The sequence below is a fragment of the Flavobacterium sp. WC2421 genome, assembly GCF_040822115.1.
Taxonomy (GTDB): Bacteria; Bacteroidota; Bacteroidia; order Flavobacteriales; family Flavobacteriaceae; genus Flavobacterium.
Genome location: NZ_CP162004.1, coordinates 980,413 through 1,211,098 on the forward strand (window position 1 = coordinate 980,413; position 230,686 = coordinate 1,211,098).

Here is a 230,686-nt window from a genome sequence, read left to right on the forward strand (position 1 = left end):
ATTGGACTTGCTCGCCTAGAAATGCGAGATACCTTTCTGGTGGAAACATCACCTTACAAGGTAATTTTGATCCATCAAGATTGTTATCGCCAATTCCGGTGATCAAGAAAATGGTACACGAAATGATTGACGAATTTGGAAAAGATAAATACATCGTGAATTTAGGTCACGGGATTTTACCAAATATTCCTGTTGATCACGCTAAGGCATTTATTGATGCGGTGAAAGAATACAATCAATAATATATTATTCCTGCAAGGTCTTTTTTGACCTTGTAGGTATGTTTTGAAAAATTATTTTTAGTCGTAATAATCAAAATGTTTGAGAGAAACTTGGAACATTGTTTATGAAATGATTTCCAAAAAACTGCTACACTTACAAGGTTAAAAAAACCTTGCAGGAGTCCCAAAAACCTTCATAATATGAAATTAGAAGTTTTACAAAAAGACGGTTTTTATCATATTTATAATAGAGGAATAAATGGTTGTTTGATTTTTGAAAACGATGAAAATAAAAGGTTTTTTTTAAATCAGTTTTCAAAGTATTTGGGAGGAAAGGTAAAGTTGTTGGCGTATTGTTTAATGGATAACCATTTTCATTTTGTTATTCAGATAAGTGATGTGGAAAAAGAAGTGACACAAGGTTTTTCTAATTTTTTTAATTCTTACGCTAAGTCGTTTAATAAAGAGCAAGATCGAACTGGGAGTTTATTTGAGAAACATTTCAAAAGGATAAGGTTAAATGATGAGAGTTATCTCAAACATTTAATTCTGTACGTTCATTTGAATCCGAAGCATCATTTGGATTTAGACTTTCAACAGTATAAATTTTCTTCTTATGAAGCATTTGTTTCCAATAAAGAAACGAAGGTAGAGAAAGAGGAGATTACAAAAATGTTTGGTGGTTTAGAAAATTTTATATTCAGCCACTATCAAAAAAACGATTTTTTGACTGAAAAACATACATTTGAGTAATATTGTGGCAATCCTTTAGGGTCTTTTTGATTAAGATTGTCAATACTAGTTGTACCTACAAGGTTCGAAAAAAACCTTGCAGGAAAGCAAAAACAAAAAATAAAGGTTAAAATGCTAAATAAAGGAGTAAGAGACGAAAAGAAAGTAAAGATTGACAATATGTTAAGCACTTTGCTTTCTTTGGTTTTTGTACCCAAATTTTGGAATATTGAAGACACGAGTTTAATTGATAATCAATTGACGGATTTCGATTTAACAACTGTTATTTTGGATCAAATTGAAGAGAAAGACTTGATTTTATTGTTGGATAAGTACGAAATGGATTGGACTCAAAAAGAACAATTTGCCGATTTTTTAATCGCCTATTCTATCAATAATCTATTTGATTTTTCTGCAAAAGCCATTGCTGTTTATAATCACATTCAAATGGATAGCAAGACTTTTTCATTTGAGATATTTAATAAAATAGCTACTGCAAAAGCAAATTTATAATGAAAAATAAATTCTTCACATACATACAAAACTTACAAGACATCATCGTCGCAGAATTAGAAGCAGTTGATGGTCAAGCCAAATTCAAAGAAGACTTATGGGAACGCCCAGAAGGCGGAGGAGGAAGAACTCGAGTAATTGAAAACGGTAAAGTTTTTGAAAAAGGAGGTGTCAATATCTCAGCTGTTCACGGGAAATTGCCTGAAGCCATGCAAAAAATGTTCAACGTTGGTGAAGCTGATTTTTTTGCCTGTGGATTGAGTTTGGTTCTACATCCCAAAAGTCCAATGGTGCCAACGGTTCATGCCAATTGGCGTTATTTTGAAATGTATGATGAGAACGGAAACGTGATTCAGCAATGGTTTGGTGGCGGACAAGATTTGACACCTTATTATTTGTTTGAAGAAGATGCAATTCATTTTCACCAAACCTGTAAAACCGCTTGTGACAAACACAATCCGGAGTTCTACCCAAAATATAAAAAACAATGCGACACGTATTTCTGGAATGCACATCGCAATGAAGCGAGAGGAATAGGCGGATTATTTTTCGATTATTGCAAAGCTACAGACGAAATGTCAATGGAAAACTGGTTCGATTTTGTTAGTGAAGTAGGGAATAGTTTCTTGCAAGCGTATGTTCCAATTGTAGAAAAAAGAAAAGAATTACCCTATACTCCAGCACAAAAAACGTGGCAAGAAATTCGTCGTGGTCGTTATGTCGAGTTCAATTTAGTGCACGACAAAGGCACTTTATTTGGCTTAAAAACCAACGGTAGAATAGAAAGTATCTTGATGAGTTTACCACCGCATGTGCAATGGGTGTATGATCATCATGCGGAAGCGGGAAGTGAAGAAGAGAAATTAGTAAACGTATTAGAAAATCCAGTAGATTGGCTTTAATTTATTTTAAATTCTGAATTTTAAATTTTAAATGGGTTTAACTTTAAACTTTTAAACCTGAAACTTTAAACTAAAAATATATGTTCCCATTACAAAGAGGCCGAAGATTAAGAACCAATGAATCTATTAGAAGTTTGGTTCGCGAGACAACATTAAGTCCGTCCGATTTTATGTTTCCCATGTTTATAGCTGAGGGAGATAACTATGAAGTTGAAATATCTTCCATGCCAGGAATCTTTCGTCGTTCGATCGATTTAACGGTAAAAGAAGTGCAAGAAATATATGCTTTAGGAATTCGCGCGGTTAACATTTATGTTAAGGTAAGCGAGAACTTAAAAGACAATACAGGAAAAGAAGCTTGGAACCCGAACGGATTGATGCAAGAAGCCATTCGTGCTATCAAAATGGCTTGTCCAGAGATGATTGTAATGCCTGATGTAGCCTTAGATCCTTATTCTATTTATGGACACGACGGAATTATTACAAACGGCGATGTAGAAAACGACTCAACCAATGAAGCCTTGGTAAAAATGGCCGTTTCTCATGCTGAGGCTGGAGCCGATTTTGTGGCGCCATCAGACATGATGGATGGACGCGTTTTGCGTTTACGTCAAGGTCTAGATGCAGCTGGTTTTCATAATGTGGGAATCATGAGCTATTCGGCTAAGTATGCTTCGGCGTTTTACGGACCGTTTCGTGATGCTTTAGACAGCGCACCACGCGAGTCTGATGTGGTAGTTCCAAAAGATAAGAAAACGTACCAAATGGATTATGCTAATCGCATCGAAGCAATCAAAGAAGCGCTTTGGGATGTCGAAGAAGGGGCTGATATGGTTATGGTAAAGCCAGGAATTGCTTATTTAGATATTGTTCGTGAAGTAAAAAATGCAGTAAATGTTCCCGTAACAGTGTACCATGTTTCTGGTGAATATGCCATGATTAAAGCCGCTTCCGAAAGAGGTTGGTTGGATCATGACCAAATCATGATGGAGCAATTAATGTGCATCAAAAGAGCAGGAGCAAGCTTAATATCAACCTATTTTGCCAAAGAAGCTGCGATACTTTTAAACAAGTAAAATAACACTTTTATTGATTTCACTTATTTTTTAATCCTGATTTTTTGTTTCTATTTTAAAAAAATAAATTATTTTTGAGAAAACTAAAAAAACTGAAATGAAAAAAGTAGCAATAATTGCAATCGCATTTTTAGCATTTGCTTGTAAAAAGCAAGAAGCAGAACCAACTGAGAAAAAGGTTGAATCAAAAGAAGCTGTATCTGAAGGAATGCCAGCTCAAGATCAAACACCAGAAGAATTAGGTGAAGTATTATTTAAAGGCAGAGGAACTTGTGCCTCATGTCATAAACTGGATACGAAATTAATTGGACCAAGTTTTCAAGAAATTGCCAAAATGTACAAAGAGAAAAATGGTAATATCGTTGATTTTCTTAAAGGAAAAAGTGAAGCAATCGTGGATCCTGCTCAATTTGCAGTAATGCAACCTAATCTTGTTCTAACCAAAACAATGACAGATGATGAATTAAAAGGACTAGAAGCATATATCTATTCTACTTTAAAATAAGAAGCTAATCCCGCTATACGCTATATCTCAAGTGGCGAACACCGCCACATGAGGATGCCGCTACTATCGGGGCTAAAAAGAAAACCATCTCAAAGACCGAGATGGTTTTCTTTTTTTTTAGAGCCATTATTTTATGCCTCCAAATGTGCCAAAACAGGCATTTTTATGTAAAATTTCGGTGCTTGAAAAACCTACTTTTTTCATTAAATCCAACTGGTATGTCATAGATCTAGGCGTATCTTCTTTTTCAATATAATCAAAAACTTTTTGTTGGTATTCTTCGCCGCCATTTTGGGTTAAATATTTGGCATACATTTTCCAGGTTAAATTATTTACAGCTTCGTTATCTTGAATCAACAAATCAGAAATTAAAAAACAACCACCAGTCGTTAAACTATCGTATAGTTTTTGGAACAGCATTTCCCAATCGGAATCCTCACGTAAATGATGTAAAACTGCTCCAGCCAATATGATGTCAAAATGATTTTTAGGTAAATCAATATCACGAATATCACCTTGAATAGTTTCAACTTTATTAGTGGTTAATCCTGAAACACGCTCGAATGCTTTGTCTAACATATTCCGACTCAAATCAACCAAAGTACAATGCAAGTTAGGTGTTTTAGATAGCATTTTCAACGTATAATTTCCTGCTCCACAACCTAAATCCAAGATAGTTTTGGCTTCTGGTTTTACTGCCCTTGCTGTACAAGTAATTAATTCCAATGTAATTTTGGCATCCATGGTTGCCACTTGACCTGTTTCTAAATTTGAGAAGCGTTCGACTTCATTATCAAAGCGTTCTCTGATTTCTATTACTGTTGATTTTTTCATAGCGTTTTTTTTACAAAACTATAATTTTCATATATGACTCAAAAATGCTTATTTTGTCATTTAATAATACTTAAAAAGTATTCATGGAATTACGTCACTTAAAATATTTCTTAAAACTAGCCGAAGAATTGAGCTTTGTTCGTGCTGCGGATAAACTTTTTATTTCTCAGCCTCCATTGAGTCGCCAGATTAAAGAATTAGAAACCGAAGTAGGAGCAACTCTTTTTGAACGCAACAATAAACGCGTTGTTCTTACTGATGCTGGAAAGTATTACCAAAAAGAAATACAGGAATTGGTCCAAAACTTAGATCGAATCAATGCAAATACCAAAAAAATCAGTGAGAATCAAAGTGGTGAATTCCGAATTGCGTATGTCAGTTCTACTTTTTCTGGTGACATATCTGCGTTAATTCAGTATTTGTCTAAGCAATATCCATATGTCAATTTCCGATTGTACGAAGTGCCTACAGTCAAACAGATTGCTGCTCTAGAGGAAGGGAAAATCGACTTTGGGATTATTCGTGCACCCTTGCATTCGTACAAAATAGAATCGCAGTTGTGGTTCAAGGACAGTTTCTCCTTAGTTTTTAACCGAAATAAATACAATATTACTCTTGAGGAAGAATTAGAGTATTTGAAGGATGAAACCTTCGTGTTTTTTAACAGAGAATATGCGCCTAACTTTCACGGCATTTTATTAGAAATATGTGCAAAGTATGGTTTTGAACCCAAGGTAGTTCACGAGTCTAATAATATCTCCTCTATAATCCAGTTAGTTAAAAATGGTTTGGGTATATCAATTGTGCCAACTTCTATTTTAAAAAGCTATGATTATCCAGAGCTAAGGTATGTTGAACTCAATAAAGTTAAACTGTATACTGATATTTTATTAGCAACTGCTAAGGGAAATCAATCTGAAATTGTACAATCAGCTAAGGGTTTTTTAATGCAAAAATGCATGAAGAATCAGGATAATGTTTGATTAATACTTAAAAAAAAAATGGAAACAGCTTACATTAAAACACCACTGGGTATCGCAACAATTATTGGAGATGAAAACGGAGTTTCAGTAATTTCAGTTGCTGACGAAGGTGCTGTTTCTACTGTAATTCCTGTAGTTTTACAAGAAGTTGTCTCGCAACTCAATGCCTATTTTGACGGAGAAAGAACCAGTTTTGATTTTAAACTCAACCCAAAAGGAACTGATTTCCAAAAGAAAGTATGGAACGCATTATTAGAAATCCCTTATGGGAAAACCAGAACCTATCTGGAACAGTCCAAGCTTTTGGGTGATGTCAAAGCCATTCGCGCAGTAGCCTCCGCCAATGGAAAAAATCCGCTTTGGGTTGTTGTTCCCTGTCATAGAGTCATCGGTTCTGATGGTTCTCTTACTGGTTATGCTGGTGGTTTGTGGCGTAAAAAATGGTTATTGGAACACGAAAACCCTTCTGCTCAGCAAAGTTTGTTTTGATAATTTGAGTCAATAAACACAAGTTGTATTTTATTTAATTAAATTCGTGAATTCGCGGCTAAACTTAAGATAAATGATAGAAAAAATCAACCTCAATAACATTTTGTTTCTGGATATTGAAACAGTCCCAGAAGCCGAAGATTATAACGCCTTAGATACCGAGTTGAAAGACCTTTGGGAGCATAAAACCCAATACCAACGCAAAGAGGAATATACTCCTGAGGAATTTTACGATCGAGCAGGTATTTGGGCCGAGTTTGGTAAAATTGTTTGTATTTCAGTTGGGTTTTTTGCGAATAAAGGAGATATTCGAAACTTTAGAGTGACTTCTTTTTTTGGAGAAGAAAAGAAAATTCTAAACGATTTCAATAATTTATTAAACAATCATTTCAATCAAGCACAGCATGTTTTATGTGGTCATAATGCCAAGGAGTTTGACATTCCGTTTCTAGCCCGTCGCATGATTATTAATCAAATTGCCATTCCTAATAAGCTAAATCTTTTTGGAAAAAAGCCATGGGAAATCCCGCATTTAGATACCTTAGAATTATGGAAATTTGGCGATTATAAGCATTTCACTTCTTTAAAATTATTGTGTAAAGTGCTGGGGATTCCTTCGCCCAAAGGCGATATTGACGGTAGTCAAGTGGGACATGTTTTTTATGTTGATAAAGATATTGATCGCATTGTGACCTATTGTGAAAAAGACACCATTGCCGTTGCTCAAATTTTCTTGCGCTTACGCCGAGAAGATTTATTGATTGAAGAGGAAATTATACATGTTTAAAATAGCACAACAATCCAGAGTCATTTAAACCATTTAGAATTTAAGAATCATTTAGTTTTTAAGCTTAATTTTCTAAATATCTTAATGTTTAAATTATTTATTAGAATTTTAGTTCTTAGTGCTCTTCGCGAAAACCCTTTGTGTACTTTGCGGTTAAATATTTACATTTACAAAAATTATAGATTATGGTATTGAGTAGATTTTGGTTGGTGATCTTTATTTCATCGATTGTTTTTATTGTGGTGAGTTTATTTTCTGGGAACAGTTACACTATTGATTTTGTGCTAAACGGTAAGAAAGACGATCCTATTTTAATATCTGAAAAATACATTGATCAATTGCCGGCTTTTATAAAAGACAGTATCGCCAGCGCTCCTAATAAAACGATGGTGATTAACAATATTGCTTCTAACCCTGATACTACATACGTTTATTCGGCTAAAACCGTAAAAATTTATAGTGGCGTTCAAAAATCAGATGGTTTATTACCCACTTGTAAAAGCACATTAATCGATTTGGTTCTTCCATTGATGGCTTATTTGGCTTTTTTCTGTGGCTTGATGGAGCTTCTAATTATTTCTGGAGCTTCGGGAAAACTAGCCATTGTTTTGAGTCCTGTTTTTGTAAAAGTGTTTCCAAGTATCCCAAAGAATCACCCTTCGATTTCCTATATGACTTTAAATTTTGCCGCAAATTTCTTAGGATTGGATTCGGCGGCTACTCCATTTGGTTTGAAGGCGATGGAAAGTTTACAGGAACTCAACCCTGAAAAAGACAATGCCAGTGATGCCCAAATTATGTTTATGTGTTTACACGCTTCGGGATTAACCTTAATTGCGACTTCAATTATAGGGTATAGAGCAGCTGCTAATGCAAGCAATCCTGCCGATGTGATGTTGCCTTGTATTATCACTTCTTTTATTGGTACAATTGCCGCTTTTTTAATTGTGGGAATCAAACAAAAAATCAATTTCAAAAGCGCTTCTTTAGTTGTGGCTTTGATTACCTTGATTGCTGCTATTATTGGTTTATTGATGTACATCAACCACTTAGATTTAATAGGTAAAAATTATTTTACGGCTAATCTTTCAAGTATGATTTTGATTGCTATTATTGCGTTTACTCTGATTTTTTCGTTTATCAAGGAGAAGAAATTTTCTGATGCCAATACTACTGTTTTTGATGCATTTGTAGTAGGAGCCAATAATGGAGTCAAAACAGGAGTAATTATTTTTCCTTATGTTTTAGGAATGTTAGTTGCTATTTCACTATTTAGAAACAGTGGTTTATTTGAAATAATAAGTAATTGGATTGCTTTTATTTTCTCTAATATGGGTGTTAATAAGCAAATTACGGATGCGTTGCCAGTGGCGATGTTAAGACCCTTTAGTTCTGCAGGGTCAAGAGGGTTTTTAATTGATTCTATGAATACTTTTGGTGCCGATTCTTTGACTGGAAGATTGAGTAGTATTTTTCAGTGTAGTGCCGAGAGTACTTTCTACGTGATTGCTGTTTACTTTGGATCTGTAAATATAAAGAACACCCGTTATGCCTTGCAAACCATGTTGCTAGTTGATTTTATATGTGTAATTACAGCTATTTTTGTGGCAACTTGGTTTTTTTAGAACTAAATAAAAATGAATCGGTTAGTAAGGAAACTACTTTTTTTGTGGGTTGGGAACCTGTGTATGTGGTTTTACTATAGTGGAAAAAAATCAATGGAAAACGTCGCTAAGGAGGATAATGAAACTTTAGGACTAATTGTAACAATGACTATAGGATTGTTAATTTATTTTTCTTTCTTTTGAAATATACAATTGAGACTGTTTTATAAACTATTAAAAACTTAAAAAATGTCAAAATACACTAAATACATAGCAATAGCTTTGGTAATTCTTTTTTTACTTACCAGTTTGATAAGTTAAAAAAATTATCTGTTTTAAATAAAAAAAGTCCCGATACTATCGGGACTTTTTTTATTTTTTTTCGTTTTCAGTATCTTCTTTTTTATCAGATGGCTGATCTTCTTTTGCGGCATTTTTAAATTCTTTAATTCCGCTTCCTAAACCTTTCATTAGTTCAGGAATTTTTTTACCTCCAAAAAGTAATAAAACCACTGCTAATATAACTAGGATTTCTGTAACACCAAATCTTCCCATGATTGAATAATTTATGCCGAAGCAATTTGTAATAAATCTAAGAGCAAAGGTAATTAGAATAAGTTAATATGAATTGATTTTATTTCAATTATTTAATTATGATAAAGTTAAAAATTTATTAAAATAAATCAGAATAAGGATTTAGGCGTTAGTAACCGGCCAAAGTGCTTTCAATGACTTTAATTATTATATTTGTATGATAAAGCATAAATATGTCAAGAAAAAGATTAAAAAGAAAAAAACTCCATAATAAATTATTCATAAAAAACCGATTGGTTATTTTGAATGAAGATACTTTTGAAGAGATTTTTTCAATGAAACTAAATCTGATGAATGTCTTCGTTGTTGCTTCGGTTGGCGCTATTTTATTGATAGGAATTACTACGTTTATTATTGCTTTTACTCCGCTAAGAGAATTTATCCCTGGCTATTCTTCCTCAAAACTAAAAAAAGACGCGACTGAATTATCTTTAAAATCAGATTCATTAACTTTAGCCTTAAAGAAAAATGAGGCCTATATTCTCTCCATTCAAAAAGTGCTTAATGGTCAATTAGAATATGCGAAATTCAACAAAGATTCCATTCTTGTATATAGTGAAGATACAATCCCGAAAGGGAAGTTATCTGCTTCAAAAGAAGAATTAGAACTGAGAGAACAAGTGGCAAAAGAGGAAAAAAAACAGACTTCAAAAAAATCGAAATAAAATAGACAATACGTTTATATTATAAAGAACCCAAATTAAAAATGTCGATAAAATCAGCTGCTGCAAAGTTATTTGCTAAAAAAATATATAAAGAAACACAAACCTGGGTTTCAAATCCTGTTGCGAGTCAAAAGACTGTATTTATGGATTTAATAAAAGAAGCCAAGCAAACAGCGTTTGGAATTGACCATCATTTTGATACAATAAAAACGGTTGAAGATTTTGCAAACCAAGTTCCCATTAGGGATTATGAGGACTTAAAACCCTACATTGAAAAAGTAGTAAAAGGAGAAGAAAACATTCTCTGGAAAGGGAAACCGCTTTATTTCGCTAAAACTTCAGGAACGACTTCAGGAGCTAAATATATTCCATTGACTAAGGAATCGATGCCTTTTCATATTCAAGCGGCTCGAAATGCTATTTTGCATTACATTCACGAAACAGGTAAAGCTGACTTTGTTGATGGAAAGATGATTTTCCTACAGGGAAGCCCAATTTTGGAAGAAAAAAACGGAATACAATTTGGAAGGTTATCAGGGATTGTAGCGCATTTTGTCCCGAAATATTTGCAAAAAAACCGCATGCCTTCATTAGAAACCAATTGTATTGAAGATTGGGAAACCAAAATTGATGCCATTGTTGGGGAAACGTTTAATGAAAATATGACCGTAATTTCAGGAATTCCTTCTTGGGTTCAAATGTATTTTGAGCGATTAGAACAAAAAGGAGGAAAGAAAGTAGGAGATATTTTTAAGAATTTTAATTTGTTTATTTACGGTGGGGTGAATTATGAACCCTATAGAGCAAAGTTTGAAAACTTAATAGGTAGAAAAGTAGACAGTATTGAATTATTCCCTGCATCGGAAGGGTTTTTTGCCTACCAAGATTCCCAAAAAGAAAAAGGAATGCTACTGCTTTTAAAAGCGGGTATTTTTTACGAATTTGTAAAAAGCGATGAATTTTATACGGAGAAACCTAGACGATATACGATTGGTGAAGTCGAGCTTGGGGTGAATTATGTTCTAATTATTTCTACTAATGCGGGTCTTTGGGGATATAATATAGGAGACACGGTTCAATTTACTTCATTAAAACCGTTTAGAATTATTGTTTCTGGGAGAATCAAGCATTACATTTCGGCTTTTGGAGAACATGTCATTGGTAAAGAAGTCGAAAATGCCTTACAAGAAGCGATGGAAGGAACAAATGTTCGTGTCAATGAGTTTACTGTAGCGCCACAAATCAATCCTGCTAGCGGATTACCCTATCATGAATGGTTCATTGAATTTGAAAATGAACCAGTAAACTTGATCACTTTTGCGGAAGCGATTGATGACGCTATGCGAAAACAAAACATTTACTACGACGATTTAATAAGAGGAAACATTTTACAAAAAGTGGTAATAACAAGAGTTGCTAAAAACGGTTTTCAAGAATATATGAAATCGATTGGGAAACTAGGAGGTCAAAATAAAATACCAAGACTTTCTGATAATCGAGATATCGTAGCGCTTTTGGATAAAAAATAAAAATTACATTTGTTGGTTAGAAATTATAGAAGAAATGAAAGACAGTAAAAATATATCACGCTCTAGAGCACAAGAATCATCGGCAGCTATTGAAAAAATGTACATCACGATGCGCCATTTATTCAATAGAGGTTTTTATAAACCGATGGGTATTTCAGGAGATACTTTAAGGGAAGCTTTAATGACATTACGTCCAGAAATATATGGAAATATCGCCGAAGAAAAAGTAGAATTAAACGGACTGTTATATGTTATTGAGCGACTTCCTATAGGAATTGAAGAATGCAGATTCATCAATTTAACTTCAGATGAAGGCTATTCTAAATCCCATTTTCAAGCAATTATTCCTCCAAAAAGGCGTCGTAATTGTTACCGAATTGATGAGGAGCAAATGAATGTTGAAATTACACGTGGGCGATCAGATATTTACGATATTTTGACGCATTTAACGTTTATTTTCATCGAGTCTCATAAAATAAGAAATAGAGTGCTACTTGATGATGCAGGAGAAGTTTCTCGCGATTGGGTAAAATTACAACATGCAGTTTCACAGACAAAAAAATTATCTCTTGTTGAAAAAGAGAAAGCCATTTCGCATGCTGCAAATATCCTTGGAAGAACTTTTGAAGAAGTACTAGATATCTATGATGCTTTTGGTTCAGATGCCGCTCCAGATCGTTTTTTGCAAATTATTTTTTGGTTAGGTAAATTAGCGATTGAAGAAATCATTGACAATAATAAAAGAACAATCACTTTTAGTCCTATTTTGAGAGAGCGTTTAGGGCATCACATTCATGGTGAAAGATGGGCAACCAACATCAAGGAAGTATTGAAAGAAAACGGACTTATAAACCGTCCAATTCATGTGATTAGTGCCAATATGCATAGTGTAATGAATTCTATTTTTGCAACAACAGTTTTAAAAACAAAGTTTAAAGACAAGTCGGATTTCTTTATTTATGAGGAATTAAGTAAATCTGGCGCGGATGAAGTTCGTAACAAAGTAGAAGAAGTAGCATTGAAGCATGGAATGATCTCTGTTTTAGATGATTCAGGAACAAATATTGATGTACAAATTTTTGATACTGAAAAAATCAATTGGGCTAATTCGTCCTTCCCTACAGCTAAACTTGGAGACAAAAAACCAGTGTTAATTGTAATGGATTATGCGTTTGGGGAACAAGCCTATGAAACAATTGACGAACTATTGAAACCCTTCAAAAAAGATACTTTACTCAATGTAGAATCAGTTTCTATCATGGGAAAAGCAGGAATTCTAGAAGGAGGAAAAGGAGATATCATGATTCCGAATGCACATATAAACGAAGGAACGGCTGATAATTACTTTTTTGAAAATGAATTAACGGCCGATATGTTTGAAGGAAATGATATTGCAGTTTTTGCCGGGCCAATGGTTACTGTTCTTGGTACATCATTACAAAATAGGGATTTATTGAAGTTTTTCCATGAATCGACTTGGGGTGTAATTGGTCTAGAAATGGAAGGTTCTTATTATCAAAAAGCGATTCAATCAGCATCTAAAATTAGAAAAAGCGTACCCAAGGATATAAAAGTAAGATATGCCTATTATGCATCGGATAATCCGCTTGAAACTGGAAGTACTCTAGCTTCTGGAGGTCTTGGAACTACTGGTGTAAAGCCCACTTATTTGATTACAATTAAAATATTGGAACAAATTTTTAATACTAAACAAAAGTAAATAATGAGTGTAAACCTACCCCAAAATACTGAAAATCAAGAAATAGATTTATCACAGATTTCTAATAAAATAGGGAGTCTATTTCAAAATTTTAGTGCTTTAATATTTAGATGTATTCAGTTCTTTATTAGAAATGTGATTGTAATAATTGCTTTACTAATAGTGGGGATTGGGCTTGGTTTTTTCTTAGATACCACTCAAAAAACATATGATCAGCAAATAATTGTTGCCCCAAATTTTAAATCTGCGGATTATTTATATGCTAAAATTGATTTAATAAATGCTAAAATTATCGAAGGCGACACCTTATTTTTAAAAAATAGTGTAGGGTTAAAAAAACCAAAAACGATAAAAGGAATTAAGATAGAACCCATCACAGATGTATATAAATTCATTGAAAATAAATCAGAAAATTTTGAGCTAATCAAGTTAATGGCCGAAGATGGGGATATTAAAAAAATATTGGAAGATAATTTGACTAGTAAAAATTATACGAATCATGAAATAGTCATTACCACGAATGATTTAATAACCGAGAAATCAACTATTGAGCCAATTCTAAATTTCTTGAATGAATCAGATTATTTTAAGAAAGTTCAAATTGAGGAGTTGAAAAACGCTCAAATAAAACTGAGTAAAAATGATACGATTATTGCCCAAATTGATGCTGTTTTAAAGGGGTTTTCTAGTGATGTAAACAGTAGAAAACAAAGTGATAAGCTGGTTTATTACAACGAGAACACACAGTTAAATGACATAATAAAAACAAAAGGAGACTTGATTTATCAACAAGGAGTTTTAAGGGTTGATTTGATAGGAATGGATAAAGTTATAAAAGAAAATAGCGCTACTTTGAATAAACAACACCAAAGTTTTATTGGTGGAAAGTTAAAATTAATTCTTCCTTTTTTACTTATTTTGTTTTTCATTATTTGGAGTTTATTTATCAATTTTTATAAAAAACAAGCAGCAAAACAAAAGCTTGATAATTAATTTACACTCTAATTATAGTTTTCAATTCACTCAAAAAAACATACTGAATTCATGAAAATAAAATTGTTTATCCCCCTTTTTTTAGCACTTCTTTCTTTAGTTTCATGTAAAAAAGAAGTAGATAAAACGGAGAAAATTGACCAGACAAAGGAATTATTTAAGGTTTCACTAGATTTATTAATTAAGAAAAGGGACACGCTTCATTTGTACTACGGGCAAGATATGGCCGAAGACTATAGCGAAGAACATTCTATCTGGCTTCCAGTTGAAGGGAAAGAAATAGGACAAAAAGTCACCTTTATGCTACCAGAAGCTGTATTGCCTGTAAAACTTAGAATTGATTTTGGAGTAAATAGAAAGAACGAAGAGATTGTTTTAAACACGGTTGCGTTTGACTATTTTGACAAAAATTTTGTGGCCAATGACAGCACCATTTTCAATTATTTCAGACCTGATGAAAGCACAACTATTATAGATTATAAAACAAGATCGTTAAAAAGAAAAGATCCCAATTCAGTCAAAGGCGCATCCTTATATCCTCATGACGAAGCGGTAAAAGCGGTGCTCGAGCAACTTATTAAGTAAGTTTTTAAAACCTACAAAACCAATTAATAATCTAATGAATTCAGCTTCGGAAAATATTAAAATTAATGTGATTTTTAGATCTTGCGATGCTGTAAACGCCGTGAATAACTCAGCACGACCTTTTAATTTAGATAAAGGAACACTAATTAAAATTTGTTTCAAAAGTCTGTTGAATGCGTTAGAGGGAATCGATTATAAAATGATTGTAATAGGGGATGCTCTTTCTAAAGAAACGCGAGATTTTTTTTTGAAATATGATATTGAGTTAATAGAAGGTGTATTTGGTAACGATAAGTCAATACTGGAATCCATAAAAATAGCTGAGAAAATCAATAGTGAAGAGTGGATTTATTTTTGTGAAGATGATTATTTACACACTAAGGACAGTTTTAAAAAGATACTTAATTTAATAAAAGTAAAAGACCTAATTGTTCCGGGTAGAATTAAACTAAACCAACTTTTAAGAAAAAGAACCATTTCTCTTTTTTCATTTAAAAGATATTTAAGCAAACCCAATCTAGTTATTCATCCTTGTGATTACCCTGATCGATACACTATTAAATATGCTACAAAGAATTTTATATTTCATACCAAAGATTCCCATTGGAGGCAAATTTCGAATACTACTTTTACTTTTTTAATTGAAGCAAAAGAGTTGATCAAACATAGAAAAACATTCATTAAATCATCAAAAAGGGCAAACGATGGTTACTTAAGCGCAACCCTTTTTGGCCGTTCATTTTTTTTCAATAAACTCCTTTGTGTATCGCCAATTCCCAGTTTAAGCACTCATATGCATCAAGAAACGATGTCTCCAATCATAGATTGGGAAAAACTTGCTACTGAATTACTTTGCGAAATAAAAACAGAAGAATAAGGATGTTTAAAACGGGGATAAAAGATAGAGAAACGATACAATACCTGCTTTCTCAAGGTGGTTTTTCCTTTTTATTTAGGATGTTCGCCATGGTATTTAGTTTCATTTCCATGTGGTTTATCACTAATTTTTATGGGGAAGCGGATTATGGAACTTACGCATTGGCATTAACGGTTTTACAAATTTTAGCAATGGTATTCGCATTGGGGGTTCCAAATGCATTTGTAAGTTTTGCTGGTAGAATAGACAATGTTGAAAAACTAAAGGGATTATTACTAAAATCGGGTGCAATTGTTTTGATCTCCTCTCTTTTTCCTATTCTATGTTTTTCTTTTGGTGCTCAATTTTTTTCGGAAACTGTTTTTCAAAAACCCTCGCTTTTAAATTATTTTCTGGTGGTATCCTTCAGTATTCCTTTTATGATTTTTCATGAAATAATTTGTTATTACTTTATTTCAGTAAAAAAAATCATTGCTTATGGTTTGTTTTTCTATATTTTTCCAAGCGTGTCGTTTGCCTTGTTTTTAGTAGCATTTTATTATTATAATCTAACTGGATTTTTTACTTTTCTAGCTTATGTAAGCTCAATTATATTAACAGTTTTAATAGCGTTAGTAGTATTATTTTATAAAAAAACTAAAATTACTTTCCCCGAAATAAGGAGTAAAGAAATATTGAAAAAATCATTTCCAATGATGGTTAGCGGTATATTTCTCATTTTATTAAATTGGACGGATATCCTCATGCTGGGTCGTATAGAAAGTGAAAGCCAGATAGGAATTTATAACACTGCGTTTAAATTGGGTTATCTTACTCTTTTTTTCGTTCTGTCGATGAATGTGATTATTATGCCTAAAGTAGCAGCGTTATTTCATCAAAACAATTTCAGCGAAATGAAAAAAGTGATTAACCGCTCGACTCAATTGGTCATTGTTTTCACAATTCCATTAGCCATAGGAATCATTTTTTTTAGTGAAAACCTCCTTCGATTATTCGGTGAGGGATTCATAGCGGGCAAGACGACTTTAATACTGATTACGCTTGGCGCCCTTTTTAATGCAATGACGGGTAATGTGGATCAGATTTTGAATATGACGAACCATCAAAAGGGAGTAAGAAACATATTTTTATTCGGTTTTCTAATGAATGTTGCCTTAAATTTAGGGTTAATACCTAGTTATGGAATTGAAGGAGCCGCATTGGCAAGTTTAATTACTAATGTTGTGGTAAACATTGTTTTTGTTATTGTCATTAAAAAGAAATTGGGTTTCTTTACTTTTATGTAGATTTACCTTTTATAACAGTTAAAAAATGCCTCCAGAACTATCAGTTGTAATTGTCAACTATAACGGATTAATTTATTTAAAGGAATGTTTTGATGCTTTATTTCAGAATCTAAAAAACATAGAGTTCGAAATAATAGTGATTGACAATAATTCCCAAGACGGCAGTTGCGCTTATTTGAAAGCTAATTATCCTGAAATTATTTTAATTGAATCAAATGTTAATCTTGGTTTTGGAAAAGGAAACAATGAAGCAGTTAGAAAGGCAAAAGGGAATTATTTGCTGCTATTAAACAATGATACAATAGTTCTAGATCCACTTTTACCCGTTTTAAATTTTTTGAAATCCGATGCGAAAATAGGAGTTGTGGGAATAAAAATGCTGGATGGGAATAAAAAATATTTAGCCTCGGCGGGAAATTTTCCGAATTACAAAAATCTGTTTCAAATGAAAAAATTAATGAAAATAGGGTCCGAATTTAGGACTGGTATTTTCACTAAAAAGGTTTATGAAGTAGACTGGTTGAGCGGCTCTTTTTTGATGCTACCCACTGAAGTGTTTAAAGAAATAGACGGTTTTGACGAAGATTATTTTTTATATGTAGAAGATGTAGATTTTTCTAAAAAAATCGCCGACAAGGGTTATAAAAGAGTTTTCTTGTCCAATTATAGTTATATTCACTTTGTAGGGTTTAATAGTTCCAAAAATCATTTGTTGGTCAAGGGATATGAAATTTATATTGCTAAACATTTCAAGGGATTTAATAAAAAAACATTGGAATTTATTTTATCTGTAAACAAACTAGTAAAGCGTATAAAGCAGTTTTTAAAAAGAAACTAGAAACTATATTTTATAAAAACAATAGACTTTAATTGATGATTGTAAGCAAATCGAAATTTTATACTTCACTCTTTATACTTGTACTTTTGTTGCAATTGTATCTGCCTTCATTCAAGTTAAATTTGTTCATTCAAATAGGGGTTTTGATGCTTTATTTCTTTTATGAAAAACTAGCAATAGAAGCCCGTTTCTTAAAGATTATTGCGCCAGTTTTATTACTTTTTTTATTGGGTTTTATAGGAACAATATTCAATAGTTATCCCATTTATGGTTTTATAAAAGACATTTTTCATTTTTCTAAACCTATTGTAGGACTCTTAATTGGTTTTTTGTTCTATAAGAAAATCAATAATTTCAATTTGTTTATAAAGACTATTGTTTACTGCGGATTGGCATCGGCTATTATACATTTTCTAGTTTTGATATTTATGGGGAACATTTTTTCCGTTTCTGTGGATGCGATTAGAGAATTTGGAAAGGATAATTTCTTGGAACTTTTTGCACTTTTTTTCCTTTTATCGTATAGCTATTTTCAAAAGGAATACTTGTTAAAAAGTCGTTTATTGACTAGAGTAATTGTATTTATATTGTTAGTGTCAAATGTTTTGTATTTCTCAAGAACAATGATTGTGGTGGCTCTAGTGTTATTGTTGTCTATTTATGGATATACGGTCTTAAACAAAAAAACAATCCGTTTTCTGGGGCTTTTTATTACTGCCATTGCCCTTTTTTACGGCTATTTGTATACGGTTAAAATAGAAAGAAATAAACCAGGGATGGAAGGGTTTCTCTTTAAGGTGAAAATTGCTCCTGCTGAATTATTCAAAACCAAAATTGACCGGGAAAATCATAAGGATTTGTGGGATCATTGGCGTGGCTATGAGGCCAAAAGAGCCTATGCTTTAATGCAAGAAAACCCAAGTAGTTTTGTGTTTGGAACAGGTTTTGGTTCATTGGTAAACTTGAAATTTAAAGCGCCACTTACAGGAGAGAAAGAAGGGATTAGGTACATTTCAGAATTGCATAATGGCTATATGTATGTGTTTTATAAAACGGGAAGTATTGGGATAATCATACTATTTTTGTTTTTTGGAACACTCTATTTAGCATTGTATCGCAAGCACAATAACAAGAGAATGATTTTGGTTTTTATTTCGGGAATAGGTTTAGTATATGTATTTACCTCTTTGACCATCACAGGAATTTATAATGGACGCGATGTGATTATTTTTATATTAGGAGGCTTGCTTTATTTTGAAAGAAGTTCGGTTTTTGTAAAAGAAATAGAAGGATGAAAGAGCTGAAATTTTTTATAGATTGTAGTGTATTTGATAGAAGTCCTCAAGGGACTACTACCTACATAGCGGGTTTATATACAGAATTAATAAAGAATAAAGAACACCACTTTTATTTTGCATCGCACACCAATAATTTTAAAGACACTTTTGGAGTACACGATAATGTGACCTATTTAAAATATACTTCAAATAATAAATATGTAAGATTGTTGATTGATATTCCTCGGTTTATAAAAAAACTGAATATTGATTATGCTCATTTTCAATACATCATACCGCCCATTACGTACTGTAAATACATTGTCACAATTCATGATGTGTTGTTTTTAGATTTTCCAAAATATTTCCCCTTGGGTTATAAACTCTCAAAAAAATATCTTTTCCAATGGAGTATTAAACGAGCTGCTATTGTTTTGACGGTTTCTGAATATTCCAAAAACAGCATAGTTAATCATTTTAATCGTGCCGATGTAACTATAACTCCCAATGCGGTTGATCCTGTTTTTTTTGAGGATTATGATAAAAAAACAGTGGCTGAAAAGGTAAAAAAGAACTACGGAATTGAAGATTATTTTTTATTCATAAGCCGTTGGGAACCTAGAAAAAACCATGATTTCTTATTGAAGGTTTTTGTTGAAAAGGAATACTACAAAAACCATCATCTCGTTTTTATAGGAGAAAAAGCCATACCTAATAGGGCATATTTAGATTATTTTGAAACGTTAAGCAGTGAAATTAAAGAAAAAATAATTGATTTAAATAAATTGGACTTCAATGAATTAGTTGCTGTTGTTCGTGGTGCTAGACTTTCGATTTACCCATCAATTGCTGAAGGTTTTGGAATTCCTCCTCTAGAAGCGTCGGCAGTAGGAATTCCGTCGCTTTGTTCGAATGCAACTGCCATGTCTGATTTTTATTTTTTAAAGGAGGGATTATTTAATTCGAATGATGAAAACGATTTGAACCGTGCTATTGTTTGGGGATTGAAGCAAGAAGGGCAAAACAGTGTTATTTCATCAATAATAAAAGAGAAATACAATTGGGAAATTGCGGCTGAGGTTTTTCTAAAAGCAATAAATGAGAATCAACAACTTAAATAAATAGTAAAAGACCTATTTTTGGTTCATTAAATTGGAATAAACAGTATGAGAATAGCTATTTTAGGAACGCGAGGAATACCCAATAACTATTCTGGTTTTGAGCAATTTGCTGAGTTCTTTTCTGTTTTTCTAGTTGAAAAAGGACATGAAGTATATGTTTATAATTCTCACAATCATGTATTTCAGGAAAAAACATTCAAAGGGGTAAATATCATCCATAAAAATGATCCTGAGCATAAAATGGGAACTTTTGGACAATTTGTATATGATTTCAACTGCATTATGGATTCTAGAAAAAGGGATTTTGACATCATACTTCAACTGGGATATACAAGCAATTCGATCTGGTTTTTCCTATTGCCTAAGAAACCCATTATTATAACAAATATGGACGGGCTAGAGTGGAAGCGAACGAAATATTCCAAGCCAGTGCAACAATTTCTTAAATTTGCTGAGCGATTGGCTGCCGTTAGTAGTGATTTTTTGGTTGCTGATTCATTGGGAATTCAAACCTATTTAAAAGATAAATATAAAAAAGAATCTGCTTATATTGCTTATGGTGCACATCCATTTATGAATCCTGATGAATCCATTGTAACGGATTATGAGCTCTCGAAATACAATTACAACATGATTATGGCTCGGTTTGAACCCGAAAATAATCTGGAAATGGTATTAGATGGTGTGGTGTTGAGCAATTCTATGATGAAAATTATTGTAGTTGGCAATCATAAAACCAAATATGGAGACTATTTAAAAAAGAAGTTCAAAGCGCATACAAACATTGCATTTTTGGGTGGGATTTTTAATTTGGAGCACCTCAATAATTTAAGGTATTTCAGTAATCTGTATTTTCACGGGCATTCAGTTGGAGGTACCAACCCATCTTTATTAGAGGCCATGGCGTCAAAGGCGTTAATTATGGCTCACGACAACAATTTTAATAAGGCTGTTTTAAAAGAAAACGCATTTTATTTTTCGAATGCTATAGAAGTGAAAGAACTACTTTTAACAGTAAAAAGAGAAGACTGTTTAAACAAGATTCAAAAGAATTTTGAGACGATTATAAATGAATTTAATTGGGATAAAATAAATGGAGACTATTTACGCTTATTTGAAAAAAGCATTTCAGGAACTGATGCTTCTTCATAAGCAAAGTCCGCCTTTACTGCTGCTATTAGTTGTTTTACTCACCATTCCGTTAAGTTATGCTATCAATAGTATAGCAATGGGAATCTTTGGTTTATCGACTTTGTTTTATGCTAAAAAATTAAATTTCAAGATAGATAAAAATCTATTTTTACTAGTTTTCCTGTATGTATTAATGGCACTTTCACTATTGTGGAGTCACGATTTAAACGCTTCTATTAAAGCAATTTCAAAGGAACTTCCATTATTGGTCTTTGCAGTTTGTTTCATGAGTTTTCCTGCTTTTGACGAAAGTAAAAAACAACTGTTGCTTAAATATTATAGTTTCGGAATGTTCTTTTATGTTGTTTATTTTTTGATCAAAGCAGTTGTTCGTTATAGTATTACAAGAGACAATTCTGTTTTCTTTTACCATGAGTTGGTAACCGGTGATCTAAATGCCATTCATGTTTCGGTTTATATGTCGGTTGCTTTTTTTTATTTTTATTCGAAAGAGAAAAGATCTAAATTAAATTCAATTATTGCATTTTTATTGGCCATTTTTATCTTTTTACTGTCTTCAAAAAATATCATTGTAGTTTTTGTTTTACTGCTAATTGTTTTTCAATTGTTTTATTCGAAAGGACAACTGAAACAAAAAAAAGCAGTCGTGAGTCTGTTTCTATTAGCAATAATTATGTTGCTGTTTTCGACTAAAATTAAAGAGCGTTTTTTGATAGAATGGAATTCAAATAAAATTGAAAACACAATAAGCTCAACAACGGAGACCGTCAATACTGTAAGTGTCAATCAAGCTTGGACACAAGAAAAATTTAATCAGAATGATTATTTTTCCGGAACTGCTTTTAGAGTGTATCAAATACGGATTTTTAAAGAAATGCTAGAAGAAGATAATGTGTTTTTTAAAGGATATGGGTTGAATGCATCCGATTTTAGAATAAAAGAAAAAGGCAAAGAGCATACTATTTTTTCTGGTGATGCTACTCACGATGGCTATCAAAACAAGAATTTTCATAATCAATATGTCCAAATTTTCGCCGAAACAGGAATAGTAGGATTACTATTGTTACTCTTGATTGTATCTTTGAGCTTGAGAAACGCAATAAAATCAAAAGATTTTGTTGCTATTTCTTTTGCAGTATTAATGATAAGTTTATTTTTGACAGAATCATTTTTATCAAGACAACGGGGAGTTGTCTTTTTTACCATATTTTTTTGCGTTTTTAATGCAAAAAATAGTCCCAAACCCATTACAAAACTATAAAAACCCATATGAAAAGAATACTGATTACTGGAGCTGCTGGATTTTTAGGATCACATTTGTGTGACCGTTTTATCAAAGAAGGATATTTTGTTATTGGAATGGATAACCTCATAACTGGCGATTTAAAAAACATAGAACATTTGTTCAAATTAGAACATTTTGAATTTTATCACCATGATATTACTAAGTTTGTTCACGTTCCAGGACAATTGGATTATATCTTACATTTTGCTTCACCAGCAAGTCCGATTGATTATTTAAAAATACCAATACAAACGCTTAAAGTTGGTTCTCTTGGTACGCATAATCTTTTGGGTTTGGCTCGCGTAAAAAATGCCAGAATCTTGATTGCTTCCACTTCTGAAGTGTATGGTGATCCACTAGTACACCCTCAAACCGAAGAGTATTATGGAAATGTAAATACCATCGGGCCTAGAGGTGTGTATGATGAAGCCAAACGTTTTCAGGAATCAATAACCATGGCATATCATACTTTTCATGGTGTGGAAACTAGAATTGTTCGAATTTTTAATACCTACGGACCTAGGATGCGACTCAATGACGGTCGCGTAATTCCTGCATTTATTGGGCAAGCACTTCGTGGGGAAGACTTAACCATTTTTGGAAACGGTCTGCAAACGCGTTCTTTCTGTTATGTAGACGATCAAGTCGAAGGAATTTTTAGATTATTGCATTCGGATTATGTATATCCAGTAAACATTGGGAATCCAGACGAAATTACTATTAAAGATTTTGCCGAAGAAATCATAAAATTGACGGGAACGAATCAAAAAATTGTCTATCACGCGTTACCGGAAAATGACCCTTTACAGAGACAACCAGACATTACTAAAGCCAAAGAAATATTGGGTTGGGATGTAACTGTAAATCGTGCTGATGGAATGAAAATAACGTATGATTATTTCAAATCTTTATCCAAAGAAGAACTTTCCAAAGAAGAGCACAAAGATTTTACGGCTTATATAAAATAGTAGGTTTATAAAGCAAGCATTAATAATATGCAAAGCATCAAGAACAGGTTAGCCAATCATGACAACATCCAAAATAGGAAGATATTCTAAATATATTAGGCCCATTAGTATTCTAATGGACTTGATGGTGATCTCTTTTTTGGCTTATTTTTTATTTAGTGACCTTAATTTAAACATTCCTTATTACATTATTTACCTCAATATTGGTTGGGTTTTAACTGCAGTTTTTTTGAAATTTTATGCGATTTTTCGTTTTACAAAAACGATAGAAATAATCTCAAAAATAATTAAGCAAGGAATTATTTTTCTTCTAATTGTCATTGCCTTTTTTCCATTTTATGATCAAGCTGTTTTTAATTCAGAGTGCATCGTTTTATTTATTGTAGGTAGCTTGGTTTTGATTACAATTTCAAAATTCTTTTTATTTTATTGTTTAAAAAAATACCGATTAATAGTAGGAAGTAATTTTAGATATGCTGTAATTGTAGGGTATACACCTGAATCGATTCAATTAAAGGAGCTTTTTGAAACTAGGAAAGAGTATGGATATCAGTTTTTAGGCTATTTTTCAGATAAAAAAATAAATAAAGAGATTAAAGGTAATTTGCTGGATTTGAAAACCTTTGCTCTAACTAATCAAGTGGACGAAATATACTGTTCACTAAACGAAGTTTCTAATGTACAGCTAAAAGACTTGCTTGAATTTGCCGATGAAAACAATAAAACAATAAAATTTATACCAGATACAAAAGATATTTTTTCAAAGAATTTAAAAATAGACTATTACGATTTTTTCCCAGTATTGTCGTTAAAAGAAACTCTTTTAAATGAGCCCGTAATAAAAATTTTTAAACGATTTTTTGACATTGTTTTTTCGTTAACAGTAATTATTGGTATTCTATCATGGTTAGCTCCCTTATTAGCTATTTTAATTAAATTAGAGTCCAAAGGGCCTGTTTTATTCAAACAAGGCCGACCAGGAATTGGTGAAAAACAGTTTTACTGTTATAAATTTCGTTCTATGAGAATGAACGGTTCAACGGAAACAGAAGCTTTAAAAAACGACCCTAGAGTAACTAATATAGGCAAATTGATGCGAAAATCGAGCATGGATGAAATGCCTCAATTTGTAAATGTTTTATTTGGAGAAATGTCTGTAGTAGGACCACGCCCGCATTTATGGTCGCAAAATAAAATATATGGTAGTAAAATTAAAAAATACATGGTGCGCCATTATGTAAAACCAGGGATTACAGGTCTAGCTCAAGTAAGCGGTTTTAGGGGAGAAATTGAGACCGAAAAAGACATGATAAACCGAATAAAAATGGATGTTTTCTACATTGAAAACTGGTCATTAATTTTAGATCTAAAGATAATTTACATGACCGTTATCAATATCTTAAAAGGAGATAAAAAAGCATATTAATATGGGACAACCTTTGGTTTCGATACTAATTCCAACATTCAATTCTGAAAAATTTATTTCAGAGTCGATTCGTTCCGTGCAAAACCAAACATATACAAACTGGGAAATTATCCTTGTTGATGATTGTTCTACAGATTCAACTCTTTGCCTTGTTGAGGAACTAGCTATAAAAGACAACCGAATTCAATATTCTAGATTAGAAAAAAATTCTGGAACTGGTGTGGCTAGAAATTCGGCATTGGCGTTAGCCAAAGGACAGTATATTGCTTTCCTTGATGCCGATGATCTGTGGAAACCTGAAAAATTAAAAAAGCAAATGGATTTTCTTATAAACAAGAATTTGCCATTTACTTTTTCCTTTTATGATTGCATTGATGAAGCAGGAAATCCTTTAAATAAGAGAGTAGAAGCACCAGTACATTTGAGTTATCGCGAATTGTTTTTTTGTAATTATGTGGGGAATCTTACCGCTATTTATGATGTCAATTTCTTTGGAAAAATTCCCATTTCTTCCATTCGAAAACGCCAAGATTGGATGCTTTGGTTAACGGTACTAAAAAAGATAAAAATAGCACATGTTGTACCTGAAAGTTTGGCTTATTATAGAGTACGAAACGACTCTATTTCGACTTCTAAGTTGGATTTGATAAAATATAATTTTGCCGTTTATAGAAGGTTTCACGGTTTTAGTTTTCTAATTGCGGTGGCTTGTATGAAGCTTTTTTTATTCACTCAATTATTTATAAAACCAAGGTATATTAAGAATATTAAACCATCGATTTAAACTGTTTCAATTTTCCTCTTTTGTTTCTTTTTAAACTATTTTTTCTAATGAAACTAAACTTGAGGTTGGGTTCTAGATAGAGAATAATGGCTTTTTCAATTTTTTCAATTTGTACCAAATTTAATTCCGTTTCACTAACATATTTGATTTCAAAAGTGTTGGTTTGAGTTTGTTTAATGACAAATTCTTTTACATTTCCATCGTCTTCAATGATGCTTTTTGTAATATAATAAAAGGTTAAACCTGGTGCTTTTTTTCCACTTGGTAACACAGCAACATCATTTGTTCTTCCAATTAATTTTTTCAGAATGGGTTTTTGCAAGGTGCTTTTTTCATCCAAAATTCCAATATCTCCTATTTCATATCGAATAAAAGGATGTGCTTTGTTAAAAAGAGAAGTAATTACAATGCGCCCTTCTTGACCATAAGGAAGTACTTTATTATTTTCGTCCAGTATCTCCACAAATAAAGTTTCTGAATTTACTTGCCATTCTCCTTCTGGATTTTGAAAAGCAATTAAATCAAGCTCAGATGCTCCGTATTCATTAATGATAGGTATTCCCAATTGTTTTTCTAACAGTATTTTATCATCTTCAAAAAGCATTTCTGAGGTAACCATACAAGCCTTTAGGGTTGGGCAAATAGTTGTTAATACGATATTCTTTTTTTGTAAAAATTTGGCAAATAACACAATCGAACTAGTATAGCCATTGATGTAATCAAATTTTTTGGTTCTAAAATGAATTATAAAACCCTCCAAAACAGCATCTGATAAGTCAAAAATGGTAAAGCGGAAGCGGTGGCTTAAAAAGTCTTTTAAACGTTCTTTTTTATTGCCAATGAAATCCATAGGAATTCCATAAAAACGCGCTTGATAGGAATGATTGAAATCAATTTCATACCATCCAAAACGATAGATATTGGAAGCCCAGGTTAGGGCATGGCTGTATTTGTCTTTGGCAAAAATAAAAGGATCACCACTAGAGCCTGAAGTTTTATTGAGATAGCTATTTTTAGTATTGTATCCGCTAGAAAGTCTCTCTAATAAAGGTTTTTGGAGATTTTTTTTATTCAAAATTGGTAAATTGGACCAATTCTCATAATCTGAAGTACCAACAAGTTCTTTATAAAAGGAATTATTTTCTAAATGAAAGGATACAATTTCCTTTTTTTTATGTGTTAAAAATGCTTCATATTCTTTTTGAGATAAAGCTGCAATTTGCCGCAATTCAGCAGTGGACTGCTTTATGGGATAACCGTTTAACTGGAGCGATAAGTCAAAAAGTGGTAGCATTTTAGGTGTTTATTTCTTCAAAAATAATATTTAACAACAACTAATTAGGAAGAACCAGCAAGTTTTTAAAAATTAATTATTTTTTACGTCCAAAAGCAATTATTTTTGCACCACAACTAAAAAACACACACATGAATATTTTACTATTGGGTTCAGGAGGAAGAGAGCATGCTTTTGCATGGAAAATGATTCAAAGCCCACTTTGCGATACTCTTTTTGTTGCACCAGGAAATGCAGGAACCGCATCGATTGCGACGAATGTGAACATGAGTCCTACTGATTTTGATGCGATGAAAGCATTTGTATTAAGTAATAATGTAAGCTTGGTAGTTGTAGGACCAGAAGATCCTTTGGTAAAAGGAATCTTTGATTTTTTTAAAAACGATGATCAAATAAACCATATTCCAGTTATTGGGCCATCAAAAATTGGTGCTCAATTAGAAGGAAGTAAAGAGTTTGCCAAAGAATTTTTGGTAAAACACAATATCCCAACCGCTGCTTATGATAGTTTTACAGCTGAGACTGTAGAAAAAGGATGTGACTTTCTTGAAACCTTACAACCGCCTTTCGTTTTAAAAGCGGATGGTCTAGCAGCAGGAAAAGGCGTTTTGATTATTCATGATTTGGCAGAAGCCAAAGAAGAATTACGCAATATGCTTGTGGGTCAAAAATTTGGTGACGCAAGTTCAAAAGTAGTTATCGAAGAATTTCTTGACGGTATCGAACTAAGCTGTTTTGTACTTACAGATGGTAAAAGTTATAAAATTCTACCTACAGCCAAGGATTACAAACGCATTGGCGAAGGCGACACAGGATTAAATACAGGCGGAATGGGAGCAGTTTCTCCAGTTCCTTATGTTGATGCTGTTTTGATGGAAAAAATCGAAACGCGCATCGTTAAACCAACAATTGAAGGTTTCCAAAAAGATGGTATTGAATACAAAGGATTTGTTTTTATTGGGTTAATCAATGTGAAAAATGAACCTATTGTTATTGAATACAATGTGAGAATGGGTGATCCAGAAACTGAGGTTGTTGTTCCAAGATTAAAAACGGATTTAGTAGAATTGTTTTTGGCTGTAGCCAATGAAAAACTAGACGAAATCACTTTGGATATTGATGAAAGAAGCGCCACTACTGTGATGCTGGTATCGGGTGGTTATCCTGAAGAATTTGAAAAAGGAAAAGTAATTTCGGGACTAGAGAACATCACTGATTCTATTGTTTTTCATGCAGGAACAAAATTAGTGAACAATGAAGTAGTTACTAATGGCGGTAGAGTGTTGACAGTTACCTCATATGGAGATGATTTTCAAGAGGCTATAAAAAAATCTTATCAAAACATAGGTAAACTAAGCTTTGATAAGATGAATTTTAGAAAAGATATTGGTAACGATCTTTTATAAATAAAGAAATCTTCCTTAATCCTAAGTAAATAGGATTAGGGAGGTTTTATTTTAAGAAAGAATGTGCCGTAGTATCTTGATTTTCTTCTCCGTTTGCATCAAAAATGCTCAATTGTTTGATCCAGTATACCATTGCTGCTGCGCAGATAGCCATGAAAATCCAGTTGATAGTATTTGCACCAAACCAAGTTCTAAGTTCTAATGAACGTAAGAAATCATGAGGAGCAAATAAAATATTTACAAATAAGTATTGAATTCCTTCAAAAAATGCTTTCATATCGAATAAAGTTATGTTGTTGTTTTTAATTTCTCAAGATTAAAGAACTCTTTTTAAAGAATCTTTTTCAACTTGAGGGTTTCCTTTTTAAACAAGTATTATATTTACAGTCACAAAAGTATAAAATATCCTTATGATAACAAGTGTTTTTAAAAAATCTACACCATTAAATTTCACCTTAGTAGTATTTTTAATACTCGTTTTCTTTTCAATCTATCAATTTCAAGATTTTAGTTGGACGAATTCGACTATTTTAATTTTTGAAAAAATAGGAATAATTACCGTTTTATTGGCGTCTATTTTTATGACCAACTTTATTTCAAAGCGCAACGGACTGAGTAAAGACAGCAGCTACACGATTTTATTCTACTTTCTATTCTTGCTTTTTTTTCCTTCTGTTTTGGACAATATCAATTTGGTTTTTTCTAATTTCTTTATCCTTTTAGCACTGCGTAGATTAATTTCGCTTCAGTCCTTAAAATCATCAAAAGAAAAAATATTTGATGCCTCCTTATGGATTTTTTTAGCGTCTTTGTTTCATTTTTGGAGTATTCTTTATATTGCACTAGTATTTATTTCTATAATTTTTCACGTAGCAAGAGATTACAGAAATTGGATTTTACCATTTATCGCTTTTTTTACTGCGGGAATTATTTTTGTTCTTTTTTCAATTGTATTTAATATTGATGCTCAAGGATACATTAATAGCAGTGTAATGACCAATTTTGAAATTAACTATTTTACTAATAATTATCAAAATGCCGCCTTGTCAATCTATGCAACAGTAGTTTTATTCTTTGTTATATCCATGTTTGCAACATTGTCGAATAGGCCTTTAGTACTGCATGCATCTTTTAAAAAAATAATAGCTTCCTTTTTTATTGGGGTATTAATTTATTTGGTTTCTTCGAATAAAAGCAATGATATACTAATTTTTACGATTGCGCCTTTGGCTATAATGGCGACAAGTCATATCGAGATTCCTCAAGTAAAATTAAAAAAAGAAATGGTGTTATTTGTACTGATCGCTTGTAGCTTTTTTGCTTTTTTCTCCCAGTTATAATTTGGTTCCATACGCTAAGTCACCAGCATCACCAAGTCCCGGAACAATATAATCGTGTTCATTTAGTTTTTCATCTATCGAAGCAACCCACAAATGGCAATTATCTGATAAATGTTTTTCTAGATAAGCAATTCCTTCAGGTGCGGCAATTACAACGGCGATATGAATAGCTGCAGCCGTTCCTTTTTCTATTAACTTATTATAAACAGCAACGATGGATTGCCCTGTAGCAAGCATAGGATCAATAAGGAGTAAGTATTTGTCATTAAAGTCAGCGATGGCTTGGTATTCCACTACAATATCAAAATAGTCATCATTATTAGGATGATGCCTGTAGGCCGAAATAAAACCATTTTCGGCTTCATCAAAATAATTCAAAAAACCAATATGTAACGGCAAACCGGCGCGTAAAATGGAACACAAAACCAATTGATCTTTTATGGCTGTTGTTTTTTTAACCCCAAGAGGTGTTTTTATTTCAACTGTTTTATAATGGAATTCTTTACTCATTTCATAAGCCATGATTTCACCGATGCGCTCAATGTTTCTTCTAAAACGCATACTGTCTTTATGGATAGTTACATCTCTAATTTGACCTAAAAAATGATTGAGGACACTATTTTTTTCTGATAAATGGTGAATTTGCATGGTATAATTTTATTATTTATTTGGGTGATAAAAGACAGTTTTTACTGCAAATAGTTATCCTAAAACAGATTTATGAATTGTAATTTTTTTATAAAAGTATAAAAAGTATCTTTGTCTCATTAAAATATATAAATATGTTTTCAAAATTAGCTTATTCCGTATTCGAACAAAGTATTAACGATTATCATCAATTTGATAACGTAGATCAACCAATAAATAATCCTTTTCCAAAAGATAAATTTGAACATTTATTGTACGTGAAAAATTGGATTGATACCGTGCAATGGCATTTTGAAGATATCATTCGTGATCCAAATATTGACCCAATCGCCGCTTTAACTTTGAAAAGAAGAATTGATGCTTCAAACCAAGAACGTACCGACATGGTGGAATATATTGATGGTTATTTTTTACAAAAATACAGCGATGTTAAAGTAAAAGAAGACGCGAAAATCAACTCAGAAAGTCCAGCTTGGGCATTTGACCGATTATCAATTTTAGCATTAAAGATTTATCACATGAATGAGGAAGCTACTCGTGAAGAAGCATCTCAAGAGCATAGAGATAAGTGCCAAGCGAAACTAAATATCTTACTAGAACAAAGAACCGATCTATCAACAGCAATTGATGATTTATTGACTGATATTGAAAACGGTGATAAATTCATGAAAGTGTACAAACAAATGAAAATGTACAATGACGATGAATTGAATCCTGTTTTGTACCAAGGAAAAAAATAAATTGCCAACTAATATCAAGCATATCGCCGTCATGAGACTTTCCGCAATGGGAGATGTCGCCATGACGGTTCCTGTTTTACGCGCTTTTGTAAATCAGTATCCAGATATAAAAATCACGGTGGTTTCCAGACCCTTTTTCAAACCTTTTTTTGATACGATTCCCACTGTTTCCTTTTTTGCTTTCGATGAAAAAGAAAAACACAAAGGGTTTATTGGATTGTTGCGTTTGTTCCAAGATTTAAAACGGTTGGAAATCGATGCTTTTGCTGATTTACATAATGTTTTACGAGCTCAAGTAGTCCGTACGCTTTTTGCTTTAAGCGGAAAAAAAGTGGCGGCGGTAGATAAAGGAAGAGCAGAAAAGAAAGGATTGACCAGTCTTGAAAATAAGGTTTTTAAACCACTTGCTTCAATGTTTGAAAGGCATGTTGCCGTATTTGCTAAACTGGGTTTTTCAATTGATTTGTCTCATCCCATGTTTCCTGCAAAAGCAGTTTTAAACGAGGAACTAACCAACATAATTGGAACTGAAAACCAAAAGTTAATTGGAATTGCTCCTTTTGCGCAATATGATTCTAAAGTGTATCCTTTGGATTTAATGCAAGAAGTAATTGCTCAATTGGCTAAAAATCCGCGACACAAAATCTTGCTTTTTGGTGGAGGAAAAAAAGAAATGGAGATTTTAGATGCTATTGCGGCACCGTACAGAAATGTGATTAATATGGCTGGTAAAATTAAATTTCAACAGGAATTACAATTGATCAGTAATCTTCATGTGATGCTTTCTATGGATTCGGGTAATGCACATATTGCAGCTATGTTGGGGGTGAAAGTCATTACACTTTGGGGTGCCACACATCCGTATGCTGGATTTATGCCTTTTAATCAGCCAATAGAAAACAGTTTGATTTCGGATAGAGAAAAATATCCTTTGTTGCCTACTTCCGTTTATGGAAATAAAAAAGTAGAAGGCTATGAAGAAGCCATGCGAACGATTCCTGTAGACAAAATAGTACTTAGTGTTCAGTAAATAGACTTTGTATATTCTGTTGGTTTGAAAGACAACTGTTAGTTGAAAATCTAAGTGATGAATAACAAATACTCAACAAGAAAATTGCAAGTGAAAATAACTGAAAGAGTAAAAACATATAGTCAACAGGGTTTTCGAGATAGGTTTCTTGAGAATGATATTGCCAAAGACTTTCTTTTTAAGTCAAAATCAGAACAATTCTTTTGCTTAAAATTAGAAGAAATTAATCAACTCAAATTTCCTGTACCACCATCCAAACACATTTCTCACACTTTACTATTTATTATTTCGGGAACCCACAAAATAAAGATTGGGTTCGAGGAATATACTACCCAATCTAATGAGATTATAGTAGTTCCAGCAGGTCAAATTTTTTCAATAGAATCGATACCCATTGACTTAAAGGGGTTTATTTGTCAGTTTCACCCTGATATTCTAATTGGAAAATATGGGAATTTAGAAATGATAAATGATTTTAATTTTTTAAAAATAGGGGGAAATCCAAAACCTTGTTTTCCAGATAAGGAATCTCAGTTTATCCTACAGTTATTACATCGGTTACAGATTGAATATACAGAATCAGGTATCACAAATTTGGATATTTTACAGCCATATTTGATTGCTTTACTTTGTGAGATTAATAAAAATGCTTTAAAAGCAGCTAAAAAAGGGACAGCTGCTACCGTGCTAACATCTAAATTTAAAGAACTCATTTATGCTAATATTAATCAACAGCATCAGGTTGATTATTATGCTTCAATACTTAATGTGTCTCCAAATCATCTAAACAAATCAATAAAATCGGTAACAGATAAGTCGCCTACAAAATGGATTGAAGAGACCATTTTATTAGAAGCCAAATATTTGTTATACCAAACTAATCTGAGTATCAGTGAAATTGCCATGCGGGTTGGTCATTATGATCAGTCTTATTTTAGTAGAATTTTCAAAAAAAACGAAGGTATATCTCCAATTCAGTTTCGTAAAAGGATTGATAAGTCCTAATTATTGATTATGGAATCCTACTATCCTATCGGGTAATTATTGAAATTTGCAGGCCTAAAATAAGCCAAATAATGATTTATATTTTTAAAACATCAGTAGACACAAAATTAAAATTTGAAGAGGCAACGGTTATGCTTAATAGGCTTTTACCAAATACTATCTGGAATTTTGACCTTGAAGATTGCGATAATATTTTAAGAATTGATTGCAAAACCGAATTTTTGGAATCGATATTAAATAATGGCATTTTTGACTGTATAGAATTAGAAGGTTAATCACATTTGAACAAAAATCTGCAACAACGTACTATTATGGATCTCTTACTTCACCAAAACAAAACATTTGAAAATATTGATTATTCAGAACAAAAAATAACGAATAGTGAATATTTTAAGTGTGAATTTATAAACTGTAACTTTTCAAAAAGTGATTTAAGTCATAATGATTTTATGGAGTGTAGTTTTCAAAACTGTAATTTCTCCTTAGCAATACTTAATAACACTGGGTTAAAAAGCATTAAATTTATTGGATGTAAATTAATGGGTTTGGATTTTACAATTTGTAATAACTTCTTGTTTTCAATGAGCTTTGAAGGTTGTATTCTGGACTATTCTACTTTTTTTCAAAAGAAAATGAAAAAGACAAATTTTATGGATTGTTCCTTACAAAATGTAGATTTTTCAAATGCCGATTTAACGATGGCTTTGTTTAAAAACGGTGACCTCTCGGGCGCTATTTTTGCAGGGACAAATCTTGAAAAAGCAGATTTTCGTACTGCTAAAAATTATTCTTTTGACCCAGGAGAAAATAAAATGAAGAGAGCAAAATTTTCAAAATCTCAGCTTGCGGGTTTATTAGATAAATTCGATCTTGATCTTGAATAATTAGTTCTACTATTAATAAAAAAAGTTTGCTTTACGCAAACTTTTTTTATTAAATGGAGATAAAAACGAGTTTCTAAACATCATCAAAATCGATATAAATATTTTCTGAAGTAGGATGAGCTTGACATGTCAATATCAATCCACTTGCAATTTCTTTATCTGTTAAAATGGAGTTTTTTGTCATTTCAGCAGTTCCTACAGTAACTCGTGCCAAACAGCTGCTACAAATACCGCCTTGGCAAGAATAAGGAGCATCAATCCCTTGTTTTAAGGAAGCCTCAAGTATGGTTTGTTTTTGCGACATTTCAAAAGTAGTTTCTTCATCATCTACCATTACAGTAATTTTTGAATGTCCTTCTAATGATTCTGTAATTACATTTTCATGGGTAGAAGTAGTGAAAAGCTCATATTTTATGGCTGATTCTTTTACATTTTTCTCTTTTAAGACATTTGAAACGGTTTCAATCATTGCTTCTGGCCCACACAAATAAAACTTGTCAAATTCCAGTTCCTTGTGTTTATTGTTTAAAACAAAATTGACTACTGATTTGTCTATACGACCAAACAAGGCATGATCAGCTTTGGCTTGACTGTATACATAATGTACAAATAAGCGACTCACATATTGTAAATGGAGGTCATGCAATTCCTGATGAAAGATCGTTTCTTCAGGTGATTTATTCCCATAAACCAAAACAAATGAACTTTTAGGTTCGCTCTTTAATACCGACTTTAAAATTGATAGTGCAGGTGTAATTCCACTTCCCGACACGAAAGCCACATAGTTTTTTTGACGATCTGCTTGGGGTTCAAATGTGAATTTTCCTTCTGGTTTTCCTACTTCAAGTACATCTCCCGCTTTTAGTTTTGTGTTGGCAAATTGAGAAAAAGCACCGTTTTTAACTGCTTTCACTGCAATTCGTAAATCACCACTTTCAGGGGATGAACATATAGAATAGGCACGACGAATTTCTTGGCCGTCTAATGTTAGTTTCAAGTTAACATATTGTCCAGCAACAAATTTATAGTTTGGTTTTAATTCTTCGGGAACATTAAAAAGTATCGAAACGGCAGCAGCGGTTTCGCGTTTTACTTCTTTTATAATTAATTTTAAAAAGGATGGCATAGGATAATTTTTTTACAAAAATAGGAAACGGTAAATAAATGGAAGATATTAATTGAGGATTATTTTAGTAAGACGGTAACTTTTCATTATTTTTATCTACTTACTATTAAACGAAATATAAAAACGACATGTTCAAGCATTTTATAAATTTAGAATTGAAAGCCTTTTTTCGATCGGCAAGTGTTGGAAAAAGTATTGGATTGAAAATTTTAATGGGGTTTTTGGTTGTCTATTTTCTACTTGTTTTTCTTGTTTTGGGAATTGCATTGTATCCTATTCTAGAGAAAAGTTTCCCTGACCAAAAACCATTAGTCATAGTTAATAGTTTTGTTGTTTTTTGGTTGTTTTTTGAATTGGTACTTCGCTTTTTTATGCAAAGTTTACCTGTAATGAACATCAAGCCGTTACTTGTTTTGCCAATTAAAAAACAATCGGTGATTCATTTCGTATTACTTAAAAGTTTGACTTCAATTTATAACATTTTTCCATTGTTAGTCATTATCCCTTTTGGAGTGTACAATATTACCAAGGGGAATTACAATGCACTAAATATGATTGTATGGATGGTTTCAATGTATGTTTTGGCTTTAGTGGTTAATTATTCTAATTTTTTAATCAAAAAGAAATTCGCTGAAAACATCATCGCCTTTCTTCCATTTGTGGCAATAGGGCTTGTGTTCTTTGGTCTAGATTATTATGGTGCTTTTAAAATCAGTACTGTATCGGGGATTCTTTTAAATGGATTAGTAGTGCAGCCACTATTCGTGCTTGTTCCAATACTGATTTTAGTAGGATTGTATTTTCTAAATTTCAACTACTTAAAAACTAATTTTTATCTGGACAGCTCTTTACAGTCCAAAGTAGAAGAAGCAAAAACGTCTGATTTAACTTGGACGAAACGTTTTGGTGATATAGCGCCATTCTTAGCATTGGATCTAAAAATGATTTGGAGAAATAAAAGGCCTAAAACGGTGATTTGGATCTCGTTAATCTTTCTGGCTTATGGCATGTTGATTTATACCAATCCACATTACAAAGATACACCAGCGTTTTTTGTTGTGGTAGGAGTTTTAATGACAGGTGTTTTTATGCTTAATTTTGGGCAATTTGTGCCGTCATGGGATAGTAATTATTACGGAATGATGATGTCACAAAACATTCCTATGAAACAATACTTAGCATCAAAAGCGGGATTAATGTCGGTTTCAGTAATTGTATTAGCAGTTTTAAGTACGCCCTATCTTTATTTTGGTTGGAATGTATTAGCAATAAATCTGTCTTGTGCTGTTTATAATTTAGGGGTAAACATCCCCATTTTATTATTTGCAGGATCCTATAATAAAAAAAGAATTGATCTCGAGAAAAGTCCTTTCATGAATTACCAGGGAACTGGAGCAACGCAATGGATTGTTGGCCTGCCATTAATGTTGTTTCCTGCATTGATTTTCTTTGCTTTTTATAAATTAGTCAATGTAGAAAGTGCAACAGTTGCTATTGCGACATTAGGTATTATTGGTTTGGTTTTTAGAAGTTTTATTTTAAGTAAAATCGCCGATGGGTACACCAAGAGAAAATACGAAACCATTAGCGGATTCAAACAACAAGAAAATTAGTATTGCTAACTTTGGACTGGAATAACAAATAAGAAAAAGATGATACAAGTAAATAATATTTCAAAAAAATATAACGGAACTACAGTTTTAAAAATTGACATTCTTGAAATTCCCAAAGGACAAAGTTTAGGTTTAGTAGGGAATAATGGAGCTGGTAAAACGACTTTTTTTAGTTTACTACTCGATTTAATTAGACCTACAACGGGTACAATTGTTAACAATGAAATTCAGGTTAATACTAGCGAATCTTGGAAGCCTTTTACGGCTGCATTTATTGACGAAAGTTTCTTGATTGGGTATCTAACTCCCGAAGAATATTTTTACTTTATAGGCGATTTGCGCGGACAAAATAAAGCCGACATTGATGCGTTGTTAACCAAATATGAGGAGTTTTTTAATGGAGAAATTCTAAATAATAAAAAGTATTTACGCGATTTGTCCAAAGGGAATCAGAAAAAAGTAGGGATTATAGCCACTCTTATTGGAAATCCCAAAGTAGTAATTCTAGACGAGCCTTTCGCAAATTTAGATCCGACAACGGTAAACAGATTAAAAAAAGTGATAAAAGAACTGGCTCAAGATCCAGAGACAACCATTTTAGTTTCTAGTCACGATTTGCAACATACCGTTGAGGTTTGTGATAGAATTGTTGCTTTAAATAAAGGAGAAATTGTTAAAGATATTCAAACATCTGGAGAGACACTTCAAGAGTTAGAAGCGTTTTTTGCCGTTTAAAATATATTTTTCAGGGCATGACCACGCCAAAAAAAGCGTGGTCGGGCTTTCATTCTCAATCTTTTTTATTTTAAAAAAATAAAATAAAAAAGGATTTCCACTACATCCCTCATGCAGCATCGCTCAAATAACTACATATAATTTTCACTTTCTCAAAAAGAAACGTATTTTTACCAGTCACTATACTAAAAAGCTTTTTTAAAAGTTTAATGATAAAAACGTTTGCCATTGAAAACTAATATATTTAAATATTCAATTCCTGTAGGATTTTTGGTTTTTTTGGTAGCTTGTTCTACCAAAAAGGATAGTTTTTTGTCTAGAAATTCCCACGCTTTGAGCACGAAATACAATATTTTATACAATGGGCAAATTGGTTTAGATAAAGGAGTTGAAGGGATTAAATCTAAAAGTACAGATGATTTTTGGAAGCGTTTGCCAATCGAAAGAATGCAAATAGGCGATGATCCTACAAGCACTGAAAAAACTAAAAATGCAGATTTTGAATTGGCGGAAACCAAAGCTACCAAAGCAATTCAAAAACATTCCATGAATATTGATGGAAGAGAAAGAAATTACCAAGTGGACGAAGCCTATTTATTACTTGGAAAATCAAGGTATTACGATCAAAGGTTTATCCCAGCCTTAGACGCTTTCAATTATATTTTATACAAATACCCAACAAGTAGTAGAATTTACGAAGCTAAAATATGGCGTGAAAAAACCAACATGCGTTTAGGTAATGACGCCGTTGTTGTAAAAAACATGACCAAACTGCTGAAAGAACAAAAACTTAAAAAGCAAGTTCTGGCCGATGCAAATGCATTGCTATCCGAAGCATTTCTAAATCTTGAAGAAAGAGACAGTGCTGTTGCTAAACTAAAATTGGCTGTAGATTATACCAAAAACAATAATGAAAGAGCGAGATATCGTTTTATTCTAGGTCAGTTATACGAAGAATTGGGGAAAAAAGACAGTGCTATTTACAGTTATGAGTCAGTTATAAAAATGAATAGAAAATCCGAAAGGAAATATGTCATTCAAGCACATGCTAGAAAAGCGCAGTTATTCGATTATGAAAAGGGAGACTCTACTGCTTTTTTAAAAACCTATAATAAATTAATTGCTGATCGAGAAAACCGACCTTTTCTGGATGTCTTATACTATCAAAAAGGGGTTTTTTATGATAAAAACAACAATAAAAAACAAGCCTTGCAATTTTATAACCGTTCTCTAAAAAATGCTAAAACAGATCAATATTTAATTGCTTCAAATTATAGAAATATTGGAAATGTGCATTTTAAAAGTGCGGAATATGCTACTGCAGCAAAATATTATGATAGTACTTTAGTAAAAATGCAACCTAAAACTAGAGAGTTTATCCATATAAGTAAAATTAGAAAAGATTTAGATGATGTCATTTTATATGAAGCCATTGCCATGCAAAACGATAGTATCCTTCATGTTGTTTCTTTGTCTGGACCAGATAGAATAACCTACTTCGAGAATTATATTGTTAAGTTAAAAGCAGCTGATGATGTCAAAAGACTTTTAGAAGAAAAAGAAAAAGAAAAACAAGAAAATATTGCAAGAAACAGTTCAGCGGGACCAGTTAACAATGCAATTTCTACTCAAAACCCAGGAGCGCCAACACGAAAATCTTCTCTTGCACCACCTACTATGGCCTCTAGTACTGCAGCTACAAGTGTATTTTACTTTTATAATCCTTCAACTGTTTCATTTGGAAAAGTAGAGTTTAAAAAACTATGGGGAGAAAGAAGTTCAAAAGGAAATTGGAGGTTGTCAGAAGCTGTAGCAAATACAATTTCTAATGACACTTTGAACTCTGGTGTTTCAGTAGCTGATAAAAAAGAAACAGAAGCTGATAAAATAATTCCACAATACACAACCGATTTTTATTTAAAACAATTGCCTACTGCACAAATAGCAATTGATAGCATTGCTAAAGAACGCAATACGGCTTATTATCAGTTGGGAGTAATTTATAAAGAAAAATTTAAAGAGTACGAACTAGCCACCAACAGGCTAGAGCAATTATTGCAAAATAATCCTGAGGAGAAACTCATTCTCCCAACGATGTATAATTTATATAAAATTTACCAAATCACGAATAGCGGCAAGGCGGAATCGATGAAAAGCAAGATAAATGGGCAGTTTCCTAATTCTCGTTATGCACAAATAATTAATAATACAAATCAGGAGGAGACTTCACAAGAAGGAAGTCCTGATGCTGTGTATGAAAAATTATATTCCTTATATGGACAGGAACAATTTACAACTGTTTTAGAACAGGTAAACATCGCTATTACTCAATTTCCAGGTGATGAAATTCTTCCTAAATTAGAATTATTAAGAGCCAATACAATAGGGAAACTAAGAGGCTTACTTGCCTATAAAAATGCATTACAATATGTAGCAGATACCTATTCGAATACTGAAGAAGGAAAAAAAGCGCAGGATGTTTTAACGAATCAAATTCCGCTTTTAGAAAAAATTGATTTTGGAACAGTAGAAACTAAGAACTGGAAAATAGTGTATAAAGTTGCTTCTAGGGAAGCCGAAAATACAAAAAGCATAGAAGAAAAAATAAAAAAATTCATTGCCAATTTAAATCCAAGACTTACCTATTCGTATGATGTCTATACGGAAAATGAAAGTTTTATAGTGATTCATGGTATGTATAGTCAAACCGAAGGGCAAAACGTGATTGATCAATTAAAAGAAAACAAAGAATATAAAATAGTAGATCCGGCAATACTAATTTCTAATGAAAATTATAAAGTGATTCAAATTAAGAAAAATCTTAATGACTATTTAGTTGCAAAAAAATAAAGAATATGTTTAATAAGAAACCAAAGCCTTATACTGAACTTTTAGGAAAAACGAATAGAATTGTTGAAGGAACAATTATTAAAGGCGATATTATTTCACAGGCCGATTTTCGTTTAGATGGTGAGTTGACCGGGAATTTTCATTCTACTGGAAAATTAGTTATTGGGCCAACAGGCAGTGTTGTGGGTGATATCAGTTGTAACAATGCCGATATAGAAGGAAAAGTTAATGGAAACATTCAAGTTACTGAGGTGCTCAATGTTAAGTTAAAAGCAAGTATTCATGGCGAAGTTACTGTAGGTAAGTTATCTGTGGAACCTGGAGCTGATTTCAGTGCTTCTTGTATAATGAAATCTGATGTAGAAAAATTGATGATTACTGATGGACAAGAAACCCAACAAAAAACAAGCTAGTAAGTGGTTAGCACTTATTAATATTCCCATTCAAATGGGAGTTATTATTTTCCTTTTTGCTTATTCGGGAAATTGGCTTGACGAAAACTACCCCAGCCCAAAAGTGTATTACAATAAAATCTTAGTGATGGTAGGAGTTGTTTTGGCATTATACAATGTAATCAGGCAAGTGAATGAGATTAATAAGTCGCAATAATTGATTTCAAAGAATAGATAATAGTAATTAATATTTAACATAGGTTATTTGTGATAAATTTAATTTAAAATAACTTTGCTACTTACTGTCTTCGGGGCACAAATGAAATCCAATGAATTTTAAAAGTTACAAGCCTTTATTGTTTTTAACAATCTTGGCGGGAATAGGTTATTTGCTTCATAAGCTTATTTTTAGTTATCTAAATATTAATGATAATGCCTTTCTATATTCAATAGAGTTTCTGTATTTATTTTATTACAGCTTATCGTTTATTGTTTTTATTATTTTAATAAAAGTAAAAGAACGAAGTTTTGATAATGTAGGAATGTCATTTCTTTTGAGTACAAGTGTAAAAATGATTTTTTGTTATCTAATTTTAAAACCTATCTTGCAGATAAAAATTTACGACAACACAATAGAGAAAATTAATTTTTTTATGACATTTGTTCTCTTTTTAGCAATAGAGACCCTTTTAACGATACGAATATTAAACGAAAAACAGTAATTGGATATAAAGAGGACATAATTAGAAAAAATAAATTTTTATATTCTTTTGAATATTAATAAAAAATGTACCTTTGCACCAAATTTTAGAAACGTAAAAAATTAAGATATTTAACAGTTATGGTGATTTCAAACAAACCACTTAGATTTATAATAGCAACTTTAGTAGCGTGTCTTCCTTTAATGAGTTTTGCAAATCCAGAAGTGGATTCAGTAAAAGTTAAGACCGAAATGACTCACGAAGTAACGGAACAAACACATGAAGGAGCTCATGCTGAACCAACAGATGTAAAATCTAAGATTAAAGCATTTATAGGTCATCACGTGTTAGATTCTCACGACTTCACTTTCTTTTCTGACGAAGTAGAAGGGAAGCATTACGGATTTTCTTTGCCAGTTATTCTTTGGGATAATGGATTACACGTTTTTTCTTCTTCTGAATTCGAACATGGAGAAGCAGTAGCGGAGTCAAACGGAAACTTTTATAAAATCAACCACCACGATGGTAAGATTTACAAAGTAGATTCGGCTGATGGTAAAATAACTGAAAACGAAGAAACAGGTTTCCCTGCTAATGTTCGTCCAATTGACTTTTCAATTACAAAAACAGTTTTGTCTATAATGATTGCTTCATTAATCATGTTTTTGATTTTTGCTGGTTTGGCAAAATCATATGCTAAAAATAAAGGAATTGCTTCTGGAGTTGGAAGAATATTTGAACCAGTCGTATTGTATATTCGTGATGAAATTGCAATCCCTAATATTGGAGAAAAGCACTATAAGAAATACATGAGTTATTTATTGACTATCTTTTTCTTTGTATTGTTCTTAAACATATTTGGTTTGATGCCATTTGGAATTAATGTAACAGGTAATTTAACTATTACTTTTGCATTAGCGATAATGACATTCTTAATCACAAACCTTACTGCTAATAAAAATTACTGGGGACACATTTTCTGGATGCCAGGAGTGCCTAAAGTAATGCGTATCGTATTAGCTCCAATTGAGTTGTTAGGAGTATTTATTAAGCCATTTTCATTAATGATACGTTTGTATGCAAATATCTTTGCAGGACACATTGTATTGATGAGTATTATTGGTTTAATGTTTATTTTTAAAAGCTGGTTAGGAAGTAGTTTGTCTTTTGGATTGTCATTTGTACTTTCTATTCTTGAGATATTAGTAGCTTTTTTACAAGCCTATATTTTCACCATGTTATCTGCATTGTACTTTGGTTCAGCTGTAGAAGAGCATCATCATGAGGAAGCTCATCATTAATGGGTTAACCGTTTAGCTGTTTATTTGTTTAAATCGATTAACCGATTAAACAAATAACCGATTAAACAAAAAAATTGAATGTTTAATTTTTAATATATATATTATGCAAATTCCAACTATTGTAGGAGCAGGATTAATTGTAATCGGAGCAGGTTTAGGTATTGGTAGAATTGGTGGTTCAGCAATGGACGCTATTGCTCGTCAACCAGAAGCTTCTGGAAAAATCCAAACAGCTATGCTTATTGCAGCTGCACTTATTGAAGGTATTGGTTTCGCTGCGTTATTCGCTGCTTAATTAAAATCAAAAAAACAATAGTTACAACGGTTGGTTGTAACTATTGTTTTAAATTAAAACATTACAAATTGCCTTTGAGCAATAAAAAAGATAATTTAAAATTTATAATTATATATAATGGATAAGTTAATAAATCAGTTTGAGTTAGGTTTGTTCGTTTGGCAAGTATTAATATTTGTTGGATTAATATTCTTATTGAAAAAATTCGCTTGGAAACCAATTCTTGATGCAGTAAATGATAGAGAAGAAGGAATCAAAAATGCTTTACTTTCTGCTGAAAATGCTAGAAAAGAAATGCAAAACCTTCAAGCTGACAACCAACGTATTTTACAAGAAGCAAGATTAGAGCGTGACAACATGCTTAAAGATGCGCGTGAAATGAAAGAGAAAATGGTTGCTGATGCAAAAAATGAAGCGCAAGTTCAAGGATTGAAAATGATCGAACAAGCTAAAGCAGCAATTGAAAGTGAAAAAAATGCAGCGATGGCTGAGTTGAAACTTCAAGTTTCTACTTTATCATTGAATATTGCAGAAAAATTATTGAAAGACGAATTATCTAACAAAGAAGCTCAAACTAAATTAGTAGAGAAAATGTTAGGTGACGTAAAGCTAAACTAATATTATGGCAAGTACAAGAGCAGCAATTCGTTATGCAAAAGCAATTCTAGAGATCGCAGAATCTAAAGGAGTAGCAAAAGCAGTTAGTGATGATATGAATTCTATAGCTTCAACTATAAATGGAAATGTAGAATTGAGCACTTTTATTCAAAACCCAACTTTAAGAGTAGAGGTTAAAGAAAATGCCTTATTGGAAGTTTTTGCAAATACTAATGGTGTGACTAAGAGTTTATTTCATTTGTTGTTTGAAAACAAAAGATTTGAAATTCTAGAAGCAGTAGCAGTAGAATACAATGTTTTGTTTGATATTATGAATGGTGTTGAAGTAGCTAAGGTTACCACAGCTATTCCTATGGATGCAGCATTAGAAGCTAAAGTTTTAGCTAAAATAGCTTCTTTATCTGATAAGAAAATTACAATTGAAAATACAGTAGATGCTTCAATCATTGGAGGGTTTATTTTAAGAATAGGTGACAAGCAGTACAATGCTTCTGTTGCTAACAGATTACAAGTATTAAAAAGAGAATTAAGTAACTAGTTTTATTGCACATTTAAGTGTCTAAATTATAAATTAAGATGGCGGAAATCAAACCTGCTGAAATTTCAGCAATATTAAGAAAGCAAGTAGAAGGTTTTGAATCTGGCGCAACGCTAGAGGAAGTAGGAACCGTACTTCAAGTTGGAGATGGTATTGCTCGTGTTTACGGGCTTTCTAATGTTCAATACGGTGAGTTAGTAGAATTCGACAATGGCTTAGAAGCGATTGTATTGAATCTTGAAGAAGACAATGTTGGGGTGGTACTTTTAGGACCATCAACAGGAATCAAAGAAGGTTCTACAGCTAAAAGAACACAACGTATCGCTTCTCTTAAAGTAGGTGAGCAAATGGTAGGACGTGTAGTAAACACTCTTGGTTTTCCAATTGATGGAAAAGGACCAATTGGTGGAGACTTATACGAAATGCCTTTGGAAAGAAAAGCTCCAGGAGTTATCTTCCGTCAACCAGTTACTGAGCCATTACAAACAGGAGTAAAAGCAGTAGATGCTATGATCCCAGTTGGTCGTGGGCAACGTGAGCTAGTTATTGGTGACCGTCAAACAGGTAAATCGACTGTTTGTATCGATACTATCTTAAATCAAAAAGAATTTTACGATGCAGGAAAACCTGTATTTTGTATATATGTTGCAATTGGACAAAAAGCGTCAACTGTAGCAGGAATTGCAAAAATGTTAGAAGAAAAAGGAGCAATGGCATATACCATTATTGTTGCTGCTAATGCTTCTGATCCAGCTCCAATGCAAGTGTACGCTCCTTTCGCAGGTGCTGCAATTGGAGAATACTTTAGAGATTCAGGTCGTCCAGCTTTAATTGTTTATGATGATTTATCTAAACAAGCTGTTGCTTACCGTGAGGTTTCTCTTTTATTAAGAAGACCACCGGGACGTGAGGCATATCCTGGAGACGTTTTTTACTTACACAGTCGTTTATTAGAGCGTGCTTGTAAAGTAATTGCTGATGATGGAATTGCTAAAAACATGAACGATTTACCAGATTCATTGAAATCTATCGTTAAAGGTGGTGGTTCATTGACTGCTTTACCTATTATCGAAACTCAAGCTGGTGACGTTTCTGCATATATCCCAACAAACGTAATTTCGATTACTGATGGTCAAATTTTCTTAGATGGAGATTTGTTTAACTCTGGAGTTCGTCCGGCAATTAACGTAGGTATTTCTGTATCTCGTGTTGGAGGTAATGCTCAAATTAAATCAATGAAAAAAGTAGCAGGTACTTTGAAACTAGATCAAGCACAATTCCGTGAATTGGAAGCGTTTGCTAAATTTGGTTCAGACTTAGATGCAGTTACTTTAAACGTAATTGAAAAAGGTAGAAGAAACGTTGAAATCTTGAAACAAGGTTTGAATGATCCTTATACTGTTGAAGACCAAGTGGCAATTATCTATGCTGGTTCTAAAAACTTATTGAGAAATGTTCCTGTAAATAAAGTAAAAGAATTTGAGAAAGATTTCTTAGAATTCTTGAACACTAAACACAGAGCAACTCTTGATGCTTTAAAAGCAGGGAAGTTAACAGACGAAATTACTGATGTAATTCAATCTGTAGCTAAAGAAGTTTCAGCAAAATATAACTAGAAGTTATTTTAAGTTTTGAATTTTAAATTATGAAAAGTCAGTCTTTTTGTAATTTAAAATTTAAAATTTATAATTCAAAATAGAAAAAAATAAATGGCAAATTTAAAGGAAATCCGTAATAGAATTACTTCCGTTTCATCTACGATGCAAATTACATCAGCGATGAAAATGGTTTCTGCAGCAAAGCTAAAGAAAGCACAAGATGCAATTACAGCAATGCGCCCTTATGCCGAAAAATTAACGGAATTATTACAAAACCTTTCTGCTACACTTGAAGGTGATGCAGGAGGAGAGTTTACTACACAACGTGAAGTAAAAAAAGTATTACTAGTTGCTATTACTTCTAATAGAGGTTTATGTGGTGCATTTAATACAAACGTAATTAAAGGTGCTAAAAGTCGTGCTGCTTTTTATGAAGGTAAACAAGTAGATGTTTTTGCAATTGGTAAAAAAGGAAACGATGTATTAACTAAAACAAATTCAGTTGTTGCTAACGAAAGTGCAGTATATGACAACTTAACATTTGATAATGTAGCTGCAATTGCAGATACATTAACCCAAAAATTTGTTTCAGGTGAATATGATAAAATCGAATTGATTTACAATCAGTTTAAAAATGCTGCAACTCAAATCGTTCAAACAGAACAATTTTTACCGTTAGCACCAATTAAATCTGATTTAACAGTTTCAACAGGAGATTATATCTTTGAACCTTCAAAAGAAGAAATTGTATTGACTTTGATTCCTAAATCATTGAAAACGCAATTGTATAAAGGAATTCGTGATTCATTTGCTTCTGAGCATGGAGCGCGTATGACTGCGATGCACAAAGCAACTGATAATGCAACTGAATTGAGAAATCAATTGAAATTAACATACAATAAAGCGCGTCAAGCTGCTATTACTAATGAGATCCTTGAGATTGTTGGTGGGGCAGAAGCTTTAAAAGGGTAAGAATAATTTTATCTTATTTTATAAAAAAAACCAACGTAAGTTGGTTTTTTTTATGCCTAAAAATCACGTATAAATACCTAGTCTTTTTTGTAAATAAATATTTACATTTGGTGAATTAAATGATTTATTTATAATAGTACTAGCTATGGATAATTTTCCAATTCAGTTGTCTGAGAATATTTTGTTAGAGGCACAGCTTAGCCGTGACACATCATCTTTAAGAAGAGAACTTTATTATATTAAAGATAAAAAATTAGAGTCTTATTTAGATAGTGATGAATTGAAAAATATCTTTTGGTCTAATATTTACAATGCGTATGTTCTAATTATAGCAAAAGAAGCCAAAGAAGAAACCGCTGTTTTTAAATATAAAAGAATAAAAATTGCCCGTCATCTTTTATCCTTAGATGATATTGAATTTAAAATTTTGGGAAAGAACAATCACAATCCATTACATAAATTTATAAATAATTTATTCAGTCCAAGATTTATTAAAAGTGCGGCAGTAAAGAATGTTGATTCTAGTTATCTAATTCGTTTAGATCGAACAGCTTTGAATACTTCTTTAGTTGTGAATTGATTTTAAACAGTTTTACTTCTATCTTAGCAAGTTCTCTCTACATATTTTGCTGTTTATCTAATATTGCTAATTTTTTTGATACTGTTTTCATTACTATTTAACCCGTTATTTTAATGGTATCGGCACTTGCCAATTATTAGTTTTTGATTAATTTTAACCCAAAATTAATTAAAAAAGTAATCCCTTGAATATTAAAGAATTTACCACTATTGCCGAAATGCTAGCTCAAATTGAAGTGATGCAACAGTTATATCCAAAACTTAGTGTAGAGAAGTATGAAACCTATCTTCAAGAGATGGTTCCTCATAATTATACGCAAATTGCTGTATTTGAAGATGAGATCTGTTTAGGGATAACAGGTTGTTGGTTTTCAACAAAATTATGGAGTGGTAAATATTTAGAAATAGACAATTTTATAGTTCATACAGACCATCGTTCAAAAGGAATAGGTAAATTGTTGACTGATTATGTGGAGCAAAAAGCGATTGATTTAGAATGCACTAATATCGTTCTCGATGCTTTTACTTCCAATTTTTCAGCCCACCGATTTTATTACAATCAGGGATATGGTCCTAAAGGTTTTCATTTTGTGAAAATCTTGAATGAAGAAGGGTTGACTTAAATTTATGTTAGATGCGTTTTATAAACAGAGGTATTGTCGTTGTTATAATCTTGTTTTGCTTTTCATTTTGTGTTTCACAAAATGAGTTTCAAACTCGCTTTCCAGTGCCAATGGATTCAGTTTATTACAGTACGAAGATAGGGAGTCAAGAAAAGGATACTATTAAAAGTGATATTCATATCGTTTTTATCGAAGCGTTACCTAATACAATTCAGTTGATAAAAGTGTATTTCAATAACCAGGTGTCTAACATTGATAAAGTAGATGAAAATAATTTTATGGCTTCTTTTTTTAAATTTGTTCCTAAGCCGGATTTAATTTTAAATAGCGATAGTAAATTAGAATATGGAAATGAAGCGCCCGTAATTACTAAACCAAAATTCATATTAAGTCCCAATGATGCCGTTTTGGAATATAAAATGAAAAACAAAACTTATTTTTTTAAAATCATTAATCTAAAAGAAAGACAATGATTAACAAAGCTTCGGTGATTAAACCAAAGAATTAGTTATTTTTGTTTTTTAAAATTAATAGACACACCACATTTTGGGATTATATAAAAATCTTTTTAAACAAACAGCTATTTACGGACTCGCGACAGTTTTACCGCGAATGTTTAGCTTTTTGCTAGTGCCACTTTATACCGATTTGCTGCCTAAAGCAGAATATGGAAAAGTCTCCATCATTTTTGCTTGGATGATTTTCTTTAATGTTATTCTAGCTTACGGGATGGAAACTGCTTTTTTTAGGTTTTATAACAATGAAAGCAATAAAAAATCAGTGCTAGAAACATCAATGGTTTCTATCTTTTGGACTACTATTTCTTTCTTGTTTATTGCGTTATTATCTAGGAATACATTGGCAGCTTGGTCAGGTATTGATTCACAGTATATTGGATATACCATTTGGATTTTAGCTTTAGATGCTTTGGTAATTATTCCTTTTTCTAAATTAAGGGCTTTTCAAAAACCAATGGTTTATGCGGTTATAAAAATTGGTAATGTATTGGTAAACCTTATTTTGAGTGTCTTTTTTCTACTTTATATGCCTAAGGTAGTCGCTTCAAATCCTCATGGATTTTTAAGCTCTTTGTATGTAGAAAATTTCCAAATAGGCTATATTTTCTTGGCAAACATTATTGCTAGTTTATTAACTTTTGTAGCATTATCTCCAGATTATGTTTTTCTAAAATGGAAATTCGATTTGGATTTATGGAAACGCATGATGCGCTATGCATTGCCAATAATGGTAGCCGGAATTGCATTTGCAATCAATGAACAGTTTGATAAAATTCTTTTAGGACGATTGTTACCAGACAATATTGCTGAAGCCGAAGTGGGTGTTTACTCTGCCTGCTACAAATTAGGCTTGTTTATGGTTTTATATAGAACAGCCTATACATTAGGAATTGAACCGTTCTTTTTTAGTCATGCTTCTGATAAAAATGCGCCACAAACGTATGCTATGGTGACAAAATATTTTGTCATTTTTGGATCGTTCATCTTGCTATCGGTAATCGTTTTTGCTGATTTATTCAAAATGCTTATGATTCGTGATGAATCGTATTGGGTAGCCATGAAAGTTGTGCCCTTAATCATATTGGCCAATTTCTTTTTGGGGATTTACACTAATCTTTCTGTTTGGTATAAATTGATTGACAAAACGTATATTGGTGCTTACATTTCCATTGTAGGAGCTGTGATAACATTAGGACTTAACTTTTTATTGATTCCTACAATGAGTTATTACGGATCAGCAATTGCAACAATAGCCGCCTATGGAAGCATGATGTTTATTTCCTATTACTTGGGGAATAAATATTATCCAATTCCGTATGATTTAAAGAAAATAGGAGGCTATCTGTCATTATCGATATTCTTTTCGGCAATATCGTTTTATGGATTCAGGGAGAATTACTTTGTAGGGATCTTATTATTGATTGTATTCCTCTATTTTATATATCACAACGAAAAAGAAACCCTTTTAAAAATTGTAAAACGTAAAAATAACTAGTATTTCCTTACTGGTTTTTTGGAGCTATTTCCTGCTGTCCGCTATATCTTTTCTTTCCTGAAAAGTCAAGAAAAGGATGTCACTTCCATCAGGGCTAGAAATCCTGCTAACAATTCAAACAAATTAAAATGAAAATAAACATCATCAATAAATCACAACATGCCCTGCCTAACTATGAAACCATAGCTTCAGCAGGAATGGATTTAAGAGCTAATTTAATAGAATCAATAACATTACAGCCCTTAGAAAGAACTATTGTTAAAACAGGGCTTTTTATGGAGTTACCCATAGGGTATGAGGCTCAAGTAAGACCAAGAAGTGGTTTGGCTTTCAAGAACGGTATTACAGTATTGAATTCGCCTGGAACAGTTGATGCCGATTATCGTGGTGAAATTGGTGTGATTTTAGTAAATTTATCCAATCAGGCATTTGTTATCCAAAATGGGGAACGCATTGCGCAATTAATCATTGCAAAACACGAACGGGCTGACTGGATTGAAGTAGAAGAGTTGTCAGAGACTTCAAGAGGAGCTGGTGGTTTTGGTAGTACAGGTGTAAAATAAAATTTATTAATTCAAAGATTGTAATATTTAAAAATTCGAATAGAATTCTTTAATCGTTCAATCATTTAATCTTTCAATATCATTAAAATGAAAATAATAGTGCCAATGGCAGGACGTGGTTCACGTCTTCGTCCACATACAGTTACCGTTCCTAAGCCATTAATCCCTGTTGCTGGAAAACCTATTGTCCATCGATTGGTAGAAGATATTGCTAAAATATTAAAAGAACCAATTGAAGAGATTGCTTTTATTCTAGGCGACGAAGCTTTTTTTGGGGATGATGTAGTAAAAAGTTTAGAAGAATTGGCTCAAAGTTTAGGTGCCAAAGCTTCTATTTATCGTCAGGACTTACCTCTAGGAACTGGACATGCTATTATGTGTGCCAAAGAATCCTTGTCAGGACCAGCAGTAATTGCTTATGCAGATACATTAATCAGAGCTGATTTTGATTTAGACCCTACTGCTGATGCTGTTATTTGGGTAAAACAAGTAGACCAGCCTGAAGCTTTTGGAGTGGTGAAGATGAATGCCAATAGTGAAATTACAGAATTGGTTGAAAAACCTGCTGAATTTGTAAGTGATTTAGCGGTGATCGGAATATACTATTTCAAAGAAGTTGGTGATTTAAAAAAAGAACTTCAAAACGTATTAGACAACAATATTCAAAACGGTGGAGAATACCAGATTAATGACGGAATCAAAGCGATGATGGCTAAGGGTAAAGTTTTTAAAACGGGTAGTGTAGATGAATGGATGGATTGCGGGAATAAAAACGTAACCGTTGAAACCAATTCCAGAATGCTTGGCTTCTTGCATAATGACGGAATGCATTTAGTTGATTATGATGTTAAGTTAGAAAATTCGACTATTATCCCGCCCTGTTTCATTGGTGAAGATGTTGTTTTAGTAAATGCAACTGTTGGGCCTAACGTGTCTCTTGGCAAAGGAAGTCATGTAGTCGATAGTGCTATAAAAAACAGTTTGATTCAAACTCATGTACACATCAAAAATGCTAATTTAGATAATGCCATGATTGGAAATCATGTTGTTTTTGATGGTAATTTTACCAGTATCAGCATTGGTGATTATTCTGTTTTGGAATAATTTTTTCTAGTTTTAGAAATTACTTTTTATTATGAAAGGATCAGCTTTAGTACTATTGTTTTTTGTTTTGCTTGGCAATCCTGCTTTGGTATTGGCACAAACAGAACCGGACCAAATAAAGCTAGATAATAATAAATTTCAAGATTTGTTTTACGAGTCGTTAAAACAAAAAGCAATAGAAAATTATGATAAAGCAATAGTAGCTTTAGAACAATGTTTAAAGATAGACCCTCAAAACGCGACCGTTCATTTTGAGTTAGGAAAAAATTATTTGGCTTTAAAAGACTATAAAAATGCTTACACTTGTTTCGAACAAGCCAGTAAAATTGATCCTACGAACAAATGGTTTTGGGTAGGAATGTATGATGTGAATTATGCAACTAAAGATTATGAGGGAGCAATATATACCATTAATAAGCTAATTCCATTTGATCCAAAATTCAAAGAAGACTTAACTTCGCTTTACATGAACACAGGTCAGTTTGATAAAGCATTAGTACTTATCAATGAATTAAATGAAACCACAGGAAAAACAGACAGACGAGAATCCTATAAAATTCAAATTTTATCGCAAGGAAAATACCAAAATGCGGAAATAGTAAATTTAGTAGATCAGATAAATAAGTATCCCAAGGAGGAGTCCAATTATATTTCACTAATATATTTGTACTCTAAAAATAATGAAATAGATAAAGTCCTTGAAACGGCACGAAAATTGGAGAGTGAAATTCCAACATCGGAATGGGCACAAGTAAGTTTGTTTAAGTTTCATCTGGATAATAATGATGGGGATAAAGCAGTTAAAGCGATGAACATCGTTTTGGCTAGTTCCAAAATTGATTCAAAAATAAAACACCGGGTTCTAAATGAATTCTTGATTTTTACAAATGCAAATCCGCAATATAACTCCGACTTAGAAAAAGCGATTGGTTATTTTGATTCTGATCCTGAAGTGAATGTGGCAAAGGAAATAGGGAAATTTTATCATGCTAAAAAACAATGGGATAAAGCCATTGTGTACTATGATAAAGCGATTAAAAAAACGGCGGATGTAGATGTTGAAACAAATTTACTTTTGCTTCAAGCGTATATTGAAACCAAACAATTTGATCTAGCAGCAAAAAAAGCCATGGATATGGTAGATGTTTTCCCTACACAGCCACAGTTTTATTATTATGCTGGCTTAGGATACAATCAATTGGTTCAGTTTAAAAAAGCCAAAGAAATTCTCGAAATGGGGTTGGATTATTTAGTTGAAGATGTTGCTTTAGAAATAAACTTCAATATTCAATTGGGAGAAGCTTATAATGGTTTAGGAGATAATAAGAAAAAAGAGTTCTATTTTTCAAAAGCCAATCAATTATTAAAACAATAAAAATCGAATGAAAAAAATACTCGCTATTCTGTCAATCCTTGTATTGATTTCTTGTAAGTCAAAAGCCGTGGCTACAACTGCTACTGCGCCTGTTGATTACTTAGCCGCAAAAAAAATTATAGCCAGTCACTATAACAATAAAAGTGATTTTTCTACATTATATATTAAAGCAAATGCGAGGTATAGTGACGATAAACAATCACAAAATGTTACTGCTGAAATTAGAATTAAGAAGGACGAACAAATTCTAATAAGCATTCGTTTTTTAGGGATTACAATGGCAAAAGCTTCTATAACTCCAACATCTGTGAGTTATTATGAAAAAATTAAAGGAACCTATTTTGAAGGAGACTTTAGTTCATTAAGCCAATGGTTAGGTACTGATTTGGATTATAATAAAATTCAAAATATGTTGTTGGGAGAAGCTTTAGATGATTTAAAGAAGGGAAAATATACAGAGTCATTAGTGGAGCAATTGTATCGATTGGATGATTTATCGAATGGAAATACAAAAAAGACATTTTATATCAATTCAAATGATTTTAGCGTTAATAAACAAGAAATAACACAAGTAGCCGAGGGTAGGATGATTCAAGTAGCCTACGTTGACATTAAAGAATATAAAGAAGCCTTGATGCCTACAAACGTGCTTATAAATGCCTATCAAGCCAAAGGAAAAACGGAAATTAACTTAGACTATAAAACAATTTCATTCAATGAAGAACTTTCTTTTCCATATAGTGTCCCAAATGGTTACAATAGAATTATAATTAAGTAAATTTGCAAAAAATATATTTTTAAGATGCCAAAATTTCTCCTTAGCTTAATTTTTTTATGCATGACCTCAGTTATATGGAGTCAGTCTTCTCAACAAGAAAAATTAGAACAACGTAAAGCCCAAATCCAACAGGAAATACGGGATAACGAAAAGTTATTGCAGTCCGTGAAGTCCAAGGAAAAATCGGCGATGAATGTATTTACGATTCAGAAAAATAAAATTAGACTGAAAGAAATATTGATAAATACGACTGAGAAACAAACCAAACTTTTGGCAAATGACATGTATGTTAATCAGGTTAAGATCAATAAGCTTAATAAAGAGTTGATGATTCTTAAAGAAGATTATGCTAAGATGATCTTGAAATCGTATAAAAGCCGATCGGAGCAAAGTAGAGCAATGTTTATTCTGTCGTCTGAGAATTTTTTACAAGCGTATAAAAGAGCACAATATTTAAAACAATATACCAATTTTAGAAAGGCACAAGGAGAAGAAATATTTTCTAAGTCGACTCAACTAATTGATTATAATAAAAAGTTGAATGTTCAAAAAGTGGCAAAACAAAAACTAATCGTTGAAAACGAAAAAGAAAAAAAAGGATTAGTAAAAGAAAAAGAAGAACAGGAAAAACTAGTAAATTCAATTAAAAAAGACAAGAATAGAATTGTTTCGGATATTAGAAAAAAACAAAGAGAATCCAAAACGATTGACAAACAAATAGACCGTTTAATTCGCGAAGCTATTGCTGAGGCCAATAGAAAAGCAGCGATAGAGAGAGCTAAAGCCAAAGCACTAGCATTATCAAATAGCGCGAAGTCTACAACAAAAGGGGATACTAAAGAAGCCGTACGAGAAGCTGCAAAAGAAGCTGCTAAAGAATCCGTTTCTTCTTCCAGAATTGAATTGACACCAGAGTCAAAAATAATAGCTGATAATTTTAGAGCTAATAGAGGGAATTTACCTTGGCCAGTAGAAAAAGGGTTTATATCGTTGGGTTACGGAGATCAAGCGCATCCTATTTATAATACATTAGTGATTCATAATAGCGGTGTAGAAATAACAACTAGTGAAGGGGCATCTGCAAGAGCAGTTTTTGGTGGTGAAGTAGCAAGTGTTATGGTATTATCGCCTGTTAATAAAGCCGTGATGATACAACATGGAGATTACTTTACTATTTATCAAAATTTAAGTTCTGTATCGGTTAGTAAAGGAGATAAAATAAGTATAAAACAAACGATTGGTAGAGTAAGAACAAATGGTGATACTGGTAAAACAGTAATTAAATTCTTGCTTTTACAAAATACAACGTATACGGATCCAAAAGGATGGTTATCAAATAAATAATATTGTATATTATAAAAAAGGAGGGATCAAGCTTTGATTCCTCCTTTTTTGGTATTAATTACTTTTATTATTGTTATTGTTATTGTTGTTGTTGTTGTTGTTGTTGTTGTTGTTGCTGAAGTTGTTGTTTCTCAATGTGATTTAGTTGTTCTTGAAGCTCTGCAGATACTTCATGTAGTAGTACATCATTCACTTCTTCAAAATGCCTGCCGTCTTCATAGCCAATTGAAACTGAAACCGACAGTGTTTGTCTTGCAAGACCTTTAAATGTTCCTTTTACAAGGGTGCAATCATTGAAATTCCTCCCTGTTGAAAGTTTGACATGATTGTCCATTGTCCAAATGTCATTAGTAGGGTCTAATCCTAACCAACCTTGATTAGGAGAATATATTTCTACCCAAGCATGTGTAGCGCCTTCTCCGCGCAGTTCATTTTTATTGGGACAAATATATCCACTCACATACCTTGAAGGAATTCCCGCGCTACGTAATAGTTGCAATAATAAAATGGCAAAATCTTGACATACTCCTTTTTTAATTTCCAATATTTCATCTATTGTAGTTTCTATATTGGTAATCCCTTTTGTATAAGTGAAATTTGTAAAAACATAGTGATTACATTGTTGGGCAATTTCAATTATGGATTTGTTTTTATAATCGATTTCATCTAATATAGCATCAATTTCGTTTTGTTTGTTGATGATTTCTGGGTAACAAAGTCGAAGTAAAAGGATGCTTTTTTCTTTTTCCTTTTCTAAATCTTTTACCGTCGTATCATCGATTTCTGGAATTTTAAGAGAATGATTGACACGTACCAACATTCTAGTTTCTATGGTTGTTTCAGAATGGGAATGTAAAATATTAAAATTCCCCACTCTATTTCCATAGTAGTCCTCTGAAAGTGCTACCTCAGGTTTTTGAGATATCATTAGCTGATATTGTAACACATCTTGGTTGTCAAAATTATGAGGAAATAAACGAATCTCGTTTATACTTTCCTTAATAGGCCAATTGTATTGGTATTTTGTGGTGTGTACTATTTTATAAATCGCCATTAGTTGTTAGGTATAAGAAAAAAATAATTTAGAAAAATCTTTCGAAAATTGCATCAATTGTTTTTTTGTATTGTGAAGTACTTCCTCTAATTGTTGGTTATCTAAATTTTGATAATCGGTAAATTCAATATAACTTTTGAGTCTTCCAAATTGATTTTGTAACACTCGTCCTTCGTTTAAATAATTTTGTTTCAACAGGCTTTCTAAATATATTTCGATGTACTCTAAAGTATAATAAACAGAATGGGCAAAATCTTTATTAAAAATCACATGTTGAATTACTTTCTGGTTGTGAGGAATATTACTATAACTCTTCATATACATTTCATAACCTGAAAGGGATAACAGTAATTTTCTCCAGTACAGTAAATCTTCATTTCCATTTACGTTATAATTGATAGGAGCATAATAAGCCTGAGTCATTGAAATGGTTTGTAAACAACGCTCAATATGCTTGCCTATGCTTGAAAAGCACCATCCTAATCCTCTTGGCATGGTAACTTGAATGATACCATTATAAAGCAAAAAGTTTTTATTTAATTTGGCCAATACATCTAGTGCTTTGGCTGTTTCTAGTTTTTTAGGCAAGTCTGGAGAATTAATATAAAGGTACATGGAGTTAATATGTTCCCATAATTCTTTTGTTATCTTATCTTGAGAGCCTCTTGCATTTTCACGTGCCTTAGTAATTAGGTTTTTAACCGAGTTGTGATTATTTTCATCACAAATAATATATTTTAGAACAAAATTAGTATCAAACTGAACTTCTCTAATTTTATCATTTGACAATATGGTGTAGTATTCTAATAACGGTTTGTAACCTTGATAATCATTAGTTTCTTTGTCAAAAGATAAAGCATAAAGAGTGTTAAGGGTGAGCAACATTCCATCTGTTCTTTCCATATATCTGTTAAGCCAATACATTCCATCAGCAACACGGCTTAGCATATTTACTTCCATAGTGTGTGTGTTTTTAAGTTCGTAAACAATTGCTTTTATTTTATGATCCAAGTGTCTTTACTACCACCTCCTTGCGAGGAATTTACGACTAAGGATCCTTCGGTAAGCGCAACTCTTGTTAGCCCTCCAGGTACTATTTTAACTCCGTTTGGGCCACATAATGCATAAGGCCTTAGGTCAACGTGTCTCAGTTTAAGTTCTCCGTCGATAAAACAAGGAACGGTGCTTAGCTGGATAATGGGTTGTGCTATGAAATTTCTAGGATTATCAATAATTGCAATTTTGGCGGCTTCAAGTTCTGCTTCGGTCGCTTTATTCCCCATGATCATTCCGTAACCACCACTCTGGTTCGTTTCTTTAACCACCATGTTTTCCATATTAGCAAATACAAGTTCTCTTTCTTCCTTATTACCCATTTGATAAGTAGGCACATTTTTTAAGATAGGTTCCTCGTTTAGATAGTATTTTATCATATCTGGAACATAGGCATAGACGGCTTTATCATCAGCGACTCCATTTCCTACCGCATTTACCAAAGCAACGTTTCCTAATTTATAAGCGCTTATCAATCCAGGAACACCAAGTGTGCTGTCTGGTTTAAAAACAAGGGGGTCTAAATACTCGTCGTCTAATCGTCTGTAAATTACATCCACTTGTTGAAGACCGGAAGTTGTTTTCATATAGACTTTGTTGTTATTCACAACTAAATCTCTTCCTTCAACTAATGGTACTCCCATTTGTCTCGCGAGGAAAGTATGTTCGTAGTAAGCGGAATTATAAACTCCTGGAGTGAGCAAAACTACATTTGGGTTTGATATATTTCTTGGAGAAAGAGATATTAAAATATTATGAAAAATCATAGGGTAATTGACCACCATGCTAACATCATTGTTGCTGAACATTTCAGGAAACACTCTTTTGGTTATTTCTCTGTTTTCCATCATGTAACTCACACCACTAGGGCATCTTAGATTGTCTTCTAATACATAAAATTCTCCATCGGCTCCTCTAATTAAATCAATACCCGCAATGTGTACGTGGATATTATGGGGTAGTTTTATTCCGTGTACTTCTTGAATATAATGAGGGCATGAAGCAATTAATGCAGCAGGAATAATGCCTTCTTTTATAATAAGTTGTTCGTTATAAATATCTTCCAAAAATAAATTAAGAGCTTTTAGCCTTTGCGCTATCCCTGTTTCTACTTCTATCCAATCTTTCTGGGTAATTATTCTAGGAATAATATCAAATGGGAAAATTCTTTCAATTCCCTGGTCGTCATCGCTATAAACCGTGAATGTTATCCCTTGGTTCATGAAAATATCTGAAGCCTGTTTTTGTTTTTCATTTAGTTGCTCAATACTTAAACTTTCCAATGTTTGTAGTACTTGGCGGTATGAGTCTCTAACACCTTCTTTTGAGAACATTTCATCCCATCCATTTGAATTTAAACTAGGTGTTAATTTTATCATATATTATCGTTATTAAAAAATTAAACAAATGCTATTTATGGTGTGGAAAACACAATTTTTTCTCTAAAATAACTATTTTATTTGTTAAAATAACTATATTTATTAATTATTCAATAATAAATATACTATTCCTTTTTTAATATCAATTTTTTGAATGATTTATTTTTATTCTATGTTTTATTGATAATTCAGTAGTGTTTATAGTACCAGTATTATAAACTATCTCCCTTTAAATCATCGTGATTTGGGTCTTTTTATGAAGAATTAGAGCACGGAAAACAGCACAAGTCATTACTAAGATGTTAAATCTAGTTTTTGACATATGCTGTTTTTAAAATGAAGTCTTCTTAAAAAGGATAGTAGGAATATAAATCAGGGCTTGTTAAAACTAGATTCAATTGCTTTTAGCATTCCATTTGCTGTCCAAGTACCGGAAACTATTATCCTTCTTATGGTATAAAGAGGGTCGTTTGGGTCTCTTTTTGTAGATAAAATAAAAGCCATTTGATATCCACTTTTTTTGATTTCTGGGATAACAGAGGTATTCCACAGCCCAAAAGGATAGGCGAAGTACGTTACTGGTTTTCCAATGATTTCTTCCAGTTTAGTTTTTGGTTTATTAAGCTGAATATTCCAGTCATCCCCACTATATTTAGTTACCATATGATGGTCCCAAGTATGTGCTGCAATTACATTACCAGAGTCTGATAAGTCTTTAATTTGTTCTTTACTTAAATATTTTGGTCGATTAATAGAGACGGTCATCACAAAAAACACCCCTTTAAAACCGTATTTTTTCATTTCAGTTGCTCCTAACGTATACTGCTCTTCTCTTGTGTCATCAAAGGTTATCATTATTGGCTTTTCGGGTAGTGGTCCATCATGAAGGAGATATTCATACAATTGATCAGGTAATATGGTATGATAACCATCATCTGCCAATGCTTTCATTTGAGCTGAAAAAACAGCTGGTTTAACCGTATAAGTCTTTATATCTCCGCTAGCTGTATTACTAAATTCCCGAATATTATGGTAGCATAAGATGGGCACTTCCTTTTTAGCAAGAATAGTGGCCGTATTTGCAGTTTCTTTTTTTGGTGCCTTTTCCGGACTAGCAATTGAAACTTGGGTAGTTTCTTTTTTATCGGTTTCTTTCTGCTCCGTTTTAGATTGGCATCCTATCAAAATGGTAAAGCAGCTTATAACTACTAATATACTCTTTTTCATAGTTCTATTAATTATTGGTATTGAATGTATAGTGGTTTTGGAGTAAATTTCAACAACTCTTCAGGAGTGTACATTTTCCAATCGTTCCAATTGTCATTTTTATAAAACAATTTAAATCCTGTAAATTGAACAGGTTCTCTATAGATATAAGTAAGGTAAGTGGATCTTTTAAGTACTTTGCTACCAAAACCATCCATATCCATTACTACCTGTACTTCAGGAACTGTTTTTATTTTTTTATAATTAGTGACCATTCCTTGTGTAAAGCGATGTACGATTAACACCTTTGGAGTCAATTTATTTTTTTTGACCAAATTAGCAAGGATGTCTATCGCGTCATTGATATCGTCTGCAGTAAATGTCCCTATTTTAGTACCAGGCACGTGCCCGTTTTTCAATGAAAATTCGGGATCGATTCCTAAATGTACGTTGGGTAAAGCGAGATATTGTTCTAGTTGAGTTACTTCGGTTTTTACAGTGCTATGTCCTACTTGGATATCTAGAAAAATTAGTGCGTCGATAGGCTTTGCCCAGCTTATTATGGTGTCAATTTGTTTAAACGGCATTCTCATGCGATGCATATTGTCTTTTCCAGGTGCGCCTTGAGCAGTAACTGCAATATAATGCAAAGCAGGAATTGTTTTAACTGTAGGGTCAGCTGCTGCCCATTTGGCCACTTCTCCTTGTAATTGCTTAAGCATTTGTTCTTTTGGGATTTCTCCAAGTATCCCCATTCTTTTGGAATACAAATTTCCATAAAAAGCAATAATCCTATTGTATGGTAATAATGCTCCGGGTAAAGGATAAGGTGTTTTTACAGGCCATCTTCCTGTAGTGTCATTATTGCTAATCGCTAGCATTCTTTTATTATAATCTAAGGTATCTATAGTAGAAACTATTTTTTTCTTTACAGAATCTGTAACGACTTTAGTAGTTTGTTTTTCAATTATTTTTTCGTCCGCGGCTTTACCTTGATTGCAACTAGAAAAGACAATCAAAATAGAAATAGAAAGTGATAGGATAACGGAATTTTTCATAAAAATAAATTAGATGTTTACACAAAGGTAAGTCTATTTATATGCTATTTGTTATGTTTATATGGTATGATTTTATAATATAATCATTAAGAAAGAATTTTTTTTAGCAGCTGTTTTTTTAGCAAAAAATCAGCTACATTTTTTTAACTCTCCTTTTGTTTTTGAATGTTTTTTTAGTTGTATTATCCTTATCTATAGTATTTCTATATTGGTTTTGATTTTACTGCCAATTATTATATGAAATTCCAAGACGTGCTACTTTAGTTGTTTAAAAAAAGGAAACAGTTTTCTCCTGTAAATACCGTCTTAAAATTAAATAGCTGTAATTTTGAAAAATAATTTAAGAGCAACATTTTGAAAACATATTTAGATATTGAAAACTGGCCTAGAAAAGAGCATTTTAATTTTTTTAGAAAATTTGAAGAATCTTTTTTTGGTGTAACCGTAGAAATTGATTGTACTAAAGCCTATCAAACTTCAAAAAAACTGGGAAGCACTTTTTTTATTTATTACCTCTACAAAACGTTAGTGGCAGTGAATACAATTGAACCTTTTAGGTACCGAATTTCAGAGGATAAGATTATTATTTATGATAAAATTGACGGTTCAGCAACGATAGGAAGAACAGATGGTTCTTTTGGTTTTTCATGGATAGAATACGATGCTGATTTTGAAATTTTTACCGCCAATGCGGTATTAGAAATAGAACGGGTTCAAAATGCACCAGGCCTTTTTACTCGTGCTTTTGATACGGATAATGTAATTCATTTTTCTGCAATTCCATGGATTAATTTCACATCCCTTTCGCATGCCCGCAGTTATACTTTTCCCGATAGTTGCCCAAAAATTTCATTTGGAAAAATGAGTACTAATGAAGCTGGAAAAAAAACGATGTCAATGTCAATACATGTTCATCATGGATTAATGGATGGTTTGCATGTAGGACAATTTGTAGACTGTTTTCAAGAGTTAATGAATCAATAGTCTTTTCTTTTTTGTAACTTTATAGAAAACATTTAGTTATGCTATCAAAAAATATTGAATCCGCACTGAACGATCAGGTTCGTATTGAAGCTGAATCTTCGCAAACCTACCTTTCAATGGCTTCATGGGCAGAAACTCATGGACTAGAAGGGATTTCTAAATTTATGTATGCACAATCAGATGAGGAACGCGTACATATGTTGAAGTTAATTAAATTTATCAACGAACGTGGTGGACATGCTCAAGTAACCCAACTAAAGGCTCCCAAAACAACCTATCTCACTTTTCAGGAAATGTTTGAAGAGTTGTATAAACACGAAGTTTTCGTTTCGGAATCGATTAATGAATTGGTTCATATTGCTCTTTCCGAAAAAGACTATGCGACTCATAACTTCTTACAGTGGTATGTTGCTGAACAAATAGAAGAAGAAGCGCAAGCTAAAAACATACTAGATAAAATACATTTGATAGGAGATGACAAGGGAGGTTTGTATTTGTTTGATAGAGATATCCAACAATTAACGGTAAATAGTGTGACTTCAGGTCATTCGAAGTAAGAGACTCTTAATTTCTGAATTATAATTGCTTTCTTAATTTTAACTCTTTACAAATTGAGTAAAAAGGATAAAAATAAAGCCAAAAAAAAGGATAAAAAAAAACTCCTTAAAAAAGATAAGTCTGATAAAGGGTTAAAGAAAAAGTGTTGTGAGAACTACAAAGACGGAGAAGATAAGCGATGTAAACGTTGCCCTAGATTTGATCAACGATAAGTAAGAACTATTTTAGTTTAAATAAAAAAACCATCGACTAGTATCGATGGTTTTTGTGTTTATTGACTTGTTAAAAAATAGTTCTTAAATAAAATTACTTTCCTAATAAAAGGAGTTCCGTTACCACTACCTCGGTTACATAGCGTTTTTCCCCATTTTTATCGTCATAGCTTCTGTGGGTTAATTTTCCTTCAACAGCAATTTCCTTCCCTTTAGTTACGTATTTTTCAATTATTTCGGCCGTTTTCCCCCAAGCTATAAGTCTATGCCATTGGGTTTCTTCTACCTTTTCCCCTTTGTCATTTTTATAGGTTTCATTAGTAGCTAATGTAAAATTGGCTAGTTTTTTTCCTCCGTCAAAATTTTTGATTTCAGGGTCGTTTCCTAGGTGTCCGATTAACTGTACTTTGTTTCTTAATGCATTCATGGCGTGTAAATTTTAAATGTTATTGTTAAGTGTAAAAATCGTGCCGATGTTTGTTTGTTTCGACATGGCAAAGATTCGACAATAACTAAAACTTATTCGGTTAGTATTCAATTACTTTCGGTTGTAAATATTTGTAAACGTTTGTAAACGGATAATAAATTCCTTATATTTGTCAAAAAATATTTACATATGCCAAGTACAATACAGTCTATTGAATTAAGAAATTTAAAAATAGAGGATTATAAAGAATTAAAAAAATCAATGATTGAGTCGTATCCAGAAATGGCTGAATCATTTTGGAAAGAAGAACAATTAGAGACCTTATTAAAAATATTTCCAGAAGGACAATTGGTAATTGTTGTTGATGGAATTGTAGTTGGCTCTGCATTATCTATTTTAGTTACAGAAGATTTTGCATTCAAGACTAGAACGTACAAAAATATTACAGGTAATTATACTTTTTCAACTCATAACCCTTTAGGAGAAGTTATTTATGGTATTGATGTTTTTATCAATCCTAAATACCGCGGACTTCGATTAGGAAGACGTTTGTATGATGTTAGAAAAGAATTGTGTGAACAATTAAACTTAAAATCAATCATTTTTGCAGGTAGAATTCCATCTTACGGAAAATATAAAGATGAAATTACTCCAAAAGTATATATTGAAAAAGTAAAGAAAAAAGAAATATACGATCCTGTTTTATCATTTCAATTAAGTAATGATTTCCATGAAGTTCGTGTGCTTAAGAATTATTTAGAAGGAGATACGGAATCTCTTGAGTATGCTGTTCTGTTAGAATGGAACAATATTTATTATGATGACAGTCCAAAGTTAATTAACACAACCAAAAGTGTGGTGAGACTTGGATTAATCCAATGGCAAATGCGTTCATTAGCTAATCTAGATGCGCTTTTTGAACAAGCTGAATTTTTTATTGATACCGTTTCGGGTTATGGAAGTGATTTTGCTTTATTTCCAGAGTTTTTTACTGCGCCCTTAATGGCTGACTTCAACCATTTGTCAGAAGCCGAAGCGATTCGTGAACTTGCAAAACATACAGATGCAGTAAAATTAAAATTTCAAGAATTTGCGATTTCCTATAATATCAATATTATCACGGGTAGTATGCCTTTCATAGAGAACGAACATGTTTATAATGTTGGTTTTTTATGCAAACGTGATGGTACAAACGAAATGTATCGCAAAATACACATTACCCCAAATGAAATTTTCCACTGGGGAATTACAGGAGGAGACACGATACAAACCTTTGATACTGATTGTGGAAAAATAGGAATTGTCATTTGTTATGATGTAGAGTTCCCAGAACTTTCTAGGTTAATGGCTGATGAAGGAATGAATATTTTATTTGTCCCTTTCCTTACTGACACCCAAAATGGATATACACGAGTAAAACACTGTGCACAAGCAAGAGCCATTGAAAATGAATGTTATGTTGCCATTGCAGGTTGTGTAGGTAATTTGCCTAAAGTGAATAATATGGATATACAATACGCACAAGCAGCTGTATTTACGCCTTCCGATTTTGCGTTTCCAAGTAATGGAGTAAAAGCGGAAGCAACACCAAATACGGAGATGACTTTAATTGTGGATGTTGACATTAATCTTTTAAGAGAACTACACGAACATGGAAGTGTAAAAATCATGAAAGACAGAAGACACGATTTATATAGTTTGAAAAAAATATAATAAATGAAAAATTGTTTAGAATGTGGTGAGAAAATTGTAGGGCGGGAAGATAAAAAATTCTGTAGTGATGGTTGTCGCAATGCCTATAATAACAAAATAAACAAAGACAACAATAATTTTATGCGCAATGTTAATAATAAATTGCGCAAAAATTATCGCATCCTACTAGAACTTAATCCCGATGGAAAGTCAAAAACAACCCGAGCTAAATTACTTAGTAAGGGGTTTGATTTTGAATTTTTCACTAACATATTGAATACTAAAACAGGAAATACCTACTATTTCTTGTATGATCAAGGCTATATGCTTTTGGACAATGATTTCTATATGTTAGTTAAAAAAGATATTTAATACCACAACACCCCAAATCCCCCAAGTATGAAAAAAGGTTTTTCCTCCCTATTTTACATTTTGTTTATTCTTATTGTACTAGGAATACTTTATTTTACCATGATGCCACAATGGACTTCTAATGATGCCGTTCCACTATCTGAATTTTCAACTAATAGAGCTTTCACTCAAGTAGAAGCGATTTCAAAACAACCCCATTATGTAGGCTCGACCAATCACGAAAAAGTCGCTGAATACTTGCAACAAGAACTACATAAATTAGGACTAGAAACATCTATACAAGAAGGATATACCTTAACTGACTGGGGAAACTTAGTTAAATCTAAAAATATCTTAGCTCGAATAAAAGGGACTCAAAATACAAAAGCCTTATTATTGCTTACCCATTACGACAGTGCCCCACATTCGTCTTCTCGTGGCGCCAGTGATGCTGGTTCTGGGGTAGCTACAATTTTAGAAAGTGTACGTGCTTTTTTATATGCGAAAACACCTCATAAAAATGATGTTATTATTCTTTTTTCGGATGCCGAAGAATTGGGTTTAAACGGAGCCGCTCTTTTTGTAACAGAACACCAATGGGCAAAAGAAATTGGATTGGTTCTAAATTTTGAGGCGCGAGGTTCTTCAGGACCTAGTTACATGCTTATGGAAACAAACGGGGGTAACGCTGAGTTAGTAAAAGAATTTGCTGCTGCGGGGGCACCAATGCCAGTAACCAACTCTTTGATGTACAGTATTTATAAAATGCTTCCTAACGATACTGATTTAACTGTTTTTAGAGAAAAAGGAAACATTCAAGGGTATAATTTTGCATTTATTGATGATCACTATAATTACCATACCGCTCAAGATGATAGTAGCCATTTAAATAAAAACACATTGGCACATCAGGGAAGTTACTTGATGCCCATATTGCATTACTTTTCGAATGCGGACTTAAACAGCACTCAAATTGCAAATGACGATATCTATTTCACCATTCCTTACACCTTTATACATTACCCTTTTAGCTGGGTTTTACCAATGTTATTCATAGCATTACTTCTTTTTATGTTTTTAATTTTTATAGGAATTGCTAAAAGAATTTTAACTTTTTCAGAAATCATAAAAGGATTTGTCCCCCTTTTAGGTTCAATACTAACTGCTGGATTGGTGACCTTTTTTGGATGGAAAGGACTCTTGATGGTGTACCCGCAGTACACTGATTTACTCAATGGCTTTACCTACAATGGACATGCTTATATTGTTGCCTTTGTGTTATTAAGCTTGGCCATTTGTTTTGCATTTTATCAAAAATTATCTGTTAATAAAAGGACGATGAACCATTATGTAGCTCCTTTGTTCCTGTGGCTTGTTATTAATGGATTTATTGCTTTCTATTTACAAGGCGCTGGATTTTTAATTATTCCTGTATATTTTGGAATTTTTGTTTTTGGAATTTTTATCATCACACAAAAATCGAGTCTACTTTTAAACCTTATTTTAATTATCCCTGCTTTATTGTTGATTGCGCCCTTTATTCAAATGTTCCCTATAGGATTAGGGTTGAAAATTCTTTTTGGAAGTGCGATTCTTACGGCATTAACTTTTGCATTGTTATTACCAGTTTTTGGGACTTTTGTTAAAAAGGGAAGATGGGCAGTTGTCTTTTTATTACTTTCTATCGGATTTTTTGCGAAAGCACACTACGAATCAGGCTATGAAAAAGGCAAAGCCAAATCGAACAGTTTGGTTTACATTTATGACGCAGATAAAAATAAAGCCCATTGGGTTACCTATGATAAAAACCTAGATGTTTGGACTAAAAGCTATTTGGGTGAAAACCCAAAACATGCAACTTCTTGGGCTGAAACTCCGTTGTTCAGTAAATACGATTCTCAATTTACTTACGCCACGGAAACGCCTGTGAAAGAATTGGCAAAACCTACCATTGAATTTCTAAAAGACAGTGTAGGTGGAAATCACCGCTATTTTAAAATTAAAATCAGTCCCAATCGTACCGTTAATCGCTATGATATTTTTGCTAATGAAAAAATAGTATTTTATGATTTTAAAGCCAATGGAGCAAAACAACTAGAACAAAATGGATCAAAGATGAATCGCAACGGTAAGAAAATTCTAAGTTATTATGTAGTTAATAACGAACCGCTAGAGATGCAATTTGCCATAGATAAATCAGGGCTGTTTGATATGCAGCTTTTAGAAAGCTCTTTTGATTTAATGTCTAACCCATTATTTAAGATGACTCCAAGGGCGCCCTGGATGATGCCAACTCCCTTTGTTTTAAATGATGCTGTAGTGATTAAAGAAAGAATAAAACCCTCTCCTAAAGTGATTGAAGTTCCAATAATTATAGAGACAATTAAAACGGTCCAAAGAACGCCAGTTTTAAAAGTAAAGGATAGTTTAAGTGTAGAGCAATAATTCTATTTTTTAAATATTTATTTGATTTTAAAGTCTAAAATTAACCGCAAATTCACCAATTAAAGCTGTGAATTTGCGGTTTTTAATTTTAGAATAAAACTAAAAATGACACTAAAATTTTTATCGAAAATCCTTTCGATTTATACTACTTTTGTATTCTCTATTTAAGTTAAAAATGAAACAAATTAGCATTCTAGGTTGTGGTTGGTTGGGTTTGCCTTTGGCGAAAGCTTTAGTTGAAAAAAAATTTATTGTAAAAGGCTCAACAACTTCAGTAGAGAAACTTTCTACATTAGAAAATGCAGAAATTCAACCTTTTTTGTTGGCTCTTGAAAGCGAAAGCGTTCCTGATGCTATTCCTGCTTTTTTTGAAGGAAGTGAAACACTTATCATTGCCATTCCGCCCAAATTAAGAGGAAAGAACAAGGATTATTCGGATGCCAATAACAATTCATTTGTGAAAAAAATAGCAGGTCTTTTACCTTCACTCGAAAAGTCTTCTGTTCAACAGCTCTTGTTTATTAGTTCAACAGCTGTTTATGGCGAGGCCAATGCTGTAGTTGATGAACATACAAAACCGATACCCGTAACTGAAAGTGGCAAACAATTACTAGCAATAGAAGAATTATTAGTAGAGAATACTCATTTTAAAACGACCATTTTGCGTTTTGGAGGTTTAATTGGCAATGATCGTCATCCTGCCCGATTTCTAGCTGGGAAAGAAAATGTTGACAATCCTGAAGCACCTATCAATCTAATTCATCAAGATGACTGTATTGGTATTATCTTGAAAATTATTGAAACTAATATTTGGGGCGACACCTTCAATGCAGTTACTCCATTTCATCCTTCAAGAGAAGAATATTATACTCAAAAAGCATTAGAAGATAACTTAGTCCCACCACAGTTCAATCACGAAAAAGGGTCGGTAGGAAAAACGATATTAAGTGATAAATTAGAACAAACACTTCATTATTCATTTGCAATAAAACAGTTATAGAGTGATAAAAAAAATTCAAAATTCATTTTCAAATAAGATTAATGAAATTGGCTTGCCTATTCTAGCACTTTGTGTTGTGTGTTTTTTTTGGGGAACCACTTGGATTGCTTCAAAAGAAGGAGTGAAGCATATGCCTGCTTTGCAATTGGCAGGAATTAGACAGTTCATTGGTGGGTTACTTTATGTTTGTTTTTTTCTTTATAAAAAAGCACCTTGGCCAAAAGGGAAACAGTGGAAAACAATTATCATATTGAGTTTACTTAATTTTGCATTGAGTAACGGTTTGAGTACTTGGGGAGTTAAATATATTAGTAGTGGACTGGGTGCAATTATAAATGCTGTTTTTCCTTTATGGATTGTGATTATTACTTTTTTTAGAGGAGAGAAATTAGCTAAACAGGCTATATTAGGTTTGATAGTAAGTTTTGGTGGTGTTTGTGTTATTTTTTACGATCATCTAACTGATTTCTTGCAGCCTGATTTCAGATTTGGAATTCTACTTTCAGTAATATCTACGATAAGTTGGGCTTTTGGAAGTTTATATACTAAGAAAAAAGCGGCCACTTTTAATCCTTATTTCAGCCTCGGATTACAAATGCTTATTTCCAGTATTTTCCTTTTGACGATTACGGGGGCAACAGGAACGGGGGTGAATATAACATCAATTCCAGTAAATTCTTGGTGGGCAATTGCATATTTGGTAATCATTGGATCGGTTATAACCTTTATTGCATTTATCTATATGCTACAAAAATTGCCGCCTGAAATAAATAGTATTTATGCTTACATTAATCCTATTGTAGCGGTGCTATTAGGTGCATTTATCTTTGGAGAACTACTTACAATGGCCATTGCTTTAGGTGGAGCAGTTACGCTTTGTGGCTTGTATATGGTGAATCATTCGATACGAAAAGCCCGTAAAATAGCCTTGGAAAATATAGCATAAAAACATGTTTACTTATAGATACAAAAAAACCCAAGTTCTCACTTGGGTTTTGATTTTATAATACTTTTTCTTACCAGATTTTAACTCTTTTTTCGGGTTCAATATACATACCGTCTCCTTTTTTTATTCCAAATGCATCATAGAAAGCATCCACATTTTGGATAGGTACGTAAGCACGATACATTCCTGGAGAATGCGGATCAGTTTTTACTTGATTTTTTAAGGCTTCATCACGGGATTTAGTTCTCCAAACTGTTGTCCAAGCAATAAAGAAACGTTGTTGCGGTGTAAAGCCATCGATAAGACCTGGGTTTTTATTGTCTTTTAAATACAATTGTAATCCATCATAAGCTGCATTCACGCCTCCCAAATCACCAATGTTTTCTCCCAAGGTAAATTTACCATCTACATGAACTCCTGGTAAAGGTTCTAAAGCACTGTATTGATCCGCAAGTGAAGTTCCTAGTGCAGTAAATTCTTTTAAATCATTAGCAGTCCACCAGTCTACTAGGTTTCCATCAGCATTGTAACGCGCTCCTGAATCATCAAATCCATGAGAAATTTCATGACCAATAACGGCGCCTATTCCGCCATAATTTACGGCTTCATCTGCTTGGTAGTTATAAAATGGAGGTTGTAAAATTGCTGCTGGGAAAACAATTTCATTATAAGAGGGATTGTAATAGGCATTTACCGTTTGTGGTGACATGTACCATTCCGTTTTATCTACTGGTTTGTATAGTTTGTCAATATCTTTTTGAAAGCTCCATCTTGCTAGATTTTTTGAATTTTCAAAATAACTACCACCATCAGTAACTGCTTTAATATCTAATTTGGAGTAATCCTTCCATTTGTCAGGATATCCAATTTTGATGGCAATCTTACTTAATTTTTCAATTGCTTTAACTTTGGTTTCTGCTGACATCCAAGTTAAATCATTAATTCGATTTTGATACGCAATAATAATGTTTCTAATCATTTTCTCCGCTTTTGCTTTTGCTTCAGCAGGAAACATTTTTTCAACGTATAATTTCCCTAAAGCTTCTCCCACAGATCCATTTACGGTTTGTAGTGCTCTTTCTTCTCTTGGTCGTTGCTTAATTGCACCAGTTAATGTTTTACCATAGAAATCAAAATTGGCTGATTCAATTGTAGTAGAAAGTAAGCTAGTAGATTTGTTTAATAATGTCCATTTCATGTATTCTTTCCAAGCTGTAACATTATTTTCTACAAGAATAGTTTGCAATGCTTTCATGTATTTTGGCTCTGAAACTATAACTGTGTCTAATTTTGTAAAACCAAGACCTGAAAAATAATTTCCCCAATTTATTAGCGGAGTTATTTTTTGTAATTGAGCAATAGTCATTGGATTGTATTGCAATCTTCCGTCTCTACGTTCTACTCTGTCTAAACGTGGTTTTGACAATTCAATTTCCAAGGCTAAAATCGCACTAGCACTTTCTTTGGCTTGCTCTGGAGTTTCTCCTATGAATTGTAGCATTCGAGCAATATGTAATTCGTATTTTTGTCTTTTTTCTTTCGTGTCTTTCTCTTCTGATGTATAATAATCTTTATCAGGTAACCCTAATCGAACTACTCCTAAGTTAAGTGCGTTTTTAGAACTGTTTTTATCATCAGCTCCTACACTTACTCCAAAAAAACCAAGGCCACCAATGGGTTCCATTTCAATCAATACTTTCTGAAGGTCTTGAGAGTTTCTTATTTTATCTATTTTGGCTAAGTAGGGTAATAATGGAATGATATCTTGTTTGTCTCTGTTGACTGTGTCTAAAATTGAATTGAAAAGATTAATCGCTTTTCCTTGATCTGTGTTGAACTTATATTTAGGATTTTTTGCAGCTTCTTTCAAAATGGCAAGTGCATCTTTATCCGTTTTTTTAAGTAATTCATTAAAACTTCCCCAAGAAGTTCTATCACTTGGAATTTCTGTTTTGTCTAGCCAAGCTCCATTTACAAATCTAAAAAAGTCATCATTTGACCGAATGCTTTTGTCCATATTTGAAACATTAATCCCAGGATTTTGATGTACCGGAACGTTTTGAGCCTGAATGGTCGCTAATCCAAAAATTGCAGGAATCGTAAAGAAAAGAGTGTTGTTGAAATATTTTTTCATTTTTATAATGGTTTAGACTGATACACAAACATATCAATAATATTTTAAATAAGATGTTAAAATTAACATGTAGTCGATGTTTTGTTAAATAATCTATTCAAAGGCTTTTTTTGAATAACATTATTTCTCCCAGTTATAATATAAATGGTTGAAAATTATAATACTAATTTTATTAGAAGAGTCGTTTTTCAACTTCTTTTAATAGGAAAACAACTGTTCTAAACAAAAAAATGACTAACTTTATTCTGCAAGAAGAACTTCATTCTTAGAAATAATTTAGCAGTATTGTGTCAAACTCAAATAGGAAATACGATAAAGCTATTTTTGAAAAAGATAAATTTAATAAAAATAGGGATTGACAACGTCTACCAACAAAATGCTCCAAAGTTGATGACTATTTAAAATGCAACTATAAACAAATATTTTATAGAGTTGGTCGAGATCTATCAGGCAAAACTGAAGTGACTATTTTAGTCAACGAATATCAATTAGTAATAAAAAAAGGAACGATGAAAAAGTCTTTATTTATTATATTGGTTCTCACAGTAAATATTGCATTTGCACAACAAATAGTAACTGGGGTAATAAGTGATAAAACAAACAGGCCTATTGAAAGTGTAAAAGTCAGTGTGAAAAATACGGCCCTAAAAACTTTTACAGATGCCGCTGGTAAGTATTCTATTGAAGTGCCAGAAACGTATAGTACCCTTGAATTCACTAAAGAAAACTATAAAGATCAAGTAGTCGAAATTACCAATGATGTTATAAACATAACTATGTCTTTGATTACTGATGTTGATTTATTTGAACTCAGTTTGGATGAACTAATGAATATTGAAGTGATAACAGCTTCGAAAAAACCACAGAATCAAAAAATTGCACCTGCAACAATTTATGTAGTCACCGAAAAAGATATTATAGAAAAAGGATATTATGATTTAACCAGTTTATTAGAAAACATTCCAGGTGTGGTCCCGATAAGAACTGACCATTTTACTTTTGGAGGACAACGAGGTTTTCTAAGTAATTTTTCACAAACACTACTGTTAGTCAATGGGAGAGAAATGCAAAATTTATTTGCTTCCGAGACTTTTATTTCAACACAATTTGCAACGCATAATATAAAGCAGGTTGAAATTCTGCAAGGTCCTGCATCAGCCCTTTATGGTGCAAATGCTTTGGTTGGTGTAATTAATATTATCACAAAAAATGACTCTTCTGATTTTAATAAAACGGAGTATCACACTGAAATTGGAACACAAGGAACACAATCTCAGAGTATTGTTTTTGGGAAAAATTTTGCTGATTTTCGTATTAGTGGTAGTTTTCGATATTTTCGATCTAACCTTTGGGATTACAAAGACTTTATAAAAGACACCGTAAATTTTAGACAAGCAGTTCCTACTAAAGCATTTCCTGTAAATCAAGAATTTAAAAAGAGAAGTTGGTCACTTCCTTATGCTGCCAAAATTTCTTACAAAGGGTTTTATGTGGGAATTGAAGGGTATGAGCTTCAAGGAAGTAAAGGACTTGAAAACATTTCATTAGATTACACAAATCAAAGTGATTTCCGTGAATTGGCCTTGTATTATGCAGGTGTTGAAAAAAACATTACAGCTAAACTTAAAATTAATTCAGAAATTCAATTTTATAAAGAAAGATTTTGGGGAGTGAACTACACTTTTGATAATGTAATCTATGACACTATGGTAAAAAACGGACATAATCCGGAATTTCCCCTTACTGAACAAGAAATTAAAGACAATTTTATGATGGCTTATTCACAACAATCGAGCTCGGGTTCAAAACGATATAAAGGAAATGTACAATTAGATTATGAACCGAGTCAAACGTTATCTATAATCGGTGGCTATACTTTTGATGAGTTTGATTTATTAGGTTTAGCTCTTTCTACAGAGCGATTAAACCCTAGTTTTGATGAAACACGTTCGATCGAAAATAGTATGCGTAAACCCTTTTATCGTCAGTATAAAAACTCATTATTTTTACAATTGCAAAAAACACTATTTGATAAATTATACGTTACGCTAGGTGGACGATTTGACTATCACAATATTTATAAATCTATTTTTACCTTTCGTAGTGGTTTAGTTTACACCCCTTTTCAAAAAACGTCTATTCGATTTCTTTTTGGGCAGGCTTTCCGTGAACCTAATATTTTTGAACTGGGCGCTTCCTCAGTAAATAATGTTATTAACGAGCTTAATCCAGCTAAGATGAATACTTTCGAACTTGGAATAAATCAATCGTTTACAAGTAATTTGATAGCTAATGTTGTTGCCTATCGAAATACAGCAACAAATTTTATTGAGCCTACAGAAACGGGTGGTTTCGTAAATTCTGGTAAAATAATAAATGTCTTTGGTGTTGAGAGTCAATTATTTTATAAAACAGGAAAAATCAGAACCGAAATAAGTTATTCCTATGTTAGAAAAGATGCTGATGAATATGCAGGTGTTAGCACGGTAAATCTAGGTGTTTATCCACATAGAATAACTGGAGGCTTGACGTATAATATAACAGAGGACTTTACAGTCAATTCTAGAATAAATTATTATTCAGAAATAAAAGCAAAACACGGTAATAAAGACATTAATGAAATACTGACGATCCCCTCTTTTTCTAAAGTTGATCTGACATTTTCGTACACAAAAATAAAAGTCTATGATGTCGAAATTGCTACACAATTGTTTGTTACTAATATGTTTAATTCCCAATTTTACCAACCCAATATAAGAATAGGCGGACCAAAACAATTTTTACAGCATGGAAGACAACTATTTTGCAATGTAATTGTTAAATTTTAACAACGAAAAAAAGAATTCAAGAATATGGATTTACAAAACAAGTTTTTTTTTGATATTTAAAATTGATTTCATTGTAGATTCTTTTTTAAAATTACCTTTTCGTATTTTTGCAAAAATTATTTTTTATGAAATCAATTTTCAGTAGATACCGAAAATTTTTAGGTGTTTTTGTTGTACTATCATCCATTATACTATATTTATTCTATACGGCCCTAAAACCAAGTAAAACACTTCCAATATTTAATCCTGCGGATGTAAATCCTGAACTAGTTGACAGTACGGTGCAGTACATTAGTAAGTACCATACTATTGCCGATTTCTCTTTTACAAATCAAAATGGGAAAACCATTACCCAAAAAGATTATGAAGGGAAAATATATGTGGCTGATTTTTTCTTTACTACTTGCGGTTCTATTTGTCCTAAAATGACCGCCAATTTATTTGATGTTCAAAAAGCCATTCTCAATAACCCAAAAGTAATGTTGCTTTCTCATACTGTATTTCCTGAGGTAGACAGTGTTGCTGCTTTAAAAGCCTATGCTATAAAATATGGTGTTAATGATAGCAAATGGAATTTAGTTACTGGTGATAAAAAGGAAATATACACGATGGCTCGAAAATCATATTTAGCAGTCAAAATGGGAAAGCCAAGTGAATTATACGATATGGTTCACACGGAGAATTTTGTGTTAGTAGATGCTAAACGAAGAGTTCGTGGTTTTTATGACGGTACTAAAAAAGAAGATATTCAAAAGTTAATTGAAGATATTAATTTTTTATCAAACCAATAATTTCTTTTTATTTCCTACTTGTAAAAGTAAAAAGAACAGTCTTGTTTTCAGAATTTTAATTTTCTTGGAATAAAGACAAAAATGATAAATATCATTCATTTTTATATTATAATATGTATTTTTGCAATATTAATTCAATCTAAATAAGACTTGCGCACCACGATAAATTCACTTAAAAAAGGCGAAAAGGCCATTATCAAAGATTTTGATATTGATATCATTCCATTGAAATTACTTGAAATGGGCTGTTTACCTGGTAATATGGTTGAATTATTGCAAATTGCTCCATTTGGAGACCCATTATATTTAAATATTAATGGTTCTCATTTGGCCATTAGAGTGGAAACAGCAAACGAGATTGAAGTGGAAATGATAAAAATCAAGCTATAATGATTAATAAAAACATCAACGTAGCTTTAATAGGCAATCCAAATACAGGAAAAACATCAGTTTTTAATCAATTAACCGGACTGAATCAACAAGTAGGAAACTACCCTGGGATTACTGTTGAGAAAAAAATAGGTTTTTGTAAATTACCCAATAATATAAAAGCCAATATCCTAGACTTACCAGGAACATACAGTTTAAATGCCAGTTCTATTGATGAAAATGTGGTTATTGAACTGTTGCTTAATAAAAACGATAAACTATATCCTGATGTTGCGCTTGTTGTTACTGATGTTGAAAATTTAAAACGTAATTTATTACTTTTTACCCAAATAAAAGACCTTGAAATTCCGACCATTTTAGTCATTAATATGGCTGACAGAATGGAACACAAGGGAATCACTTTGAATATTCCATATCTGGAGGAACATTTAAAAACTAAAATTGCTTTAATCAGTTCTAGAAAAGGATTTGGAATAGAGGAGTTAAAAAAAATGATAATCACTTACAAAACGATATCAAGCGAACCTTGTTTGAATGCATCGGTAATTGATCCGGAGTATTTTGACAGCTTGCGCAAAGCGTTCCCAAACCAATTGTTGTATAAATTATGGCTGGTTATTACTCAGGATGTTAACTTCTTAAACTTAGAACGTAAAGAAATTCACAGTTCCTTTACAAAATCACATTCGGATTTAAAACGATTACAGCAAAAAGAAACGATAAAAAGATATCAGTTTATCAATGACGTACTCAAAGAAGGATTAAACGTTGATGCCTCAGTTGCAAAAGATTTCCGTTCTAAACTGGATCGTGTTTTAACGCATAAAGTGTGGGGGTACTTCATTTTCTTCGTCATTTTGTTTGTTATTTTTCAATCTATTTTTGATTGGTCAAAAATACCAATGGACTTTATAGACAGCACGTTTGCCTCATTGAGTACCTTGGCAAACGATACTTTACCAGCAGGTGTTTTAACCAATTTAATTTCTCAAGGGATCATTCCTGGTATCGGCGGAATTTTAATATTTATTCCTCAAATTGCATTTTTGTTTTTATTCATATCCATCTTAGAAGAAAGTGGTTATATGAGTAGAGTGGTTTTCTTGATGGATAAAATCATGCGAAAGTTTGGGTTATCAGGAAAAAGTGTTGTTCCATTAATCTCAGGAACTGCCTGTGCTATTCCGGCAATTATGGCTACTCGAAATATTGAAAACTGGAAAGAACGAATCATTACCATACTAGTCACCCCTTTTACAACCTGTTCAGCTAGACTGCCTGTTTATGCTATTATCATTGCGTTAGTAATTCCTGACACTCGTGTTCTGGGAATATTTAATCTTCAAGGTTTAACCTTAATGTTATTGTACCTTTTGGGTTTTGGAATGGCAATATTCTCTGCTTATGTTTTAAATAAAATATTAAAAATTAAAGGGAAAACATTTTTTGTAGTTGAAATGCCAAACTACAAATTACCAATGTTTAAAAACGTAGCTATTAATGTAATTGAAAAAACGAAGGCTTTTGTTTTTGGAGCTGGAAAAATAATCTTAGCTATTTCCATTGTATTATGGTTTTTAGCCTCTTATGGACCAGGAAAGAAGTTCAATAATGCCGACGAAATAATACGCACTAAATCTGAAAACACGACCATTACTCCACAGGAATTAGATAATAAAGTGGCTTCTTACAAATTGGAGAATTCTTATATCGGAATCATGGGAAAAACCATTGAGCCTGCCATTTCACCATTAGGTTATGATTGGAAAATAGGGATTGCTATCATCAGTTCATTTGCAGCTCGTGAAGTTTTTGTGGGCACATTAGCAACTATTTACAGTGTGGGTGGAAGCGATAATGAAGATACCATTAAAAACAAAATGGCTGCGGAAATAAATCCTGAAACTGGAAAGAAAATATTCAATTTTGCCTCTGGAATTTCCTTGTTATTGTTCTATGCATTTGCCTTACAATGTGCCAGTACATTAGCCATAACGCGTAAAGAAACCAATTCATGGAAGTGGCCTTTAGGACAACTTATTTTCATGAGTGGTTTTGCCTACGTTGTAGCATTAATTGCCTACCAAATTTTAAAGTAAAACAGTATGTTCCAGCAAATAATCGCCTTTACAGCTCTCGGAATTGCCCTAGTTTTTTTAATCAAAAAATTCTTTTTTAAAAAGAAAAAATCGGATAAAAATTGTGGTGATGGTACGGATTGTGGTTGTCATTAAAGGAGTATCGTTTTAATACTTTCTTTTAAAGTAAAAACTAACTTAAAGCCAGTAAAATTTTCTTAAAATACTAATAAACACCACTGTAATCAATAAATTTTGATTAAATTTATAGTACAAATCTTGTAGTTAAATGCTTAAAGTCAATTGATTATCTTTTTTTATTCCTAAAAACAATATTTAAGATATTGCAAATAATAGAAGCTGTTTAAAAGTAATTTCAAGACTTCCCGCTTTATATCTACAATAGCAATTGAAATTATAGAACTATTATGAATTTTAAACATTCATAATTTTTAGTGCTTTATCTTATTCGTAAAAAATTATAACTCAAAAAATCACTTCCTTTTGAATTAGTGCTTACTTCTTAGTAAGAGTGTTTTATGCTACTTCTTTTCAAAAATTTTAATAGAAAGGACAAGGAAATAAGCCGTTTTAATTAAAAGTAAGTTTGTTGCGTTTTCTTGATGAGTCTTTTTATTCAATACTTATTCCAAAAGGAAACAGCGAAGTATTGATGAAATCACTTTTATGATTTTATGTTGCCATTGATTTCAAACAAAAGCGAACCAATACCAACACATTATGAAAAAATTTATTTTAATATTATTTTTTCTGAAGGTTGCTTTTCTTTATTCACAAAAAGAAATTTCAGGCTTTGTCATTGACAATGCTGGTGTCGCTTTGGCTGGAGCTAACATCACGGAAAAAGGAACCAATAATAGTGTCTTTACTGATATTAATGGGGCGTATTCAATTATTGTAAAAGAAGGTGCCACTTTGGTTGTTAGTTATTATGGCTTTTCTAAACAAGAATATGAAGCCAGTGAATCTATATTGAATGCGGTATTATCACAAAATGGGGGGCAAAATAGAGATGAGGTTTTGGTTACAGGAACTAGAACTGTACCAAGGAGTAATACTACAAGTTCACTTCCGATAGATGTTTTATCATCGGAAGATCTTATATCTACAGGCCAATTCACATTGGATAAAGTATTGCAATACAAAATTCCCTCCTTCAATACCGTTCAAACACCTGTAAATGATGCCACTTCCTTATTGGATCCCTATGAAATTAGAAACATGGGTCCTAGTAGAACCTTAATTCTTATCGACGGCAAACGCAAAAACCTAAGTGCTTTACTTTATTTGCAAACCTCACCTGGTCGAGGTGAAACGGCTGCCGATATTTCGGGTATTCCAATTGATGCAATTGAGAGGGTAGAAGTTTTACGTGACGGTGCCTCAGCGCAATATGGTTCTGATGCAATAGCAGGTGTGATCAATGTTATTTTAAAAAAGAGACCAAATAACGGGGCAGTTACAGTACGAACTGGAATAACTAAAAAAGGAGATGGAGAACTATTTGGGGTGAGTTTGAACAACGGTTCTACATCGGGTAACAACGGCTTTGTAAACTATACTATTGATTTTTCAAAAGTAAATTTGGCTAATAGACCTGGAAAAGTAGATGCAGAAGGAGAATTTAATGATTTTATCAAAATAGACCCTAATGAACCGTCCAGCTATATAAACGATGATCATACCCTAAACGGAACAAATATTGATGGAATGACCGAGGATGGGATTAGTGCAGTTTTTCAAGGATACAAAGGCTCACCCGATTATAATGCAAAATTTGCAACTATAAATAAAGGGAATGTTTCAGGGAGAGAAGCAGTTGATTCTTTTTTAAAAAACAATCCTGATGCGAAAAACATAAATGGTTCGCCAGAAACTGTTACAGCTAAATTCTTAATTAATGGTGGGTTTAATTTATCCAGTGAAACACAAGTGTACTACAATGCCCTCTATGTGTTTAAAAAAGTTAATTCATTTGCCAATTATAGAACTCCATATTGGAGATCCATACAAAATCCTTTTGAAAATAATTCTATTCCAAACTGGAGTACCGCATCAACATATCCCACTTATTTGAAAGATTTTTTTGGCAATGGAACGGTAGCTTCATACAATGGATATCTTCCCACATTTACGGGAGATTTAAATGATTATAATGCCACCTTAGGATATAAGTCCATAAGAAATGGATGGAACACTGATGCAAGTGTTACAATTGGGGGAAACTCACAAGCCTATACTGTAGAAGATTCACAAAATAAATCAGTCATAAAAGATCAGAATGGGGTGAGCGTTTATCAAGAAAATAGTCCCATAAATTTTAAACCAGGCGGAGTAGCTTTCCATCATGTAGTAGGGAATTTAGATATTTCAAAAGTTGTTTCCGATAAAATTAGTGTTGCATTTGGTTCAGAAATCCGAACTGAAACTTTTGAAATTACCGAAGGAGACCGAGCGTCTTGGGAGGGAGAAGGAGCCGATTCCTTTTCTGGAAATAGACCTGAAAATTCGGGTAAATGGAACCGTTATAATTTTGGAGGGTACATCGATTTGGCATATGATTTCTCTAAAAAATTTATACTAAATGGAACCGTTCGTTATGAAGATTATAGCGATTTTGGGGGCGCAACGGTTTGGAAAATCAGTTCAAGATATAAATTTCCTAATGATAAAGTCATCATTCGTGGATCCTTTTCTACAGGATTTAGAGCACCAACATTGCATCAAATTTATTCCCAAAAATCACAGTATTCATTTGTAGCAGGACAAGGAATAAAAATTAGTGGATTGATCAATAACATTTCTGCTCAGGCGCGCATTTTAGGAATCCCAAAATTAGATGCAGAAAAATCTAGAAATATGACTATGGGTATAGGGGCAAACCCTTTTAAAAATGTAAATTTTACTATTGATTATTATACAATTACAGTGAATGATCGAATACTTTTGGGAGACAAAGTGGAAACACAGTTTGGAACAGTCTCTTGGTTTGAAAACTCATTTGATTCCAGAACATCTGGATTAGATGCAGTTATGAATTATGGAGAGATTCCCATTGGAAATGGGAAATTAGGGATGAATTTATCGGGAAATGTGGTTTTTGAAAACAAAAGAATTTCAGCTGTTACTAGCGATAATTTTAGTCCTACTTTAAGCGCTTTAATGTTTACCTCAAGACCTAAAACAAAATGGGTTTTGGGTGGGGTTTATAAAATTTCAAAATACGAATTCATTCTTAATAACACCTATTTTGGAAAAACAACATTCAAGCAAGACGGTTTAAATCCAAATTTAAGAACAGAGTTTACCCCAAAAATAGTTACTGACTTAGGCATTAATTATTCCCCTACAAGTCAATTGGTTTTTGCTTTTAATGTCAACAATCTATTTAATGTGTTGCCCCAATGGAAATTTAAAGCCGAAAATGAAGCTGGAGCTGCAATTTTAAAAGATTCGTCACAAGTTAAGTCACAATTTAATTTGATTACTTTCAACGGGCGTTATTCTCAAATGACATATGAAGGATATCATTTCAGCCAATTGGGAACCCAGTTTAGTCTGGCACTTAACTATAGATTTTGATTTCAAAAAGAGCTGGTTTATTAAGGCATAAAAGAACTGTTTTAAAAATAAAAGTATGAAAACTATAACTCAATTGTTTTTTTTGTCGTTGACCGTATTGTTGTTGGATGGCAATCTAGTAACCGCCCAAGAGAATGCTGGAGGAAAGGAATATGCTTTAAAAGCGGCTTTTCTGTATCGTTTTATAGATTATGTTAATTGGAAAGATTATTCTAAAAACCAAGCTTTTAAGATCGCTATTTTAGAAGGAAGCCCAATTACAACTTCATTGCTTGCTGTGCCTAAAACTAAAAAAATTGAGATTAACGAATATGGAAATTTGGAGGAAATCGGTTTTTGTAATATTTTATTTGTTCCTTACAATAGCACGATACCAATTGAAACTATTCTTTCTAAATTTTCTGACAAACCAGTATTGATAGTCACTGAGCGAAATGGTTATGGCAAAAAAGGAGCTCAAATGAATTTTGTTATTGTCGATAACAAATTAAAATTTGAGGTAAATCTAAAAGCAATAAATAAAGCGGGAATTGGAATTAGTTCATTCTTATTGCAACACGCGATTATTGTGCAATAGTACTGAAGCTCCATTTGTCAACTTATGGAATGAAAAAGAGTTTTTAAAATATTAAAATAATATACATATGCTTAATCCACGTAACATATCCATTAAAAACAAACTCGTGCTAATGCAAGTATTTACTTCTGCATTTGTACTGATTATTTGTATCACAGCCTTTGTTTTAATCGACATAAAAGGCTTTAAAGACCGTAAGGCAGTAGGTTCGAAAGCCATAGCTCAAGTAGTTGGTTTTAATAGTATTTCTGCACTTGATTTTTTGGACAATTCAGCTGCAAGTAAAATTTTATCTGAATTAAATGTTCAGCATGATATTTTAAATGCGGTAATTTTAGACAAGAAAGGAAAAGTATTTGCCTCTTATGCAAAAGAAGGTACCGATTCAAAATATCAATTTAATGTTTCTAAAGATGTCTCAGATAGATTCGAATTTACTAGTAATGAACTTTTTGTATACAGTAAAATTAAAAAAGACAATGAAGTAATAGGTAGTGTTCTTATTCGATTTGAACTTTCGGAATTGAATAAAATAAAGATGGATGTTTTGCGTCTGGGAATCGTGCTGCTTATAGTGGGAATTGGGCTTGCATTTTTAATTGCCATTTTTATTAAAAAATACATCTCTAAACCATTGCTGAATTTAGTCACTGTTATTCAACAAATAAAAGAAACAGAAGATTATAAAATTAGAATGGCCGTTGAAGGTAAAGATGAAATTAGTACCCTTTCTATTGGTCTCAATGATATGCTAGAAACCATAGAAAAAAGAAGTAATGAAGTAGCACAATCTAAAGAGCAATTAAATAAACAAAACACACTCTTGCAATCCGTTATACAAAACATGGGAGATGGATTAATAGTTGTTGATGAAAGTAATAAATTCCTGTTGTGGAATACTGCTAGTGAAAAAATTATAGGAATTGGTGCTATTGATATCCCTAAAGAGAAATGGGCTGATACTTATGGTTTCTTTTTGCCTGATTCTAATACTCTTTTTGCTACAAATGAACTTCCGTTAGTTAGAGCGTTAAATGGAGAAGAAGTCGATAATCAGGAAATGTTTATCCAAAATTATAGAAAAACAGCAGGTCTTTTTGTTACCGTAACGGCCAGACCTTTAAAAAACACATCTGGAGAAACGGTTGGAGGAGTTTTAGTTATTCATGATATTACAGAGCGAAAAAATTCGGAAAATCTAATTAAAAAACTCAATGAAGAACTAGAGCAAAAAGTAAGTGAACGCACAGCTCAATTAGCTGATGCTATTGAAACGCTTCGCAATAGTGAAGAGAAATACCGTGAAATTGTTGAAAACACAAGTGATGTCGTGCATACTTCAGACTACAAAGGCAACTTTACTTACATTAATCCTGCGTGCGAAAAACTAACAGGTTTCACGCAAAGCGAATTGATGGGTACCAATATTATAGATCTCGTTGCGCCAGATTGGAGAGATCGTGTGGCTGAGTTTTATTTGAATCAGTTTAAAAATAAAATTGATGAAACGTCCTTTTCTTTTCCAATTATAACTAAAGACAGAAAACAAAAATGGATTGAACAAACCGTAATGCAATTAAGAGAAGGAAATAAAATAACTGGACATCGCTCTATTATGAGAGACATTACCGAAAGAAAACTAGCAGACCAAAAGCTAAAAGAAAGTGAAGGACAGCTACAAACTATTTTTAATGAAGCTCCTGATGCTTTGATTGTGATTAATGATGAAGGGGACATTATAAGATGGAATCCGCAAGCCGAAAAAATATTTGGTTGGTCAATTCAAGAAGTTTTAGGTAAAAAAATGAGGGATTTAATTGTTCCGGACCAGTATAAAGAAAGTCATATGAAAGGGTTTCAACATTTCCTTGAAACGGCAGAAGGGCCATATATTAATAAAACAGTCGAAATCACGGCGCTTAATAAAAAGAAAGAAGAGTTTGAAATTGAATTAACAGTATCTCAAGCAACTATTTCAGGGAAATATATTTTTATTGGATTTATAAAAGACATTTCTCTAAGTAAAAAACTAGAAAACGAAAAAATTGAAGCCGATAAATTGGTACGCCTTAATGAATTAAAATTGAAATTGATTCTAGAAAATATAGGTGAAGGAATTATTGTAACAGATACTCATAAGAGAATTGTGCTTTCTAATCATATGGCCGAAGAAATTATAGGAATTAAACAAGATTCAGGAATGCCAACGACTCTTGATTGGTCGGCTAAATATGATTTATACTATCCTGATGAGCGTACTATATTTCCAGCTCAAAACCTTCCTTTAGAAAAAGCATTAAAAGGGGAGTCTACAGATGATGTTGAAATAGTAATAGAAGACTCGGAAACACGAGATAAAAAAAGAGTAGTAATTAGTGGCCGACCAATAATTGATGACAACAACTATATTATCGCGGCTGTTGCCAATATAAAAGACATTACATCCTACAAAAACATGGAGGTTGCTCTAGAAGAAAGTGAACAAAAAATTAGAAAATTAATAGGTTTTAAAAGCGATAACAAATAGGATGATTTTCTATTTCAAGTAGCCAATTTTCAAGTAGTAATCCTTAGGGTTGATTTTAATACCTTCTTCAGGGTAAGGAAAAACAGTGATGGTTTGTAGGTTCTGTTTATTGATAGGCAAATAACGCACCAACCAATCTTTGTTTTCTTGAAAATTATTTCCAGAAATAGTTACCGCTTCATCCGTAATAAAATGTTTGTCTTGATATACCGAAACTAACAATTTTATTTCTCCCGCCCAAATGCAATTCACGCCTTTGGGACAACGGGAATCCGAAACGATTTGTTTTAAAACGAATTGATAGCCTTTTTTTGGGAGACATTCCTTTTGAGTAATTTTAAAATAACTTAGGTTTTTATTTTGAGCAAAAGCGGTTAAATTAAAAGTCAATAATAACAGCAGTATACATTTTTTCATTTCAAATCTATTGATTAGGTTAGGGTCAAGATTACTTGAAAATGGTTAATTTGTCTTTACAAAAAGGTTGCTAGCAATCTTATTTGAAATCGTCAAATTCTTGCCATCTACTTTTATTTTTAGTGATAAATCAAAAGTCTCTTTACTTAAAATTTCAATTTTAGAACCCAAAGCAATTTCTTGCTTGTCCAGATATTTTAAAAACTCAGATGAGGTGTCTTTAACACCAACACACATTCCTTTTTGATTTACCAAAAGTTCTGAAAGTAATTGTTTTTCGATTTTGAATATTTCCCCTTGCGCATTTGGTATCGGATCTCCATGTGGATCTTCGGTGGGGTTGCCTAGAAAATCATCTAGTTTATTGATGAGTTTCTCTGATTTGATGTGTTCTAATTGTTCGGCAATATCATGCACTTCATCCCATGAAAAATCCAATTTATCTACCAAGAAAACTTCCCAAAGGCGGTGCTTTCTCACAATCATTTTGGCAGCTAGTTTACCTGGTTCTGTTAGGGAAACGCCTTGGTATTTTTTATAATTAACCAAGTCTTTTTCAGCCAATTTTTTAAGCATATCCGTAACTGATGAGGCTTTGGTTTCCATCATTTCCGCAATGGCATTAGTACTCACATCAGCATTTGAAACTACGGTAAGATGGTATATGGCTTTTAGGTAATTTTCTTCTGAAAGTGTCATTGTTGTTTTTTTTTAGCCCCGATAGCAGCGACATCCTTTATCTTTTTTTCTTTAAAAAAGATAAAGATAAAGCGAATAGCGGGAATGAGCTCCTATGAATATTAATTTTTAACGATATATAAAGGAATGGAAATTTTATGTCTCAATTTATCGACTGTAGTTCCAAAAATCAAATCTTTGAATCCTGTGTGTCCATGCGTTCCCATCACCAAAACGTCAAAATTTCCTTTATTAATGATTTCTGGTATCACTTTGTTTGGTTTACCAAAGCCCAACTGAATACTGACTTTGAATCCTTTTTCAGATAGCATTTCTTGGTATTCTTTCAATAATTTTTCATCTACCAAAGTTTCGTGATCGTCAATATGTTCTCCATAAATGAGCGCTCCAACGGTTTCAACAACATGAATTAATGTATAGTTGGCCGCAATTCCGCCTAATTCAAAAGCACTATTTAAAGCCACTTCATCGGCACTCGAGAAATCTACTGAAACAGCAATATTCTTTTTATCATACGTTTCTGATTTAGAAAAACGGAGTTTTAAGTTGTGCGGAGAATGATTGTGGAATGCAGTTTTGGATTTGGTAATTAAAGGTTTAAACACAATGAACAGCAACAAAATTAAGAAACTTATTGCTAATGGAACTACTGTTAACCACAATATCATTGGGTTATCTGAAGTTTCAAGCCAGCCACTTATTTCATCCAAAACTAATTTTGCGTTCAGCACCACGATAATTGAGGCTACGATCCAAGAGGCAATTTGGGTCCATATTCCAATGTGAAACCCTTTCATTTTTGATTTGTCACTCACAAAATGAATTAATGGAATGATGGCAAACCCCAATTGTAAACTCAAGATCACCTGACTAAAAATCAGCAATTTTCCTGTAACACCTTCGCCAAAAATAGAAATGACAATAACGGCTGGAACTATCGCAATTAATCGGGTTATGATTCTACGTACCCACGGCTGGATTCTTAAATTCAAATAGCCTTCCATGATGATTTGTCCTGCTAATGTTCCTGTAACTGTGGAGCTTTGTCCAGCAGCGATAAGTGCAACGGCAAATAAAATGGGTGCCCATTTAGTTCCTAGAAGTGGTTGCAAAAAGCGATGCGCATCTTGAATTTCGGCTACTTCATGCATTCCTATTTTGTAAAATGTGGCTGCAGCCAAAATTAAAATGGCGGCGTTGACAAAAAAAGCAAGGTTTAAGGCAATGGTTGAATCGATGAAATTGTATTTTAAGGCTTGCTTGATGCCTTCAGTAGTTCGATCAAATTTTCTGGTTTGTACTAATGAGGAATGTAAATATAAATTATGTGGCATAACTGTCGCCCCAATAATCCCGATAGCAATATATAAAGCCGTTTCATTAGGCATGGAAGGTATTAAACCTAGAAGTACCTTATCCATTTCTGGTTGTGCAAAAATCATTTCGAATATGAACGAAACCCCAATGACCAATACCAAAGCGATAATGAACGCTTCCATTTTTCGGATGCCTTTGTTGATTAGAAATAATAACAAAAAAGTATCTAAAACGGTAATCATTACGCCTTCAATCAGCGGAATGTCGAATAGTAAATTAATACCAATGGCCATTCCTAAAACTTCTGCCAAGTCACAGGCGGCAATAGCAATTTCAGCTAAGAAATAAAGAATGTAGTTAATAAACGGGGAGTATGTTTCACGAGAAGCCTGTGCTAAATCACGTTGGGTTACAATACCCAGTCGCGCGCTTAAACTTTGCAAAAGCAACGCCATGATGTTACTCATCAATAAAACCCAAAGCAAAGAATAGCCAAATTGACTTCCTCCAGCAAGGTCCGTTGCCCAGTTTCCAGGATCCATATATCCTACGCTTATTAAGTAGGCAGGACCAAAAAAGGCTAATATTTTTCGGAAAACTGATTTCTTATTTTGAGTGGAAACCGATTGGTTTACTTCTTCTAACGACTTACCCATTTTATAACTGTTTGATGCAAATATAATTATGTTTTTTTGTTTTATCAAATATTTATTTTAGTTTTGTCTAAATATTTATTTAAGCTATTGAAAAAATGAAAAAACCACACCTTTCTATTATAGTAATCATTTTGTTATACAATGTTGGATTTGCACAAAATATGCCTTCCATACAAACTGACAGGCCGGATCAAACCGAATGTCCTTTTATTACTCCTGTGGGTTATTTGCAATTAGAAAATGGATTTTCATTTGAAAAAACAAAACAGAATGCAAATGAAATTCAGGCAGCAGCCGTATTAGTTCGTTATGGAATTAATCAAAATTTCGAATTGAGATTAATTTCTGAATTTATAATCGATAAAAATAATTTGGAGAAAAAAGCGGGAATAAATCCTATTTTAATTGGTTTCAAAACAAAACTGATGAACGAAAAAGGGATTATTCCTACCACTTCCTTTATTGGGCATATTACAATTCCAAGGCTAGCATCAGCCCCATACAAACAAAAATATTATACTCCTGAATTTCGCTTTACCATGCAACATACCATTAGTGATAAACAAGTATTGAGTTACAACTTGGGTGCCGAATGGAATGGGGAAACGACCGAACCTACTTTTGTTTATACCTTGACAACAGGGTATTCGATTACGGAGAAATTAGGTGGATATGTAGAACTCTATGGTTTTATCCCTCAAATTGAAAAACCAGATCATCGCTTTGACGCTGGCTTCACTTACTTATTCAACCCAAATCATCAATTAGACATTTCAGGTGGACTGGGATTATCTAAAATTTCACCCGATTATTTCTTGTCTTTGGGCTATTCATTCCGATTTAAAATCTAATTTTAATTGTCTATTTTTGATAAAAATTGGACACCACTTTAAATGAAAAACTACGATTACATTTTTACAGGCACAGGTTTAGCAGCATTGATGACTGTTTATAAAATGATTCAATCAGGTAATTTTAGGGAAAAATCCATTTTGCTTATCGATGAAGATGCAAAGAAAACCAATGATAGAACTTGGTGTTTCTGGCAAGTAGAGCAATCAACTTGGGAACAATCAATTACTAAAAAATGGGATTTGGCTTTATTTGCCAATGAAAAATTCAGTAGAGATTTAGAATTAAAGCCGTATCAATACAATAGAGTAAAAGGATTGGATTTTTACAATCAAGTATTTGATTTGATTTCGAAACAAAAAAATATCGACTTCCTTAACGAAAAAGTAACGGATATCAACGAACTCCAAACGCATGTTTACGTTGCTACCGAAACCCAAAATTTTACTGGCGATAAACTGTTTAATAGTATTTATAGAAAGTTTGCCGTCGAAAGCCAAACTAAATATCCCGTTTTGCAACAGCATTTTATTGGTTGGTTTATAGAAAGTAAAGAAGCGGCTTTCAATCCAGCGCAAGCCACTTTCATGGATTTTTCGGTAGAACAAAAAGGGAATACACGTTTTATGTATGTTTTGCCTACTTCCACAACCGAAGCGTTGCTGGAATACACCTTGTTTTCACATGATTTATTAGCCAAAAGCGAGTACGAAGATGAAATTCAAAACTACATTAAAAAACTCGGTATCACGGATTATGAAATCATCGAAAAAGAACAAGGTAGCATCCCGATGACCTGCTATCCTTTTTGGAAAAAAAACACCCAACGCGTCCTCAACATTGGAACCGCCGGCGGATGGACCAAAGCCAGTACGGGTTATACCTTCAAGAATTCTGATAAAAAATCGACTGGCTTAATCACTTTTTTACAAAGAGAAAAGGACTTCAGGAAATTCCATAAACAAACTAAATTTTGGTTTTACGACTTGCTTTTGTTGGATATTCTGGATCGAAAAAACGAACTGGGAGCAAGTATATTCTCTTCAATGTTTAAAAAGGGGAGTCCCGTTTTGATTTTTAAATTCTTAGACGAAGAAACATCGCTTTATGAGGATATAAAAGTAATTTTAAAATGCCCTAAAATGCCTTTTGTCATGGCTTTAATGCGATCTGTTCGTTATTTATTCCAGAAAAATCAAATGGCTATCAAACAATAACAAAACTTTATAAAGCAAATAATGGAGTTCTTTTTAAACTTCGTAACTTTGCACTTTCAACAATTAATATTTAAAATACAAAGATATGTATCCAGAAGAAATGGTAAAACCAATGCAAGCTGAACTTACAGTAGCAGGTTTTCAAGATTTACATAGCGCAGATGCGGTAGACAATGCGATCAAAGCCGAAGGAACAACACTAGTAGTTGTGAATTCAGTTTGTGGTTGTGCAGCAAGAAACGCACGTCCAGGAGCAAAAATGAGTTTGGACGGAGCTAAAAAACCAGATCATTTAATCACGGTTTTTGCAGGAGTTGACAAAGAAGCAGTAGATGCAGCAAGACAACACATGTTTCCTTTTCCTCCATCATCACCATGTATGGCGTTGTTCAAAAACGGAGAATTGGTACACATGTTAGAGCGTCACCACATTGAAGGTCGCCCAGCTGAAATGATTGCTGAGAACTTACAAGATGCTTTTAACGAATACTGCTAGTATTTAAACGCGAAGAACACAAAGTATTGCGCTAAGTTCGCAAAGATTTTAACCGCAGCTTCACCCATTTTAAATGTGTGGGCTGCGGTTTTTTATTTGGAGCTATTTCCAGCGGTACACTATATCCTATTTTGGCAGTGTTCACCAGAATAGAATATAGTGTACCGCTGGCAAGAGTGAACTGATTAATTAAAATAGCTCTAAAAACCAAATTATCTCAATTAAAATCGTTTTCCTAGTTTAAGACCAGCATAAGGAATTAGAATAGTTCCGTCTTCATTACCAGTGTCTAACCCAGGTCCAACATCTACTCCAAAATTAAAACCTTTCAATCCGTAATAACTAAGTCCGATGGGTAAATAAATAACTACAGCATTACCGTTAAGTAAATAACCATTTCCAAAATCAACATAAGTTGCTGTTAATCCAGTATTAAACATCATTTTTTGCTCTTGGATTTTACTAAAAAAAACTTTGGCTCCAATACCTACACTTGGTAGTCCAACTCCAATTTCTAAACTCACATAGTTCGAGACAATTCGTTCATAAGTCAACCCAATTACAGGGGTTGTTCCTAAAATTGTAAAGGATATAGCATTCTTTTTTAAACCTCCAAAATCGTTTTTGTTTTCCTGAGAAAACACGGTGGCGGAACTTAAAAGTACCAAAATAATAAGGATAAAGTTTTTCATGGTTTTTTGGTTTAGTTAGTTGGTATTGGTTTATGGTTTGATATTTAAGCTAATAAACATTTTTATTTTGGGTAAAACTAAAAACAACTACAAATCAATAAAAGAATCAACAGTTTTTACAATTGAAGTCCTCCTCTTCTTACAAATAGACCTCCTACTAAAATGTGCCATTTCCTTTGTCAAAATTGAATAATTGCAATTCAGAACTCATTGTCAATCCAGATTGCTTCACTTGAAGTGGTAACATATTATAGTGACGAAAAGCGATATAAAAAGCCTAAACTTTGATTCTCTGCATCTCTGTAACTCTATTTCTCTGCAACTTTGAAACTCTCTAACTTTTCCCTACTTTTGCAAAAATAATTTTTCACACTTAAACCGTTTATAGCATGCAACTGTATAACACTTTAAGCGCAGAAGAAAGAGCCATCATGATTGATGATGCCGGAAAACAAAGACTTACTTTGTCTTTCTATGCTTATGCGCAAATTCAAGATCCAACACAATTCCGTAACGATTTATTCCGCGCTTGGGACCCACTTGTGGTTCTTGGTCGTATTTATGTGGCCAAAGAAGGAATTAACGCTCAGCTATCACTTCCGGCAGATAATTTCTATGCATTCAAAGACACTATAGAAGAATATGATTTTATGAAAGGAATGCGCTTGAATATTGCCGTGGAGCATGACGATCACTCTTTCTTGAAGTTAACAGTAAAAGTACGTGACAAAATTGTTGCTGACGGATTAAACGATGAAACTTTTGATGTTACCAACATTGGAGTGCATTTAAAAGCCAAAGAATTCAATACTATTTTAGACGATCCAAATACAATTGTGGTTGATTTTAGAAATCATTACGAAAGTGAAATTGGTTATTTTAAAGGCGCTATTACACCTGATGTGGATACTTTTAGAGAGTCATTGCCTATCATTAATGAACAATTGCAAGATTTTAAAGAAGATAAAAACCTAGTAATGTACTGCACTGGAGGAATCCGTTGCGAGAAAGCTTCGGCTTATTTTAAACATCAAGGGTTTAAAAACGTATACCAGTTAGAAGGAGGTATAATTAATTATGCCAAACAAATTAAAGAAGAAAATCTAGAGAGTAAATTCATTGGTAAAAACTTTGTATTTGATCATCGCTTAGGCGAAAGAATCACTGACGATATCGTTTCACAATGTCACCAATGCGGAAAACCTTGTGATGTGCATACCAATTGTGTCAATGAAGGGTGTCATTTATTGTTTATTCAATGTGAAGAATGTGCGCTAGCCATGGAGGGTTGTTGTTCCGCCGAATGTGTGGATGTGATTCATTTACCTGAAGAAGAGCAAAAAGCAATTAGAAGAGGAATAAAAAACGGCAATAAGATTTTCAAAAAAGGAAAATCAGATGTGTTGACTTTTAAAAATAGAGAAGCCAATCAAGACCCTTTGGCCGCAGTTCCCAATCTTGCCGATTTGACAAAATCGAAAGCATTGGCTAAAAAAACGCCAAAAATTAAAAAACAATACATTGGGAAAGGAACTCATTTTTATCCAAAACCAAGCATTGGTCAATTCTTGATTGAAGAAAATGAAATAAAAATTGGAGATACAATGCTGATTAAAGGAGAAACTACTGGAGAACAAAAAGTAGTAATATCTGAAATGCTTGTAAATGATAAAGTTGCTGAAAAAGCGGTTGTGGGAGATACATGTACTTTTAAGCTTTCTTTCCGAATTCGTTTGTCAGATAAATTATATAAAATTATAGACTAACCCCCTATTTCTTAAAAATTCATTAAGACCTTTTCCAAATAGATGGAAAAGGTCTTTTTTTTTAATAAAACTTTAATTCTTTGTCAGTTGTAACTTTTGCATCTTACGCTTAAAAAATACTATCTTTACGAATTAATCGTTTTAAGAACATAAGTTGTGTTTATCACAACACTATATATAAAATTATGGCATGTACAAGTTGTTCAACTTCTGATGGTGGTTCACCTAAGGGTTGTAAAAATAATGGGACTTGCGGCACCGATAGCTGCAATAAATTAACTGTTTTCGATTGGCTTTCTAATATGAGTTTACCTAATGGGGAGGCGCCTTTTGACTGTGTTGAAGTTCGTTTTAAGAATGGGCGTAAAGAATTTTACCGCAATACGGAAAAATTAACTTTATCGATGGGAGACATTGTGGCTACGGTCGCTTCTCCAGGTCATGATATCGGAATTGTTACTTTGACGGGAGAGTTGGTTAAAATCCAAATGAAGAAAAAAGGAGCGAATTACAACGGTAATGAAATCCCAAAAATCTATAGAAAAGCATCTCAAAAAGATATTGATATTTGGTCTGCTGCACGCGAACGTGAAGAACCTATGAAAGTTCGAGCACGTGAATTGGCTATAGCCCAAAAACTAGAAATGAAAATATCTGATATTGAATTTCAGGGAGATGGATCTAAGGCTACTTTTTATTATACGGCCAATGATAGAGTCGATTTTAGACTTTTGATTAAAGATTTTGCCAAAGAATTTAGCACTAGAGTAGAGATGAAACAAGTAGGTTTCCGTCAGGAAGCAGCTCGTTTAGGTGGTATTGGTTCTTGTGGTAGAGAATTGTGTTGTTCTACTTGGTTGACGGATTTTAGAAGTGTAAATACTTCTGCGGCACGGTACCAACAACTGTCTTTAAATCCACAAAAACTAGCTGGTCAATGCGGAAAATTGAAATGTTGTCTCAACTATGAGTTAGACACTTACATGGATGCGTTGAAAGGGTTTCCTGATTTTGAAACGAAGTTAGTTACTGAAAAAGGAGATGCTATCTGTCAAAAACAAGATATTTTTAAGGGCTTAATGTGGTTTGCTTACACCAATAATTTTGCAAACTGGCACGTATTAAAAATCGAAAAAGTCAAAGAAATCATTGCAGAGAATAAGCTGAAAAACAAAGTTTCATCACTAGAAGATTTTGCTATTGAAATTATTCAAGAAACAGAAAAAGACTTTAATAATGCGATGGGACAAGAGAGTTTAACTCGTTTTGACCAACCTAAGAAAAGCAAAAGACCGAACAAAAAACCGAAGAAAGTAGGTGAAAATGTTATCACTGCGGCTCCTAAAAAAGGTGGGGAAAATGCAATTGTTCCTAATAATAAAAAACCGGTACATAAAAAACAAGGAAATCCAAATCAAAAAACGCCAACTGGAACAGAGCCTGCACCAGCAAGAAAACCAATAATTATTACTAAAAATGAGTCTAAGAAATAGCTTTTTATTGCTTTTGATTACGGCAGTCTTTTTTTCATGTGATAAAAAAAGAGCTTTTGATGAGTATAAATCCGTTGGAAGTGCCTGGCATAAAGACAGTATTGTATCTTTTAATTTACCGGAATTAGATTCTACGAAAAGATATGATTTGTTTATAAACTTGAGAGACAATAACAATTATAAATACAACAATCTTTTTTTGATTGTGACCTTAGAAAAACCAAATGGCTACACGAAAGTAGATACTTTAGAGTACCAAATGGCTGATCCCGATGGAACATTACTTGGGGATGGTTTCACGGATATTAAGGAAAGCAAATTGTTTTACAAAGAAAATGTGCGTTTCAGAGGAAAGTACAAAGTCAATATCAAACAGGTGGTACGGGAAACAGGGAAAGTTCCTGGAGTTGAAAGCCTGGAAGGTATAACAGAAGTAGGTTTAAGAATAGAAAAAAAAGAATAGAATAGATATATGGCTGCTAATAAAAACAATAATAAAGGTAATACTGTAGATAAAGATTTCAAGTATTATACTAAAACATTTTGGAGGTTTTTCTTTTACGGAATGGGAGCTGTTGTTCTTTTTTTCTTGTTTGCTTCTTGGGGAATTTTTGGCTCTATGCCGTCCTTTGAAGATCTAGAAAATCCCGATTCTAATTTAGCTACAGAAATAATCTCTTCTGATGGGGTTGTTTTAGGAAAATATTTTCAGAAAAACCGTTCACAATTAAAATATTCTGATTTACCTAAAAATCTAGTTGATGCTTTGGTTGCAACTGAAGATGAGCGTTTTTATGAGCATTCTGGGATTGACGGAAGAGGAACATTAAGAGCCATTGCAAGTCTTGGAACTAGCGGTGGGGCAAGTACCTTGACACAACAACTAGCCAAACAATTATTTCACGGTGAAGGGTCTAAATTTTTGCCGTTTAGAATTGTGCAAAAAGTTAAAGAATGGATTATCGCCATCCGATTAGAAAGACAATATACTAAAAACGAGATTCTTGCCATGTATTGCAACGTATACGATTTTGGTAATTATTCCGTTGGGGTGAGTTCTGCTGCACAAACCTATTTCTCAAAAGAACCAAAGAATCTAACGACTGATGAATCAGCAATTTTGGTTGGGATGTTCAAAAATTCAGGATTATACAATCCGGTAAGAAACCCACAAGGGGTGAAAAACCGTAGAAATGTAGTGCTTTCTCAAATGGAAAAAGCGCATATGATAACGGAAGACCAAAAAGTAAAAATGCAAGCAATGCCCATCACTTTACATTTTAAATTAGAAAGCCATAGGGAAGGGACTGCAACTTATTTTAGAGAATACTTACGTGATTACATGAAAAAATGGGTTGATGAAAATAAAAAACCAGATGGATCAGATTACGACATCTACAAAGACGGTTTAAAAATATATACGACTATTGATTCCAGAATGCAATTGCATGCTGAAGAAGCTGTTGCTGCTCATATGGCCAACTTACAACAAGAGTTTTTTATTCAGGCTAAAACCAATAAAAACGCTCCGTTTGTAAATATTTCTGATGCCGAAACCCAACGTATTTTAAACCAAGCCATGAAGTCGTCTAACAGATGGTCCGTTTTAAAATCATTAGATAAAAGTGACGAGGAAATAATCGCGTCTTTTAAAGTCAAAACAAAAATGACAGTTTTCACCTGGAAAGGAGAAAAAGATACCATCATGACTCCAATAGATTCTATTCGTTATTACAAACATTTTTTACAATCTGGTTTGATGGCAATGGAACCACAAACAGGGAATATAAAAGCGTGGGTTGGAGGAATCAATTACAAGTATTTTCAATACGATCACGTAGGGCAAGGAGCTAGACAAGTAGGTTCAACATTTAAACCTTTTGTTTATGCTACTGCAATCGAGCAATTAAATATGTCTCCTTGTGATTCTATCATCGATGCACCATTTACAATTCCAGTTGGTCGTCACCATGTTACTGCTGCTTGGACACCTAAAAACTCTGACAATAAATACAGAGGAATGATTACGCTGAAAAAAGCATTAGCCAATTCTGTCAATACCATTTCGGCGAAATTAATGGATAAAGTAGGGCCAGAAGCTGTCGTTAAATTGACACATAAATTAGGTATAAAATCCGAAATTCCTTTGCAACCTTCTATAGCCTTAGGAGCTGTAGATATTACAGTGGAAGACATGGTAGCTGCCTACAGTACATTTGCTAATCAAGGAGTGTATACTAAACCACAGTTTTTAACACGAATCGAAGATAAAAGTGGTGTTATTATTTATGAGCCTATTCCAGAATCACATGATGTTCTAAATAAAGACATCGCTTTTGCTATTATTAAATTATTAGAAGGAGTTACCGAAGGGGGATCTGGAAACAGATTAAGAACCGAAGGTGGTGGTTATGGTTACAATAGAATCACAGGATATCCTTATAAATTTACAAACCCTATTGCCGGTAAAACGGGTACCACACAAAATCAATCCGATGGTTGGTTTATGGGAATGGTTCCTAATTTAGTAACGGGTGTTTGGGTAGGTTGCGAAGATCGTTCTGCACGTTTTAAAAGCATTACGTATGGTCAAGGTGCCACTGCAGCTTTACCAGTTTGGGCCTATTTCATGAAATTGTGTTATGCTGATTCGGAGCTTAAAGTATCCAAAGAAGAATTTGAAAGACCCGCAAACCTGTCTATAAAAGTAGATTGTTATTCGGCTCCAAAAGTAAAAGATTCTACAGCTGTTCAAAACACAGATGAATTTGAATTTTAAATTTTTTTAGAAGCCATTTCCAGCTCTACGCTTTATCTTTGTGGCTGAACAACAGCCACAAAGGATGCCGCTTTGATCTGGGCTAGAGATTGTACTATTAATTACATCATTAGAACCAAAATATATGATTAATAAAAAAGTAAATACAGTTCAAGACGCACTGAAAGGAGTGCAAGATGGAATGACCATTATGCTAGGTGGTTTTGGCTTGTGTGGAATTCCGGAAAATTCAATTGCCGAGCTTGTTATAAAAGAAACCAAAGAACTTACCTGTATTTCTAATAATGCTGGGGTTGATGATTTTGGACTTGGATTGCTTTTGCAAAAGCGCCAAATCAAGAAAATGATTTCTTCTTATGTAGGAGAAAATGCCGAATTTGAGCGCCAAATGCTCTCTGGAGAATTGGACGTAGAGTTAACTCCTCAAGGAACTTTAGCCGAAAAATGCCGTGCAGCACAAGCGGGTATTCCTGCCTTTTTTACCCCTGCAGGATACGGAACTGAAGTAGCCGAAGGGAAAGAAGTGCGTGAATTTAATGGAAAAATGCACATTATGGAATTAGCCTACAAAGCTGATTTTGCCATCGTAAAAGCATGGAAAGGAGACGAAGCAGGGAATTTAATTTTTAAAGGAACCGCTCGTAACTTTAATGCCTGTATGGCTGGTGGTGCAAAAATTACTGTTGCCGAAGTAGAAGAACTTTTACCAGTGGGTTCATTAGACCCAAATGAAATTCATATTCCAGGAATCATGGTACAACGCATCTTTCAAGGTGAAAAATTCGAAAAAAGAATTGAACAAAGAACTGTTAGACAAAAATAATAGATTCTGTAATCCCAAAATTCATGGTGATTACTTTTATATAAAACACTTAATTATCCTTAATTCCTTAATGGTTTAAATATAAAGTATATGTTAGGAAAAGAAGAAATCGCAAAACGAATAGCCAAAGAAGTAAAAGACGGCTATTACGTAAACTTAGGAATCGGAATTCCTACATTGGTAGCTAACTATGTTCGTAATGATATTGCTGTTGAATTTCAAAGTGAAAACGGCGTTCTTGGTATGGGCCCTTTTCCTTTTGAAGGAGAAGAAGATGCTGATATAATTAATGCAGGAAAACAAACCATAACGACTTTACCAGGAGCTTCTTTCTTTGATTCTGCTTTGAGTTTTGGAATGATTCGTTCTCAAAAAGTAGATTTAACCATTCTTGGTGCAATGGAAGTAGCTGAAAATGGGGATATTGCTAACTGGAAAATCCCAGGCAAAATGGTAAAAGGAATGGGTGGCGCAATGGATTTAGTCGCTTCGGCAGAGAATATTGTTGTGGCGATGATGCACGTAAATAAAAAAGGAGAATCTAAAATTCTTAAAAAATGCAGCTTACCCCTAACTGGTGTAGGTTGTGTGAAAAAAGTAGTTACTGAATTAGCCGTGCTTGAAATAACCCCAAAAGGATTTAAATTACTAGAACGTGCTCCAGGTGTTACAGTAGAATATATTATTGCTTCCACAGAAGCGGAACTTATTATTGAAGGAGATATTCCTGAAATGGTGATTGATTAATGCTTTATTAAACAGCAAAACAAAATAATATAGGTAGAAAATATACTTATAAAAATAGGCTGCCCTTTTTGAGGACAGCCTATTTTTATTTATTGCTATTGTTGTGGTCTATTGTAAGTAATATATATAACCCACATTAAGCCATACTAACCAGTCATTAGCTTTGTTTTCTTTATAAATAGCAGGGTTTGGATTTAAACCATCTACCCAGTTAGAAAAATAATATTGAAATCGTAAGTCAATCATTAAATCACGTAAAGGAGTTAATTTATATCGTGTTCCTACACTTGAAACTACTGACCAAACTGTACCTCCTTCATTTGAAAACCCATAGGGACGATTGTCAGTAGGAGTTAAGTATTTAGGGAAAGTAGTTAATGGTGTGCCTAAAGGACCTAATGTGGAAGAGGCTGTGGCATTGTAATAACTGAATTGCCCACCAAGACTTATAAATGGACCTAGACTACCTATTCTAGAAGTGAAATCTCGAATACTAAAAGGGAAATATTCCAGTTGCATACCAATGTTTGTTACAGCGGTGCTACCTCTCATTGCTCTTAATTGATCAGCACCAAGTGAAGTTCTGTCAGGGCTTACCCATTCTCCAAAATGTTTTAACTCGGTTTTATTGTATGACAATTCACTCCTAAGCTTGAAATGATCGTTAAAATAGGTTTCGGGAGTATAACAGTTACAAGATGCCTTGTAAGAAAAGTTGATATAATGAATAATACCTATACCCAAACCCGTATTTCCAGCATTTGTAGTTAAATTATAACGTTCCCCGTAGTCAGATTGAAAAGCTACTGGACCAGCTATAACTCCTACTTCATGCGAAAAGCCAAATTGAGCATTTGAGCTGTTTGAAAAGCCCAATAAAATCAATAGAGTTAAGGTTATTTGTTTAAGCATTTTTTAGTTAAAATTTCAAGTCTTGACAAATATATAAAAAACATCATTCAACCTTTGAAATTAAAATTAAAAATAAGTAATTAAATTCCTAAAATGGCTAAGAAAAAAGCAACGTTTTCGTTTAAACTACAACTTCAAAAGCTGAATTCTTCAAGAATGATTAATAAAAAGATAAATCGATAAAACATACTTAATAATTAATTTGAAATAGTCGCATTAAATGTATATTTGTACACTCTAACGAAAACGTTTTCTTAAACGTTAATAATCTAATAATCATGTCACAAAGTATTTCTACTTTTATTGAAGAGGTTACTAAAAAAAACCCAAACGAACCGGAATTCTTGCAAGCAGTTTTGGAAGTTGCTGAAACTGTGATTCCTTTTATCGAAGAAAATAAAAAATACCAAAACAAAATGCTTTTGGAAAGAATGGTCGAATCTGATCGTATCATTATGTTTCGTGTAGCTTGGATTGATGATAAAGGCGCTACTCAAGTAAATAGAGGATACCGTATTCAAATGAATTCAGCTATCGGACCGTATAAAGGTGGACTGCGTTTTCACCCTTCAGTGAATTTAAGTATTTTAAAATTTTTAGCTTTCGAACAAACATTTAAAAATAGCTTAACTACTTTGCCAATGGGTGGAGGAAAAGGTGGAGCAGATTTTGATCCAAAAGGAAAATCAGATAATGAAGTAATGCGTTTTTGTCAAAGCTTCATGACGGAATTATCTAAACATATTGGTGCTAACACGGATGTTCCTGCGGGAGATATTGGAGTTGGAGGAAGAGAAGTAGGTTATTTATTTGGTCAATATAAAAGACTAAGAAATGAATTTACGGGTGTTTTAACTGGAAAAGGAATTTCTTTTGGAGGTTCTTTAATTAGACCTGAAGCAACTGGATACGGAGCAGTTTATTTTGCTCAAAGTATGTTAGAAACAAAAGGAAATAGTTTTGCAGGTAAAACAGTTGTTGTTTCTGGTTCTGGAAACGTGGCGCAATATGCTACTGAAAAAGCAACTCAATTAGGTGGTAAAGTGGTGACTATGTCAGACTCTGCTGGATATATTTACGATGCTGATGGTATCGATGCAGAGAAATTAGCCTATGTAATGGAGATAAAAAATGAATTAAGAGGTAGAATTAGTGACTATGTTGCTAAATATCCAAAAGCTAAATATTTCGCAGGGAAACGCCCATGGGAAGTAAAATGTGATATTGCTTTACCATGTGCTACTCAAAATGAGTTAAACGAAGACGAAGCAAAAACACTTGTTGCAAACGGATGTCTTTGTGTAGCTGAAGGGGCTAATATGCCAACAACACCAGAAGCAGTTCACGTAATCCAAAAAGCTAAATTGTTATTTGCTCCAGGAAAAGCGTCTAATGCTGGTGGAGTAGCTACTTCAGGTTTAGAAATGTCTCAAAATTCATTGAGATTGAGCTGGAGTTCTGAAGAAGTAGATGATAAACTAAAAGGGATTATGTTAAATATTCATGCTTCATGCGTTAAGTATGGTTCTGATGGTAATGGATATGTTGACTATGTAAAAGGAGCAAACATTGCTGGATTTGTAAAAGTAGCTGATGCTATGCTAGCTCAAGGGGTGGTTTAAGTCTTTTTCAAATAATAGATTAAAGCCTTCTAGCCAAATTTTGGTTGGAAGGCTTTTTTTTTGATCCCAACAAAAAACGAATACTTTCGTTTGTGCTATATTTGTGAATCAATTGCAATCCAAAGAATGAAAAAAAACGTTTTACTATTGCTGTTACTCTTGCTAATGCAAATGACATTTGCTCAAAACAATTTGTCATGGCAGGGCTATTTTTCATACAATGAAATTAAAGATGTATCGGCTTCTTCAAATACTATTTTTGCCGCTTCTGAAAATGCACTTTTTTCCAGAAATACTAGCACGAACTTAATTAAAACTACAAACACTGTCGACGGACTCTCGGGTCAAACCATAAGCGCACTGTATTATAGTTCACAATTCAATAAATCAATTGTAGGTTATGAAAACGGTTTACTCATTGTAATTAACGAAGCCGATGGGAGCATGTTAAATGTGGTTGATATTATTAACAAGCAACTTCCTGCCAGCACGAAAAGAGTCAATCATTTTATGGAGTATGAAGGGGTTGTTTATGTTTCTTGTGATTTTGGAATCGTACAATTTAATTTAGAAACGATGCTTTTTGGAGATACTTATTTTATTGGAGATAATGGTGCCGAAATAATTGTTTCACAAACTGCAATTTACAATGGGTTTATCTATGCGTCTACAAATAGTGGGATTCGAAGAGCCTTAATTGCTAATAAGAATTTGAATGATTATGCACAATGGCAACAAGTAGCTGGGGGGAATTGGACAAGTATTGAAACTTTTGACACGGAGTTAATCGCTATAAATTCTTCAGGGGATATTCATAAATACAATTCAAGTACCAATTCTTTTGTAAGTTTTATTGCTCTTTCTCAACCTGTTTTAGATATGAGGGCAAATGATTCTTATCTAATTGTAACCACAAGCAATAGCATATTTATTTATAATAAACAGTTAGTACTAGTACGTCAAATCAATAGCAATCAAATTCCGGGTACTAGCCCTATTTTTAGTTGCGCTACCAGTATCGAGGATGTAATTTATATTGGAACAAAACAAAATGGATTGTATACAACAGTAATTACAGCTACTGATTTTGAGAATATAACACCAATGGGGCCACTACGGAATAGTATTTTTTCACTTCAAGCAACTCCAAATCTTTTTTGGGCTGTATATGGGGATTATACGGTAGATTATAATCCGTATCCATTAGACAATTATGGAGTGAGTAAATTTTCGTCCTCGGGTTGGTTAAATATTCCGTATGATGCCGTATTGGGAGCAAAATCAATAAGCAGGGTGACTATTAATCCAAGTAATGAAAATGATGTGTTCGCTAGTTCTTTCTTTTCGGGATTGTTGAAAATTGAAAATGATGTGCCTACTTTTTTATATAACCAAACGAATAGTGGTTTAGAAACATTAACCTTTGCTGGAGCTAATTATTTTGATGTTAGAATTAATGGAGCAGCTTTTGATAAATCAGGTAATCTATGGGTTACTAACAGTAGGGTTAAAAACGGTTTAAAAGTTTTAGGAACCAATGGGCAATGGCAAAGCTTTTCAATGGATAATATTTTAGATGCTAGTCAAGACAATAGTTTTGGTAGAATGGTGATTGATCGCAATGGAACAAAATGGATGACGACAAATCGAGATGGAGTTATAGCATTTAATGAAAGTAATAATACATTTAAGAAAATTACTTTTGGACCAGATACGGGTAATTTGCCCATTTCGGATGTGCGAGCTGTAGCCGTTGACAATAGAAACCAACTTTGGATAGGAACGACAAAAGGACTTCGGGTATTATCTAATGTAGGTAATTTTCAAACCGACAATCAATTGACAACCAATTCCATTATTATATTGGATAATAACCTTGCTCAAGAATTGTTGTATGAGCAGTTTATAACTGATATTGTAGTAGATGGCGCTAATAATAAATGGATAGGAACTGCAGATTCGGGTGTGTTTATGGTGTCGCCAAATGGTCAAGAAACCAAATATCATTTTACCATAAACAACTCACCATTACCAAGCAATGTGATTAATGATATTGATATAAATAGTGCAACAGGTGAAGTTTTTATAGCTACAGCCAAAGGATTGGTTTCTTTTAAAGGAGTTTCTACTGCTGCAAATGAAGATTTGACACAAGCGTATGTGTACCCCAATCCAGTTCGGCCAGAATATCAAGGAACAGTAAAAATTGCAGGTTTGCTTAATAAAGCAAATATTAAAATCACTGATATAGAAGGCAATCTTGTTTATGAAACTACTTCAGAAGGGGGTACGATTGAATGGGATACCACTGCATTTGGAAAATATAAAGTAGCTTCGGGTGTGTATATGATTTTTATTTCGGCACAAGACGGGGTAGAAACCAAAGTGAAGAAAGTAATGATAATCAGATAATTAGTTTTTAGTTTACATTTTGGTCATTAACTACAATCCCAAACTTTAAACTTTAAACTTTAAACTTTAAACAAAAATAATGCTCGTAAAAACCAAAGCCATTGTCATTTCATCAATAAAATTTCAAGAAAAAAGCTTGATAGTGAAATGCTTTACACAATCGCATGGTTTGAAATCCTATTTTGTTCGGGATGCTTTTTCGGGTAGAAAATCAAATCAGAAAATTGCTTATTTTCAACCGCTTTCTATTCTAGAAATTGAAGCAGTACATAAGAACAAAGGCACTTTGGAAAACTTCAAAGAAATTAAGTTAAGCACGCCATTTACAAGCATTCATACAGATATTTATAAAAGTACCATCGTTATTTTTATTTCCGAAATATTGTACCATTCCATTCATGAAGAGGAAAAAAACGAATCGCTTTTCAGCTTTCTGGAAGCGGCTTTGCTTTGGCTGGATCATCATGATGAAATAGCTAATTTTCATTTAATTCTAATGCTAGAAGCTACAAAATACCTTGGTTTTTATCCTGATATATCCGATATAGATATGCCTTTTTTTGATGTAAACGAAGGTGTTTTTTCTCCTTTTCATGCGGTCAGTTCATTGACAGAGCATGAAACCAATTTGTTTAAAAAACTAATTGATTTGCGATTAGATAACGATCAAAAAGTCTTCCATGTAATCGAACGCCAAATTGTGCTGAAAATACTTATTGAATACTACAGTTACCATCTTGACGGTTTTAAAAGGCCAAAATCTTTGGAGGTTTTAAAGGAAGTTTTTAGACTTTAACCCAAGTGTATAAACAAAATTCATGTCAATTCGTGAAATTTGTGTTTAATTATTCAAAATTCCTTACTTTCGCACTTCGATTAAAGAAAAGGATAAAATGAGCACAAAATTTACTGAATACAAAGGACTTGACTTGCCAACAGTAGCGTCAGAAGTACTTGATTTTTGGAAGAAAGAAAACATATTTGAGAAAAGTGTAACTACCCGTGAGGGAAGTACACCATACGTATTTTTTGAAGGGCCACCTTCTGCAAATGGATTACCTGGAATTCATCACGTAATGGCTCGTGCCATTAAAGATATTTTTTGTAGATATAAAACTCAAAAAGGGTTCCAAGTAAAGCGTAAAGCAGGTTGGGATACTCATGGATTGCCTGTAGAATTAGGAACTGAGAAAGAACTCGGAATTACAAAAGAAGATATAGGAAAGAAAATTTCTATCGAAGAATATAACGAGGCGTGTAAAAAAACCGTGATGCGTTATACAGACGTATGGAATGATTTGACCGAAAAAATGGGGTACTGGGTAGATATGGAAGATCCATATGTGACCTACAAACCCAAATATATGGAGACGGTTTGGTGGATTTTAAAACAAATCTATAATAAAGATTTGATGTACAAAGGGTACACAATCCAGCCGTATTCTCCAAAAGCAGGAACAGGATTGAGTTCTCACGAAGTGAACCAGCCAGGAAGTTATAGAGATGTAACGGATACGACTGTTGTAGCTCAATTCAAGGCAATTAATGATACCTTGCCAGCTGCTTGGCAAGAAATTGGCGAGATTCTTATCTTGGCTTGGACAACAACTCCTTGGACATTGCCTTCAAATACGGCGCTGACTGTAGGTCCTAAAATTGATTATGTTGTTGTGAAAACTTTCAATCAGTATACTTTTTTACCAACGAATGTAGTTTTAGCCAAAAACTTAGTTGGAAAACAATTTGGGAAAGGGTTTTTTGCTAGTGAAGAAGTAGCCGACTTTGAGAACTTCAAAGCAGGAGACAAGAAAATACCATTCCAAGTGATCGCTGAAGCAAAAGGAGCAGACTTAGTTGGAATCAAATACGAACAATTAATGCCATTAGTGCTTCCGTATCAAAATCCTGAAAATGCATTTAGAGTTATTTCAGGAGATTTTGTAACGACAGAAGATGGAACAGGAATTGTACATACAGCGCCCACTTTTGGTGCTGATGATGCAAAAGTTGCTAAAGAAGCCAGTCCAGAAATTCCGCCAATGTTAGTTTTAGATGCGGATGGAACACCAGTACCATTGGTAAACTTACAAGGAAAATTCATCGAGGGATTAGGTGATTATTCAGGTAAGTATGTTAAAAACGAATATTATAATGATGGTGAAGCTCCAGAACGTTCTATAGACGTGGAGATTGCCATTCAGTTAAAAGAAGAAAATAAAGCCTTCAAAGTAGAGAAATATGTGCACAGTTACCCACATTGTTGGAGAACAGATAAGCCTATTTTGTACTATCCACTAGATTCTTGGTTTATAAAAATCACCGAAGTTAGAGATAGAATGTTTGAATTGAACGAAACCATCAACTGGAAGCCAAAAGCAACAGGAGAAGGTCGTTTTGGGAATTGGTTAAAGAATGCCAATGACTGGAACTTATCGCGTTCAAGATATTGGGGGATTCCATTGCCTATCTGGAGAACGGAGGACAAACAAGAAGAAATTTTAATTGGTTCTGTTGAAGAATTATACAACGAAATAGAAAAATCAATAGCTGCTGGTTTCCAAAAAGAAAATCCTTTCAAAGGGTTTGAAATTGGGAATATGGACGAAAGTAACTATGATTTAATTGACTTGCATAAAAATGTAGTTGATCAAATTACTTTGCTTTCTCCTTCTGGAAAACCAATGACGCGTGAAGCTGATTTGATAGATGTATGGTTTGACTCTGGTTCCATGCCGTATGCACAATGGCATTACCCTTTTGAAAACAAAGACAAAATTGATGAGAATAAAGATTTCCCTGCAGACTTTATTGCCGAAGGAGTCGATCAAACGCGTGGATGGTTTTATACTTTGCATGCTATTGCCACTTTGGTTTTTGATAAAGTAGCCTATAAAAACGTGGTTTCGAATGGTTTAGTATTAGACAAAAACGGACAAAAAATGTCTAAACGTCTAGGGAATGCTGCGGACCCATTTGAAACTTTATCAGAATATGGACCTGATGCTACTCGTTGGTATATGATCTCTAATGCAAACCCTTGGGATAACTTGAAGTTTGACTTAGAAGGAATTGCTGAGGTGCGCCGTAAGTTCTTTGGGACTTTATACAATACGTATTCTTTCTTTAGTTTGTATGCTAATATAGATGGGTTTAAATACGAGGAAGCCGAAATTCCAGTAAATGAAAGACCAGAAATTGATCAATGGGTTATTTCTGAGTTGAACACGTTGATAAAAGAAGTAGATGGTTTTTATGCTGATTATGAACCTACAAAAGCAGCACGCGCTATATCAGAATTTGTTCAAGAAAATTTGAGTAACTGGTATGTTCGTTTATGTAGAAGACGTTTCTGGAAAGGAGAATATGCTCAAGACAAAATTGCGGCTTATCAAACGCTGTATACATGTTTATTGACGGTAAGTAAGCTTAGTGCTCCTATTGCTCCTTTCTTTATGGATAAGCTTTACAGAGACTTAACTTTAACAACACAATCAGAAAAGTATGACAGTGTACATTTGGCCCAGTTTCCAATTTCGGTTGAAAACTATGTTAATAAAATGTTAGAGAGTAAAATGCAGAAAGCACAGACCATTTCATCACTAGTTTTATCACTCCGTAAAAAGGAAATGATTAAGGTGCGTCAACCCTTGCAAAAGATAATGATTCCAGTACTTGACGAAGCACAAAGGCTTGAAATCGAGGCGGTTTCTGACCTTATAAAAGCGGAGGTAAATGTTAAAGAAATACTACTTTTGGATGATGCTTCGGGTGTCTTAGTAAAGCAAATTAAACCTAATTTTAAAACTTTAGGACCAAGATTTGGTAAAGATATGGGGTTGATTTCTAAGCAGATACAAGGGTTTTCGGCAGATGATATTAACAAGCTAGACAGTGAAGGTACCATAGATGTTGTTATTGGTGAAAAAAGCATAACTTTAACATTAGAAGATGTTGAGATTTCATCTCAAGATATTGAAGGTTGGTTGGTTGCTAATTCAAATGGAATCACGGTTGCGCTTGATATTGTTATCTCACCGGAATTGAAGAAAGAAGGAATAGCAAGAGAGTTAGTGAACAGAATTCAGAACATTAGAAAAGATTCTGGATTTGAAGTGACAGATAAAATAAAAGTACACTTACAGCAAAATGATGTTTTAAAAGAAGCTGTAGGCTCTAATGAAGAATATATAAAATCAGAAACCTTAACAGAAGAATTGGTTTTTGATGAAGAGATTGAAAATGGCATAGAAATTGAATTTGACGAGATAAAAACAAAAATAAAAATTACTAAATAATTAGGATATGGTAGATGCACCAACAAGATACTCTGACGCTGATTTAGCAGAGTTCAAAGAAATAATTCTAAATAAAATTAACAAAGCGCAAGCTGATTTAGATTTGATAAAGAGCGCCTACATGAATGATTTAAATAACGGTACAGATGATACGTCTCCAACATTTAAAGCATTTGAAGAAGGAAGCGAAACCATGTCTAAAGAAGCCAACTCACAATTAGCGATTCGTCAAGAAAAGTTTATTCGTGATTTGAAAAATGCTTTATTCCGTGTAGAAAACAAAACCTATGGATTGTGTAAGGTAACAGGTAAACTAATTAGTAAAGAAAGACTAAAAATTGTTCCTCACGCAACGATGAGTATTGAAGCTAAAAATCTACAACGATAAGCGCTTTTTCAATTTAAATATTTAACGCTCCATTGGGAGCGTTTTTTTTGATAAAATTATTACTTTTACGCCACTTAAAAATTAAAAAATGTCATTACGAAAAGCGTATCTACTTATCTTCATTGTATTAATCGTTGATCAAGTTTCGAAAATATTTGTAAAAACTAATTTTGTATTAGGGGAAGAAGTAGAAGTTTTTAATTGGTTTAAAATTCTTTTTATTGAAAATGAAGGAATGGCTTGGGGGACAAAAATACCCGGAGCATATGGTAAGTTATTCCTTACCCTTTTTAGATTAGTCGCTGTGGGCGGGATTGGATATTGGTTGTGGGACTCTGTAGAGCGAAAACACAGTTCTAATTACTTAATTATAGCCATTGCCTTAATTTTGGCAGGTGCTTTTGGTAATATTATTGATTCTGTTTTTTACGGTGTTATTTTTGACGATAGTAACGCACAATTAGCTACACTATTTTCTGAAAAGCCCTATGGAACATGGTTTCACGGTCAAGTAGTGGATATGTTTTACTTCCCATTTTGGCATGGAAGTTTACCAAGCTGGATTCCTGTTTGGGGCGGAAGAGATTTTACTTTCTTTAATGCTATTTTTAATGTTGCTGATATGGCAATATCAACTGGAGTAGGGATATTGATTTTTTTCAATAAAAAAGCGTTTCACCATAAATTAGATTAATTCTTCAACGAATAATTTGCAAAATAAAAACAAAGACCCATTCAGTATATTTGAATAGGTCTTTGTTTTTTATTAGATTTATTTGTTGTGTCCTGGTGCATAACGTTTAGCGCTTTTTCCACCATATATTTTTTTAGCTTGACCTGGCGGAAGTTTTTTGGCTTTATAAGTAGATCTGCTGGTTCTGGTTTGAATGCTGCAGCTTGATATTGAAGCAGTAAATAAAATAACCATAAAGGTTAAAGCAAATCTTGAGTATTTAAATGTTTTCATAACTGAATTAGATTTTATCTGATGCGAAAGTACGAATTCAATTTTAAAAAGTGTGAAAAGAATTTGGTGTCACGCAATAATCTAATTTCACATCACCCTCAAAGATATCAGTAATTAATTCTTCGGGTTCAAAGAATGAGAGTCCAATTTTGATTACATCTAGTTTGCAGTCCGAAAGAAACTTGTCATAAAAACCTTTACCATATCCCACTCTATTTCCTTTAATGTCATAAGCCAAAAGAGGAATGAAAACAACGTCAATTTTTTTTGAAGGTACTTCAATACCATCAATTGGTTCTGGAATATTGTATTCGTTTTTCTTTATTTTTGTGTTATCAGTAAGTAAAAAGTGGGTCATTTCTCTTGTCGTAAAATCAGATTTTGAAATAATAATTTCTTTATCTTTCCCTGAAAGAAGATGTAAGATCAATTCAGTATCGACCTCTTTGTGTTCTACAATAGAAAGAAAAATATGGAAATACGTTTTCTCCCAAATGGGGAGTGCTAATAGTCTATTGGCAATAGCCAAACTCATCTCCTCAATTTCTATCTCACTAAGATTTTGTCTTAACTTTTTATACTTAGTTCGTAATTCTTTTTTATTACTTTCCATCACCAATAGTTTTAGAAATATGATAAATTGCATCCCCTTGATATACAATAGGTGAATGATTGGCATTTATTATGTAACCGTCATTGGGTGCTTTTACTTTGCGTTCAAATTTCCCAAATGGATCAGTAATTGTTGCTAAGACAGTTCCTTTTTTTACAAATGAACCAATATAACCACTATCATGTAATAAACCAGAACACTTGGCTCTTATCCAAGCCGATTTTTCAATATAAATGGTATTCTTCTCTTGTTTTTCAATACTATGTTTGGGGTCCAGCATGTTTAAATGTGACAAAATTCGTTTTACTCCATCAATTCCAGCATCAGCGATTGATTCATTAATGTCCAGTGATTTTCCACCTTCAAAAAGCAGCATTTTTACGTTTAGCTTCGAACTTGAATTTCTAAAGGAACCAGCAATATTTTTTGAGTATAAGGTAAATGGTGCATTAAAAACATCGGCCAATATTTTTAATTCTGTATTATTTGGTGCAAGTCGTATTTGTGGGGCGTTAAATCGGCTTGCGCCTCCAGCGTGAAAATCTACAGCATAATCAACTAATGGCATTATTTCTGTTAGAATATGATAGGCAAATCGACTCGCTAAAGATCCTTTTTTACTTCCAGGGAAAACTCGATTTAAGTCTCTACCATCAGGAAATTGACGGGACATGTTTACAAATCCAAACATGTTGATTATAGGAATACAGATAACAGTTCCTGTTTTAGGCTTATTGATTTTTTTTGTAATTATTTGGCGAACAATTTCTACTCCATTGATTTCATCGCCATGTATCCCAGCTGAAAAAAGGACAATAGGACCGTCAATTTTTGATCGCGAAACAATAATTGGAATTTTAAGTTTTGCCGTATTATGCAGTTTTGCGATTTCCATGTCAATGGTTTTGCTTTCGCCTGGTAAAATAGATTCTCCTAAAATTGTTATTGTTTTTGTGCTTCTCATATTTAATAAAAAAGCTAAATGTAGAGATTATTATTTGGAATTCGTAAATTTGAAATGAATTCAAGAATTAACTTCAAATTAATACAATCACAATAGGTCAATATGTACCACTGTGTATCTTTGTGAAATAATAATACAATGCAAAACCCAACGCTAGATCTTCAAATACAAACATTACCTGATAGCCCTGGAGTTTATCAATATTATGATAAAGAGGGAAAAATATTGTATGTAGGAAAAGCTAAGAATTTAAAGAAAAGAGTTTCTTCCTATTTTAATAAAGTTCATGATACTGCAAAAACGAATGTACTTGTCAAGAAAATTGTAACGATAAAGCACATTGTAGTTCCTACGGAAACCGATGCGCTTTTATTAGAAAACAACTTGATAAAAACATTACAACCCAGATATAATGTGTTGTTACGGGATGATAAAAGTTATCCTTGGTTGTGTATTAAGAAAGAACCTTTTTCGCGGATATTTGCTACTAGAAGAATGGTTAAAGACGGTTCAGAATATTTTGGTCCCTACACTAGTTTCAAGACTGTCAATACTATTTTAGAATTGATAAAGGAGTTGTATCCCTTACGTACTTGCAATTTTGATTTAAGTAAGTCCAATATAGAAAGTGGTAAATTCAAAGTTTGTCTGGAATATCATATTGGAAACTGTAAAGGACCTTGCGAGGGGCATGAATCTCTCGAAGTCTATCAAAAACAAGTGGATGCTATTCGTGAAATTCTAAAAGGGAATTTTAAGGAAAGCATGAAAGACTTTAAAAAAGTAATGACGGACTTGGCACAGAACATGCATTTTGAAGAAGCGCAGAAAATAAAAGAAAAAATAGAAGTACTCGAGAATTATCAATCGCGCTCTACTATTGTGAATCCAAAAATCACGAATATTGATGTATTCTCCATTGTTTCGGATGAAGCAGCAGCCTATGTCAATTTTTTACAAATTTCACATGGCTCGATTATTCGTTCGCATACGATGGAAATCAAGAAAAAATTAGAAGAAACGGATGAAGAATTGTTGGAGCTGGCAATTATAGAATTGAGAGAGCGATTTCAATTGTTATCCAAAGAAGTATTAGTGCCATTTGCAGTTGATTTGGGAGAAAATATAAAAGTTACTGTGCCACAGCTTGGAGATAAAAAGCAAATTCTAGACCTTTCTATTCGCAACGCTAAATTTTACAGAATAGAACAATTAAAACAATTGCAAATTGTAGATCCAGACCGTCATGCCAATAGAATCATGGCACAAATGAAAAAAGATTTGCGATTGCCTGTGGAGCCAAGACATATTGAATGCTTTGATAACTCAAATATTCAGGGAACAAATCCTGTTGCAGCTTGCGTGGTTTTTAAAGACGGGAAACCAAGTAAGAAAGATTACCGCCATTTTAATATAAAAACAGTTGAAGGTCCAGATGATTTTGCATCGATGACTGAAGTGGTGTATAGACGGTACAAACGATTACTAGAAGAGGAAGAGCCGCTGCCGCAATTGATTATTATTGATGGAGGGAAAGGGCAGCTTTCTGCAGCGCTTAAGAGCATTGATGATTTGGGATTGCGCGGGAAGATTGCGATAATAGGAATTGCAAAACGTCTTGAAGAATTGTTTTACCCAGGAGATTCAGTGCCTTTATATTTAGATAAAAAATCTGAAACTTTAAAAGTAATACAACAATTAAGAAATGAAGCGCATCGATTTGGGATTACGCATCATAGAGACAAAAGAAGTAAAGCAGCATTAAATTCATCTATAGAATCAATTCCTGGAATTGGAGAAAAAACGATGTTAGCATTGATTCAACAGTTTAAAAGTGTAAAAAGATTAAAAATAGCAACAGAAAAAGAAATTTCTGACGTTATAGGAGTATCAAAAGCAAAAAAAATTGTCGACTTTTACAAATCTGTAACGAAATGATGGTAAGATAGATACAAAGCAAAATAATTTATGAAAAAATATATTCTTTTAATCTCCCTATTTTTTACAAGTTTTATATTGCTTTCCCAAGTCCAAAACAAACCTAAAGTAGGCTTGGTGTTAAGTGGCGGTGGTGCCAAAGGATTTGCTCATATAGGTGTTTTGAAAGTACTGGAAGAAGCAGGTGTTAAAATTGATTATATTGGAGGAACAAGTATGGGCTCAGTAGTTGGGGGATTGTATGCTTCAGGTTATACAGCATCACAAATAGATTCTATATTTCAATCCACTAATTTTGATGAATTAATAAATGATTTCATTCCTAGGTCTTCTAAAAATTTTTATGAAAAAAGGAATGATGAGTTATATGCATTAGTCTTGCCTTTTGATAAATTTAAAATTGGTATACCGGAAGCGCTTTCTAAAGGGATGTACAATTTTAACTTATTAAGCAGTTTGACTAGAAACGTAAGGCATGTAAGAGATTTTAATAAATTACCAACTCCATTTTTATGTATAGGTTCTAATATAGAAACAGGGAAACAAGTAATTTTAGATAAAGGGAATTTGGCGCAAGCGATGATTGCCAGTTCTGCATTTCCATCTTTGTTTTCTCCAGTTGAAATTGACGGAGCACTTCTGGTGGACGGAGGAGTTACTAATAACTATCCAATTGATGAAATTCGAAAATTGGGTGCTGATATCATAATTGGGGTGGATGTTCAAGATGATTTAAGGGACAGAAACTCGCTTAAAGATGCTACAAAAATTTTAGTTCAAATTACCAATCTTCATTCGATAGAAAAAATGAAAAGTAATATTGAAAAAACGGACATTTATATAAAGCCTGATATAAAAGATTATGGTGTGATATCATTTGATAAAGGAAAAGAGATAATTAAAAAAGGAGAAGATGCAACTTTTTCAGTTTATGAAAAGATAAAAGTGTTGGGGGAGGGCTCAAATTATTACAGTAAACCTAAATTAAAAATTCAATCGGACAGTTTACAATTAAAGAATATAAATTGTAATGAATTAGATAATTTTACAAAAGAATATGTTTTAGGGAAGTTGCGTTTCAAACCAGGTTCAAAAATAACATACCAACAACTAGAAAAAGGAATAAACAACATTAATGCGACTAATAACTTTAGTGTTATAAACTATACATTAAATTCCAATGCTGGAGATGATGATTTAGACCTTAATTTAAAAGAAAACCCAATAAAATCTTATTTGAAATTTGGTTTACATTACGATGATTTATTTAAAAGTGGAGTTTTGGTAAATTTCACTCGCAAAAAAACTTTTTTTAAAAATGACATTGCTTCATTAGATATTGTTTTAGGGGATAATTTTCGATATAATTTTGATTATTATATCGAAAATGGATACAATCTAAGTTTGGGGTTTAAGTCTAATTTCAATCAATTTAGTCGAAACATACCAAGTGAGGTCAGTGGTTTGGATTATGGTGCTTTGGGAGTAAATTCAATCTTTGTCGATTTTTCGGATTTGACAAGCCAAGCTTATTTTCAATCCCTGTTTGTTCAAAAATTTTTAATAGGTGCTGGAGTTGAGTATAAATATTTAAAAATTAAGTCGGAAACCTTAGCAAATACGGATCCTATAATTGACAAAAGTAGTTATCTGAGTGTTTTTGGATATATGAAATACGATACTTTTGACAACAAAGACTTTCCGAAAAAAGGGTTGTATTTTTCGGGAGATATTCAGTCCTATTTCTTGTCATCAAATTATACGGGAAAGTTTAATCCTTTCTCTATTGCCAAAGCTGATTTTGGTGTAGCTGCCACATTATTCAAACATGCCACAATAAAAATTCAATCCGAAGCAGGTTTTTCATTTGGTAATGAGAGTGTCCCTTATTTCAATTTTGTATTAGGAGGGTATGGTTTCAATACCATTAATAATTTTAGACCGTTTTATGGTTATGATTTTTTAAGTATAGCGGGCAATAGCTATATAAAAACAACAGGAACGGTTGATTATGAGTTTTATAAAAAAAACCATTTGAATTTTTCGGCTAATTTTGCCAATTTGGGCAGTAATATTTTTGAAACAGTTGATTGGATATCAGTTCCTAAATATTCGGGTTACGCAGTAGGATACGGTTTAGAAACTATTGTTGGTCCTTTAGAAATTAAATATTCATGGTCACCAGAAAACGCAAAAGGGTATACTTGGTTTAGCATCGGATTTTTATTTTAAATTCAATCTATTTCATTAAAAATTCCGATATTTGTTATAATGAAAACAAAATGGACAGGTTTATTAGAGTATCTTCAATTCCTTATCAAGAGAAATCCTGAATAAGTCACTATTTTTTGATTTAGAATAACGAATAGCAAAGCCTACTCGCTTTATTAGTTACACTTTAAAACAAAAAAATCATGCCATTATATCATAAATTAGGGGTTTTCCCTCAAAAAAGGCACACTCAATTTGAAAAGCCAAATGGAGGTTTGTACTACGAACAGCTCTTTGGTACTGAAGGGTTCCATGGAAACTCTTCATTGCTATATCATGTCCATAGGCCAACACAGGTAAAGGAAATCAATAAGTCCTACTCAGTTGAACCTAAAATTGCTATTGGGAAAAACATAAAATCATTATTGCTTAAAGGGTTTGAATTAAAATCCGCAGATGATTTTTTAGACAGTCGCAAAGCCATGCTAGTCAATAAAGACTGTACAATTGGGCTTGCAGCACCTCGGAAATCATTGACAGACTATTTCTATAAAAATGCCGATGCTGATGAAATGATTTTCATTCATAAAGGAAAAGGAAAATTACGTACCATGATGGGGAATATCCCTTTTGAGTATGGAGATTACTTAATCATACCGCGCGGAATTATTTACCAGATTCAGTTTAACACAACAGACAATCGCTTGTTTTACGTCGAGTCGTTCGCCCCTTTTTATACGCCAAAACGATATAAAAATGAATCGGGACAACATTTGGAGCATTCGCCATTTTGCGAACGAGATTTTATTTTACCAAACGAGTTAGAGACACACGATGAAAAAGGAGATTTTTTAATCAAAATCAAAAAAGAAGGAATGATGCATGAAGTAGTCTATGCTACGCATCCCTTTGATGTTGTGGGTTGGGACGGTTACAATTTTCCATACGGATTCAGTATTCATAACTTCGAGCCAATAACGGGTCGTGTTCATCAACCGCCACCAGTGCATCAAACGTTTGAAACTTCAACTTTTGTAGTATGTTCGTTTGTTCCTAGATTGTATGATTACCACCCAAAAGCAATTCCAGCGCCTTACAATCATAGTAACATTGATAGCGATGAGGTGTTGTATTACGTAGATGGTGATTTCATGAGCCGCAATAATATAGAACAAGGACACATCACATTGCACCCCAAAGGAATTCCCCACGGTCCAGCGCCAGGGGCCATGGAGCGTAGTATTGGTCACACAAGTACTGAGGAGTTAGCCGTTATGGTAGACACTTTTCGCCCACTGATGGTAACCGAAGAAGCTATGGGATTAGACGATGGGCAATATTATAAGTCGTGGGTGGAGTAGTTTAAGGAGCTATTTCCTGCTATCTGTTGCAATCTTTTTTTCGGTAAAAACCTCAAAAAAGGATTTCCACTACTATCAGGGCTAGGGCTTAAGTGCAAATAAATAACAATTTTCAAATCAATAAAATCTGTGTAAATCAATTTGATCCGCAACAGTTGGGTACTAAAAGTAGGTTTCACATAAAAAAATAAATACAATGGCAAAGGAAGTTAAATCAGTAGAATACGGGCTAGAAAAAATATTTGAAGGAGCGCAAGATTTCCTTCCATTATTAGGAACGGATTATGTAGAATTCTACGTAGGAAATGCAAAACAATCCGCACATTATTATAAAACCGCTTTTGGATATCAGTCCTTGGCGTATGCTGGATTAGAAACAGGAGTTAGAGATCGCACTTCTTATGTGTTAAAACAAGATAAGATTCGTATTGTACTTACTACACCGTTAACACAAGATTCTCCAATACATGAGCATTTGAGAAAACACGGAGATGGAGTAAAAGTTGCGGCACTTTGGGTTGAGGATGCTACAAGCGCATACGAAGAGACTATGAAACGTGGTGCACGCTCTTTTATGGAGCCTACTGTTGAGAAAGACGAACATGGAGAAGTAGTGCGCTCTGGAATTTATACCTATGGTGAAACCGTTCATATATTTGTAGAACGTAAAAACTATAATGGTGTTTTCTTACCAGGATATAAAGAATGGAAATCGGATTATAATCCAGAGCCAACAGGATTGAAATACATTGACCACATGGTAGGAAATGTGGGTTGGAACGAAATGAACACTTGGGTGAAGTTCTATGAAGAAGTAATGGGATTTGTAAATTTCCTTTCTTTTGATGACAAACAAATCAATACGGAATACTCTGCTTTGATGAGTAAAGTAATGTCTAACGGAAATGGAAGAATAAAATTTCCGATCAACGAACCTGCCGAAGGAAAGAAAAAATCTCAAATCGAAGAGTATCTGGACTTTTATGGCGGACCTGGAATACAGCATATTGCCATCGCTACTGATGACATTATTAAAACGGTAAGCCAGTTAAAAACAAGAGGAGTAGAATTTTTATCGGCACCACCTCATACCTATTATGAAGCAATTCCGGAACGTTTGGGAGCGCATATGGGTATGATGAAAGAAGATATCAATGAAATTGAAAAATTAGCCATTATGGTTGATGCCGATGAAGATGGATATTTATTGCAAATTTTCACAAAACCAGTACAGGACAGGCCAACTTTATTTTTTGAAATTATTCAAAGAATGGGTGCTAAAGGTTTTGGAGCAGGTAACTTCAAAGCACTTTTTGAATCAATAGAACGTGAGCAACAATTGCGAGGAACGTTGTAAAAGGCGGTTTTTTTTGCATAATGTGAAAAAATAACTATTCAAACGACTGTAATTTTGTCAATGTTTTGTTAAACTTTTTTTTTTGAATATAAAACTAAACTTGTTGACTACCTTTGCACTCGCAAAATGGAAGGGGTGGTTTCCTTCCGTATTGATATAAATTTCATAATTTATAGTTTTTTGGTTAGTTAATAGCATAAAAACTCAGTCATTATTTGACTGAGTTTTTTTGTTTTAATATATTTGGAACAACTTTTGCAAGAACAGTCAGTAAAAGACAAAGTAAGTTATGAAAAAAATAATACTATTCTTAATATTGATTTTAACTGTAAGTTTTGACTCTCATAATGATGACGCCTATGATGTGGGTGAATGGTTTAAGTTTCGAATCCATTATGGGTTTGTCAATGCAGGTTATGCCACGCTTGAAGTAAAAGACGCCACCATCAATAATAAAAAAGCATTTCATGTAATTGGGAAAGGATATACCACAGGGATGTCTCGATTTTTCTTCAAAGTAGATGATTTATACGAAAGTTATATCGATAAAGAATCTGGGAATCCATCCCAATTTGTAAGAAAAATAAACGAAGGGGGCTATACCAAAAGTCAAGAAGGGTTTTTTAATCAAGCATCAAATAAGATTTTGGTGAAAGATTATAAAAACAAGAATGAAAAAACCTTTGTAATTCCCAAAAATACTCAAGATATCTTATCGGCTTTCTATTATTTAAGAAATTATCCAAGTATTGATAAAATTAATCCTGGGGAATCGATCGTGATTGATATGTTTTTTGATGATGAAACCACAAAATTTAAGTTAAAGTTTATAGGTCGTCAAGATATTACCACTAAATTTGGCGTCGTGTCTTCAATGGTTTTTAGACCATTAGTTCAATCAGGACGTGTTTTTAAAGAACAAGAAAGTTTAACTGTCTGGATTTCAGACGACGACAACAGATTGCCTATTCGGATAAAAGCAGAGCTTGCGGTAGGGTCAATCAAAGCAGATCTAGATGCATTTAAAGGATTAAAAAATCCGTTTAAAATAAAAAACTAATGAACATTAATGCGAATAAAGAAGCAATTTTAAAAGAAATTGAACTTAAATATGATTCCATAAATCAAAAAACAGAAACGCAACTCGAGGGCTTACTTTGGTCAAAACCCATTACATATTGGGATTATATCCAAACTGATGCCTTATTGAATTTACAAATTCAAAGAACGACACTCCCAGATGAAATGGTTTTTATCATGTATCATCAAGTAAATGAATTAATTTTTAAAATGATTCTTTGGGAAATGAATCAAATTGGTTATTCTCAAAATAGTAATGCCGAATTTTTTTCAGAACGATTAATGAGAGTGAGTCGTTATTTTGATATGCTTACCACATCATTCGGTATTATGGAAGAGGGCATGGATGTTGATCAATATATGAAATTTAGAACTACTCTTACTCCTGCAAGTGGTTTTCAAAGCGCACAATATCGCTTAATAGAATTTTCTTCTACTGATGTAATTAACCTTATTGACTATCGTTTTAGAAATAAAATAGAGGTTAAAGATTCTTATGAAAATGCATTTGAACATTTGTATTGGCAAGCTGCCGGAAAAGATTATCAAACAGGTGAAAAATCCTATTTGCTAGAAGAATTCGAAAAAAAATACAAAGGGATTTTCATGCGTCACATGGAAGAATATAGCACCATTAATATTTGGCAAAAATTCAAACAACTACCAGAAATAGAACAAAAAAAACCGGAAATTATAAAGGCAATGCGTCATTTTGATTATACGGTAAATATTACTTGGGTGATGCAGCATTTAAATGTTGCCATAAAATACATCGATCAAAGCGGTAAGGGAGATGGAGAAGCTACTGGAGGAAGTGATTGGAAAAAATACATGCACCCTAAATACCAACGAAGGATATTTTTTCCAGAATTATGGAGCGATGAAGAGTTGGCTAATTGGGGTGTAGAAAAGTAAGTTGAATTAAAAAAAAGAGACGGTTTGAAGCAGGTATTCATGATTATCATAGTATTAACCACAATACTATCTTGTAATAAGTCTAATGATAAATCCGAAAATGTAGTTAAGGTTAAAACCGTAAAACCTATTGCAGACAATTCTGATTTTGGGTTTAATTATTCTGATTTTAATGTTGTACAAGATACTGTAAAAAGAGGGGATACTTTTGGAACAATTATAGATAAACAAAATATTGGAGATAGAAGAGTATTTGAGATTGTCAAAAGTGTAAAAGACACTTTTGATGTTAGGGTAATAAGACCTAATAAACCTTATACGATGCTTCGGTCAAAGGATAAAACAAATAAGTTACAGGTTTTCATTTATCAACCCGATGCTATAAATTATTATATTTTTGATTTACGTGATTCTGTAGTTGTAGCTCATAAAAGAACAAGGCCCATAACCATTAAGAGAAGATCTATTGGTGGGGTTTTAAAAGGATCTCTATCAGAAACCTTAGGTAATGCAAGTGTTGAAGCAGCTCTAGCTAATAAAATAACAAAAATATATTCTTGGTCTATTGATTTTTTTAAACTTAAAAAAGGGGATCGATTTGGCATCATTTTTACGGAAAGATTTATCAATGACTCTGTATATGATGGAGTAGAAAATCTGGAAGCGGCATTTTTTGAATATAAAGGTAAAATCATATATGCCTTTCCTTTCGCTCAAAACGAATCTTCGGGCAAGATTGAATATTACGATGAAGAAGGTAAGACATTAAAAAACTTCTTTCTTAAAACCCCTATTAAGTTTAGTCGAATTACTTCTCGATTTACAATGAGTAGATTTCATCCTGTACAACACAGATGGAAAGCTCATAAAGGAACTGATTATGCTGCGCCAACAGGAACGCCTATTTCAACTACCGCAGCGGGAATAGTTGAAAAGACTGGATATACAGCTGGTAATGGAAATTATGTTAAAGTAAAGCATAATAGTACTTATTCTACTCAATATTTACATATGTCAAAAATATTGGTGAGACGTGGTCAACATGTAAATCAAGGAGATGTGATAGGAAGAGTAGGTAGTACGGGATTAGCTACTGGTCCTCATGTGTGTTATCGATTTTGGAAAAACGGAAAACAAGTCGATGCCTTAAAATTAAACTTACCAAATGGAGAGCCGATGTATGGAGCTAATAAAACTCGTTTTTTAAAATATATAGAGCCCTTAAAGTTTGAATTAGATAGTATAGCTAATTTATAATTTTAATCATAGTTTACATAATTTAGAGAGAACAGGTCAATTTATAATTGATTTTGTTCTCTCTATTTCATTGTAGCCCTATTATCTTTTCTATTTCTATTAAATTGTTATATAAATCAAAAGTGTTTATCATTTAAAACTAAATTCTGTATTTTTGCAAAAAAAATAATATTAATATTAGAATCTCGATATAAATGGCCTTAAATACAATAAATCCTACAGATACCCTTTCGTGGGGGAAGCTTCAGAATCATTTTACTGAAATGCAAAAAGTTTCTATGAAAGAAATGTTTGAAGAAGATAAATCAAGAACTGAAAAATTTAATCTACAATGGAATGATTTTTTAATTGATTATTCTAAAAACATTATCAATCAAGAAACAATTACTTTATTGTTGGATTTGGCAAATGAAGTGGGACTAAAAGATGCAATTGCTGAATATTTTGAAGGAGCATTAATAAATCAAACCGAAAATAGAGCGGTTCTTCATACTGCCTTAAGAGCTAAGGAATCAGCTGTTGTAAATGTTAATGGTGAAAATGTAGTCCCAGAAATATATGATGTAAAAAGTAAAATTAAAGCTTTTACAAATGAAGTAATTTCAGGAGCTAGAAAGGGATATACAGGAAAAGTATTTACTGATGTGGTAAATATTGGTATTGGTGGATCTGATCTTGGCCCTGTTATGGTTGTGGAAGCCTTGCAGTTTTATAACAATCAGTTAAATGTTCATTTTGTTTCAAATGTTGATGGGGATCATGTAAATGAAGTTGTTAAAAAGTTAGACCCAGAAACTACACTTTTTGTAATTGTTTCTAAAACGTTTACAACACAAGAAACACTTACGAATTCTGAAACAATTAGAAAATGGTTTTTAAAATCGGCTACACAAGAGGATGTTGCGAAACATTTTGTTGCGGTTTCTACTAATATTCAAAAAGTTACCGATTTTGGAATTAATCCTGATAATGTTTTTCCAATGTGGGACTGGGTTGGTGGACGATTTTCCTTATGGAGTGCAGTTGGACTTACTATAAGTTTAGCAATTGGCTTTGATAATTTTGATGAATTATTAGGTGGTGCTAATGAAATGGACGATCATTTTAAAACGGCAGATTTTGATAAAAATATGCCAGTGATTTTGGCTTTATTAAGTGTTTGGTATAATAATTTCTTTGGTGCCGAAAGTGAAGCATTGATTCCTTATACACAATATTTACAAAAACTAGCTCCCTATTTGCAACAAGGAACTATGGAGAGTAATGGTAAAAGTGTAGGGAGAGACGGTAAGCCAGTTAATTATGAAACGGGAACTATTATTTGGGGAGAACCAGGAACAAATGCACAACATGCTTTTTTTCAATTAATCCATCAAGGGACAAAATTAATTCCATCAGATTTTATTGGTTATGTAAAGCCATTATATGGAGATGAAGATCACCACGATAAATTGATGTCTAACTTTTTTGCACAAACTGAAGCTTTGATGCAAGGAAAGTCGGCAGTCCAAGTTCAATCAGAATTTGATAAACAGGGACTTTCAGCCGATAAAGCTAAATTCCTTCTTCCATTCAAAGTGTTTAATGGTAATAAACCTACCAATACTATTCTTATTGATAAATTAACACCAAATTCTTTAGGTTCGTTAATTGCATTATATGAGCACAAAATTTTTGTACAAGGAGTGATTTGGAATATATTCAGCTTTGATCAATGGGGTGTAGAATTAGGGAAACAGTTGGCTAATTCTATTTTGGAAGAAATCAATACTGAAAAAGTTAAAAGTCACGATAGTTCAACTGAATTTTTATTGAATTATTTTTTGAAGAATAAATAAATTATATTTTTTTAATTTGTTATAAAAAAACTCGAATTTTACTAAAACTCGGGTTTTTTTATTTTTCCCAACTCTGTATTTTATATTTACTTTTTTTACTGAATTGCTATTTTCAGTGGGTTATTGAGGTTTATTTCGCATTATTTTCTGTAAAATGAATGATTTATTGATTTTTTATTTGAAAAAATATTATTTGAAAAAAAAATTTCTTAACATTGCGTTAACTTTTTAAGGTAAAAATGTTATAATTTTGCCAAAAATTAATAAACTAAATAAAAATGAAGACAATGAAAAATTGGTTACTCTCTGGATTACTGTTTTTAGTAGCTGTAAGTGCATTTTCTCAAGGGAAAATAACTGGAACAATTACTGATGGTCAAGGTTCATTACCTGGTGCTAATGTTGCTATTAAAGGTTCAGCAACTGGAGTATCTGCGGATTTTAATGGTAAATTTTCAATTAATACTACAGTTACATCTGGAGAATTAGTTATTTCTTTTATAGGTTTTGAACCTAAAACAATCAAATTCTCTGTTGCAAATGGTGCTACAAAAAATGTAGGAGCTATTGTTTTAACTTCAAATTCTAACGATTTAGATGAAGTGGTTGTTACAAGTACTATTCTTGGAATTGCAAAAGACAGAAAAACTCCAGTTGCTGTTTCAACAATTAAAGCATCTGAAATTCAAGAAAAATTAGGAACTCAAGAATTCCCTGAAATCTTAGCAAATACACCTTCAGTATATGTAACTAAACAAGGTGGTGGTTTTGGAGATTCAAGGATTAATATTCGTGGTTTTGATCAAAAAAACGTAGCTGTTATGATAAATGGTGTTCCTGTGAATGACATGGAAACGGGTGCTGTTTATTGGAGCAACTGGGCTGGACTTTCTGATGTAACTTCTGCTATGCAGGTTCAAAGAGGTTTAGGTTCTTCAAAATTAGCTATTTCATCTGTTGGGGGAACAATAAATGTTGTTACTAGAACTTCAGAAATGAAAGAAGGCGGGTCAGTTTCTACAGGTTTTGGTAATGCAAATTATTTAAAAGTTCAAGGTTCTTACTCTACAGGATTAATGAAAAACGGTCTTTCAGCTTCTGTATTGTTAAGTTCAACTACTGGAGACGGTTATGTTGACGGAACTAAATTTGAAGGGAAAAATTATTTTATTGCTTTTGGTTATAAACCAAATGACAAACATGATATTCAATTTACTTTTACAGGTGCTCCTCAATGGCATCACCAAAGAAGTTTTGCTAACCCATTGTCAGATTATCTTAAATATGGTAAAAATGGGGAGCCAAACATTAAATACAACTCTGATTGGGGTTATAAAAACGGTGAGGAATATTCTTTTTCTAGAAACTTCTATAGTAAACCGGTTGCCTCTTTGAATTGGGATTATAAAATCAATGACAAGACAAAATTATCATCTGTATTCTATGGTTCATGGGGTAGAGGTGGAGGAACGGGAAGTATAGGAAAAAGTCCTTATTCTTCTTCTTACAAAACTGCTGACGGATTGCTTCCTATTGATGAGTTTGTTAAATATAATACTGGTCAGCCTAACACTGTTGGTACAAATTCAGCGCCTTATCTTGCTTCAGTTGGTGGAGAGCGTATTGCAAGTTCTTCAAGTTCCACTGGAGGTTTTATAAGAAGAGCTTCTATGAATTCACATAACTGGTACGGTGCAGTTATAGATTTAAATACAAAATTATCGGATAAATTGACTCTTGATTTTGGTGTTGACGCAAGATCATATGTTGGATTTCATTACAGAATTTTGACTGACTTACTTGGTGCTGATGGATTTAAAGATACTTCAGATAAAAACAATCCATCAAGAGTGTTATACAAAACGTACGATGCTACACCAAGCTTGAATCCTTTTGTAAATATTAAAGATCAAGAAAAAATTGCTTACAATAACAATGGTTATGTAAACTGGTTAGGTGCTTTTACACAATTAGAATATTCTAATGAAAACCTTTCTGCATTCTTTCAAGGAGCAATTTCTGAGCAAGGATTTAAAAGAGAAGATACTTTCCTTTATTTAGCAACCGATCCTCTTTATAAAACTAAATTTGAAAATTTATTAGGTGGAAACGTAAAAGGTGGAGTTAATTATAACATCAGCGAAAAAAGTAATGTATTTGTAAATTCAGGTTTTTACTCTAAACAACCATTCTTTAATGCGGTTTATCCAAATAGTCAATCTATAGTAGCTTCAAACTTAGTTAACGAAAAAGTTTTAGGTTTAGAAGGGGGATATGGTTTCCGTTCTTCAATGTTTAGTGCTAATTTAAATGTGTATTACACTTCTTGGAAAGACAGATACCAAAGAAATTCTGATTCAGCGGCTGATAATATTGGTGGATATTATGACTTTAATGGTCTAACTGAAATTCACTCAGGTGTTGAGCTTGAAATGAATGCTAAGCCATTACCAAAATTAAGCTTGAATGCAATGGTTTCTATTGGAAACTGGATATATAAAGGGAACGTAGCTAGTAATAGATACGATGCTGAAAACAATAAAATAAGTGGTGGTACTTCTACAACTTTATACTTAGATAAATTAAAAGTAGGTGATGCTGCTCAAAATACAGCTAGTATTGGAGCAAGATATGAAGTGTTTGAAAGAGTAAGTTTAGATGCTAACTATAGAGTTGCTGATAAATTATATGCTTCAATTGACCCTACTAAATTTACAACTGAACAAAATGATGGAACATTACAATTGCCATCTTATGGTTTAATGGATGCAGGTTTTTCATATAAAATGTTAGTTGGTAAAGACAAAAGTGACTCTGTTAGTTTCAGATTAAATGTAAACAACGTTTTAGACGAAGTTTATATCTCTGAATCAAGAACTAATAACTTTGCTACAGGTAATACACCTACTTATGATGGTGTTGCTACTACAAATCAAGTTTATTTCGGATATGGAAGAACTTGGAACTTTAGTTTGCGTTACAACTTCTAAGAGTTAAATTAATATATACTAAAACGGCATTCACTTTAAGTGTAATGCCGTTTTTTTATGCTTTTTTGTTTATATTTGTTTTAAAAAAATAATTACTCTATGTACGAATTTATTGTAAAATTTCATTCTGGTTGGGCATATTTAGCTCTTTTATTGTTAGTTGTTGCAGTTTTTAATGCTGTTCTTGGTTTAGTTGGTAAAAAAGAATTTACTGCTAAAGACAGAAAAATTGCTATTTTTGGATTGATAGGGACACATACGCAATTGTTGATTGGATTGATTTTGTATTTTATTTCACCAAATGGGTTTTCTGCTATTGTTAATTCAGGAATGGGTGAAGTAATGAAAAATGCTTCACTTAGATTAACTGCTGTAGAGCATCCAGTGATTAATATTATTGCAATAACGCTCATTACAATAGGCTGGTCAAAGCACAAAAAATTAACAACAAGCGAATCTAAATTTAAAACATTTACTATTTTTTATACGTTAGGTTTAGTACTAATTTTAAGTAGAATACCATGGAGTTTGTGGTTTTAAAATAAAAAAAAGTCCTTTTTACAGGGCTTTTTTTATCTAGGTACGGTTTTTGTAAAAATGCATTACATAAAAAAGAAATATGAGAAAATTAATAACATTGTTTTTTTTAATAGCTATTATAGGTTTGGCAAGTAGTCAAAGCTCCATTGCGGATAAGATAAAAACATCTCTACAAAAACCTACAATACAAAAAGACACTGTAAAAAAAACAAAAACGATAATTGCACAGCAAGAAGTGGAGAAAGACACTTTGACAGAAAAAATGGGAAAATTGCTTCCTTATAAAAAAGGGTCACATGCTTCTTATTATGCTGACAAATTTCATGGTCGACGTACTGCTAGTGGAATCCCATTTGATATGAATAAGTATACTGCTGCCCATAAAAAATTCCCTTTTGGTACTAAATTAAAAGTGACAAATGAGGCAAACGGTAAGTCGGTTATTGTAGAAGTTATTGATAGAGGTCCTTTTGTAAGATCAAGAGAAATTGATCTTTCTAAAAGAGCTTTTATGGAAATTGCTAAAAATAAAGGGATAGGAGTTATGACAGTTACTATTGAAGTTTTTACAAAATAACTATATAACTATCCCCATGTTTTATAGGGATTAGCGCTTAGATAAGAATTGTAATAGCGCTTGTCATTTGTTACTTCTTGTCCTAGCCAGTATGGTTTTTCGAAATTTTCATTTTCTGAAGTAAGTTCTATTTCGGCCATAATTAGGCCTTCGTTTTCTCCGTGAAATTCATCTATTTCAAAGATATGTTTTCCTTTTTTTACTTCAAAACGAGTTTTGTCGATTACCCCTTTTTCACATAGTTCAAGTAATTTAGTTGCTTCGTCGATTGAAATTTCCTTTTCCCATTCAAACCGGGATAACCCTGACTCGCTAGAGGCTCCTTTTACGGTCATAAATGCACGATCTCCTTTTGTTCGAACTCTAACAGTTCGTTCTGGAGCGGAGCTTAAATACCCTTGTTTAATTCTGTTCTGAGTAAAAGCTTCTTTTTTGAATGCTTCTGAGGTAACCAAAAATTTTCGTTCTATTTCAATCATTTCTTATCGATTTGTCTTTTTTTGTAGCTTCTTCCAGCACTTCACTGTATCTTTCTTATACTGAACTAGGTTTCAAAATCTTGAAACTAGTTCAGTATAAGAAAGGATGTCGCTTCGATCTGGGCTAAAAGATGACATCAAATGTATCAAATAATTCCCTTCATTTGAATGTTTTCAAGTAAAACCTATTTAAATTTGTGTCATGCTTGATAACCCAATTAATAGAAAAATTATTCACATTGACATGGATGCATTTTATGCTTCTGTAGAGCAAATGGATAATCCTGATCTACGAGGGAAGCCCATTGCAGTTGGGGGATCAGAAAACAGGGGGGTCGTTGCTGCTGCTAGTTATGAGGCTAGGAAGTTTGGAGTACGTAGTGCGATTAGCGGTGTCATGGCTAAAAAAAATTGTCCAGATCTTATTTTTGTAAAACCTCGTTTTGATAGATATAAAGAGATTTCTGGAAAAATCCATAAAATTTTTAGAGAATATACGGATTTGATTGAACCGCTGTCGCTAGATGAAGCCTATCTTGATGTAACAATAAATAAAAAGGGAAACCCCAGCGCGAGTTTATTAGCCGAAGAAATTAGATTACGCATTTTTAAGGAAGTAGGGCTAACAGCTTCTGCAGGAATTTCTATTAATAAATTTGTTGCTAAAATAGCCAGTGACTATAATAAACCGAACGGACAGAAAACAGTAAATCCGGATGAAGTTATTTCATTTTTGGAAGTATTGCCCATTCGAAAATTTTATGGAGTTGGAAAAGTGACCACTGAAAAAATGTATCAGTTGGGGATTTTTACGGGAGTTGATTTAAAAAGTAAATCATTGGAGTTTTTAGAGAAACATTTTGGGAAATCGGGTAGTTTTTATTACCATGTCGTACGTGGAATTCACAATAGCGAAGTTAAATCGGATCGGATAACTAAATCAGTTGCTGCAGAACATACTTTTGACGTTAATCTTTCGTCGGAGGTTTTCATGATTGAGCAATTAGATAAAATCGCTACATCATTAGAAAAAAGATTGAAAAAACATACGATTTCTGGAAAAACAGTTACCTTAAAAATTAAATATAGTGATTTTACACAGCAAACAAGAAGTAAAACACTTCCTTATTTTATTTCAGACAAAGGGTTGATTTTGGAAACAGTTAAGGAACTTTTGTATCAAGAAAAGATGAAAGATTCTGTAAGATTACTTGGGATATCCATGGGGAATCTAAATACTGAAGTTAAAAAAGCGGTTATAGTTCAACTTAGATTTGCATTTTAAGCAAGGGAATGTGTAAGGTTCAACAATAGTTAAAACATTCTTATTGGTGTATTATTTTTCGAATATCAATTATATTTGATAAAAATAAGTCTCATGATTAACTTTGAACACTACGAAAATGCTGTCGCTGAACATCATAAGAGTATAAGAATAAAAACGACTCCAGTATCTTCTTGGGATTTTCATTGTGTCATGATAAATGATATGAAAAATTCATTTATAGATTTTAATATGTTAGAGCAAATTGCCTCTATGTATAAATGGAATAATCCATATTGGGATATAAAAAATAAGCTTTCAGAAGAAGAAGTGATTATTGTAACTGATGCTCAGTTGTCGATTGTTTTTGCCTCGCAAAACATCACTAAAATGAACGGTTATACACCAGATGAAGTGATTGGTAAAAGTCCAAGTATGTTTCAGGGGAAAAAGACTAGTGCTTTTGTATCAAAACAAATTAGAAAAGCAATTCAACTTAAGCAACCATTTGAAAAAAAGATTTTGAACTATAAAAAAAATGGAGATATATACACCTGTTTAATTAATGGTTATCCCATCTATAATGTAAGCGGTGAATTTTCACACTTCATTGCTTTTGAAAAAGCAGCATAAAAAAAACCTTCCAAATTTGAAAGGGTTTTTAAGAGAGCTATTTTTTCAGTCTTTACTTGAAAGCTTAGAGAGTAATCGTAAGAATTCGATATACAACCAAACCAAGGTTATCATTAACCCCATGGCCCCAAACCATTCCATGTATTTTGGCATTTTTTCTTGGACTCCTTTTTCTATTCTGTCAAAATCCAAGAATAAATTTAAAGCAGCAATTATAATTACGAATACGCTAATTCCAATACTCATCATGGAATTTCCGTAGTGTACTGGTTGAAAACTAGTGAACATAGAAAATACCCATGAAATAAGATAATAAGTGGCAATGGCAAGCGTAGCAGCTACCACCACTGATTTAAATTGTTCAGTAACTTTGACGATTTTAAATTTATATAACCCCAAACAAACAATGAATGTTACAAAAGTAGCGCCAACTGCCTGAATAACAATTCCAGGATATTTAGCCTCAAAAATTGCCGAAATCCCACCAATAAAAAGCCCTTCAAATAGCGCATAGCCAGGAGCTAAATAAGGGGAGTATTGCGGTTTGAATGCCGATATAACAACTAACACTAATCCTACAATAGCGCCACCAAAAGCTGGAACCATTGGATTCATGCCATTGAAAGTCATCCACCAGATAACCATCGCAGAAGCAGTAAGTAGCATGAATAAAAGCAGTGTTTTATTGATTGTTCCAGACAGAGTCATTTCTTGATTGTAATCAATGAAGATGGCCTGATGTACTTGATCTTTGCTTGTAGCAGAAAAAGATTTATTATTTAAAAAAGGATTTTTCGATTTGAATTCCATAGTAGTTGAACTAATTTTTATCAAAGATAAATGAAAAATAAACGAAGCACAAAAAAATCCGTCTTGTTTGATTTCTTACAAGACGGATTTTTTATTATTTTAAAGCTTTACTTATTCTATTTCAGAAACTCTCATGGTATTTACCATTCCTTTTTCTTTGATAGGCATTGCAGCTAAGTTGATAAGAAAGTCACCTTTAGTAACATATCCTTTTTCTCTTGCTATTTCATTTATATCAGTAACAGTCTCATCTGTACTTACTACTTTATCATAGAAATAAGATTTAACTCCCCATAATAAACTTAGCTGAGTTAAGATTCTTTTGTTAGATGTAAATACTAGAATATGTGCTGATGGTCTCCAAGCTGAAATTTGAAAAGCAGTATACCCACTATTTGTTAAAGTACAAATCGCTTTTGCTTGAATAGCATTTGCCATAAGGGCAGCATGACGACAAATTGTTTTAGTGATAAAACGTTTTGTTTTAATTTGAGGTGTATTCTGAGGTACTTGAATTAGCGGTGAATCTTCAACAGCTTTAATGATTTGGGTCATTTTTTCAATTACCTGTACTGGATAATTACCTGTAGCCGTTTCTCCTGAAAGCATAACTGCATCTGCACCGTCCATTACTGAGTTCGCAACGTCATTTACTTCAGCACGTGTTGGAGTTAAGCTAGTAATCATAGTTTCCATCATTTGCGTCGCAACAATAACTGGAATACGAGCCATTTTAGCTTTACGTATTAATTCTTTTTGAACTAGGGGTACTTCATGAGCTGGAAGTTCAACTCCAAGATCTCCACGAGCAACCATTAATCCATCACAGTAAGCTACAATCTTATCGATGTTTTCTAATGCTTCAGGCATTTCGATTTTCGCAACAATCGGAATTTTATATTCTGAATGTTCTGCAATTAAGTCCTGTAAATCTTTTAAATCTTGAGGTGTTTTCACAAAAGATAGAGCAATCCAATCTACTTTTTGTCCAATTGCAAATATAGCATCAGCGATATCTTTCTCTGTCATTGCTGGAAGAGAAATTTTAGTATTAGGTAAGTTTACTCCTTTTTTTGATTTCAACTCACCACCTTGTATTACTCTTGCAACAACTTCGGTTTTTTTATCAGTTTCAACAATCTCAAAAATAAGTTTTCCGTCATCCAATAAAATTCTTTCCCCAGGATTTACATCGTTTGGGAAATTTTTATATTTCATGAACACTTTTTGTGCTGTTCCAAGAACTTCTTCAGCAGTAGTAAAAGTAATTAAGTCACCGTCATTTACAACTACTCCTTCATTCATTACTCCTACACGAAGCTTTGGTCCTTGTAAGTCTCCAAGTATCGCTGTAGTGTATCCAAATTCTTCGTTAAGTCCTCTTATGATATTGATTTTTTCTGTAACATCAGAATAATCTGCGTGTGAGAAGTTAACTCTAAACACATTTACCCCTGCGTCGATCATATCTTTTATAATCTCTCTGGTACTACATGCAGGTCCAAGTGTGGCTACAATTTTGGTTTTTTTGTTTGTAATCATTTTTATTAAAAAATTAAATTGTTTTTTGATTTTATTTGATTTGTATCTACTGTGTAAACTGTAGATATACTTTCAATGGTATTTAATATTTCTTTAATTTTTGACACATTAATCGTGTCTTGAGTATTTTCAATTTTTAAAAAATAATCTGCTTTTTTAAATTCTGGGAGCAAATAAACTTTTGTCGAAATCTCCATTGTTATATTTGAAAATAAATTTTGAGCTGTATCTTTTGTATCCTGATAAACCTCATTTTTATTTTGAATTAAATTCCAAGAAACAGCATTTTCGGAGTCATAATAATAAAATCTGGAAAATTTTGTTTCTCCTTCTTTTATGTTAATTTGAACTTCATCCTTACTTTTTCCTAGAATTATTGGAAGTTTTTGATTGATAAAAAACGCTAATCGATAATCTTCCAGTGCAGTATGTATAGCAATAAGATTATAGTCTATTTCGTCAAATTCTCCAAGATCCAGTTTATGAATAGCCATATTCATGTAAAATATGTTGTAAATATAGTATTTCTATCGAAGTTAAAGAACGGAAAATGTAATGATTTCGTTAATTTATGAACGAAAACGTTGTAGTTTTAATGAATTTAATATTATTTCTTATCCATTTTTTCTTGAAATGCAAAATAAGCACGTTGTGATGCTTTTTCTTCAGCCTTCTTTTTTGATGTTGCTCTTGCTTTTGCGATGACTTTTTCGTCAATACTTAATTTAACTCCAAAAAGACGTTCTCCATCAATGCCGTTATCTTCATAAATGTCATAATGGAATATTTTCTTTTCTTTTTGACACCATTCGATAACTAAACTCTTATAACTGATTACTTTTCCTTCTAACCTTGAAATATCTACATAAGGAAGAACTACTCTTTTTTGAATAAATTTTTCGCAATATTCATATCCTTTATCAAGATATATTGCACCCACTAATGATTCAAAAATATTTCCATGAATATTTTCTCCAAAATGTTGCACGGGTACTTTGCTTTCGATAAAGCGAATTAAATTTAGGTCTTTTCCTAATTCATTCAAGTGTTCTCTACTTACAATTTTTGAGCGCATCTTTGTGAGGTATCCTTCATCACCATGTGGTGCTTTATTGAATAAATGTGCGGCTATTACAGCACTTAACATGGCGTCACCTAAAAACTCTAGTCTTTCGTAATTTATTGGGTTGCCTTCTGAGTTTAATTTATTTGAAGAACGGTGTGTGAATGCTTTTCTGTAATGGTCAATATTTTTTGGTGCAAAGCCTAAAATTTTTTGAATAGCATCAAAAAAAATCCCGTCTTCTAGAGAACGGGATTTCGAAAATATTTTTCTTATTATACTCATAGGTTGGTTACAAGTCTAATTTTTTTACTAATACGCATGCGTTGTGTCCACCAAATCCAAAAGTATTACTCATAACCACTTTCATGTCTCTTTTTTGAGCTACATTAAAAGTAAAGTTTAATTTAGGGTCAATATTTTCATCATCTGTAAAATGATTTATTGTTGGAGGAACTAATCCGTGTTTCATGGAGAGAATTGAAGATATGGTTTCAACAGCACCAGCGGCACCTAGAAGGTGACCAGTCATTGATTTTGTTGAATTCAAATTCATGGTGTATGCATGATCGCCAAAAACATGCTCAATTGCTTTTGATTCGGCTAAATCTCCTAATGGAGTTGAAGTTCCGTGCATATTTACTCCATCTACATCTGTAGGCTTCAATCCAGCATCTCTTAAGCAATTTAACATTACATTTTTAGCACCTAATCCTTCAGGATGTGGAGCTGTAATGTGATGTGCATCTGCAGACATACCGCCTCCACCTATTTCGCAATATATGTTTGCACCTCTAGCGATTGCGTGTTCGTATTCTTCAAGAATTAAAGCTCCAGCACCTTCTCCAAGTACAAAGCCATCTCGGTCTTTATCCATTGGTCTTGAAGCAGTTTTTGGATCATCATTTCTTGTTGATAGTGCATGCATGGCATTAAATCCACCCATACCAGCAATTGTTACTGCGGCCTCAGATCCACCAGTTACCATGACATCTGCATGTCCTAGTCTAATATAGTTAAAAGCGTCAATAATGGCGTTTGTAGAAGAAGCACAAGCTGAAACGGTTGCAAAGTTTGGACCTCTAAAACCATATTTAATGGAGATATGACCACTGGCAATATCTGAAATCATTTTTGGTATAAAGAAAGGATTGAATTTTGGTGTACCGTCGCCAGCGGCGAAGTTCAACATTTCGATTTGAAATGTTTCAAGTCCTCCAATTCCAGAACCCCATATTACACCCGCTCTGTCTTTGTCTAATTTTTCAAAATCAAACCCTGCGTCACGAACTGCTTCTTCAGATGAAACCATTGCATATTGTGCATAACGATCCATTTTTCTTGCTTCTTTTCTGTCTAGAAAATCTTCGACATTAAAATTTTTCAATTCGCAAGCAAACTGTGTTTTGAATTTTGTAGCGTCAAAATAAGTAATTGGAGCTGCGCCACTAACACCGTTAATAAGGGCGTTCCAATATTCTTGAATATTATTTCCTATAGGAGTAAGAGCACCTAAACCTGTTACAACAACTCGCTTTAATACCATAACTTATGTATTTTGTTATCTTTAAACAAATAAAACCCACGCTTTCTTTACTGTATTGTTATTACAAAAAAGCCGTGGGTATTAGATTATAAATATCTTTTGGATTGAACTTCAATCCCGAATTTCATATTTAAAAAAATAATAACACCCGCTTACAAAAGTTGCAAGCGAGTGTGTGTTTATTATTTTTTAGCTTCTTCGATGTAAGAAATAGCTTGACCAACAGTAGCAATGTTTTCTGCTTGATCGTCTGGAATTTGAATGTCAAATTCTTTTTCGAATTCCATAATAAGCTCAACAGTGTCTAATGAGTCAGCTCCTAAATCATTAGTGAAGCTTGCTTCTGTTACAACTTCGTTTTCGTCAACGCCTAATTTGTCTACGATAATCGCTTTTACTCTTGATGCAATGTCTGACATAATCTTTAATTTTAGAATTTAATTTGTTGGCAAAAATAAAAAACTTTATTTTAAAACAACCAATAAGTTAATAAATGTGTCAACTAAATTATAAAATAAATTAAAACAAAGGCTTCTCAATGTTATTTATTTTCATTTTTTATTCCTTTTTTTGCGTTACTAAAATTGTGTTGATTATGAAAAAAATAGTTGTTTTCGCTTCCGGATCGGGTACTAATGCTGAAAATATCATAAAGTACTTTAAGGAAAATGAAAGTGGGACTGTTGTTGCAGTGTTTACAAACAATTCTAAGGCAATGGTTATTGAGCGTGCAAGTAAACACGAAGTTCCGACGGAAGTTTTTTCTAAAGACGATCTATTTGAAGGTAAAGTACTACAAAAAATTAAGGCAATTCAACCTGATTTGATCGTTCTTGCCGGATTTCTATTGAAATTCCCCGAGAATATTATCCATGCTTACCCCAATAAAATCATTAATATTCATCCTGCATTATTACCTAAATATGGAGGAAAAGGAATGTATGGTATGAATGTGCATAGAGCGGTGGTTGAAAATAGAGAATCAGAAACTGGAATTACGATTCATTATGTTAATGAACATTATGATGAAGGAGGGATTATATTTCAAAAGAAAGTGACTGTTTTAGGTACGGATACATCAGAAATTGTTGCCGAAAAAATACACGATCTAGAGCAAAGGTATTTCCCAGAAGTTATAGGGGGTCTTTTGAAAAAATAAAACAATACATTTTTATCGCTAGATAAATTAAAATTCAATAAATGGACTACGAAGTACATATATATACTGATGGTGCTGCAAAAGGAAACCCTGGAAAAGGAGGCTACGGTGTAGTCATGGAAAGCGTTGTGGAGGGTAAGACGTATAGAAAAGAATTTTACGAAGGTTTTAGACGAACTACTAATAATAGAATGGAGCTTTTGGCGGTAATTGTAGGATTAGAAAAATTGAAAAATCCCAATACAAAAGTGTTAGTGGTGTCGGATTCGAAATATGTAGTAGATTCTGTTGTTAAAAAATGGGTGTTTGGCTGGGAGAAAAAGAAATTCGTTGACAGAAAAAACTCCGATTTATGGAAACGGCTCCTAATTATCTATAGAAAACACCAGGTTGATTTTAAGTGGATTAAAGGGCATAATAATCATCCTCAGAATGAAAGATGTGATGAACTTGCTGTTATGGCTTCCGTGCAAAAAGAGGTTTCGGTTGATACTTTTTATGAGAAAGAAGAAGGTAAAGTTTTATGAAAATTTTGCGAGTTTCAACCTTTGCAACTCTGAAACTTATAAACTATCTTTGCGCCTTAATTCGAAATTCATAAAATGAACAAATTATTGATTGTTGGAACTGTTGCTTTCGACGCTATTGAAACTCCTTTTGGTAAAACAGATAAAATTTTAGGTGGAGCTGGAACTTATATTGGTCTATCGGCTGCTTTTTTTAATTTACAATCTGCCATAGTTTCTGTGGTTGGGGATGATTTTCCACAAGAATATTTAGATTTATTGACCGAAAGAAATATTGATATTTCTGGTCTTGAAGTAGTTAAGGGAGGTAAGACATTCTTTTGGAGTGGGCGCTACCATAACGATTTGAATTCTAGAGATACTTTAGATACGCAGTTAAATGTATTGGCTGATTTTCAACCCAAAGTACCTGAAAATTATAAAAATGCTGATGTAGTAATGCTTGGAAATTTACATCCGTTAGTACAAAGTAGTGTTTTGGACCAAATGGAAACCAAGCCTAAGTTAGTTGTTTTAGATACAATGAATTTTTGGATGGATTGTGCATTACCTGAATTGCTTGATGTGATAAAACGCGTTGATGTGATTACGATTAATGATGAAGAAGCAAGACAACTTTCTGGAGAATATTCTTTAGTTAAGGCTGCAGCCAAAATTCAAGCAATGGGACCAAAGTATGTTGTAATTAAAAAAGGGGAGCATGGTGCATTATTATTTCATGATAAACAAGTTTTCTTTGCGCCCGCCTTGCCATTAGAAGAAGTATTTGACCCTACAGGAGCAGGGGATACATTTGCAGGTGGATTTGCAGGGTTTATTACTCAAAGTGAAAATGTATCTTTTGAGAATATGAAAAATGCCATTATCTATGGATCTAATTTAGCTTCTTTCTGTGTGGAGAAATTTGGTACAGAGCGAATGGTTGATTTAGATAAAAATGAAGTGATTTCAAGATTGAAACAATTTAAATCGTTAACACAATTTGATATAGAATTATAACATTCAAACCTCGGAAACGGGGTTTTTTTGTTCAAAATAAAAAGTAAGGATTATCCAGTTAAAAGAAGTTTTTCTTAAGCTAGGTTAAGAGACGGAGAACAAAAAAAGTCGGAATTTTGTAATTTCAAAACATAAAATATTAAAGATTACGAAAGTGAGTTTAATAGTATAAAAATAAACACAACAAACAACTACACAATGAGCGATGCTTTACAACACGAATGTGGAATAGCCTTAGTTAGACTACTTAAACCGCTTGAATTTTACAAAGAAAAATATGGTACTGCTTTTTACGGAATACAAAAAATGTATCTCCTTATGGAAAAGCAGCACAATCGAGGTCAAGATGGTGCTGGTTTTGCAAGCATAAAAATGGATGTTAATCCAGGGGAGCGTTACATTAGCCGCGTACGATCCAATAATGCGCAACCAATCCAAGACGTCTTTGCTCAAATAAATGATAGAATAAATGAGGAGATGTCTTCTCATCCTGAATATGCTGATAACGTAGCGCTTCAAAAAGAAAACATTCCCTATTTGGGGGAATTGTTTTTAGGACATGTTCGTTATGGAACTTTTGGAAAAAACAGTATTGAAAGTGTACATCCTTTTTTACGTCAAAGTAATTGGATGCATCGAAATTTAATTTTGGCAGGAAACTTTAACATGACTAATGTTAAGGAGCTTTTTGAGAACTTAGTTGAATTAGGGCAACATCCAAAAGAAATGGCGGATACGGTTACAATTATGGAAAAAATCGGTCATTTTCTAGATAAGGAAGTGATGCAATTGTATCAAGATTGTAAAGAAGAAGGTTTGTCAAAAAGAGAAGCGTCACCTGTAATTGCAGAGCGATTAGATATCGCTAAAATTTTAAGACGTTCCTCTAAAAACTTAGATGGAGGATATGCTATGGCAGGACTTTTAGGACATGGTGACTCATTTGTGTTTAGAGACCCTGCAGGAATTCGTCCAGCTTATTTTTATCAAGATGACGAAGTTGTTGTTGTCGCTTCTGAAAGACCGGTTATACAAACCGTTTTTAATGTTCCTTTCGAAAAAGTGCAAGAAATTGAGCCTGGAAATGCATTAATAATCAAGAAAAACGGTACTGTTACAATGGAAGAAATTCTAGTTCCAACAGTAAAAAAAGCATGCTCATTTGAAAGAATTTATTTTTCTAGAGGAAGTGATGCCGAAATATACCAAGAAAGAAAAAACTTAGGGAGATTGATATTGCCTGCTGTTCTTGAAGCTATTGATGAGGATACTGACAACACAGTTTTCTCCTATATTCCAAATACGGCCGAGACTTCGTTCTATGGTTTAGTGGAAGCGGCTCAGGATTTCTTGAATCAACGTAAGAATAATTTTATTTTAGAAAATAGAAATACACTAACTAAAGAGACTTTACAAGAGCTTCTTAAAGTAAAAATCCGCACAGAAAAAGTAGCTATTAAAGATGCAAAACTTAGAACTTTTATCACTGAAGATAGTAGTCGTGATGATTTAGTGGCACATGTATATGATGTTACTTATGGTGTTATTAAGCCAACTGATAATTTAGTTATTATTGATGACAGTATTGTAAGGGGAACTACATTGAAAATGAGTATCATAAAAATGATGGATCGTTTAAATCCAAAGAGGATTGTTGTAGTTTCATCGGCACCTCAGATTCGTTTTCCTGATTGTTATGGAATTGACATGGCTAAATTAGAAGGATTAGTTGCCTTTAAAGCAGCTTTGGAGTTATTGAAAGAAAGAAACTTATATCATATTGTTGATGAAGTATATGCTAAATGTAAAGCGCAAGAAAACTTTGTAGACACTGAGGTTGTGAATTATGTAACTGAGATTTATGCACCTTTTCAGCCACAAGAAGTTTCAGATAAAATTTCAGAGATGTTAAGCTCACCTGAAATCAAAGCTGAAGTTAAAATTATTTTTCAAACAGTTGAAGATTTACATATAGCATGTCCTAAAAATTTAGGGGATTGGTATTTTACAGGGGATTATCCAACTCCTGGAGGGAATAGAGTAGTAAATAGGGCATTTATGAATTTTTACGAAGGAAAAGATGCAAGAGCATATTAAGAATTGTTAAAACAGGTAATTTATCGGTTTTATGAGTTGTTTGTCTTAAATATTTGGATTGATGAAGCAACTAGTATAAATTTGAATCACCATAACATTAGTAGGTTAAGTTTATGGTAGATTTGGGGCAAAAAAGGTGGAAGGAATTCCACCTTTTTTATTGGATTAAAGTTTCTGAAAAAGAAAAACAGAAAAAAGAAGAAAGAGAATCGGACATAGAATAAAGACGAGTAAGCTAATTAGTTTGTTCGTCTTTTTTTATTGGAATAAAGTTCTTCAATAACGAGAAAAAAGTGGGTTTAGAGCAAAAAAAATAGACAAACAACTTTCTAGTCATTTGTCTATTCTTGATACTATTTATTTTATGTTCTTGTGAAAAAACTATTTTTCAGAAGCATATCTTCTTGAAACTTCAGTCCAATTGATAACATTGAAAAAAGCTTCAATATAATCAGGTCTTCTGTTTTGGTAATGTAAATAATAAGCATGTTCCCAGACATCCATTCCTAAAATTGGTGTTCCTCCACAACCAATTCCTGGCATTAAAGGATTGTCTTGATTAGGAGTTCCGCAAACATCTAACTTACCTCCTTTATGAACACATAACCAAGCCCATCCTGAACCAAATTGTGTTGCGCCTGCTTTGCTGAATTTAGCTTTAAATTCCTCAAAAGATCCAAAAGCAGCTTCAATTGCAGCAAGTAAATCTCCTGTTGGAAGTCCACCGCCATTTGGTGACATTACAGTCCAGAACAAGTTATGATTATAAAATCCTCCACCGTTATTACGTACAGCAGCGTTTTTCATATCAAGATTAATTAGAATGTTATCGATTGTTTTACCTTCCATATCTGTACCTGCTATAGCAGCATTAAGGTTGGTCGTATATGCGTTATGATGCTTTGAATGGTGGATTTCCATAGTGCGTGCATCAATATTAGGTTCTAATGCATCGTATGCATAAGGTAACTGAGGTAATTCAAAAGCCATGATATATTTGTTTAATGATTTATAAAATTTATTCAAATTTAAACATTTAACTTTGGAATTGGAAATTCTATTTAGTTATAATTTCATTAAAAAAATCTATTACCAAGAAGATATGTGTTTTTTTTGTGTTTATTTTTCCTAAGAAAATGGATATTATTTAAATACATTAGTTGGGTATTTGATTCGATTTTAAGATTGTGCCATTGCTATGCAAACAATACTGATTTTTGCACCAGGAATTTTCAGCAATGCACGTGAACATGCTTCAAGTGTTGCGCCAGTTGTTATAACATCATCTATTAGTATAAAATGCTTGTTATGATATTTTTCTATAGTTGATACATCAAATACAGATTCAATTCCTTCTGTTCTACCTAGAAGGTTTTTCTTGGATTGTGTTTTGGAATAGACTTTTCGAATTAAAATGGAGTCGTTATACGCTATATTTAGTTCGTTAGATAATGCTAGCCCAAAAGTGGTGACTTGATTATAGCCTCTTTCACGAAGCTTCTTTTTATGTAACGGAACTGGAATAATTATATCTGCAGTTTGTAGGATAGTAATCTTTTTTAAATCATCGGCATACCAATTCCCTAATACAGTACCTATTTCTTCTTGTCCTTTGTATTTTAATTTATGAATTATTTCTTGTACGATTCCTTTTTTATGAAAATAGAGATGAGCCGACGCATATTCAATCGGAATTCTACCATAGAATTTTTTAAAAGCTTCATTTTCGGGGTTCAAATGATGGTTTGTTAAAGGGATATGATGTCTACAAAGGGTACAAATTGTATTTTCATTGGCAACTAATAAAGAATCACAACCAGCACACGCCTTAGGAAAGAATAGGTTTATAATGTTTTTGAACATACAAATAGTAATTTATTTATAAAAATATGAAAATCAATGCTTCAATCTTCATCAATTTTCTTTTTTTTAAGTTGACTTTTTATATTTTTGCATTACTATGGCAAAACAAGAAGATATATTTAAGAATGTAATTTCGCATGCAAAAGAATACGGATTTATTTTTCCGTCTAGCGAAATATACGATGGTTTAAGTGCAGTTTATGATTATGCACAAAACGGAGTGGAATTAAAAAAGAACATACGTGAATATTGGTGGAAATCAATGGTTCAGATGAATGATAACATTGTGGGATTAGATGCGTCAATATTAATGCATCCAACGACATGGAAAGCATCAGGACACGTGGACGCTTTTAATGACCCATTAATTGATAATAAAGATTCAAAAAGAAGATATAGAGCTGATGTTTTAATTGAAGATTATGCTGAAAAGCTGAATGTAAAAGCAATTAAAGAAGTCGAAAAAGCAAAAGTTCGTTTTGGTGATGCATTCAATGAAGAAGAATTTGTAGGTACAAATCCGAGAGTTGTTGAATACAAAACTAAAGAGAGAGAAATTCTGGAACGATTGGGACGCTCTTTAGGAAATGAAGATCTAGAAGATGTGAAAGCTTTAATTGAAGAGTTAGAGATTGCATGTCCAGAATCAGGTTCTCGAAATTGGACCGAAGTGCGTCAGTTTAATTTGATGTTTGGTACTAAATTAGGCGCATCAGCAGATACAGCTATGGACTTGTATTTACGTCCAGAAACGGCTCAAGGTATTTTTGTGAATTTCTTGAATGTTCAAAAATCAGGTAGAATGAAAGTTCCTTTTGGAATTGCACAAACTGGAAAGGCATTTAGAAATGAAATTGTTGCTAGACAATTTATTTTCCGCATGCGTGAATTTGAACAAATGGAAATGCAATTCTTTGTGCGCCCTGGAGACGAAATGCAGCATTATGAGTTTTGGAAAGATGCGCGTTTAAAATGGCATTTGTCTTTAGGTTTAGGAAAAGAAAATTATCGTTTTCATGATCATGAAAAATTAGCTCATTATGCAAATGCAGCGGCTGATATCGAATTTAATTTTCCTTTTGGTTTCAAAGAATTAGAAGGAATTCATTCTCGTACCGACTTCGACTTAAAAGCACACGAACAATTCTCAGGTAGAAAATTACAGTATTTTGATGCTGAATTGAATAAAAACTACGTCCCTTATGTGGTGGAAACCTCGGTGGGATTGGATAGAATGTTTTTAGCGGTTTTTGCAACTTCATTAAAAGAAGAAGTTTTAGAGGATGGATCAACTAGAACGGTCTTGAAATTACCATCTGTTTTAGCGCCTACAAAAGCAGCGGTTTTACCTTTAGTTAAAAAAGATGGCTTGCCAGAAATTGCTCATAAAATTATAGATGATCTAAAGTGGGATTTCCAAGTAACTTATGATGAAAAAGATGCAGTAGGTCGTCGTTATAGAAGACAAGATGCATTAGGTACGCCATTTTGTATTACTGTTGATCACCAGACAATCGAAGATGAAACGGTAACGATTCGTCATAGAGACACCATGAAACAAGATCGTGTTAAAATATCGGATTTGAAAGGAATCATTGAAAATGAAGTTTCGATGAAAAACTGGTTAATGAAGATATAGTGACACTAATTACAGCTGCATAAAAAAAGCTTTCCTATTGGGAAGCTTTTTTTATGCGTTATAAATAAAAAGTAAAAAAAGCCATTGTTTGTTTTCTTTCAATTCTACTGAATATGCTCTTTATCGGATTTATTTGCAGTTCATCAAAATGTATTAACATTTATTTAAAATATGTTAACATTAGAGAGTTAAAATGCTGTAAACATGTATTTTTAAAATGTTAAATAACAATTTCTGAAGTAAAAATCGATAATTTTATTTAATATAGTTTCCCAAAACTACTATAATCAAGCTATTGTTTATGATGTATTCTCTACTATAGAGTGTGTGTTACTATGCCTATAATTTAGGAAAAGCTATAGATGAACTATTCGTACATTATTATTGACGACAATCAAGAAAGTGTTTTGAAAACAAAAGCCATGGCTGATAGTTTTTCGGAGCTGGTTTTTGTAGCTACAGCTCATAACTATGAAGATGGTCTAAATCTTATATTAGAAAACACGCCAGACTTAGTCTTTCTTGAAATAGACCCGGTAAATAAAAAAAGCAATTTATCCTTATTGCTTATTAATGAGTTGCACCGATACTTAAAAGTAATTCCAAAAATTATTGTTACCACTTCTAAAAAAGACTTTGCTTTTGAAGCAATACAATATGGCGTAACTGATTATCTTTTAAAACCTTTAGCGCGTATTGATTTTGTGAAATTTATTTTAAAATTAAACAAATCAAATACTGAAGCTGAAGTTCAAATTTTGAAGCCAACAGTTTCTACTGAAGAGCGACCAACCGTTTTTGTTCAGCATGAATCGACTAGTAAGGAAGACCCTCTCATATTGTGTATTAAGTCTTATGGTGATTACAGGTATATTGATGCTAGAGATATTTGTTATTTACAAGCGGATAATAACTCTACTGATATACACTTAAATAACGGAGAGATGGTCACCGCTTTCAAAACGTTAAAGCATTTTGAAGGGGTGTTAACCTATCCTTTTACAAGAATCCATAACAGTTATATTGTTAACAGCCACTACATTTCAAGGATACATACGGGTAATTCATTGTGTTATATTAAAAACACGACTACAAAACTTCCGTTTTCTAAAACATATAAGGTAAATATTGACCTTATTATCTCTGAAATTTCTAACGGGAATTACCTTGAAATTTAAAAAATAGTCATTCACCCTAATTTGACTATCATTCACTATCAGACGATAGCATTCTACCATTGAGACTCTTTTTTGTAAGAAAAAATGGGATGTCCTGTGTATTTTTACATCGTGATACTGCTGATATGCAGGTCATTAAACAAGTAAAAAATTTTAAAAACATAAAATCCCCAAATTATGAAAAAATCAATCTTAACAATCGCTTTATTCTCTTTAGTAATGGTATTAACTTCATTTACTACACCAGAAACAAATAATGTAAACATCATAGGCGGAGGTTCTACTTCAGCAGGAAACGTAAAATTAGATATTATAGGCGGAGGTTCTACTTCAGCAGGAAACGTAAAATTAGATATTATAGGGGGAGGTTCTACTTCAGCAGGAAATGTAAAATTAGATATTATAGGCGGAGGTTCTACTTCAGCAGGAAATGTAAAATTAGATATTATAGGCGGAGGTTCTACTTCAGCAGGAAATGTAAAATTAGATTAAATTTAAATCTATATCAGAAAATATACTTAGGCTATCAATTATTTGATAGCCTTTTTTTATGTTAATTGCTTTATTTTACTATTTTTGATGAAATTCTTATTCAACTTTTGAAAAATAAAGCACTCATATATCTTTTTTTATTTTTGTTCTTATTTTTTTTGGGTTGTTCCAAAAAGAAAAAAGAAAATACTCTAGTAACTTCATCAGAGGATAGTCTATCCACTTATTTTTCATTAGCCAATGATTTTAGTATGGCCAAAGAGAAGAGGTTATTGTTTACTGAAAAAGCATTTAATATTGTTGTAAATCAAAAGGATGATTCTCTTAATAGAGTAAATTTATTTAAAGTTGCCAACCGATATTACAACATAAACAATTGGAAAGAATTTAATAAAACAGTCCATTTGGTTTTAAAGCAATCAGAAAATGCTAAAGATACTCTACATTTAATTAAAGCTTATACCTATTTGGGAGATTATTATGATTCTCAAGCAATTTCTGACAGTGCTTTTATGTTTTATTATAAAGCCGAAAAAATGTATGTTCAGCCTCGTGATAATTTGGTTTTAAGTAAAATACTAATCAATAAAGCGAACTTACAATATAGGATAGGTGATTTTTTAGGTTCACAAAATTCAGTTTTTAATGTGTTGAGAAAAATTAAAGATGAAAAGCAAGTCAATAATATTTTGTATGATGCTTATAATCTTTTGGGGCTTATCTACAATGAGCTTGGCGAATTTGATAATGCGATGATCTATTCCAATAAAGCATTAGCAATTAGTGAAGATCAGTCGATTCCCGGAGAATTTCAATCAAAAGCCAGTTCGTTAAATAATATTGGTTTTTTATATTTAAATTCTCAAAAATTTTTAATGGCGAAAAAATTTTTTCAAAATGGATTAGAACAAAAAGACTTACTTAAGTTTAAACCTGCTTTATTTGCTGTTTTATCGGATAATTTAGCCTACTCTAAATTTAAACTTAACGAAACAGATAATCTTCCAGAATTATTTTATCAATCGTTGAAAATGAGAGAAAATCTAAAACTTACCTCTGGAATATTTATTAATAAAATACATTTGTCCGAATATTTTGCTTCTAAAATGGATACCGTTAGAGCAATAGAATATTCTAAAGAAGCACTTTTGTTAGCTCGTAGTACTAATGTTTCTCGTGATATATTAGTTGCTCTTAAACAATTGTCCTTAATTGAGCCAGAAAAGTCATCCGTTTATTCTAAAGAATACATTCATATTAATGAAGAAATGCAAAAAGAAGAGCGCAGTATGGGAGATAAATTTTCTCGTATTGAATATGAAACAGACAGGATTAAAGATGAAAACAGTAGTTTAGCCGATCAAAACAGGAATTTAGTTTATGTTTTTAGTTTCATCACCATTTTAGGATTGTTTTTATATATCATCAAAGCGCAAAAAACCAAGAATAGAGAATTGTTGTACAAACAACAGCAACAAAAAGCAAATGAGGATATTTATAACTTAATGATCTCGCAGCAAAATACGATTGAGACCAACAGGGTAAAAGAGAAAAAACGCGTTGCTCAAGAATTACATGATGGGGTTTTAGGGAGAATGTTTGGGGTGCGAATGAATTTAGATGGTCTAAATAGGTTTAATGATGATATGGCTATTGAACAAAGAATTAGTTATTTATCGGAATTAAAAAATATTGAGCAGGATATTCGTGAAATTTCTCATGACTTAAATAGAGAAAAATCGGAATTAATTAATAACTTCGTAGCAATTGTTGATAATTTATTTGAAAAACAGCGTAATACTTTTAAGCCCAGATTGATTTCTAATATTGATAGAAACATTAAATGGGAATTATTAGTAAATGCTGTAAAAATCAATTTATATAGAATCATTCAGGAATCACTTCAAAATATTAATAAATATGCCAACGCTGAAAATATTAATATTGAGCTGAGAAAACAAGGCGATAATTTAGTATTAACGGTAACAGATGATGGCATTGGATTTAATGCCAGAGTTAAAAAAAAGGGAATTGGAATGCAAAATATGTTATCTCGAACTAAAGAATGTAATGGGATATTTAATGTAAAATCCAAAAAAGGAGAAGGCGTAATTATTACTGTTATAGTTCCATTAGAACAAATACAAATACCATCATAGAAATGACAACCGAATCTACTTTAATGCTAAAAGTAAAAAAAAACATATTAATAGTTGACGATCATCCGTTCATTATACAGGGATATAAAAATGCTATAACTAGGTATGATGCTGATAATTATGAGTTTTTTATAACAGAGGCAAAAGATTGTGAGTCAGCTTATCATGTTATTACTAATCCTGAATCGGCTATTTTTGATATCGCTTTTTTAGATATCAGTATGCCTTCGTATGAAGAACAAAATCTTTATTCGGGTGAGGATTTGGCAAAATTGATTTTAGAGAACATGCCAAATTGTAAAATAATTTTGTTGACTATGTTTACTGAGTTTTTAAAAATTAAAACAATCATAAGTAATATAAATCCAAATGGGTTAGTAATTAAAAATGATTTAACCTTTGATGAACTTTTATTTGCTTTTGATAAAGTGATCAAAAATGAATTTTATTACAGTAAATCTGTTTTAGAGATGTTAGAATCGCATGAAAATGACATCGAAATAGATTTATTTGATAAGCAAATTCTTTTCCATTTGTCAAAAGGAACTAAAGCAAAAGACATTCCTCAATACATTCCAATTTCGTTAAACGCAATTGAAGCGCGAAAATTAAATCTCAAGGAATTATTAAAAGTAACTGATGGAAGTGATATCGAATTGGTTCGGGAAGCTAGAAAAATCGGTTTGTTATTTTAATATTGGAAATTACATAAAAAAAAGCGACACCTAATGATGTCGCTTTTTTTTTATTCTTTTATAGCATCCCAACCTCTTGCCTTTAGAGGAATTCGAGTATTTGCTCGTGTCACTAAATGGATTCCTTCACTTTCTTGAACCATGTGTCCAATAATAGAGAAATTTGGATTTGCTTTTATTTTATTAAAATCTTCCATAGCAATAGTGAAAAGCAATTCATAATCCTCTCCACCATTTATGGCAACTGTGGTGCTGTCAATATTGAATTCTTCACAAACACTGATGAACTGTGGATCAAGAGGAAGTTTATCTTCATATAAATTACAACCCACTTTAGATTGTTTACATAAATGCATAATTTCTGATGATAACCCATCAGAGATATCAATCATTGAAGTAGGTTTTATTTCTAAAGCATGTAATAAAGTTCTAATGTCTTTACGGGCTTCCGGTTTTAATTGACGCTCAATTATATAAGTATAAGAATCTAGATCTGGTTGTGAATTAGGATTTACTTGAAAAACTTGTTTCTCTCTCTCTAAAACTTGTAGTCCCATGTACGCAGCTCCAATATCACCAGACACAACTAGTAAATCGCTTTGTTTTGCTCCATTTCTATAAACAATTTCATCTTCATTGGCTTCGCCAATAGCAGTTATGCTTATAATTAATCCTTTTTGAGAGGAAGTGGTGTCTCCACCAATCACATCTACTTTGTACTCAGCTGCTGCATGAGTAATCCCTTCAAATAATTCTTCTAAAGCTTCTAATGGGAAACGATTAGAAACGGCAACAGAAACCGTGATTTGAGTTGCTTTTGCATTCATTGCACAGATATCCGAAATATTTACTACAACCGCTTTATATCCCAAGTGCTTCAAAGGCATGTAAGCCAAATCAAAATGTACGCCTTCTATTAATAAATCGGTAGAAATCACCACTTTTTTATCCTTGAAATCAAGAACAGCAGCATCGTCACCAATTCCTTTTAGGGTGGATGCTTGGTTGATTTCAAAGTTTTTTGTTAAATGGTCTATCAATCCAAATTCTCCTAATTGAGCTATACTAGTACGTTGCGGGTTTTTATCTTCAATCATTATCTTTATTTTAAAGATGCAAAGGTACAAAGTTGTAACCCTTTAATGAGATAAAGTAGAAGAGATTTTAGAATTGCCTTTATGAATATAATTTTTTTTCGCATCTTTAAGAATAATTAAAAAAGTTTACAATGAAATCATTTGATATAATTACACTAACAGTAAACCCCGCTTTGGATAAAAGCGCTCATTTTTCGGGATTAGTTCCTGAACAAAAAATAAGATGTGAAGCACCCCTTTATGATGCAGGTGGAGGGGGAATAAACGTTTCTAAAGCGATATCTCGTTTAGAAGGGAGCTCTTTAGCGGTAATGGCTTCTGGCGGTCCGTCAGGCGAAATTATTAAAGAAATTCTAAATAAAGAGTCAATTTCGTTTCGAGCTATTGAAACTAAAAATTGGACAAGAGAAAGTTTTGTTGCAGTTGATGATAATACCAATTCGCAATACCGTTTTAATTTTCCTGGAACTGCAGTTACGGAAACTGAAAAAAATGAAATTATCCAAGTTGTAGAAGGACTTGAGTTTAAATTTCTCGTTTTAAGTGGAAGTTTAAGGGAGGGGTTACCTATTGACTTTTACCAAAAAATGGCTGAAATCGCAAAAAAATCAAATTCAAAACTCATTGTTGATACCGCTGGCGAAGCTTTAGAAAAAGTATTAGAAACTGGCGCTTATTTAATTAAACCCAATGTAGGAGAATTAGCAAAATTGATAGGAGTGGAGCGTCTCGAAATGGAAGAAGTAAATGAAGCAGCAAAAAAAATCATTGCTAAAGGCGGTGCCGAAATTGTTGTGGTTTCCCTTGGTCCTCAGGGTGCAGTTTTAGTCACTAAAGATGTGTATGAATATGTTCCCGCTCCTAATGTTGCTAAGAAAAGTACTGTTGGTGCTGGAGACAGTATGGTAGGAGGAATGGTTTGGGCATTGTCTCAAAATAAAAGCTTGAAAGAAGTAATTCGTTGGGGAGTAGCTTGCGGTTCAGCAGCAACAATGAACGAAGGAACACAGCTGTTTAAATTAGAAGATGCGAAACGATTGTTCGTATGGTTGCAGGATAAATAATGCTCTATAAAAAACCCTGATAATTTTTACATCATCAGGGTTCATTTATAATTTAAAATTCAGAATTTAAAATAATTTTTAATCATTCAATTTCAATACAGCCATAAACGCTTCTTGCGGAATCTCAACATTTCCTACCAATCGCATACGTTTTTTACCTTTCTTTTGTTTTTCAAGTAACTTACGTTTACGAGAAATATCTCCACCATAACATTTGGCAGTTACATCTTTACGCAAAGCTTTAATGGTTTCACGAGAAATTACTTTTACTCCAATAGCCGCTTGAACAGGAATGTCAAACTGTTGACGCGGAATCAATTCTTTCAATTTCTCACACATCTTTTTACCAATAGAATAAGCATTATCAACGTGCATCAAGGAAGATAAAGCATCCACAATAGTAGCATTCAATAAAATATCTACTTTTACCAAGTTGGAAGTTCTCATTCCAATAGGTGTGTAATCAAATGAAGCATATCCTTTAGAAACTGTTTTCAATCGGTCATAAAAATCAAATACAATCTCTGCTAATGGCATATCAAATGTCAACTCTACTCTTTCTGTAGTCAAATACGTTTGATTGGTAATCAATCCGCGTTTTTCGATACACAAACTCATTACGTTACCTACATAATCCGCTTTAGTAATGATTGTAGCTTTGATAAAAGGCTCTTCAACATGGTCCAAGCGAGAAGGCTCAGGCAAGTCGGAAGGATTGTTTACAATAAGTACAGTTGTTGGATCTTTCTTAGTAAACGCATGGTACGAAACATTGGGAACAGTAGTGATTACTGTCATGTTAAACTCACGTTCTAGACGTTCCTGGATAATTTCCATGTGCAACATTCCTAAGAATCCACAACGGAAACCAAAACCTAATGCCGCCGAACTTTCTGGCAAAAACACAAGTGAAGCATCATTCAACTGAAGTTTCTCCATTGAGTTTCTCAACTCCTCATAATCTTCCGTATCTACAGGGTAAATTCCAGCAAAAACCATTGGTTTAACATCCTCAAAACCAGTAATTATATTTGTTGTTGGATTTTTAGCATCCGTTAACGTATCTCCTACTTTTACTTCTTTCGCCTCTTTAATTCCAGAAATTAAATACCCAACATCACCGGCTGAAATCACTTGTTTTGGAACTTGGTTCAGTTTCAATGTTCCAATCTCATCTGCAAAATATTCATTGCCAGTAGCCATGAATTTAATTTTTTGACCTTTTTTTATTTGCCCATTTTTCACACGGAAAATAACTTCAATACCTCTAAAAGGATTGTAATGAGAGTCGAAAATCAATGCCTGTAATGGTTCGTCAACATTTCCTGATGGAGGTGGAATTTTCTCAATAATTGCAGCCAAAATATTTTCGACACCAAAACCTGTTTTTCCCGAAGCATGAATAATATCTTCCAATTTACATCCAAGTAAATCAATAATATCGTCACTTACCTCTTCTGGGTTCGCACTCGGTAAATCCACTTTATTTAAAACTGGAATAATTTCCAAGTCATTCTCTAAAGCCAAATACAAATTTGAAATCGTTTGTGCTTGAATACTTTGTGCAGCATCAACAATCAAAAGCGCACCTTCACAAGCAGCGATTGATCTCGAAACTTCATAAGAAAAATCGACGTGTCCCGGAGTATCAATCAAGTTCAAGATGTATTCTTGTCCTTTGTAGGTATACTCCATTTGTATGGCGTGACTTTTTATGGTAATCCCGCGTTCGCGTTCCAAGTCCATGTTGTCAAGCAATTGTGCTTTTTCTTGACGAGCGGTTACTGTTTGTGTAGCACCAAGTAAACGGTCAGCAAGTGTACTTTTCCCGTGATCAATATGTGCAATAATGCAAAAATTCCTTATATGTTTCATCTTCTATTTATGTCAATTTTTTAGGGCGTGACCACAAGGGTCGGGTTATTCGTTTCAATCTTTTCCTTTAAAAAAAAGGAAAAGGATTTTCACTGCTACCCCTCACGCAAAAGCGTCGAACAACGACAATTAATCTGCAAATATACGCTAAAATCAATAGCTTCAAAGCCTAGAATTAGTAAACTAATAGGTTAAGTTAGAAGTCTTTTCGATAACTACTTTCTGCGATTCATCTAAATGTTGTAATTTTGCACAAAATTAAACGAAGATGATTAAGATTGGCAACATAGAATTACCAGATTTCCCTTTACTTCTCGCTCCTATGGAGGACGTGAGTGACCCACCTTATCGTAGGTTGTGTAAAATGCATGGTGCCGATTTGATGTACTCTGAGTTTATTTCTTCTGAAGGTTTAATTCGTGACGCAATCAAAAGCCGAATGAAATTAGACATCTTCGACTACGAACGCCCCGTTGGAATCCAGATTTTTGGAGGTGATGAGGAAGCGATGGCTTTGTCTTCTAAAATTGTTTCAACTGTAAATCCAGATCTAATTGATATCAATTATGGTTGTCCAGTTAAGAAAGTGGTTTGTAAAGGTGCAGGTGCCGGAGTCTTAAAAGATGTGGATTTGATGATACGCTTGACGAAAGCCGTTATTGACAGTACTCATTTACCAGTAACGGTAAAAACGCGTTTGGGTTGGGATGACAATTCGATTAATATAGATGAGGTGGCAGAGCGTTTGCAAGATATTGGTGTTGCTGCTTTGAGTATTCACGCTAGAACTCGTGCCCAAATGTATAAAGGCCATTCGGACTGGTCGCACATCGCCCGAGTAAAAAACAACCCTAGAATCACCATGCCTATTTTTGGTAACGGAGATATCGACAGTCCAGAAAAAGCATTGCAATATAAAAATGAATACGGTATCGACGGAATCATGATTGGTCGTGCCGCGATTGGGTATCCTTGGATTTTCAACGAAATCAAACATTACTTCAAAACAGGGGAGCATTTAGCTAAACCTACAGTTGCTGATAGAGTAGAAGCCGTGCGCAATCACTTAACCTGGGCAATGGAATGGAAAGGAGAGCGATTGGGAATTGTTGAAACCCGTCCTCATTATACTAATTACTTTAAAGGAATTCACTCTTTTAAACCCTTCAAACAACAATTAGTTACACAAGATAATCCTGCCGAATTGTTTGCTATTTTAAATAACATAGAGCAAGCATATGCTGGTTATGAAGTGGTGTAGAAATTTTTGATAAAATAGTTAAACACGAATTCCACTAATTTACACAAATTGATTTGTATAAATTAGTGGAATTTTTCTATTTACATCTGAAATCTTAATCCAATAACTTTTTACTTACTCGGCTACTAGCAATCAATGAAGCAATAAAGCCAAGCGTAACTATTGTCCCCATCACAATTAACACATTTTCAAGAGAGAAAATGACAGGATAAGCCAGTGTAGGAGTAATCATAACGAGTTGGAAGTGTTGTTGCAGTAAAACGATAATTATTCCTAAAACTAATCCGATTATTCCGCCAAAAACGCTCAATAAAGTACCTTGAAGTAAAAATATTTTTCTCAAATCTTTTATTTCAGTTCCTAAATTAAAAAGGGTTTTCAAATTTCCTTTTTTGTCTAGAATCATCATAATCAATGCACCAATGAGGTTGAAAAGAGCTACCACTATTACTAAAGTAAATATTAAATATACTGCGATATTCTCAGTGTTCAACATTTTATATAAGGATTCATTGAGTTGTGCTCGATTCTTTACAGTTATTTTATTGTTGAAAATAGATTGTAGTTTGTCTATAATCGCATTTTCATCGGCTCCAGTTTTTTCTTTAATTTCTATGCCAGAAATCTGATTGTTTTTGTATTCCAATAATTCTTGGGCTAGACCTAAATCAGAAAAAACATATTTAGAATCTAGATCTTCGCTGATAGCGTAAATGCCAATAGGGAAAACTTCACTTTTGTTAAAAGCTTGTTCCGCATTTTCAATTGTTCCTTTTCCAGGTTTTGGAACTAGAACTTCTAGGGTTTTGTTATAATCAAGCAAGCCCATCGAAAATTTTTGAGCAATGCCATAACCTACCACTACTTGATTTGTATTAGGCTCAATCCATTGCCCATTGTAAAGTGTTTTTTTGATGTCGTTGACTTTACTAAAGTTTTGGTCGACGCCTTTCAAATAGGTTACTTCTTGCTTGTCATCAAAAACAAACAAAACGCGCTCTTCTATTATTTTAGAATAAGAAACAACGCCTTCTATTTTTTTGATTTGGTTTTCTTGTTCTGGAGTAACAAAAAATGATTTCCCTAAAGTGCTACTTATTTTTAAATCGGGATCAATATCATTGGTAAACGAAAGGCTAAAAACTTTCAGCCCACTAAAAACGGACAAAACCACAAACAAAGCCATTGCGCCAACAATAATTCCCATGCTGGCAATTCGATTGATGATATTGATAGCATTATTTTTACTATTGCTAAGAATGTAGCGTTTGGCTATGTAAAGGGGAAAATTCAAATTTTATTGGAATCTGCGTTTGTCCAAAAGATCTCTATTTTCTATAGGATTATCTCTATTGGCTAACGCATTGTCAATTTTTTCAATGTAGTCTAAAGAGTCGTCAATAAAGAAAACCAAATTGGGAACTTTTCTTAATTGCAAACGCACTCGTTGCGATAAATCATGTTTTATGTTTTTAGCATTGGACTTAACCGCCTCTAAGATTTCTTTGGCTTTGTCCTGAGGGAAAACGCTTAAATGCACTGTAGCTACTGATAAATCTGTAGTTACCGTAACCTTGGATACCGAAATGATTAAATTAGCTACTCCGTTTTTTCTCACTTCACCTTGGAGAATATCAACCAAATCTTTTTGGATAACCCCACCTATTTTTTTCTGTCTATTTGTTTCCATGCTGCAAAAATACTACTTTTAAGTTTTATCCCGAAGTTTCGGGACAAATTTTAAAAGTAACCTAAAAATAGTTGTGTTTGTAGGAGCTATTTCCTGCTGTTCTTTGCAATCTTTTATAAAGCTGAAAGCATTCAAAAGGCTTCCAGCTTTATAAAAGGATTTCCACTTCTATCAGGGCCTAGGGGATTTGGGAAGAAAATAAATTTAGGTTTTTGAATGAAAATTTACGAGTTTCAAAAGCACTATTAATCGTTAAACTTGAATAATTCGATTGTATTTATTTTCAAGGCTTTTGACATTATTCACAAGGTAGAAAGAGTTGCATTTGCTCTGCCAGCTTCTAATCTAGACCTATTACTTTTCTCAAAATTGCGTTTGCCAACTTGTATTTGTTTTGATTTTTCCAAATTTTAATTATCATTTACGACAAGTCAAAATTTGTTTTGTATCTGCTCATCGTAAATTTATTTGCCCAAATGAGGAAAACCGTAAAGTAATCGATTTTTTCTATGGTAGATTTGTGAGAGGATTAGAGTTATTAGATACCTTTGAGAAACGTTACCTGAAAAAAGACTTGAAAACCTTTGATTTATTCAAGAAATGTAAGGAACGGTTAGTATTCTAACATTCGATAACGGTAAATTGTAGCGGGGAAAATTAGCCGAACAGATGCCCAAAAAGATAGTAGGCAGTCCAAAAATCAATGAAATGAAAAAAATTATCTTTTTATGTTTTAGTGTAATATTCACTAATTTTACTTGGTCACAAATAACAGTAAACGCACCATCGAGTGTCGAAGTAGGTTTGAATAATCAATTTAGTTTTACTTTTATGCCTAAATCATCCGATTATCCTGCTGGTAGTAGCTCATATAAATTAACCTCTTGGTTTATTAATGACGGAAGTTCTAATATGAATAATTCTGGATATGGCTCGTATAGTAATAACTCACAATCTTTAAACACTTACAGTATTGGCCAATCACAAAGTATAAATTTCCCAATTCGATGGGAAGATAATTCAAATTCTTTGACCTCCAACATTTCTATTGTTGCAAATGTTAGTTATTATGCAGTTGATGCTTTAGGCAATACTTATCCTACTGGAAGTAGAATTCATCCTTTGACCTACACCGTAAATATTAATCGAATTTTTGCACCAACAATTTCTTCTCCGACGATTTTGGGTTGCTGTTCAAACAATGTTTCTATACAAGCTTCAAATTATGGAACTGCCAATAAATTTGTTTGGTTAATTTCAGGGGCTACTATAATTTCAGGTCAAGGTTCTCCGACAATTACAGTTAGCCCAGATCCATTACAAGCTCTTGTTACAGTAGATTGTGTTGTTTCGAGAAGTAATGGAAGTATTATGTATCAAAAATCAAAATCCAATACAATCCCAAAAACAAATAGAACAGCCTCATTTACTCCAAATTATAGTACCACTCCACCCTATGATTATATATGCAAAGGAAGTGGTGGGTTGCAAATGATTATTCCTACTCAATGCGGAATTTCAAGCATTAATTGGGTGGCTCCAAATTGTACTATCTCTGGTCAAAATACATTAACACCAACTATAACCCCTACTAGTGCGATTGCAACAGGGAGTTCAATAAATATTTATGCCGAAGTTTCTTTTATTGGTGGTTGTATAGCAACAACTCCTTCAATTTTATTTAAAATTTTAGACAGCACAACTGCTCCAACTCCTCAGGGTTATTTTACTGTAACATCTTCAAATGGTGGTTCAATATGTACTGCGGAAATATTCGATTTGTCATTTGTAAGCACAAATGGCTTTAACAATGGAATAACTACTGTTTCTCCTGAATTTCTTTGGGGCCCAGGGGATGAATTGCATTATAGAAATGGCAGACCTACAACGGTTACTGTATCTAATAAAAATCTGTGTACTGGTTTGTCAAGCAGTAAAACGTTTACTGTTTATCCTCCTGCTCCTTGTACTCCTAGTGCCAAATTATCCTCAAAAGGCAAGTCAGTAACAAGTGTTAAAGTTGAATCTACTGAGATTTTGGCTGCTACCTTACTTATAACCCCGAACCCAACAAACGGCAATATCAATGCTATGCTGCCTGATAACTATTCGGGTAATTATCAAATATTTGATATAAATGGGATTTTAGTGCAAGAAGCAAAATTTGACAATCAAACTGAATTACAAATTGAACTTTCACAAAAATTAAAATCAGGTATTTACGTTCTCAAAGTGATTACAGATACTAACATTTTTACAGGGAAAATCATTTTAAACAAATAAAATAACTTCAATTGCATTGTCTACAGGCAATGCAATTGTTTTTTTTTACAATAACTTAAATCAACAAAAAAATGAAAATCAATAAAATTTTATTCATCGCAACTTTATTAGTTGCAGTTGCTTCAAATGCTCAAATAAACAAAGGAAACTGGATGATGGGGGGTACTGCAGGATTGTCAAGCTCTAAATCAACAATTGGTGGAAGTACTACTGAATCTTCAACTTCTTTAGGAATTGCACCAAATATTGGATATTTTTTCATTGATAAACTAGCTATCGGCGCGGCTGGCCAATTCAGTTATATTTTTCCGAAAGGAGGTGACCACTCCATAAGTTCAAATAATATATCCCCATTTATTAGATATTACTTTTTAGGAAAAGAAAAGCAAATAAATATTTTTTCGGAAGTACGTTATGAAATTGTAAGATTACATCGTAGCAATTTTAAATCAGATACATTTTTAATTAAAGCGGGGACTGTTTTCTTTGTGAATAGTAGTGTTGGTATTGAAGTTGCATTAAATTATTCAACTCAAAAACTTAATCCAAACATTGAAAATCGATCCATATATTTAAATGTTGGTTTTCAAATACATTTAGAGAAAGAATGAAATAATTAAAAACGTAAAACATAAATTTTTATTATTTGGAATAAGCTATGCAATAAAAAGATAAAATTATCATCCTAATAAATAACCACAAAAGCATTTGGCAACAGCTACGTGTTATTTATGCGCGCAGCACCAACAATAAAAACTGGGTTAAACGAAACCGATTACAAATCAGTAAAAATGATTAAAAGTTTAAGTTTTTTTGTTTTTTAAATTTGGTCTGACATTTCAATATTATAAAAAACCTTTGGCTAAGGCTAAGTCCAAAGGTTTTTTTGTTGAATTTATTGGCTTACATGATTAAGATTATAAAACAATAGAAAGTTATAAATCTTTGTATTACATTTAATGATGATTAAACAAAAATCAATATGCAAAGACCTTCATTCTCCATATACGACGCATCGGCAGGTTCCGGAAAAACCTACGCACTTGTCAAAGAATATTTAAAAATAATTCTTGTTGCCAAAAAAAATGATGCCTATCGCAACATTCTCGCCATTACGTTTACCAACAAAGCGGTACACGAAATGAAAAGCCGAATCGTAGGCAGTCTTTCTGAATTTGCCAAAGAAGAACCAAGCAATAAAGCGCAAGATTTAATGCAGGATTTGGCAATTGATACGGAATTATCTATCATTGAAATCAAAACCAAATCACAGCAAATCATCAAGCATATTATTCACAATTATGCCGCTTTTGATATTTCTACGATTGATAAATTTACGCACAAAGTGATTCGCGCTTTTGCACATGATTTGAATTTACCTATGACGTTTGAAGTTACTTTGGATACCGAAAATCTGCTTGTAGAAGCTGTTGATGCCATCATCGCCCAAGCCGGAGAAGATGAAACATTAACTAAATTGCTCATCGATTTCACGATGGAAAAAACCGATGATGACAAATCTTGGGATATTTCTCGTGAAATTCTCGAAACCGGTCGGTTGGTTTTAAACGAAAATAATAGAAACGAAATCACGCATTTTCAAGATAAATCCATCACTGAATTTGTCGAAATAAAAAACAAACTGTCTGAAGCGTGCAAAGATTTAGAAAAGCAAACTATTGTTTTTGCTGAAGAAGCATTGACCTTAATTGATAAAAACGGGATTGACACCAAATCCTTTTCTAGAGGCACTTTTCCAAATCACATTAATAGTATTCAGCAAGGGAAATTCAATCCTAAGAATAAAATGTTTCATGAGTTTGATGATATTGCAATCAATAAAACGGCAAAAGATCGTGCTTTAATAGAAAATCTAATTCCAGAGTTAATCCAGATTCTAGCAACGATTTATACAAATTTCGAAAAAAGAGATTTTTACAAAGCCTTTCTTAAAAATATCACGCCACTTTCTTTATTGAACACGGTGAGTAATGAATTAGCCAAGATTCAGGAAGAACAAAATGTACTTTCCATCTCGGAATTTAATGCAATTATCCATCGGGAAATTCAAAACCAACCTGCTCCTTTTATATATGAACGATTGGGAGAACGCTACCGTCATTTTTTCATTGATGAATTTCAGGATACTTCCGAAATGCAATGGCAGAACCTGATTCCACTGATTGATAATGCACTTTCAGGTCAGGATGATTTTGGTGTAAAAGGAACTTTGATGATTGTGGGAGATCCAAAACAATCCATTTACAGATGGCGTGGCGGAAAAGCGGAACAATTTATTGAATTGAGTAAAGACCAAAATCCGTTCAATAATCCCGATAAAAGACTCGAACATTTAGATAAAAATTATCGGTCTTATTCTCAAGTAATTGATTTTAATAATGAATTCTTTAAGTTGATCTCTGGTGAATTTGAACATCCAGATTATAAAGATTTGTATGAAAACCATAGTCATCAAAAAACGAATAGTAAAACGGGTGGTTATGTTAATATTTCATTTATACCAAAAGTAGAAGCAACCGAAGAGGATGAGGAAGCGCTAGATAAAACAGAATTATATGTTTTAGCGACTTTAAATACCATACAAAAAGTGTTACGTGAAGGTTTTGAGTATAAAGATATTGTGATTTTGACTCGCAAACGAGATCAAGGAATTGCGATTGCTAATTATTTGACAGAGCAAAACATTCCGCTTTTGTCGTCAGAAACCTTGATGATTCAAAATGCAACTGAAGTGCGTTTGATAATTCATCTTTTAAAATACTTAAAAAATAACGCTGACTTAGAGGCAAAAGCGTATTTTCTGCATTACATCGCAGAGCACGTTCAAGATAAATTAGCGGTTCATGATTTCATCGCCCAAGGTATGGAACAAAAAAACGAAGTGGATTTTGAGAATTGGCTCACGAGTTTTGATATCTCACTTTCGTTTCAAAACATTCGAAAAAAATCATTGTATGAGGCTGTAGAAATTGTGATTTCAAAATTTTTGTCGCCAGAACTCGCTAAAGGTGGCGGAGCGTATGTGCAGTATTTCCTTGATATCGTTTTAGAACGTGATGTTCGTAATCAAGCAGGAATTACTGATTTCTTGAATTTCTGGGATAAGAACGCTGAGAAGTTTAGTATTCCGTCACCAGAGGGAAATAATGCGGTTCGTATTATGACCATACATAAATCAAAAGGACTGGAATTTCCAGTAGTGATTATGCCTTTTGCTGAGGAAGATTATAGTAGGAAACCAAAAGATAAATTGTGGTTGGATGCTTCCGAAATGGATTTTGGTCTGCCTAAGGTTTTAATAGACAATAGTAGTGCTGTTGAAGGTTTTGGTGAAGAGGCAAAATCAGCTTATGATTTAAAAAAACAAGAAGAGCTATTAGATAATATCAATGTTTTATATGTGGCATTAACCCGTGCAGAAGAACAATTGTATATTATTTCAAATATGAACTTAACGAGTAAAGGAGAGGTGAAGACCAATAATATGTCAGCTTTCTTTATTAATTATTTGAATAGCAAAGATGGTTTTGAACCAGAGAAATTCGAATATGAATTTGGAAATTCGGCAAAATTATCATCAGCATCAAAACATGTGGATACTTCAAAAAAGATTGAAGTAGTAGCTGAGACGTTAGATGCAAAAAACATTAAGATTGCCCAACGAGAAGCATTAATGTGGGGGACGCATCAACAAGAGTCCATTGAGTATGGAAATGTCGTACACGAAATTTTATCATTTGTGAAAACTAAAGGAGATATCGTTTTGGCTGTCGAGAAAGCGATTGAAAACGGATTGATCAATTTTGGACAAAAAGAGTTGGTCTACCAAACCATCCAGGATATTGTTAATCATAGGGAATTGGAATTCTTTTTTGCTGAAGGGAATGTTATTTTGAACGAACAAACTATTATTCAAAAAGAAGGAAGTACAATAAAACCGGACCGTATGGTAGTGAATAACAACAATGAAGTCTATTTATTAGATTATAAAACGGGGGGGCATAATGCAAAATATCAAAAGCAATTAGAAAATTATCAATATGCAATTGAGTTAATGGGTTATAAAGTCGTAAAAAAATCATTGATTTACATCGGAAAAGAAATCGATGTAGTAAATTTGTAGCTTAAAAATGAATTATTCGCAAAATCCAAACTTATAAAAAGATAAAAAATGTACGGAAAGATAAAAGAACATCTTCAAAACGAATTACAAACAATAGAAGATAACGGGATATTTAAAAAAGAAAGAATCATTACTTCTCCACAAGGAGCAGAAATTACGATTTCTACAGGTGAAACAGTTTTAAATTTTTGTGCCAATAATTATTTAGGCTTGTCATCTCATCCAGAAGTGATACAAGCTGCGAAAGATGCTATGGATACACATGGTTTCGGAATGTCATCTGTACGTTTTATTTGTGGGACACAAGATATTCACAAAACATTAGAAAGAAAAATCTCGGAATTTTACGGTACAGAAGATACGATTTTGTATGCGGCTGCTTTTGATGCTAATGGTGGAGTTTTTGAACCTTTATTAGGAGAAGGAGACGCAATAATCTCAGATAGTTTGAATCATGCTTCTATTATTGATGGAGTTCGTTTGTGTAAAGCATCGCGCTACCGTTATGAAAACAGTAACATGGAAGACCTAGAACAACAATTAATCAAAGCAAATGAAGCGGGAAGTCGTTTTAAGATAATTGTAACTGATGGAGTTTTCTCAATGGATGGAGTTGTAGCGCCATTAGATAAAATTTGTGACCTCGCTGATAAATATGATGCAATGGTAATGGTTGACGAATGTCATGCCGCTGGGTTTATAGGAGCAACTGGTAAAGGTACGCTTGAAGCAAAAGGAGTAATGGGAAGGGTAGATATTATAACAGGAACTCTCGGAAAAGCTTTAGGTGGAGCCATGGGAGGTTATACTACAGCTAAAAAAGAAATAATCGAATTGTTGCGTCAGCGTTCAAGACCGTATTTGTTTTCTAATTCATTAGCTCCTGCAATTGTAGGGGCGTCAATTAAAGTTTTTGAGCTTTTAGAAAAAGACACTAGTTTAAGAGATCAATTAGAATGGAATACGAATTACTTTAAAGCCGGAATGAAAAAAGCCGGATTTGACATTGTGGAAGGTGATTCGGCTATTGTACCAGTTATGTTATATGATGCTAAGTTGTCCCAGACCATGGCAGATGAATTATTGAAAAAAGGAATTTATGTAATTGGATTCTTTTTCCCTGTAGTTCCTAAGGATAAAGCAAGAATTCGTGTTCAGCTATCTGCAGCACATACAAAGGAACATTTAGATAAGGCGATTTCAGCTTTCATTGAGGTTGGACGTTTATTAGATGTTGTATAATTATTATTGAAAGTTATGAAATTGCCACTTTTTGTGATTTTAAAGGGTTTTTTTTAACATTTAGTTTTGTAATTAATAAATATCGCATTACTTTTGTTTGTAATTAACTAAATTGTAATTAAATAAATTAAGTATGAAACATCTTAACAAAATTTTAGTTGCTGCAATGATGGTGATGGGGTTAAGCTCTCACGCACAAGACAGTAACAACCCGTGGGCTATCTCTTTTGGAGTTAATGCCGTAGACACTAGAACAAGTGCTGGTGGTGGAAATGGATGGTTGGATCAACATTTTTCTCAGCCATTTGCTGTTAAAGATAATTGGAATGTTCTTCCTTCTGTATCTTACATTGGTATATCTAAATACCTAGGAGATAATTTCTCTTTTGGTGTTCAAGGATCTGTGAATAAAATTGAAAAATATGTAAAATTTGATCCTACTGCAACAGGTCATGATTCTCGTGGAATGGTTGTTTCTAATCCTGGAGATTTAATGTATTATGGTATTGACGCAACGGTTAAATATAGCTTCATGAGCTTAATCAACTCTAAAGTTATCGATCCTTCGTTACACGTTGGTGGAGGTTATACTTTCTTTGGAGATAGTAGTTATGGTACTGTAAATCCAGGTGCTGGATTAACTTTATGGTTTACTGAAAACATAGGTTTGTCATTTGAAACAAGCTATAAAAAATCATTTGGTGATAGAGAAGATGCTTCAGGTACTCCTGATGCTCCATCTCACTTCCAACATACCGCTGGTCTTACTTTCAAATTTGGAGGAAAAGATACTGACGGAGATGGAATTTACGACAAAGATGATGCTTGTCCAGAAGTTGCAGGTTTAAAACAATTCAACGGTTGTCCTGATACTGATGGAGACGGAATTATCGACGGAAATGATGCTTGTCCAGATGTATTTGGTTTAGCTGCATTAAACGGTTGTCCTGACACTGATGGAGATGGTATAGCTGATAAAGATGATGCTTGTCCAGATGTATTTGGTTTAGCTGCTTTAAAAGGATGTCCAGATGCTGATGGTGATGGAATTACTGATAAAGATGATAAATGTCCTACTGTTGCAGGTCCAAAAGAAAACGCAGGTTGTCCTTGGCCAGATACTGATGGAGATGGAGTATTAGACAAAGATGATAAATGTCCTACTGTAAAAGGAACTGTTGCTAACAAAGGTTGTCCTGAAGTTACTGCTGAAGTTATCAAACAATTAAACGAATATGGTAAAACAATTTTGTTTGATTCTGGAAAATCTACTTTCAAGAAACAATCTTATACAGTTTTAGAATCTATTGCATCAATCTTAAAAGAATATCCTAATTCTAGATTTATGATTGAAGGTCATACTGATAGCGATGGTTCTAATGCTTTAAACCAAGATTTATCTCAAAATAGAGCTCATGCCGTTAAAAATTACTTAATTGAAAATGGTATTGCTGCAGATAGATTAGAGCACACAGGTTATGGTGAAACTAAACCAATTGCTACTAATAAAACAGCAAAAGGAAAAGCTCAAAACAGAAGAGTTGAAGTTTCTTTAATTAAAGAATAATTTCTTCTAAAATAATTATAGAAAACGCCTCGATTTATCGGGGCGTTTTTTTTATTTTTATGAAATGATAAATACTTCTTTTTTAGATAAAATTGCACATGTTTTAATTCAAGATTACTCCGATAAATTATCGAATACAATAGTAGTCTTACCTAATAAAAGAGCCAAGATATTCTTAATCGAAGCCTTAAAAAAACAAGTAAGCTCTAATGTACTTTCTCCAGAGATTATTAGTATTGAGGATTTTATTCAAGATATTGCGGCTATTCGTACGGTAGATCCTATTGAATTATTGTTTGAATTCTATGAGGTTTATTTGTCAGTTACCGAAAATTCAAGCCAACAGTCCTTTGAGTTATTTGCAAATTGGGCCAAAATGCTTTTGCAAGATTTCAATGAAATTGACCGTTATTTATTAGATCCTACTCATGTTTTGTCTTACCTAAAAGACATTGAGGATATCAAAAAATGGGGAATAGAGGTAGAGAACAAAACCCAACTACTAGAGAACTACATTGACTTCTGGAAATTACTGCCCAATTACTACCAATCATTATATGCTCATTTGCTAAAAAAAGGGATAGGCTATCAAGGTTTAATTTACCGTCAAGCAGTAGAAAATCTTATTCATTTTTCGAAAACAATCACCGATAAGCATTACGTTTTTGCAGGCTTTAATGCCTTAAATGCTTCTGAAGAAAAAATTATTCAACACCTTATTGCTGCTGATCAAGCTAAAATATATTGGGACGCAGATCAAACGTTTCTAAATGATCCCTATCATGATGCAGGGCTGTTTTTAAGACGATTTAAAGCGAACTGGAAACACTATAAATCCAATCCTTTTGAATGGATTGTAAATGATTTTTCGGAAACAAAAAATATCCAAGTCATTGGCACACCAAAAACAATTGGTCAGGCCAAAATTACTGGAAGTATAATTGAAAAAATCATCAACAAGAATCCTTCAGCTTCACTTGATAAAGTAGCAGTTGTTCTTGGTGAGGAAAATGTGTTAGTTCCCCTTTTGTATTCGCTACCCTCAACCGTTGGTGCTTTGAATATTACCATGGGGTATTCGAGTAAAAACAATCCAGCTCAAATTTTGATTGCAAAGCTTTTCAAGATGCACACCAATGCCCTGTCTCGTAATGCTAAAAATTATGTGTTGTATTACAAAGATGTCTTGGATATTTTGACACATCCATTAGTGGAACCCTATGCCAAAACATCAGGATTGGTTACTATCATCAATCAAAATAATTATACATTTATTACCCATCAAAAGGTGATGGAATTAAATCCTGAACCTACTGATTTGTTTCTACTATTATTTAAAAAATGGGAGCAAGGGTCAATTGCAGTTTTAGATACTATTTCCGGTTTATTACTGACCATTAAGAACAACTTGAGTAATGATAATGAAGAAGAAAAAATTACAAAAGCCTTTGTTTTTGCTATTTTTAAGGTCATTAATAAATTGATTAATTATTATTCACAACACGAACATATTGACAAGATAGACACTTTACATGCTATTTACAAACAAGTAATTGATTTGGCGGAGGTTTCATTTGAAGGCGAGCCACTCAATGGTTTACAAATCATGGGTGTCCTTGAAAGTCGGGTTTTGGATTTTGATACCGTAATTGTTACTTCTATGAATGAAGGGAAGTTTCCGGCAGGAAAATCACAGAATTCTTTTATTCCTTATGATGTGAAACGCGAATTGGGATTGCCTACTTTCAAAGAAAAAGATGCGATTTACACCTATCACTTTTATCATTTACTGCAACGTGCAAAAAACATCTATTTGCTGTATAACACCGAAAGTGAAGGACTGGATGCAGGTGAAAAAAGCCGATTTATTACACAGCTAGAAGTAGAGAAGCAACGCAATCATAATCTTACGCACGAAATATACAATGCTGTGCTACCTGAAACGGCTTATACGCCAATGAAGATTCAAAAATCGGAAGCAGTGATGACGCGATTGAAGGAAATTGCCACTGTTGGTTTTTCACCTTCGGCATTGACAAGCTATATCAGGAATCCGATTCAGTTTTATTTTCAGAAGATTTTACGCATTCGCGAAGTCGAAGAAGTCGAAGAAAATATTGCGTTGAATACGTTAGGAACTATTATTCATGAAACATTAAAAGTCTTGTATGAGCCTTTTATTGGTAAATTCATAGCCGAACATGACATTCAAAATTGCTTTAAGCAAATAGATGCTGAAGTACTTATACAATTCAAGGCCGTATACAAACAAGGAGATATTAAAAAAGGGCGAAATCTACTCGCTTTTGAAGTAGCTAAACGCAATGTGTCTAATTTCTTAAAAGTAGAATTAGTAAGTATCAAAGCAGGTGATGCGATCAAAATCATTGCCTTAGAACAAACTTTTGAACGGACGTTAACGCACCCAAGCTTGCCTTTTCCTGTATTGATAAAAGGGAATGTCGATAGAATCGAAGAGCGTAACGGCACTATCCGAATTATCGATTATAAAACGGGTAAAGTAGAGAAGTCGAGTGTGACTTTGAAAACGTGGAAAGGACTAACTGAAGAAATTAAAAACGATAAGATCATTCAGGTTTTGGCCTATGCTTTCATGTATGATAAACTAGCGGATTCAAAACCTATTGAAGCTGGGATAATTTCGTTTAAGAATTTAAAATCAGGATTTTTACCTTTTAATTTTAAAGAGGAAAAAGACAGTGAATATGTGATAAACGATATTATTATGGCTAATTATTTAGAACAAATTGTGTTGCTTTTAAAGGAAATTTTGGATGAAAAAGTACCATTTGAGGAAAAAATAATTTAGTGAATTGTGAGACGTGAAATGTGAAAAGTTATAATTGAGAATCATATGCGTGATTTTTAATTAGCATTATTTTGTCATTGATATTCTAGAAATTTATTTTCTTTACAAAAAAGAGCAACTATCAAAAAAGCACTCAATATATTTGAATTTTTTAAAAGTACTTTAGTCATTAATTTGGCTTTTTGTGTTCTGCCAGTTCTTTACTTGGGGTTTTTTGCTTTCAAGTATACTTTTTTAACGGTTGGTTTTGCGGTTAGTTTATTAGCCAAGGAAATCAATACTAAAAACGAATATTTGTTTTATTACAACAATAATATTTCTAAAACAGAACTTTGGTTGTATGCTTGGTGTTGTAATTTTGTAGCTCTCATTTTTCTAAGTCTTACTATTAATTTTATCAGTTTACTATTTTGAAAAAACATGTACTTGAAATAGACAGCGTTCAGAAAAGGTTTGATAATAAATCCATTCTGTCGGATGTGTATTTAAAATGTGAAACGAATGATATCATCGGTTTATTAGGTCGAAATGGCTCTGGGAAATCTACATTACTGAAAATTATTTTCGGAATTGAGATTGCCGATTTCAAGTTTGTCCGAATTGATGGCGTCGTGAAAGATAAAACCAATGATTTGTTCCAGCAAATTAGTTACCTCTCTCAAGATAATTTTATTCCAAATCATTTTACCGTTAACAAAGCAATTGCACTAACATTAGAAAAAAGCAAAATAAATGCCTTTAATGATGATGAAATAATTAAGACTTTCAAGGATAAAAAAATTAATCATCTTTCTGGAGGAGAGTTGCGCTATCTCGAAATTAAACTGATTCTTAACAATACTTCTCAGTTTGTTCTTTTAGACGAGCCTTATAACGGTTTGTCACCATTAATGATTGAAAAAGTCAATCTTTTGTTACAAGAACATTCAACAAAGAAAGGAATTGTTATTACAGATCATAATTATGAAAATGTAATTGCTATTTCTACTAAATTGATATTGATGAAAGAAGGAAAAGCCCATCATCTAACCAATAAAAATGAATTGATTGAAAAAGGATATTTAAGAACTGGAAATTTCTAAATTTTCTTAAAAAATTGTAATAAAACGCCTGTCAGTTCTTCTTGGTTTTCAATATGTGACATGTGTCCGTCAGGAAAAGTAATTAATTCTACATTGGTATTTTCAACTTGAACTTTGGTTTCTTCGTAGTCTAAAACAGGATCTTTTTCGCCTAAAATCAACATTTTTGGATAAGGAGTAAGATGCAGTAAAACTTCTCGGTCTTTGCGTATTTTCATGCCTTCTAGTGAAGCAACAATAGCTTGAAGCGGTGTTTTTAAAGCTTCTTTTTTTACAATTTCAATTTGGTCATTTAATCGCTCTCGATTGTTTTCACTGAATAAATTGGTTATCGCCATGCTTACAAATCCTTTGTAGCTTTGTTTAACAGCCTTAATTGCTCGATCTCGATTTGTTTTTCGTTCATCACTATCTGCTTTTGCAGTTGAATTCAGTAAAACTAAACCTTTTACGGCATCAGGATGCATTTCGGCGAAAGCTAGAGCAACATAACCGCCCATAGAATGCCCAACGAAAATCGCTTTACGAATGCGCAACTCTGCCAAGACCGCATGAACAGCATCTGCATTGTCTTCCATGCTTTGCACATAACCCAAACATTCTGTTTCGCCATGACCCAATAAGTCAATCGTGATTACTCGATTTTTTTTAGTAAAAGGGGCGATGAGGTTGTTCCACATTTTTTGATTTTCTAAGAAACCATGTAGGAAAACTATTGCGGTTCCTTTTCCGGTATCCGAGTAGGCAATACTTGTATTTTTGAATTGTATGTGATTCACTTTTTACTTTCGTTTTTGAGCAGCTGCAAAATTAGTAATTTAATTATGTTTAAATCCTATAAGTTTTCAGGATAGTAGGGGGAAGATGGTTTTTTAAACGATATAAAGTATAGAAGTTCATGTAAGTTTTTAGTTTCTAATTCTAACAACTGTCGTTATTTTGTCATTTAGACGGAGGAGAAATCACATAATAGGAGAAACTAGTGAGATGGCTCCTACGTCTGTATGACATGTTTGAGGAATAGTGTTAGTTGTTAAAATCGATTATCACCATCCAATAGATTTCCTAAACCGCCTAGTAAGCTTCCTTCGTCACGGCTGTTTCCACCTGCTTTGGGTGCGGAGGCTATGATTCTATCGGCTAGTCGGCTGAAGGGTAATGATTGTACATAAACAGTTCCAGGACCTCGAAGTGTGGCGTAAAATAACCCTTCTCCTCCAAAAATGGAATTCTTGATGCCGCCTATGAACTCGATATCGTAATCGACATCTTTGGTGAATCCTACAATACAACCGGTGTCAACTTTAAGTACTTCGCCTGCTTTTAATTCTTTTTTGGCTAGCGTTCCTCCTGAATGTACAAATGCCATTCCGTCTCCTTCGATTTTTTGCATGATGAAACCTTCTCCACCAAAAAGGCCGCGACCTATTTTTTTAGAAAATTCGATACCAACAGAAACACCTTTAGCAGCGCATAAAAACGAACTTTTTTGGCAGATGAATTTTCCTTGAAATTCGGTTAGATCAATTGGGAGGATTTTACCTGGGTATGGTGATGCAAAAGAGACTTTTCCTTTTCCGTGATGCTGATTGATAAAGGCTGTCATGAACATGCTTTCGCCTGTTAAGACTCTTTTTCCTGCACTTAAAAGCTTGTCAAAAATCCCTGATTGTTGATGTGATCCGTCGCCAAAAATGGTTTGCATCTGAATGTTATTGTCCATCATCATGAAACTGCCTGCCTCGGCAATGACAATTTCTTGTGGATCTAGTTCGATTTCTACATACTGCATTTCTTCCCCGAAAATCTGGTAATCTATTTCGTGTGCTGTCATAATTTTGATTGTATTGATTTTTAAAAGATGATTTATGTGTATGAACCATTAAGGAATTAAGGTTCATTGTATTTTATTCTTTTTATAAGACGTAAATGGAGTGATAAAGTTACATTTTTTGGTGATTTTAGAATTCTTGTTTTGGAAAATTTAACGTTGTTGTAATGCGCAAGGGATGGCAGCGGATAGCCCACAGTCCCGTTTTTTAGGGACGAGGACTAGAAGTGTACAGCCCGACCCTGCCGGAGTTTACGGAGGCGGGATGCGCCCAAGAAAAATGTTTAATCGTTTATTTGTTTAATGGTTGTTTGTTTATTTGGGCTTTGAATATAAAAAAACGGCTCACATTGCTGTGAACCGTCTTTTTTTTCTCTTGATTCTATTTTCTTACGAATGCATCAAACTTTCTATTTCGTCTGCCTCGATAGGAATGTTGCGCATTAAATTGAACGGCTCTCCTTTTTCTTGAATGACAACATCGTCCTCAAGACGGATTCCAAAACCTTCGGCTGGGATATAAATTCCAGGCTCTACCGTGAAAACCATATTGGCTTGCATAGGTTCAGTCAAGATTCCGTAATCATGCGTGTCTAGACCCATGTGGTGGGAAGTTCCGTGCATGAAATATTTTTTATAGGCAGGCCATTCTGGGTTTTCATTTTGCACATCGGCTTTATCTATTAAACCCAAACCTAATAATTCTGAAGTCATTAATTTACCCACTTCAACATGGTATTGTTTCCACATTGTTCCTGGAACAAGCATTTTTGTCGCTTCGTTTTTAACGTTTAATACGGCATTGTAAACTGCTTTTTGTCGGTCAGAGAATTTCCCTGATACAGGAATCGTACGTGTCATATCACTAGAATAATTTGCATATTCAGCTCCTACGTCTAGTAATATTAAATCACCCGCTTTACATTGTTGGTTGTTTTCGATATAATGTAACACATTTGCATTATTTCCTGAACCAATGATTGGCGTGTACGCAAAACCTTTGGAACGATTGTAGAGGAATTCATGAATAAATTCGGCTTCAATTTCGTATTCCATTACATTTGGTTTCACAAAAGAAAGGATGCGTCTAAATCCTTTTTCGGTGATGTCACATGCTTTTTGAATAAGGTCTAGTTCTTCACTTTCTTTCACTGAACGGATGCGTTGCAGGATAGGATTGCTTTTAGCAACAGTGTGTGCAGGATATTTTTCTTTCCACCATTTTACAAAACGGGCCTCACGAGTTTCAGTTTCTACTGTCGCTCTATAGTGCTCGTTTGTATTGATATAAATCGTATCAGAATGTGTCATTAATTCGAATAAAACTTTCTCGAATTCTTGTAACCAGTACACAGTTTTGATTCCAGAAACAGATAACGCGCGTTCTTTGGTTAGTTTCTCCCCTTCCCAAACGGCGATATGTTCGTTCGTCTCTTTTAAGAATAATATTTCTCTTTGATGCTCATAAGGAGCATCTGGAAAAAGTAATAAGATGCTTTCTTCTTGGTCAACGCCACTTAAATAAAAAATATCACGGTGTTGCGCAAATGGCATGGTGCTATCGGCACTTATAGGATAGATGTCATTTGAGTTGAAAACAGCAACACTTTTAGGCTTCATTTGAGCCATGAATTTGGCGCGATTTTTTATAAATAAGTCACGGTCAATTTGATGGTATTTCATAACGATCTTGTTTTTTACTTTTATTTATTCAAAAATACTAAGTTTAAATTGTTTCTAGTTATGAATTCGATAATTTTAAGTAAAAAACAACAAAAAACGCATTGGCTTAAAAAGAGTCTTTTTAAACCAATGCGTTTTGCAATTGAATTAGTAAGTTGTTTTATTTAAACTGTGCCGTTTCTGTTGAGTCTTTCATCGCTGTTGTTGAAGATCTTCCAGTGGTAACGGTATTTTGTACGGCATCAAAATAGGATGTCCCTACAAAGCCTTGGTGTTTAACCGCTTTAAATCCGTGTTTTTGCAACGCAAATTCACGCTCTTGTAATTCAGAATATCCTGCCATTCCTCTTTCTTTATAGGCTTTTGACAATTCAAACATACTGGTGTTTAAAGCATGAAATCCTGCCAAAGTGATGAATTGAAATTTGTATCCCATTGCAGCAAGGTCTTCTCTAAAGGTTTCCATCTCTGCAACGGAAAGTTTTGCAGCCCAGTTGAATGAAGGCGAACAGTTGTAGGCTAACATTTTGCCTGGGAATTCTTTGTGAATGGCATCGGCAAATTGTTTTGCATAAGCTAAATCTGGGTTGCTCGTTTCCATCCAAATCAAATCAGCGTAAGGCGCATAACTTAACCCTCTATCAATTCCTTGTTGTACACCACAGTTTACATGGAAAAAACCTTCGGATGTTTTTTCACCTGTAATAAATTTTGCATCTCTTGGATCAATGTCGCTTGTTAATAGATTTGCCGCATCCGCATCAGTACGTGCTACAATTAATGTTGGTGTTCCCATAACATCCGTCGCTAAACGTGCAGCAACCAATTTGTTAATAGCCTCTTGGGTTGGAACTAATACTTTTCCGCCTAAATGACCGCATTTTTTAGCTGAACTTAATTGATCTTCAAAGTGAACTCCTGCAGCTCCCGATTCAATCATGGATTTCATTAATTCGAATGCATTTAGGTTTCCACCAAAACCTGCTTCGGCATCCGCTACAATTGGTACTAAATAATCTTTTTTATTTTCTTCTCCGTTTACAACCTGGATTTGGTCTGCACGTAATAGTGCATTGTTGATTCTTTTTACTACTAGCGGAACGCTATTAGCGGGATATAAAGATTGGTCAGGGTACATTTCACCGGCAACATTAGCATCAGCAGCTACTTGCCATCCGCTCAAATAAATAGCTTCTAATCCAGCTTCTACTTCTTGAATGGCTTGATTTCCAGTTAAGGCACCTAATCCGGCTACAAAATCTTGAGCGTTTAGTTTTTTCCATAATTTCTCAGCACCCATTCTTGCAATACTGTGTTCTATTTTATAAGAACCTTGCAAGTTGATTACTTCTTCAGCTGTGTATGGGCGCTCAATGCCTTTCCACCTTGGGTTAGTGATCCAATCCGTAACTAATGCTTGAATTCTTTCTTCTCTAGTTTTCATAATTTCTTTTTTTTTGGTATTTTTTTTGGTTTGTTTATAAGTATTTGTAGCCTGGAATAGTTAGGAAGTCAATAAAATTTGGATTTACAACGAGCACATCTAACAATTGTTCGGCTAGTTTATATTCTCCATTTTCGTGGCTGTCTTCTCCAACTAGTTTTTTAATTTTTTCATATTCTTCCATAGCTAAACGATGGTAATAATTGTTGGTCAGTTTTTTGTTATTGTCCAAAGTGACTCCGTTTTGTAGCCACTGCCATAGTTGTGATCTTGAAATCTCGGCTGTTGCTGCGTCTTCCATCAAATGATGAATAGCGGCGGCACCTTGACCATGAAGCCAAGAAGCGATGTACAGAATAGAAACATTGATGTTTTTTCGAATGCCTTCTTCTGTAACGATTCCTTTTGGCACTTCTAATAAATCACTCTCTGTAATGTGTAAATCGGTTCTTTTTACGTGAATCTGATTTTTTGTTGGCATTTCTCTGTCGAATACTTCCATGGCAAGCGGAATCAAATCTGGATGTGCTACCCATGTGCCATCATGCCCGTTTTTAACTTCTCTTTCTTTGTCGGCAATTACTTTATTGAAAGCAGTTGTGTTTGCTTCTGGATTGTTTTTTATCGGAATCTGCGCGGCCATTCCGCCAATTGCATGAATGTTTCTTTTGTGGCAACGCTGAATTACCAGTTGCGAATACGCGCTCATAAACGGTGAGGTCATGGTTACTTGGTCTCTATTTGGAACAATATAAGCGGGGTTATTTCTTAGTTTTTTGATGTACGAAAAGATATAATCCCAACGTCCGCAATTCAATCCTACGATATGTTCTTTTAATTCGAATATGATTTCGTCAAGCTGAAAACTCGCTGTTATCGTTTCTACCAAGACCGTCACTTTGATCGTTCCTCTTTGCATACCTAGATAATCCTCGGTAAAATCAATTACTTCATTCCACCAGCGTGCTTCAAGATAATGTTCCAGTTTTGGAATGTAATAGTAAGGTGCTGAACCGTCTTTTAGCAATTGTTTGAAATTGTGAAAAGCATATAATCCAAAGTCAACGAGTGAGCCCGATGTTTCTTGATCTTCAATTAAAATGTGTTTTTCTTGCAAATGCAAACCTCTTGGGCGGACCAGTAAAACGGCAGTCGTATCATTCAGTTGGTATTTTTTATTTTTTGAAACATCTTCCAGAACGATGGTTTTGTTTACAGCATCTATTAGATTTTGTTGTCCTAGCATTAGATTACTCCAAGTAGGCGAGGTGCTGTCTTCAAAATCGGCCATAAATGTTTTTGCACCGCTATTCAAAGCGTTAATAACCATTTTTCTATCGACTGGACCAGTAATTTCGACTCTACGGTCTAATAAATCGTCTGGTGTGGGAGCGGCTAGCCATTCATTTTCACGAATGTTTTTTGTTTCCAATGGAAAAGTTGGCAAGGCGCCTGCATCAAATAATAGTTGTTGTTTTTTGCGATCTTCTAATAATGCAATTCTTCGATTGTTGAATTGATGATGCAAATTAGTTAGATACTCCATCGCATCTTCAGTTAATACATCTGGGAATTGTTGATTGGCATTAGCCTTAATTCGCAATGTTTTTTCAATTGTGTGGGTTGATTGTTTCATGGTTAATATGTTTTACATGACAATGTTACGAAAAGTTTTTTACAAAACAAGCGAACGTACGCTAAAAATGTAAAAAACTTTTTTTTGCTGTTTTTATTTTTTAGCGTATATTTGAAATATGAACATGGAAAAGGATTACATCAAGTTAATTTTTGGGTTGAAACTCAAGCAAGCACGCACGAATAAGAATTTGTCTCTATTTGGTTTAGCCAAAATCACCGAGCTCTCTAAATCGTATTTGAATGAAATAGAGAAGGGGAAAAAATATCCCAAGACCGATAAGATTATTCTACTAGCTGAAAAGCTCGAGGTTTCTTACGATCATATGGTGTCTTTGAAATTGGATAATAATTTGGCTCCTATTGGTGAGATTTTAAAATCGGGAATTTTAAAAGAGATACCGCTTGACATCTTCGGAATCCAAGAAAATGATTTGATTGATATTATTGCAAATGCTCCAGCCAAAGTCAATGCGTTTATAAGTACGATTATTGAGATCGCGCAACACTACAATTTAAGTAGGGAAAGTTTTTTCTTGGCCGCCTTGAGATCTTATCAAGAAGCGCACAATAATTATTTTGAAGATTTAGAACAAAAGGTTTTGGATTTTTCCAAAGCGTTTCACATTGATATGAACAACAAAATTTCGTTAGATGAATTAACGGCAATTTTGAAAGAAGAATACGGCTATACGATTCAGGAACTTGTTTTTTCGGAGCAAGAAGAGTTGGGGGATTTGCGTTCGATTTATGTTCCCAAAAGCAAAACTTTATTGCTGTCACTTGAGATTGATGAACAGCAAAAAGCGTTTATTTTGGCAAAAGAAATTGCCTATAATTATTTAGAAATTCAAGATCGTTTGTATACGTTTAGTTGGATAAAGTTCGATAATTTTGATCAGGTTTTGAATAATTTTTATGCCTCTTATTTTGCAGGCGCATTGTTGATTCCAAGAAAAAAACTTATAGGGGAGCTCAATATTTTTCTGTCTAAGAGTAATCCAACATCACAAGAAATGATTGATTTGATGGGGCAATTTAATGTGTCGCCAGAATCTTTTTATCAAAGGTTAACAAACATTCTACCAAAGGATTTTCAGTTAAAAAACTTATTTTTCCTGCGTCTTTCTCATAAAATAGGAGCGGATACCTATCAGATAAAAAAAGAATTGCATATTACCAATCAGCAAGAGCCTCATGCTAATGAAATGAATGAGCATTATTGCCGAAGATGGATTTCTGTAAAAACAATTGAAGCGGCTATTGCCGAAAAAAAGAGTCATTATTTTGGAGCTCAAATTTCCCGTTATGACAATAGTAGTAATGAGTATTTGGTTTTTTCATCAGCTACCGATGATCCGTTTAAGAAAGATTGTTTAAGAAGTATATCGGTTGGGATTTTAATAAGTCCTGCGATGAAAAAGAAATTCAAGTTTATCGATAATGAAAGTATTAAAAGACAAATTGTTGGTGTTACTTGTGAAACTTGTGCGGTTAAAAACTGCGAAGAACGCGCGTCACCCCCCATTCAATTAGAGCAAAAAAAGCGGAATGAAAATACCGACTTAATTGTACAGCAGTATATGGCTAAATTTAGTTAGTCAAAAATATTTTAATTAAAAAACCTCGATTGTAAACTAGTTGCAATCGAGGTTTTCCGTTGTACTAATCTACCCATTTGTAATAACGAGCACCAAGAAGATTTGGAATTTTTTTTTCTATTCGGTCTAAAACCCATTCATTTTTTGGTTCTTGAATACTAGCACTTTGTTCTTTTTTATGTAGTTTTTCATAAGTGTCAAAGTTTATTTCGTGACTCTGTGCTAACGTTTCAAAAAGCTTGCAATTTGCAATAGCGACTGTCCATTCTTGTTGAATTGTTCCTTCAAAAACTTTTGATTTTGAGCCACTACCATAAGCTAGGAAGCCAAATTTAGCACCATTTATTTCCTTCTCAGTATCCTGAAAATGTGCCAAAGTAGAAAGTAATCCCATAAAAATAGATCCTGTGTATAAGTTTCCAATTAATGACGAAGCCCGTTCAGCAGGTAGTAGTTTTTGGTTTACAAAATTCTTGTATTCCTCGGATTTGCTGGTTTCTTTTAGTTTGTTTTGGTACTCTTGAGCGTCTTCGTTTCCAGTGATCGTTTTGTTTTTAGCGTCTAAGGTGTAAATTTCAGATAACATGCGGCGTCCTTGAAAAGCATACGGTAAATGCATGATAATACTTTTCCATGAATTGTAAATAGGATCCTCCGTTTGTTTTAATTTTTTGAAAGAAAAATAAGCGTCACGAGTCCGATCCATATAACATTGATTCGAATATTGTCCATCAAAAACAGGTTGCTCTTTGTGAATTTCTATTTCGGATTCTAGGTTATCAAACCAAGGTTCATTGGAGTTATTTCTGGTAATAGCTTCTTTAGAAATGGTTCTGTAGGGTTTAAAGAAGTCAAAAACGCCTTTGGTACTTGTTGCCCAGTTATTCTCAAAAGAAATAATTCTTGGATTCGACGCTATCAAAATCGCAACTGCTCCAGCGCCTTGGGTGTATTCTCCAGTAGAATTCAAATCGTATTTAGCCAAATCTGTAGTGACAACTATGGCTTTCTTTGTTGGATTTAGTTTTACAAAATCAATGCAGTTGTGCATCGCGTCTACGCCACCAATACAGGCAAAAGTAAAGTCAACTACATCACATTGAGATAAAGTATTTTCTCCAAATTTTTGTTCCATCAATGCTATCAAGAAAGAACTGATGGGTTTTGAGCTATCAATACTGCTTTCGGTACCTATATATATACGGGCAATTTCATTCAAGTTGATGTTGTTGTCTTGAATTAATTTAGTTAAGGCATTAGCTCCAAAAACTACAGTATCTTGATGAACATCTGCTAAAGTCATTTTCAATAATCCGAGGCCTTTTTCTAGTTTTTCGGGTTCAATATTTCGGGCTTTCGCCAAAGTGGTAATGGGTAAATGTATCTTGGCAACATCAAAAGATATGCTATCAATTCCTACTTTCATTTTGATTTTTTTTAACTTGTAAAGTTAAAATCACGCAGGCAGAATGCAATTTTTTAAATGCACAAAATGCCTCTTTTTTGTGTTTTTATTAATTTAAAAGGAAAGGGCGGCTAAAATTATATGATTGATAATTATAACTCTTTATGGAGGGCCATTATTATTTATTTTACAAAACCATATTTAAGACTTTTTTGTCATTTGTTTAACTAACTTACCGTTGTATAAAGGGTTAGCGCTTATTTTTTAGGAATTCAATAGTTTTTTGGCTAAAACACTTTAAAATCATTATAAATAACAACGAAAAGGTTGTAGTTCAAGTCTATTTGCTTTATTTTTGTCCTATTTTTCAAAACAAACTTATTCAAAACTTATGGCACAATCTGCATTATTGAAGTCGTCAATAGCTAAAAAAGTGGCTATGGCGCTTTCAGGACTTTTTCTGATGTTGTTTCTAGCACAGCACTTCTTTATCAACATGACTTCGGTGTTTAGTCCCGACGTATTTAATTCTATATCTCATTTTATGGGGAATAATCCCTTGGTTCAATTTGTAATTCAACCCATCTTAATTGTAGGTGTTGTTTTTCATTTTATTATGGGATTTGTTTTAGATTTTAAAAATAGAAGCGCAAGACCAATCGCTTATGCAAAAAACAACGGAGCTGCAAATTCTACTTGGGCATCAAGAAATATGATTATTTCTGGTTCAGTAATTTTGGCGTTTTTAGGATTACATTTTTATGATTTCTGGGTTCCAGAAATGGTTTATAAATATGTAGCTTTTAATCCACTAGATGACACTAGATATTTTCATGAATTAGCAGAGAAGTTTGAAAGCCCAGTTCGTACCGCTTTGTACTGTATTTCATTTGTACTGTTGTCTTTACACTTACAACATGGTTTCAGTTCTTCTTTTCAGTCGATAGGACAAAACAACAAATACACAAAAGGAATGAAAAATTTCGGATTAGGATTTGCTTATGTAGTTCCTTTCGGATTTATTTTAGTTGCTTTATTTCATCATTTCAATCATTAATATTAAATTATAATGGCATTAGACTCAAAAATTCCAAGTGGTTCGATTTCGGATAAATGGACAGATTATAAAGATCATATTAATTTAGTAAATCCTGCAAACAAGCGTAATTTAGATGTTATCGTTGTTGGAACAGGACTAGCTGGAGGTTCTGCTGCTGCAACATTAGCAGAATTAGGATATAACGTAAAAGCTTTTTGTTTTCAAGATTCACCTCGTCGTGCGCACTCTATTGCAGCACAAGGAGGAATCAACGCAGCGAAAAACTATAAAGGAGACGGAGATTCTGTTTTTAGATTGTTTTATGACACTGTAAAAGGAGGAGATTACCGTGCTCGTGAGGCAAACGTACACCGTTTGGCTGAAGTTTCTACTAATATTATTGACCAATGTGTGGCTCAAGGAGTTCCATTGGCACGTGAATATGGTGGATTGCTTGACAACCGTTCTTTTGGTGGAGCCTTAGTTTCTCGTACATTTTATGCACAAGGACAAACAGGACAACAATTATTATTAGGTGCTTATTCAGCAATGAACCGTCAAATCGGTCGTGGAAAAATAAAAATGCACAACCGTCACGAAATGCTAGATATAGTAATCGTAAACGGTAAAGCAAGAGGGATTATCGCTCGTAACTTGATTACAGGTGAAATCGAAAGACATTCTGCTCATGCAGTTGTTATTGCTTCTGGAGGATACGGAAACGTATTTTTCTTGTCAACAAATGCAATGGGGTCTAATGCTACTGCAGCTTGGAAAATCCATAAAAAAGGAGCGTACTTCGCAAACCCTTGTTACACACAAATTCACCCAACATGTATTCCAGTTTCTGGAGACCACCAATCAAAATTAACGTTGATGTCGGAGTCTTTGCGTAATGATGGACGTATCTGGGTTCCTGCAAAAATCGAAGATGCTAAAGCAATTCGTGAAGGAAAGAAGAAAGCCAAAGATTTAACGGAGGCAGAAAGAGATTATTACTTAGAAAGAAGATATCCAGCATTTGGTAACTTAGTTCCTAGAGATGTTGCTTCTCGTGCAGCTAAAGAAAGATGTGACGCAGGTTTTGGAGTAAACAAAACAGGTGAAGCGGTTTATTTAGATTTTGCAGCAGCAATTCAACGTTACGGAAAAGAGCAAACCTATGTAAAAGGACTTGATTCTAATGATAATGCGCTTGTAACTAAATTAGGTACTGAAGTTGTAAAAAGTAAATACGGGAATTTATTCCAAATGTATTATAAAATTGTAGATGAAGATCCTTATACTTCACCGATGATGATTTACCCAGCGGTACACTACACAATGGGTGGAACATGGGTTGATTATAACTTGATGACTACAATTCCAGGTTGTTTCTCTATTGGAGAATCAAACTTCTCAGATCACGGAGCGAACCGTTTAGGAGCTTCCGCTTTGATGCAAGGTTTAGCTGATGGATATTTTGTATTGCCTTACACAATTGGTGATTACTTATCTCCAGATATTAAAATGGGACCGATCTCTACTGATTCTCCAGAATTTGAAGCTGCAGAAAAAGGGGTAAAAGACCAAATTGTGAAATTCATGAACAACAACGGAACACATTCTGTTGACTATTTCCACAGGAAATTAGGAAAAATTATGTGGGACAAAGTAGGGATGGCTCGTAATGCTCAAGGATTGAACGAAGCAATTACTGAAATTGCTGCTTTACGTGAAGAGTTTTACAAAGATGTTAAAGTACCAGGAACGGATAAAGGTTTCAACCAAGAACTAGAAAAAGCGACTCGTGTTGCTGATTTCCTTGAACTAGGTGAATTATTCGCAAAAGATGCATTACACCGTAACGAATCTTGTGGAGGTCACTTTAGAGAAGAGTATCAAACGGAAGATGGTGAAGCAAAACGTGATGACGAAAACTTCGCATACGTTGCTGCTTGGGAGTACAAAGGGAAACCAAGTGACGCTGTATTACATAAAGAAGATTTGGTATTTGATGCCGTTAAACTAGTTCAAAGAAATTACAAATAGCAATTAGTCGAAAGGCAAAAGTCTTACAGTCAAATGACTCCATGTCAAGCGACTTTCGACTTTCGACTTTATGACTTTCAAACTAAAATAGTATGAAACTTACATTAAAAATATGGCGTCAAAAAAACGCCCAAGATAAAGGAGCAATGGTTGATTATCAAATCGACGGAATTGAGCCAGATATGTCTTTCCTTGAAATGCTAGACGTTTTCAATGAAGATTTAATGAGTAAAGGGGGTGAGCCAGTTGCATTTGATCACGATTGTCGCGAAGGAATTTGCGGGATGTGTTCTTTGTATATCAACGGTGAAGCACACGGACCAGATAGAGGAGTAACCACTTGTCAATTGCACATGCGTATGTTCAAGGACGGTGATACTATTACTATTGAACCTTTCCGTGCAGCTGCTTTCCCAGTAGTAAAAGATTTAGTAGTTGACCGTAGCTCATTTGATAGAATCCAACATGCAGGAGGATTTATATCAGTGAATACTTCAGGAAACACTATCGATGCCAATACCATTCCAATCAACAAAGAGGATGCTGATAAAGCATTTGATGCTGCAGCTTGTATTGGTTGTGGAGCTTGTGTTGCGACTTGTAAAAACTCATCAGCAATGTTATTCGTAGCAGCCAAAGTTTCTCAATATGCGTTATTACCACAAGGGAAAATTGAAGCAGTTGATCGTGTATTAAACATGGTGCACCAAATGGATGCTGAAGGTTTTGGTAACTGTACAAACACTGGAGCATGTGAGGTTGAATGTCCTAAAGGAATTTCTTTAGAGAACATCGCTCGTATGAACAGAGAGTACATGTCAGCAAGTTTAAAAGGATAATAATCCAAAATATTCTTTGTCAGTTCGAGCGCAGTCGAGAACACGCAAAGAATCTACATTTTAAAAAACGCATTCATTCATTTGGATGCGTTTTTGTTTTTTGGGGTGTCCTCCGCAAAAGCTCCGGTCGGGCTATGCGTTGCAATCTTTTATTTCATTGCATTTCATAAAAGGATTTCCACTGCTATCCCTCACCCGAGAAAGAACAAAGAGGAGAGAAAAAACAATATACTTTATTAAAAATTCAGTACTCATTTGTAGTAAATTATTTGTTATATTTGATTGAGATGATATAACAAATAAGCAAACGAACCTTCGCTTATAAGATCTAAATTGGATGTAAAGGAGCAAGTTTGCAACTAGTATAAATAAGTTAGTTACTATTGCCAAAAAAACAAACTTCAAAAATGGAACAATTTGATAACGAAGTTTTAAGCCTTTTAGAAGAATTAAAACAGAAACACGATATAAGATTCGAAACACACGACGAGAATTATTGTGGTGTTTCTCAACAAAACAATACAGCTACCGTTTTCTATAATCCAAAGCAGTTTAACAATGCATCAATAGCGCATGAACTTTTACATGTTTGGTTGAGCAAATTTGAATATCATGTTGGAAGTCATATCTATTTGATGTGTTTATCTGATCCGAAATTATCAAAAATCATGACGAAATTTTTGTGCGATTATATTGAAAACCTTTTCGATCATAATAAGATGTACCCAAAATATAAAGAAATGGGATATTCGGATGAAGATTTTATAGTAAATGGTTTAGAACAAAAATGTTCAATTTCTGATATTAAACAACTTTCATTATCTTTTCTAAATGTTTATAACGCAAATTCGATTAATAGATTTATTGGATATTTGCTATCAATTTACGCCGACCATGTTTTTCACGATTATCTTGAACATCTATCTTTGCTAAAAAATAAAAATGCTGAACTTTTTAAAATTGTAACCGTGTTTTGGAATCGTTGGCTGATTTTTGATGTTACAGTTATAGATCCAATTTTTAATTCGTCATATGAAATCTCAAATTCCTTTCTTGATGAAATGGAAACTTGGGTTGCAAATAAAAAGATAAAGTAAAGGCAAAGCCTCCAGACTTTGCGCCTGTAACAATGAGAAGAAAACACAAGTCGGCGGACTAAAACAGCATAATTTTTTTTGATTAAATTTGGGTCTAAATTTCAGATTGAAGTTAGTATAGTGTATTTAAATACGGGTACAAAGTGGTGAGACTTTGCATAGTAAGAAAATATTGAAAAGTTAAATAAACGTGTGAAGCTAAATTAAAACAACTATATAGAAAATGAATCAGCAAAAAATTGAACAAGTTAAGAAGATATTAACGCACTGGAACCCTTTAGGAGACGCTAAACATAGGGTGACTGATTTAAATGACTATGAAACAGAAGTTGAAGATATTATTTTTGGACTTTCAATAGAATATGATTTTCCAGAAAAAGACATTACAATACAGCAGTTGTCTATAATCACTAAAGAAGTTTTGAATCAAGCTTTTAATTTGTATTTAACCAACTCAGAATGTGATGCCTATTCTGAAAAAATATTAAAAATTCTTAAATAGAAATAAATCGCATTTTCGTTTAGCCTTAAACACTCCTATTTTATAACTTAAAAAAAACCCGCTGTCCGAAGTGTTTAGTTTGTCGGTGCGTGCTGCGCAAAGTCTCCCAACTTTATGCCTACAACAAGGAGCAGGAAATACAAATCGACAAACTAAAATAGCATAATCTTTATTTAAACCCTTCTTTACTATCCGTGTAAATCCGTTTAAATCCGCGTCATCTGCGTCATCTGCGTTCCAATTTCACATGTCATAATTCACGATAAAACACCATCATCTGTATTTCATTTTTTAGTAACTTTATAAAATGAAAGTAGTAGTAATACAGTCGGCCATAGTTTGGGAAAACCCAGATGCAAACAGAACTTATTTTGAAGAAAAAATCAATGCAATTGAGGATAGTATCAATCTCATTGTACTTCCTGAAATGTTTACAACCGGTTTTACGATGGAACCAGGCCAAGTGGCGGAGCCAATGAACGGCAAAACAGTGTTGTGGATGCAAGCTTTGGCGAAAGCCAAAAACTGCGCCATAACTGGAAGTGTTGTCATTGTAGAGAACTCAATTTTTTACAACCGCATGTTATTTGTATTTCCCTCTGGAGAAATACAGCATTATGACAAACGACATTTGTTTACACTCGCAGGGGAAGATAAAGTATACTCTAGAGGTGCTCAAAAATTGATTGTAGACTACCTAGGTTGGAAAATTTGTCCATTGGTATGTTATGACTTGCGATTCCCGGTTTTCTCTCGTAACGTAGAGGATTACGACCTATTGATTTATGTAGCAAGTTGGCCTAAAACTAGGATTAAAGCTTGGGATACTTTACTTGCAGCACGTGCTATTGAGAATATGAGTTATACTATTGGTGTAAATAGAATAGGGAACGACAATAATGGGTATGAATATGTAGGCCACTCACAAGCGCTAGATTACTTGGGAGAATCCTTGATTGAACCAATGGAACAGGAAGGTGTTTTTATAACCACTCTTGATAAACCTAAATTAATTGAAGTTCGTAAAAAGCTTAATTTTTTAAGTGATAAAGATAATTTTGAAATTATAAATTAAAAACTAGAATTTTTCTTGGGATCTATTTTCTTTTTTGGCTCAGGCGTATAAGGAAGGCTTACATCAAAAACTTGGTCTACATCCCAGTTGGCACGCACATCTATTTCTTTAGAAAAATAAACCACTTCTTCGGCGTATCTTTTTTCTAAATAATTACCAGCGTCATATTGTTTGTTTTTATTATCATCATAAATAATTCGAAGGGTAAATAATGCAGGGTCAAGTAAATTGAAGTCAACGACATTGTTTTTTTCAGAATATTCTGAAGCGATGACCTCTCCTTTTGCATTGGTAAGCTCCACTATTACTGGAAAATGCTTTACGTTTTGCAATTGTATACGAAGATTACCATATTCGGCAGTATTCTTTGTAGTTAGATTGTAGGTTAAGCTATCATTAGTTTTTTCATAAAAATCAGTAAGCGCACCTGGTAAAAGTGAAATGGTGTATTTTTCAGCAGGAGATTTTTTAAAATCAAAATATAGTTTTTGATTAAAATCATCATATTCGGTTGTGAAGTCTATTGCTGTAGAATCTTTGGCAATCAGCTTAATTTTTGAATTGTCAAATTTAATAAGCGGTATTGAGCTTTCTAAAGTGAATCGGTCTCTAAAATTCAATATCCCATTCTGCAAGGCAGATATGTTTAAAGAATCCTTTTTCTGATCTTTAACTTTCAACATGAAATTTTCTTGGTATTTCCCTTTGGAAACAGATAAAGCCAAAGAGTCTGCTTTTATAGGTTTATACCATATTTGTAAAGAATCTTTTTTTGGCATTTGTGTAATGATGGTTGGAATCACATCAGAACCTTTTTTAAGCGTGATTTGAGGTTTTGAGTTCTTTAAGTTTTGTTTGCCATTATAACCGAGTAATAATCGATTACCAGAAGCTTGACTAGGTTTTAAAGCTTTATAATCTAGTGTTTCTTTGAAGAGCTCCAACTCAAAAATGGAGTCGTTTGGGATAGTAATATATTGTTTTCTAAATCCTATTTTATCTTCTTTAGGGTTGAATTTATTGTTACTATTTTTATCTTTTAGAGCTACTAATAGATATTTTCCCGCTTTTAAATTTTCTAATCGAAACGTTTTTAAGCTATCTAAAGTATTAGTAACATATCTTGGAGTGTCTTTGTAGACAACCGAATCTTTAAAGCTGTCATTTACTTCATACAACATGACAGAGACAAAAGACTCTACTTCTTTATCGTAAGCATCTTTTATTTTGCCGCCTATAGCTAGTGAATCAATAAAATCTCCTGTAGAGAAGACATATTTAAATTGATTGTAAGGGTTACCTTCGTTGTTGTCAGCAATACTTTGACCAAAATTAAAACTGTAGGTGGTATTGGGTTGTAAGGTGTCTTTTATTTTTATGGTTAGAAACTTACTAGCAGTTGTAGGTAATATTAGAGGCTCCTGTTTCATAGGAGGTGAAATAATTAATTGCTTGTTTAGGTTTTTTAATTTTATGTTTTCGTCAAAAACTAATTTGATTTCATCGCCTTTAAAATTTGTGCTGAAGTTTTTTGGGAAGCTCATTGTTAAAACGGGAGCAATAGTGTCTTTAAGACCGCCTGTTATAGTTCCTCTTTTAGCACAATTGGCTAGTGATAATGCTAAAAGTATAAATATAATGAGTGTGCTATTTTTCAACATATAGAATTTGAATTTGATAATACAAAATAACAATTATATTTACGGTAATTGAAATTTTTATAGATTTATTATGATTGCCTAATTTGAATTGAAATAGAACGCTTTCATATGCTATAATGAAATAAGTTGTAGTTGTATTTTTGGGTAAAATTTTTTTGAGATTTTAATTAGTAAATTTGGAGTATTGTACAACAGGTTATACAAGATAAAGTTATTTAATAAAATTAGAGGAATGAGAAAAATTGAACATATTGGAATTGCAGTTAAAGATTTGGATGTATCTAATGCTTTATTCGAAAAATTATTTGGAGCTCCAGCTTATAAATCAGAAGAAGTGGCTAGTGAAGGTGTGATGACTTCTTTTTTTCAAAATGGCCCTAATAAAATCGAACTTCTTGCAGCTACAAACCCAGATAGTCCAATTGCTAAATTTCTTGAGAAAAAGGGAGAAGGCATTCATCATATTGCATTTGATGTGGAAGATATCGTTCAGGAAATTGCCCGATTAAAAAAAGAAGGCTTTATAGTGTTGAATGATGTTCCAAAAAAGGGAGCAGATAATAAAATAGTAGCCTTTTTGCATCCAAAAAGCACAAATGGGGTGTTAATTGAGTTGTGTCAAGAAATAAAATAATTTTAGAATTCTAATAATCAGTAGTTTTGAATTTTTATGGTTTTATAATTGCAATTATCTAGAAAACTAAGTAAAAAATATTTGGAGTAAAGAAAAAATAGTAGTAATATTGCAAACTCTAAACCGGTCCTATAGCTCAGCTGGTTAGAGCACCTGACTCATAATCAGGTGGTCCCTGGTTCGAGCCCAGGTGGGACCACATTAACCCTTCAAAATTATTATTTTGAAGGGTTTTTTAATATAGGCAAAAACCAGACTAGTTAAAATATCGTATCTTTATATGTTAAAGGAGATTGTATGTTATTTAAGGTTAAATAGATTTTTTTTTGTCAGCTAATTTACTATTTTTGAAGCCAATGAAGATTGTGTCAAACAAATTTTATATTTTATTCATTTTCCTATTTTGGATTATGGACCTTACTGCTGGCAATGGTGCTGGTTCAGGTCCACCGTCTCCGACTGGAAAAAAACCACCACCTCCACCAGGGCTTCCAATAGACGATAATATTATAGTTTTATTTATTTTAGCGCTATTATTTGGGATATATATTATTTATACAAATACGTTAAAAACGAAGACTTCAGTTTAATAGAAGCTCTTGTAATTTCATACAAAAAGCCCCGTCAAAATATTTTGACGGGGCTTTTTGTATGAAATTAATTATGTTGTTATGCTAGTAAATCTAGTACTAATGAGGGAAATAAACCTAAAGCAATATTCAAAACAATTGCAATTACCGCAACAGCATATATTACAACTGGCGTTCCTGTTCTTGTTTCATTAGCTTCTTTCGTATACATTGCAAGAATTAATTTAAAGTAGTATCCTACGCTTATAATCGAATTTACTACAGCAACTATTACTAAAGCAATATAACCAGCTTGAATCGTTTGATTGAATAAAACCATTTTTGCAAAGAATCCAGCAAAAATTGGAATACCCGCCATCGATAACAAGGAGGCAGTTAGAATTGCGGCCAATAAGGGATTAGTTTTTCCTAATCCATGAAAATTGGTGATATCTTCATTTTCGGTATTTTTACAAACATACAATATAACACTGAACGCTGCGATTCCTGCTAACGCATAAGCAGATGTATAATATAATAAGCTTCCTGCAGCATTTGTAGTGCTTAGTAAAGTCATCAACATAAATCCGGCATGTGAAATTCCAGAGAAAGCCAACATACGTTTTACATTTACTTGACGCAATGCCATAATATTACCAACTGTCATGGAAGCCATAGAAATGATTACAATTACGATTTGGAATGAAGGAGACAAGTCTGCATTCATTACTGTTAGTAATTTAAATAAGGTAGCGATAGCAACAATTTTTGCCAATGTACTCATTAAAGCAGTCGTTAAAGCAGGTGAACCTTCGTATACGTCAGGAGCCCAAAAATGAAAGGGTACAGCAGCAATTTTGAAAAACATTCCAATTGTTACTAATGCAATTCCAATAGGAAACCAAATTGGTAATTCAGCTGATCTTGACAATTCACTGATTTCAGTTACATCAAAAGTTCCCATAGCTCCGTAAATTAAACAAATACCGAACAAAATAATTCCTGAAGCAAAAGATCCCATTAAGAAATATTTCAATCCTGCTTCATTACTTTTGATACTTAATCTGTTGCTTGCAGCCAATATATAAAGAGCAATAGACAACACTTCTATTCCTAAAAAGAACATTGCTAAATTTCCAAATGAAACCATCGCTACAGTCCCTGCCAATAAAAAAACTTTAATGGCGATAAAATCAGATATCTTAGTTTGGTGATTTTCATAAAATTTATGACTCAATGCTACTAAGAAAATCGTTAGTATGATAAACAAACCAGTGAATGCTGTAGAAAACTTACTCACAATAATCATATTATTGTAATACGATTGTGGAGAATTAAATTCAGATATGTTCAGACCAAGAATGGCCAATAATCCAATAATTGTTATAGGAACAATGGCTTTTCTTAATTCGAAAATTTCAAATAAAAGGCATAAAACACCTAATCCTATTATAGCTATTAATGTATTCATTTTTTTTATTTGACTAGTTAATTCTATTAATTTGAGTTAAAATATTTTCCAAACTTGGAGTAATCAAGTCTGTAATTGGTTTTGGATACAATCCGAAAAAGAATAATACTGCAATGATAAGTACCAAAGCTAATCCTTCTTTTAAAGTTACATCAGCAAACACTTTTGTATTGGTTTCTCCTAACATTACTTGTTGGTACATTTTTAACATATAGTAAGCTCCTAGGATAATCGTTGTTCCGCCTAAAAGAGCAAACCAAACATTGATTTGAGATAAACTATATAAAACCGTAAACTCACCCACAAAGTTGAAAGTAGTAGGCAAGGCAACTGATGCCAATACTAAAATCAAGAACATGGAAGCAAATTTTGGTGATTGTGTACGAATACCACCCATTTCAGCAATGGTTCTCGTTTCATATCTTCTGAAGATTATTTCAGAGATAAAGAACAATCCAACTACTACAAATCCGTGCGCAATCATTTGTAAAACCGCACCTCGTAATCCGTCAATAGTCAATGTATAGGTTCCTGCTGCAATTAGCCCTACGTGTGCTAACGAAGAGTAAGCCAATAATTTCTTTAGGTCTTTTTGTCTTAAAGCGACAATCGATCCGTAGATTACTCCAGCGATTCCTAGAGCGATAAAGATGTTCATGTATTCTTTGGCTGCAAGCGGAGCAATTGGCAACTGCCAACGAATCACACTATATAATCCCATTTTTAACATGATACCAGATAGTAACATCGTACCTACAGCGGGTGCTTTTTGGTACACATTCGCTTGCCAAGTATGGAAAGGAATAATTGGAATTTTAATAGCATACGCTAAAAAGAACGCCAAAAAGATCCATAATTGTTCTGCTGCGGATAAATTTAATTTATATAAATCTTCGATTAAGAAACTTCCTGCTTTTTGATATAGATAAATAAAAGCAACAAGCATAAATAAAGAACCTGCTAAAGTGTAGATAAAGAATTTTACAACTGCTTTTTTACGCTCTTCAGCATCGCCATTACCCCAAATTAATGCGATAAAGTAGATCGGAATTAAAGATAATTCCCAGAAGATATAATATAAAAGTCCATCTGCTGCAAGGAAAGTTCCTACCATTGCAAATGACATAAATAAGATAAGAGCATAAAATGCTTTCGCATTTTTATATTCAGTACCAAATGAAGTGTAAATAATGATTGGTGTCAATGCTGTTGTCAATAAAAGCATGGCAATTGCTAATCCATCTGCCTTTAAAGCAAAAGAAACATTGGGTTGATTTATCCATTGGCATAAAAAGCTAATGTTTTCACCTAAATTATAATGGTTTAACAATACAATCGAACAGCCTAATGCTGCTATTCCAAAGAACAAAGCCACTTTTGAAGCTAGTTTATCACCAGCGATATAAGTTGCAAATGCGCCAACTAAAAGTATAATTAATATTAGAGATACATTCATAGTATAAAATTATTGAGCTAAAAATAAATAGGTTATGATGGCACAAATGCCTAATACAAAAACAAACAGATAACGTCCGATACTTCCGTTTTGTATTTTTTTACCTTGAAAACCTATTTCGTTGGTTACTTTTCCTAGACCGAAAACTAAAGACGATAAAGTAGTTTCTACATTATCTCTAAAGAATTTTGATAAACCGTTTATTGATTTTACAAATATAGAATCATAGATTTCATCAACATAGTATTTATTATAAAGTACTTTGGCAAATCCAGTAATTTGTGAATCTTCTTCTGGAACGCTATTTTGTTTAATGTATTTGGCGTAAGCAATCCCTATTCCAACTAATCCACCAATCACAGCAATTAACATCAAAGTGTATTCTGTTGTTCCAAAATGGTGTTCTTCAGTAGCTACTTTTGTAAATAATGGAGCCAAGTATTCGTTCAACCAGCTATTTGTAGGTAAACTAATTAATCCGCCTATAGTTGCTAAAATTGCTAGAACAATTAATGGGAACGTGATTAAAGAAGGACTTTCGTGTAAATGACTTTTTTGTTCAGCCGTACCTCTAAAATCATTAAAGAAAGTAAGGTATAATAAACGGAACATATAGAAAGCTGTCATTAAAGAAGCTAATGAAGCGATGAACCACAGTATTTTGTTGTGCTCAAAAGCAACCATCAATATTTCATCTTTCGAGAAAAACCCTGAAAAAGGAGGGATTCCTGAGATGGCTAATGAAGAGATTAAGAAAGTAATAAAAGTAATACCCATTACTTTTTTCAATCCACCCATTTTTCTCATGTCTTGTTCGCCATGTAACGCATGTATTACTGAACCTGATCCAAGGAACAAACAAGCTTTAAAGAAAGCGTGAGTGATGACGTGGAATACAGCTACTTCGTAAGCTCCTAATCCTAATGCCAAGAACATTAATCCTAATTGAGAAACGGTAGAGTAGGCCAGTACTTTTTTAATGTCTGTTTGAACCAAAGCAATAGTTGCAGCTACAAGAGAGGTAACGGCTCCTACAATGGCAATGATGTTTTGTACATCTGGAGCTAAATCGAAAACGAAATTCAATCTCGTAATCATAAATATACCTGCAGTTACCATCGTTGCAGCATGAATTAATGCTGATACTGGTGTAGGTCCTGCCATCGCATCTGGTAACCAAGTGTACAATGGAATTTGTGCTGATTTTCCACAAGCTCCTATGAACAATGCAAAAGCAGCGATAGAAATCCAATACATATTAAGATCAGTAGCACCTGTAATTGCAGTTTTTAAAGTAGCATAATCTAAAGTAGAAAACATAGATCCAATAATGAATATCCCGATTAGTAATCCAAGATCTCCAATTCTATTCATGATGAATGCTTTCTTAGCAGCATCATTGAATTCTTGATTTTTATGCCAGAACCCGATAAGAAGGTAAGAACAAAGTCCAACTCCTTCCCAACCGATGAATAATACCAATAAATTGCTTCCAATTACCAAAGTAATCATGAAGAAGATAAATAAATTCAAATAAGCAAAATACTTGTGCATGTTCTCGTCATCATGCATATAGCTGATCGAGTACATATGAATCAATGAACCAATACCTGTTACAAAAAGTAACCATAAAATAGATAATTGGTCTAAAAGAAAACCAAAGTCTACTTTGAAATTACTAATTTGAATCCAATCAAACAATTGAATCTGGATTGCTTGATGAGTTTGGCTAATCTGCATGAAAAAGTACACAGAAGCTGCAAATGAAGTTGCGACAGTTAATGTCCCAAGAATTCCAGAAGCCGATTTACCGATGCTTTTTCCGAAGAAAACATTAAATAAAAATCCTATAAAAGGAGCTAGTAATAAGAGTAAAGTTAAACTTGTATCCATTGAAATTTATCCTTTTAAGTTTTTTAAATTATTGATGTCAATTGAACCTAAATTTCTAAATATCGAAACTAGTATTGCTAATCCTACAGCAACCTCGGCAGCGGCCACGGCCATAGAGAAAAATACAAAAATTTGTCCTTGTGCATCTTGATGGTAAGTAGAAAAAGCAACAAACAAAAGATTGACAGCATTAAGCATAATTTCGATTGACATAAATACGATGATGGCATTACGTCTATATAATACTCCGAAAACTCCAATACTAAAAAGTATCACAGAAAGGAAGATATAGTTTTCGATGCCTATTTCATTTAAAATATTGTTCATGTTATTTCTCTGTTTTTTCTTTTTTAGACAATAGAACCGTTCCAATCATTGCTACTAAAAGCAAGATAGAGGCAAATTCGAATGGAACCATGTACTCATTCAATAGTACTTTTCCTAAAACTTTTATTGATTGGTAATCTTCACCAGTAAAGTCGTATTCACCAGTAATTGGTTTCGAGTTGATGAAAACAGCAAGTAGAACCAAGCAAATCAAACAAAAGGAAACAATAGCTCCTAAACGAGTGATTCTAGGTTTATGAACTTCATTTTCTTTATTCAAGTTCATTAACATGATCGTGAATAGAAACAAAATCATAATTGCTCCCGAGTATACTATGATATGAACTACTGCTAGAAACTGTGAGTTCAATAATAAATAATGTCCTGCAATCGAGAAAAAACAAACAACAAGATATAGCGCACTGTGAATTGGGTTTCTGCTAAAGATTGTCAAAAATGCAGTTGACAATGTGATGGCAGCTAAAACACAAAATATAATAAGTATAGTTGACATTAGTTGGCGTTTTTAAGTTGTGCATTTTTCATTGCGATATCTAATGGCATAACCAATTTATCTTTTCCAAAAATAAAATCTTCTCTTTCATAACTGGAAGGAACCAATACTTTTGAAGTAGTCAGGTAAATAGCGTCTTTTGGACAAGCTTCCTCACACAAACCACAAAAAATACAACGCAACATATTGATTTCATAAATCGAAGCATATTTTTCTTCACGGTACAAATGTTTTTCTTCCGGCTTACGTTCTTCGGCTTTCATGGTAATTGCTTCCGCAGGGCATGATAAAGCGCATAATCCACAAGCAGTGCAGTTTTCTCTTCCTTGCTCATCGCGTTTCAACATGTGTTGACCACGGTAAACGGGACTCATTTCACGTACTTGTTCTGGATATTGAATCGTAACTTTTCTTGTAAATAAATGCTTGATTGTAATCATCAAACCCTTGACAATTGCAACAATGTACATTCTTTCCAAAAAACTCATCTCTTTATTAGAGACTTGCTTTTTTCTTCCCGATAAGGATATGGCTTCTATTGACATTTTTTTATTTTTTATTTAAAGCTTCTTCCTGCTATTCGTTTCAATCTTTTATCCTGAACTTGTTTCAGGATCCTGAAACAAGTTCAGGATAAAAGGATTTCCACTGCTATCAGGGCTAGGCGTTTTTTTGATGCTATTTAAAATCCGAAATAAATGGCGATTTGATCTCTCAAAATCACAATTCCAGTGATTATAATATTGATGATTGATAACGGAATTAATACTCTCCAACCTAAATGCATCAATTGATCGTATCTAAATCTTGGAATAGTCCATCTTACCCACATGTAAAAGAAGATGAAGAAACATATTTTTCCAAATAAAACTCCAATTCCTATTACGTTAGCAATATTCACTCCCCAGTGTTCTACTGCCCAAGCCATTCCTGGATAGTTGTAAGCTCCAAAGAACAAAACAGCTATAATGGTAGAAGAAATAAACATATTTGCATATTCAGCAAATAGGTAGAATCCCATTTTCATAGAGGAATATTCCGTATGGTATCCACCAATCAATTCACTTTCGCATTCCGCTAAGTCAAATGGTGTTCTATTTGTTTCAGCAAAAGCACAAATTAAGAATATGAAAAATGATAATGGTTGGTAAAATACATTCCAGTGCATTCCGGGTTGTTGCGCAGCAATTTCTCTCAAACTCAATGTTCCTGTCATCATCAACAAAGCAATAATAGACAATCCCATAGCAACTTCATAAGAAATCATTTGTGATGCAGCACGAACCGCTCCCATCAAAGAGAATTTATTATTAGATGCCCATCCACCAATCATGATTCCGTAAACTCCCACTGACATTACACCAAATACATATAATAAGGCTACATCAATATCAGTCGCTTGTAAAATAATGTCTCTACCAAAAAGGTGAAACTTATCTCCCCAAGGAATTACTGCGCTGGTCATCAAAGCAGTACTCATAGCAATTGCTGGCCCTACGAAGAATAAAAATCTATTTTTTGTGTCAGGTTCAAATTCTTCTTTCGAGAATAATTTTAAACCATCAGCTAACGGTTGAAGAATTCCACCTTTACCAGCTCTATTTGGTCCAATTCTATCTTGAAGCCAAGCTGCTACTTTACGTTCAGCAAGCGTAGAATACATCGCCATTACCATTGTAATTGCAAAAACAACTAAGATGATGACACTTTTTTCTATAATTATAGTACTATCGATCATAGGTTAAAGATTTCCGTGATTAAATTTTTCTTGATCTTCTTTATCCAATGGGATAGCAGGCATGCTTATCTTTTTACGATCTTGTTCTCTACCTTTTAGAATTCCTTCTTCGGTAGCAATCGTTACTGTGTCTAGTTTTTGTGTGTAATTGTTTTGATTGATAACCGAATCTTTATCAAATTCTCTTGGTCCTTCAATAACCCAGTCCGCTGGATCTTTGTGGTCAAAACGACATTCATTACAAATGAATTCTTCTACTTCATGGTACACATCTTTACGACCTGTAACTCTTTGAATTTCGTCACCAAACATCCAAACCGTAGTTTTTCCACAACATCCTGGAGTAGTACACTCTCTGTGTGCATCGTAGGGTTTGTTGAACCAAACTCTTGATTTGAAACGGAATGTTTTGTCAGTTAATGCACCTACTGGACATACATCGATCATATTTCCAGAGAATTCATTGTCAATTGCTTTGGAAATACAAGTAGAAATATTCGAATGATCTCCTCTGTCCATAACTCCATGTACACGATTGTCTGTCAATTGATCAGCAACCATTACACAACGGTAACAAAGGATACAACGGTTCATATGTAATTGAATATTTGGACCTATATTTTCTGGTTCGAATGTTCTTTTTTCTTCTATGAAACGGCTTTTTGATTTTCCGTGTTCAAAACTTAAATCTTGTAAATCGCATTCTCCCGCTTGGTCACAAACTGGACAATCTAAAGGGTGATTGATCAATAAAAATTCAGTTACAGATTGTCTCGCTTCTCTTACTCTATCTGAAGATTTGCTGTTTACTTCCATACCATCCATGCATCCTGTTACACAAGAAGCCATCAATTTTGGCATAGGTCTTGGATCTGCTTCACTACCTTTAGCTACTTCCACTAAACAACAACGGCATTTTCCACCGCTTCCTTTTAGTTTAGAATAATAGCACATCGCTGGGGGAACAGATTCACCACCAATCATACGTGCTGCTTGCAGGATAGTTGTTCCTGGTTCTACTTCTATGCTTTGACCGTCTATTGTTACTTTCATTTCTTACTTTTGTTTTTTTAGTTTAAAGTTTAAAGTTTCAGGTTGTTACACTTGAAACTAAAAAAAACTTGAAACTTGAAACTATTTTAAACTGTTTGTTTTGTTACTAAGTGCTTTACTTGAGCAAATGGTTCTTCTACAAAGTGATTTCTATTTTTTATTTTTTCTGGGAAACGAACATGGTATTCAAATTCATCTCTAAAATGACGAATAGCTGCTGCTACTGGCCATGAAGCAGCATCTCCAAGTGGGCAAATCGTGTTACCTTCAATTTTACTTTGAATACTCCAAAGCAAATCAATATCTTCTTCACGACCTTGTCCGTTTTCAATACGCCACAATACTTTTTCTAACCAGCCTGTTCCTTCACGACAAGGGGAACATTGTCCACAGCTTTCATGGTGGTAAAAACGAGCAAAGTTCCAAGTGTTTCGTACAACACAAGAAGTGTCATTGTAAACGATAAATCCTCCAGAACCTAGCATTGATCCTGTTGCAAATCCTCCATCACTTAAAGACTCATACGTCATCAAACGATCATCACCGTTTGCTGTTTTATAAATTAAATCAGCAGGTAAAATGGGTACAGATGATCCTCCAGGTACTAAAGCTTTCAAAGGTCTATCAGAACTCATTCCGCCAAGATATTCGTCAGAATTCATAAATTCATAAACAGATAAGCCCAATTCAATTTCATAAACACCAGGGTTTTTTACATGTCCTGAAGCAGAAATTAATTTAGTTCCAGTAGATCTTCCAATCCCTATTTTGGCATATTCATCACCTGAATTGTTTACAATCCATGGCACTGAAGCAATTGTTTCTACATTATTTACCACAGTAGGATTTGCCCACAATCCAGAAACTGCTGGAAATGGTGGCTTGATACGAGGATTTCCTCTTTTTCCTTCTAATGATTCAATTAATGCAGTCTCTTCACCACAGATGTAAGCACCAGCCCCACAGTGAACGTAAAGTTCTAAGTCGTAACCTGTACCTAATATATTTTTTCCTAACCAACCGGCTGCTTTCGCCTCGGCAATGGCTCTTTCTAATATTTTATAAACCCACATGTATTCTCCACGAATGTAGATATACGATAGGTTTGCACCCAATGCAAAACTAGAAGTAATCATTCCTTCGATCAATAAATGAGGAATAAATTCCATCAAATAACGGTCTTTGAAAGTTCCTGGTTCTGATTCATCGGCATTACAAACTAAATGTCTTGGTTTTCCTGATTTTTTATCAATAAAACTCCATTTCATTCCAGCAGGGAATCCAGCACCACCACGACCACGAAGTCCTGATTTTTTTACTTCTTCAACAACTTCGTCAGGAGTCATTGCTTTCATTGCTTTCTCTACAGATGCGTAGCCACCTTCTTTACGATATACTTCGTAAGTTTTGATTCCGGGAACGTTTATTTTATCTAATAATATTTTTTTTGACATCTTATTTATCGTGTAATATTATTTTATTATCTCTACAATCAGCGATTAACTGATCAATTTTGTCTTCGGTAAGGTTTTCTTTGTAAAAATCACCCAATTGCATCATTGGTGCGTATCCACAAGCACCTAGACATTCAACTCCTTTTACTTCAAATAGACCGTCAGCAGTGGTTTCACCTATTTTAACGCCCAATTTTTCACAAGTATAGTCCATCAAATCTTCAGTTCCTTTTAAACAACAAGGAGAAGTTTGACAAAATTCAAACATATATTTTCCAATAGGTTTTTGATTGTACATGGAGTAGAACGAAACTACTTCATAGACTTCAATTGGTAGAATTTGAATAATTTCAGCGACTTTGTCCATTAGTTCTGTGCTAAGCCAATTTTCATGAGCATCTTGCACTTCGTGTAGAACGGGTAATAAAGCTGATTTTCGTTTGTCTGCGGGATAATGACTAATTAATTCATTGATGCGATTCATCAACTCGTCAGTCATATTTATTTCTTGTTTGTAAGGGGTACATTTCATAATTTATGCGTCTAATTCTCCTGCGATTACATTTAAACTTGATAAAATAACAATCGCATCTGATAGTAATGAACCTTTTATCATATCTGGATAGGCTTGGTAATAAATAAAACAAGGTCTTCTAAAATGCAATCTATAAGGAGTACGACTTCCGTCTGTTACTAAATAAAAACCTAGTTCCCCATTTCCACCTTCAACAGGATGATATATTTCTGCCACTGGAATAGGAACTTCTCCCATTACAATTTTGAAATGATAGATTAATGACTCCATATTAGTGTATACATCTTCTTTTGGAGGAAGATAATAGTCTGGAACATCTGCATGAAAATCATTTCCTTCTGGCATTTTTGCTAATGCTTGACGAATGATACTTAAGCTTTCCCAAACTTCGGCATTACGAACGCAAAAACGATCGTAAGTATCTCCTGATTTTCCAACAGGAATTACAAAGTCAAAATCTTCATAAGAGCTATATGGTTGTGCAACACGTACATCATAATCAACACCTGCAGCACGTAAGTTAGGACCTGTGAAGCCATAAGCCATAGCTTGTTCAGCAGAAATTGCACCTACATTAACTGTTCTATCAATAAAAATCCTGTTTCTTTCGAATAGGTTTTCAAATTCTTTCCAAGCTGCTGGAAACTCTTCTAAAAAAACATCTAATTTTCTAAAAGCTTCTGGTGACCAATCTCTTTCGAAACCACCAATTCTTCCCATATTAGTTGTCAATCGAGCTCCACAAATTTCTTCGTAGATTTCGTATACTTTTTCTCTAAATTGAAATACATAAAGGAAACCAGTATAAGCTCCTGTATCTACTCCTAAAATAGAGTTGCAAATAATATGATCTGTAATTCTGGCTAACTCCATTACAATTACTCTTAAATATTGTGCACGCTTCGGTACTTCAATATCCAGTAGTTTTTCCAAAGTCATCCACCATCCCATATTGTTAATAGGAGACGAGCAATAATTCATTCGGTCTGTAAGTGGTGTAATTTGGTAAAAAGGACGGTTTTCAGCTATTTTTTCAAAAGCTCTATGAATATAACCAATAGTAGGTTCCGCTTCTAAAATTCGCTCCCCATCCATCAACAAAATGTTTTGAAAAATTCCGTGCGTAGCGGGGTGAGTAGGACCTAAATTTAGAATTGAAAGCTCGCTTCCATCTTCGTTTAGCTTCTCTTTTATTATTTTAGCATATCGATGCTCTGGTGGTAATAATAGTTCTGACATTTATAGAATGTGAAAAATTATATATTCTGTTTTTAGCAATTGTCTATTGTTCTACCGAAAAAACGGTCGTCTTTATCGGTTCTTCCGCCGTCTTCCATTGGGAACTCTTTTCGCATTGGAAAAGAAATCATCTCATCCATATTTAAAATACGTTTCAATTGAGGGTGACCAATAAAGTTAACTCCATAAAAATCATACGTTTCTCTTTCCATCCAATTGGAGCTTAAGAAAATGTTTGATATTGTTTTTATTTCTGGTTTTTCACCATTAATAAAGGCCTTAATTTTTATGCGTTTGTTTTCGTACCAATTGTGCATATGATATACAATTGCAAACTGTCTGTCTACTTCGTTATCTGGATAATGAATACCACATAAATCAGTTAAAAAGTGAAAACGCAATATAGGGTCATTTTTCAAAAAAAGGATCACTGCCGTTATTTTGTCGGAAGCTACTTCTAATGAAAACACATCTCTTTCTTGATTAAAATTGAAGACCGTAGCACCAAATGTCTCTGTCAATTTATCCTGAATTTCTATTGTTTCTAAAGCCATTTTGTTATTTGATATTATAAGAAGCCAATAATTCTTGGTATTCTGGAGAACTTCTTCTTCTTACAGATTCTGTTCTAACTAATTCTTGTAATTTCATTACTCCATCTACTATTTGCTCTGGTCTTGGCGGACATCCAGGAACATATACATCTACAGGGATTACTTTGTCTATACCTTGTAATACAGAATACGTATCAAAAATTCCTCCTGAAGAAGCACAAGCACCAACAGCAATTACCCAGCGAGGTTCTGCCATTTGCTCGTATACCTGACGTAAAATTGGAGCCATTTTTTTAGAAATAGTTCCCATTACCATTAACATATCTGCTTGACGAGGAGAAAAACTAACGCGTTCAGATCCAAATCGTGCTAAATCATAATGTGATGCCATAGTAGCCATAAATTCAATTCCACAACATGAAGTTGCAAAAGGCAATGGCCAAAGTGAATTGGCGCGAGCCATTCCTACTACATCATTCAGTTTTGTAGCGAAGAATCCTTCTCCTACAACACCTTCTGGCGGGGCAACCATTTTTATATTCGAATCGCTCATTTTTTATTTTTTTGAATTATATATTAGAAATATAGAATTGAAATTCAATATTTAAAATTATTCTTTATTCCCAAACTAACGCTTTCTTTTTGATGATATAGAAAAATCCAACCAATAGTAAAAGCATGAAAATTACCATTTTCACCATTCCTTCCATTCCTAGTTCTTTGAAGTTAATTGCCCATGGATACAGGAAAATTACTTCCACATCAAATAGAACAAATAATATCGCGACTAGAAAGTATTTAACAGAGAAAGGAATACGTGCATTACCAACGGATTCAACGCCACATTCAAAGTTTTTGTCTTTGATTTCTGACTTTCTTTTTGGTCCTAATTTGCCAGAAACGATAATGGTTCCTACTACAAATCCTACAGCAAGTATAAACTGTATTAAAATGGGAATATAATTTAGTTGATCAGATTGCATAATTATTATTTTTAGGTACTAAAATAAGTGACAAAGATAGGTTTCAAGGAATTAAAACACAAGTTAATGAATGAAATTAGTTTATTTGAAAATGTGTTTTTTAATTAATTTTTAATGATTATAAATAGTAGTGTATTTCGGTTTGAGTATAATCAAAAAAAAACGCTTCGAAATAAATCGAAACGTTTTTAAACATTCGTAGGCAAAAAATAATTTTTGCTTAGATAACTGCTACTTTCGCAGCAACTTTTCCTTTTCTTCCTTCTTCTTCTTCATAGCTAACTCTGTCACCTTCGCGTAATTCTTCCGCGTTGATTCCTGAAGCGTGAACAAAAATGTCTTTTCCTGTTTCTTCGTCTGTAATGAATCCGTAACCTTTTGACTCATTGAAAAATTTAACTGTACCTGTACGCATTGTAATAGTAATAATAATTTATAATGAGGCAAATATAATATATAATATAATACGAATACTATCAATGTCATTTTTTTTATTAAAATAATTGATATTCAACGTTTTCCAACAAATAGTACCGACTAAATACCTTAGCTTAATTTGATGTGTAGTTCTTTTAATTGTGTTTCGTCAATAGGAGACGGCGCATCAATCATCACATCTCTACCTGAATTGTTTTTAGGGAAAGCAATGAAGTCACGTATTGTTTCTTGACCTCCTAAGATAGCAACTAATCGATCTAATCCAAAAGCTAATCCTCCGTGTGGCGGGGCTCCAAACTGGAATGCGTCCATTAGGAATCCAAATTGTGCTTTGGCTTCATCCTCAGTAAATCCTAAATATTTAAACATTAATTGTTGTGTTGCTTTATCATGGATACGTATAGAACCTCCTCCAATTTCATTTCCATTCAAAACCATGTCATATGCATTGGCACGAACTTTTCCTGGATTGGTTTCTAATAAGTGCATGTCTTCTGGTTTTGGTGAAGTAAAGGGGTGATGCATAGCATGATAACGTCCTGATTCTTCATCAAATTCCAATAATGGGAAATCAACAACCCATAATGGTGCAAATTCTGCAGGATTTCTTAGACCTAATCGTGTAGCTAGTTCCATACGCAAGGCACTTAGTTGCGCTCTTGTTTTGTCAGCAGGACCAGATAGTACAAAGATCATATCTCCAGCTTGCGCTCCTGTAGTTTTTGCCCAATTGGATAAATCAGCTTGGTCATAAAATTTATCTACAGATGATTTATAAGTCCCATCTTCGTTACATTTCACATAAACCATTCCTGAAGCACCAACTTGTGGACGCTTTACCCATTCGATTAATGCGTCAATTTCTTTTCTGGTGTAGTTTCCAGCTCCTGGAACGGCGATTCCGACAACTAATTCAGCAGCATTGAAAACCGGGAATTCCTTGCTTTTAGCTACTTCGTTTAATTGTCCAAACTCCATTCCAAAACGGATATCTGGTTTGTCATTCCCGTAGGTTTTCATGGCATGTTCATACGTCATACGAGGAAATTTATCTACTTCAATTCCTTTTATTTCTTTTAGTAAATGACGGGTAAGTCCTTCAAAAACATTTAAAATGTCTTCTTGTTCTACAAATGCCATTTCGCAATCGATTTGTGTGAATTCTGGCTGTCTGTCCGCACGTAAATCTTCATCACGGAAACATTTCACGATTTGGAAATATTTGTCCATTCCACCTACCATCAATAATTGTTTGAAGGTTTGTGGGGATTGAGGTAAAGCATAGAATTGTCCTTCATTCATTCGAGAAGGTACAACAAAATCTCTAGCTCCCTCTGGTGTTGATTTAATTAGGTATGGAGTTTCTACTTCACAAAAATCCAAGTCAGAAAGATATTTTCGAACTTCCATGGCTACTTTATGACGAAAAAGCAAACTGTTTTTTACAGGATTTCTTCTTATATCAAGGTATCGGTATTTCATTCGAATGTCTTCACCACCATCTGTTTCATCTTCAATAGTGAAAGGTGGTGTTAAGGCGGCGTTCAAAATGTTTAGTTCAGTAACTAAAATTTCAATTTCTCCTGTAGCAATGTTTTTGTTTTTGGCTTCACGTTCGATAACCGTTCCTTTAACTTGAATTACAAATTCACGTCCAAGAGTTTTTGCTAGTTCAAATACCGTTTTCTCAGTACGACCTTCGTCAAAAATTAATTGTGTAATACCATAACGATCTCTTAAATCAACCCAATTCATAAATCCTTTGTCACGAGATTTTTGAACCCAACCAGCTAAAGTTACTTCAGTATTTATATGTGAGGCATTTAATTCGCCACAATTATGACTTCTATACATTATTACAATTTTATATTATTTCAACAGTAGGCCATTTGACCCAGCTGCAAATTTAGGACTAATTATGAACAATGAATTGAGAAATTAGATTTTTTAGTAATTCTAAGTTAATATATTTTCAATTTCCAATGTTAAGCTTTCGTCCAATGTTACTAAATTGTTATCAAATAGTTTTTTAATTGTAAATACATCGTTATATTTGTGGAGATAACAATTAAAACCTTATACGATGAAAAAATATATAATGATTGCAGCCGTGTTAATTTCAGGTATGATATTCGCACAAAATAAAGAACCAAAATTAGAAGCTGTTGGAAATATGGTGAAAGTTACTTATCACCATGAAAATGGACAAGTACAACAAGAAGGATTTTATAAAAACGGAAAATTGCAAGGACAATGGGTTTCTTTTGATGCCAATGGGAATAAATTAGCAGTTGCTGAATACGATAAAGGACAAAAAGTTGGTAAATGGTTTTACTGGAATGATTCCGTTCTAAGTGAAGTTGATTATTCGGATAATAGAGTTGCTTCTGTTAAAAACTGGAAAAAAGATAATTTAGTTAACGTTGATTAATTAAAAAATATAATTCAATAAAAAGGCTTTCAGTTTATGAAAGCCTTTTTTTATGCCCGAACAATGGAGCAATCGATTTTGAAGTTTAGAAAATAGTATTAGACATAATTTCGACTTAGTAGTTAGTAATTGTAGAACTCAGATGAATGTACAATTATCATTCAATTGCGGTTTTGTATGTGTTTTAAATGTATCAGACTTTTTTGCTTTCTAGGATTTTAGTATAAAAAAACCTGTCCAAATTAATGAACAGGTTTTTAGAATTATAAATTAAATTAAGGTATTACAGTGTATGTTTTGGATTAAATCCATCTTCACTCAATTCTTTATGCTCATAGTCAGCAACCATTTCTGCTTCGTAATCTATTTTTTCTCCTTTACTGAACTTAGCAATTATTTTTTCCATGATTTCATAAATCACAGGAACTACGATTAGCGTAAGAAAAAGAGAACTGATCAGTCCACCAATGATTACCCAAGCTAAACCATTTTTCCATCCTGCACCTGCACCAGAAGCTAATGCAATTGGGAACATTCCGAAAACCATTGCAATGGTCGTCATCAAAATGGGACGAAGTCGTGCATGATTGGCCTGAATTAATGCTGTTCTTATTGTTTCACCAGCAGCTCTTCGCTGGTTGGTATAATCGACAAGCATAATCGCATTTTTACAAACTAATCCTATTAACATAATGATACCAAGAATGGTAAATATATTCAATGTATTGTTAGTCAATGCTAGGGCTAGTAGAGCTCCAATAAACGATAAGGGAATTGCAAACAATACAACAAACGGATGTGCAAAGCTATCATATAAACCAACCATAATAAGATAAACCAGTATAATAGCTGCTAATAAAGCAATACCTAATGTTCCAAAACCTTCACTTTGGTTCTCTTGATCACCACCCCAAATGTAATTTACACCTACAGGTTTTTCTAATTTATCTAGTTTTACTTGCCATTCAGCTACAATAGTACCAGCAGGAACTCCTACATTTTGTCCTTGAACGGTAACAGATGCTGTTTTATCTCTACGTTCTAATTGACTAGGACCAGAACCTTCACTAATAGTTGCAAATTGTGATAGTTTAATTTGTTGACCCGCATTATTGATAAAAATTAGGTTACTAACATCTGTAATACTTTTTCGATCAAAAGCATTGTATTTAATATTGATATCGTATTCATATTCTCCTGCTCTAAATTTACCATCAGTATTACCGCTATATGCAGTTTGCATTGTCATACCAACGGTTTGAAGAGTTAGTCCTAATGCGCTCATTTTATCGCGATCTACTTGAACATTGATTTCAGGATTTCCATCCTCAACAGTCAATTTGATCTCAGTTGTACCAGGAATAGTGCGCAATTCAGCTTCTGCTAATTTAGCAAACTTCATGGCACTTTCTACTGAAGGTCCCGTAACAATTAATCCAAGTGTTGCATTTTCAGCTGTTCCTAAAATACCAACTGGAACGGTTTTTACTTTTGCTCCAACTAATACTTTTTCCAATTTGCGTTTGATTTTCGCGGCATAAACTGATGCTCCATCTGTACGCTCTTTTTGGTCAATCATTTTTACATCAATCTCCGATTTATAAGCAGTGGCCTGTGAAGCACCCATTCCCTCACTTGTTTGTCCAACTGTTGTAATTTGGCTATAAACATATTGTTCTTTTTTCAAAAATGCTTCTGCTTTTTGGGTCATGAAATTAGTTTGTTCTAATGACGCATCTTTAGGCATTTCAATTTGAACTAAAAACTCACCACTATCTGATGCTGCAAAAAACTCACCACCAATAAATCCTGCAGGAATTAGTGCAATAGAACTAAAAAATATTAATAGAACAATTGCTAATGTAGTTTTGTAATGATCCAAACACCAAGTTAGTAAACCTGAAATCCAGTTGATAAAACGTGTTAAATAGCTTTCGAAACCAAGAATAATTCTTCCAAACAAGTTTTTACCTTCAATATGCTCTAATTTTCCAAAACGAGAAGACAACCAAGGGATAATGGTAAAGGAAGCCAAAAGGGAAAGTAATGTTGAGATAATCACGGTCACACAAAATTGTGTAATGATATTAGAAACCAGACCAGAACTCATTGCAATTGGTAAAAACACCACCACAATTACTAAAGTAATCGAAGTTACTGTTCCACCAATTTCAGCTGTACCGTCATAGGAAGCTCGAATTCTATTTTTACCCATTTCCATGTGACGGTAAATGTTTTCTAACACCACAATTGCATCATCAACTAATATACCAACAACGAGTGATAGTCCTAATAAACTCATTAAGTTTAACGTATATCCTAAAAGGTAAATTCCTATAAAGGTTGCAATTAATGAAGCAGGTATTGAAACCATTACAATTAATGAGTTACGAATACTGTGCAGGAAAAACAACATTACAAAGGCTACCAAGATAACCGCAATTAATAAATCATGAAGTACAGAATCTGCTGCTTCTAAAGTATATATTGTACTGTCTTTAGCTATTTCTAGTTTTACATCATTCGTTTTATAATCTTTTTCTAATTGGTTGATACTCTTAACCAATTCTTCACTTACTGCAACTGCATTGGCATCAGATTGTTTTATTACTTGTAAAATAATTGCACTTTTTTGGTCTACACGAGATATTTTTTCAGCAATTTTCTGTGCATCTTGAACATCAGCGATGTCTTTTAATCTAATTTGAATTCCACCATTTGAAGAAACCACAAGATTTCTTAATTCTTCAACACTTTTATATTTTCCAGCAAGACGAATTAATATTTTTTGTTCCCGTGTTTGTATGTTTCCTGTTGGGAAATCCAGGTTGGAAGTTAAAATAGTTTGCTGTACTTGGGGAATGGAAAGACCATAACCTTGCATTTTAACGGCATCCAAATTCACTTGAATTTCACGTTCTTGACCACCCACAATATTTACTTGTGCTACACCAGTAACACGAGATAATACAGGAGCTATTTTTTTATCAATCAAATCATAAAAAGCGGCTTCATCCATTTTTCCATTAGCACCAATAGTCATAATTGGTAAATCACTTAATGAGAATTTAGAAAGCGATGGTGCTTTAGCATCATCTGGTAAATCACTTATTATGGCATTTATTTTACGCTGTGCGTCGTTCATCGAAATATCGACATCGGCATTTGAATTCAAAGAGATCGATACAATTGACAAACTTTCGTATGATTTAGAATCAATTTTTTTGATATTTTCTAAAGAAGCAATTGCATCTTCAATTTTTTTAGTTACTGTGTTTTCTACCTCACTTGGAGAAGCTCCAGGATATATTGTTGAAACAGTAATTACGTTTTGTTCGAATTTAGGAATCAATTCGTAGCCCAATTGGCTATAGCTAAAGAGTCCACCTAGGATTAGAATCGTAAATAATACGATTACTAACGAGGGACGTTTTATGGATATTTCTGCTAATTTCATATTTTTTTAGTTGTAAGTCGTGAAATGGATTTTAAAATTTAAAATTCATTTTTTAAATTATTTTATGATCTCCACTTTATTGCCGTCTTGTAGATTGATTTGTCCAGTTACAATAACATTTTCACCATCTGACAACCCATTTATGATTTCTACTTTGTCTCCTAAAATTCTTCCAGCAGTAACGGTTTTTAGTTTGGCGATTCCATTTTCAGCTACAAAAACTTGATTGCTACTCACACTTCCTACAAAAGCATTTCTAGGAACGGTCATCATAGATTGTTTTTGTTGTTTTGAAGCAAATTCAGCAGTTCCATACATACCAGCTTTTAAATCATTGTTGGAATTATTTGCTATTTCTATTTCTACTGGAAAACTTAAACTTGAATCTGCTTTTGGTGCGATAAAAGTTATTTTACCAGAAAAGGTAACGTCAGGGTAAACACTAGCTGTAACGTTTACTGCATTTCCTAGCTTTAAACTAGCAACTTGGCTTTCGTTTACGGATACTTTTAGTTTTAATTTAGATACATTTACAATTTCAAACATTTGAGTTGCAGCTCCTAATACTGAACCTGGTTCAATGTATTTTTTGTTTACAATTCCATTTATAGTTGACTTGATGTTTGTGTCTCCAATATTTACTTTGGCTTGCTGTAATCTTGACTTAGAAGTTACTAAACTTAGTTTTGCTTGATCCAATTGTTGTTTGGTAACACCACCAGTTTTATAAGCATTTTCAAAACGATTGTAATCCGTTACTGCATTTTGGTATGCTGCCTCAGCAGTTTGTAAATCAGCATTTATTGATTCGCTTCGTACAATAGCTAATGTTTGACCTATTCTAACGCTTGAACCTTCATCCACAAGTACTCTAACAACTCTTCCTGGTTTTTCGGCAGAGAAGTTTAATTCTTGAAATGGTTCAAAACTACCATTTACAGAAAAATCCAAAGAAATTTCTTCTGTTTTTACAGGGTTTATTTTTACGGTAACACTAGCGTTTTTTTCTGCAACAATAGCAGTTTTTGCTTCGTTCTCTTTTTTATTACTTGTTAAAGTATATGCTATAAGTCCTAAAGCAGCTATAATTACTATTCCGATTAGTATGTTTTTTTTCATTTTTATTAGTTATTTATAAGTGTTTTTAGTTCTCCTTTTGATTTGATTAATTGTATTTCTGCTAGTTTATAATCTAATATTGCAGCTGTATAGTTATTTTGTGCTTCAGTAAATGCATTTTCTGCGTCCAGTAGATCTGTTAAAGAAGCTAAACCTTGAACATAATTGTTTTTAGTATTACTTAAAACTTCTTTTGCCAATTGCGCATTTGCTTTTTGATTTTGAATAGTTATCATACTGTTGTCTATTTGTGTTTTGGCATTAGCATAATCCAGATCAAGAGACAATTTTGTATCCTTTAAATCTTCTTGTAAAGATCGAAGTTCCACATCTGCTTTTCTTATTTTTGATCGGGTTTCAAAACCTGAAAAAATTGGTACTTTTAAATTCAATCCCACGGAAGAGAAATCAGACCAATATACACCGTCAGTAGGTTTTCCTCCCCAAGGCATTTTTGGTCCTTGTCCGATGTAGTTATATCCCGCTGTAAGAGATAGTGTTGGGTAGAGACCTGCTATTACTGACTTTTTTTGAAATTCTAGTAATTGCTCTTGCTTTTTCATTAACAAAAACTCAGTTCGAGTCTCTGTGTTTGGAGTTTCAGTAAATGATTGGGGACTTACTTCAAATGCAGCTTGGGGAATTTCAATTTTAGTCTCAATTGGCATTCCCATATAAAATTTTAAGGCATTTTCTTGAATTTGTACGGCATTCAAAACTTGTTGACGTTGTGTATTTATGTTTGAAATTTTCACCAATATCCTGTCTAAATCAATTTTCTTAGCGAGTCCGTTATCAAATTGTCCTTTAATAATATTCTTTACTTTAGTTGTATTTATAAAAGTGCTGTCAAGTACATTTAAATTTTGTCTTTGTACATATACTTGATAATAGTTATTAGCTACGCGTTCAATAACTTGTTCTTCTGTTAATTGTTCATTAATTTGGTAGAATTCTCGAGTTGATTTGGCAGCTTTTAATCCAGTAAATACGGACTGATCAAATAAATTTTGTGTCAAGGAAAGTCCGGCTGTTGAGCTCCATTTTTGTCCAAAATTTGCTTTTATTGTTTGTCCAGGTGTACCTCCAAAAGATCCTGCATCTAAAAATGTAGTTTGAAGAATTGGATTGTAAGTAAGCCCTCCATTAGCGGATATTTGTGGTAAAGCTCTAGCGCGTACTTCTTGAATTTGGTATTCGCTATTTTCAACTTTTAATTTCGCTTTTTTTGCATCTGCTTTGTTTTCTAATGCATAAGTTATTGCATCTTTTAGCGTTAGCGATTTAATTTCTTGCGATTTTGCTGTAATGGCAAAAGTTAAGAATGTTAATATGATTATTTTTCTCATTATATTTCTGGGTTAAGTAAGTGTTTTTCTAGTTCAATAAGTCCTTCTTGAGTAGCCATGGCTCTGGTGTGGTATTCTAATATTTCAAGCTCTATTTTTTGACCTTCTTTTTCTGAGCTAATGCTTCCTTTGATACTAAAAATGAGGTTGTAATAAAATTTTGTATAGTTTTCAGTATCAATATTTTTTCGATATAAACCTTGTTTAATTCCGTCCTCTATGTTTTTTCTAAAAACGGCATTGCACTCATTTATTTCTCTATCTATTACTTTTTCATATATTTCTGGATAATGTTTTTTCAATTGATAGACAGGCGAGGTGTCGGATGACTTAAACATTTCTTTAAACATTTTTCTAATTTCAAAGTTTTCTTCAATTGCGTTGTAATTATTCGAAATTATTTGATCGATAATCTGATGTACTTCTTTATGAATGGCATTTGTGCTTTCTTCAATCAGTAACTCTTTATTACAAAAATACTTGTAGATTGTTTTTTTTGAAATACACATTTCTCCAGCAATATCATCCATTGTGATGCTCTTAAAACCTAGTTTTAAAAACATTTCACTTGCTTTTTTTATTATTTTCTCTTTCATGTTCATTTACTTTTTACACTGAAAACTCTAAATTGGCAATCAGCTTTATATCTTGCCCCATCGCTATACCTCCATTGTGATTGTAAGAGTTCGAGCTTAATTTAAAATCTTTTCGTTGTATTTGACCAACCACTTCAAAAACAGCTTTTTCGATACCGTTATAAGTTTTTATACCTATAAATTCAGCATCTAGTTCAACTATTTTTGTTATATTATTGATTGTTAATTCTCCTTTTAGAAAATTAATATTGTTGTTTATTTTTTGAAAAGATGTAGATCTAAAATGGATGTATGGGAACTCATTGATATCTAGAAAATCATTTAGTTGTAAATGAGTGTCCATTTGCTCCAGTTTTGTATCCTTGTTGTTTACATCTAAACAAAATTCAATAGATGCATCTTCAATTGCATTTTCATGAATGTCGATGTGTCCTTTGAACTTATTAATAGATCCGGCTATATATGCAATTATTGAATGTCTTGCTTTTATTAAAACGTCAGATTGATTTGAATCAATAGTCCATTTTGTTGCTGATAGTGGTAGAGTAGTATTCATAACTTTAAATCCTAGTGTTGATTTCGAGGGCAAATGTAATATGGAAACTTTGAATACCGAAATAGTTTCCATTGTTTTTTCATTTTTTTAACGTTTCATTAACAAAAGGAGTTTGCATTCAATTGTGAATGCAGTAAATTAGCCAAAAATTACTTTTTATGCATGCCATTTTTCAGTACCAAGATTTTTTTATAAATTTCCTACAAAAACAGTCAATAACTAAAGAGCCAAAGAATCTTTACGATCCTATTACCTATATTTTAGGCCTAGGAGGAAAAAGAATGCGACCGGTATTAACGCTAATGGCAACAGAAGTTTTTAATGCCGATTATGAAAAAGCCCTTCCTGCAGCTATGGCTGTTGAAGTTTTTCATAATTTTTCCTTAGTTCATGATGATATTATGGATGATGCTCCTTTACGACGTGGTAAAGTAACAGTACATGAAAAATGGGATATTAATACTGGTATTTTATCCGGTGATGCAATGCTTATTTTGGCCTATCAATATTTTGAGCAATATGAACCAACCGTTTTTAGAGACTTAGCAAAGTTGTTTAGTAAAACGGCTCTTGAAGTTTGTGAAGGGCAACAATGGGATGTGGATTTTGAAACACGTACTGATGTTACTATTCCGGAATACCTCAAAATGATTGAGTATAAAACGGCTGTTCTTGTTGCTGCTGCAATGAAAATGGGCGCTATAGTTGCTCAAACCTCAGATGAAAATGCAAACTTGATATATGAATTTGGATTAAATTTGGGACTGGCTTTTCAGTTGCAAGATGATTATCTAGATGCTTTTGGAGATCCGGAGACTTTTGGAAAACAAGTGGGTGGAGATATTATCGAAAATAAAAAAACGTATTTGTACTTGAAAGCAATTTCTTTTTCTTCTAAAGAGGATCGCGATAAATTGATGGCTTTGTTTTCAACTCAACCAGATGAGTATGTAGAAAAAGTCAATCATGCAAAAGATATTTTTAATAAATCTGGTGCATCAAAAGCAACTCAAGATGCTATTCAAGAATATACTTTTAAGGCTTTTGATACATTAGAAAAAATGAATATCACTGCCGATAAAAAAGCAATCTTAAAGAGCTTTGGTGAAAACTTAATGGATAGGAAGGTCTAGTGCGTAACTAGTACTGTTGAAAGAATTCAATGAATCGCAAATACAAATCACTTTAGATGTTTATAGCTCCACAAAATACCGATTTATTGTTATCTGAGGCCGAAGGGGAATCATTGTATCTTAAGTTAATTGAACAAATTAATAAGGATTTTAATTTGGCAAATGAAGGAATTGATTTCCCAATGAGTATCTCACCTAATGAATTGAAAATTCAAATGCATGAAAAAATCTATAGATTGATTCAGTATAAATTTGCCGAATATCTGAATCTTCTTTATATTATTGATGTGTCTGAAGAAGAGATAAAAAGATTAGATGGTTCAGATCTAGTTGCGCTTGCGGAACAGGTTTCTTTTTTAGTTTTAAAAAGAGAATGGCAAAAAGTGTGGTTTAGGAATAAGTTTAGTTAATCTCTTTTAGAAATACACCCTCACAAAAGGCATGAAAGCATCACTATAGACGCTTTTGTTGTCTTGTAATACATTGTAACGTGCTCCAATAGTTACGTTTCCAGCTCGATAACCCGCTCCTAAAAATAAACCAGTATTCCAGTAATCTTGAGAATTACTATTAGAACCGTCTAAATTTACATTGACACGTAATTCTTCTAATTCTACTGAGAGTTGAATTTGATTGATAGGATTGAATAAGGCTATAATACTGCCACCGTACAAATGGGAGGCGTAATAATCTCGCTGTTTTACATATGTATATTGTGCGCCCAATCCCAAAGCTACATATTCATTAAAATTGTAAATCGCACTAGGTGCTATAGAAATATCAGTATAACCAGATCCAAAACCTAAACCAAGGCCACCACCAAATTGTACATGATTCCAAAAATCACTTCTTGATTTACTAGTAGAAGGTTGTTGTTGAGCAATTAAATTATTGCAAACAAATAAGATAATGGTAAGTGAAATTGATTTTGAAACCCTCATAAAGGCACTTTTTTTCATAAGTATCTAGTTTTTTAACATTTTAATAGATAAAATGTATTTAAAAGTAAATGTAAATTTAGTTGATTATTGTACTTTTGCCAAACTATTTTAACAAAAAGTATATTCAATAAATATTATGGATAGGTTTTCATTTTTAAACGCAGCACATACAGAATTTTTTGCACAATTATACGATCAGTACTTAGAGAATCCAGATAGCGTTGAGCCAAGTTGGAGAAGTTTTTTTCAAGGTTTTGACTTTGGAATGGAAACTTATAACGGTGAAAATCCAGTTCAGCATATAATCAGTGAAACTTCAGGCAACGTTGACTATTCTCAAATTTCTGAAAAACTTCAAAAAGAGTTTAATGTTTTGAAATTAGTTGAAGGATATCGTTCTCGTGGACATTTGTTCACCAAAACTAATCCAGTAAGAGACAGAAGAACATTTGAGCCAACACTTGAGATTACTAATTTTGGTCTTTCAACTGCAGATTTAAATACTGTTTTTGATGCGGCAAAAGTAATAGGTATAGCTCCTTGTACATTAACAGATATAATAAAACATTTAGATAACATTTACTGTCAACACATTGGTGTGGAGTATATGTATATTAGAAAACCAGAGATTATTCAATGGATTCAAGATAAACTAACTGTAAACGACAATCAGCCTAATTTCTCTGCAGACGAAAAGAAATCAATTTTAAATAAATTGAATCAGGCCGTTTCTTTTGAAAATTTCTTACATACTAAATATGTAGGACAAAAACGATTTTCACTAGAAGGGGGTGAGTCTATTATTCCTGCACTTGACGCTTTAATCGAAAGAGCAGCCGAAAAAGGAGTGGAGCAGTTTGTAATGGGAATGGCACACCGTGGCCGTTTGAATGTTTTAGCAAATATATTTGGGAAGTCTACTCAAGATATCTTCGGAGAATTTGACGGGAAAGATTACGATCAAGAATATTTTGATGGGGATGTTAAGTACCACTTAGGACTCACTGCTGATAAGATCACGAGCACAGGTAAAAAAATCAATATTAATTTGGCTCCAAATCCTTCTCACCTTGAAACAGTAGGTGCGGTAATTGAAGGAATTACAAGAGCAAAACAAGATAAATATTTTCCAAATGATTTTTCTAAAGTATTACCAATCGCCGTTCACGGTGATGCTGCGATTGCAGGACAAGGGATACTTTACGAAATTGTGCAAATGGCACAGTTAGATGGATACAAAACAGGTGGAACCATACATATTGTAATTAACAATCAAGTTGGGTTTACTACAAATTATTTAGATGCTCGTTCGTCAACTTATTGTACGGATGTGGCCAAAGTAACATTGTCACCAGTATTACACGTAAATGCAGATGATCCTGAAGCGGTAGTTCATGCTATTGATTTTGCTTTGGATTTCAGAATGCAATTTGGTCGTGATGTATTTATTGATTTATTAGGATATAGAAAATACGGTCATAATGAAGGTGATGAACCTCGTTTTACACAACCCGTATTGTATAAAATTATAGCGAAGCATAAAAACCCAAGGGATCTTTACGCAGAGAAATTATTAGCAGATGGTGTTATTGATTCTAATTTTGTAAAAGGACTAGAAGTTGAGTACAAATCTAGAATGGAAGAGAATTTGGAAGCATCTCGTAAAAAAGATTTGACCATTATAACTCCATTTATGAGAAATGAATGGTTAGGTTTTGAGCAAGTTACCGATAAACAAATGTTGCAAAATGTTGAAACTTCTTATTCAAAAGAAGGTTTGACTCAAGTAGCAAATGCAGTTTGTAATTTACCTTCTGATAAAAAATTCATCAGCAAAATCCAAAAACTAATCAACGACAGAAAAACGATGTTTTTCGAAACGAATAAATTAGATTGGGGAATGGCGGAACATTTAGCTTATGGCTCGTTATTGCAAGAAGGATATGATGTACGTATTTCTGGGCAAGACGTAGAAAGAGGAACTTTTTCTCACCGTCATGCCGTAGTAAAAGTGGAAGATTCTGAAGAAGAGGTAACATTAATCAATAGCTTAGAAGGTAAAAAAGGAAATTTTAATATCTTTAATTCTCTTTTATCTGAATACGGAGTGCTGGGATTTGATTATGGTTATGCTTTAGCAAATCCTAATACGTTGACTATTTGGGAAGCTCAATTTGGAGATTTCAGCAATGGAGCTCAAATCATGATTGACCAATACATCTCTTGTGGAGAAGATAAATGGAATAATCAAAACGGTATCGTGTTGTTATTGCCACATGGATATGAAGGGCAAGGAGCTGAGCATTCATCAGGAAGAATGGAGCGTTACTTACAGCTTTGTGCAAGACAAAATATGTTTGTGGCCGACTGTACCACTCCAGCGAATTTCTTTCACTTGCTAAGAAGACAAATGAAAACAAAATTCCGTAAACCATTAATTGTGTTTACACCTAAGAGTTTATTGCGTGACCCAAGATGTGTATCTACCATCGAAGAGTTAGAAAACGGAAGTTTCCAAGAAACAATAGATGATGAAACAGTAAATAAAGCAGATGTGAAAACATTGGTTTTCTGTACGGGTAAATTCTATTATGACATTACTGCCGAAAGAGAAAATAATGGTCGTAAAGATGTGGCAGTGGTAAGAATCGAACAATTATTTCCGCTTCCAGTAGAACAATTAAAAGCGATTATTGCACTATATCCTAATGCCGATGATTATGTTTGGGCACAAGAAGAACCAAAAAACATGGGAGCTTACAGCTTTATGTTGATGAACTTCAACTTGGTAAAATGGAGATTAGCTTCGTTAAAAGCATATTCAGCATCAGCATCAGGAAGTTACACAAGAGCAAAACGTCGTCAGGCCGATGCTATAAAAATGGTTTTTGATAAAAATTTATTCAATTAGAAGCTATTTCCTGCTGTACGCTGTATCTTTCTTGTCCAGAACTTGTTTCTGGATCCTGAACTAAATTTAGGACAAGAAAGGATGCCGCTACCATCAGGGCTAAAAAATAAAACAAACAATAAACAGTAGTTGTTTCAATAACAACTCAAACAATAAAATTCATAATTTAAAAATTATACAAGATGATTTTAGAAATGAAAGTCCCATCACCAGGGGAATCTATAAAAGAAGTTGAAATTGCAACTTGGTTAGTAAAAGACGGAGATTATGTAGAGAAAGACCAAGCAATCGCTGAGGTTGATTCGGACAAAGCAACTCTTGAATTACCTGCGGAAGCTAGTGGAATTATCACATTAAAAGCAGAAGAAGGTGATGCAGTAGCAGTAGGGGCAGTAGTTTGTTTAATTGATACTGCGGCAGCAAAACCATCTGGTTCAGCTCCTGCACCAGCAGCAGCTCCAGTTGCCGAAGCGCCAAAAGCAGCTCCAGCTCCAGTAGCAGCAGCTCCAGCAGCGACATATGCTTCAGGAACGCCTTCTCCAGCAGCAAGAAAAATATTAGACGAAAAAAATATAGCTCCAACAACTGTAACAGGAACTGGTAAAGACGGAAGAATAACTAAAGATGATGCTGTAAATGCAGTACCATCAATGGGAACTCCCACAGGAGGAAGCCGTGGAAGTGAGCGCACTAAATTATCAATGTTGCGTCGTAAAGTAGCGGAGCGTTTAGTTGCTGCCAAAAATGAAACGGCTATGTTAACTACTTTCAACGAAGTAAACATGACGCCAATCAACTTGATCCGTAATCAATATAAAGATGAGTTCAAGGCAAAACACGCTGGTGTAGGTCTTGGGTATATGTCTTTCTTCACAAAAGCAGTAACAAGAGCATTAAAATTATATCCAGATGTGAATTCTATGATGGATGGTGATTATAAAATTGCTTATGATTTCTGTGATATTTCTATCGCAGTATCTGGACCAAAAGGATTAATGGTTCCTGTTGTTCGTAATGCTGAGAATTTAACGTTCCGTGGTGTTGAAGCGGATATCAAAAGATTAGCAATTAGAGCACGCGATGGACAAATTACTGTTGATGATATGACTGGTGGAACATTTACTATTACTAATGGTGGTGTATTTGGGTCTATGTTGTCTACACCTATTATCAATCCTCCTCAATCTGGAATTCTTGGAATGCACAACATTATCGAGCGTCCTATTGCAGTAAATGGGAAAGTAGAAATTCACCCAATGATGTATGTAGCACTTTCATATGACCACAGAATTATTGATGGTCGTGAGTCTGTTGGTTTCTTAGTAGCTGTAAAAGAAGCTTTAGAAAACCCAATGGAATTATTGTTAGACAACAATCCTAAAAGAGCTTTTGAACTATAATTTACTAGTTTGAAATTTTAAAAAAAACTGCCTCAATAATTGAGGCAGTTTTTTTTTTAATTATAGTAAATACAAACAATGGTTGTAATAATCTACAATTGCTTTTCCTTTCATCAATACATCGGCGCCAATGATACCATGTACTGGTTTTGATTTATGCTGAATTAATGCTTCATTGACATGAGACAAATCAAAAATCACCAAATTGAATTCAACATCTTTCCAGAAGCCCAATTGTAGCGTATTATTCGAAGCCATCTGTGTTTGCATTCCTGTAGCTCCTGCTCCTGAAGCCAATGTTTTTGAGTCCTCAGCTTCGACTTGAAATAAGGTTACACTTTCAAATCCAATGCAACTATTGGAAGCTCCCGTATCCAAAATAAAATTTCCTTTAACACCATTAATTCTTGCCTTTAATAAAAGATGTTGTGTTTTAGTAATTTTAAATTTAATTTTTTTATATTTTTCCTTTTTTAAGACTTCGTGGAGGTTTTTCATAGTTTGAAACTGATATTCAAAAGTAATCTAAATTACCAAGAATCTAAAAAAACAACAATTCAAAATAGTAACTTTGCATTTTTAAATTAATAAAATGATACTAACGGATACGCATACCCATTTATATTCAGAAGAATTTGATCAAGATCGAGACGAGATGATACAAAGAGCTATTGAAGCTGGTGTTAGTCGTTTTTTTATTCCTGCCATAGATTCTAGTTGTACAAATGCAATGTATGAGTTAGAAAAGAAACATCCCGATCATGTTTTCTTGATGATGGGATTGCATCCTACCTATGTGAAAGAGAATTATCTGGAAGAATTACAACACGTAGAAGAAGAATTAGCCAAAAGGAAGTTTTATGCTATAGGAGAAATTGGAATTGATTTGTTTTGGGATAAAACCCATTTAAAGGAGCAGCAAGACGCTTTTAGTAAACAAATTCAATTGGCTAAAAAATACAGGTTACCCATTGTGATTCACTGCCGAGATGCTTTTGATGAAGTTTTTGAAGTTTTAGAACAAGAAAAAGGAGATGATTTGTTTGGAATTTTTCATTGTTTTACGGGAACGCAAGAACAAGCTTTACAAGCTATTTCGTATAATATGAAACTAGGAATAGGTGGGGTTGCGACTTTTAAAAATGGGAAAATAGATCAGTTTTTGAAACAAATTGATTTAAAAAATATTGTGTTAGAAACAGATTCTCCTTATTTAGCCCCTATTCCTTATAGAGGAAAACGAAATGAAAGTAGTTATTTGTTAAATGTAGCTGATAAATTATCTCAGATATATGAATCTCCGATAGAAGTTATTGCTGCAATAACAACTGAAAATTCTAAAGCAATTTTCGGTATTTAAAGCTAAATTCGCTATAAATTGATATTTTTTTTGTTCATTTGCCCACTTAAAATTACCAAAATGCAAAAATTTGACGCTATTCGGCCATTTTATGATTCCGAAATTAATGATGCCATTCTAGATGTAGTGAATCATCCTATGATGAAAGCTATGATGAATTTTACTTTCCCTTATTCAGAAGATGAGGTTTGGAAAGAACAGCTTAGAAAAACACATTCTATTCGTGATTTTCAATGTAATTTTATCTATCATACGATACAAAAAGTTTTAGAAAAAAGTTCTGACGGATTGACGACTTCTGGTTTTGAAAAATTAGACAAAGGAGAGTCTTATTTGTTTATTTCTAATCATAGAGATATCCTTTTGGATACGACCCTGCTAAATGTTGCATTATTTGAACATGGATTGGTAATGACAGCTTCGGCAATTGGAGATAATCTGGTTAAGAAAGATTTCTTAAATACGTTAGCTAAACTAAATCGTAATTTTTTGGTTCAAAGAGGGTTGACACCAAGGGAAATGTTACTAAGCTCCAAAACACTTTCTGAATATATTGGCCACTTGTTGCAACATGAAAACCGTTCTGTTTGGATTGCGCAAAGAGAAGGTAGAACAAAAGATGGGAATGACGAGACAAATCCAGGTGTTTTGAAAATGCTCGGAATGGGTTCTGATGAGTCAAATTTAATGGATTATTTTAAAAAAATAAAAATTGTTCCCGTTTCTATTTCTTACGAATACGATCCAACGGATGTTTTAAAAATTCCGCAATTAATGGCTGAGGCCAATAACGAAGTTTATATTAAGGAAAAAAACGAAGACTTCATGACGCTTCTTAGTGGAGTAATGGGTCAAAAGAAGCGAATCCATATCCATATTGGTGACGTTCTTGATAAAGAAATTGATGGTATTAAAAATGAATTTGAAAATTCAAATAAGCAAATACAAGCTTTAGCTCAAGTTATTGATGATGCAATACTTCGCAATTATAAGCTTTGGCCTACCAATTTCATTGCGTATGATATTTTGAATAAAACGAATACTTATTCTCATTTATATACTGAAAATGAAAAATCACTCTTTGAACGTAGGCTGGAGATGAGAATTGATGCTGAAAACCCAGTTGCTTTACAAGGTATTTTGGATATGTATGCTAATCCAGTTGTTAATCAATTAAAACACATTTAATGAATACAAAAGCTAGGATTTTATTGATATATACTGGTGGTACAATCGGGATGAGTAAAGATTTTGAAACTGGCGCACTTAAGGCGTTTAATTTCAGTAAATTATTGAAAAACATACCTGAATTGAAACAATTAGATTGTGCAATTGAAACCTATTCTTTTGAAGATCCAATAGATTCATCCAATATGAATCCAGAACAGTGGTGTAATATTGGTTCTGTCATTGAAGAAAATTATGCCTCATTTGATGGTTTTGTAGTTTTACATGGGTCAGATACGATGTCCTACTCAGCATCTGCATTGAGTTTTATGCTAGAGAATTTGTCTAAGCCAGTCATTTTTACAGGCTCTCAGTTGCCTATAGGTGATTTGCGTACAGATGCCAAAGAAAATTTAATTACCGCTATTCAAATCGCTTCTTTATTGGAAAATGGTAAGCCCGTTATTCAGGAAGTTTGTTTGTATTTTGAATATAAATTATACCGAGGAAACCGTACAACTAAAATTAATGCGGAACATTTTAGAGCCTTTACATCTCCTAATTATCCTGAATTAGTGGAGTCAGGAGTACATTTAAAATTATATCCTGAATTGTTTCTTTCAGAAATCAGCGACAAGCCTTTGCAGCTTCATAAAAAAATGGATAATAATGTGGCTATTGTCAAAATGTTCCCAGGAATGAGTGAAACAGTTTTGTCAGGTATTTTATCAATAAAAGATTTAAAAGGAATTATTTTAGAGACCTATGGTTCAGGAAATGCTCCTACCGAAGATTGGTTTTTAAACCTAATGCGCAAAGCAATTTTAGACGGAATACACATTGTTAATGTTACTCAATGTTCGGGCGGAAGCGTGAATATGGGACAATATGAAACAAGTACCGTTTTAAAAGAAATAGGTGTTATTTCTGGTAAAGACATTACCACTGAGGCTGCAATCACAAAATTAATGTACCTATTAGGACATGATATTGCGCCAAATGCTTTTAAAACAGTTTTTGAAACCTCTTTGAGAGGAGAAATTGCATAATAAATTGATTTTGCTTTTCTAACTCATTTTTTTTCATGTTATTTGCAGCCTCAAATAAAAAGAGAGGTGTCCGAGTGGCTGAAGGAGCTAGCCTGGAAAGCTAGTATGTGGGTAACTGCATCGTGGGTTCGAATCCCATCCTCTCTGCAAAATTATTTATGCTTCCTAAAAGGGAAGCATTTTTTGTTTTATAGCTTTTATAACCTATTTTTCGTATGCGTTTAAAGGCAAAAAGGAATTTGGAAAGCATAAACGATTATTTCTTTGGGAAATACTCTCCTTACGATGCTACCTAATTAATCACTTCCTTTCAACAATAAGAACAGACTTTCTTTTTAGAAGCTTTTTTGCTTAAATTTTTAAACTTTCCAAAACGGACAAATAATGTATTTTGCTAATAAAAAATTGCTAATAAACAATCTTTATTTTTTGATTTTTGTTTTGCGTATTTCTGAGTGTGGAATGTTTGTTTATTCTTTAAAACCTGTACCTCTTTATTTAATTTTTTTAAAGTTTTAGTGATTATTTTGAGCCAATTATGAAGTCAAGATTTCTTTTGTTAGGATTGTAGTATGTCTTGTAGTTGTATAAAATTAAAATATAAGAAAAAACACATTTAAAATGATAAAAGATGTATTTAATCGATTTAATTTGTTGTTTAAACGGATTATTCCGTAGATTTAACTAACAAAAAAATTGAATACTAACGAATAATAATTTACTAATGAAAATGGAAAATAAAAAAAACGAGATGTTTTTATACATAGGAAGCTTTTTTGTTATGGCAGCTAGTCTTTCCATAGGTGTATTAATTTTGATGGTTTTTTAATTTATATCGGTATCAGGGTATGCGGTTTTTTGAATTAAAAAAACGGCTGCAACAAGATATTACGAATTGATAAATTAAAAGAATTGTACTGAGTTTTATAATTCTACGCAAATACCCCACTAAATATATTTAGTGGGGTATTTGCATTTATATAAATGACAGTTTTTTTTAAAAACATTAGGTAGCATAAACCTGTCAAAATCCTATATTTGTACTGCTATAAAGAATAGCAATAGTTGAGAATATATTTAATTATGATTATGGAAATGTCATCAAACAAAAATAAGACTATGCGATTTTTTTTAAGTTGTTTCCTTTTAATTCCCTTTTTTAATGCTTTTTCGCAAGAAGAAAGTGTGCCGTTAGCGGAAAAAGCACCAACTAAGATTGATTCTTTATATAGAGAAGATCAGTTTTATTTTGGCTTTACATACAACACTTTACAACAAAAGCCTGCTGGGTTATCTCAAAAAAAATTCTCAACAGGACTTTCTTTGGGGTTTCTTAGGGATATGCCTATAAATAAAGACAGAACCGTTGCAATTGCATCTGGATTGGGTTTTTCATACAATAATTACAATCAAAATGTAGCAATTTCAGGAACGAATCAATTGCCGGTTTATGACATAATCGATTCTAAAGCAACATATAGTAAAAATAAATTCACCCAGCTATTAATAGACCTACCTGTTGAGTTTCGATGGAGAACCTCTACATATGAGAGCCATAAGTTTTGGAGAATTTATGGAGGAGTTAAGTTTAGTTATTTAATTTATGACAAATCTGTTTTTAGTGATGGTGATGGAAAAACGACCATTACAGGAAATAAAGATTTTAATAAATTTTTATATGGATTGTATGTGTCTTCGGGCTACAATACAATAAATGTTTATGCTTATTATGGTTTAAACTCAATTTTCAAAAAAACGGCTCAAATTAATGGGGAGCAACTAGGTATTAAATCACTTAATATTGGAGTTATTTTTTACATTCTATAGCCATAAGTACATTAGCAATACTTGAGGAAGTGCACCTATTAAAAAGCCAATAATTAATTCTTTAACGGTATGTGCGTTCATTTCTAATCGGGATGAAGCTATAAAACCGTTCATCAGAATTAAAAATAGTATCGAAAAAATATTTTGTGTTTGAAAGTGTAAATTTAAACCCAATACAAAAAATGTCAAAGCACTTATTCCAATCATATGCAGGCTTACTTTCATTTTAGCAAATAAAAGAAGCAACGCTATTAGAGTACTTAATAAAGCCCCCAAAAAGAAAAAATGCAATTCTGGATAACGTTCGATTGTGATGTTGGTGCGAACCAAAAAAATGATTAAAAAACATTGAAGTACTAATGGAATTTTACGTTCAGAGAGAAGCGGCGCCATTGCCGAACTGATTTTCCCTGTTGAGCGCAACCCCCAGAAGAACAAAATCGGAAGGAACACGGTGATTATTACAACTTGTAGTAAAACTAAATATTTTTCTTTATTTAAAAAGTAAGAATTATTTGAAAAAAGATAGAACAAGGTGGCGTAAACAGGAATAAAAATCGGGTGCAAGATATAAGAAAATAGGGGAAGGATTTTTTTCAAGACTTCTATATTTGGTTAGCGTAGCAAAGATAAGAAATCTAGTAAAATAGGAAATCAAATCTACTCTAGAATTGATAATGATTTTAATTTAAGAGGAATTTGAATGAAATTGTTGTAAAGTGAATACTAGCATTATAAAAAGAAGTCTTATTTTTGAGGGAGATTAACCAATCCGTAAAAACATACGTTTAAAACGTTAGCTATAAATGAGTATATTAATAAAAAACATAATACCAATTCTTGAAGCCAAATGGTTTGGCACTGATTCGGATGCTGCAGTGGATACGGTTTCTATTGATAGTCGATCCTTGCAAAATAGTTCACAAACTTTGTTTTTTGCGTTAATAGGGCCTAATAATGATGCACATTTGTATATTAAAGAGTTGATTGCTATTGGTGTTCATAATTTTGTTGTGAATTATATTCCTGAGGGTTGTGAGAGTAAAGCTAATTTTTTGGTTGTCAAAAATACTTTGGATGCTTTGCAACAATTTGCGTCTTATTACCGCAATTTATTTCATTTTCCAGTTATTGGTTTAACAGGCAGTAATGGAAAAACAATTGTAAAAGAATGGCTCAATTTTTTATTAAGTCCCGATTTTAATATTATTCGGAGTCCTAAAAGTTATAACTCACAGGTGGGTGTGCCTTTGTCTGTAATTGCTATTAATGAAAAACATAATTTAGGGGTTTTTGAAGCAGGGATTTCCACTGTGGATGAAATGGGAAAACTTGAAAAGGTAATTCGACCTACAATAGGAATTTTGACAAATATTGGTTCTTCGCATGATGAAGGGTTTCAAAATTTAGAGGAAAAAATAAAGGAAAAACTAACACTCTTTAAAAGGGCTGAAGTTGTTATTTATCAAAAGAATAGTTTAGTTGATAACTATATTCTACCAACATCAAAAAAGTTCAATTGGAGTTTTGAAAATGAAGATGTAGATGTTTTTGTATTTAAAAAAGAAATAAAAAGCGAAAGCATAATATTGTATTATAAGTACAAAGGGAATCAGTTTACATTAGAAATTCCTTTTCTAGATAGCGCATCCATTGAGAATGCTGTGTGCTGTTTAATGACCCTGTTATATTTCAATTATGACAACGAAACAATTCAGGCAAGAATGTTATTACTTTATCCTGTAGAAATGCGGTTGAAAGTAAAAAACGGAATCAACAATTGTAGTATTATTGATGATAGTTACAGTTCGGATTTTCAATCTTTAAAAATAGCATTGGATTTCTTGGAGAGTCAAAAACAATTCCAAAAGAAAACGATAATTCTATCGGATATTTTTCAAAGTGGGTTGGCCAATGAGGAGTTATATTCCCGAGTTGCCACCTTAATTGTTTCCAATAATATCAATCGAATTATTGGAATTGGAGAAACTATATCAGCATTTAAAGATAAATTTGCCAATTGCATTACGTATAAAAATACAGCTGAATTTATTGCTGATTTTGAAAATCTTGAATTTGCAAATGAAACGATTTTGATCAAAGGAGCACGTTCTTTTCAATTTGAAGAAATCGTTCAATTATTAGAAGAGAAAACGCACGAAACAGTTTTAGAAATTAACCTAAATGCCATTAGTTACAATCTCAATTTCTTTAAGTCCAAGCTGAAACCCAAAGTGAAAATCATGGTTATGGTAAAAGCTTTTGGTTATGGAAATGGAGGTCTTGAAATTGCTAAACTGTTAGAACATCATAAAGTGGATTACCTGGGTGTGGCTTTCGCTGATGAAGGTATCTCATTGAAAAACGGAGGAATTCATTTGCCTATTATGGTTTTAAATCCTGAGAATACGAGTTTTTCAGCTATTATACAGCATCAGTTGGAGCCCGAGATTTATTGTCTAAAAGGGTTGCATGCATTTCTAAAAATTGCTAATCAAAAAAAATTAAAACAGTTTCCTATTCATATTAAATTAGATACAGGAATGCATCGTTTAGGGTTTGAAGAAGACACAATTGCCGAAATGATCGCTACTCTAAAAGGGAATAATACGGTTGTAATAAAAAGTATTTTATCGCATCTTGCTACAAGTGATGACCCGATGCATCGAGATTTTGCACTTTCGCAAATTAGTTTGTTTGATAGATTGTCATCTAAAATAATAGGAGAATTAGCAATCAATCCCATTCGACATATTTTGAATACTTCGGGAATAAGTAATTTTCCCGATTCTCAATTTAATATGGTGCGCTTAGGAATAGGACTTTACGGTGTTTCTAATGATCCATCGGAACAAAAGTATTTGGAAAATGTGGGAACATTAAAGTCGGTTATTTCACAAATTAGAACTATTTCTGTAGGAGAAAGTGTAGGGTATGGACGGAAATTCATGGCAACTAAAACTACTAAAGTCGCAACAATCCCTATTGGTTATGCTGATGGTATTTCAAGAGCTTGGGGAAATGAATTAGGATATGTTACCATAAAGGAACATACAGCTATGATTTTAGGAAGTGTTTGTATGGATATGTTAATGGTAGATGTAACGAATATTGAATGTACTGAAGGAGATTCTGTTGTTATTTTTGGAGAAAATCCTACGGTATCTTATATAGCAAAAATGCTTCATACCATTCCTTATGAAATTCTTACAAGTATATCCCAAAGGGTAAAACGCGTTTTTTATCGCTGATATAGTGTAATTTTAACACGAAATTTCAATTCATGTTAATTATTTATTAATTTAGCACTAAATAAGTCTAATTTTTAAAAAAAAAGGTATGGGATTTTTCAGTGATTTTAAGGCATCTTTAATGAAAGGTGATGTGTTAAGTTTAGCAACTGCTGTAGTTATCGGTGGTGCATTTGGTAAAATTGTAGGTTCTGCGGTTGATGATGTTATTATGCCAATCGTGGGTTTAATAACAGGTGGAATTGATTTTACTACTAAATTCATAACATTAGATGGAAATAGTTATGCTGATTTAGCTGCTGCAAAAACAGCAGGGGCTGCTGTAATAACGTATGGTAATTTAGTACAAGCAACAATTAATTTTGTTATTATTGCTTTGTTTGTTTTTGTCATTTTAAGAGCTGCTGAGAAAGCTAAAAAGAAGGAAGAAGTTGTAGTTGCTGCACCTGCGGGACCAACTCAAGAAGAGTTGCTTACTCAAATCAGAGATTTGCTAAAAAAATAATACCGCTACACTTTATATTCTAACTAAACCGCTTCTTAATTGAGGCGGTTTTTCTTTTTTTTAGCTTTAAATGAAGTAGTTCCTTCCTAAGGAAACTATAAAAACATACAAAATGTTTTATTTGTAACATTTTGTTATTTTTTGTGAACACTCTTGTTTTGATTTGAATATTACTTACTTTTGTACTTCAAAATTAATGTTCAATAATAAAAATATAAGATGAGAATAGCAGTTGTAGGCGCTACTGGAATGGTGGGCGAAGTAATGTTAAAAGTTTTGGCTGAAAGAAATTTCCCGGTTACTGAATTAATTCCTGTTGCTTCTGAAAGATCAGTTGGGAAAGAAATTGAATACAAAGGAAAAAAATATAAAGTAGTTGGAATGCAAACTGCCGTAGACATGAAAGCTGATATTGCTTTGTTTTCTGCAGGTGGAGATACATCTTTAGAGTGGGCTCCAAAATTTGCTGCGGCCGGAACAACAGTTATTGATAATTCATCTGCTTGGAGAATGGATCCTTCTAAGAAATTAATTGTTCCTGAAATCAACGCTTCATCTTTAACAAAAGAAGATAAAATTATAGCAAACCCAAACTGTTCGACTATTCAAATGGTTTTGGTTTTAGCACCATTACATAGAAAATACAACATCAAGCGTGTAATTGTTTCTACGTATCAGTCTATCACTGGAACTGGAGTTAAGGCAGTACAACAATTAGAAAATGAATATGCAGGTGTGCAAGGGGAGATGGCTTACAAATATCCAATTCATAGAAATGCTATTCCTCAATGTGATTCATTCGAAGAAAATGGATATACTAAAGAAGAGATGAAATTGGTTCGTGAGACTCAAAAAATTCTTGATGATAAAACCATTGCGGTTACAGCAACTGCTGTTCGTGTGCCTATTGTAGGTGGTCACAGTGAAGCGGTAAATGTGGAATTCTCTAATGATTTTGTGGTTTCGGATATTCAAAACATTTTGCACCATACTGATGGAGTAGTGGTTCAAGATAACAATGATACATACACGTACCCAATGCCAATGTACGCACAGGGTAAAGATGAAGTTTTTGTAGGTAGAATACGTCGTGATGAAAGTCAAGCTAATACATTAAACATGTGGATTGTTGCTGATAATTTACGTAAAGGTGCTGCTACAAATACAATACAAATTGCTGAATATCTTATTGCTGCCAAATTGGTGTAATACGTAATAATCTATTATTTTAAACCATCTAAGTTAATAATTCTTTATGTTTTGTTAATTTAGATGGTTTTCTTTTTTTTGTTTTCCTACATTTGTACCGTATGAAAAAGAAAAAACTCTTACTAAGTCTTTCTTTAGCGTTGATAGTGTTGTTTTCGATACTCTTTCAATCGCTTCATACCTACGAACATTTTGTAAAGCAATTTTCGCAAACAGAATGCCATCACAAATACAATGTTACCCATACCGAAATAACACACCAACATCATAATTTTGATGATTGTAAAGTATGTCATTTTACATTTGGTTCCTATGTTTCTCCGCTACAGTTTTATTACACACTACACTCTAATTACCAGTCGCTTCCTTATTTTTTTGAAAATGGTGAGACTGTTATTTCCTTTTCAGGAAGCTTATACTCCCATCGTGGTCCCCCAACTTTAATTGTTTAAACTGCTCTGTTATTTAAACTAAAAGATAATTTTAAATCATTAAGCTCTAAATTGAGTGATTCAATTCGTGATAAACGATTTCAATCCTTAGTTTTTAGACTATTTGGGTTTTTATGAATTGCCTTTGTTTTAAATCGCATTATAATTTCAAATACAATTAAAAACAATCTCACGCATGGAGTGCTGTTACTTTGGCACCCATGAGAATACAATCATTTTCAATGAAAAAAATTATAATTACGCTATTGTTAGGGTTTTCGGCTCTGCTACAAGCGCAAAATACAGTATCAGGTACCGTTTTAAATTTGGCAAATCAGCCTATAAAAGGAGTTTCTGTTTCTGCTCCAGAATTGCATAAAGGAACCACAACAGATGCAAATGGAAAATACAGTTTAACAAACCTTCCTAATGGGGATTTAAAACTGGACTTTACCTTCGTCGGTTTCACTACTCAAAATAAAACCATTCAAAAAGTACAAAAAGAGAATACACTAGATGTCATCTTAGAAGAAAGTATTTTTCAAATGGATGAGGTAATTGTTTCTACTGCTTTCAATAAATTGCAGTCGCAAAACGTGATGAAAGTAGAGCATGAGAGTATGAAGTCATTGCAACAAAAAGGAACGTCTACCTTGATCGAAGGATTAGCTACGATACCAGGAGTTTCGCAAGTTTCAACAGGAACATCTATCGGGAAACCGGTGATTCGTGGTTTGAGTGGCAATCGTGTTTTAGTATATTCTCAAGGAGTCCGTATGGAAAATCAACAATTTGGAGACGAACATGGTTTAGGATTAAACGACGCGGGAGTAGAAAGTGTTGAGGTGATAAAAGGGCCTGCTTCCTTATTATATGGTTCGGATGCGCTAGGAGGTGTTTTGTATTTCAACCCAGAGAAATTTGCCGACGCTAATACGTTCAAAGCTAATTTTAGCCAAAAATTATTTTCTAATACTTTAGGAAGTAATTCATCTCTTGGATTAAAAACATCCACAGACAACTGGAAATTTCTAGCTCGTGGGAGTTACAATACGCATTCAGATTACCGTATTTCTGGTGGTGATCGAGTGACAAATACGCGTTACAATGAAACCGATTTCAAAACAGGAATTGGATATAGTAATGCAAAGTTTTCTAGTGTGTTGCGTTACAACTTCAATAAACTGGATTTGGGAATTCCTGAAGATGGAATAGCAGCTCAATCTTCGAGCAAAAAGACGGGTTTTCCTAGACAAGGAGTTTTTAATAATTTACTGAGTTTAAACTCTATTTTCTACTTCAAAGATTCAAAACTGGATGTCGATTTAGGATACATCGCAAATGATCGTTCAGAGTTTGTAGATAGTAATGTGGCCGGTTTACATATGAAACTGAAAACCTTTAATTACGATGCAAAATACCATTTGCCTAAAATGGGCAAACTAGAATCAATTGTGGGAATTCAAGGAATGCATCAAACGAATACCAATTTCGGAAATGAATATTTAATTCCTGATGCTACAACGAATGATTTTGGTGTTTTTGGTACCGCTAATTATGAATGGGGGAACAATAGTGCAGTTCAAGCAGGTTTGCGATTTGATAACAGACAAATTTCAAGTGTCGAACACGGAACTGTTGGTCAAGAGGGGTATTTCAAAGCGGTTGATAAATCATTTGACAGCTTTAATGCTTCGTTAGGATATAAAACAAACTTAGCCGATGATTTTACTTTAAGATTAAATCTAGCTTCTGGATTTAGAGCGCCTAACTTGGCTGAACTTACTTCAAATGGGATTCATGAAGGAACCAATCGTTACGAAATAGGAAATAGCGATTTAAAAACGGAACAAAACGTACAAACGGATTTGAACTTGGAATACAAGGCCGATCACTTTGAGTTTTTTGTCAACGGGTTTTACAACCACATCAACAATTATATTTATACTTCACCTACAGGAACCATGTTGTCAAACACGGACGTATTTAATTATATTCAAAATAATGCGAAACTGTATGGAGGAGAAATTGGGTTGCATTTTCACCCACATCCTTTAGATTGGTTGCATTACGAAACCAGTTTTGAAACCGTTACAGGAAAGAAACAAAACGGAGACTATTTACCGTTAATTCCTGCGAATAACTGGAGCAATACCCTGAAAGGAGAATTCAAAATCAAAGAGTGGCTTGAAGATGGATTTGCTACTTTTAATGTCAATACCACTTTAAATCAAAGTAATGTAAGCGGTTTTGAAACTAAGTCCAATGGGTATACATCAATAAACTTAGGCCTTGGTGGAACAGTGAAATTAGGAAAAACGGTTTTTGATGTCAATTTAAATGCAAATAACCTTTTAGACAAAAGATACATTGCTCATTTATCAAGATTAAAAAATGATGGTGTTCCTAATATAGGAAGAAACATCGTGCTTGGGGTGAACTTCGGCTTGTAGTTTTTACAGTCTAAAGCTTTTTAAACATATAGGTCATTTAAGCTTTTTAAACCATTAAGGGATTAAGTTTCATTAAGTATTTATAACCATTTAAGGCTTTTAAGGTCATATAAGTTATTAGCTTAATTTTCTTAATTTCTTAATGGTTTTTGTAAATCTGCTTGTAGTTTTTGTTTCACAAAGAGCCGCAGAATAACCGCAAAGTCTCGCTGAGGCTTTTTAACCTATAAGTCATATAAGTTTTTTAGTTGTTTGTTTCGCAAAGAATCACAAAGTAAACTCAAAGTCCCGCTGAGCTTCATTTTCTTAATTCCTTAATGGTTTAATAACAAAATCTTTGTGATTCTCTGTGAAACAATCTTCTCTCACAATCTAATAAGAAAAGCGTATCTGAGTTGTATGTTTAAGATAGCGATTGTTTGAAATACTTTTTACACAAAGCTTATATGGCCTTAGATACTTTATATGGTTTGTTTTTTATTGCTTTGCGACTCCAGTTAAAATACTTTTCAACACAATCAGCTAAAAAAAACTTATATGACTTATATGCTTTAAAAAAAACAAGCCCAAAACGGTCAAAAAACGTATCTGACTTATCTCTTTATATTTTGATTGTCTATTTTTGTTTTAACCAATTCCTTTTTTTAATGAAAAAACTACTCTTTATAATGGCAATACTTCCAACAATAACAACTTTTGGACAAAACAACAATCCAATCCAATACCCTAAAACTCCAAAGGGAACAGTTGTCGACCAGTATTTTGATACAGTTGTCAATGATCCGTATCGTTGGCTAGAAGACGACCGCTCTACGGAAACCGCAGCCTGGGTAAAAGCACAAAACGAAGTCACTTACGGCTACCTAAGCCAAATTCCTTTTCGAGAAGCACTAAAAAACCGAATGGAAAAACTATGGAATTATGAAAAAATAGGTGCGCCATCCATAGAAGGGAAATTTACCTATTATTCTAAAAATAACGGACTGCAAAACCAGTCGGTGGTGTATCGCAAAGACGCCTCGGGTATTGAAGAAGTTTTCCTAGATCCAAATACTTTTTCCAAAGATGGAACGACTTCTCTAGGCGGAATGGATTTTTCCAAAGACGGTTCTATAGTAGCCTATGCGATATCCGAAGGAGGAAGCGACTGGCGAAAAGTAATTATTATGGATGCTTTGTCCAAAAAAGTAATTGAAGACACCCTTGTCGATGTCAAATTTAGTGGCATTTCATGGCTTGGAAACAAAGGGTTTTATTACTCTAGTTACGAAAAACCAAAAGGAAGCGAACTCTCGGCCAAAACCGACCAACATAAACTCTATTTTCATAAACTAGGAACCGCTCAAAAAAAGGATAGAATCATCTTTGGTGAAGACCAAAAACGAAGATATGTAGGCGGTTATGTGACCGAAGACGATAATTTCTTAGTCATCACAGCGGCCAATTCGACTTATGGAAATGAATTGTACGTCAAAGATTTAAGAAAGGCTAATAGTCCTATTGTGACACTTGTTGATAATTTCAATAGTGATAATACCATTCTTGACAATCAAGGAAGTAAACTCTTTATCGTTACCGATTGGAAAGCACCCAATAAACGCGTGGTAGCGGTAGATATAAAAAATCCAACACAAGAAAACTGGAACGATTTTATCCCCGAGACTCAGGATGTTTTATTTCCATCAACAGGAGGCGGATGCATTTTTGCAAATTACATGAAAGATGCCGTATCAGTAGTGCAGCAGTACGATTACAATGGCAAAAAGATGCGTGAAATCCAGTTGCCGGGACTGGGAACAGCAGGAGGTTTTGGCGGAAAGATAAACGACAAAACACTCTATTATTCATTTACAAACTACACAACG

General features: G+C 33.3%; 201 protein-coding genes and 2 tRNA genes (2 of these 203 running past the window's edge). 138 read left to right on the top strand and 65 right to left on the bottom strand.

All coding sequences use genetic code 11. From position 1 onward, the window contains the following. From hemE to AB3G33_RS04120, 6 genes are all read left to right on the top strand, one after another. Nucleotides 1-242, top strand: partial view of a uroporphyrinogen decarboxylase gene (gene hemE, locus AB3G33_RS04095; protein ID WP_187018022.1) — the 3' end only. The gene continues 784 nt to the left of window position 1, outside the view; only the last 242 of its 1,026 coding nucleotides appear in the window; the start codon falls outside the window, past its left edge; the stop codon is at nucleotides 240-242. A gap of 180 nt (nucleotides 243-422) precedes the next feature. Beyond that, entirely contained in the window at nucleotides 423-974 is a 552-nt protein-coding gene (locus AB3G33_RS04100) for a transposase (protein WP_367772828.1), read from the top strand. A gap of 111 nt (nucleotides 975-1,085) precedes the next feature. Next, the gene (locus AB3G33_RS04105) at nucleotides 1,086-1,466 is read left to right on the top strand and encodes a hypothetical protein (RefSeq protein ID WP_367772830.1); all 381 of its coding nucleotides are present in this window, start codon (nucleotides 1,086-1,088) and stop codon (nucleotides 1,464-1,466) included. Continuing rightward, nucleotides 1,466-2,368 (top strand): oxygen-dependent coproporphyrinogen oxidase, encoded by a 903-nt coding sequence (gene hemF / locus AB3G33_RS04110; RefSeq protein ID WP_367772832.1) that lies wholly within the window; start codon nucleotides 1,466-1,468, stop codon nucleotides 2,366-2,368. Before AB3G33_RS04105 ends, hemF begins: the two co-directional genes overlap by 1 nt. Before the next feature lie 80 nt (nucleotides 2,369-2,448). Beyond that, nucleotides 2,449-3,444: a porphobilinogen synthase gene (hemB, locus tag AB3G33_RS04115; RefSeq protein WP_367772834.1), complete on the top strand. Its 996-nt coding sequence runs from the start codon at nucleotides 2,449-2,451 to the stop codon at nucleotides 3,442-3,444. Between the two features lie 97 nt (nucleotides 3,445-3,541). Further along, nucleotides 3,542-3,949, top strand: a complete 408-nt coding sequence (locus AB3G33_RS04120; RefSeq protein ID WP_367756296.1) for a c-type cytochrome — start codon at nucleotides 3,542-3,544, stop codon at nucleotides 3,947-3,949. Nucleotides 3,950-4,075: 126 nt separating this feature from the next. On the opposite strand, the gene AB3G33_RS04125 is transcribed toward AB3G33_RS04120, so the two are convergent. After that, nucleotides 4,076-4,783, bottom strand: a complete 708-nt coding sequence (locus AB3G33_RS04125; protein WP_367772836.1) for a trans-aconitate 2-methyltransferase — start codon at nucleotides 4,781-4,783, stop codon at nucleotides 4,076-4,078. 83 nt (nucleotides 4,784-4,866) lie between these two features. Between AB3G33_RS04125 and AB3G33_RS04130 the strand changes: the two genes are divergently transcribed. From AB3G33_RS04130 to AB3G33_RS04145, 4 genes are all read left to right on the top strand, one after another. Then, a complete protein-coding gene (locus AB3G33_RS04130; RefSeq protein ID WP_367772838.1) occupies nucleotides 4,867-5,766 on the top strand; it encodes a LysR family transcriptional regulator in 900 nt (299 codons plus the stop codon). 18 nt (nucleotides 5,767-5,784) lie between these two features. Further along, nucleotides 5,785-6,255 carry a methylated-DNA--[protein]-cysteine S-methyltransferase gene (locus tag AB3G33_RS04135; RefSeq protein WP_367772840.1) on the top strand — a complete coding sequence of 157 codons (471 nt, stop codon included), beginning with the start codon at nucleotides 5,785-5,787 and terminating at the stop codon, nucleotides 6,253-6,255. Between the two features lie 73 nt (nucleotides 6,256-6,328). Beyond that, nucleotides 6,329-7,042, top strand: a complete 714-nt coding sequence (locus tag AB3G33_RS04140; RefSeq protein WP_367772842.1) for a 3'-5' exonuclease — start codon at nucleotides 6,329-6,331, stop codon at nucleotides 7,040-7,042. Between the two features lie 185 nt (nucleotides 7,043-7,227). Next, nucleotides 7,228-8,667 (top strand): nucleoside recognition domain-containing protein, encoded by a 1,440-nt coding sequence (locus AB3G33_RS04145; protein WP_367772844.1) that lies wholly within the window; start codon nucleotides 7,228-7,230, stop codon nucleotides 8,665-8,667. A gap of 351 nt (nucleotides 8,668-9,018) precedes the next feature. On the opposite strand, the gene tatA is transcribed toward AB3G33_RS04145, so the two are convergent. After that, a complete protein-coding gene (gene tatA, locus AB3G33_RS04150) occupies nucleotides 9,019-9,201 on the bottom strand; it encodes a twin-arginine translocase TatA/TatE family subunit (RefSeq protein WP_367756304.1) in 183 nt (60 codons plus the stop codon). Nucleotides 9,202-9,413: 212 nt separating this feature from the next. Between tatA and AB3G33_RS04155 the strand changes: the two genes are divergently transcribed. The 15 genes from AB3G33_RS04155 (at nucleotide 9,414) to AB3G33_RS04225 (ending at nucleotide 25,746) form a co-directional block, all read left to right on the top strand. Then, the gene (locus AB3G33_RS04155; RefSeq protein ID WP_367756306.1) at nucleotides 9,414-9,905 is read left to right on the top strand and encodes a peptidase; all 492 of its coding nucleotides are present in this window, start codon (nucleotides 9,414-9,416) and stop codon (nucleotides 9,903-9,905) included. Nucleotides 9,906-9,946: 41 nt separating this feature from the next. Next, entirely contained in the window at nucleotides 9,947-11,434 is a 1,488-nt protein-coding gene (locus AB3G33_RS04160; protein ID WP_367772846.1) for a GH3 auxin-responsive promoter family protein, read from the top strand. Between the two features lie 34 nt (nucleotides 11,435-11,468). Next, nucleotides 11,469-13,154 carry a hypothetical protein gene (locus tag AB3G33_RS04165; protein ID WP_367772848.1) on the top strand — a complete coding sequence of 562 codons (1,686 nt, stop codon included), beginning with the start codon at nucleotides 11,469-11,471 and terminating at the stop codon, nucleotides 13,152-13,154. Between the two features lie 3 nt (nucleotides 13,155-13,157). After that, entirely contained in the window at nucleotides 13,158-14,147 is a 990-nt protein-coding gene (locus tag AB3G33_RS04170; protein ID WP_367772850.1) for a hypothetical protein, read from the top strand. A gap of 51 nt (nucleotides 14,148-14,198) precedes the next feature. Further along, nucleotides 14,199-14,732: a hypothetical protein gene (locus AB3G33_RS04175; protein WP_367772852.1), complete on the top strand. Its 534-nt coding sequence runs from the start codon at nucleotides 14,199-14,201 to the stop codon at nucleotides 14,730-14,732. A gap of 34 nt (nucleotides 14,733-14,766) precedes the next feature. Beyond that, nucleotides 14,767-15,609, top strand: a complete 843-nt coding sequence (locus tag AB3G33_RS04180) for a glycosyltransferase (protein ID WP_367772854.1) — start codon at nucleotides 14,767-14,769, stop codon at nucleotides 15,607-15,609. A 2-nt stretch (nucleotides 15,610-15,611) separates the two neighbouring features. After that, the gene (locus AB3G33_RS04185; RefSeq protein ID WP_367772856.1) at nucleotides 15,612-16,895 is read left to right on the top strand and encodes a flippase; all 1,284 of its coding nucleotides are present in this window, start codon (nucleotides 15,612-15,614) and stop codon (nucleotides 16,893-16,895) included. A 25-nt stretch (nucleotides 16,896-16,920) separates the two neighbouring features. Beyond that, a complete protein-coding gene (locus AB3G33_RS04190; RefSeq protein ID WP_367772858.1) occupies nucleotides 16,921-17,733 on the top strand; it encodes a glycosyltransferase family 2 protein in 813 nt (270 codons plus the stop codon). A 122-nt stretch (nucleotides 17,734-17,855) separates the two neighbouring features. Beyond that, nucleotides 17,856-19,028, top strand: coding sequence for an O-antigen ligase family protein (locus AB3G33_RS04195; protein WP_367772860.1), 1,173 nt, complete (start codon nucleotides 17,856-17,858; stop codon nucleotides 19,026-19,028). Beyond that, complete coding sequence (locus AB3G33_RS04200) at nucleotides 19,025-20,131, top strand: glycosyltransferase family 4 protein (RefSeq protein WP_367772862.1); 1,107 nt, start codon at nucleotides 19,025-19,027, stop codon at nucleotides 20,129-20,131. The genes AB3G33_RS04195 and AB3G33_RS04200 overlap by 4 nt, the downstream gene beginning before the upstream one ends. Before the next feature lie 45 nt (nucleotides 20,132-20,176). Continuing rightward, entirely contained in the window at nucleotides 20,177-21,283 is a 1,107-nt protein-coding gene (locus AB3G33_RS04205) for a DUF1972 domain-containing protein (protein WP_367772863.1), read from the top strand. Continuing rightward, nucleotides 21,225-22,544, top strand: coding sequence for an O-antigen ligase family protein (locus AB3G33_RS04210; RefSeq protein ID WP_367772865.1), 1,320 nt, complete (start codon nucleotides 21,225-21,227; stop codon nucleotides 22,542-22,544). The genes AB3G33_RS04205 and AB3G33_RS04210 overlap by 59 nt, the downstream gene beginning before the upstream one ends. An 8-nt stretch (nucleotides 22,545-22,552) precedes the next feature. Continuing rightward, on the top strand, nucleotides 22,553-23,536 hold the full coding sequence (locus tag AB3G33_RS04215) for a UDP-glucuronic acid decarboxylase family protein (protein WP_367772866.1): 984 nt from the start codon (nucleotides 22,553-22,555) through the stop codon (nucleotides 23,534-23,536). Between the two features lie 58 nt (nucleotides 23,537-23,594). Further along, nucleotides 23,595-24,962, top strand: coding sequence for an exopolysaccharide biosynthesis polyprenyl glycosylphosphotransferase (locus tag AB3G33_RS04220; protein WP_367772868.1), 1,368 nt, complete (start codon nucleotides 23,595-23,597; stop codon nucleotides 24,960-24,962). A gap of 1 nt (nucleotide 24,963) precedes the next feature. After that, complete coding sequence (locus AB3G33_RS04225) at nucleotides 24,964-25,746, top strand: glycosyltransferase family 2 protein (RefSeq protein WP_367772870.1); 783 nt, start codon at nucleotides 24,964-24,966, stop codon at nucleotides 25,744-25,746. Here AB3G33_RS04225 and AB3G33_RS04230 read toward each other — a convergent pair. Then, complete coding sequence (locus AB3G33_RS04230) at nucleotides 25,730-27,040, bottom strand: phenylacetate--CoA ligase family protein (protein ID WP_367772872.1); 1,311 nt, start codon at nucleotides 27,038-27,040, stop codon at nucleotides 25,730-25,732. The genes AB3G33_RS04225 and AB3G33_RS04230 overlap by 17 nt on opposite strands. A 131-nt stretch (nucleotides 27,041-27,171) precedes the next feature. Between AB3G33_RS04230 and purD the strand changes: the two genes are divergently transcribed. After that, nucleotides 27,172-28,446, top strand: coding sequence for a phosphoribosylamine--glycine ligase (purD, locus tag AB3G33_RS04235; protein WP_367772874.1), 1,275 nt, complete (start codon nucleotides 27,172-27,174; stop codon nucleotides 28,444-28,446). A gap of 46 nt (nucleotides 28,447-28,492) precedes the next feature. Here purD and AB3G33_RS04240 read toward each other — a convergent pair whose 3' ends face one another. After that, complete coding sequence (locus tag AB3G33_RS04240; RefSeq protein WP_367756339.1) at nucleotides 28,493-28,723, bottom strand: uracil phosphoribosyltransferase; 231 nt, start codon at nucleotides 28,721-28,723, stop codon at nucleotides 28,493-28,495. Nucleotides 28,724-28,856: 133 nt separating this feature from the next. On the opposite strand from AB3G33_RS04240, the gene AB3G33_RS04245 reads away from it, so the two are divergent. Beyond that, nucleotides 28,857-29,786: a DUF6427 family protein gene (locus AB3G33_RS04245; protein WP_367772876.1), complete on the top strand. Its 930-nt coding sequence runs from the start codon at nucleotides 28,857-28,859 to the stop codon at nucleotides 29,784-29,786. On the opposite strand, the gene upp is transcribed toward AB3G33_RS04245, so the two are convergent. Then, nucleotides 29,781-30,434: a uracil phosphoribosyltransferase gene (gene upp / locus AB3G33_RS04250; RefSeq protein ID WP_367772878.1), complete on the bottom strand. Its 654-nt coding sequence runs from the start codon at nucleotides 30,432-30,434 to the stop codon at nucleotides 29,781-29,783. The genes AB3G33_RS04245 and upp overlap by 6 nt on opposite strands. 134 nt (nucleotides 30,435-30,568) lie before the next feature. Between upp and AB3G33_RS04255 the strand changes: the two genes are divergently transcribed. The 5 genes from AB3G33_RS04255 (at nucleotide 30,569) to AB3G33_RS04275 (ending at nucleotide 34,093) form a co-directional block, all read left to right on the top strand. After that, on the top strand, nucleotides 30,569-31,174 hold the full coding sequence (locus tag AB3G33_RS04255) for a DUF4254 domain-containing protein (RefSeq protein ID WP_367772880.1): 606 nt from the start codon (nucleotides 30,569-30,571) through the stop codon (nucleotides 31,172-31,174). A 31-nt stretch (nucleotides 31,175-31,205) separates the two neighbouring features. Further along, nucleotides 31,206-32,204, top strand: coding sequence for a glycosyltransferase family 9 protein (locus AB3G33_RS04260; protein WP_367772882.1), 999 nt, complete (start codon nucleotides 31,206-31,208; stop codon nucleotides 32,202-32,204). A gap of 57 nt (nucleotides 32,205-32,261) precedes the next feature. Further along, the gene (locus AB3G33_RS04265) at nucleotides 32,262-33,209 is read left to right on the top strand and encodes a helix-turn-helix domain-containing protein (protein ID WP_367772884.1); all 948 of its coding nucleotides are present in this window, start codon (nucleotides 32,262-32,264) and stop codon (nucleotides 33,207-33,209) included. Nucleotides 33,210-33,280: 71 nt separating this feature from the next. Further along, nucleotides 33,281-33,484, top strand: a complete 204-nt coding sequence (locus AB3G33_RS04270) for a hypothetical protein (RefSeq protein ID WP_367772885.1) — start codon at nucleotides 33,281-33,283, stop codon at nucleotides 33,482-33,484. Nucleotides 33,485-33,520: 36 nt separating this feature from the next. After that, the gene (locus tag AB3G33_RS04275; protein WP_367772888.1) at nucleotides 33,521-34,093 is read left to right on the top strand and encodes a pentapeptide repeat-containing protein; all 573 of its coding nucleotides are present in this window, start codon (nucleotides 33,521-33,523) and stop codon (nucleotides 34,091-34,093) included. A gap of 73 nt (nucleotides 34,094-34,166) precedes the next feature. On the opposite strand, the gene AB3G33_RS04280 is transcribed toward AB3G33_RS04275, so the two are convergent. Then, nucleotides 34,167-35,219, bottom strand: coding sequence for a 2Fe-2S iron-sulfur cluster-binding protein (locus AB3G33_RS04280; RefSeq protein ID WP_367772889.1), 1,053 nt, complete (start codon nucleotides 35,217-35,219; stop codon nucleotides 34,167-34,169). Nucleotides 35,220-35,347: 128 nt separating this feature from the next. On the opposite strand from AB3G33_RS04280, the gene AB3G33_RS04285 reads away from it, so the two are divergent. From AB3G33_RS04285 to AB3G33_RS04380, 20 genes are all read left to right on the top strand, one after another. Then, complete coding sequence (locus tag AB3G33_RS04285) at nucleotides 35,348-36,832, top strand: DUF5687 family protein (protein ID WP_367772891.1); 1,485 nt, start codon at nucleotides 35,348-35,350, stop codon at nucleotides 36,830-36,832. 39 nt (nucleotides 36,833-36,871) lie between these two features. Next, nucleotides 36,872-37,567: an ABC transporter ATP-binding protein gene (locus AB3G33_RS04290; protein WP_367772893.1), complete on the top strand. Its 696-nt coding sequence runs from the start codon at nucleotides 36,872-36,874 to the stop codon at nucleotides 37,565-37,567. 228 nt (nucleotides 37,568-37,795) lie between these two features. After that, entirely contained in the window at nucleotides 37,796-40,417 is a 2,622-nt protein-coding gene (locus AB3G33_RS04295; RefSeq protein ID WP_367772895.1) for a tetratricopeptide repeat protein, read from the top strand. 5 nt (nucleotides 40,418-40,422) lie between these two features. Continuing rightward, on the top strand, nucleotides 40,423-40,830 hold the full coding sequence (locus tag AB3G33_RS04300; RefSeq protein WP_367756357.1) for a polymer-forming cytoskeletal protein: 408 nt from the start codon (nucleotides 40,423-40,425) through the stop codon (nucleotides 40,828-40,830). Next, a complete protein-coding gene (locus tag AB3G33_RS04305; protein WP_367756359.1) occupies nucleotides 40,799-41,026 on the top strand; it encodes an AtpZ/AtpI family protein in 228 nt (75 codons plus the stop codon). Before AB3G33_RS04300 ends, AB3G33_RS04305 begins: the two co-directional genes overlap by 32 nt. Before the next feature lie 624 nt (nucleotides 41,027-41,650). Further along, the gene (gene atpB / locus AB3G33_RS04310) at nucleotides 41,651-42,811 is read left to right on the top strand and encodes a F0F1 ATP synthase subunit A (protein ID WP_367772897.1); all 1,161 of its coding nucleotides are present in this window, start codon (nucleotides 41,651-41,653) and stop codon (nucleotides 42,809-42,811) included. 103 nt (nucleotides 42,812-42,914) lie between these two features. Continuing rightward, the gene (atpE, locus tag AB3G33_RS04315; RefSeq protein WP_077374818.1) at nucleotides 42,915-43,106 is read left to right on the top strand and encodes an ATP synthase F0 subunit C; all 192 of its coding nucleotides are present in this window, start codon (nucleotides 42,915-42,917) and stop codon (nucleotides 43,104-43,106) included. 117 nt (nucleotides 43,107-43,223) lie between these two features. Further along, nucleotides 43,224-43,724, top strand: coding sequence for a F0F1 ATP synthase subunit B (locus tag AB3G33_RS04320; RefSeq protein WP_367756363.1), 501 nt, complete (start codon nucleotides 43,224-43,226; stop codon nucleotides 43,722-43,724). A 4-nt stretch (nucleotides 43,725-43,728) separates the two neighbouring features. Continuing rightward, nucleotides 43,729-44,262, top strand: a complete 534-nt coding sequence (gene atpH / locus AB3G33_RS04325) for an ATP synthase F1 subunit delta (RefSeq protein WP_367772899.1) — start codon at nucleotides 43,729-43,731, stop codon at nucleotides 44,260-44,262. 38 nt (nucleotides 44,263-44,300) lie between these two features. After that, nucleotides 44,301-45,878 carry a F0F1 ATP synthase subunit alpha gene (gene atpA / locus AB3G33_RS04330; RefSeq protein WP_367772901.1) on the top strand — a complete coding sequence of 526 codons (1,578 nt, stop codon included), beginning with the start codon at nucleotides 44,301-44,303 and terminating at the stop codon, nucleotides 45,876-45,878. Nucleotides 45,879-45,971: 93 nt separating this feature from the next. Then, complete coding sequence (atpG, locus tag AB3G33_RS04335; protein WP_367772903.1) at nucleotides 45,972-46,832, top strand: ATP synthase F1 subunit gamma; 861 nt, start codon at nucleotides 45,972-45,974, stop codon at nucleotides 46,830-46,832. 145 nt (nucleotides 46,833-46,977) lie between these two features. Next, nucleotides 46,978-47,412 carry a DUF547 domain-containing protein gene (locus AB3G33_RS04340; protein ID WP_367772905.1) on the top strand — a complete coding sequence of 145 codons (435 nt, stop codon included), beginning with the start codon at nucleotides 46,978-46,980 and terminating at the stop codon, nucleotides 47,410-47,412. 217 nt (nucleotides 47,413-47,629) lie between these two features. Next, on the top strand, nucleotides 47,630-48,034 hold the full coding sequence (locus AB3G33_RS04345) for a GNAT family N-acetyltransferase (RefSeq protein WP_367774086.1): 405 nt from the start codon (nucleotides 47,630-47,632) through the stop codon (nucleotides 48,032-48,034). A gap of 11 nt (nucleotides 48,035-48,045) precedes the next feature. Next, a complete protein-coding gene (locus AB3G33_RS04350; RefSeq protein WP_367772907.1) occupies nucleotides 48,046-48,507 on the top strand; it encodes a hypothetical protein in 462 nt (153 codons plus the stop codon). A gap of 73 nt (nucleotides 48,508-48,580) precedes the next feature. Further along, complete coding sequence (locus AB3G33_RS04355) at nucleotides 48,581-50,047, top strand: lipopolysaccharide biosynthesis protein (protein ID WP_367772909.1); 1,467 nt, start codon at nucleotides 48,581-48,583, stop codon at nucleotides 50,045-50,047. A 128-nt stretch (nucleotides 50,048-50,175) separates the two neighbouring features. After that, entirely contained in the window at nucleotides 50,176-50,610 is a 435-nt protein-coding gene (gene dut / locus AB3G33_RS04360; protein WP_367756377.1) for a dUTP diphosphatase, read from the top strand. A gap of 87 nt (nucleotides 50,611-50,697) precedes the next feature. Then, a complete protein-coding gene (locus tag AB3G33_RS04365) occupies nucleotides 50,698-51,714 on the top strand; it encodes a sugar phosphate nucleotidyltransferase (RefSeq protein ID WP_367772912.1) in 1,017 nt (338 codons plus the stop codon). 31 nt (nucleotides 51,715-51,745) lie between these two features. After that, nucleotides 51,746-53,089: a tetratricopeptide repeat protein gene (locus AB3G33_RS04370; protein WP_367772914.1), complete on the top strand. Its 1,344-nt coding sequence runs from the start codon at nucleotides 51,746-51,748 to the stop codon at nucleotides 53,087-53,089. Between the two features lie 7 nt (nucleotides 53,090-53,096). Further along, on the top strand, nucleotides 53,097-53,867 hold the full coding sequence (locus AB3G33_RS04375; RefSeq protein WP_367772916.1) for a DUF4292 domain-containing protein: 771 nt from the start codon (nucleotides 53,097-53,099) through the stop codon (nucleotides 53,865-53,867). A 60-nt stretch (nucleotides 53,868-53,927) separates the two neighbouring features. Further along, the gene (locus tag AB3G33_RS04380) at nucleotides 53,928-55,211 is read left to right on the top strand and encodes a murein hydrolase activator EnvC (RefSeq protein WP_367772919.1); all 1,284 of its coding nucleotides are present in this window, start codon (nucleotides 53,928-53,930) and stop codon (nucleotides 55,209-55,211) included. A gap of 79 nt (nucleotides 55,212-55,290) precedes the next feature. Here AB3G33_RS04380 and AB3G33_RS04385 read toward each other — a convergent pair whose 3' ends face one another. From AB3G33_RS04385 to AB3G33_RS04405, 5 genes are all read right to left on the bottom strand, one after another. Continuing rightward, entirely contained in the window at nucleotides 55,291-56,265 is a 975-nt protein-coding gene (locus tag AB3G33_RS04385; protein WP_367772920.1) for a transglutaminase domain-containing protein, read from the bottom strand. Between the two features lie 6 nt (nucleotides 56,266-56,271). Continuing rightward, complete coding sequence (locus tag AB3G33_RS04390; protein ID WP_367772923.1) at nucleotides 56,272-57,225, bottom strand: alpha-E domain-containing protein; 954 nt, start codon at nucleotides 57,223-57,225, stop codon at nucleotides 56,272-56,274. A 35-nt stretch (nucleotides 57,226-57,260) separates the two neighbouring features. Further along, nucleotides 57,261-58,697, bottom strand: coding sequence for a circularly permuted type 2 ATP-grasp protein (locus tag AB3G33_RS04395; RefSeq protein ID WP_367772925.1), 1,437 nt, complete (start codon nucleotides 58,695-58,697; stop codon nucleotides 57,261-57,263). A gap of 372 nt (nucleotides 58,698-59,069) precedes the next feature. After that, complete coding sequence (locus AB3G33_RS04400; RefSeq protein ID WP_367772926.1) at nucleotides 59,070-59,924, bottom strand: polysaccharide deacetylase family protein; 855 nt, start codon at nucleotides 59,922-59,924, stop codon at nucleotides 59,070-59,072. 11 nt (nucleotides 59,925-59,935) lie between these two features. After that, a complete protein-coding gene (locus AB3G33_RS04405; protein ID WP_367772928.1) occupies nucleotides 59,936-60,961 on the bottom strand; it encodes a hypothetical protein in 1,026 nt (341 codons plus the stop codon). 354 nt (nucleotides 60,962-61,315) lie between these two features. Here AB3G33_RS04405 and AB3G33_RS04410 point away from each other — a divergent pair, with 354 nt between their 5' ends. After that, a complete protein-coding gene (locus AB3G33_RS04410; RefSeq protein ID WP_367772930.1) occupies nucleotides 61,316-61,945 on the top strand; it encodes a CatA-like O-acetyltransferase in 630 nt (209 codons plus the stop codon). A 38-nt stretch (nucleotides 61,946-61,983) separates the two neighbouring features. Beyond that, complete coding sequence (locus AB3G33_RS04415) at nucleotides 61,984-62,502, top strand: ferritin (RefSeq protein WP_367756400.1); 519 nt, start codon at nucleotides 61,984-61,986, stop codon at nucleotides 62,500-62,502. Nucleotides 62,503-62,809: 307 nt separating this feature from the next. Here AB3G33_RS04415 and AB3G33_RS04420 read toward each other — a convergent pair whose 3' ends face one another. Beyond that, nucleotides 62,810-63,142 (bottom strand): single-stranded DNA-binding protein, encoded by a 333-nt coding sequence (locus tag AB3G33_RS04420; RefSeq protein ID WP_367772932.1) that lies wholly within the window; start codon nucleotides 63,140-63,142, stop codon nucleotides 62,810-62,812. A gap of 189 nt (nucleotides 63,143-63,331) precedes the next feature. Here AB3G33_RS04420 and AB3G33_RS04425 point away from each other — a divergent pair, with 189 nt between their 5' ends. The 5 genes from AB3G33_RS04425 to AB3G33_RS04445 all read left to right on the top strand — a co-directional run bounded on the left by AB3G33_RS04425 (nucleotide 63,332) and on the right by AB3G33_RS04445 (nucleotide 69,576). After that, nucleotides 63,332-64,855 carry a carbon-nitrogen hydrolase family protein gene (locus tag AB3G33_RS04425; protein WP_367756404.1) on the top strand — a complete coding sequence of 508 codons (1,524 nt, stop codon included), beginning with the start codon at nucleotides 63,332-63,334 and terminating at the stop codon, nucleotides 64,853-64,855. Nucleotides 64,856-64,858: 3 nt separating this feature from the next. Next, nucleotides 64,859-65,206: a hypothetical protein gene (locus AB3G33_RS04430; protein WP_367772934.1), complete on the top strand. Its 348-nt coding sequence runs from the start codon at nucleotides 64,859-64,861 to the stop codon at nucleotides 65,204-65,206. A gap of 99 nt (nucleotides 65,207-65,305) precedes the next feature. After that, on the top strand, nucleotides 65,306-67,630 hold the full coding sequence (locus AB3G33_RS04435; protein WP_367774088.1) for a M28 family peptidase: 2,325 nt from the start codon (nucleotides 65,306-65,308) through the stop codon (nucleotides 67,628-67,630). Between the two features lie 175 nt (nucleotides 67,631-67,805). Then, nucleotides 67,806-68,630 (top strand): SDR family oxidoreductase, encoded by an 825-nt coding sequence (locus tag AB3G33_RS04440; RefSeq protein ID WP_367772936.1) that lies wholly within the window; start codon nucleotides 67,806-67,808, stop codon nucleotides 68,628-68,630. Between the two features lies 1 nt (nucleotide 68,631). Further along, a complete protein-coding gene (locus AB3G33_RS04445) occupies nucleotides 68,632-69,576 on the top strand; it encodes a DMT family transporter (RefSeq protein WP_367772938.1) in 945 nt (314 codons plus the stop codon). Between the two features lie 70 nt (nucleotides 69,577-69,646). Here the strand turns inward: AB3G33_RS04445 and AB3G33_RS04450 are convergent, their stop codons facing one another. Then, on the bottom strand, nucleotides 69,647-71,710 hold the full coding sequence (locus AB3G33_RS04450) for a M13 family metallopeptidase (RefSeq protein WP_367772941.1): 2,064 nt from the start codon (nucleotides 71,708-71,710) through the stop codon (nucleotides 69,647-69,649). Between the two features lie 509 nt (nucleotides 71,711-72,219). On the opposite strand from AB3G33_RS04450, the gene AB3G33_RS04455 reads away from it, so the two are divergent. From AB3G33_RS04455 to AB3G33_RS04490, 8 genes are all read left to right on the top strand, one after another. After that, nucleotides 72,220-74,538 carry a TonB-dependent receptor gene (locus AB3G33_RS04455; protein ID WP_367772943.1) on the top strand — a complete coding sequence of 773 codons (2,319 nt, stop codon included), beginning with the start codon at nucleotides 72,220-72,222 and terminating at the stop codon, nucleotides 74,536-74,538. Between the two features lie 125 nt (nucleotides 74,539-74,663). Further along, nucleotides 74,664-75,329 (top strand): SCO family protein, encoded by a 666-nt coding sequence (locus tag AB3G33_RS04460; RefSeq protein WP_367756416.1) that lies wholly within the window; start codon nucleotides 74,664-74,666, stop codon nucleotides 75,327-75,329. Nucleotides 75,330-75,479: 150 nt separating this feature from the next. After that, a complete protein-coding gene (locus AB3G33_RS04465; RefSeq protein WP_367756418.1) occupies nucleotides 75,480-75,719 on the top strand; it encodes a ferrous iron transport protein A in 240 nt (79 codons plus the stop codon). Next, entirely contained in the window at nucleotides 75,719-77,818 is a 2,100-nt protein-coding gene (gene feoB, locus AB3G33_RS04470) for a ferrous iron transport protein B (protein WP_367756420.1), read from the top strand. The genes AB3G33_RS04465 and feoB overlap by 1 nt, the downstream gene beginning before the upstream one ends. A 6-nt stretch (nucleotides 77,819-77,824) precedes the next feature. Next, nucleotides 77,825-77,953 carry a FeoB-associated Cys-rich membrane protein gene (locus tag AB3G33_RS04475; protein WP_367756422.1) on the top strand — a complete coding sequence of 43 codons (129 nt, stop codon included), beginning with the start codon at nucleotides 77,825-77,827 and terminating at the stop codon, nucleotides 77,951-77,953. Nucleotides 77,954-78,538: 585 nt separating this feature from the next. Further along, nucleotides 78,539-81,400, top strand: a complete 2,862-nt coding sequence (locus tag AB3G33_RS04480) for a TonB-dependent receptor (protein WP_367772945.1) — start codon at nucleotides 78,539-78,541, stop codon at nucleotides 81,398-81,400. Between the two features lie 55 nt (nucleotides 81,401-81,455). Next, on the top strand, nucleotides 81,456-81,977 hold the full coding sequence (locus tag AB3G33_RS04485) for a YfiR family protein (protein WP_367772947.1): 522 nt from the start codon (nucleotides 81,456-81,458) through the stop codon (nucleotides 81,975-81,977). 112 nt (nucleotides 81,978-82,089) lie between these two features. Then, on the top strand, nucleotides 82,090-84,504 hold the full coding sequence (locus AB3G33_RS04490; RefSeq protein ID WP_367772950.1) for a PAS domain S-box protein: 2,415 nt from the start codon (nucleotides 82,090-82,092) through the stop codon (nucleotides 84,502-84,504). A gap of 9 nt (nucleotides 84,505-84,513) precedes the next feature. Here the strand turns inward: AB3G33_RS04490 and AB3G33_RS04495 are convergent, their stop codons facing one another. The 3 genes from AB3G33_RS04495 to AB3G33_RS04505 form a co-directional block, all read right to left on the bottom strand. Next, nucleotides 84,514-84,921 (bottom strand): hypothetical protein, encoded by a 408-nt coding sequence (locus AB3G33_RS04495; RefSeq protein ID WP_367772952.1) that lies wholly within the window; start codon nucleotides 84,919-84,921, stop codon nucleotides 84,514-84,516. A 45-nt stretch (nucleotides 84,922-84,966) separates the two neighbouring features. Further along, nucleotides 84,967-85,620, bottom strand: coding sequence for a metal-dependent transcriptional regulator (locus AB3G33_RS04500; RefSeq protein ID WP_367756432.1), 654 nt, complete (start codon nucleotides 85,618-85,620; stop codon nucleotides 84,967-84,969). A gap of 101 nt (nucleotides 85,621-85,721) precedes the next feature. Continuing rightward, nucleotides 85,722-87,593, bottom strand: a complete 1,872-nt coding sequence (locus AB3G33_RS04505) for an Nramp family divalent metal transporter (RefSeq protein ID WP_367756434.1) — start codon at nucleotides 87,591-87,593, stop codon at nucleotides 85,722-85,724. A gap of 95 nt (nucleotides 87,594-87,688) precedes the next feature. Between AB3G33_RS04505 and AB3G33_RS04510 the strand changes: the two genes are divergently transcribed. The 3 genes from AB3G33_RS04510 (at nucleotide 87,689) to AB3G33_RS04520 (ending at nucleotide 90,158) form a co-directional block, all read left to right on the top strand. Continuing rightward, on the top strand, nucleotides 87,689-88,444 hold the full coding sequence (locus tag AB3G33_RS04510; protein WP_367772953.1) for a transporter: 756 nt from the start codon (nucleotides 87,689-87,691) through the stop codon (nucleotides 88,442-88,444). A 42-nt stretch (nucleotides 88,445-88,486) separates the two neighbouring features. Beyond that, nucleotides 88,487-89,662 (top strand): lycopene cyclase family protein, encoded by a 1,176-nt coding sequence (locus AB3G33_RS04515; RefSeq protein WP_367772955.1) that lies wholly within the window; start codon nucleotides 88,487-88,489, stop codon nucleotides 89,660-89,662. A gap of 85 nt (nucleotides 89,663-89,747) precedes the next feature. Next, complete coding sequence (locus AB3G33_RS04520) at nucleotides 89,748-90,158, top strand: BrxA/BrxB family bacilliredoxin (protein WP_367772957.1); 411 nt, start codon at nucleotides 89,748-89,750, stop codon at nucleotides 90,156-90,158. Nucleotides 90,159-90,379: 221 nt separating this feature from the next. Here the strand turns inward: AB3G33_RS04520 and AB3G33_RS04525 are convergent, their stop codons facing one another. Next, a complete protein-coding gene (locus tag AB3G33_RS04525) occupies nucleotides 90,380-90,850 on the bottom strand; it encodes a hypothetical protein (protein ID WP_367772958.1) in 471 nt (156 codons plus the stop codon). A gap of 389 nt (nucleotides 90,851-91,239) precedes the next feature. Here AB3G33_RS04525 and AB3G33_RS04530 point away from each other — a divergent pair, with 389 nt between their 5' ends. The 6 genes from AB3G33_RS04530 (at nucleotide 91,240) to AB3G33_RS04555 (ending at nucleotide 98,458) form a co-directional block, all read left to right on the top strand. After that, entirely contained in the window at nucleotides 91,240-92,616 is a 1,377-nt protein-coding gene (locus AB3G33_RS04530; RefSeq protein ID WP_367772960.1) for a rhodanese-related sulfurtransferase, read from the top strand. 185 nt (nucleotides 92,617-92,801) lie between these two features. Further along, a complete protein-coding gene (locus AB3G33_RS04535) occupies nucleotides 92,802-94,109 on the top strand; it encodes a stage 0 sporulation family protein (RefSeq protein WP_367756446.1) in 1,308 nt (435 codons plus the stop codon). Then, nucleotides 94,093-94,572, top strand: coding sequence for a gliding motility lipoprotein GldH (locus tag AB3G33_RS04540; RefSeq protein ID WP_367772961.1), 480 nt, complete (start codon nucleotides 94,093-94,095; stop codon nucleotides 94,570-94,572). Before AB3G33_RS04535 ends, AB3G33_RS04540 begins: the two co-directional genes overlap by 17 nt. 9 nt (nucleotides 94,573-94,581) lie before the next feature. Next, nucleotides 94,582-96,888 carry a penicillin-binding protein 1A gene (locus AB3G33_RS04545; RefSeq protein WP_367772962.1) on the top strand — a complete coding sequence of 769 codons (2,307 nt, stop codon included), beginning with the start codon at nucleotides 94,582-94,584 and terminating at the stop codon, nucleotides 96,886-96,888. A 124-nt stretch (nucleotides 96,889-97,012) separates the two neighbouring features. Then, on the top strand, nucleotides 97,013-97,711 hold the full coding sequence (locus AB3G33_RS04550; RefSeq protein WP_367756450.1) for a CoA transferase subunit A: 699 nt from the start codon (nucleotides 97,013-97,015) through the stop codon (nucleotides 97,709-97,711). 90 nt (nucleotides 97,712-97,801) lie between these two features. Beyond that, nucleotides 97,802-98,458: a 3-oxoacid CoA-transferase subunit B gene (locus tag AB3G33_RS04555; RefSeq protein ID WP_367772964.1), complete on the top strand. Its 657-nt coding sequence runs from the start codon at nucleotides 97,802-97,804 to the stop codon at nucleotides 98,456-98,458. Nucleotides 98,459-98,566: 108 nt separating this feature from the next. Here the strand turns inward: AB3G33_RS04555 and AB3G33_RS04560 are convergent, their stop codons facing one another. Beyond that, nucleotides 98,567-99,370: a glutamate dehydrogenase gene (locus AB3G33_RS04560; RefSeq protein ID WP_367772966.1), complete on the bottom strand. Its 804-nt coding sequence runs from the start codon at nucleotides 99,368-99,370 to the stop codon at nucleotides 98,567-98,569. Nucleotides 99,371-99,648: 278 nt separating this feature from the next. Between AB3G33_RS04560 and gdhA the strand changes: the two genes are divergently transcribed. The 6 genes from gdhA to AB3G33_RS04590 all read left to right on the top strand — a co-directional run bounded on the left by gdhA (nucleotide 99,649) and on the right by AB3G33_RS04590 (nucleotide 108,781). Further along, nucleotides 99,649-100,992 carry an NADP-specific glutamate dehydrogenase gene (gdhA, locus tag AB3G33_RS04565; protein ID WP_367772967.1) on the top strand — a complete coding sequence of 448 codons (1,344 nt, stop codon included), beginning with the start codon at nucleotides 99,649-99,651 and terminating at the stop codon, nucleotides 100,990-100,992. Nucleotides 100,993-101,118: 126 nt separating this feature from the next. Then, on the top strand, nucleotides 101,119-103,404 hold the full coding sequence (locus AB3G33_RS04570; RefSeq protein ID WP_367772968.1) for a T9SS type A sorting domain-containing protein: 2,286 nt from the start codon (nucleotides 101,119-101,121) through the stop codon (nucleotides 103,402-103,404). 79 nt (nucleotides 103,405-103,483) lie between these two features. Continuing rightward, entirely contained in the window at nucleotides 103,484-104,200 is a 717-nt protein-coding gene (recO, locus tag AB3G33_RS04575; protein WP_367772971.1) for a DNA repair protein RecO, read from the top strand. Between the two features lie 97 nt (nucleotides 104,201-104,297). Then, on the top strand, nucleotides 104,298-107,699 hold the full coding sequence (ileS, locus tag AB3G33_RS04580) for an isoleucine--tRNA ligase (protein ID WP_367772973.1): 3,402 nt from the start codon (nucleotides 104,298-104,300) through the stop codon (nucleotides 107,697-107,699). A 7-nt stretch (nucleotides 107,700-107,706) separates the two neighbouring features. Beyond that, nucleotides 107,707-108,087, top strand: a complete 381-nt coding sequence (locus AB3G33_RS04585; protein WP_367756463.1) for a TraR/DksA family transcriptional regulator — start codon at nucleotides 107,707-107,709, stop codon at nucleotides 108,085-108,087. Nucleotides 108,088-108,175: 88 nt separating this feature from the next. After that, entirely contained in the window at nucleotides 108,176-108,781 is a 606-nt protein-coding gene (locus AB3G33_RS04590; RefSeq protein WP_367756465.1) for a lipoprotein signal peptidase, read from the top strand. A 78-nt stretch (nucleotides 108,782-108,859) separates the two neighbouring features. Here AB3G33_RS04590 and AB3G33_RS04595 read toward each other — a convergent pair whose 3' ends face one another. Genes AB3G33_RS04595 through AB3G33_RS04605 form a run of 3 tightly spaced genes read right to left on the bottom strand, consistent with a single transcriptional unit; the run spans nucleotide 108,860 to nucleotide 110,631 of the window. Then, nucleotides 108,860-109,054 (bottom strand): hypothetical protein, encoded by a 195-nt coding sequence (locus tag AB3G33_RS04595; protein WP_367772976.1) that lies wholly within the window; start codon nucleotides 109,052-109,054, stop codon nucleotides 108,860-108,862. A gap of 43 nt (nucleotides 109,055-109,097) precedes the next feature. Then, the gene (locus AB3G33_RS04600; protein ID WP_367772978.1) at nucleotides 109,098-109,667 is read right to left on the bottom strand and encodes a 5-formyltetrahydrofolate cyclo-ligase; all 570 of its coding nucleotides are present in this window, start codon (nucleotides 109,665-109,667) and stop codon (nucleotides 109,098-109,100) included. Then, nucleotides 109,657-110,631 (bottom strand): succinylglutamate desuccinylase/aspartoacylase family protein, encoded by a 975-nt coding sequence (locus tag AB3G33_RS04605; RefSeq protein WP_367772980.1) that lies wholly within the window; start codon nucleotides 110,629-110,631, stop codon nucleotides 109,657-109,659. The genes AB3G33_RS04600 and AB3G33_RS04605 overlap by 11 nt, the downstream gene beginning before the upstream one ends. A 138-nt stretch (nucleotides 110,632-110,769) precedes the next feature. Between AB3G33_RS04605 and uvrC the strand changes: the two genes are divergently transcribed. The 11 genes from uvrC to AB3G33_RS04660 all read left to right on the top strand — a co-directional run bounded on the left by uvrC (nucleotide 110,770) and on the right by AB3G33_RS04660 (nucleotide 126,695). Next, on the top strand, nucleotides 110,770-112,569 hold the full coding sequence (gene uvrC, locus AB3G33_RS04610) for an excinuclease ABC subunit UvrC (protein WP_367772981.1): 1,800 nt from the start codon (nucleotides 110,770-110,772) through the stop codon (nucleotides 112,567-112,569). A 30-nt stretch (nucleotides 112,570-112,599) separates the two neighbouring features. After that, complete coding sequence (locus AB3G33_RS04615) at nucleotides 112,600-114,801, top strand: patatin-like phospholipase family protein (RefSeq protein ID WP_367772983.1); 2,202 nt, start codon at nucleotides 112,600-112,602, stop codon at nucleotides 114,799-114,801. 182 nt (nucleotides 114,802-114,983) lie between these two features. Beyond that, nucleotides 114,984-116,141, top strand: a complete 1,158-nt coding sequence (locus AB3G33_RS04620) for a homogentisate 1,2-dioxygenase (protein WP_367772985.1) — start codon at nucleotides 114,984-114,986, stop codon at nucleotides 116,139-116,141. Between the two features lie 196 nt (nucleotides 116,142-116,337). Then, nucleotides 116,338-117,498 carry a 4-hydroxyphenylpyruvate dioxygenase gene (gene hppD / locus AB3G33_RS04625; RefSeq protein WP_367772986.1) on the top strand — a complete coding sequence of 387 codons (1,161 nt, stop codon included), beginning with the start codon at nucleotides 116,338-116,340 and terminating at the stop codon, nucleotides 117,496-117,498. Nucleotides 117,499-117,787: 289 nt separating this feature from the next. Continuing rightward, entirely contained in the window at nucleotides 117,788-118,558 is a 771-nt protein-coding gene (locus AB3G33_RS04630) for a DUF3108 domain-containing protein (RefSeq protein WP_367772987.1), read from the top strand. Further along, complete coding sequence (locus tag AB3G33_RS04635) at nucleotides 118,558-119,493, top strand: tryptophan 2,3-dioxygenase family protein (RefSeq protein WP_367756483.1); 936 nt, start codon at nucleotides 118,558-118,560, stop codon at nucleotides 119,491-119,493. Before AB3G33_RS04630 ends, AB3G33_RS04635 begins: the two co-directional genes overlap by 1 nt. 24 nt (nucleotides 119,494-119,517) lie before the next feature. Next, the gene (locus AB3G33_RS04640) at nucleotides 119,518-120,750 is read left to right on the top strand and encodes a peptidoglycan DD-metalloendopeptidase family protein (RefSeq protein WP_367772988.1); all 1,233 of its coding nucleotides are present in this window, start codon (nucleotides 119,518-119,520) and stop codon (nucleotides 120,748-120,750) included. 194 nt (nucleotides 120,751-120,944) lie between these two features. Beyond that, entirely contained in the window at nucleotides 120,945-122,588 is a 1,644-nt protein-coding gene (pgi, locus tag AB3G33_RS04645; RefSeq protein WP_367772989.1) for a glucose-6-phosphate isomerase, read from the top strand. Nucleotides 122,589-122,866: 278 nt separating this feature from the next. Beyond that, the gene (locus AB3G33_RS04650) at nucleotides 122,867-125,578 is read left to right on the top strand and encodes a TonB-dependent receptor (protein WP_367772990.1); all 2,712 of its coding nucleotides are present in this window, start codon (nucleotides 122,867-122,869) and stop codon (nucleotides 125,576-125,578) included. 99 nt (nucleotides 125,579-125,677) lie between these two features. Beyond that, nucleotides 125,678-126,118 (top strand): hypothetical protein, encoded by a 441-nt coding sequence (locus tag AB3G33_RS04655; RefSeq protein ID WP_367772991.1) that lies wholly within the window; start codon nucleotides 125,678-125,680, stop codon nucleotides 126,116-126,118. Nucleotides 126,119-126,197: 79 nt separating this feature from the next. Then, entirely contained in the window at nucleotides 126,198-126,695 is a 498-nt protein-coding gene (locus AB3G33_RS04660) for a septal ring lytic transglycosylase RlpA family protein (protein WP_367772993.1), read from the top strand. Between the two features lie 8 nt (nucleotides 126,696-126,703). Here the strand turns inward: AB3G33_RS04660 and AB3G33_RS04665 are convergent, their stop codons facing one another. After that, nucleotides 126,704-127,174, bottom strand: coding sequence for a CYTH domain-containing protein (locus AB3G33_RS04665; RefSeq protein ID WP_367772994.1), 471 nt, complete (start codon nucleotides 127,172-127,174; stop codon nucleotides 126,704-126,706). Nucleotides 127,175-127,376: 202 nt separating this feature from the next. Between AB3G33_RS04665 and dinB the strand changes: the two genes are divergently transcribed. Further along, entirely contained in the window at nucleotides 127,377-128,459 is a 1,083-nt protein-coding gene (dinB, locus tag AB3G33_RS04670) for a DNA polymerase IV (RefSeq protein ID WP_367772996.1), read from the top strand. Nucleotides 128,460-128,552: 93 nt separating this feature from the next. Next, nucleotides 128,553-129,071, top strand: a complete 519-nt coding sequence (locus AB3G33_RS04675; RefSeq protein ID WP_367772997.1) for a PAS domain-containing protein — start codon at nucleotides 128,553-128,555, stop codon at nucleotides 129,069-129,071. Between the two features lie 45 nt (nucleotides 129,072-129,116). Here the strand turns inward: AB3G33_RS04675 and AB3G33_RS04680 are convergent, their stop codons facing one another. The 6 genes from AB3G33_RS04680 to AB3G33_RS04705 all read right to left on the bottom strand — a co-directional run bounded on the left by AB3G33_RS04680 (nucleotide 129,117) and on the right by AB3G33_RS04705 (nucleotide 134,451). Continuing rightward, a complete protein-coding gene (locus AB3G33_RS04680) occupies nucleotides 129,117-129,881 on the bottom strand; it encodes a Bax inhibitor-1/YccA family protein (RefSeq protein ID WP_367772999.1) in 765 nt (254 codons plus the stop codon). Between the two features lie 111 nt (nucleotides 129,882-129,992). Further along, nucleotides 129,993-131,423, bottom strand: a complete 1,431-nt coding sequence (gene pyk / locus AB3G33_RS04685; protein ID WP_367773001.1) for a pyruvate kinase — start codon at nucleotides 131,421-131,423, stop codon at nucleotides 129,993-129,995. Nucleotides 131,424-131,428: 5 nt separating this feature from the next. Beyond that, entirely contained in the window at nucleotides 131,429-131,923 is a 495-nt protein-coding gene (locus AB3G33_RS04690; RefSeq protein ID WP_367773002.1) for an IPExxxVDY family protein, read from the bottom strand. Between the two features lie 107 nt (nucleotides 131,924-132,030). After that, nucleotides 132,031-132,771 (bottom strand): ribonuclease III, encoded by a 741-nt coding sequence (gene rnc, locus AB3G33_RS04695; RefSeq protein ID WP_367756507.1) that lies wholly within the window; start codon nucleotides 132,769-132,771, stop codon nucleotides 132,031-132,033. Between the two features lie 7 nt (nucleotides 132,772-132,778). Then, a complete protein-coding gene (gene fabF, locus AB3G33_RS04700) occupies nucleotides 132,779-134,032 on the bottom strand; it encodes a beta-ketoacyl-ACP synthase II (protein ID WP_367756509.1) in 1,254 nt (417 codons plus the stop codon). Nucleotides 134,033-134,214: 182 nt separating this feature from the next. Beyond that, complete coding sequence (locus AB3G33_RS04705; protein ID WP_007137004.1) at nucleotides 134,215-134,451, bottom strand: acyl carrier protein; 237 nt, start codon at nucleotides 134,449-134,451, stop codon at nucleotides 134,215-134,217. Nucleotides 134,452-134,627: 176 nt separating this feature from the next. On the opposite strand from AB3G33_RS04705, the gene purN reads away from it, so the two are divergent. The 4 genes from purN to AB3G33_RS04725 all read left to right on the top strand — a co-directional run bounded on the left by purN (nucleotide 134,628) and on the right by AB3G33_RS04725 (nucleotide 138,814). Next, nucleotides 134,628-135,191 (top strand): phosphoribosylglycinamide formyltransferase, encoded by a 564-nt coding sequence (gene purN / locus AB3G33_RS04710; RefSeq protein WP_367773004.1) that lies wholly within the window; start codon nucleotides 134,628-134,630, stop codon nucleotides 135,189-135,191. Between the two features lie 41 nt (nucleotides 135,192-135,232). Further along, nucleotides 135,233-135,718, top strand: a complete 486-nt coding sequence (gene rnhA, locus AB3G33_RS04715; protein ID WP_367773007.1) for a ribonuclease HI — start codon at nucleotides 135,233-135,235, stop codon at nucleotides 135,716-135,718. 75 nt (nucleotides 135,719-135,793) lie between these two features. Beyond that, complete coding sequence (locus AB3G33_RS04720; RefSeq protein WP_367756525.1) at nucleotides 135,794-136,717, top strand: PfkB family carbohydrate kinase; 924 nt, start codon at nucleotides 135,794-135,796, stop codon at nucleotides 136,715-136,717. A gap of 198 nt (nucleotides 136,718-136,915) precedes the next feature. Further along, the gene (locus AB3G33_RS04725; RefSeq protein WP_367773009.1) at nucleotides 136,916-138,814 is read left to right on the top strand and encodes an amidophosphoribosyltransferase; all 1,899 of its coding nucleotides are present in this window, start codon (nucleotides 136,916-136,918) and stop codon (nucleotides 138,812-138,814) included. A gap of 381 nt (nucleotides 138,815-139,195) precedes the next feature. Here the strand turns inward: AB3G33_RS04725 and AB3G33_RS04730 are convergent, their stop codons facing one another. Both AB3G33_RS04730 and AB3G33_RS04735 read right to left on the bottom strand, forming a co-directional pair. After that, the gene (locus tag AB3G33_RS04730) at nucleotides 139,196-139,804 is read right to left on the bottom strand and encodes a superoxide dismutase (protein WP_367773011.1); all 609 of its coding nucleotides are present in this window, start codon (nucleotides 139,802-139,804) and stop codon (nucleotides 139,196-139,198) included. A gap of 189 nt (nucleotides 139,805-139,993) precedes the next feature. Continuing rightward, on the bottom strand, nucleotides 139,994-140,677 hold the full coding sequence (locus AB3G33_RS04735) for a ComF family protein (protein WP_367773012.1): 684 nt from the start codon (nucleotides 140,675-140,677) through the stop codon (nucleotides 139,994-139,996). A 97-nt stretch (nucleotides 140,678-140,774) separates the two neighbouring features. On the opposite strand from AB3G33_RS04735, the gene AB3G33_RS04740 reads away from it, so the two are divergent. The 5 genes from AB3G33_RS04740 (at nucleotide 140,775) to AB3G33_RS04760 (ending at nucleotide 146,840) form a co-directional block, all read left to right on the top strand. Next, complete coding sequence (locus AB3G33_RS04740) at nucleotides 140,775-142,316, top strand: glycine--tRNA ligase (protein WP_367773014.1); 1,542 nt, start codon at nucleotides 140,775-140,777, stop codon at nucleotides 142,314-142,316. 362 nt (nucleotides 142,317-142,678) lie between these two features. Next, the gene (locus AB3G33_RS04745) at nucleotides 142,679-143,494 is read left to right on the top strand and encodes a LytR/AlgR family response regulator transcription factor (RefSeq protein ID WP_367773016.1); all 816 of its coding nucleotides are present in this window, start codon (nucleotides 142,679-142,681) and stop codon (nucleotides 143,492-143,494) included. A 177-nt stretch (nucleotides 143,495-143,671) separates the two neighbouring features. Continuing rightward, complete coding sequence (locus tag AB3G33_RS04750) at nucleotides 143,672-143,986, top strand: 3-oxoacyl-ACP reductase (RefSeq protein ID WP_367773018.1); 315 nt, start codon at nucleotides 143,672-143,674, stop codon at nucleotides 143,984-143,986. A gap of 143 nt (nucleotides 143,987-144,129) precedes the next feature. Then, nucleotides 144,130-146,145 (top strand): ATP-binding protein, encoded by a 2,016-nt coding sequence (locus AB3G33_RS04755; protein WP_367773020.1) that lies wholly within the window; start codon nucleotides 144,130-144,132, stop codon nucleotides 146,143-146,145. Nucleotides 146,146-146,147: 2 nt separating this feature from the next. Beyond that, nucleotides 146,148-146,840: a response regulator gene (locus tag AB3G33_RS04760; protein WP_367773022.1), complete on the top strand. Its 693-nt coding sequence runs from the start codon at nucleotides 146,148-146,150 to the stop codon at nucleotides 146,838-146,840. Nucleotides 146,841-146,890: 50 nt separating this feature from the next. Here AB3G33_RS04760 and thiL read toward each other — a convergent pair whose 3' ends face one another. Further along, nucleotides 146,891-147,937 (bottom strand): thiamine-phosphate kinase, encoded by a 1,047-nt coding sequence (gene thiL, locus AB3G33_RS04765; protein ID WP_367773024.1) that lies wholly within the window; start codon nucleotides 147,935-147,937, stop codon nucleotides 146,891-146,893. A 131-nt stretch (nucleotides 147,938-148,068) separates the two neighbouring features. Here thiL and AB3G33_RS04770 point away from each other — a divergent pair, with 131 nt between their 5' ends. Then, complete coding sequence (locus AB3G33_RS04770) at nucleotides 148,069-149,001, top strand: 1-phosphofructokinase family hexose kinase (RefSeq protein ID WP_367756545.1); 933 nt, start codon at nucleotides 148,069-148,071, stop codon at nucleotides 148,999-149,001. A gap of 78 nt (nucleotides 149,002-149,079) precedes the next feature. Here the strand turns inward: AB3G33_RS04770 and lepA are convergent, their stop codons facing one another. Beyond that, nucleotides 149,080-150,876, bottom strand: coding sequence for a translation elongation factor 4 (lepA, locus tag AB3G33_RS04775; protein WP_367756547.1), 1,797 nt, complete (start codon nucleotides 150,874-150,876; stop codon nucleotides 149,080-149,082). 268 nt (nucleotides 150,877-151,144) lie between these two features. On the opposite strand from lepA, the gene dusB reads away from it, so the two are divergent. Continuing rightward, entirely contained in the window at nucleotides 151,145-152,137 is a 993-nt protein-coding gene (gene dusB, locus AB3G33_RS04780) for a tRNA dihydrouridine synthase DusB (protein ID WP_367756549.1), read from the top strand. 94 nt (nucleotides 152,138-152,231) lie between these two features. Here dusB and AB3G33_RS04785 read toward each other — a convergent pair whose 3' ends face one another. Continuing rightward, nucleotides 152,232-153,431, bottom strand: coding sequence for an ABC transporter permease (locus AB3G33_RS04785; protein ID WP_367756551.1), 1,200 nt, complete (start codon nucleotides 153,429-153,431; stop codon nucleotides 152,232-152,234). A gap of 3 nt (nucleotides 153,432-153,434) precedes the next feature. Then, nucleotides 153,435-153,827 (bottom strand): 30S ribosome-binding factor RbfA, encoded by a 393-nt coding sequence (gene rbfA / locus AB3G33_RS04790; protein WP_367756553.1) that lies wholly within the window; start codon nucleotides 153,825-153,827, stop codon nucleotides 153,435-153,437. 708 nt (nucleotides 153,828-154,535) lie between these two features. Between rbfA and AB3G33_RS04795 the strand changes: the two genes are divergently transcribed. From AB3G33_RS04795 to AB3G33_RS04825, 7 genes are all read left to right on the top strand, one after another. Further along, the gene (locus AB3G33_RS04795) at nucleotides 154,536-156,110 is read left to right on the top strand and encodes a T9SS type A sorting domain-containing protein (RefSeq protein WP_367756555.1); all 1,575 of its coding nucleotides are present in this window, start codon (nucleotides 154,536-154,538) and stop codon (nucleotides 156,108-156,110) included. Nucleotides 156,111-156,181: 71 nt separating this feature from the next. Next, nucleotides 156,182-156,721, top strand: coding sequence for a hypothetical protein (locus AB3G33_RS04800; RefSeq protein WP_367756557.1), 540 nt, complete (start codon nucleotides 156,182-156,184; stop codon nucleotides 156,719-156,721). 371 nt (nucleotides 156,722-157,092) lie between these two features. After that, entirely contained in the window at nucleotides 157,093-160,254 is a 3,162-nt protein-coding gene (locus AB3G33_RS04805; RefSeq protein ID WP_367773027.1) for a UvrD-helicase domain-containing protein, read from the top strand. A 48-nt stretch (nucleotides 160,255-160,302) separates the two neighbouring features. Beyond that, a complete protein-coding gene (gene kbl / locus AB3G33_RS04810) occupies nucleotides 160,303-161,496 on the top strand; it encodes a glycine C-acetyltransferase (protein WP_367773029.1) in 1,194 nt (397 codons plus the stop codon). Nucleotides 161,497-161,629: 133 nt separating this feature from the next. Beyond that, the gene (locus AB3G33_RS04815; protein WP_367773030.1) at nucleotides 161,630-163,063 is read left to right on the top strand and encodes an OmpA family protein; all 1,434 of its coding nucleotides are present in this window, start codon (nucleotides 161,630-161,632) and stop codon (nucleotides 163,061-163,063) included. A 64-nt stretch (nucleotides 163,064-163,127) separates the two neighbouring features. Then, nucleotides 163,128-165,893 carry a PD-(D/E)XK nuclease family protein gene (locus AB3G33_RS04820; protein ID WP_367773032.1) on the top strand — a complete coding sequence of 922 codons (2,766 nt, stop codon included), beginning with the start codon at nucleotides 163,128-163,130 and terminating at the stop codon, nucleotides 165,891-165,893. A gap of 410 nt (nucleotides 165,894-166,303) precedes the next feature. After that, nucleotides 166,304-166,975 carry an ATP-binding cassette domain-containing protein gene (locus AB3G33_RS04825; RefSeq protein ID WP_367773034.1) on the top strand — a complete coding sequence of 224 codons (672 nt, stop codon included), beginning with the start codon at nucleotides 166,304-166,306 and terminating at the stop codon, nucleotides 166,973-166,975. Here AB3G33_RS04825 and AB3G33_RS04830 read toward each other — a convergent pair. The 5 genes from AB3G33_RS04830 to aceB all read right to left on the bottom strand — a co-directional run bounded on the left by AB3G33_RS04830 (nucleotide 166,972) and on the right by aceB (nucleotide 173,569). After that, nucleotides 166,972-167,754 (bottom strand): alpha/beta fold hydrolase, encoded by a 783-nt coding sequence (locus tag AB3G33_RS04830; protein WP_367773036.1) that lies wholly within the window; start codon nucleotides 167,752-167,754, stop codon nucleotides 166,972-166,974. The genes AB3G33_RS04825 and AB3G33_RS04830 overlap by 4 nt on opposite strands. Nucleotides 167,755-168,008: 254 nt before the next feature. After that, a complete protein-coding gene (locus tag AB3G33_RS04835; protein ID WP_367773038.1) occupies nucleotides 168,009-168,809 on the bottom strand; it encodes a TIGR00266 family protein in 801 nt (266 codons plus the stop codon). Between the two features lie 387 nt (nucleotides 168,810-169,196). Then, nucleotides 169,197-170,489, bottom strand: a complete 1,293-nt coding sequence (locus AB3G33_RS04840; RefSeq protein ID WP_367773039.1) for an aminopeptidase P family protein — start codon at nucleotides 170,487-170,489, stop codon at nucleotides 169,197-169,199. A 160-nt stretch (nucleotides 170,490-170,649) separates the two neighbouring features. Continuing rightward, complete coding sequence (gene aceA / locus AB3G33_RS04845) at nucleotides 170,650-171,936, bottom strand: isocitrate lyase (RefSeq protein ID WP_367774090.1); 1,287 nt, start codon at nucleotides 171,934-171,936, stop codon at nucleotides 170,650-170,652. Between the two features lie 31 nt (nucleotides 171,937-171,967). Next, on the bottom strand, nucleotides 171,968-173,569 hold the full coding sequence (gene aceB / locus AB3G33_RS04850) for a malate synthase A (protein ID WP_367773041.1): 1,602 nt from the start codon (nucleotides 173,567-173,569) through the stop codon (nucleotides 171,968-171,970). A 118-nt stretch (nucleotides 173,570-173,687) separates the two neighbouring features. Here aceB and AB3G33_RS04855 point away from each other — a divergent pair, with 118 nt between their 5' ends. Beyond that, a complete protein-coding gene (locus AB3G33_RS04855) occupies nucleotides 173,688-175,169 on the top strand; it encodes a helix-turn-helix domain-containing protein (RefSeq protein ID WP_367756575.1) in 1,482 nt (493 codons plus the stop codon). A 64-nt stretch (nucleotides 175,170-175,233) separates the two neighbouring features. Here the strand turns inward: AB3G33_RS04855 and AB3G33_RS04860 are convergent, their stop codons facing one another. Next, nucleotides 175,234-176,595, bottom strand: coding sequence for a hydroxymethylglutaryl-CoA synthase family protein (locus AB3G33_RS04860; RefSeq protein WP_367773042.1), 1,362 nt, complete (start codon nucleotides 176,593-176,595; stop codon nucleotides 175,234-175,236). A gap of 370 nt (nucleotides 176,596-176,965) precedes the next feature. Here AB3G33_RS04860 and AB3G33_RS04865 point away from each other — a divergent pair, with 370 nt between their 5' ends. The 6 genes from AB3G33_RS04865 to AB3G33_RS04890 all read left to right on the top strand — a co-directional run bounded on the left by AB3G33_RS04865 (nucleotide 176,966) and on the right by AB3G33_RS04890 (nucleotide 183,157). Next, nucleotides 176,966-177,631: a succinate dehydrogenase cytochrome b subunit gene (locus AB3G33_RS04865; RefSeq protein ID WP_367773045.1), complete on the top strand. Its 666-nt coding sequence runs from the start codon at nucleotides 176,966-176,968 to the stop codon at nucleotides 177,629-177,631. A gap of 12 nt (nucleotides 177,632-177,643) precedes the next feature. Then, nucleotides 177,644-179,644, top strand: coding sequence for a fumarate reductase/succinate dehydrogenase flavoprotein subunit (locus AB3G33_RS04870; protein ID WP_367773047.1), 2,001 nt, complete (start codon nucleotides 177,644-177,646; stop codon nucleotides 179,642-179,644). Nucleotides 179,645-179,736: 92 nt separating this feature from the next. Further along, on the top strand, nucleotides 179,737-180,483 hold the full coding sequence (locus AB3G33_RS04875; RefSeq protein WP_367773049.1) for a succinate dehydrogenase/fumarate reductase iron-sulfur subunit: 747 nt from the start codon (nucleotides 179,737-179,739) through the stop codon (nucleotides 180,481-180,483). Between the two features lie 407 nt (nucleotides 180,484-180,890). Continuing rightward, nucleotides 180,891-181,580 (top strand): hypothetical protein, encoded by a 690-nt coding sequence (locus tag AB3G33_RS04880; protein WP_367773050.1) that lies wholly within the window; start codon nucleotides 180,891-180,893, stop codon nucleotides 181,578-181,580. Between the two features lie 223 nt (nucleotides 181,581-181,803). Continuing rightward, nucleotides 181,804-182,082, top strand: coding sequence for a hypothetical protein (locus tag AB3G33_RS04885; RefSeq protein ID WP_367773053.1), 279 nt, complete (start codon nucleotides 181,804-181,806; stop codon nucleotides 182,080-182,082). 307 nt (nucleotides 182,083-182,389) lie between these two features. Continuing rightward, nucleotides 182,390-183,157 carry an amidohydrolase gene (locus tag AB3G33_RS04890; RefSeq protein WP_367773055.1) on the top strand — a complete coding sequence of 256 codons (768 nt, stop codon included), beginning with the start codon at nucleotides 182,390-182,392 and terminating at the stop codon, nucleotides 183,155-183,157. Here the strand turns inward: AB3G33_RS04890 and AB3G33_RS04895 are convergent. After that, nucleotides 183,154-184,818 carry an Ig-like domain-containing protein gene (locus AB3G33_RS04895; protein WP_367773058.1) on the bottom strand — a complete coding sequence of 555 codons (1,665 nt, stop codon included), beginning with the start codon at nucleotides 184,816-184,818 and terminating at the stop codon, nucleotides 183,154-183,156. The genes AB3G33_RS04890 and AB3G33_RS04895 overlap by 4 nt on opposite strands. A gap of 232 nt (nucleotides 184,819-185,050) precedes the next feature. Between AB3G33_RS04895 and mce the strand changes: the two genes are divergently transcribed. Together mce and AB3G33_RS04905 are read left to right on the top strand one after the other, a co-directional pair. Further along, nucleotides 185,051-185,452 (top strand): methylmalonyl-CoA epimerase, encoded by a 402-nt coding sequence (mce, locus tag AB3G33_RS04900; protein ID WP_367773060.1) that lies wholly within the window; start codon nucleotides 185,051-185,053, stop codon nucleotides 185,450-185,452. A 125-nt stretch (nucleotides 185,453-185,577) separates the two neighbouring features. Continuing rightward, nucleotides 185,578-185,651: transfer RNA gene (locus AB3G33_RS04905), tRNA-Ile, on the top strand. A gap of 470 nt (nucleotides 185,652-186,121) precedes the next feature. Here AB3G33_RS04905 and AB3G33_RS04910 read toward each other — a convergent pair. The 16 genes from AB3G33_RS04910 to aspS all read right to left on the bottom strand — a co-directional run bounded on the left by AB3G33_RS04910 (nucleotide 186,122) and on the right by aspS (nucleotide 201,530). Beyond that, nucleotides 186,122-187,492 (bottom strand): NADH-quinone oxidoreductase subunit N, encoded by a 1,371-nt coding sequence (locus AB3G33_RS04910; protein ID WP_367773062.1) that lies wholly within the window; start codon nucleotides 187,490-187,492, stop codon nucleotides 186,122-186,124. A 13-nt stretch (nucleotides 187,493-187,505) separates the two neighbouring features. Then, a complete protein-coding gene (locus AB3G33_RS04915) occupies nucleotides 187,506-188,948 on the bottom strand; it encodes a NuoM family protein (RefSeq protein WP_367773064.1) in 1,443 nt (480 codons plus the stop codon). Nucleotides 188,949-188,957: 9 nt separating this feature from the next. Further along, entirely contained in the window at nucleotides 188,958-190,841 is a 1,884-nt protein-coding gene (gene nuoL / locus AB3G33_RS04920; RefSeq protein WP_367773065.1) for an NADH-quinone oxidoreductase subunit L, read from the bottom strand. Nucleotides 190,842-190,847: 6 nt separating this feature from the next. Next, nucleotides 190,848-191,168: an NADH-quinone oxidoreductase subunit NuoK gene (gene nuoK / locus AB3G33_RS04925; RefSeq protein WP_007137055.1), complete on the bottom strand. Its 321-nt coding sequence runs from the start codon at nucleotides 191,166-191,168 to the stop codon at nucleotides 190,848-190,850. Nucleotide 191,169: 1 nt separating this feature from the next. Then, nucleotides 191,170-191,682: an NADH-quinone oxidoreductase subunit J gene (locus tag AB3G33_RS04930; RefSeq protein ID WP_367756597.1), complete on the bottom strand. Its 513-nt coding sequence runs from the start codon at nucleotides 191,680-191,682 to the stop codon at nucleotides 191,170-191,172. Continuing rightward, the gene (locus AB3G33_RS04935; RefSeq protein ID WP_367756599.1) at nucleotides 191,682-192,227 is read right to left on the bottom strand and encodes an NADH-quinone oxidoreductase subunit I; all 546 of its coding nucleotides are present in this window, start codon (nucleotides 192,225-192,227) and stop codon (nucleotides 191,682-191,684) included. Before AB3G33_RS04935 ends, AB3G33_RS04930 begins: the two co-directional genes overlap by 1 nt. 137 nt (nucleotides 192,228-192,364) lie before the next feature. Further along, on the bottom strand, nucleotides 192,365-193,417 hold the full coding sequence (gene nuoH, locus AB3G33_RS04940) for an NADH-quinone oxidoreductase subunit NuoH (RefSeq protein ID WP_367774093.1): 1,053 nt from the start codon (nucleotides 193,415-193,417) through the stop codon (nucleotides 192,365-192,367). Between the two features lie 6 nt (nucleotides 193,418-193,423). Next, nucleotides 193,424-194,473: a 2Fe-2S iron-sulfur cluster-binding protein gene (locus AB3G33_RS04945; protein WP_367773067.1), complete on the bottom strand. Its 1,050-nt coding sequence runs from the start codon at nucleotides 194,471-194,473 to the stop codon at nucleotides 193,424-193,426. Nucleotides 194,474-194,559: 86 nt separating this feature from the next. Then, nucleotides 194,560-195,927 (bottom strand): NADH-quinone oxidoreductase subunit NuoF, encoded by a 1,368-nt coding sequence (gene nuoF, locus AB3G33_RS04950; RefSeq protein WP_367773068.1) that lies wholly within the window; start codon nucleotides 195,925-195,927, stop codon nucleotides 194,560-194,562. Between the two features lies 1 nt (nucleotide 195,928). Next, the gene (gene nuoE, locus AB3G33_RS04955) at nucleotides 195,929-196,459 is read right to left on the bottom strand and encodes an NADH-quinone oxidoreductase subunit NuoE (RefSeq protein ID WP_367756605.1); all 531 of its coding nucleotides are present in this window, start codon (nucleotides 196,457-196,459) and stop codon (nucleotides 195,929-195,931) included. A gap of 3 nt (nucleotides 196,460-196,462) precedes the next feature. Beyond that, a complete protein-coding gene (locus AB3G33_RS04960; protein WP_367756607.1) occupies nucleotides 196,463-197,701 on the bottom strand; it encodes an NADH-quinone oxidoreductase subunit D in 1,239 nt (412 codons plus the stop codon). A gap of 32 nt (nucleotides 197,702-197,733) precedes the next feature. Beyond that, nucleotides 197,734-198,255, bottom strand: coding sequence for an NADH-quinone oxidoreductase subunit C (locus AB3G33_RS04965; RefSeq protein WP_367773069.1), 522 nt, complete (start codon nucleotides 198,253-198,255; stop codon nucleotides 197,734-197,736). 4 nt (nucleotides 198,256-198,259) lie between these two features. Further along, nucleotides 198,260-198,808, bottom strand: coding sequence for an NADH-quinone oxidoreductase subunit B (locus AB3G33_RS04970; protein WP_367756611.1), 549 nt, complete (start codon nucleotides 198,806-198,808; stop codon nucleotides 198,260-198,262). Nucleotides 198,809-198,872: 64 nt separating this feature from the next. Further along, on the bottom strand, nucleotides 198,873-199,238 hold the full coding sequence (locus AB3G33_RS04975; protein ID WP_367773071.1) for an NADH-quinone oxidoreductase subunit A: 366 nt from the start codon (nucleotides 199,236-199,238) through the stop codon (nucleotides 198,873-198,875). A 220-nt stretch (nucleotides 199,239-199,458) separates the two neighbouring features. Then, a complete protein-coding gene (locus AB3G33_RS04980; RefSeq protein ID WP_007137066.1) occupies nucleotides 199,459-199,653 on the bottom strand; it encodes a cold-shock protein in 195 nt (64 codons plus the stop codon). Nucleotides 199,654-199,784: 131 nt separating this feature from the next. Continuing rightward, nucleotides 199,785-201,530 carry an aspartate--tRNA ligase gene (gene aspS / locus AB3G33_RS04985; protein ID WP_367773073.1) on the bottom strand — a complete coding sequence of 582 codons (1,746 nt, stop codon included), beginning with the start codon at nucleotides 201,528-201,530 and terminating at the stop codon, nucleotides 199,785-199,787. A gap of 229 nt (nucleotides 201,531-201,759) precedes the next feature. Between aspS and AB3G33_RS04990 the strand changes: the two genes are divergently transcribed. Continuing rightward, nucleotides 201,760-202,107, top strand: coding sequence for a toxin-antitoxin system YwqK family antitoxin (locus tag AB3G33_RS04990; RefSeq protein ID WP_367756620.1), 348 nt, complete (start codon nucleotides 201,760-201,762; stop codon nucleotides 202,105-202,107). Between the two features lie 283 nt (nucleotides 202,108-202,390). On the opposite strand, the gene AB3G33_RS04995 is transcribed toward AB3G33_RS04990, so the two are convergent. From AB3G33_RS04995 to AB3G33_RS05015, 5 genes are read right to left on the bottom strand one after another with little or no spacing between them, the layout of a single operon-like run. Then, nucleotides 202,391-205,564, bottom strand: a complete 3,174-nt coding sequence (locus tag AB3G33_RS04995; protein ID WP_367773075.1) for an efflux RND transporter permease subunit — start codon at nucleotides 205,562-205,564, stop codon at nucleotides 202,391-202,393. A 57-nt stretch (nucleotides 205,565-205,621) separates the two neighbouring features. Then, nucleotides 205,622-206,683, bottom strand: a complete 1,062-nt coding sequence (locus tag AB3G33_RS05000) for an efflux RND transporter periplasmic adaptor subunit (protein ID WP_367756624.1) — start codon at nucleotides 206,681-206,683, stop codon at nucleotides 205,622-205,624. A gap of 5 nt (nucleotides 206,684-206,688) precedes the next feature. Further along, complete coding sequence (locus AB3G33_RS05005) at nucleotides 206,689-208,032, bottom strand: TolC family protein (protein WP_367756626.1); 1,344 nt, start codon at nucleotides 208,030-208,032, stop codon at nucleotides 206,689-206,691. Then, nucleotides 208,032-208,628, bottom strand: coding sequence for a TetR/AcrR family transcriptional regulator (locus AB3G33_RS05010; RefSeq protein ID WP_367773077.1), 597 nt, complete (start codon nucleotides 208,626-208,628; stop codon nucleotides 208,032-208,034). Before AB3G33_RS05010 ends, AB3G33_RS05005 begins: the two co-directional genes overlap by 1 nt. A 13-nt stretch (nucleotides 208,629-208,641) precedes the next feature. Continuing rightward, nucleotides 208,642-209,184: a YceI family protein gene (locus AB3G33_RS05015; protein ID WP_367756630.1), complete on the bottom strand. Its 543-nt coding sequence runs from the start codon at nucleotides 209,182-209,184 to the stop codon at nucleotides 208,642-208,644. Nucleotides 209,185-209,342: 158 nt separating this feature from the next. Here AB3G33_RS05015 and AB3G33_RS05020 point away from each other — a divergent pair, with 158 nt between their 5' ends. Continuing rightward, the gene (locus AB3G33_RS05020; RefSeq protein ID WP_367773078.1) at nucleotides 209,343-210,317 is read left to right on the top strand and encodes a polyprenyl synthetase family protein; all 975 of its coding nucleotides are present in this window, start codon (nucleotides 209,343-209,345) and stop codon (nucleotides 210,315-210,317) included. A gap of 56 nt (nucleotides 210,318-210,373) precedes the next feature. Continuing rightward, the gene (locus tag AB3G33_RS05025; RefSeq protein WP_367756634.1) at nucleotides 210,374-210,727 is read left to right on the top strand and encodes a hypothetical protein; all 354 of its coding nucleotides are present in this window, start codon (nucleotides 210,374-210,376) and stop codon (nucleotides 210,725-210,727) included. A 6-nt stretch (nucleotides 210,728-210,733) separates the two neighbouring features. Here the strand turns inward: AB3G33_RS05025 and AB3G33_RS05030 are convergent, their stop codons facing one another. Next, the gene (locus AB3G33_RS05030; protein ID WP_367773080.1) at nucleotides 210,734-211,276 is read right to left on the bottom strand and encodes a hypothetical protein; all 543 of its coding nucleotides are present in this window, start codon (nucleotides 211,274-211,276) and stop codon (nucleotides 210,734-210,736) included. A gap of 118 nt (nucleotides 211,277-211,394) precedes the next feature. On the opposite strand from AB3G33_RS05030, the gene AB3G33_RS05035 reads away from it, so the two are divergent. Continuing rightward, nucleotides 211,395-214,169 (top strand): 2-oxoglutarate dehydrogenase E1 component, encoded by a 2,775-nt coding sequence (locus AB3G33_RS05035; RefSeq protein WP_367773082.1) that lies wholly within the window; start codon nucleotides 211,395-211,397, stop codon nucleotides 214,167-214,169. Nucleotides 214,170-214,351: 182 nt separating this feature from the next. Beyond that, entirely contained in the window at nucleotides 214,352-215,569 is a 1,218-nt protein-coding gene (gene odhB / locus AB3G33_RS05040) for a 2-oxoglutarate dehydrogenase complex dihydrolipoyllysine-residue succinyltransferase (protein ID WP_367773084.1), read from the top strand. 60 nt (nucleotides 215,570-215,629) lie between these two features. Here odhB and AB3G33_RS05045 read toward each other — a convergent pair whose 3' ends face one another. Next, complete coding sequence (locus AB3G33_RS05045; protein ID WP_367756642.1) at nucleotides 215,630-216,067, bottom strand: retropepsin-like aspartic protease; 438 nt, start codon at nucleotides 216,065-216,067, stop codon at nucleotides 215,630-215,632. Between the two features lie 94 nt (nucleotides 216,068-216,161). On the opposite strand from AB3G33_RS05045, the gene AB3G33_RS05050 reads away from it, so the two are divergent. The 5 genes from AB3G33_RS05050 to AB3G33_RS05070 all read left to right on the top strand — a co-directional run bounded on the left by AB3G33_RS05050 (nucleotide 216,162) and on the right by AB3G33_RS05070 (nucleotide 220,972). Then, nucleotides 216,162-216,929, top strand: a complete 768-nt coding sequence (locus AB3G33_RS05050) for a TatD family hydrolase (RefSeq protein WP_367773086.1) — start codon at nucleotides 216,162-216,164, stop codon at nucleotides 216,927-216,929. 60 nt (nucleotides 216,930-216,989) lie between these two features. Then, nucleotides 216,990-218,117, top strand: coding sequence for a 1-acyl-sn-glycerol-3-phosphate acyltransferase (locus AB3G33_RS05055; RefSeq protein ID WP_367773087.1), 1,128 nt, complete (start codon nucleotides 216,990-216,992; stop codon nucleotides 218,115-218,117). After that, a complete protein-coding gene (locus tag AB3G33_RS05060; protein ID WP_367773090.1) occupies nucleotides 218,117-219,145 on the top strand; it encodes an asparaginase in 1,029 nt (342 codons plus the stop codon). Before AB3G33_RS05055 ends, AB3G33_RS05060 begins: the two co-directional genes overlap by 1 nt. Nucleotides 219,146-219,205: 60 nt before the next feature. Further along, nucleotides 219,206-219,292, top strand: a tRNA-Ser gene (locus AB3G33_RS05065). Nucleotides 219,293-220,264: 972 nt separating this feature from the next. Then, nucleotides 220,265-220,972 carry a porin family protein gene (locus tag AB3G33_RS05070; protein ID WP_367773091.1) on the top strand — a complete coding sequence of 236 codons (708 nt, stop codon included), beginning with the start codon at nucleotides 220,265-220,267 and terminating at the stop codon, nucleotides 220,970-220,972. Here the strand turns inward: AB3G33_RS05070 and AB3G33_RS05075 are convergent. Then, nucleotides 220,967-221,572 (bottom strand): hypothetical protein, encoded by a 606-nt coding sequence (locus AB3G33_RS05075; RefSeq protein ID WP_367773093.1) that lies wholly within the window; start codon nucleotides 221,570-221,572, stop codon nucleotides 220,967-220,969. The genes AB3G33_RS05070 and AB3G33_RS05075 overlap by 6 nt on opposite strands. A gap of 206 nt (nucleotides 221,573-221,778) precedes the next feature. Between AB3G33_RS05075 and AB3G33_RS05080 the strand changes: the two genes are divergently transcribed. The 6 genes from AB3G33_RS05080 to AB3G33_RS05105 all read left to right on the top strand — a co-directional run. Beyond that, entirely contained in the window at nucleotides 221,779-224,223 is a 2,445-nt protein-coding gene (locus AB3G33_RS05080; RefSeq protein WP_367773095.1) for a bifunctional UDP-N-acetylmuramoyl-tripeptide:D-alanyl-D-alanine ligase/alanine racemase, read from the top strand. Between the two features lie 88 nt (nucleotides 224,224-224,311). Next, the gene (gene mscL / locus AB3G33_RS05085; protein ID WP_367773097.1) at nucleotides 224,312-224,728 is read left to right on the top strand and encodes a large conductance mechanosensitive channel protein MscL; all 417 of its coding nucleotides are present in this window, start codon (nucleotides 224,312-224,314) and stop codon (nucleotides 224,726-224,728) included. Between the two features lie 219 nt (nucleotides 224,729-224,947). After that, on the top strand, nucleotides 224,948-225,937 hold the full coding sequence (locus AB3G33_RS05090; RefSeq protein ID WP_367773099.1) for an aspartate-semialdehyde dehydrogenase: 990 nt from the start codon (nucleotides 224,948-224,950) through the stop codon (nucleotides 225,935-225,937). A gap of 101 nt (nucleotides 225,938-226,038) precedes the next feature. After that, on the top strand, nucleotides 226,039-226,389 hold the full coding sequence (locus tag AB3G33_RS05095; protein ID WP_367773101.1) for a hypothetical protein: 351 nt from the start codon (nucleotides 226,039-226,041) through the stop codon (nucleotides 226,387-226,389). A 221-nt stretch (nucleotides 226,390-226,610) separates the two neighbouring features. Beyond that, a complete protein-coding gene (locus AB3G33_RS05100; protein WP_367773102.1) occupies nucleotides 226,611-228,821 on the top strand; it encodes a TonB-dependent receptor in 2,211 nt (736 codons plus the stop codon). Between the two features lie 668 nt (nucleotides 228,822-229,489). Further along, nucleotides 229,490-230,686: the 5' portion of a prolyl oligopeptidase family protein gene (locus AB3G33_RS05105; protein WP_367774096.1), read on the top strand. 903 nt of this gene lie beyond the right edge of the window; 1,197 of the gene's 2,100 nt are visible here — the first part of the coding sequence; it begins with the start codon at nucleotides 229,490-229,492; its stop codon lies beyond the right edge, outside the window.

Excerpts from the sequence above, each read along its gene's own strand:
- AB3G33_RS04100 (WP_367772828.1), top strand. The coding sequence starts at position 423 with ATGAAATTAGAAGTTTTACAAAAAGACGGTTTTTATCATATTTATAAT.
- AB3G33_RS04105 (WP_367772830.1), top strand. The coding sequence starts at position 1,086 with ATGCTAAATAAAGGAGTAAGAGACGAAAAGAAAGTAAAGATTGACAAT.
- hemF (WP_367772832.1), top strand. The coding sequence starts at position 1,466 with ATGAAAAATAAATTCTTCACATACATACAAAACTTACAAGACATCATC.
- hemB (WP_367772834.1), top strand. The coding sequence starts at position 2,449 with ATGTTCCCATTACAAAGAGGCCGAAGATTAAGAACCAATGAATCTATT.
- AB3G33_RS04120 (WP_367756296.1), top strand. The coding sequence starts at position 3,542 with ATGAAAAAAGTAGCAATAATTGCAATCGCATTTTTAGCATTTGCTTGT.
- AB3G33_RS04125 (WP_367772836.1), bottom strand. The coding sequence starts at position 4,783 with ATGAAAAAATCAACAGTAATAGAAATCAGAGAACGCTTTGATAATGAA.
- AB3G33_RS04130 (WP_367772838.1), top strand. The coding sequence starts at position 4,867 with ATGGAATTACGTCACTTAAAATATTTCTTAAAACTAGCCGAAGAATTG.
- AB3G33_RS04135 (WP_367772840.1), top strand. The coding sequence starts at position 5,785 with ATGGAAACAGCTTACATTAAAACACCACTGGGTATCGCAACAATTATT.
- AB3G33_RS04140 (WP_367772842.1), top strand. The coding sequence starts at position 6,329 with ATGATAGAAAAAATCAACCTCAATAACATTTTGTTTCTGGATATTGAA.
- AB3G33_RS04145 (WP_367772844.1), top strand. The coding sequence starts at position 7,228 with ATGGTATTGAGTAGATTTTGGTTGGTGATCTTTATTTCATCGATTGTT.
- tatA (WP_367756304.1), bottom strand. The coding sequence starts at position 9,201 with ATGGGAAGATTTGGTGTTACAGAAATCCTAGTTATATTAGCAGTGGTT.
- AB3G33_RS04155 (WP_367756306.1), top strand. The coding sequence starts at position 9,414 with ATGTCAAGAAAAAGATTAAAAAGAAAAAAACTCCATAATAAATTATTC.
- AB3G33_RS04160 (WP_367772846.1), top strand. The coding sequence starts at position 9,947 with ATGTCGATAAAATCAGCTGCTGCAAAGTTATTTGCTAAAAAAATATAT.
- AB3G33_RS04165 (WP_367772848.1), top strand. The coding sequence starts at position 11,469 with ATGAAAGACAGTAAAAATATATCACGCTCTAGAGCACAAGAATCATCG.
- AB3G33_RS04170 (WP_367772850.1), top strand. The coding sequence starts at position 13,158 with ATGAGTGTAAACCTACCCCAAAATACTGAAAATCAAGAAATAGATTTA.
- AB3G33_RS04175 (WP_367772852.1), top strand. The coding sequence starts at position 14,199 with ATGAAAATAAAATTGTTTATCCCCCTTTTTTTAGCACTTCTTTCTTTA.
- AB3G33_RS04180 (WP_367772854.1), top strand. The coding sequence starts at position 14,767 with ATGAATTCAGCTTCGGAAAATATTAAAATTAATGTGATTTTTAGATCT.
- AB3G33_RS04185 (WP_367772856.1), top strand. The coding sequence starts at position 15,612 with ATGTTTAAAACGGGGATAAAAGATAGAGAAACGATACAATACCTGCTT.
- AB3G33_RS04190 (WP_367772858.1), top strand. The coding sequence starts at position 16,921 with ATGCCTCCAGAACTATCAGTTGTAATTGTCAACTATAACGGATTAATT.
- AB3G33_RS04200 (WP_367772862.1), top strand. The coding sequence starts at position 19,025 with ATGAAAGAGCTGAAATTTTTTATAGATTGTAGTGTATTTGATAGAAGT.
- AB3G33_RS04205 (WP_367772863.1), top strand. The coding sequence starts at position 20,177 with ATGAGAATAGCTATTTTAGGAACGCGAGGAATACCCAATAACTATTCT.
- AB3G33_RS04210 (WP_367772865.1), top strand. The coding sequence starts at position 21,225 with ATGGAGACTATTTACGCTTATTTGAAAAAAGCATTTCAGGAACTGATG.
- AB3G33_RS04215 (WP_367772866.1), top strand. The coding sequence starts at position 22,553 with ATGAAAAGAATACTGATTACTGGAGCTGCTGGATTTTTAGGATCACAT.
- AB3G33_RS04220 (WP_367772868.1), top strand. The coding sequence starts at position 23,595 with ATGACAACATCCAAAATAGGAAGATATTCTAAATATATTAGGCCCATT.
- AB3G33_RS04225 (WP_367772870.1), top strand. The coding sequence starts at position 24,964 with ATGGGACAACCTTTGGTTTCGATACTAATTCCAACATTCAATTCTGAA.
- AB3G33_RS04230 (WP_367772872.1), bottom strand. The coding sequence starts at position 27,040 with ATGCTACCACTTTTTGACTTATCGCTCCAGTTAAACGGTTATCCCATA.
- purD (WP_367772874.1), top strand. The coding sequence starts at position 27,172 with ATGAATATTTTACTATTGGGTTCAGGAGGAAGAGAGCATGCTTTTGCA.
- AB3G33_RS04240 (WP_367756339.1), bottom strand. The coding sequence starts at position 28,723 with ATGAAAGCATTTTTTGAAGGAATTCAATACTTATTTGTAAATATTTTA.
- AB3G33_RS04245 (WP_367772876.1), top strand. The coding sequence starts at position 28,857 with ATGATAACAAGTGTTTTTAAAAAATCTACACCATTAAATTTCACCTTA.
- upp (WP_367772878.1), bottom strand. The coding sequence starts at position 30,434 with ATGCAAATTCACCATTTATCAGAAAAAAATAGTGTCCTCAATCATTTT.
- AB3G33_RS04255 (WP_367772880.1), top strand. The coding sequence starts at position 30,569 with ATGTTTTCAAAATTAGCTTATTCCGTATTCGAACAAAGTATTAACGAT.
- AB3G33_RS04260 (WP_367772882.1), top strand. The coding sequence starts at position 31,206 with ATGAGACTTTCCGCAATGGGAGATGTCGCCATGACGGTTCCTGTTTTA.
- AB3G33_RS04265 (WP_367772884.1), top strand. The coding sequence starts at position 32,262 with ATGAATAACAAATACTCAACAAGAAAATTGCAAGTGAAAATAACTGAA.
- AB3G33_RS04270 (WP_367772885.1), top strand. The coding sequence starts at position 33,281 with ATGATTTATATTTTTAAAACATCAGTAGACACAAAATTAAAATTTGAA.
- AB3G33_RS04275 (WP_367772888.1), top strand. The coding sequence starts at position 33,521 with ATGGATCTCTTACTTCACCAAAACAAAACATTTGAAAATATTGATTAT.
- AB3G33_RS04280 (WP_367772889.1), bottom strand. The coding sequence starts at position 35,219 with ATGCCATCCTTTTTAAAATTAATTATAAAAGAAGTAAAACGCGAAACC.
- AB3G33_RS04285 (WP_367772891.1), top strand. The coding sequence starts at position 35,348 with ATGTTCAAGCATTTTATAAATTTAGAATTGAAAGCCTTTTTTCGATCG.
- AB3G33_RS04290 (WP_367772893.1), top strand. The coding sequence starts at position 36,872 with ATGATACAAGTAAATAATATTTCAAAAAAATATAACGGAACTACAGTT.
- AB3G33_RS04300 (WP_367756357.1), top strand. The coding sequence starts at position 40,423 with ATGTTTAATAAGAAACCAAAGCCTTATACTGAACTTTTAGGAAAAACG.
- AB3G33_RS04305 (WP_367756359.1), top strand. The coding sequence starts at position 40,799 with ATGGACAAGAAACCCAACAAAAAACAAGCTAGTAAGTGGTTAGCACTT.
- atpB (WP_367772897.1), top strand. The coding sequence starts at position 41,651 with ATGGTGATTTCAAACAAACCACTTAGATTTATAATAGCAACTTTAGTA.
- atpE (WP_077374818.1), top strand. The coding sequence starts at position 42,915 with ATGCAAATTCCAACTATTGTAGGAGCAGGATTAATTGTAATCGGAGCA.
- AB3G33_RS04320 (WP_367756363.1), top strand. The coding sequence starts at position 43,224 with ATGGATAAGTTAATAAATCAGTTTGAGTTAGGTTTGTTCGTTTGGCAA.
- atpH (WP_367772899.1), top strand. The coding sequence starts at position 43,729 with ATGGCAAGTACAAGAGCAGCAATTCGTTATGCAAAAGCAATTCTAGAG.
- atpA (WP_367772901.1), top strand. The coding sequence starts at position 44,301 with ATGGCGGAAATCAAACCTGCTGAAATTTCAGCAATATTAAGAAAGCAA.
- atpG (WP_367772903.1), top strand. The coding sequence starts at position 45,972 with ATGGCAAATTTAAAGGAAATCCGTAATAGAATTACTTCCGTTTCATCT.
- AB3G33_RS04340 (WP_367772905.1), top strand. The coding sequence starts at position 46,978 with ATGGATAATTTTCCAATTCAGTTGTCTGAGAATATTTTGTTAGAGGCA.
- AB3G33_RS04345 (WP_367774086.1), top strand. The coding sequence starts at position 47,630 with ATGCTAGCTCAAATTGAAGTGATGCAACAGTTATATCCAAAACTTAGT.
- AB3G33_RS04350 (WP_367772907.1), top strand. The coding sequence starts at position 48,046 with ATGCGTTTTATAAACAGAGGTATTGTCGTTGTTATAATCTTGTTTTGC.
- dut (WP_367756377.1), top strand. The coding sequence starts at position 50,176 with ATGAAAATAAACATCATCAATAAATCACAACATGCCCTGCCTAACTAT.
- AB3G33_RS04365 (WP_367772912.1), top strand. The coding sequence starts at position 50,698 with ATGAAAATAATAGTGCCAATGGCAGGACGTGGTTCACGTCTTCGTCCA.
- AB3G33_RS04370 (WP_367772914.1), top strand. The coding sequence starts at position 51,746 with ATGAAAGGATCAGCTTTAGTACTATTGTTTTTTGTTTTGCTTGGCAAT.
- AB3G33_RS04375 (WP_367772916.1), top strand. The coding sequence starts at position 53,097 with ATGAAAAAAATACTCGCTATTCTGTCAATCCTTGTATTGATTTCTTGT.
- AB3G33_RS04380 (WP_367772919.1), top strand. The coding sequence starts at position 53,928 with ATGACCTCAGTTATATGGAGTCAGTCTTCTCAACAAGAAAAATTAGAA.
- AB3G33_RS04385 (WP_367772920.1), bottom strand. The coding sequence starts at position 56,265 with ATGGCGATTTATAAAATAGTACACACCACAAAATACCAATACAATTGG.
- AB3G33_RS04390 (WP_367772923.1), bottom strand. The coding sequence starts at position 57,225 with ATGGAAGTAAATATGCTAAGCCGTGTTGCTGATGGAATGTATTGGCTT.
- AB3G33_RS04395 (WP_367772925.1), bottom strand. The coding sequence starts at position 58,697 with ATGATAAAATTAACACCTAGTTTAAATTCAAATGGATGGGATGAAATG.
- AB3G33_RS04400 (WP_367772926.1), bottom strand. The coding sequence starts at position 59,924 with ATGAAAAAGAGTATATTAGTAGTTATAAGCTGCTTTACCATTTTGATA.
- AB3G33_RS04405 (WP_367772928.1), bottom strand. The coding sequence starts at position 60,961 with ATGAAAAATTCCGTTATCCTATCACTTTCTATTTCTATTTTGATTGTC.
- AB3G33_RS04415 (WP_367756400.1), top strand. The coding sequence starts at position 61,984 with ATGCTATCAAAAAATATTGAATCCGCACTGAACGATCAGGTTCGTATT.
- AB3G33_RS04420 (WP_367772932.1), bottom strand. The coding sequence starts at position 63,142 with ATGAATGCATTAAGAAACAAAGTACAGTTAATCGGACACCTAGGAAAC.
- AB3G33_RS04425 (WP_367756404.1), top strand. The coding sequence starts at position 63,332 with ATGCCAAGTACAATACAGTCTATTGAATTAAGAAATTTAAAAATAGAG.
- AB3G33_RS04430 (WP_367772934.1), top strand. The coding sequence starts at position 64,859 with ATGAAAAATTGTTTAGAATGTGGTGAGAAAATTGTAGGGCGGGAAGAT.
- AB3G33_RS04435 (WP_367774088.1), top strand. The coding sequence starts at position 65,306 with ATGATGCCACAATGGACTTCTAATGATGCCGTTCCACTATCTGAATTT.
- AB3G33_RS04440 (WP_367772936.1), top strand. The coding sequence starts at position 67,806 with ATGAAACAAATTAGCATTCTAGGTTGTGGTTGGTTGGGTTTGCCTTTG.
- AB3G33_RS04450 (WP_367772941.1), bottom strand. The coding sequence starts at position 71,710 with ATGAAAAAATATTTCAACAACACTCTTTTCTTTACGATTCCTGCAATT.
- AB3G33_RS04455 (WP_367772943.1), top strand. The coding sequence starts at position 72,220 with ATGAAAAAGTCTTTATTTATTATATTGGTTCTCACAGTAAATATTGCA.
- AB3G33_RS04460 (WP_367756416.1), top strand. The coding sequence starts at position 74,664 with ATGAAATCAATTTTCAGTAGATACCGAAAATTTTTAGGTGTTTTTGTT.
- feoB (WP_367756420.1), top strand. The coding sequence starts at position 75,719 with ATGATTAATAAAAACATCAACGTAGCTTTAATAGGCAATCCAAATACA.
- AB3G33_RS04475 (WP_367756422.1), top strand. The coding sequence starts at position 77,825 with ATGTTCCAGCAAATAATCGCCTTTACAGCTCTCGGAATTGCCCTAGTT.
- AB3G33_RS04480 (WP_367772945.1), top strand. The coding sequence starts at position 78,539 with ATGAAAAAATTTATTTTAATATTATTTTTTCTGAAGGTTGCTTTTCTT.
- AB3G33_RS04485 (WP_367772947.1), top strand. The coding sequence starts at position 81,456 with ATGAAAACTATAACTCAATTGTTTTTTTTGTCGTTGACCGTATTGTTG.
- AB3G33_RS04490 (WP_367772950.1), top strand. The coding sequence starts at position 82,090 with ATGCAAGTATTTACTTCTGCATTTGTACTGATTATTTGTATCACAGCC.
- AB3G33_RS04495 (WP_367772952.1), bottom strand. The coding sequence starts at position 84,921 with ATGAAAAAATGTATACTGCTGTTATTATTGACTTTTAATTTAACCGCT.
- AB3G33_RS04500 (WP_367756432.1), bottom strand. The coding sequence starts at position 85,620 with ATGACACTTTCAGAAGAAAATTACCTAAAAGCCATATACCATCTTACC.
- AB3G33_RS04505 (WP_367756434.1), bottom strand. The coding sequence starts at position 87,593 with ATGGGTAAGTCGTTAGAAGAAGTAAACCAATCGGTTTCCACTCAAAAT.
- AB3G33_RS04510 (WP_367772953.1), top strand. The coding sequence starts at position 87,689 with ATGAAAAAACCACACCTTTCTATTATAGTAATCATTTTGTTATACAAT.
- AB3G33_RS04515 (WP_367772955.1), top strand. The coding sequence starts at position 88,487 with ATGAAAAACTACGATTACATTTTTACAGGCACAGGTTTAGCAGCATTG.
- AB3G33_RS04520 (WP_367772957.1), top strand. The coding sequence starts at position 89,748 with ATGTATCCAGAAGAAATGGTAAAACCAATGCAAGCTGAACTTACAGTA.
- AB3G33_RS04525 (WP_367772958.1), bottom strand. The coding sequence starts at position 90,850 with ATGAAAAACTTTATCCTTATTATTTTGGTACTTTTAAGTTCCGCCACC.
- AB3G33_RS04530 (WP_367772960.1), top strand. The coding sequence starts at position 91,240 with ATGCAACTGTATAACACTTTAAGCGCAGAAGAAAGAGCCATCATGATT.
- AB3G33_RS04535 (WP_367756446.1), top strand. The coding sequence starts at position 92,802 with ATGGCATGTACAAGTTGTTCAACTTCTGATGGTGGTTCACCTAAGGGT.
- AB3G33_RS04540 (WP_367772961.1), top strand. The coding sequence starts at position 94,093 with ATGAGTCTAAGAAATAGCTTTTTATTGCTTTTGATTACGGCAGTCTTT.
- AB3G33_RS04545 (WP_367772962.1), top strand. The coding sequence starts at position 94,582 with ATGGCTGCTAATAAAAACAATAATAAAGGTAATACTGTAGATAAAGAT.
- AB3G33_RS04550 (WP_367756450.1), top strand. The coding sequence starts at position 97,013 with ATGATTAATAAAAAAGTAAATACAGTTCAAGACGCACTGAAAGGAGTG.
- AB3G33_RS04555 (WP_367772964.1), top strand. The coding sequence starts at position 97,802 with ATGTTAGGAAAAGAAGAAATCGCAAAACGAATAGCCAAAGAAGTAAAA.
- AB3G33_RS04560 (WP_367772966.1), bottom strand. The coding sequence starts at position 99,370 with ATGCTTAAACAAATAACCTTAACTCTATTGATTTTATTGGGCTTTTCA.
- gdhA (WP_367772967.1), top strand. The coding sequence starts at position 99,649 with ATGTCACAAAGTATTTCTACTTTTATTGAAGAGGTTACTAAAAAAAAC.
- AB3G33_RS04570 (WP_367772968.1), top strand. The coding sequence starts at position 101,119 with ATGAAAAAAAACGTTTTACTATTGCTGTTACTCTTGCTAATGCAAATG.
- recO (WP_367772971.1), top strand. The coding sequence starts at position 103,484 with ATGCTCGTAAAAACCAAAGCCATTGTCATTTCATCAATAAAATTTCAA.
- ileS (WP_367772973.1), top strand. The coding sequence starts at position 104,298 with ATGAGCACAAAATTTACTGAATACAAAGGACTTGACTTGCCAACAGTA.
- AB3G33_RS04585 (WP_367756463.1), top strand. The coding sequence starts at position 107,707 with ATGGTAGATGCACCAACAAGATACTCTGACGCTGATTTAGCAGAGTTC.
- AB3G33_RS04590 (WP_367756465.1), top strand. The coding sequence starts at position 108,176 with ATGTCATTACGAAAAGCGTATCTACTTATCTTCATTGTATTAATCGTT.
- AB3G33_RS04595 (WP_367772976.1), bottom strand. The coding sequence starts at position 109,054 with ATGAAAACATTTAAATACTCAAGATTTGCTTTAACCTTTATGGTTATT.
- AB3G33_RS04600 (WP_367772978.1), bottom strand. The coding sequence starts at position 109,667 with ATGGAAAGTAATAAAAAAGAATTACGAACTAAGTATAAAAAGTTAAGA.
- AB3G33_RS04605 (WP_367772980.1), bottom strand. The coding sequence starts at position 110,631 with ATGAGAAGCACAAAAACAATAACAATTTTAGGAGAATCTATTTTACCA.
- uvrC (WP_367772981.1), top strand. The coding sequence starts at position 110,770 with ATGCAAAACCCAACGCTAGATCTTCAAATACAAACATTACCTGATAGC.
- AB3G33_RS04615 (WP_367772983.1), top strand. The coding sequence starts at position 112,600 with ATGAAAAAATATATTCTTTTAATCTCCCTATTTTTTACAAGTTTTATA.
- AB3G33_RS04620 (WP_367772985.1), top strand. The coding sequence starts at position 114,984 with ATGCCATTATATCATAAATTAGGGGTTTTCCCTCAAAAAAGGCACACT.
- hppD (WP_367772986.1), top strand. The coding sequence starts at position 116,338 with ATGGCAAAGGAAGTTAAATCAGTAGAATACGGGCTAGAAAAAATATTT.
- AB3G33_RS04630 (WP_367772987.1), top strand. The coding sequence starts at position 117,788 with ATGAAAAAAATAATACTATTCTTAATATTGATTTTAACTGTAAGTTTT.
- AB3G33_RS04635 (WP_367756483.1), top strand. The coding sequence starts at position 118,558 with ATGAACATTAATGCGAATAAAGAAGCAATTTTAAAAGAAATTGAACTT.
- pgi (WP_367772989.1), top strand. The coding sequence starts at position 120,945 with ATGGCCTTAAATACAATAAATCCTACAGATACCCTTTCGTGGGGGAAG.
- AB3G33_RS04650 (WP_367772990.1), top strand. The coding sequence starts at position 122,867 with ATGAAGACAATGAAAAATTGGTTACTCTCTGGATTACTGTTTTTAGTA.
- AB3G33_RS04655 (WP_367772991.1), top strand. The coding sequence starts at position 125,678 with ATGTACGAATTTATTGTAAAATTTCATTCTGGTTGGGCATATTTAGCT.
- AB3G33_RS04660 (WP_367772993.1), top strand. The coding sequence starts at position 126,198 with ATGAGAAAATTAATAACATTGTTTTTTTTAATAGCTATTATAGGTTTG.
- AB3G33_RS04665 (WP_367772994.1), bottom strand. The coding sequence starts at position 127,174 with ATGATTGAAATAGAACGAAAATTTTTGGTTACCTCAGAAGCATTCAAA.
- dinB (WP_367772996.1), top strand. The coding sequence starts at position 127,377 with ATGCTTGATAACCCAATTAATAGAAAAATTATTCACATTGACATGGAT.
- AB3G33_RS04675 (WP_367772997.1), top strand. The coding sequence starts at position 128,553 with ATGATTAACTTTGAACACTACGAAAATGCTGTCGCTGAACATCATAAG.
- AB3G33_RS04680 (WP_367772999.1), bottom strand. The coding sequence starts at position 129,881 with ATGGAATTCAAATCGAAAAATCCTTTTTTAAATAATAAATCTTTTTCT.
- pyk (WP_367773001.1), bottom strand. The coding sequence starts at position 131,423 with ATGATTACAAACAAAAAAACCAAAATTGTAGCCACACTTGGACCTGCA.
- AB3G33_RS04690 (WP_367773002.1), bottom strand. The coding sequence starts at position 131,923 with ATGAATATGGCTATTCATAAACTGGATCTTGGAGAATTTGACGAAATA.
- rnc (WP_367756507.1), bottom strand. The coding sequence starts at position 132,771 with ATGAGTATAATAAGAAAAATATTTTCGAAATCCCGTTCTCTAGAAGAC.
- fabF (WP_367756509.1), bottom strand. The coding sequence starts at position 134,032 with ATGGTATTAAAGCGAGTTGTTGTAACAGGTTTAGGTGCTCTTACTCCT.
- AB3G33_RS04705 (WP_007137004.1), bottom strand. The coding sequence starts at position 134,451 with ATGTCAGACATTGCATCAAGAGTAAAAGCGATTATCGTAGACAAATTA.
- purN (WP_367773004.1), top strand. The coding sequence starts at position 134,628 with ATGAAAAAAATAGTTGTTTTCGCTTCCGGATCGGGTACTAATGCTGAA.
- rnhA (WP_367773007.1), top strand. The coding sequence starts at position 135,233 with ATGGACTACGAAGTACATATATATACTGATGGTGCTGCAAAAGGAAAC.
- AB3G33_RS04720 (WP_367756525.1), top strand. The coding sequence starts at position 135,794 with ATGAACAAATTATTGATTGTTGGAACTGTTGCTTTCGACGCTATTGAA.
- AB3G33_RS04725 (WP_367773009.1), top strand. The coding sequence starts at position 136,916 with ATGAGCGATGCTTTACAACACGAATGTGGAATAGCCTTAGTTAGACTA.
- AB3G33_RS04730 (WP_367773011.1), bottom strand. The coding sequence starts at position 139,804 with ATGGCTTTTGAATTACCTCAGTTACCTTATGCATACGATGCATTAGAA.
- AB3G33_RS04735 (WP_367773012.1), bottom strand. The coding sequence starts at position 140,677 with ATGTTCAAAAACATTATAAACCTATTCTTTCCTAAGGCGTGTGCTGGT.
- AB3G33_RS04740 (WP_367773014.1), top strand. The coding sequence starts at position 140,775 with ATGGCAAAACAAGAAGATATATTTAAGAATGTAATTTCGCATGCAAAA.
- AB3G33_RS04745 (WP_367773016.1), top strand. The coding sequence starts at position 142,679 with ATGAACTATTCGTACATTATTATTGACGACAATCAAGAAAGTGTTTTG.
- AB3G33_RS04750 (WP_367773018.1), top strand. The coding sequence starts at position 143,672 with ATGAAAAAATCAATCTTAACAATCGCTTTATTCTCTTTAGTAATGGTA.
- AB3G33_RS04760 (WP_367773022.1), top strand. The coding sequence starts at position 146,148 with ATGACAACCGAATCTACTTTAATGCTAAAAGTAAAAAAAAACATATTA.
- thiL (WP_367773024.1), bottom strand. The coding sequence starts at position 147,937 with ATGATTGAAGATAAAAACCCGCAACGTACTAGTATAGCTCAATTAGGA.
- AB3G33_RS04770 (WP_367756545.1), top strand. The coding sequence starts at position 148,069 with ATGAAATCATTTGATATAATTACACTAACAGTAAACCCCGCTTTGGAT.
- lepA (WP_367756547.1), bottom strand. The coding sequence starts at position 150,876 with ATGAAACATATAAGGAATTTTTGCATTATTGCACATATTGATCACGGG.
- dusB (WP_367756549.1), top strand. The coding sequence starts at position 151,145 with ATGATTAAGATTGGCAACATAGAATTACCAGATTTCCCTTTACTTCTC.
- rbfA (WP_367756553.1), bottom strand. The coding sequence starts at position 153,827 with ATGGAAACAAATAGACAGAAAAAAATAGGTGGGGTTATCCAAAAAGAT.
- AB3G33_RS04795 (WP_367756555.1), top strand. The coding sequence starts at position 154,536 with ATGAAAAAAATTATCTTTTTATGTTTTAGTGTAATATTCACTAATTTT.
- AB3G33_RS04800 (WP_367756557.1), top strand. The coding sequence starts at position 156,182 with ATGAAAATCAATAAAATTTTATTCATCGCAACTTTATTAGTTGCAGTT.
- AB3G33_RS04805 (WP_367773027.1), top strand. The coding sequence starts at position 157,093 with ATGCAAAGACCTTCATTCTCCATATACGACGCATCGGCAGGTTCCGGA.
- kbl (WP_367773029.1), top strand. The coding sequence starts at position 160,303 with ATGTACGGAAAGATAAAAGAACATCTTCAAAACGAATTACAAACAATA.
- AB3G33_RS04815 (WP_367773030.1), top strand. The coding sequence starts at position 161,630 with ATGAAACATCTTAACAAAATTTTAGTTGCTGCAATGATGGTGATGGGG.
- AB3G33_RS04820 (WP_367773032.1), top strand. The coding sequence starts at position 163,128 with ATGATAAATACTTCTTTTTTAGATAAAATTGCACATGTTTTAATTCAA.
- AB3G33_RS04835 (WP_367773038.1), bottom strand. The coding sequence starts at position 168,809 with ATGACAGCACACGAAATAGATTACCAGATTTTCGGGGAAGAAATGCAG.
- AB3G33_RS04840 (WP_367773039.1), bottom strand. The coding sequence starts at position 170,489 with ATGAAATACCATCAAATTGACCGTGACTTATTTATAAAAAATCGCGCC.
- aceB (WP_367773041.1), bottom strand. The coding sequence starts at position 173,569 with ATGAAACAATCAACCCACACAATTGAAAAAACATTGCGAATTAAGGCT.
- AB3G33_RS04855 (WP_367756575.1), top strand. The coding sequence starts at position 173,688 with ATGAACATGGAAAAGGATTACATCAAGTTAATTTTTGGGTTGAAACTC.
- AB3G33_RS04860 (WP_367773042.1), bottom strand. The coding sequence starts at position 176,595 with ATGAAAGTAGGAATTGATAGCATATCTTTTGATGTTGCCAAGATACAT.
- AB3G33_RS04865 (WP_367773045.1), top strand. The coding sequence starts at position 176,966 with ATGGCACAATCTGCATTATTGAAGTCGTCAATAGCTAAAAAAGTGGCT.
- AB3G33_RS04870 (WP_367773047.1), top strand. The coding sequence starts at position 177,644 with ATGGCATTAGACTCAAAAATTCCAAGTGGTTCGATTTCGGATAAATGG.
- AB3G33_RS04875 (WP_367773049.1), top strand. The coding sequence starts at position 179,737 with ATGAAACTTACATTAAAAATATGGCGTCAAAAAAACGCCCAAGATAAA.
- AB3G33_RS04880 (WP_367773050.1), top strand. The coding sequence starts at position 180,891 with ATGGAACAATTTGATAACGAAGTTTTAAGCCTTTTAGAAGAATTAAAA.
- AB3G33_RS04885 (WP_367773053.1), top strand. The coding sequence starts at position 181,804 with ATGAATCAGCAAAAAATTGAACAAGTTAAGAAGATATTAACGCACTGG.
- AB3G33_RS04890 (WP_367773055.1), top strand. The coding sequence starts at position 182,390 with ATGAAAGTAGTAGTAATACAGTCGGCCATAGTTTGGGAAAACCCAGAT.
- AB3G33_RS04895 (WP_367773058.1), bottom strand. The coding sequence starts at position 184,818 with ATGTTGAAAAATAGCACACTCATTATATTTATACTTTTAGCATTATCA.
- mce (WP_367773060.1), top strand. The coding sequence starts at position 185,051 with ATGAGAAAAATTGAACATATTGGAATTGCAGTTAAAGATTTGGATGTA.
- AB3G33_RS04910 (WP_367773062.1), bottom strand. The coding sequence starts at position 187,492 with ATGAATACATTAATAGCTATAATAGGATTAGGTGTTTTATGCCTTTTA.
- AB3G33_RS04915 (WP_367773064.1), bottom strand. The coding sequence starts at position 188,948 with ATGAATGTATCTCTAATATTAATTATACTTTTAGTTGGCGCATTTGCA.
- nuoL (WP_367773065.1), bottom strand. The coding sequence starts at position 190,841 with ATGGATACAAGTTTAACTTTACTCTTATTACTAGCTCCTTTTATAGGA.
- nuoK (WP_007137055.1), bottom strand. The coding sequence starts at position 191,168 with ATGAACAATATTTTAAATGAAATAGGCATCGAAAACTATATCTTCCTT.
- AB3G33_RS04930 (WP_367756597.1), bottom strand. The coding sequence starts at position 191,682 with ATGTCAACTATACTTATTATATTTTGTGTTTTAGCTGCCATCACATTG.
- AB3G33_RS04935 (WP_367756599.1), bottom strand. The coding sequence starts at position 192,227 with ATGTCAATAGAAGCCATATCCTTATCGGGAAGAAAAAAGCAAGTCTCT.
- AB3G33_RS04945 (WP_367773067.1), bottom strand. The coding sequence starts at position 194,473 with ATGAAAGTAACAATAGACGGTCAAAGCATAGAAGTAGAACCAGGAACA.
- nuoF (WP_367773068.1), bottom strand. The coding sequence starts at position 195,927 with ATGTCAAAAAAAATATTATTAGATAAAATAAACGTTCCCGGAATCAAA.
- nuoE (WP_367756605.1), bottom strand. The coding sequence starts at position 196,459 with ATGAAATGTACCCCTTACAAACAAGAAATAAATATGACTGACGAGTTG.
- AB3G33_RS04960 (WP_367756607.1), bottom strand. The coding sequence starts at position 197,701 with ATGTCAGAACTATTATTACCACCAGAGCATCGATATGCTAAAATAATA.
- AB3G33_RS04965 (WP_367773069.1), bottom strand. The coding sequence starts at position 198,255 with ATGGCTTTAGAAACAATAGAAATTCAGGATAAATTGACAGAGACATTT.
- AB3G33_RS04970 (WP_367756611.1), bottom strand. The coding sequence starts at position 198,808 with ATGAGCGATTCGAATATAAAAATGGTTGCCCCGCCAGAAGGTGTTGTA.
- AB3G33_RS04975 (WP_367773071.1), bottom strand. The coding sequence starts at position 199,238 with ATGCAATCTGATCAACTAAATTATATTCCCATTTTAATACAGTTTATA.
- AB3G33_RS04980 (WP_007137066.1), bottom strand. The coding sequence starts at position 199,653 with ATGCGTACAGGTACAGTTAAATTTTTCAATGAGTCAAAAGGTTACGGA.
- aspS (WP_367773073.1), bottom strand. The coding sequence starts at position 201,530 with ATGTATAGAAGTCATAATTGTGGCGAATTAAATGCCTCACATATAAAT.
- AB3G33_RS04990 (WP_367756620.1), top strand. The coding sequence starts at position 201,760 with ATGAAAAAATATATAATGATTGCAGCCGTGTTAATTTCAGGTATGATA.
- AB3G33_RS04995 (WP_367773075.1), bottom strand. The coding sequence starts at position 205,564 with ATGAAATTAGCAGAAATATCCATAAAACGTCCCTCGTTAGTAATCGTA.
- AB3G33_RS05000 (WP_367756624.1), bottom strand. The coding sequence starts at position 206,683 with ATGAAAAAAAACATACTAATCGGAATAGTAATTATAGCTGCTTTAGGA.
- AB3G33_RS05005 (WP_367756626.1), bottom strand. The coding sequence starts at position 208,032 with ATGAGAAAAATAATCATATTAACATTCTTAACTTTTGCCATTACAGCA.
- AB3G33_RS05010 (WP_367773077.1), bottom strand. The coding sequence starts at position 208,628 with ATGAAAGAGAAAATAATAAAAAAAGCAAGTGAAATGTTTTTAAAACTA.
- AB3G33_RS05015 (WP_367756630.1), bottom strand. The coding sequence starts at position 209,184 with ATGAATACTACTCTACCACTATCAGCAACAAAATGGACTATTGATTCA.
- AB3G33_RS05020 (WP_367773078.1), top strand. The coding sequence starts at position 209,343 with ATGCATGCCATTTTTCAGTACCAAGATTTTTTTATAAATTTCCTACAA.
- AB3G33_RS05025 (WP_367756634.1), top strand. The coding sequence starts at position 210,374 with ATGTTTATAGCTCCACAAAATACCGATTTATTGTTATCTGAGGCCGAA.
- AB3G33_RS05030 (WP_367773080.1), bottom strand. The coding sequence starts at position 211,276 with ATGAAAAAAAGTGCCTTTATGAGGGTTTCAAAATCAATTTCACTTACC.
- AB3G33_RS05035 (WP_367773082.1), top strand. The coding sequence starts at position 211,395 with ATGGATAGGTTTTCATTTTTAAACGCAGCACATACAGAATTTTTTGCA.
- odhB (WP_367773084.1), top strand. The coding sequence starts at position 214,352 with ATGATTTTAGAAATGAAAGTCCCATCACCAGGGGAATCTATAAAAGAA.
- AB3G33_RS05045 (WP_367756642.1), bottom strand. The coding sequence starts at position 216,067 with ATGAAAAACCTCCACGAAGTCTTAAAAAAGGAAAAATATAAAAAAATT.
- AB3G33_RS05050 (WP_367773086.1), top strand. The coding sequence starts at position 216,162 with ATGATACTAACGGATACGCATACCCATTTATATTCAGAAGAATTTGAT.
- AB3G33_RS05055 (WP_367773087.1), top strand. The coding sequence starts at position 216,990 with ATGCAAAAATTTGACGCTATTCGGCCATTTTATGATTCCGAAATTAAT.
- AB3G33_RS05060 (WP_367773090.1), top strand. The coding sequence starts at position 218,117 with ATGAATACAAAAGCTAGGATTTTATTGATATATACTGGTGGTACAATC.
- AB3G33_RS05070 (WP_367773091.1), top strand. The coding sequence starts at position 220,265 with ATGCGATTTTTTTTAAGTTGTTTCCTTTTAATTCCCTTTTTTAATGCT.
- AB3G33_RS05080 (WP_367773095.1), top strand. The coding sequence starts at position 221,779 with ATGAGTATATTAATAAAAAACATAATACCAATTCTTGAAGCCAAATGG.
- mscL (WP_367773097.1), top strand. The coding sequence starts at position 224,312 with ATGGGATTTTTCAGTGATTTTAAGGCATCTTTAATGAAAGGTGATGTG.
- AB3G33_RS05090 (WP_367773099.1), top strand. The coding sequence starts at position 224,948 with ATGAGAATAGCAGTTGTAGGCGCTACTGGAATGGTGGGCGAAGTAATG.
- AB3G33_RS05095 (WP_367773101.1), top strand. The coding sequence starts at position 226,039 with ATGAAAAAGAAAAAACTCTTACTAAGTCTTTCTTTAGCGTTGATAGTG.
- AB3G33_RS05100 (WP_367773102.1), top strand. The coding sequence starts at position 226,611 with ATGAAAAAAATTATAATTACGCTATTGTTAGGGTTTTCGGCTCTGCTA.